This window comes from Cochleicola gelatinilyticus, from assembly GCF_001637325.1.
Taxonomy (GTDB): domain Bacteria; phylum Bacteroidota; class Bacteroidia; order Flavobacteriales; family Flavobacteriaceae; genus Cochleicola; species Cochleicola gelatinilyticus.
This window is the reverse complement of the sequence record NZ_LRXL01000026.1, coordinates 980,418-1,211,103: the sequence shown is the minus strand read 5'-3', so window position 1 is coordinate 1,211,103 and position 230,686 is coordinate 980,418. Positions and strand designations below refer to the sequence as shown.

Annotated in this window: 192 protein-coding genes and 3 tRNA genes (2 of these 195 only partly in view); 100 read left to right on the top strand and 95 right to left on the bottom strand. The window is 36.5% G+C overall.

Translation table 11 applies throughout. The features are described from left to right. The 6 genes from sov to ruvB all read right to left on the bottom strand — a co-directional run. Nucleotides 1-2,577, bottom strand: the start of a protein-coding gene (gene sov, locus ULVI_RS07490) for a T9SS outer membrane translocon Sov/SprA (RefSeq protein ID WP_068591255.1). Its footprint begins 4,761 nt before the window's first position; only the first 2,577 of its 7,338 coding nucleotides appear in the window; its start codon is at nt 2,575-2,577; the stop codon falls past the left edge of the window. Nucleotides 2,578-2,580: 3 nt separating this feature from the next. Beyond that, complete coding sequence (gene ruvA, locus ULVI_RS07485; RefSeq protein ID WP_068591253.1) at nt 2,581-3,162, bottom strand: Holliday junction branch migration protein RuvA; 582 nt, start codon at nt 3,160-3,162, stop codon at nt 2,581-2,583. An 82-nt stretch (nt 3,163-3,244) separates the two neighbouring features. Continuing rightward, the gene (locus tag ULVI_RS07480; protein WP_068591252.1) at nt 3,245-5,542 is read right to left on the bottom strand and encodes an NADP-dependent malic enzyme; all 2,298 of its coding nucleotides are present in this window, start codon (nt 5,540-5,542) and stop codon (nt 3,245-3,247) included. A gap of 62 nt (nt 5,543-5,604) precedes the next feature. After that, on the bottom strand, nt 5,605-6,528 hold the full coding sequence (gene queG / locus ULVI_RS07475) for a tRNA epoxyqueuosine(34) reductase QueG (RefSeq protein ID WP_068591450.1): 924 nt from the start codon (nt 6,526-6,528) through the stop codon (nt 5,605-5,607). 37 nt (nt 6,529-6,565) lie between these two features. Further along, nucleotides 6,566-7,897, bottom strand: coding sequence for a cytochrome P450 (locus tag ULVI_RS07470; protein ID WP_068591250.1), 1,332 nt, complete (start codon nt 7,895-7,897; stop codon nt 6,566-6,568). A 1-nt stretch (nt 7,898) separates the two neighbouring features. Further along, entirely contained in the window at nt 7,899-8,921 is a 1,023-nt protein-coding gene (gene ruvB / locus ULVI_RS07465) for a Holliday junction branch migration DNA helicase RuvB (RefSeq protein WP_068591447.1), read from the bottom strand. A 97-nt stretch (nt 8,922-9,018) separates the two neighbouring features. Between ruvB and ULVI_RS07460 the strand changes: the two genes are divergently transcribed. Beyond that, nucleotides 9,019-10,392, top strand: coding sequence for a hypothetical protein (locus tag ULVI_RS07460; protein WP_068591248.1), 1,374 nt, complete (start codon nt 9,019-9,021; stop codon nt 10,390-10,392). 125 nt (nt 10,393-10,517) lie between these two features. After that, a complete protein-coding gene (locus tag ULVI_RS07455; RefSeq protein WP_068591246.1) occupies nt 10,518-11,027 on the top strand; it encodes a redoxin domain-containing protein in 510 nt (169 codons plus the stop codon). 366 nt (nt 11,028-11,393) lie between these two features. Here the strand turns inward: ULVI_RS07455 and ULVI_RS07450 are convergent, their stop codons facing one another. The 8 genes from ULVI_RS07450 to ULVI_RS07415 all read right to left on the bottom strand — a co-directional run bounded on the left by ULVI_RS07450 (nt 11,394) and on the right by ULVI_RS07415 (nt 23,320). After that, nucleotides 11,394-13,220 carry a cytochrome c oxidase subunit I gene (locus tag ULVI_RS07450; RefSeq protein WP_068591245.1) on the bottom strand — a complete coding sequence of 609 codons (1,827 nt, stop codon included), beginning with the start codon at nt 13,218-13,220 and terminating at the stop codon, nt 11,394-11,396. A 14-nt stretch (nt 13,221-13,234) separates the two neighbouring features. Then, on the bottom strand, nt 13,235-14,314 hold the full coding sequence (locus ULVI_RS07445) for a cytochrome c oxidase subunit II (RefSeq protein WP_068591242.1): 1,080 nt from the start codon (nt 14,312-14,314) through the stop codon (nt 13,235-13,237). A 23-nt stretch (nt 14,315-14,337) separates the two neighbouring features. Further along, nucleotides 14,338-15,693 (bottom strand): quinol:cytochrome C oxidoreductase, encoded by a 1,356-nt coding sequence (locus ULVI_RS07440; RefSeq protein ID WP_068591241.1) that lies wholly within the window; start codon nt 15,691-15,693, stop codon nt 14,338-14,340. 23 nt (nt 15,694-15,716) lie between these two features. After that, a complete protein-coding gene (locus ULVI_RS07435) occupies nt 15,717-16,412 on the bottom strand; it encodes a c-type cytochrome (protein ID WP_082830801.1) in 696 nt (231 codons plus the stop codon). A gap of 1 nt (nt 16,413) precedes the next feature. Continuing rightward, the gene (locus tag ULVI_RS07430; RefSeq protein WP_068591236.1) at nt 16,414-16,950 is read right to left on the bottom strand and encodes a DUF3341 domain-containing protein; all 537 of its coding nucleotides are present in this window, start codon (nt 16,948-16,950) and stop codon (nt 16,414-16,416) included. 3 nt (nt 16,951-16,953) lie between these two features. After that, nucleotides 16,954-18,729: an NrfD/PsrC family molybdoenzyme membrane anchor subunit gene (nrfD, locus tag ULVI_RS07425; protein WP_082830800.1), complete on the bottom strand. Its 1,776-nt coding sequence runs from the start codon at nt 18,727-18,729 to the stop codon at nt 16,954-16,956. A 26-nt stretch (nt 18,730-18,755) separates the two neighbouring features. Continuing rightward, nucleotides 18,756-21,830, bottom strand: a complete 3,075-nt coding sequence (locus tag ULVI_RS07420) for a TAT-variant-translocated molybdopterin oxidoreductase (protein ID WP_068591235.1) — start codon at nt 21,828-21,830, stop codon at nt 18,756-18,758. A gap of 158 nt (nt 21,831-21,988) precedes the next feature. Then, on the bottom strand, nt 21,989-23,320 hold the full coding sequence (locus tag ULVI_RS07415) for a c-type cytochrome (protein WP_068591233.1): 1,332 nt from the start codon (nt 23,318-23,320) through the stop codon (nt 21,989-21,991). A 223-nt stretch (nt 23,321-23,543) separates the two neighbouring features. Between ULVI_RS07415 and ULVI_RS07410 the strand changes: the two genes are divergently transcribed. Next, complete coding sequence (locus ULVI_RS07410; protein ID WP_068591231.1) at nt 23,544-23,939, top strand: SPOR domain-containing protein; 396 nt, start codon at nt 23,544-23,546, stop codon at nt 23,937-23,939. A gap of 106 nt (nt 23,940-24,045) precedes the next feature. Here ULVI_RS07410 and infB read toward each other — a convergent pair whose 3' ends face one another. The 3 genes from infB to rimP are packed head-to-tail and all read right to left on the bottom strand — an operon-like array spanning nt 24,046 to nt 28,650. Next, a complete protein-coding gene (gene infB, locus ULVI_RS07405) occupies nt 24,046-26,886 on the bottom strand; it encodes a translation initiation factor IF-2 (protein ID WP_068591229.1) in 2,841 nt (946 codons plus the stop codon). A gap of 56 nt (nt 26,887-26,942) precedes the next feature. After that, nucleotides 26,943-28,175, bottom strand: coding sequence for a transcription termination factor NusA (gene nusA, locus ULVI_RS07400; RefSeq protein ID WP_068591227.1), 1,233 nt, complete (start codon nt 28,173-28,175; stop codon nt 26,943-26,945). Nucleotides 28,176-28,182: 7 nt separating this feature from the next. Next, nucleotides 28,183-28,650: a ribosome assembly cofactor RimP gene (rimP, locus tag ULVI_RS07395; protein WP_068591225.1), complete on the bottom strand. Its 468-nt coding sequence runs from the start codon at nt 28,648-28,650 to the stop codon at nt 28,183-28,185. A gap of 159 nt (nt 28,651-28,809) precedes the next feature. On the opposite strand from rimP, the gene ULVI_RS07390 reads away from it, so the two are divergent. Genes ULVI_RS07390 through ULVI_RS07380 form a run of 3 tightly spaced genes read left to right on the top strand, consistent with a single transcriptional unit; the run spans nt 28,810 to nt 31,414 of the window. Next, entirely contained in the window at nt 28,810-29,631 is an 822-nt protein-coding gene (locus ULVI_RS07390) for a universal stress protein (RefSeq protein ID WP_068591223.1), read from the top strand. Beyond that, a complete protein-coding gene (locus ULVI_RS07385; RefSeq protein WP_068591220.1) occupies nt 29,628-30,248 on the top strand; it encodes a hypothetical protein in 621 nt (206 codons plus the stop codon). The genes ULVI_RS07390 and ULVI_RS07385 overlap by 4 nt, the downstream gene beginning before the upstream one ends. A gap of 56 nt (nt 30,249-30,304) precedes the next feature. Further along, on the top strand, nt 30,305-31,414 hold the full coding sequence (locus ULVI_RS07380; protein WP_068591218.1) for a hypothetical protein: 1,110 nt from the start codon (nt 30,305-30,307) through the stop codon (nt 31,412-31,414). 6 nt (nt 31,415-31,420) lie between these two features. Here the strand turns inward: ULVI_RS07380 and ULVI_RS07375 are convergent, their stop codons facing one another. The 22 genes from ULVI_RS07375 to ULVI_RS07270 all read right to left on the bottom strand — a co-directional run bounded on the left by ULVI_RS07375 (nt 31,421) and on the right by ULVI_RS07270 (nt 54,086). Then, entirely contained in the window at nt 31,421-32,710 is a 1,290-nt protein-coding gene (locus ULVI_RS07375; protein WP_068591217.1) for a phenylacetate--CoA ligase family protein, read from the bottom strand. Next, a complete protein-coding gene (locus ULVI_RS07370) occupies nt 32,707-34,392 on the bottom strand; it encodes a C45 family autoproteolytic acyltransferase/hydolase (protein ID WP_068591215.1) in 1,686 nt (561 codons plus the stop codon). The genes ULVI_RS07375 and ULVI_RS07370 overlap by 4 nt, the downstream gene beginning before the upstream one ends. Then, the gene (locus ULVI_RS07365; RefSeq protein WP_068591212.1) at nt 34,389-35,267 is read right to left on the bottom strand and encodes a cupin-like domain-containing protein; all 879 of its coding nucleotides are present in this window, start codon (nt 35,265-35,267) and stop codon (nt 34,389-34,391) included. Before ULVI_RS07365 ends, ULVI_RS07370 begins: the two co-directional genes overlap by 4 nt. 6 nt (nt 35,268-35,273) lie before the next feature. After that, complete coding sequence (locus ULVI_RS07360; RefSeq protein ID WP_068591210.1) at nt 35,274-36,836, bottom strand: phytoene desaturase family protein; 1,563 nt, start codon at nt 36,834-36,836, stop codon at nt 35,274-35,276. Beyond that, nucleotides 36,820-40,509 carry an MMPL family transporter gene (locus ULVI_RS07355; protein WP_068591209.1) on the bottom strand — a complete coding sequence of 1,230 codons (3,690 nt, stop codon included), beginning with the start codon at nt 40,507-40,509 and terminating at the stop codon, nt 36,820-36,822. Before ULVI_RS07355 ends, ULVI_RS07360 begins: the two co-directional genes overlap by 17 nt. Beyond that, entirely contained in the window at nt 40,502-41,698 is a 1,197-nt protein-coding gene (locus ULVI_RS07350) for a DUF2062 domain-containing protein (RefSeq protein ID WP_068591207.1), read from the bottom strand. Before ULVI_RS07350 ends, ULVI_RS07355 begins: the two co-directional genes overlap by 8 nt. Before the next feature lie 30 nt (nt 41,699-41,728). Continuing rightward, entirely contained in the window at nt 41,729-42,100 is a 372-nt protein-coding gene (locus ULVI_RS07345; protein WP_068591205.1) for a 3-hydroxyacyl-ACP dehydratase, read from the bottom strand. Nucleotides 42,101-42,272: 172 nt separating this feature from the next. Further along, a complete protein-coding gene (locus tag ULVI_RS07340; RefSeq protein ID WP_157632578.1) occupies nt 42,273-42,821 on the bottom strand; it encodes a hypothetical protein in 549 nt (182 codons plus the stop codon). 49 nt (nt 42,822-42,870) lie between these two features. After that, nucleotides 42,871-43,494 (bottom strand): LolA family protein, encoded by a 624-nt coding sequence (locus ULVI_RS07335; protein WP_068591201.1) that lies wholly within the window; start codon nt 43,492-43,494, stop codon nt 42,871-42,873. Next, the gene (locus ULVI_RS07330; protein ID WP_068591199.1) at nt 43,487-44,263 is read right to left on the bottom strand and encodes a polysaccharide deacetylase family protein; all 777 of its coding nucleotides are present in this window, start codon (nt 44,261-44,263) and stop codon (nt 43,487-43,489) included. Before ULVI_RS07330 ends, ULVI_RS07335 begins: the two co-directional genes overlap by 8 nt. Beyond that, on the bottom strand, nt 44,257-45,282 hold the full coding sequence (locus ULVI_RS07325; protein WP_068591198.1) for a beta-ketoacyl synthase chain length factor: 1,026 nt from the start codon (nt 45,280-45,282) through the stop codon (nt 44,257-44,259). The genes ULVI_RS07330 and ULVI_RS07325 overlap by 7 nt, the downstream gene beginning before the upstream one ends. Then, nucleotides 45,279-46,475, bottom strand: a complete 1,197-nt coding sequence (locus tag ULVI_RS07320) for a beta-ketoacyl-[acyl-carrier-protein] synthase family protein (RefSeq protein ID WP_068591196.1) — start codon at nt 46,473-46,475, stop codon at nt 45,279-45,281. The genes ULVI_RS07325 and ULVI_RS07320 overlap by 4 nt, the downstream gene beginning before the upstream one ends. Nucleotides 46,476-46,511: 36 nt before the next feature. After that, nucleotides 46,512-46,769 carry a phosphopantetheine-binding protein gene (locus ULVI_RS07315; RefSeq protein ID WP_068591194.1) on the bottom strand — a complete coding sequence of 86 codons (258 nt, stop codon included), beginning with the start codon at nt 46,767-46,769 and terminating at the stop codon, nt 46,512-46,514. After that, nucleotides 46,769-47,335, bottom strand: a complete 567-nt coding sequence (locus ULVI_RS07310; RefSeq protein ID WP_241780962.1) for a beta-ketoacyl-[acyl-carrier-protein] synthase family protein — start codon at nt 47,333-47,335, stop codon at nt 46,769-46,771. The genes ULVI_RS07315 and ULVI_RS07310 overlap by 1 nt, the downstream gene beginning before the upstream one ends. 61 nt (nt 47,336-47,396) lie before the next feature. Then, nucleotides 47,397-48,530, bottom strand: coding sequence for a beta-ketoacyl-[acyl-carrier-protein] synthase family protein (locus tag ULVI_RS07305; RefSeq protein ID WP_068591190.1), 1,134 nt, complete (start codon nt 48,528-48,530; stop codon nt 47,397-47,399). Nucleotides 48,531-48,542: 12 nt separating this feature from the next. Then, nucleotides 48,543-48,989: an acyl-CoA thioesterase gene (locus tag ULVI_RS07300; protein WP_068591188.1), complete on the bottom strand. Its 447-nt coding sequence runs from the start codon at nt 48,987-48,989 to the stop codon at nt 48,543-48,545. Further along, on the bottom strand, nt 48,989-49,432 hold the full coding sequence (locus ULVI_RS07295) for a hypothetical protein (RefSeq protein ID WP_068591186.1): 444 nt from the start codon (nt 49,430-49,432) through the stop codon (nt 48,989-48,991). Before ULVI_RS07295 ends, ULVI_RS07300 begins: the two co-directional genes overlap by 1 nt. 4 nt (nt 49,433-49,436) lie before the next feature. Then, entirely contained in the window at nt 49,437-50,321 is an 885-nt protein-coding gene (locus ULVI_RS07290) for an LpxL/LpxP family acyltransferase (RefSeq protein WP_068591184.1), read from the bottom strand. A gap of 17 nt (nt 50,322-50,338) precedes the next feature. After that, nucleotides 50,339-50,581: an acyl carrier protein gene (locus tag ULVI_RS07285; protein ID WP_068591182.1), complete on the bottom strand. Its 243-nt coding sequence runs from the start codon at nt 50,579-50,581 to the stop codon at nt 50,339-50,341. After that, nucleotides 50,574-51,806, bottom strand: a complete 1,233-nt coding sequence (locus ULVI_RS07280) for a beta-ketoacyl-[acyl-carrier-protein] synthase family protein (RefSeq protein ID WP_068591180.1) — start codon at nt 51,804-51,806, stop codon at nt 50,574-50,576. Before ULVI_RS07280 ends, ULVI_RS07285 begins: the two co-directional genes overlap by 8 nt. A gap of 12 nt (nt 51,807-51,818) precedes the next feature. Then, the gene (fabG, locus tag ULVI_RS07275; protein WP_068591177.1) at nt 51,819-52,550 is read right to left on the bottom strand and encodes a 3-oxoacyl-ACP reductase FabG; all 732 of its coding nucleotides are present in this window, start codon (nt 52,548-52,550) and stop codon (nt 51,819-51,821) included. A 9-nt stretch (nt 52,551-52,559) separates the two neighbouring features. Beyond that, nucleotides 52,560-54,086, bottom strand: a complete 1,527-nt coding sequence (locus ULVI_RS07270; RefSeq protein WP_068591175.1) for an HAL/PAL/TAL family ammonia-lyase — start codon at nt 54,084-54,086, stop codon at nt 52,560-52,562. Nucleotides 54,087-54,195: 109 nt separating this feature from the next. Here ULVI_RS07270 and ULVI_RS07265 point away from each other — a divergent pair, with 109 nt between their 5' ends. Further along, the gene (locus tag ULVI_RS07265) at nt 54,196-55,443 is read left to right on the top strand and encodes an NAD(P)/FAD-dependent oxidoreductase (RefSeq protein WP_068591173.1); all 1,248 of its coding nucleotides are present in this window, start codon (nt 54,196-54,198) and stop codon (nt 55,441-55,443) included. A gap of 306 nt (nt 55,444-55,749) precedes the next feature. Here ULVI_RS07265 and ULVI_RS07260 read toward each other — a convergent pair. Beyond that, nucleotides 55,750-55,821, bottom strand: a tRNA-Gln gene (locus ULVI_RS07260). Between the two features lie 180 nt (nt 55,822-56,001). Between ULVI_RS07260 and ULVI_RS07255 the strand changes: the two genes are divergently transcribed. After that, complete coding sequence (locus ULVI_RS07255; protein WP_068591171.1) at nt 56,002-59,298, top strand: glycosyltransferase family 117 protein; 3,297 nt, start codon at nt 56,002-56,004, stop codon at nt 59,296-59,298. 3 nt (nt 59,299-59,301) lie between these two features. Continuing rightward, nucleotides 59,302-59,979, top strand: a complete 678-nt coding sequence (locus tag ULVI_RS07250; RefSeq protein WP_241780961.1) for a polysaccharide deacetylase family protein — start codon at nt 59,302-59,304, stop codon at nt 59,977-59,979. A gap of 17 nt (nt 59,980-59,996) precedes the next feature. Here the strand turns inward: ULVI_RS07250 and ULVI_RS07245 are convergent, their stop codons facing one another. The 4 genes from ULVI_RS07245 to ULVI_RS07230 form a co-directional block, all read right to left on the bottom strand. Then, nucleotides 59,997-60,293, bottom strand: coding sequence for a thioredoxin family protein (locus tag ULVI_RS07245; protein ID WP_068591168.1), 297 nt, complete (start codon nt 60,291-60,293; stop codon nt 59,997-59,999). A 54-nt stretch (nt 60,294-60,347) separates the two neighbouring features. Next, a complete protein-coding gene (locus ULVI_RS07240) occupies nt 60,348-61,571 on the bottom strand; it encodes a metallophosphoesterase (RefSeq protein WP_068591166.1) in 1,224 nt (407 codons plus the stop codon). A 71-nt stretch (nt 61,572-61,642) separates the two neighbouring features. Then, nucleotides 61,643-63,583 (bottom strand): T9SS type A sorting domain-containing protein, encoded by a 1,941-nt coding sequence (locus tag ULVI_RS07235; RefSeq protein WP_068591164.1) that lies wholly within the window; start codon nt 63,581-63,583, stop codon nt 61,643-61,645. Between the two features lie 89 nt (nt 63,584-63,672). Further along, nucleotides 63,673-64,794, bottom strand: a complete 1,122-nt coding sequence (locus tag ULVI_RS07230; protein ID WP_068591162.1) for a helix-turn-helix domain-containing protein — start codon at nt 64,792-64,794, stop codon at nt 63,673-63,675. 114 nt (nt 64,795-64,908) lie between these two features. Between ULVI_RS07230 and ULVI_RS07225 the strand changes: the two genes are divergently transcribed. The 3 genes from ULVI_RS07225 to ULVI_RS07215 all read left to right on the top strand — a co-directional run bounded on the left by ULVI_RS07225 (nt 64,909) and on the right by ULVI_RS07215 (nt 69,061). Next, nucleotides 64,909-65,928 carry an isoaspartyl peptidase/L-asparaginase family protein gene (locus ULVI_RS07225; protein WP_068591160.1) on the top strand — a complete coding sequence of 340 codons (1,020 nt, stop codon included), beginning with the start codon at nt 64,909-64,911 and terminating at the stop codon, nt 65,926-65,928. Between the two features lie 500 nt (nt 65,929-66,428). Further along, complete coding sequence (locus ULVI_RS07220) at nt 66,429-68,297, top strand: sensor histidine kinase (RefSeq protein WP_068591158.1); 1,869 nt, start codon at nt 66,429-66,431, stop codon at nt 68,295-68,297. 74 nt (nt 68,298-68,371) lie between these two features. Beyond that, on the top strand, nt 68,372-69,061 hold the full coding sequence (locus tag ULVI_RS07215; protein ID WP_068591156.1) for a LytR/AlgR family response regulator transcription factor: 690 nt from the start codon (nt 68,372-68,374) through the stop codon (nt 69,059-69,061). 318 nt (nt 69,062-69,379) lie between these two features. Here ULVI_RS07215 and cphA read toward each other — a convergent pair whose 3' ends face one another. Beyond that, entirely contained in the window at nt 69,380-72,016 is a 2,637-nt protein-coding gene (cphA, locus tag ULVI_RS07210; RefSeq protein WP_068591154.1) for a cyanophycin synthetase, read from the bottom strand. A 94-nt stretch (nt 72,017-72,110) separates the two neighbouring features. On the opposite strand from cphA, the gene ULVI_RS07205 reads away from it, so the two are divergent. Further along, nucleotides 72,111-72,968: a cyanophycinase gene (locus ULVI_RS07205; protein ID WP_068591152.1), complete on the top strand. Its 858-nt coding sequence runs from the start codon at nt 72,111-72,113 to the stop codon at nt 72,966-72,968. Between the two features lie 58 nt (nt 72,969-73,026). Here the strand turns inward: ULVI_RS07205 and ULVI_RS07200 are convergent, their stop codons facing one another. Beyond that, nucleotides 73,027-73,956, bottom strand: coding sequence for an isoaspartyl peptidase/L-asparaginase family protein (locus ULVI_RS07200; RefSeq protein WP_068591150.1), 930 nt, complete (start codon nt 73,954-73,956; stop codon nt 73,027-73,029). Nucleotides 73,957-74,113: 157 nt separating this feature from the next. Here ULVI_RS07200 and polA point away from each other — a divergent pair, with 157 nt between their 5' ends. After that, on the top strand, nt 74,114-76,975 hold the full coding sequence (gene polA / locus ULVI_RS07195) for a DNA polymerase I (protein ID WP_068591149.1): 2,862 nt from the start codon (nt 74,114-74,116) through the stop codon (nt 76,973-76,975). A gap of 202 nt (nt 76,976-77,177) precedes the next feature. On the opposite strand, the gene ULVI_RS07190 is transcribed toward polA, so the two are convergent. The 3 genes from ULVI_RS07190 to ULVI_RS07180 all read right to left on the bottom strand — a co-directional run bounded on the left by ULVI_RS07190 (nt 77,178) and on the right by ULVI_RS07180 (nt 81,360). Beyond that, nucleotides 77,178-77,918 (bottom strand): hypothetical protein, encoded by a 741-nt coding sequence (locus tag ULVI_RS07190; protein ID WP_068591445.1) that lies wholly within the window; start codon nt 77,916-77,918, stop codon nt 77,178-77,180. 232 nt (nt 77,919-78,150) lie between these two features. Further along, nucleotides 78,151-78,672, bottom strand: a complete 522-nt coding sequence (locus ULVI_RS07185) for a lipocalin family protein (protein ID WP_068591147.1) — start codon at nt 78,670-78,672, stop codon at nt 78,151-78,153. A 75-nt stretch (nt 78,673-78,747) separates the two neighbouring features. Next, nucleotides 78,748-81,360, bottom strand: a complete 2,613-nt coding sequence (locus tag ULVI_RS07180) for a DUF5916 domain-containing protein (RefSeq protein WP_241780960.1) — start codon at nt 81,358-81,360, stop codon at nt 78,748-78,750. 436 nt (nt 81,361-81,796) lie between these two features. Here ULVI_RS07180 and ULVI_RS07175 point away from each other — a divergent pair, with 436 nt between their 5' ends. The 14 genes from ULVI_RS07175 (at nt 81,797) to ULVI_RS07110 (ending at nt 99,481) form a co-directional block, all read left to right on the top strand. Next, a complete protein-coding gene (locus ULVI_RS07175) occupies nt 81,797-82,855 on the top strand; it encodes a hypothetical protein (RefSeq protein WP_068591142.1) in 1,059 nt (352 codons plus the stop codon). A 3-nt stretch (nt 82,856-82,858) separates the two neighbouring features. Further along, a complete protein-coding gene (locus tag ULVI_RS07170) occupies nt 82,859-83,326 on the top strand; it encodes a GNAT family N-acetyltransferase (RefSeq protein WP_068591140.1) in 468 nt (155 codons plus the stop codon). A gap of 162 nt (nt 83,327-83,488) precedes the next feature. Further along, on the top strand, nt 83,489-86,941 hold the full coding sequence (locus ULVI_RS07165; protein WP_068591138.1) for a pyruvate carboxylase: 3,453 nt from the start codon (nt 83,489-83,491) through the stop codon (nt 86,939-86,941). Nucleotides 86,942-87,186: 245 nt separating this feature from the next. Continuing rightward, nucleotides 87,187-87,648: a 50S ribosomal protein L13 gene (gene rplM / locus ULVI_RS07160; protein WP_068591136.1), complete on the top strand. Its 462-nt coding sequence runs from the start codon at nt 87,187-87,189 to the stop codon at nt 87,646-87,648. Then, nucleotides 87,648-88,034, top strand: a complete 387-nt coding sequence (gene rpsI / locus ULVI_RS07155) for a 30S ribosomal protein S9 (protein ID WP_068591135.1) — start codon at nt 87,648-87,650, stop codon at nt 88,032-88,034. Before rplM ends, rpsI begins: the two co-directional genes overlap by 1 nt. Nucleotides 88,035-88,209: 175 nt before the next feature. Further along, nucleotides 88,210-89,145, top strand: a complete 936-nt coding sequence (gene rpsB, locus ULVI_RS07150) for a 30S ribosomal protein S2 (protein ID WP_068591133.1) — start codon at nt 88,210-88,212, stop codon at nt 89,143-89,145. Between the two features lie 129 nt (nt 89,146-89,274). After that, entirely contained in the window at nt 89,275-90,240 is a 966-nt protein-coding gene (gene tsf / locus ULVI_RS07145; protein ID WP_068591131.1) for a translation elongation factor Ts, read from the top strand. Between the two features lie 151 nt (nt 90,241-90,391). Next, nucleotides 90,392-91,099 (top strand): UMP kinase, encoded by a 708-nt coding sequence (pyrH, locus tag ULVI_RS07140; RefSeq protein ID WP_068591129.1) that lies wholly within the window; start codon nt 90,392-90,394, stop codon nt 91,097-91,099. 185 nt (nt 91,100-91,284) lie between these two features. Next, complete coding sequence (frr, locus tag ULVI_RS07135; RefSeq protein ID WP_068591126.1) at nt 91,285-91,839, top strand: ribosome recycling factor; 555 nt, start codon at nt 91,285-91,287, stop codon at nt 91,837-91,839. A gap of 93 nt (nt 91,840-91,932) precedes the next feature. Further along, nucleotides 91,933-93,198, top strand: coding sequence for a DUF5686 family protein (locus ULVI_RS07130; RefSeq protein WP_068591124.1), 1,266 nt, complete (start codon nt 91,933-91,935; stop codon nt 93,196-93,198). 79 nt (nt 93,199-93,277) lie between these two features. Continuing rightward, nucleotides 93,278-95,701: an efflux RND transporter permease subunit gene (locus ULVI_RS07125; protein ID WP_068591122.1), complete on the top strand. Its 2,424-nt coding sequence runs from the start codon at nt 93,278-93,280 to the stop codon at nt 95,699-95,701. A gap of 160 nt (nt 95,702-95,861) precedes the next feature. Continuing rightward, on the top strand, nt 95,862-97,304 hold the full coding sequence (gene asnS / locus ULVI_RS07120) for an asparagine--tRNA ligase (protein ID WP_068591120.1): 1,443 nt from the start codon (nt 95,862-95,864) through the stop codon (nt 97,302-97,304). A 111-nt stretch (nt 97,305-97,415) separates the two neighbouring features. Next, a complete protein-coding gene (gene rpoN, locus ULVI_RS07115) occupies nt 97,416-98,876 on the top strand; it encodes an RNA polymerase factor sigma-54 (RefSeq protein ID WP_068591118.1) in 1,461 nt (486 codons plus the stop codon). After that, on the top strand, nt 98,876-99,481 hold the full coding sequence (locus ULVI_RS07110) for a hypothetical protein (RefSeq protein WP_068591117.1): 606 nt from the start codon (nt 98,876-98,878) through the stop codon (nt 99,479-99,481). The genes rpoN and ULVI_RS07110 overlap by 1 nt, the downstream gene beginning before the upstream one ends. Here ULVI_RS07110 and ULVI_RS07105 read toward each other — a convergent pair. The 8 genes from ULVI_RS07105 to ULVI_RS07070 all read right to left on the bottom strand — a co-directional run bounded on the left by ULVI_RS07105 (nt 99,476) and on the right by ULVI_RS07070 (nt 104,991). Beyond that, the gene (locus ULVI_RS07105; RefSeq protein WP_068591115.1) at nt 99,476-100,183 is read right to left on the bottom strand and encodes a porin family protein; all 708 of its coding nucleotides are present in this window, start codon (nt 100,181-100,183) and stop codon (nt 99,476-99,478) included. The two genes, ULVI_RS07110 and ULVI_RS07105, sit on opposite strands and share 6 nt — an antisense overlap. A gap of 90 nt (nt 100,184-100,273) precedes the next feature. Beyond that, a complete protein-coding gene (locus ULVI_RS07100) occupies nt 100,274-100,747 on the bottom strand; it encodes an ExbD/TolR family protein (RefSeq protein WP_068591113.1) in 474 nt (157 codons plus the stop codon). Between the two features lie 15 nt (nt 100,748-100,762). After that, nucleotides 100,763-101,386 carry an ExbD/TolR family protein gene (locus ULVI_RS07095; RefSeq protein WP_068591112.1) on the bottom strand — a complete coding sequence of 208 codons (624 nt, stop codon included), beginning with the start codon at nt 101,384-101,386 and terminating at the stop codon, nt 100,763-100,765. A gap of 3 nt (nt 101,387-101,389) precedes the next feature. Next, nucleotides 101,390-101,815, bottom strand: coding sequence for a hypothetical protein (locus ULVI_RS07090; RefSeq protein ID WP_068591110.1), 426 nt, complete (start codon nt 101,813-101,815; stop codon nt 101,390-101,392). Nucleotides 101,816-101,832: 17 nt separating this feature from the next. Next, nucleotides 101,833-102,639 carry a MotA/TolQ/ExbB proton channel family protein gene (locus tag ULVI_RS07085; protein WP_068591108.1) on the bottom strand — a complete coding sequence of 269 codons (807 nt, stop codon included), beginning with the start codon at nt 102,637-102,639 and terminating at the stop codon, nt 101,833-101,835. A 311-nt stretch (nt 102,640-102,950) separates the two neighbouring features. Next, a tRNA-Ser gene (locus tag ULVI_RS07080) sits at nt 102,951-103,038 on the bottom strand. A 94-nt stretch (nt 103,039-103,132) separates the two neighbouring features. Next, nucleotides 103,133-104,161, bottom strand: a complete 1,029-nt coding sequence (locus ULVI_RS07075) for an asparaginase (RefSeq protein WP_068591106.1) — start codon at nt 104,159-104,161, stop codon at nt 103,133-103,135. 65 nt (nt 104,162-104,226) lie between these two features. Continuing rightward, nucleotides 104,227-104,991, bottom strand: coding sequence for a TatD family hydrolase (locus ULVI_RS07070; RefSeq protein ID WP_068591443.1), 765 nt, complete (start codon nt 104,989-104,991; stop codon nt 104,227-104,229). A 48-nt stretch (nt 104,992-105,039) separates the two neighbouring features. Between ULVI_RS07070 and ULVI_RS07065 the strand changes: the two genes are divergently transcribed. The 3 genes from ULVI_RS07065 (at nt 105,040) to ULVI_RS07055 (ending at nt 108,187) form a co-directional block, all read left to right on the top strand. Continuing rightward, nucleotides 105,040-105,474 carry a retropepsin-like aspartic protease gene (locus ULVI_RS07065; RefSeq protein ID WP_068591104.1) on the top strand — a complete coding sequence of 145 codons (435 nt, stop codon included), beginning with the start codon at nt 105,040-105,042 and terminating at the stop codon, nt 105,472-105,474. A 65-nt stretch (nt 105,475-105,539) separates the two neighbouring features. Continuing rightward, nucleotides 105,540-107,558, top strand: a complete 2,019-nt coding sequence (locus ULVI_RS07060) for a tetratricopeptide repeat-containing sensor histidine kinase (protein WP_082830797.1) — start codon at nt 105,540-105,542, stop codon at nt 107,556-107,558. Continuing rightward, on the top strand, nt 107,555-108,187 hold the full coding sequence (locus ULVI_RS07055) for a response regulator (protein ID WP_068591099.1): 633 nt from the start codon (nt 107,555-107,557) through the stop codon (nt 108,185-108,187). Before ULVI_RS07060 ends, ULVI_RS07055 begins: the two co-directional genes overlap by 4 nt. 165 nt (nt 108,188-108,352) lie before the next feature. Here the strand turns inward: ULVI_RS07055 and odhB are convergent, their stop codons facing one another. After that, complete coding sequence (odhB, locus tag ULVI_RS07050; RefSeq protein WP_068591097.1) at nt 108,353-109,660, bottom strand: 2-oxoglutarate dehydrogenase complex dihydrolipoyllysine-residue succinyltransferase; 1,308 nt, start codon at nt 109,658-109,660, stop codon at nt 108,353-108,355. Nucleotides 109,661-109,717: 57 nt separating this feature from the next. Next, on the bottom strand, nt 109,718-112,480 hold the full coding sequence (locus tag ULVI_RS07045) for a 2-oxoglutarate dehydrogenase E1 component (protein WP_068591095.1): 2,763 nt from the start codon (nt 112,478-112,480) through the stop codon (nt 109,718-109,720). A 113-nt stretch (nt 112,481-112,593) separates the two neighbouring features. On the opposite strand from ULVI_RS07045, the gene ULVI_RS07040 reads away from it, so the two are divergent. Next, on the top strand, nt 112,594-113,121 hold the full coding sequence (locus tag ULVI_RS07040) for an alpha-ketoglutarate decarboxylase (protein WP_068591093.1): 528 nt from the start codon (nt 112,594-112,596) through the stop codon (nt 113,119-113,121). Here the strand turns inward: ULVI_RS07040 and ULVI_RS07035 are convergent. Further along, nucleotides 113,118-114,092, bottom strand: a complete 975-nt coding sequence (locus tag ULVI_RS07035) for a polyprenyl synthetase family protein (protein WP_068591091.1) — start codon at nt 114,090-114,092, stop codon at nt 113,118-113,120. The two genes, ULVI_RS07040 and ULVI_RS07035, sit on opposite strands and share 4 nt — an antisense overlap. 191 nt (nt 114,093-114,283) lie before the next feature. On the opposite strand from ULVI_RS07035, the gene ULVI_RS07030 reads away from it, so the two are divergent. The 4 genes from ULVI_RS07030 (at nt 114,284) to ULVI_RS07015 (ending at nt 121,106) form a co-directional block, all read left to right on the top strand. After that, nucleotides 114,284-114,883: a TetR/AcrR family transcriptional regulator gene (locus tag ULVI_RS07030; RefSeq protein WP_068591441.1), complete on the top strand. Its 600-nt coding sequence runs from the start codon at nt 114,284-114,286 to the stop codon at nt 114,881-114,883. A gap of 5 nt (nt 114,884-114,888) precedes the next feature. Next, nucleotides 114,889-116,268 carry a TolC family protein gene (locus ULVI_RS07025; RefSeq protein WP_068591089.1) on the top strand — a complete coding sequence of 460 codons (1,380 nt, stop codon included), beginning with the start codon at nt 114,889-114,891 and terminating at the stop codon, nt 116,266-116,268. Between the two features lie 65 nt (nt 116,269-116,333). Then, on the top strand, nt 116,334-117,500 hold the full coding sequence (locus tag ULVI_RS07020; RefSeq protein WP_068591088.1) for an efflux RND transporter periplasmic adaptor subunit: 1,167 nt from the start codon (nt 116,334-116,336) through the stop codon (nt 117,498-117,500). A gap of 90 nt (nt 117,501-117,590) precedes the next feature. Continuing rightward, a complete protein-coding gene (locus ULVI_RS07015) occupies nt 117,591-121,106 on the top strand; it encodes an efflux RND transporter permease subunit (protein ID WP_068591086.1) in 3,516 nt (1,171 codons plus the stop codon). A gap of 305 nt (nt 121,107-121,411) precedes the next feature. On the opposite strand, the gene ULVI_RS07010 is transcribed toward ULVI_RS07015, so the two are convergent. Both ULVI_RS07010 and ULVI_RS07005 read right to left on the bottom strand, forming a co-directional pair. Then, on the bottom strand, nt 121,412-122,728 hold the full coding sequence (locus ULVI_RS07010; RefSeq protein ID WP_068591085.1) for a RagB/SusD family nutrient uptake outer membrane protein: 1,317 nt from the start codon (nt 122,726-122,728) through the stop codon (nt 121,412-121,414). 10 nt (nt 122,729-122,738) lie between these two features. Then, nucleotides 122,739-125,690 carry a SusC/RagA family TonB-linked outer membrane protein gene (locus ULVI_RS07005; RefSeq protein WP_068591082.1) on the bottom strand — a complete coding sequence of 984 codons (2,952 nt, stop codon included), beginning with the start codon at nt 125,688-125,690 and terminating at the stop codon, nt 122,739-122,741. 212 nt (nt 125,691-125,902) lie between these two features. On the opposite strand from ULVI_RS07005, the gene aspS reads away from it, so the two are divergent. The 4 genes from aspS (at nt 125,903) to ULVI_RS06980 (ending at nt 130,731) form a co-directional block, all read left to right on the top strand. Continuing rightward, nucleotides 125,903-127,657, top strand: a complete 1,755-nt coding sequence (gene aspS, locus ULVI_RS07000) for an aspartate--tRNA ligase (RefSeq protein WP_068591080.1) — start codon at nt 125,903-125,905, stop codon at nt 127,655-127,657. Nucleotides 127,658-127,713: 56 nt separating this feature from the next. Beyond that, entirely contained in the window at nt 127,714-128,268 is a 555-nt protein-coding gene (locus tag ULVI_RS06995) for a GNAT family N-acetyltransferase (RefSeq protein ID WP_082830796.1), read from the top strand. A 119-nt stretch (nt 128,269-128,387) separates the two neighbouring features. Next, nucleotides 128,388-130,196 (top strand): chloride channel protein, encoded by a 1,809-nt coding sequence (locus ULVI_RS06990; protein ID WP_068591075.1) that lies wholly within the window; start codon nt 128,388-128,390, stop codon nt 130,194-130,196. A 337-nt stretch (nt 130,197-130,533) separates the two neighbouring features. Continuing rightward, nucleotides 130,534-130,731: a cold-shock protein gene (locus tag ULVI_RS06980; RefSeq protein WP_068591440.1), complete on the top strand. Its 198-nt coding sequence runs from the start codon at nt 130,534-130,536 to the stop codon at nt 130,729-130,731. Between the two features lie 60 nt (nt 130,732-130,791). Here the strand turns inward: ULVI_RS06980 and ULVI_RS06975 are convergent, their stop codons facing one another. Further along, nucleotides 130,792-131,241 (bottom strand): nucleoside deaminase, encoded by a 450-nt coding sequence (locus ULVI_RS06975; RefSeq protein WP_068591072.1) that lies wholly within the window; start codon nt 131,239-131,241, stop codon nt 130,792-130,794. A 161-nt stretch (nt 131,242-131,402) separates the two neighbouring features. Here ULVI_RS06975 and ULVI_RS06970 point away from each other — a divergent pair, with 161 nt between their 5' ends. Then, nucleotides 131,403-133,175 carry a 1-deoxy-D-xylulose-5-phosphate synthase gene (locus tag ULVI_RS06970; protein WP_157632577.1) on the top strand — a complete coding sequence of 591 codons (1,773 nt, stop codon included), beginning with the start codon at nt 131,403-131,405 and terminating at the stop codon, nt 133,173-133,175. A 60-nt stretch (nt 133,176-133,235) separates the two neighbouring features. Here the strand turns inward: ULVI_RS06970 and ULVI_RS06965 are convergent, their stop codons facing one another. Then, entirely contained in the window at nt 133,236-135,860 is a 2,625-nt protein-coding gene (locus ULVI_RS06965; RefSeq protein ID WP_068591068.1) for a T9SS-dependent M36 family metallopeptidase, read from the bottom strand. A gap of 136 nt (nt 135,861-135,996) precedes the next feature. After that, entirely contained in the window at nt 135,997-137,334 is a 1,338-nt protein-coding gene (locus tag ULVI_RS06960; RefSeq protein ID WP_068591438.1) for a deoxyguanosinetriphosphate triphosphohydrolase, read from the bottom strand. A gap of 187 nt (nt 137,335-137,521) precedes the next feature. On the opposite strand from ULVI_RS06960, the gene ULVI_RS06955 reads away from it, so the two are divergent. Both ULVI_RS06955 and ULVI_RS06950 read left to right on the top strand, forming a co-directional pair. Further along, nucleotides 137,522-138,796 (top strand): autotransporter outer membrane beta-barrel domain-containing protein, encoded by a 1,275-nt coding sequence (locus ULVI_RS06955; RefSeq protein ID WP_068591066.1) that lies wholly within the window; start codon nt 137,522-137,524, stop codon nt 138,794-138,796. Between the two features lie 83 nt (nt 138,797-138,879). After that, nucleotides 138,880-141,708 (top strand): TonB-dependent receptor, encoded by a 2,829-nt coding sequence (locus ULVI_RS06950; protein ID WP_068591064.1) that lies wholly within the window; start codon nt 138,880-138,882, stop codon nt 141,706-141,708. 129 nt (nt 141,709-141,837) lie between these two features. Here the strand turns inward: ULVI_RS06950 and ULVI_RS06945 are convergent, their stop codons facing one another. Further along, a complete protein-coding gene (locus tag ULVI_RS06945) occupies nt 141,838-142,203 on the bottom strand; it encodes a toxin-antitoxin system YwqK family antitoxin (protein ID WP_068591062.1) in 366 nt (121 codons plus the stop codon). 399 nt (nt 142,204-142,602) lie between these two features. Between ULVI_RS06945 and ULVI_RS06940 the strand changes: the two genes are divergently transcribed. The 3 genes from ULVI_RS06940 (at nt 142,603) to ULVI_RS06930 (ending at nt 146,841) form a co-directional block, all read left to right on the top strand. Continuing rightward, nucleotides 142,603-143,802 (top strand): porin, encoded by a 1,200-nt coding sequence (locus ULVI_RS06940; protein WP_068591060.1) that lies wholly within the window; start codon nt 142,603-142,605, stop codon nt 143,800-143,802. Nucleotides 143,803-143,883: 81 nt separating this feature from the next. Further along, the gene (locus tag ULVI_RS06935; protein ID WP_068591058.1) at nt 143,884-146,127 is read left to right on the top strand and encodes an inorganic phosphate transporter; all 2,244 of its coding nucleotides are present in this window, start codon (nt 143,884-143,886) and stop codon (nt 146,125-146,127) included. A gap of 315 nt (nt 146,128-146,442) precedes the next feature. After that, on the top strand, nt 146,443-146,841 hold the full coding sequence (locus tag ULVI_RS06930; RefSeq protein WP_068591056.1) for an ACT domain-containing protein: 399 nt from the start codon (nt 146,443-146,445) through the stop codon (nt 146,839-146,841). A gap of 53 nt (nt 146,842-146,894) precedes the next feature. Here the strand turns inward: ULVI_RS06930 and ULVI_RS06925 are convergent, their stop codons facing one another. The 4 genes from ULVI_RS06925 to ULVI_RS06905 form a co-directional block, all read right to left on the bottom strand. After that, nucleotides 146,895-149,315, bottom strand: coding sequence for a ribonucleoside-diphosphate reductase subunit alpha (locus tag ULVI_RS06925; RefSeq protein WP_068591055.1), 2,421 nt, complete (start codon nt 149,313-149,315; stop codon nt 146,895-146,897). A 123-nt stretch (nt 149,316-149,438) separates the two neighbouring features. Then, complete coding sequence (locus ULVI_RS06920) at nt 149,439-150,416, bottom strand: ribonucleotide-diphosphate reductase subunit beta (protein ID WP_068591053.1); 978 nt, start codon at nt 150,414-150,416, stop codon at nt 149,439-149,441. Nucleotides 150,417-150,929: 513 nt separating this feature from the next. After that, entirely contained in the window at nt 150,930-151,532 is a 603-nt protein-coding gene (locus tag ULVI_RS06915) for a hypothetical protein (RefSeq protein WP_068591051.1), read from the bottom strand. A gap of 267 nt (nt 151,533-151,799) precedes the next feature. Further along, complete coding sequence (locus ULVI_RS06905) at nt 151,800-152,363, bottom strand: DUF3109 family protein (protein ID WP_068591047.1); 564 nt, start codon at nt 152,361-152,363, stop codon at nt 151,800-151,802. 121 nt (nt 152,364-152,484) lie between these two features. On the opposite strand from ULVI_RS06905, the gene ULVI_RS06900 reads away from it, so the two are divergent. Continuing rightward, nucleotides 152,485-153,066 carry a MarC family protein gene (locus ULVI_RS06900; protein WP_068591045.1) on the top strand — a complete coding sequence of 194 codons (582 nt, stop codon included), beginning with the start codon at nt 152,485-152,487 and terminating at the stop codon, nt 153,064-153,066. A gap of 51 nt (nt 153,067-153,117) precedes the next feature. Beyond that, on the top strand, nt 153,118-153,312 hold the full coding sequence (locus ULVI_RS06895; RefSeq protein ID WP_068591043.1) for a hypothetical protein: 195 nt from the start codon (nt 153,118-153,120) through the stop codon (nt 153,310-153,312). A gap of 7 nt (nt 153,313-153,319) precedes the next feature. On the opposite strand, the gene ULVI_RS06890 is transcribed toward ULVI_RS06895, so the two are convergent. From ULVI_RS06890 to ULVI_RS06880, 3 genes are all read right to left on the bottom strand, one after another. Then, nucleotides 153,320-154,927 carry a S41 family peptidase gene (locus ULVI_RS06890; protein WP_068591041.1) on the bottom strand — a complete coding sequence of 536 codons (1,608 nt, stop codon included), beginning with the start codon at nt 154,925-154,927 and terminating at the stop codon, nt 153,320-153,322. A 1-nt stretch (nt 154,928) separates the two neighbouring features. After that, the gene (locus tag ULVI_RS06885) at nt 154,929-155,360 is read right to left on the bottom strand and encodes a deoxycytidylate deaminase (protein WP_068591039.1); all 432 of its coding nucleotides are present in this window, start codon (nt 155,358-155,360) and stop codon (nt 154,929-154,931) included. Nucleotides 155,361-155,783: 423 nt separating this feature from the next. Beyond that, entirely contained in the window at nt 155,784-156,362 is a 579-nt protein-coding gene (locus tag ULVI_RS06880) for a HupE/UreJ family protein (protein WP_068591038.1), read from the bottom strand. Between the two features lie 100 nt (nt 156,363-156,462). Here ULVI_RS06880 and ULVI_RS06875 point away from each other — a divergent pair, with 100 nt between their 5' ends. Together ULVI_RS06875 and ULVI_RS06870 are read left to right on the top strand one after the other, a co-directional pair. Next, complete coding sequence (locus ULVI_RS06875; protein WP_068591037.1) at nt 156,463-156,657, top strand: hypothetical protein; 195 nt, start codon at nt 156,463-156,465, stop codon at nt 156,655-156,657. A 204-nt stretch (nt 156,658-156,861) separates the two neighbouring features. After that, nucleotides 156,862-157,167, top strand: coding sequence for a T9SS type A sorting domain-containing protein (locus ULVI_RS06870; RefSeq protein ID WP_068591035.1), 306 nt, complete (start codon nt 156,862-156,864; stop codon nt 157,165-157,167). A 6-nt stretch (nt 157,168-157,173) separates the two neighbouring features. Here the strand turns inward: ULVI_RS06870 and ULVI_RS06865 are convergent, their stop codons facing one another. Genes ULVI_RS06865 through ULVI_RS06850 form a run of 4 tightly spaced genes read right to left on the bottom strand, consistent with a single transcriptional unit; the run spans nt 157,174 to nt 158,882 of the window. Further along, complete coding sequence (locus ULVI_RS06865) at nt 157,174-157,593, bottom strand: SRPBCC family protein (RefSeq protein WP_068591033.1); 420 nt, start codon at nt 157,591-157,593, stop codon at nt 157,174-157,176. Nucleotides 157,594-157,612: 19 nt separating this feature from the next. Next, entirely contained in the window at nt 157,613-157,996 is a 384-nt protein-coding gene (locus ULVI_RS06860) for a VOC family protein (RefSeq protein ID WP_068591032.1), read from the bottom strand. Nucleotides 157,997-158,030: 34 nt separating this feature from the next. Continuing rightward, the gene (locus ULVI_RS06855) at nt 158,031-158,471 is read right to left on the bottom strand and encodes an SRPBCC family protein (protein ID WP_068591030.1); all 441 of its coding nucleotides are present in this window, start codon (nt 158,469-158,471) and stop codon (nt 158,031-158,033) included. A gap of 6 nt (nt 158,472-158,477) precedes the next feature. Then, on the bottom strand, nt 158,478-158,882 hold the full coding sequence (locus ULVI_RS06850; protein WP_068591028.1) for a VOC family protein: 405 nt from the start codon (nt 158,880-158,882) through the stop codon (nt 158,478-158,480). Nucleotides 158,883-159,118: 236 nt separating this feature from the next. Between ULVI_RS06850 and ULVI_RS06845 the strand changes: the two genes are divergently transcribed. Continuing rightward, a complete protein-coding gene (locus tag ULVI_RS06845) occupies nt 159,119-160,099 on the top strand; it encodes a GlxA family transcriptional regulator (protein ID WP_068591026.1) in 981 nt (326 codons plus the stop codon). Nucleotides 160,100-160,155: 56 nt separating this feature from the next. Here ULVI_RS06845 and ULVI_RS06840 read toward each other — a convergent pair whose 3' ends face one another. Together ULVI_RS06840 and ULVI_RS06835 are read right to left on the bottom strand one after the other, a co-directional pair. Further along, a complete protein-coding gene (locus ULVI_RS06840) occupies nt 160,156-161,916 on the bottom strand; it encodes a serine hydrolase (RefSeq protein ID WP_068591025.1) in 1,761 nt (586 codons plus the stop codon). 158 nt (nt 161,917-162,074) lie between these two features. Then, nucleotides 162,075-162,156 (bottom strand) — tRNA-Leu (locus ULVI_RS06835). A gap of 117 nt (nt 162,157-162,273) precedes the next feature. Here ULVI_RS06835 and ULVI_RS06830 point away from each other — a divergent pair. From ULVI_RS06830 to ULVI_RS06790, 9 genes are all read left to right on the top strand, one after another. Next, complete coding sequence (locus ULVI_RS06830) at nt 162,274-163,218, top strand: ribose-phosphate pyrophosphokinase (RefSeq protein WP_068591023.1); 945 nt, start codon at nt 162,274-162,276, stop codon at nt 163,216-163,218. Between the two features lie 230 nt (nt 163,219-163,448). Then, the gene (locus ULVI_RS06825) at nt 163,449-164,099 is read left to right on the top strand and encodes a 50S ribosomal protein L25/general stress protein Ctc (protein WP_068591021.1); all 651 of its coding nucleotides are present in this window, start codon (nt 163,449-163,451) and stop codon (nt 164,097-164,099) included. Nucleotides 164,100-164,366: 267 nt separating this feature from the next. Next, entirely contained in the window at nt 164,367-164,933 is a 567-nt protein-coding gene (gene pth / locus ULVI_RS06820; protein WP_068591436.1) for an aminoacyl-tRNA hydrolase, read from the top strand. A gap of 1 nt (nt 164,934) precedes the next feature. Further along, the gene (locus ULVI_RS06815) at nt 164,935-165,867 is read left to right on the top strand and encodes a bifunctional riboflavin kinase/FAD synthetase (RefSeq protein ID WP_068591434.1); all 933 of its coding nucleotides are present in this window, start codon (nt 164,935-164,937) and stop codon (nt 165,865-165,867) included. Then, on the top strand, nt 165,860-167,200 hold the full coding sequence (locus ULVI_RS06810; protein WP_068591019.1) for an HTTM domain-containing protein: 1,341 nt from the start codon (nt 165,860-165,862) through the stop codon (nt 167,198-167,200). Before ULVI_RS06815 ends, ULVI_RS06810 begins: the two co-directional genes overlap by 8 nt. 5 nt (nt 167,201-167,205) lie before the next feature. Beyond that, the gene (locus tag ULVI_RS15760) at nt 167,206-168,012 is read left to right on the top strand and encodes a TlpA family protein disulfide reductase (protein WP_068591017.1); all 807 of its coding nucleotides are present in this window, start codon (nt 167,206-167,208) and stop codon (nt 168,010-168,012) included. 145 nt (nt 168,013-168,157) lie between these two features. After that, nucleotides 168,158-169,429 (top strand): serine--tRNA ligase, encoded by a 1,272-nt coding sequence (serS, locus tag ULVI_RS06800; RefSeq protein WP_068591015.1) that lies wholly within the window; start codon nt 168,158-168,160, stop codon nt 169,427-169,429. Nucleotides 169,430-169,512: 83 nt separating this feature from the next. Further along, on the top strand, nt 169,513-171,294 hold the full coding sequence (locus ULVI_RS06795; protein ID WP_068591013.1) for a tetratricopeptide repeat protein: 1,782 nt from the start codon (nt 169,513-169,515) through the stop codon (nt 171,292-171,294). Nucleotides 171,295-171,371: 77 nt separating this feature from the next. Then, the gene (locus ULVI_RS06790) at nt 171,372-171,680 is read left to right on the top strand and encodes a DUF4286 family protein (RefSeq protein ID WP_068591010.1); all 309 of its coding nucleotides are present in this window, start codon (nt 171,372-171,374) and stop codon (nt 171,678-171,680) included. A 74-nt stretch (nt 171,681-171,754) separates the two neighbouring features. On the opposite strand, the gene ULVI_RS06785 is transcribed toward ULVI_RS06790, so the two are convergent. After that, a complete protein-coding gene (locus ULVI_RS06785; RefSeq protein WP_068591008.1) occupies nt 171,755-172,261 on the bottom strand; it encodes a CAP domain-containing protein in 507 nt (168 codons plus the stop codon). Nucleotides 172,262-172,636: 375 nt separating this feature from the next. After that, nucleotides 172,637-174,244 carry an OmpA family protein gene (locus ULVI_RS06780; RefSeq protein ID WP_068591006.1) on the bottom strand — a complete coding sequence of 536 codons (1,608 nt, stop codon included), beginning with the start codon at nt 174,242-174,244 and terminating at the stop codon, nt 172,637-172,639. 284 nt (nt 174,245-174,528) lie between these two features. Between ULVI_RS06780 and rsmA the strand changes: the two genes are divergently transcribed. The 13 genes from rsmA to ULVI_RS06715 all read left to right on the top strand — a co-directional run bounded on the left by rsmA (nt 174,529) and on the right by ULVI_RS06715 (nt 185,752). Further along, nucleotides 174,529-175,323 carry a 16S rRNA (adenine(1518)-N(6)/adenine(1519)-N(6))-dimethyltransferase RsmA gene (gene rsmA, locus ULVI_RS06775; protein WP_068591004.1) on the top strand — a complete coding sequence of 265 codons (795 nt, stop codon included), beginning with the start codon at nt 174,529-174,531 and terminating at the stop codon, nt 175,321-175,323. Continuing rightward, nucleotides 175,301-176,650, top strand: a complete 1,350-nt coding sequence (gene mgtE / locus ULVI_RS06770; RefSeq protein WP_068591002.1) for a magnesium transporter — start codon at nt 175,301-175,303, stop codon at nt 176,648-176,650. The genes rsmA and mgtE overlap by 23 nt, the downstream gene beginning before the upstream one ends. Then, nucleotides 176,647-177,039, top strand: a complete 393-nt coding sequence (locus ULVI_RS06765; protein WP_068591000.1) for an acyl-CoA thioesterase — start codon at nt 176,647-176,649, stop codon at nt 177,037-177,039. Before mgtE ends, ULVI_RS06765 begins: the two co-directional genes overlap by 4 nt. Before the next feature lie 28 nt (nt 177,040-177,067). Beyond that, a complete protein-coding gene (locus tag ULVI_RS06760; RefSeq protein WP_068590998.1) occupies nt 177,068-177,433 on the top strand; it encodes a cupin domain-containing protein in 366 nt (121 codons plus the stop codon). 3 nt (nt 177,434-177,436) lie between these two features. Beyond that, the gene (locus ULVI_RS06755; RefSeq protein WP_068590996.1) at nt 177,437-178,381 is read left to right on the top strand and encodes a 2-hydroxyacid dehydrogenase; all 945 of its coding nucleotides are present in this window, start codon (nt 177,437-177,439) and stop codon (nt 178,379-178,381) included. A gap of 11 nt (nt 178,382-178,392) precedes the next feature. Next, a complete protein-coding gene (locus ULVI_RS06750) occupies nt 178,393-178,779 on the top strand; it encodes a VOC family protein (protein ID WP_068590995.1) in 387 nt (128 codons plus the stop codon). A gap of 42 nt (nt 178,780-178,821) precedes the next feature. Further along, a complete protein-coding gene (locus ULVI_RS06745; RefSeq protein WP_068590993.1) occupies nt 178,822-179,184 on the top strand; it encodes a TM2 domain-containing protein in 363 nt (120 codons plus the stop codon). 125 nt (nt 179,185-179,309) lie between these two features. Next, on the top strand, nt 179,310-179,627 hold the full coding sequence (locus tag ULVI_RS06740) for an ArsR/SmtB family transcription factor (RefSeq protein WP_197463483.1): 318 nt from the start codon (nt 179,310-179,312) through the stop codon (nt 179,625-179,627). 361 nt (nt 179,628-179,988) lie between these two features. Continuing rightward, the gene (locus ULVI_RS15320; RefSeq protein WP_082830795.1) at nt 179,989-182,268 is read left to right on the top strand and encodes a sensor histidine kinase; all 2,280 of its coding nucleotides are present in this window, start codon (nt 179,989-179,991) and stop codon (nt 182,266-182,268) included. A 75-nt stretch (nt 182,269-182,343) separates the two neighbouring features. After that, on the top strand, nt 182,344-182,727 hold the full coding sequence (locus ULVI_RS06730; protein ID WP_068590988.1) for a DoxX family protein: 384 nt from the start codon (nt 182,344-182,346) through the stop codon (nt 182,725-182,727). A 51-nt stretch (nt 182,728-182,778) separates the two neighbouring features. Then, nucleotides 182,779-183,588, top strand: coding sequence for a helix-turn-helix transcriptional regulator (locus ULVI_RS06725; protein WP_068590987.1), 810 nt, complete (start codon nt 182,779-182,781; stop codon nt 183,586-183,588). Nucleotides 183,589-183,648: 60 nt separating this feature from the next. Beyond that, nucleotides 183,649-184,719: a serine hydrolase domain-containing protein gene (locus ULVI_RS06720; RefSeq protein WP_082830794.1), complete on the top strand. Its 1,071-nt coding sequence runs from the start codon at nt 183,649-183,651 to the stop codon at nt 184,717-184,719. 64 nt (nt 184,720-184,783) lie between these two features. Next, entirely contained in the window at nt 184,784-185,752 is a 969-nt protein-coding gene (locus ULVI_RS06715; protein ID WP_068590985.1) for a YitT family protein, read from the top strand. A gap of 24 nt (nt 185,753-185,776) precedes the next feature. Here the strand turns inward: ULVI_RS06715 and ULVI_RS06710 are convergent, their stop codons facing one another. The 4 genes from ULVI_RS06710 to ULVI_RS06695 all read right to left on the bottom strand — a co-directional run bounded on the left by ULVI_RS06710 (nt 185,777) and on the right by ULVI_RS06695 (nt 190,254). After that, the gene (locus ULVI_RS06710) at nt 185,777-186,529 is read right to left on the bottom strand and encodes a DUF5995 family protein (RefSeq protein WP_068590983.1); all 753 of its coding nucleotides are present in this window, start codon (nt 186,527-186,529) and stop codon (nt 185,777-185,779) included. A gap of 36 nt (nt 186,530-186,565) precedes the next feature. Then, nucleotides 186,566-188,380 carry a GNAT family N-acyltransferase gene (locus ULVI_RS06705; RefSeq protein ID WP_068590980.1) on the bottom strand — a complete coding sequence of 605 codons (1,815 nt, stop codon included), beginning with the start codon at nt 188,378-188,380 and terminating at the stop codon, nt 186,566-186,568. A gap of 49 nt (nt 188,381-188,429) precedes the next feature. Next, nucleotides 188,430-189,686 (bottom strand): aspartate kinase, encoded by a 1,257-nt coding sequence (locus ULVI_RS06700; protein ID WP_068590978.1) that lies wholly within the window; start codon nt 189,684-189,686, stop codon nt 188,430-188,432. Between the two features lie 88 nt (nt 189,687-189,774). After that, nucleotides 189,775-190,254: a GNAT family N-acetyltransferase gene (locus ULVI_RS06695; protein ID WP_068590976.1), complete on the bottom strand. Its 480-nt coding sequence runs from the start codon at nt 190,252-190,254 to the stop codon at nt 189,775-189,777. An 83-nt stretch (nt 190,255-190,337) separates the two neighbouring features. Between ULVI_RS06695 and fbp the strand changes: the two genes are divergently transcribed. The 7 genes from fbp (at nt 190,338) to ULVI_RS06660 (ending at nt 195,698) form a co-directional block, all read left to right on the top strand. Next, nucleotides 190,338-191,342, top strand: a complete 1,005-nt coding sequence (gene fbp / locus ULVI_RS06690) for a class 1 fructose-bisphosphatase (RefSeq protein WP_068590974.1) — start codon at nt 190,338-190,340, stop codon at nt 191,340-191,342. Nucleotides 191,343-191,405: 63 nt separating this feature from the next. Next, the gene (locus tag ULVI_RS06685; protein ID WP_068590972.1) at nt 191,406-191,756 is read left to right on the top strand and encodes a fructose 1,6-bisphosphatase; all 351 of its coding nucleotides are present in this window, start codon (nt 191,406-191,408) and stop codon (nt 191,754-191,756) included. A gap of 18 nt (nt 191,757-191,774) precedes the next feature. Next, nucleotides 191,775-192,608 (top strand): cell envelope biogenesis protein OmpA, encoded by an 834-nt coding sequence (locus ULVI_RS06680; RefSeq protein ID WP_068590970.1) that lies wholly within the window; start codon nt 191,775-191,777, stop codon nt 192,606-192,608. Continuing rightward, entirely contained in the window at nt 192,587-193,084 is a 498-nt protein-coding gene (locus ULVI_RS06675) for a Rab family GTPase (protein ID WP_068590968.1), read from the top strand. Before ULVI_RS06680 ends, ULVI_RS06675 begins: the two co-directional genes overlap by 22 nt. Next, nucleotides 193,077-193,673, top strand: a complete 597-nt coding sequence (locus tag ULVI_RS06670) for a hypothetical protein (RefSeq protein WP_068590966.1) — start codon at nt 193,077-193,079, stop codon at nt 193,671-193,673. Before ULVI_RS06675 ends, ULVI_RS06670 begins: the two co-directional genes overlap by 8 nt. A gap of 32 nt (nt 193,674-193,705) precedes the next feature. Then, nucleotides 193,706-194,191, top strand: coding sequence for a Rab family GTPase (locus ULVI_RS06665; RefSeq protein ID WP_068590964.1), 486 nt, complete (start codon nt 193,706-193,708; stop codon nt 194,189-194,191). A gap of 1 nt (nt 194,192) precedes the next feature. After that, entirely contained in the window at nt 194,193-195,698 is a 1,506-nt protein-coding gene (locus tag ULVI_RS06660) for an ATP-binding response regulator (protein ID WP_068590962.1), read from the top strand. Nucleotide 195,699: 1 nt separating this feature from the next. Here the strand turns inward: ULVI_RS06660 and ULVI_RS06655 are convergent, their stop codons facing one another. Beyond that, nucleotides 195,700-196,125, bottom strand: coding sequence for a tellurite resistance TerB family protein (locus ULVI_RS06655; RefSeq protein WP_068590960.1), 426 nt, complete (start codon nt 196,123-196,125; stop codon nt 195,700-195,702). Between the two features lie 164 nt (nt 196,126-196,289). Here ULVI_RS06655 and ULVI_RS06650 point away from each other — a divergent pair, with 164 nt between their 5' ends. Both ULVI_RS06650 and ULVI_RS06645 read left to right on the top strand, forming a co-directional pair. Beyond that, complete coding sequence (locus tag ULVI_RS06650; RefSeq protein ID WP_068590959.1) at nt 196,290-197,318, top strand: ligase-associated DNA damage response exonuclease; 1,029 nt, start codon at nt 196,290-196,292, stop codon at nt 197,316-197,318. Further along, nucleotides 197,315-198,907: an ATP-dependent DNA ligase gene (locus ULVI_RS06645; protein WP_068590957.1), complete on the top strand. Its 1,593-nt coding sequence runs from the start codon at nt 197,315-197,317 to the stop codon at nt 198,905-198,907. Before ULVI_RS06650 ends, ULVI_RS06645 begins: the two co-directional genes overlap by 4 nt. A gap of 158 nt (nt 198,908-199,065) precedes the next feature. On the opposite strand, the gene ULVI_RS06640 is transcribed toward ULVI_RS06645, so the two are convergent. Then, complete coding sequence (locus ULVI_RS06640; protein ID WP_068590955.1) at nt 199,066-199,854, bottom strand: DUF4382 domain-containing protein; 789 nt, start codon at nt 199,852-199,854, stop codon at nt 199,066-199,068. 197 nt (nt 199,855-200,051) lie between these two features. On the opposite strand from ULVI_RS06640, the gene ULVI_RS06635 reads away from it, so the two are divergent. The 5 genes from ULVI_RS06635 to ULVI_RS06615 are packed head-to-tail and all read left to right on the top strand — an operon-like array spanning nt 200,052 to nt 205,539. Next, nucleotides 200,052-202,511, top strand: coding sequence for a ligase-associated DNA damage response DEXH box helicase (locus tag ULVI_RS06635; protein ID WP_068590954.1), 2,460 nt, complete (start codon nt 200,052-200,054; stop codon nt 202,509-202,511). Between the two features lie 36 nt (nt 202,512-202,547). Beyond that, on the top strand, nt 202,548-203,192 hold the full coding sequence (gene pdeM, locus ULVI_RS06630; protein WP_068591426.1) for a ligase-associated DNA damage response endonuclease PdeM: 645 nt from the start codon (nt 202,548-202,550) through the stop codon (nt 203,190-203,192). A gap of 45 nt (nt 203,193-203,237) precedes the next feature. Further along, entirely contained in the window at nt 203,238-204,041 is an 804-nt protein-coding gene (locus ULVI_RS06625) for a hypothetical protein (protein ID WP_068590952.1), read from the top strand. Beyond that, on the top strand, nt 204,041-205,183 hold the full coding sequence (locus tag ULVI_RS06620) for an aminotransferase class V-fold PLP-dependent enzyme (protein ID WP_068590950.1): 1,143 nt from the start codon (nt 204,041-204,043) through the stop codon (nt 205,181-205,183). The genes ULVI_RS06625 and ULVI_RS06620 overlap by 1 nt, the downstream gene beginning before the upstream one ends. Continuing rightward, on the top strand, nt 205,180-205,539 hold the full coding sequence (locus tag ULVI_RS06615; protein ID WP_068590948.1) for a hypothetical protein: 360 nt from the start codon (nt 205,180-205,182) through the stop codon (nt 205,537-205,539). The genes ULVI_RS06620 and ULVI_RS06615 overlap by 4 nt, the downstream gene beginning before the upstream one ends. A gap of 77 nt (nt 205,540-205,616) precedes the next feature. Here the strand turns inward: ULVI_RS06615 and ULVI_RS06610 are convergent, their stop codons facing one another. The 3 genes from ULVI_RS06610 to ULVI_RS06600 are packed head-to-tail and all read right to left on the bottom strand — an operon-like array spanning nt 205,617 to nt 208,213. Beyond that, complete coding sequence (locus ULVI_RS06610; RefSeq protein ID WP_068590946.1) at nt 205,617-206,969, bottom strand: dihydrolipoyl dehydrogenase family protein; 1,353 nt, start codon at nt 206,967-206,969, stop codon at nt 205,617-205,619. A 46-nt stretch (nt 206,970-207,015) separates the two neighbouring features. Further along, nucleotides 207,016-207,801 carry an SDR family NAD(P)-dependent oxidoreductase gene (locus tag ULVI_RS06605; RefSeq protein WP_068590945.1) on the bottom strand — a complete coding sequence of 262 codons (786 nt, stop codon included), beginning with the start codon at nt 207,799-207,801 and terminating at the stop codon, nt 207,016-207,018. Further along, complete coding sequence (locus ULVI_RS06600) at nt 207,779-208,213, bottom strand: DoxX family protein (protein ID WP_068590943.1); 435 nt, start codon at nt 208,211-208,213, stop codon at nt 207,779-207,781. The genes ULVI_RS06605 and ULVI_RS06600 overlap by 23 nt, the downstream gene beginning before the upstream one ends. Nucleotides 208,214-208,316: 103 nt before the next feature. On the opposite strand from ULVI_RS06600, the gene mfd reads away from it, so the two are divergent. The 4 genes from mfd (at nt 208,317) to ULVI_RS06580 (ending at nt 214,649) form a co-directional block, all read left to right on the top strand. Beyond that, a complete protein-coding gene (gene mfd / locus ULVI_RS06595; RefSeq protein ID WP_068590940.1) occupies nt 208,317-211,664 on the top strand; it encodes a transcription-repair coupling factor in 3,348 nt (1,115 codons plus the stop codon). Nucleotides 211,665-211,716: 52 nt separating this feature from the next. Next, nucleotides 211,717-213,051 (top strand): TlpA family protein disulfide reductase, encoded by a 1,335-nt coding sequence (locus ULVI_RS06590; RefSeq protein ID WP_068590938.1) that lies wholly within the window; start codon nt 211,717-211,719, stop codon nt 213,049-213,051. A 63-nt stretch (nt 213,052-213,114) separates the two neighbouring features. After that, complete coding sequence (locus tag ULVI_RS06585) at nt 213,115-213,789, top strand: hypothetical protein (protein WP_068590936.1); 675 nt, start codon at nt 213,115-213,117, stop codon at nt 213,787-213,789. A 218-nt stretch (nt 213,790-214,007) separates the two neighbouring features. Beyond that, nucleotides 214,008-214,649 carry an alpha/beta hydrolase gene (locus ULVI_RS06580; protein WP_068590934.1) on the top strand — a complete coding sequence of 214 codons (642 nt, stop codon included), beginning with the start codon at nt 214,008-214,010 and terminating at the stop codon, nt 214,647-214,649. A 110-nt stretch (nt 214,650-214,759) separates the two neighbouring features. Here ULVI_RS06580 and ULVI_RS06575 read toward each other — a convergent pair whose 3' ends face one another. Together ULVI_RS06575 and ULVI_RS06570 are read right to left on the bottom strand one after the other, a co-directional pair. Then, the gene (locus ULVI_RS06575) at nt 214,760-215,119 is read right to left on the bottom strand and encodes a YraN family protein (protein WP_068590932.1); all 360 of its coding nucleotides are present in this window, start codon (nt 215,117-215,119) and stop codon (nt 214,760-214,762) included. Nucleotides 215,120-215,157: 38 nt separating this feature from the next. Continuing rightward, entirely contained in the window at nt 215,158-216,057 is a 900-nt protein-coding gene (locus tag ULVI_RS06570) for a S66 peptidase family protein (RefSeq protein WP_068590930.1), read from the bottom strand. A 187-nt stretch (nt 216,058-216,244) separates the two neighbouring features. On the opposite strand from ULVI_RS06570, the gene metG reads away from it, so the two are divergent. The 7 genes from metG to ULVI_RS06535 all read left to right on the top strand — a co-directional run bounded on the left by metG (nt 216,245) and on the right by ULVI_RS06535 (nt 225,621). Beyond that, on the top strand, nt 216,245-218,308 hold the full coding sequence (gene metG, locus ULVI_RS06565; protein WP_068590928.1) for a methionine--tRNA ligase: 2,064 nt from the start codon (nt 216,245-216,247) through the stop codon (nt 218,306-218,308). Nucleotides 218,309-218,325: 17 nt separating this feature from the next. Beyond that, nucleotides 218,326-219,792 carry a hypothetical protein gene (locus tag ULVI_RS06560; RefSeq protein WP_068590926.1) on the top strand — a complete coding sequence of 489 codons (1,467 nt, stop codon included), beginning with the start codon at nt 218,326-218,328 and terminating at the stop codon, nt 219,790-219,792. 2 nt (nt 219,793-219,794) lie between these two features. After that, nucleotides 219,795-220,697 (top strand): histone deacetylase family protein, encoded by a 903-nt coding sequence (locus ULVI_RS06555; RefSeq protein ID WP_068590924.1) that lies wholly within the window; start codon nt 219,795-219,797, stop codon nt 220,695-220,697. Between the two features lie 310 nt (nt 220,698-221,007). Further along, entirely contained in the window at nt 221,008-223,200 is a 2,193-nt protein-coding gene (locus tag ULVI_RS06550) for a fibronectin type III domain-containing protein (RefSeq protein WP_082830793.1), read from the top strand. 149 nt (nt 223,201-223,349) lie between these two features. Beyond that, nucleotides 223,350-224,201: a helix-turn-helix domain-containing protein gene (locus tag ULVI_RS06545; protein WP_068590920.1), complete on the top strand. Its 852-nt coding sequence runs from the start codon at nt 223,350-223,352 to the stop codon at nt 224,199-224,201. A 127-nt stretch (nt 224,202-224,328) separates the two neighbouring features. Further along, nucleotides 224,329-224,799, top strand: a complete 471-nt coding sequence (locus ULVI_RS06540; protein WP_068590918.1) for a hypothetical protein — start codon at nt 224,329-224,331, stop codon at nt 224,797-224,799. 273 nt (nt 224,800-225,072) lie between these two features. Further along, nucleotides 225,073-225,621, top strand: coding sequence for a carboxymuconolactone decarboxylase family protein (locus tag ULVI_RS06535; protein ID WP_068590915.1), 549 nt, complete (start codon nt 225,073-225,075; stop codon nt 225,619-225,621). 62 nt (nt 225,622-225,683) lie between these two features. Here the strand turns inward: ULVI_RS06535 and recQ are convergent, their stop codons facing one another. Further along, nucleotides 225,684-227,825, bottom strand: coding sequence for a DNA helicase RecQ (gene recQ / locus ULVI_RS06530; protein WP_068590914.1), 2,142 nt, complete (start codon nt 227,823-227,825; stop codon nt 225,684-225,686). An 83-nt stretch (nt 227,826-227,908) separates the two neighbouring features. Further along, nucleotides 227,909-228,244 carry a single-stranded DNA-binding protein gene (locus ULVI_RS06525; protein WP_068590912.1) on the bottom strand — a complete coding sequence of 112 codons (336 nt, stop codon included), beginning with the start codon at nt 228,242-228,244 and terminating at the stop codon, nt 227,909-227,911. Nucleotides 228,245-228,477: 233 nt separating this feature from the next. On the opposite strand from ULVI_RS06525, the gene ULVI_RS06520 reads away from it, so the two are divergent. Together ULVI_RS06520 and ULVI_RS06515 are read left to right on the top strand one after the other, a co-directional pair. Beyond that, a complete protein-coding gene (locus ULVI_RS06520; protein WP_068590910.1) occupies nt 228,478-229,053 on the top strand; it encodes a pentapeptide repeat-containing protein in 576 nt (191 codons plus the stop codon). 128 nt (nt 229,054-229,181) lie between these two features. Further along, nucleotides 229,182-229,745 (top strand): lipid-binding SYLF domain-containing protein, encoded by a 564-nt coding sequence (locus ULVI_RS06515; RefSeq protein ID WP_082830809.1) that lies wholly within the window; start codon nt 229,182-229,184, stop codon nt 229,743-229,745. 80 nt (nt 229,746-229,825) lie between these two features. Here ULVI_RS06515 and ULVI_RS06510 read toward each other — a convergent pair whose 3' ends face one another. Then, nucleotides 229,826-230,686: the final stretch of a TonB-dependent receptor gene (locus ULVI_RS06510; protein ID WP_068590908.1), read on the bottom strand. Its footprint extends 1,548 nt past the window's final position; only the last 861 of its 2,409 coding nucleotides appear in the window; its start codon lies off the right edge, out of view — the gene reads right to left on this strand; the stop codon is at nt 229,826-229,828.

Here is a 230,686-nt window from a genome sequence, read left to right as displayed (position 1 = left end):
TACATATACGGTCGTTTTTCCGTCGAAATCGGACACTTTTGGAGCCCCTGGCTGCAAATAAGCAAATTCCCCTCGAAGAGACACATTCGATTCAACGTCTGTATCAATGTTAGGAAGCTTATTCACTAACCTTGTTAAGAAAGGAACTTCAGTAGAATAATTTAAGTTTAACCCATATATTGTGTTATTGATAGGCTCTACTCCGTAGGATGATTTTTGCGTTAACGGACGCTCATTCAGATTTAAATAAGTCGCACCAATAAGAAATTTATCGCTAAATTGATGTTCTACGTTTAATCCCGTAAATCGCTTTGTTTGTTGACCGAATAACGTGGTATTTTCGGTAGTAATATTTATTGGAGTATTTGAGTTTAGTAACGCAGGATCTAGAATTTGAACGCGCCCCAATTGATAATTTACCGTATAATCTACTCCTTCTACCAGCTGTCGGCCTCCGGCAGTTACGGTTACCGAACCTTGTGGTACATTAAAAGCTCCAATTGGAATTCCGTCTGATCCGGTGGACTTATAACGTCCCTTTAATTGAAACTTATTTTTATCACTTGCTTCTTGCTCTGCTTGTATTTTTGTAGTAGTATATAACTGTCTAAAAACATAGCGGTTCTGGTTGGCATTATAGGTTGCTGGCATGTCATAAGACCCACCATTTGTATCGTTGTCTAATTTATTAAAAAGGTATTCTCCAAAGGGTTCAACACTGGTAAAGATAATACGCCCATTTTGTGTATCGACCGTAATGCCAGGATAGAAATCGAAAAATCCATCTCCCCCTCGTTGTACATCATTATTGAAGTTTAGGCGATCAAGATTAAATACATTAAGTAAGATGGTATTGTCTACATCGTCGGGCAAAGGTTGCGCTGGAAAAGCTGGACTTCCATCGGCCGCCGTAATATAATTTATGGGTGACGGATCGGTATATAAAAGGTTTAATCTAAAATCTTCTTTTTCTAATTGAAAAGCATTTAACGAATAAATGTTTTTCATCATCAAATCCCAAATTGGCTCCTGCACATTAGTGATATTACTTTTTAACATTTTAACCACCAAGTTTTGTGGCAATCCTCCAATAGGTGGTTCATCAGGATCTGGATTAGGGGTTGATTCCCCTGTGGCATCGACACCATCGGTAGAAAACTCTCCTACCTGATATACTTGACCGTTTACAGTAAACTGAAAGGATACCCCTAAAATCTCATCATTGGTAAGTCGCTGATTCAAGGAAATATACCCCAATTGAGAATTAAGGTTATATTCTGAAGGTTCTAGACGACGTGCATTTTCAAGCGATACATAATCGACTCCCTCATTTACCTGTACCGAACCGAATCCTTGGCGTACTGTAGCGATATCACGTATCGCAGGATTTAAAACACTTTGCTGCGGACCATCGATCCCTAGTGGGTTAAAATCGTTATTACTGTTGTTTGGAAAAGCTCCTGGAGCGGTATTAATAAAGCCAGGCGGAATAACGTCTAAACCAATATTTTCACCATTCGATTCTCCAAGGTCTTGAATAGCAACAATATTTCTAACGTTATCGGTGCGATTGGTACGATTGGTAATCCACACTTCCATTCGTGTGATCTGTACGTTGGAATTGATAAATGGATACTGCGTCAAGGCATTGTTGTAATTGTCGCGAAAGTAGTGTGCCAAAAAGAAGTGACGGTTTTCGTCGTATTCTGAAGCGAATAATTCGAAATCGGTGATAGTTGCCCCACCTTCTGCAACAACGGTTCGACTTTCTGATTTTTGTTCAGAAAAAACTCCTGTAATTCTGGTTTTACCAAACTGAAGCTCCGTTTTAACTCCAAATAAGCTTTGGGCTCCTTGTATAAGAGAACTATTTAATGGAAGACTCACATTACCTACTTCAATTTTTTGAATAATATCGTCTTCTGTAGGGGTATATTCTAATTTTATTTGGTTCTGAAAATCGAACGTAGATTGTGTATCGTAATTTGCATTTACCTGTAAACGTTCTCCTACTTTTCCTAACAAACTTAAACTAATTCGTTGATCAAAATCGAAAGAAAGATTGCTTCTGTTTCTAGGAGAAAAAGCAGGGTTATCTTGTTTTGTAAAGAGCAATCCAAGATCCATTTCTACAGAACCTTGAGGAATTACTTCGATAGTACTCCCGCCAAAAACATCTTCAAAAAAGCTAGAATTTACATAGAAGGTAGGTAGCAAATTCTTTTGTAATTCTTCCGATCCTTCTTTTCGTCCATCTGCAGCATCGATCTTATTTTTAAAATACGCCTTCATCTGTTCCTTCTGAATAAGTGCCTGATATTCTTCTGGAGTTAGAATTATGGGATATGAAATATTAAAGTCCCCTAAGGTCTGTGTATAAATATACCTATCTGTAATAGGATCGTATTCGTAAGAATCCTGAATACTTGGTGGATTAGGCAGGTCGATACGTCCCATTGAGACACCTGTACTGGTAGAATCCTGCGCATATGCGAGATTAAAACCTCCTAAAATTATACTTAATATGAAAAAATGCTTGAAAAAGCCGGTGTTATAAACGTAATTTTTTGCGCCCAATTTTTACAATTTTTTTAAAGCCTGTTTAATAATTGTTTCTACCGATGCCTGCGGATCCTGCTTCACGATTGCATCGCAGACTCTCTCTGCTTGTTTTCGAACAAACCCTAAAGTCTCTAAAGCTGATAACGCTTCATTTTTATTCGTATTGCTTGGAGAAACAGAAACATCATCCATCCCATACACTTTTAAGATTTTATCCTTTAGATCGATAAGAACCCGCTGTGCTGTTTTGGTTCCAATTCCTTTTACCGACTGTATGGTCGCCACATCCCCCGAAGCAATCGCTTCTTTCACTTGCTCGGGTGACAAAGAAGACAACATCGTTCTTGCTGTATTGGTTCCTATTCCAGAAACCGATACTAACAATCTAAATATTTCACGTTCTGCTACCCCTGAAAAACCATACAACGTGTGTGCATCCTCTCGAACTTGCAGATGTGTGTACAAACGAAGGTTTTCATTATCTGAAAGTTGAGAAAAAGTATGAAGGGAAATATGAATAAAATAGCCTACTCCATTACAATCAATAACAACGTGAGTGGGGTTTTTTTCGACTACTCTTCCCTGAATGTGGGTTATCATAAGTTAACAAAAGGTTAAAGGGTCAAATATAGCATAAATAATTAGAGACACGAGCCTTGAAAATAGTTAATATTTAAAGGGATTATTCTTGCAAATCTGCAATGTTTTTTCGCTTCTCTTTTTGTTGAGCATCTACTACTGCAACCGCTGCCATGTTTACGATTTCTTCCACACTGGCACCTAACTGCAAAATATGAACAGGTTTTCTCATTCCTAACATGATAGGTCCAATAGATTCAACATTATTAAGCTCTTTCAATAATTTATAATTACTATTTGCTGAATCTAAATTTGGGAAAATTAATGCGTTGACTTTCTTTCCTGCCAACTTAGAAAAAGGAAATTTCTTCCGAAGCATTTCTGGATTTAAAGCAAAGTCTGTTTGAAGCTCACCATCTACATGCATATCCGGATTAGAACGGTGCAAATAAGAAACCGCTTCCCGCACTTTTGTAGCATGTGGATCTTTAGAAGAACCAAAATTGGCATAAGAGATCATTGCGATTACCGGCTCAAGACCAAACATCTTCATTGTATAATTAGTCATTTGAGCGATTTTGGCTAATTCTTTTGCGGTAGGATCAATATTAATAGAAGTATCTGATATAAACAAAGGCCCTCGTTTTGTTAACATCAAGTTGGTTGTTGCCACTTTATTTACTCCTTCAAATCTACCAATGGTTTCCAGTACTGGTCTTACAACAGAAGGATATGAGCGAGAATAGCCCGATATCATGGCATCGGCATCACCTTCATTAACCATCATTGATGCAAAATAATTACGTTCTCGCATGATCTTTTGCGCATCATATAACGTAATTCCGCTTCTTCTTCTATTCTCCCAATGCGTTTGAGCATACGCATTTAAGGTCTCTGTTTGTTCATCACTTTTAGGGTCGATAATATCTACCTCTGCCTCGAACTCGATTTGTGCCATTAATTCTAAAATAATCTCTTTGCGACCTAATAGAATTGGAATACCAATACCTTCATCATGCACTATTTGAGCGGCTTTTAATACATCTAGATGATCAGCTTCAGCAAAAACAATTCGCTTCGGATTTAATTTAGCACGGTTCATAAGCAAGCGAATGATCTTATTATCACTTCCCATGCGCTCATACAATTCATCTCTGTACTTTTCCCAATCGGTAATCGGTTCGGTAGCGACACCACTTTCCATAGCTGCTTTTGCTACAGCTGGCGGAACGGTTGCTATTAACCTAGGATCAAAAGGTTTTGGAATAATATACTCTCTTCCGAAATTTAGTTTGGTTTCCCCATAAGCAATATTTACCTGCTCAGGCACCATTTCTTTTGCGAGATCTGCTAGCGCTTTTACAGCCGCCATCTTCATTGCTTCGTTGATCTTTGTAGCACGCACATCTAAGGCACCGCGAAATATAAACGGAAACCCTAAAACATTATTCACTTGATTTGGATGATCGCTTCGACCAGTTGCCATAATAATATCTTCCCGCGTGTCTATCGCTAGGTCGTACGCTATTTCTGGATTGGGATTCGCCATCGCAAAGACCACGGGATTCGCAGCCATAGAAAGCAACATTTTTGGAGTTACAATATTTGCAATAGAAAGTCCTACAAATACATCGGCATCATTCATCGCTTCATCTAATGTATCGATCTTTCTAGCGGTAGCAAACTCAGATTTTTCTTCGGAAAGTTCATCTCGGTCTTTTCGAATAACTCCCTTGCTATCGAGCATAACAATGTTTTCAGCTTTTGCGCCAAATGCCTTATATAACTTAGTACACGAAACAGCAGCTGCTCCTGCGCCACTAATAACAATTCGTACTTCTTCGATTTTTTTATTGGTTAATTCTAATGCATTTAATAACGCAGCGGCAGAAATAATTGCTGTACCATGCTGATCATCGTGCATTACAGGTATATCTAATTCTTCTTTTAACCGTTTTTCAATTTCAAAGGCTTCTGGTGCTTTGATATCTTCTAAATTAATCCCGCCAAAAGTTGGTGCAATGTTACGTACGGTTGCTATAAACTCTTCTACATTTTCGGTATTCACCTCAATATCGAATACATCGATGTCGGCAAAGATTTTAAAAAGCAATCCTTTCCCCTCCATGACTGGCTTGGAAGCTTCGGGACCTATGTTTCCTAATCCAAGTACAGCTGTACCGTTAGAAATTACGGCTACTAGATTTGATTTATTTGTGTATTTATAAACATTATTTACGTCCTTTTCAATTTCAAGACAAGGTTCTGCCACTCCGGGTGAGTATGCCAGAGAGAGATCTCTTTGTGTCGCATATTTTTTGGTTGGAACTACCTGAATTTTTCCCGGTTTCGGTTTGGCGTGATATAGCAAGGCCTCGCGGCGCATTCTTTCTTTGCTCATAGTGAAGTTGGTTTATAAGTTACAAAGTTAGCAGCTTCCCCGATATAGGAAAACATTCATCGTTAATCTTTCAAGAACGAGATATTTCGTTGTAAGCCTTCAAATTTAGTCCTCTTTACTGCACTTTTTTTAAATAATTTCTGAAAAACATCTTTCGTGATTTCTTCCCAATCTTGCCTCGACATAGATAATAATTCAGGATTTGGGTTAAAAAGTGGTTCTTTATGTGCTTTACTGAAACGATTCCAAGGGCATACATCTTGACACACATCGCAACCAAACATCCAATCATCGAAACTTCCTTTCATAGCATTGGGTAATGCATCTTTTAATTCAATAGTAAAATAGGAAATACACTTACTGCCATCGACCACATAAGGCTCCACGATGGCTTGTGTGGGGCACGCATCGATACAGGCAGTACAACTTCCACAGTGATCGGTAACTGGAGAATCATACTCCAAATCTAGATCGATGATAAGTTCTGCTATAAAATAGAACGAGCCTACTTGTTTGGTCAACAAATTGCTGTGCTTCCCAATCCATCCTAGTCCGCTTTTTGCTGCCCAAGCCTTATCGAGAACGGGAGCAGAATCTACAAAAGCTCTTCCGTGTACATCTCCGATCTCATCATGAATGAATGCTAATAACTGCTTCAGTTTGTCTTTAATCACAAAATGATAGTCGGTTCCGTAGGCATATTTTGAAAGTTTATACGAATCTTCATACTGCACTTCCGAAGGAAAATAATTCAGTAAAAGAGACACTACTGATTTAGAGTCGGGTACTAATTTGGTAGGATCTAATCGCTTATCGAAATGGTTTTCCATATACGCCATTTCTCCATGCTGATTGTTTGTTAACCAGCGTTCTAATCGCGGTGCTTCTTCCTCCAAAAATCCTGCTTTCGAAACACCACAAGAGAGAAAACCCAAGCGTTTCGCTTCTGCTTTAATAAGCTGTGTATGTTTTGCAGTATTTTTCATTACAAACATTTGGGAGGTAATAATTTAAAAATAAAAATTATCTCTTCTGAAATTCTAAAATCGCTTCTTTTGGTTTTAAGGTAATAAGCGGTAAAATTTGAATGGATGTTTCTTTAGGCTTTATTTTAAAACGCTCCATTAACATCGCGATAGCTAAAATCATTTCGAACATAGCAAAATTGTTTCCGATACACATTCTAGGACCAGCACCAAAAGGATAGTAATTTGCCGAATACAACAGGCTGTTTCCTTCTGCAAAACGTTCGGGTCTAAATGCTTCGGGACTTTCCCACAAATTCGGATTTCTATGAATTTCAAAGATAGAAAACAGAAGATTGGTTCCTTTTGGAATTTTCATTTCTTTAAAAGTATCACTTTCAAGATTTAAACGGTCTATAAAATAGGCAGGTGGATATAAACGCATGGTTTCTTCGATCACCTGTTTCGTATACGGACACGTCTGAATAAACTCGATAAGTGTTTCACTTGTATTTCTTGCCTTTTGTACTTCAGAAATTATCTTTTCTTGTGCTTCGGGATGACGGGCGAGCAATTCGCAACAGAACGTGAGGGCATTCGATGTGGTTTCGTGTCCAGCTGTAAATAGAATAAGAATTTCGTCGATGAGTTGTTTCTCACTCATTTTAGAACCATCTTCATACTCTGCATCCAACAACATATCAAGGAGATCGTCTTGCCGTTGTCCACTTTCTCTTCTTGTTTGAATAAGTTCACGTAGTATTTCACGGGCCTCAAGCGTGCCGTCTAGGTTCTTTTTTAGCTTACCACTTATACGAAACCACCATAATAAATACGGTTGTCGTAATTCTTTAACCAACATTCGTTGTGCAGCTTCAGTAATGTGCTGCAACTTTGTTATTTTTTCTTCGCTTACTGCATTGCTAAAGAGTGATTTTACCACTGTTTTAAAGGCAAGGTCATTAAATAGTGGAAAGATATCTAAAGGGGCTTCGGTGGTGACCCTGTTCAGTTCTGTTGAAATGGCTTCCTCTAGGGTGCCGATAAGTTGTGCCAGTTGTTTTTTATGAAAGGCAGGTTGAATTAATTTTCGTTGTTTTTTCCAATGTTTGCCTTCCGAAGTAAGCAACCCTTTTCCTACATATTTTGCCAGATTCTTGGTTTGAATCTTTGATTTGGTATAATTCTTTTGATTTTTCTGAAGGGCATATTGCGCCAAACCGGCATCTCGGGAGAAATACACATATTTACCAAACCCCAAATGCAATCTGAAAGTATCGCCATGTTTTTCAAAATTCTCGTGATGAAATGGCAACGGATTTTTTAGAATTCGGAGTGCATTTTGTACAAATCGAAATGAAGATACGGTAGGAATGCTTTTTTTATTCATCTTAAAACAACCCTCCTTGTGTTGGTCCTTTCACTATTTTTAAATGAGTATACGCAGCTTCGGTAACCTCTCTACCTCGTGGAGTTCGCATAATAAACCCTTGCTGAATTAGAAAGGGTTCGTACACTTCCTCGATGGTTTCAGGGCTTTCAGAAACAGCCGTGGCAATTGTGGTAATTCCAACAGGTCCTCCTTTAAATTTTTCAATGATCGTACGAAGAATTTTATTATCCATTTCATCGAGACCATGAGCATCTACATTGAGTGCTTCTAATGAGAATTTCGCCATCTTAATATCGATGGTGCCATTTCCTTTAATTTGCGCAAAATCACGAACTCGTCTTAATAGAGCATTTGCAATACGCGGTGTTCCTCTACTTCTTCCTGCAATTTCGATAGCTGCTTCCATCGTAATAGGCATGTTTAATATACCAGCACTACGCTGAATAATAGTGGTAAGCAGCTCATTGGTGTAATACTGTAGTCTGGAAGCAATTCCGAATCGTGCCCGCATTGGGGCTGTTAATAATCCCGATCGGGTGGTCGCTCCTACTAAAGTAAAGGGGTTTAAATGAATTTGTACTGTACGCGCATTGGGTCCCGTTTCGATCATGATATCGATCTTGTAGTCTTCCATAGCAGAATACAGATACTCTTCCACGATGGGACTCAACCGATGAATCTCATCGATAAACAAAACATCTCTTTCTTCGAGGTTGGTTAATAGTCCTGCCAGATCTCCTGGCTTGTCTAAAACAGGACCAGAAGTTACCTTAATTCCAACTTCCAACTCATTAGCTAGAATGTGTGCTAATGTTGTTTTTCCTAAACCGGGAGGTCCGTGAAATAAGGTATGATCTAGTGCTTCCCCTCGCAAGTTAGCAGCCTGCACAAATATTTGAAGATTCTCTAATGCTTGATCTTGCCCTGTAAAATCTTCAAAAGTAATAGGACGCAGCTTTTTTTCTACATCAAGATCCTGTGGCGTAAAATTTTCACCGGTTGCATCTAAGTTTTCATTCATATCACAAATATACAAAGTGTTATACATTCAAATTCATGATCTCTTATTCTTAATTTAATGTTTACTTTTATAAGGTTCAACTATTAAATATTCAATTATGAATTTCAGCAGGAATTATCTTCTTTGTTTTTTTTCTCTTTTTATGTTCGCCAATGCGACAGGTCAGTCTCCAACGTTAGCGCAATTTTTAGACAATCCTTTGTCACGAGCCAGTTACGAAAAGGATAAAACATTGCTAATTACCGTAAACGGAACCCAACCTAATATATTTAAGGAACTATATACGTTCGAAGAGTTTATTGAAGATGTGATAGATGTAGAACATCCCGAGGCCTACGATGAAGATAATTTGGATGCATACTATGATTTTTTTAATAAATGGTTCGATAAAAACTACCATCGGTTTCGCGTGTGTTCCTTAAACGACAGCGATTGTACCACCACTACCAGTCTGGCGGGATTTATAGCATTTTATCCATTCCTTACACACAACAGACCTTCCAATTCACGGCTTGAAGAAATTGATAACGAAGAAAGAAGTGAAAAATCGATAAAAGTCTTGATGGAATTAAAAACTAATTTCTTTGATTATAGCCCAATAGCAACTAGCGATCTGTATGCGGTTACTATGGCGGCTTCCAATTTGTATTCTGATTCTGACATAGAATTAACAATGATGGGTTATTATGGATATTATCTGACTTTTCAACCCGAAAGCACCAATTTCTTAACGCTTTACAATCGTTTATACCGAGAGGAATCTAAGTCTGAATTTGACACAGGGAGAAATCTTGCGCTAAAAAAATTAAGCAGCAACGAAATTACAGACGAATACTTTTATCAAGGTATTACCAACGGCAACAGTCCGATATACTCCTTAGCTTATAAAGATGGTTCCCATTTAGAGCATATTATAAAAGTGCTAACTCCTGGTTTCACAAGCAACAAATACCAAATAAAAAATACACATTATAAAAATGAAGGAGCTAAAATACGAGTAACAGAATATGATTATGTAGAATTTTCGAAAAGTGATTTCGATAAAATGTATACTGTTTACCTAAATAACAGTAATAATGGGTTATCAAAATATTCAGAAAAAATTCCAGCCAAATCCATTTTCGATGGCTATTTAAATTCTGGAAATATTCTAGACACCTACACCATAGTGGCCAATGGAACTTATAAATATTGTGTAGACAAGATTTATCGAAAAACTGATTTTGACGTTATCAGAAATTTTAATTATGGAGCTCAAGGATATGCTAATGATTTCTCCTCTTTAAATAATCTGGAAGTTTATGTGGAAAACTGTGAGCCAAAAAAGATTATTGTTGAAAATAAAAATGGGTTAAAGAGGACCTTAAAAATTACCGATTTTAAATATGATATTACATGGAACAATCCTGGATTAACTGAAGAGCAAAAAAATGAACTCCGAAGAAAATTAGGATACCCGGTTAAAGACTAAATTTAATTTTATGTAGTTAGCCAACATAAGAGAGACTATACATCATTTACAAATAGTTTAACAAGTTTTAGCAGCCTATTGTGATTGCTTGGCGCATCATATCTTTATCTTTAAAAGAAAAAATTATGATACAACCTAAGAACAAAGTTCCGTCTTTACAAGTAGATTTAATAAATGGTACAAAATGGGAATTAGCAAAACAAGATCCTAAAAATTTCACACTATTAATTTTTTATAGAGGCTTGCATTGCCCTGTTTGCAAATCGTATTTAGAGAAGCTTACTACTTTATTAGATGATTATTCAGAACGTGGTGTAAATGTTCTAGCGCTTAGTATGGATACTGAAAAAAGAGCAAAAATTTCTGCTGAAAAATGGGATATAGAGACCTTACCGCTAGCGTATGGAATTTCTGAAGCAACCGCCAGAGAATGGGGCTTATACATTTCTGAAGCTATAAAAGATGCAGAACCAGATGTTTTTTCAGAACCAGGACTATTCCTTATTAAAAAAGACGGCAGCTTATATTGTTCGTCTATTCAAACTATGCCTTTTGCCAGACCCGATCTTGAGAAATTTTTAAAATCAATTGACTTTGTTTTAGAAGAATCCTATCCCGCTAGAGGTACAAAATAGAATTATATAAAAAAGCCGCACTAGATGTGCGGCTTATAAATTGATAAGCTCCTCAATTCTTACCAATTTAATCATTACAAAGTATAAATGTAAGAAATATCTTACTCAACTTTGTTTTTATAAATGCTTAATCATAAATTAACTAAACATTTATTTTAAAAGTTTTTTAAAAAGCCACGCTCGTAGCACGCAGCTTTTTAAGCAGAAGTTATACTTCTGCTAACTTAACTTAAAAGTATAACCCAAAAGTAAGTGGGTTCTTCAATGTTTACAATACGTATAAATACGTAATTCGATTGTTTTAAACATAAAAAACCCTTGTTCTGTAGAACAAGGGTTTTTTTATACTTTTAATATTTAAATCTCTTAGTGATTGAGCTCTTCTTCATTTTCTTGAAGTGGAACCGTTTGTGGAATATAATCTTGACCTGCAATCACATAATCGGTTTCATCCTCATTTAATTTACTGTAATCGTATGGCCAACGATATACACTTGGAATTGCACCAGACCAGTTTCCATGAATATGTTTCATATCTGCCGTCCACTCTAATGTATTAGATTTCCAAGGGTTTTGTGGACCAAGTTTACCATGAAACATAGATGAGATAAAGTTGTACAGGAAAACTAATTGAGCTGCTGCTGTAATAAATGCAAATACAGTTATTACTACATTTACATCTGTTAAATCGTCAAAATATGGAAAGTTTGTATTCGTGTAATATCTTCTTGGTAACCCTGCCATTCCTATGAAATGCATAGGGAAGAAAATTCCGTAGGCACCTACAGCTGTGATCCAGAAGTGTACATATCCAAGATTTTTATTCATCATCTTTCCTTCAAACATTTTCGGGAACCAATGATAAACACCCGCGAATAAGCCGTATAATGCTGAGATACCCATTACTAAGTGGAAGTGAGCAACTACGAAATAAGTGTCATGCACATTAATATCTAAGGCACTGTCTCCTAAAATGATTCCGGTAAGTCCTCCTGTAATAAAGGTAGAAACCAAAGCAATCGAGAATAGCATACCTGGATTAAATTGTAAGTTTCCACGCCACAATGTTGTGATATAGTTAAAAGCTTTTACTGCGGAAGGGATTGCAATCAATAATGTTGTAAAGGTAAATACAGATCCTAGAAATGGATTCATACCTGAGATAAACATATGGTGTCCCCAAACAATTGTTGATAAAAATGCAATTGCAAGTATTGAAGCTACCATCGCACGATACCCAAAAATTGGTTTCCTTGAATTAGTTGCGATAATTTCGGAGGTGATTCCTAAAGCTGGTAGTAATACAATGTATACTTCTGGGTGTCCAAGGAACCAGAATAAATGTTCAAATAAAACTGGTGATCCTCCCTGATTGTGCAATACTTCACCAGCGATATAAATATCTGAAAGGAAAAATGAAGTTCCAAAACTACGGTCCATGATGAGCATTAATGCTGCTGAAAGAAGAACCGGGAACGAAACCACACCGATAATTGCTGTTACAAAGAATGCCCAAATCGTTAACGGAAGACGTGTCATAGACATTCCTTTCGTTCTTAAGTTAATAACGGTTACAATATAGTTCAAAGATCCTAATAACGAGGAAGCAATGAAAATTGCCATAGACGATAACCATAATGTCATACCAGCACCAGATCCAGGAATAGCTTGAGGCAAAGCACTTAATGGCGGGTAAATAGTCCACCCTGCGGACGCAGGTCCAGCCTCAACAAAAAGTGACAAGACCATTACCACACTTGAGATAAAAAACAACCAGTAGGAGATCATATTCAGAAATCCTGAAGCCATATCTCGTGCACCAATCTGCAATGGAATTAAAAGGTTACTAAAAGTACCACTTAGTCCTGCTGTTAAAACAAAGAATACCATTATGGTTCCATGAATAGTTACCAATGCAAGGTATACACTTGGATCCATTACACCATCTTCAGACCATTTTCCTAAGAATATGTCGTATATAGAAAACTGTACATCAGGCCATGCTAATTGTAATCGAAATAAAAGGGACATAGCAATCCCGATAATTCCCATAAACAACCCTGTAATAAGGTATTGTTTAGAGATCATTTTATGATCTGTACTAAAGATATATTTGGTTATAAACGTTTGTTTATGATGATGCTCGTGATCGTCGTGATGATCTACTGCGTGTTCGTTTGCGTGTGCTGACATATCTCTTCGCGATTTTATTTACTTTCTTCTTCTTTTTTCAATACTTCTTTCATCGTAGCCTGTTCTGCTATCCATGCATCGTAGTCTTCTTGTGATTCTACTATGATTTTCATCTGCATGTTGTAGTGATTCGTACCACAAATTTTATTACAAAGAAGCAGGTAGTCGAACTCATATGTTTCTAAAGGCTCTTCTCCATTCTTTGCTAGATCGAGGCTTTTCTCTCTTCTTATTTTGTTGATTTTAGTGACTTTTGCGACAACTTCTTCATCTTGGCGCATTTCTTCGGTGGTAACCGTAGGAGTGAAAGAAAATTGAGTAATCATTCCTGGCACACAGTTCATTTGCGCTCTAAAGTGAGGCATATATGCAGAGTGCAATACATCTTGGGAACGCATTTTAAATAATATTTTTCTTCCAACTGGTAGATGAAGTTCATTTACAACAATATCGTCTTGTGCATAGGGATCTGACCCATCCACACCCAATTGATTAACACCCTCGATTAAACGAACATTTGCTTTTCCAAGTGCATTATCTTCTCCACTATAGCGCGCTCTCCAATCAAACTGGTATGCATACAATTCAATAACCATAGGATCATCATCGGTATCTACATTCATGATATCTGTCCATGTAAATAAACCATAGATAATTAATCCTGCTAAAACAATTACAGGAATGATGGTCCAAATAAATTCAAGTTTATCATTATCAGCAAAGAATGTGGCACGTTGTCCCTTTTTTCCACTGTATTTAAATGCAAAGTAATGCAGTAGCCATTGTGTTATAATTCCTACTACAAAAATAAGAACCATTGAAATTAACCATAATTGATCAATTTCAACACCGTGTTCCGAGGCTGATTTCGGCAATAAAACGTCACTCCACTTCCAAAAGCTAACAATTGCAATTGCATAGATAAATAGAACAAACATCAACATTAAATATCCGTTGACTCTATTGTCCTTATCTGAAGCGATATCATCATTATCGCTAGCTGGTTTTGTTTTGGACATCTGAAAGATTTTAGCCATCTGCCAAACAGCTACTCCAAAAAGAATGATTACTAATACAACTAAAAATGCGGTCATCGTTATCTGTCTCTAACTATTAATTAATAATGATAATTTTTGCTCTCTTTTATAAAAGGATTTCGTTTCACCAATAAAGGTGCTTTCGTCATAGCTGTAAAAACTACAAAAACAAATAATCCAAAGAATAAAAGAATTGCTCCTATTTCTGGCAATCCAATAAACCATGATGTTCCAACTGTTGCAGGCATTACCATCACAAATACATCTATGTAGTGCCCTGCAAGGATTACTATTCCAGTAAGTACAACAAACCAATTTACTCGTTTGTAATCACTATTCATAAGTAGCAGTACAGGGAATAAGAAATTCATTGCTAACATTCCGAAGAAAGGTAATTTATAATCTTCGATACGTGTAATAAAATAGGTTACTTCTTCTGGAATATTTGCGTACCATATCAACATAAATTGTGAAAACCATAGGTAGGTCCAAAAGATACTAAAACCAAACATGAATTTTGCCAAATCATGAATGTGACTGTCATTTACAAATTCTAAATATCCTTGACCTTTCAATACAATAGTAACCAATGCTATAGTAGTGATAGCACATACCATCATTCCTGCAAACACATACCATCCAAAAAGAGTACTAAACCAATGTGGATCGAAACTCATAATCCAATCCCAAGACATCATAGATTCAGTGTAAATAAAGAACACTAAAAAAGCAGCCGAAATACGGAATGTTTTTTTAAACCATCTATTATCATCTGCATCATCATCTCTTCTTGAAAATTTAACCGCATAGGTACGATAGAGAATCCAACCACCTAAGAAAATGGCGGCTCGAATTAACAATCCAGTTCCATTTAACCAACCGGCTTTTCCTTGTATTAATTTATCGTGTGCGACAACTTCTGGATCAGCCCATACAAATAGGTGATTGATGTGGAATCCAGAAAGTGCAAGTAATACAAACATTATTATCCCACCAGGAACTAGGTATGCTGTAATTGCTTCCATGACTCTGAATAGCACTGGAGACCATCCAGCCTGTGCTGCAAACTGAATTGCATAAAAGGCAAGGGTTCCCAAAGCGATCATAAAGAAGAAAAAGGCAGCAATATACAAAGCAGACCAAGGTCTATTTTGCATTTGATGAAGCGTATGTTCTAAATGAGCTTCTTCACTATCGTGAGCAGTCTCTTCATGTACATTTTCACCATGTGTCTGCGCAGACACTTCATGATTTGACGTTTCAATTTCGTGCGAATCATTTTTCGCCGCATGTCCATCGTCGTGATGATCTGCCATCATTTCTTTTACCTCTGCGGTAGTACTTGGAGCAGTCAAAAACCCTGCTGTAAGCATCAATCCACCAACCACCATAAAAATGATAGAAAACAGTCTTAATTTACTTGGTAGCGTATACATAGCTTCGTATTCTCTTTTATTCTTTAGTTAGTTTCTTCTTCTGAAGTTGTTGGTTCTTCAGTAGTATTGGTGTTCTGATTTTCGCCTGTATTAGCTTCTTCCATCATTTCCATTAATCCAGTCGTCGTAGTATCTTGAACTTTTACAGTTTGGAGTCCAGCTTCTCCTTTAAGTGCAGCTTTAAGGTTCAATACATGTTGTGTAATTTGCCACCGTTCTTCTTCATTCGTTTGAGAAGCATACGACCCCATAGTATTCAAACCATACATTTGCACATGATAGATACTTCCTGCCGTAATATTACGTCCTGGATCAGCATAACTTGGAATTCCTAAGAATTTTTCTCGTTGAGCTAATATCCCTTGTCCATCTCCTTTATCACCGTGACATACTGCACAATAAATTGTATATAATTTCGCTCCTTCTGCAAGATTTTCATCTGTAACAGGAAGTGAATTTTGTAATTCGATTCTTGCTAATTCTAGACCCTGTGTAGTATTTTCATAGTCATACGGTTGCCACCCTCTCGGTATTGAACCTTCTGCTGGCAACATAGCTTCTTGTTCTCCTTCAAATATATCGTATTCTCCATAGGTTTCATATCCTACTGGCTCGTACATATTCGGCATATACTGAAAGTTTGGCTTGTTGTCATTAAAACAAGAAACTAAACTCAAAGAAGCAATAATTACGAATGTTATCTTTGTTATATTTTTCATACTAATGATTTTCATCATTTTCAATTAAACTAATTTCCAAAGCGCCTGTATCGTAAAGAAATTTTGAAAGTTTCTCAACATCGTGATTTCCGGCATCTACTGACATCAAAAAATGATCGTCTGTAGTTCTCACATCTGGATTCTCAGCTTTCTTAAAAGGCCATAATTTACTTCTCATATAAAAAGTAATTACCATTAAGTGAGCTGCAAAAAATACAGTTAACTCAAACATAATAGGTACGAATGCAGGCATGTTTTCAATGTAACTGAAACTTGGTTTTCCACCAATATTCTGTGGCCAATCTTCAATCATGATAAAATTCATCATTAAAGTTGCAACTGTCAACCCTACCAAACCATACATAAAAGATGTAATGGCAATACGAGTTGGTGCCAGCCCCATCACTTTATCTAGTCCGTGAACGGGAAATGGTGTATAGACTTCTTCAATATGGTAATGCTCTGCACGTACTTGTTTTACGGCCTGCATTAAAATGTCGTCGTCTGTATAAATAGCGTGAATCACTTTTGATGCCATCCCTTAATTATTTTTTAGTTTAGCTGCTTGTCCAGCCCAGTCGTCACGTTTTGCACGTCCAGGGAACTCGCCAATAATTTCATCTAACAGATCATAATCTCCCTCATTCATGCGGCTTACCTGTTCGAAAGTATAGATTCCTAATTGATGAAGTTTTTGCTCCATTACAGGACCTACGCCACTTATTTTTTTAAGATTATCTGCGTTTTGTGTTGCTGGATTGAATGTACCAAGTCTGTTAAGCATGGCATCCAATTGATCTTTTTGTACTTCAGAGGTTATAAGAGCATCTGCATTCACTGTTTCATTATGCCCTTCGGAATCGTTCGTATCAACGTGATGAGCATTCGAAGCTGGCTCACGTACAATCGGTGTATAATGTTTTACATCATCTCCATGTTCGGCTCTAAGTTTTTTATACTTCTCTCCAGAACCTTTCAGAATAGATTTTACCTCTGCCTGTGCAATTACTGGGAAGGTACGTGCATATAAAAGAAATAGAACAAAGAAGAAACCTATCGTTCCGATAAAAATACCAATATCAACAAAAGTTGGTGAGAACATTGTCCAAGAAGATGGAAGGTAATCACGGTGTAACGATGTTACGATAATTACAAAACGTTCGAACCACATTCCGATATTTACAACAATAGAAATAAAGAAAGAGAACATGATACTGGTACGTAATTTTTTAAACCACATAAACTGCGGAGAAAACACGTTACAACACATCATAGCCCAGTATGCCCACCAGTAGGGTCCTGTAGCTCTATTAAGGAATGCATATTGTTCATATTCTACCCCTGAATACCATGCGATAAAAAGTTCGGTGATATAAGCAACACCAACAATAGATCCCGTTAACATAATAACGATATTCATTAATTCAATGTGCTGAATCGTAATATAATCTTCTAGATTGGAAACCTTTCTCATGATAATAAGAAGCGTGTTTACCATTGCAAAACCAGAGAAAATCGCCCCTGCCACAAAATAAGGAGGGAAAATCGTTGTATGCCACCCTGGAATAACAGAAGTAGCAAAGTCAAATGATACAATTGTATGTACCGAAAGTACTAATGGAGTTGCCAAACCGGCTAACACCAAAGAAACCTCCTCAAAACGCTGCCAGTCTTTCGCGCGTCCACTCCATCCAAAGGATAGAATTCCATAAATTCTTTTTGTGAAAGGTGTTATAGCTCTATCACGAATCATTGCAAAATCTGGTAATAATCCTGTCCACCAAAAAACTAGCGATACAGAAAGGTATGTAGAGATTGCAAATACATCCCAAAGTAATGGTGAGTTAAAGTTTACCCATAAAGAACCAAATTGATTCGGTATTGGCAATACCCAATATGCTAACCATGGACGCCCCATGTGAATAATCGGGAATAATCCCGCTTGAATTACAGAGAAAATGGTCATCGCCTCTGCAGAACGGTTAATTGCCATTCTCCATTTCTGACGAAATAATAATAATACCGCCGAAATTAGTGTTCCTGCGTGACCAATACCTACCCACCAAACAAAATTGGTAATATCCCAGGCCCAGCCTACTGTCTTGTTAAGACCCCATACACCGATCCCTGTCGAAACCGTGTAAATAATACAACCAATTCCCCATAAAAATGCAACAAGTGCAATAGTGAATACAATCCACCAGGATTTGTTGGCTTTGCCTTCCACAGGAGCAGCAACATCCACCGTAACATCGTGGTAGCTTTTATCTCCTAAAACTAAGGGTCTTCTAATAGGTGCTTCGTAATGCGACGCCATATCTTTATTTACTATTTCTTAGTTAGTTATGCTTCTTGAGAATTTCTCACTTTTGTTTTATAGAATACGTTCGGTTTTGTTCCAACGGCTTCTAACAAGTGATACATTCGTTCATCTTTTTTCTCTTTATAAACTTCGCTATCATGGTCGTTTATATCTCCAAATACCATTGCTCCTTTGTCACAAGCAGCTGAACAAGCAGTCTGGAATTCTGCATCAGCGACAGGACGTCCGTCACGTTTTGCTTGAAGTATCGACAATTGTGTTTTTTGTATACACATAGAACACTTTTCCATTACACCACGGGAACGAACTACGACATCTGGATTTAATACCATACGTCCAAGATCGTTGTTCATTTGATAATCGAATTCATCATTCTCATTATATAAGAACCAATTGAAACGACGAACCTTATAAGGACAGTTATTTGCGCAATATCTTGTACCTACACAACGGTTATATGCCATATGATTTTGACCTTGTCTACCGTGAGATGTTGCAGCCACTGGACATACAGTTTCACATGGAGCATGGTTACAGTGCTGACACATAACAGGCTGAAAAGCCACTTGAGGATTAGCTGCCGCAACTTCCAATTCACCAAAACCGCCTAAAGAACCATTATCACCCCATAATCCAGAAAACTCTTCTTTCTTAACTTCATCAACTTCAAAAGATTCTTCAGAAGAATAATAACGGTCAATACGCAACCAATGCATATCACGACTCTTACGTACTTCTTCTTTTCCAACAACCGGCACATTATTTTCTGAATGACATGCTATAACACAAGCACCACAACCGGTACACGCATTAAGATCAATCGACAAATTAAAATGATGCCCAATAGAACGGTCAAATCCATCCCAAAGATCTGCATCTGGAGATGTAACTGGGATTTCTTGGTGATCTTTTGAAACTTTCGGAATAGGATTCCATTCTTCAACAGATTTGGTATTAAATATTTCCAAAGAAGTCTCTTTGATAATATCTCTACCCATCATTGTATTTTGAAGCTGTACACACGCAAATTCGTGCATACCACTTACTTTTTCTAATGTTACTTTTTGTACCGTATTAAAATTTTGGTACAACGGATAAGCATTTACACCCGTTTGCATCTCTTTCTGAATTGCATGGGTCTTTCCATATCCAAGTGCTAAACCTACAGATCCTTTTGCTTGACCTGGCTGAATGATCACAGGAACATTCTTAAGCACTATTTCACCCATCTTTACATTCACAAGGCTTCCATCAAGTCCTCCATTAGCCACATGAATATTCTCAAGCTCCATAGCTTTTGCGTCGGCTGCCGAAACAGTAATGTAATTATCCCAAGAAGTTCTTGTTATTGGATCAGGCATTTCCTGCAACCATGGATTATTGGCTTGTTGACCATCCCCCAAACTTGTTTTTGTATAAAGTGTAAGTTCTAAACCACCTTCTTGCGAAGTCATTGCAAAAGCTCCGTTAGATGAGTTGCTTTCTAAAGTTTCAGAGAACTCATTATTTGAAGCAGACCCCTCTTCAACATCAATATCAGCACCACTCACTAGAACACCAGCCTCTAAAGCTTTATTCCATGAAGTACCTTCAAGCACATCAGTCCAAGTTTCCTTTATATAGTCGTAATAGTTTTTAGTATTTCCAGTCCACTGTAACAAACAATCTTGAAATTGTTTGGTATTAAATAAAGGACGAATTGTAGGCTGCGTTAAACTGAATGTTCCCTTTTTCATTTGAACATCTCCCCAAGATTCTAAATAGTGTGGAGTTGCAGCTACTAATTTCGCCATTGAAGCCGTTGCATCTTTCTTCATTGCAAAGGCAAGCGACATTTGTAAATTTTTGTACCCTTCAGCAAACGCTTTGTGGTTAGGAAACGAATACACAGGATCTACACCAACAGTAATTAATCCTTTAACAGTTCCGTTTGCAACACCATTCAATACATTCATCACCTCAGAATTTTTTCCTTTACGGATCATTCTAGGTTTATCTGTATCCATTACACTGCTATTCGCATTGAAGTTAAGCACTGCGGTCTGAGCTCCAACGTCTTCAAGTCCTGTAACGACAACTCCTTTACTTCCTGCTTTTTGCAATTGAGCCTTAGCAGCTGTAATCGCCTTAACAACACCTTCTGGCAACCCAGATGTACTTCCACTTCCAGTTAAGGCTTTAATAACTTTTAATTGATCTGAAGGCTTTACAGGAATACGCTTGTCAGCATTTGCCCCCGTAAGACTCATATTTGCTTCAAACTGAATGTGACGTGACATTTTTCCGTTCTTCGGAATTCTTCCTTTTGCATAACCCGAATCATATCCGCCACCTTGCCAATCACCAAGGAAATCTGCTCCTACAGAAACAATTACTTCTGCTTTACTGAAATCATAATCAGCTAAAGCACGAGTTCCAAATTTATTTTGAAAAGCATCTAATGCTTGAGAAGAAGATACTGTATCGTAAACTACATGTCGCACATTGCTATATCGTGCCGTAAATTCTTTAATCAACCTTGAAGTTGAAGGACTTGCAAATGTCTGTGTAAGAAGCACTATATTCTGACCTTGCATTTCGTTCATTGCTTGAGCAACTTTCGAATCGAAATCGGACCAAGAAACTGTTTCCCCGTCTACTAAAGGCGCCTTTAATCTATTGTTGTCGTAAAGCGATAATACTGAAGCATGCACACGAGCATTCACACCAGTTTCTGAAAGATCATTTCTCTCAATCTTAATAGGTCGTCCTTCACGTGTTTTTACCAATACATTCGCAAAGTCGAAACCATCTGCAATTGTTGAAGCATAATAGTTCGCTACACCCGGAACAATCTCATCGGGAGCGACCACATAAGGTATTGATTTTATAACCGGACCTTCACAAGCTGCAAAAGAAGCTGCTGCGGTTGTAAATCCGACGTATTTTAAGAAATCACGACGTGTTGTTGAGGATGCCTCAAGGGTTTCCTTATCACCAAGAAATTCATCTGTAGGAATTGCTTCCACAAACTCGTTTTCTCGTAGCGATGTAACAACAGAGCTATTTTCGTTTAGCTCTTCAACACTTTTCCAGTATTTCTTGTTTGATGCCATATTATTTATTTACAATTTTAGATTGACTATTGACGAGGTTAGTTAACGTTTTCCAACACTACCACTAATTCGTCATTCGCAAATCACACTTCTAAAATTTTAATTTCTTCCGTTTAATATTATATATCTTCTCACCTAATTACTTTCCGAAGAAAAAATTAGTAGTGACATTTTCCACACTCTAAACCACCCATTTGCGCTGCCGTTAACTGCTCAACACCATATTTCTTAGAAAGTTCTTCATGGATTTTTTCATAGTACTCGTTCCCTGCCATACTCACATTTGTCTCACGGTGACAATTAATACACCATCCCATTGTAAGGGGAGAAAATTGCTCCATAATTTCCATTTCTTCAACTGGACCATGACATTTCTGGCACTCAATACCAGCTACAGTGACGTGTTGCGAGTGGTTAAAGTAAGCAAAATCAGGAAGGTTATGTATACGCACCCATTTAACTGGTTTGGTTTTACCTGTATATGCTTGCTGGTCTACATCCCAACCTACTGCATCGTATAATTTTGCAATCTCACCATCATAAAATTCTTTTGTATACCCTTCAGAAGGATCTACCTCTCCATTATAATCTGCAATATTCTTATGACAGTTCATACATACATTTAAAGAAGGGATTCCAGAAGTTTTACTTTTTCGAGCAGAAGAGTGACAGTAATTACAGTCGATCTCATTGTCTCCTGCGTGTATTTTATGAGAATAGTGAATTGGTTGAACTGGAGCATATCCTTGATCAACTCCTACCTGCATAAAATAACCATACATGAAATATCCTGCTGTTAACAATAAAAATACCGCAGAAACCAAAACAAGAAACTGGTTTTGAACAAAAGTTTTCCAAAGTGGTGTGCGTTTTTCTCTTTCAGGATAAGAGACTCCGTTGGCCTCGGCAATTTTTTTCAAAGTATTAGTTACTAAGAAAAGCATTACAACTAATACAAGAAAAACTAGCGCCAAAGCTCCTAGAATAAGGTTGTTTGACACACCCCCACCTGTTCCTTCACCTCCACCACCTCCAGGAACTGGAGCTGCTGTTGGCTCAGGTTTTGGTTGACTTGTATAAGCCAAAACATTATCGATATCTGTATTTGACAATGCTGGAAAAGCCGTCATGACAGATTTATTATTTTCTTCAAATATTTTAATTGCTTGCGCATCTCCCGAAGCAATTAACCCCTGACTATTCTTCACCCAATCATACAACCATTCACGGTCGTATTTATCTGCTACACCCCGCAAGGCAGGACCTGTCGCTTTTCTATCCAACTTATGGCAAGCAGCACAATTGGCTTTAAACAAAGCCTCTCCTGCAGCTACATCTCCAGCAGCTCCGTCGGCATTTGCCTCGACAGCGGTATTCTCTGCAGGCGCCTCAACATCTTGAGCATGCATAAAAGTTGAAAAAGTCAGCAGAATCGCTAACGATAGAAGTGACAATCTTAAGGATAGATTTCGGTATGGTACCTGTTTCATACTAATATTAAATTATTGTCAATAGTTTGGCACGTAATTGGTTACTATTTGAAGCAATGAATTACTGCTTTTACCTGCCATAATAACGGCACAAAAGTACATCTTTAAGTCGATTTTAGAAATGCAAATAATATGTTAAGCTTTAATTTATAATTATTCTAAATAATAAAATTCCATCGGTTATAGTTATTATAATTTACATTTGCAATAAACATTTTTTTACATGAAAAGCCACACGACCTTTAAATTATTTGTTATCAGTTTATTAGCTATTATGTTTTCTGAAAGCATATTAGCTCAACAAGGAACAGTTAATGTACAGCAAGATTCAAAAATACCGCAGCTATTATCTTTAAAAAAGAATTTAGAGAAAGAAAATAAACTATCAGACGGTTATACCATACAACTATACTATGGAGAATTAAGTAAAGCAAATAGTATTATAAAAAAATATAGGGGAATTTATGGAACTTGGCCGGCATCGATAGAATATGAAACACCTAATTATAAAGTTTGGGTAGGTAATTTTGGCTCTCGATTGGATGCCGATCGTGCACTTATGGAAATACAAAAGAATTTTCAATCAGCCTTTATTCTGAAACCAGAGCGGAGAAAGTAGGCGTTGTGTAAATTATCTAGCTTTCTAAAAACTGTTATAAATAAAAAAGCGTGATCTCGATATAATTGAGATCACGCTTTTTTTATAAGCATATTGCTTAAAGCATTTATTTCAGCTTTTTCTTTGTTGCTACTTCGTGGAAAGATTCGATGATATCATTTTCTTGAATATCATTATAATTCTTGATTTGAATACCACAATCGTATCCTTTTGCAACTTCCCTTACATCGTCTTTAAAACGTTTTAAGGATTCCAGTTCTCCTGTGAAAACAACCACACCTTCACGTATTAAACGAATACCAGAGTTTCTTAAAATCTTTCCAGTTAACACCATACAACCTGCAATGGTACCCACTTTTGAAATTTTAAATGTTTCCCGAATCTCTGCCGTACCAAGGATTTCCTCTTTCATCACCGGTGATAACATTCCCTCCATCGCATCTTTCAAGTCATTGATAGCTGCATAGATAATTGAGTATGTCCTAATATCGATTTCTTCTTTATCAGCGATTTGACGCGCATTCCCCATAGGTCGCACGTTAAATCCGATGATAATTGCATCGGAAGCAGAAGCTAGTAATACATCACTTTCAGTAATTGGTCCTACTGCTTTATGAATAATATTAACCTGTATTTCTTCCGTAGATAATTTCTGGAATGAATCGGTTAATGCTTCTACAGAACCATCTACATCTCCTTTCAGAATAATGTTTAATTCTTTGAAATCTCCTAACGCAATACGTCTACCAATCTCATCTAAGGTAATATGACGTTGTGTTCTAACAGATTGCTCACGTTGTAATTGCGTTCGTTTAGTAGCAATAGATTTAGCTTCACGTTCGTCTAAAAATACATTGATCTTATCCCCTGCCTGAGGAGCTCCATCGAGTCCTAATATCGAAACCGGTGTAGAAGGTCCTGCTTGAGCTATGTCATTTCCTCGTTCGTCGTGCATTGCTTTCACTTTACCGCTATGCTGACCTGCCAAGACATAATCTCCAATTTTTAGCGTTCCACCTTGCACAAGGATAGTAGATACATACCCACGTCCCTTATCTAGGAAGGCTTCAACGACAGTACCATTTGCCAATTTATTTGGATTTGCTTTTAACTCTAACAACTCAGCTTCTAACAATACTTTTTCTAACAATTCAGGAACACCTTGACCCGTTTTAGCAGAAATGTCATGAGATTGTATTTTACCTCCCCAATCTTCTACTAATAAATTCATTTGTGCTAATCCCTCTTTAATCTTTTCAGGATTTGCATCTGGTTTGTCAATCTTATTAATTGCAAAAACAATAGGGACACCCGCTGCTTGAGCGTGACTAATTGCTTCTTTTGTTTGTGGCATGATGCTATCATCTGCTGCCACTACAATAATAGCTAAGTCGGTAACTTGAGCACCACGCGCACGCATTGCCGTAAAGGCCTCGTGACCAGGTGTGTCTAGGAAAGCAATTTTTTGACCTCCTTTTAGTGTTACTCCGTATGCACCAATATGTTGTGTAATTCCACCCGATTCACCAGCGATTACATTTTCTTCACGAATAAAATCTAAAAGTGATGTCTTACCGTGATCGACATGTCCCATCACCGTAACGATTGGCGCTCTGTCCTCAAGATCTTCTGGTGCATCTTCTTCTACTTGAATAGATTCCTCAATATCTGCATTTACAAATTCTACTTCATAATCAAACTCATCTGCTACAATAGAAAGTGTTTCTGCATCAAGACGCTGGTTCATTGTTACCATCATTCCAAGTGACATACACGCAGAAATAATTTTAGTAACTGGAACATCCATCATCGTGGCGATTTCACTTACAGTAACAAATTCGGTTACTTTTAAGATCTTACTTCCTGCTTCTTGTTCTGCTAGTTCATCCTCGGTTTTCTGACGGTGACTGTCTCGTTTTTCACGACGGTATTTAGCTCCTTTTCCTTTCGATGATTTCCCTTGAAGTTTCTCAAGAGTCTCACGAACTTGTCTTTGTACTTCTTCTTCGCTTGGCTCTTCCTTAGGCGTATTACTACGTCCACCTCCAGTTTTACCTCGTGCTCTGTTGTCTTTAGCACCTCCTCCGCTACGAGCGGTTGTATCTTTACTTATACGACGACGACGACCTTTGCGCTCTTTGTTGTCTCCTTTTTTCTCGGTCTTTTTCTTTTCTGGTTTTTTAAATTGAGTTAAGTCAATTTTTTGTCCAGTAAAGTTCGGCCCGTCTAATTTTTTATACTTGGTTTCAACAATAGTTTTCTCTGGTGTTTCCGATTCGGTTTTTGTTTCTTCGGAAGCCGCCGGCGCAGGTTTTTCTTTTGTTGGTTCTTTTTTTACTTCGGAAGTTTCTTTAACAACTTCTTTTTTAGTTTCTGGCTTTTCCTTCGGTGTTTCAACGGAAGCTTTTTCTTCTGTTTTTGCCGCAGGAGTTTCAACTTTAACAGGAGGTTTTTCTTTTTTAACAGGAGGCTTTTCAGCTTTTGGAGGTTCAGGTTTTTCTTCTGGAACCACTTCTTTTGCAGCTGGTTTTTCTACAGGCGTTTTCTCTTTAGCCTCTATTTCTTCCGCCTTTTTTTCTTTAACTACTTTACCAGAAGCATCCAAATTAACTTTCCCTACTTGTTTCGGGCCGTCTAATTTTGCTTCAGCCTTTATTACTCGGGCTGCTTCTTTCTTTTGCTTCTCTTCGATCTCGCGTTCGCGCTCCAATCGTAGTTCTTCCTTTTCTTTTCGCTTTTCTTCCCCAACCTCTTTCGACTCAATCTTCTTGCTCTTGTCGGTTTGGAACTCTTCAAAAAGTACTTGGTATTCTTCGTTGGATATCTTCGTGGTTGGACGTGCGTCCACCTCGTGACCTTTGTCCTTTAAGAACTCAACGGCACGATCCAGCGAAATATTGAATTCGCGTAATACTTTGTTAAGACGTATCGATTTTACTTCAGCCATAAATATGCTTTCTCCTGTTTCTGTAATAATATGTATAAAAGTAAGTAAACTTTCACCTACTCTTCAAATTCTTCTTTTAAGATATTAACGACCTCTTGAATTGTTTCCTCTTCAAGATCGGTTCGTTTTACTAAATCTTTCACATCCTGCTCAAGGACACTCTTGGCCGTATCGAGACCAATTTTATGAAATTCATCGATGATCCACCCTTCGATCTCATCAGAAAATTCGCGTAGCTCAACATCCTCTTCGGCACCTTCACGAAGCACATCAATCTCATACCCAGTTAATTGACCTGCTAAACGAATGTTATGTCCTCCACGTCCAATAGCTTTACTTACTTCCTCTGGACGTAAGATTACCTCAGCACGCTTGGTTTCTTCATTAATTTTAATAGAAGTTACTTTCGCAGGACTTAACGCACGTGTAATGTACAACTGTAGATTATTCGTGAAATTAATAACGTCGATGTTTTCATTTCCAAGTTCGCGAACTATTCCATGAATACGAGACCCCTTCATCCCCACACAAGCTCCAACAGGATCGATACGATCATCGTACGAATCAACGGCTACCTTCGCTTTTTCACCAGGAATACGAACTACTTTTTTAACGGTAATTAAACCATCAAATACTTCTGGGATTTCTTGTTCGAACAGTTTTTCCAAAAATATTGGATTGGCACGAGACATCAAAATTGTTGGCTTATTTCCTTTTAATTCTACGCTTTCAATAATTCCTCGAACATTATCTCCTTTACGAAAGAAGTCGGACGGAATTTGTTTGTCTTTAGGAAGTATAATTTCATTTCCTTCATCATCTAACAAAATTATAGCACGATGACGAATGTGGTGTACTTCAGCGGTATATATTTCGCCTTCTAATTCTTTAAACTGCTTATAAATATTAGTGTTATCGTGTTCGTGTATCTTCGAGATTAAGTTTTGACGCAAGGCGAGTATAGATCGTCGTCCAAGGTCGATTAACTTTACTTCTTCAGATACATCTTCTCCAATTTCAAAATCTTCTTCAATCTTACGGGCAGCACTTAATGAGATTTCCTCATTTGGTTCTTCAACCTCTCCATCTGCAACAACGATCCGGTTTCTCCAAATCTCTAAATCTCCCTTGTCAGGATTAATAATAATATCAAAGTTATCGTCACTACCGTATTTCTTTTTAAGCGCGTTTCTAAAAACGTCCTCAAGTATCGCCATAAGCGTTACTCTGTCTATAAGCTTGTCATCTTTAAATTCTGAAAATGAATCGATTAACGCTAAATTCTCCATGTCATTTTTAATTAAATATTATCATCACTTTTGCTTCTACAATCTCTTTATAAGGTAGTACCATTTTTTTATGAACGGTTACTTTTCCTTTTCCAACAGGTTTTGGCTCTCTCGCCTTCCACTCAAGTGTTACCTCATCGTCGTTTACATTAGTAAGTTCTCCTTCGATGGTTTCACCATTCGTGGTCTTTACCTTAAGTTTTCGTCCAAGATTTTTTTTATACTGCCGAACGGTTGATAAAGGCTCAGACGCTCCAGAAGACATTACTTCTAAGGAAAAGTCTACCTCATCCCGATCTAAATTATGCTCTATCGCACGACTTACTGCTATACAATCTTCTACTGTCACTCCTTGATCGCCATCAAGAACCACTACAATTTTATTATCTGTCCCTACCGAAAGGTCGATTAAAAAAAGACTGGGTCGCTCATCGAGTGCCTGCTGTACTAATTCGGCTACTTTTTCCTGCATCATTTAAGGCTATAAAAAGAGGGGACTTTTCGTCCCCTCCACTAGTTGCATATAAATTTCGGTGCAAATATACCAATTATTTTAAAATTAAAAAAATGATGTCCCCCTGTTTTATTTTTGTAATTTACTGCTATACATTTCATTTCCTAAACCTGACTCTTTATGAAAAGAATTTTAGTTCCAACCGATTTTTCTTCGCAAGCCGAAAATGCCCTTAAAGTAGCCGTTCAATTGGCCCAAAAACACAATAGCGAAATCTACCTATTACACTCTATGGAGATTCCCATGCATCTTGCAACAACTCATGGTGGCGCAAAGCCCGAAGCCATCTTTTTTATAAAGTTGGCAGAAAAAAAATTTAATGAACTTCTCGAGAAACCTTATCTTCAAGAAATAGAAATACATGAAGCGATTGGTCACGGCGAGATTTATAATGACATAGGACTCGCAGTGGAAAAAAGCAAGATTGATTTAGTAGTAATGGGTTCGCATGGTGCAAATGGTTTTAAAGAGATGTTTATTGGTAGTAATACAGAAAAAGTAGTTCGCACTTCTAAAGTACCAGTATTAGTAATTAAAAATGAACACAAAACATTCGAGGTTACCGATTTTGTATTTGCTACAGATTTTACTGAAGAATGTCGATGGAGTTTTAATGAAGCTTTAAAATTTGCAAAAGCTGCTGATGCTAAAATTCATCTCTTATATATAAATACTCCCGCAGGTTTTAAAACTACTGAAGAAGCCAATACTATCATGAATGGTTTCGTTAAAGGAATGGGTGCTGAAAACTATACGCTAAATATTTACAATGCTAACTCGGTTGAAAAAGGAGTTTTACAATTTGCAAGAGATTCTAAAGCTCAGCTTATCGGAATGAGTACACACGGCAGAAAAGGATTGTCTCATTTTTTTAATGGAAGTATTTCTGAAGATTTAGTAAATCATGCAAACATGCCGGTGATAACCTTTAAAATACAATGATAGGAAATTCAACCTTTAACATTTTTCTGTTTGGTGCTACGCTACTTTTATGGGTAGGATGTGGAACACCGTCTAAACAATCCAATAAATCGATTATAGGTCCAGACGTCACAAAAACGATTCCTGAAGAAAATATTCCTGCTGCCACTGTTCCAACAATACCTAATGGTGCTATCGTTGCAGATTTTAATGGAGATGGAATTCCTTTTTACACACATGTTAAAAAAGTTGACCGCAAACAAGGAATTACCACAATAGGTTTCGAAAATAATAGATATCATGAAATTACACTTTCAGAAATTTATGGTGCCTTAGTAACTACCATCAACTTGGAAGGCTTTCATAAAGACCTTTTATTAATTACAGCTAAGCTAAAAGATCCAAATTTCAATAAATATTTTTTATTTGTTTTAAAAAACGGACAATGGAAACCAGTTATGAATGGGTTTTCAATTCATAAAAATAATCTTACCGACACATTAATTCCTATTCGCATAGACCCAGACAATGCAAACCATTTACTTAGGCATTATTCGGTGTTCGATTTAGATGAAACTAGCAAGTTAGGATACACGTGGCGGTTGTTAGAGGAAAGTGTCCCTATAGAAAATAGATGATTGTTCCATTAAAGTATTTTTTTTATATTTGAACGCCCTAATTAACTCATTTTCTAATGAAACCTACTTACAATCTCTTTTTGTCACGGACAAATACGTCTATTTTTTTGCTGTTTTTTTTAATTTTTAACACTGGTATCTCTCAAGTAGGCATTGGTACTGAAGATCCTGAAAGTTCTTTAGATATTAGAGCTGCTAATCATCTTGGCACCGTTTCTGCTTCCGATGGAGTTCTAGTACCACGAGTTAATAATCTTACTACGAACGGAAATACAGATGGACAATTAGTCTTTCTCACCCAAAATATATCTTCGTTTACAAAAGGTTTTCATTACTGGAACGCCTCGTCTAATGCATGGACTCCCTTAACAGGAGCGATTGAGCCATGGTACAAAGCTGGAACAACCGATCAAGCTGTTTTAAACACAGATAATATATATACAATGGGAAGAGTGGGTATTGGAACTAGCAATCCCCTTGGAGCCATTCATATTACCGAAGTTAACGGAAGAGACGCCCTGTTTCTTCGATTTATAGATCCTCCATTGGATGATTTTGATCTTGATATTTACAGATCTAGAGGGACACTTGCAAGTCCAGCATTGGTTACAACTGGAACTCGACTGGGAGGTCTTCGTTATAATGGTCTTACAAGAGCTTCCACATTTTCTTTTGGTGCTGGAGCAGAAGTTTCTGCCGAAGCTGATGGAGATTTTAGCACGACCTCGGCTCCCGGAAGGTTATTATTTCAAACCACTTCTGCAGGGAGCTTAAATACAGTAACCAGAATGATGATAAAAAGTGATGGGAAAATTGGAGTGAATAATGACATTCCAAGATCTACTTTCGATGTATCTGGATCTGTTTCAAAATCTTTTGTAAATACTGGCACCAACACAAGTTTTGCACTTAATGATTCGCACTATACAGCCCGAATTACAGCAAACACCACCACGATAACTTTGCCAAACCCTAATACTTGTAGAGGAAGGATTTACGTTTTAATTAAAGCTAATACAACGGGAGCTACTTTTACCAATGTCTCTGTAACAGGTGGTGCAACAATTATCAACGATGTTTCAGGACTTCCAGTAACTCAAATTAATCCTGGAAGTAGGTACACTTTACAAAGCAATGGAACTGAATATATCGTTATTGGAGAATAAAAATTTCTAATTTCTTAAATCAATAAGTGTAATTGGCTTCCTACTCATTGCAGGAAAACGCAATCTATTTATTTCAGGCAAAGAATGATATTCAATTTTTGGTGTTACCCGCAATTTCGCCCGAACATGATCTTTCAATTCATCGAGTAGGGTTTCAGAATTTTCTTCCGAAGCAATTTTAATACAAATTTCATCGGTGCCCAAACTGTTATGGGAAAGCTCGATCACAAAAGCTTGAATGGCACTAAATTCATTTAAAACATTAAAAATAGCTGGTGGATATAGTGTAGTTCCTTTGTATTTAATCATTTGTTTTTTTCTACCAACCACCGAACCTAGTCGCATCGTATTTCTTCCACATTTACAAGGCTCGTAATGTGCCCGTACCAAATCGCCCGTTTTAAAACGAAGAAGCGGCATGGCCTCTACTTCAAGTGTAGAAATAACTAACTCCCCAACATTCCCCTCTGCAACAGGCTTGTTAGAGTCATCTAAAATCTCAACAATAATAAGTTCAGGGTGATGATGTCCTCCAATATGATATTCACATTCATTAAATGCCGTACTCATTTCGGTAGAAGCATAGGTTGAATATAATTCGATATTCCAGGAGGCTAAGATCTTTTTTGCTAAAATATTATGTGAAAAATCTTCATTTCTAATTGGTTCTCCTATGCAAATAGCTCCTTTAATACTTGTATTTTTTAAATCTATTGCGTGTTGCTGAGCGTACTCGATAAGTTTCAGTAAAAATGAAGGCACACAAATTAAGTATGAGGGCTTAAATTTTTGAATTGAATCCCATTGTAATTCTGGAACTCCAGAGCCTACTCTAATAATCCCCGCACCTAATTTTCTAGCTCCTAGAAAGTAAGCCAGTCCTGCCATAAAACGACGATCCATGGTTGTCATGAGTTGCAACACATCTTCTTCTTCTACACCGGCACATGTAAAAGAAATCGCTTCGTTGTAAGCTAGACGCTCCAAATCACGATTAGTAAGCGCAAATGTCACAGGATCTCCCATTGTACCTGAAGTTGTCACATAATCAATAATCTTTTGTTTAGGGACACACAAAAAAGCATCATTATCTTTTTGAAGATCGCCTTTTGTTGTCACTGGAATTGTAGTAAGGTCTTCTAAGGTTTTAATAGTAGTTATATCGATTCCGTTGGCTTTAAAACGCTCTTTATAAAACGGAGAGTGTTCTTGTAAATACACTAACAATTCCCGAAGTTTCTGCTCTTGAAATGCTTTAATTTCTACGGAAGATTTTGTTTCTATTTCAGGAATCATTGTTTTGCTTTTCGGTTCGATTTTTTTAAATATTTAACTACACGCTCGGCGTCGGGAACCGTTGTAATTTCTTTAGAGTTTGCTTTTTGAAAGGCTTCGGAAGCTTTTTTATACTGTTCTTGTTTGTAATAATATCTCCCAACAAGATAATGAGCTTTCCAATAATCGGGATTTAATGTAGTTACTTTTGAAAGTTCGGAGGAATTTAACTCGGTGTCTGCCTCTAAAGCCGCCTCTATAATTCTTTCAAGAATTCGATATGCTTCATAGTTTTTAAATGCTTCCGTTTTAGTAAAAGGGTCTTCTGAAATAAGTTCTGAAGGGATAGAAAGTGTTACTAATGAAGGGGTTTCGCTTCGATTTGAAAATACCTCATCGAGATCGTATGCAACAAATTCCCCTAACTGATAGGGGTTGGTAGACACCCACACTTTAAGGTCTTCGGGTTGAAAAACAATACCGTGATGCGCCAAAAGTTGGTTTAAAGCTTTCTCGTTTCCGAAGCCTATTTTTTTATTTTTTAAGCCTTCTCTGTTTCTTAATATTTTCACGGCTTCAGTAGGACCAATTACATCGTTCTCTGCTAGTAATTCTTCCATACGATCGAAGCGATATTGTGAATGACTTTCTTCTATCTGTTTCAAATTTCGACGATCGTTTCTAAAAGCATCACTCTGAAAATGATTGGTACATAATAATTTGCTTTGGTTTTCAACTTCGTATACTCCAAAATTATTGGGAGATACTTCTATAACTGCAGCTTTTTTATCTTTAGCACTACCTATAAAAATAGCTTCAGAAACAAATACTTCTCTTTTTTTTGCAATTTTAATAGCCTCATCGATCGTCGAGGCATACTGTAAGATTTCACGTGTTACTAATGAGATTGGAGTTTTAGCAACTAATGGTATTTTCGATTTTCCTGCATTTATGGTTACGGTTAGTCCTTGATCGTTCATTCCTGAAACTACACCCATCATCCCACCCCAAGTTACCGACATAAAATTATACCCTGTAGAAGGGGCTACAAAGGCAACCATTTTTTCTTCAGCAAAGGCATCTCCAGCATAAAAATCTAAATTACGCCCTATGAGTAACTTTCCGTCATTAGACCTATCACCCCAAACTGCAAAAGAAGAACACCCCACCAAAGCAAGGTCTTGAAGTGCGTGACCAATATCGTGAGCGCTATGAAGATATAATAATCGAAGATATGGTGGCGCAATGTAATTATAGGTAGAAGAGGCATATTTGGCAAGTCCGAAGATCTCTGCTTTATATTCTTCTGGAATATGTTGGTACATTTTTCGGTTATACCATGCGAGAAATTTTCGAAGAAACTTTTGTCGAGACTTAGACGGGACCAGTTCTTTTACTTTAGAAAAAAATATACGTTCTTGTTTCTCCATTAATTCTTGAGTAAGGCTTCCAGTTAGCAAGCCTCTTTCTAATGGATCACCCTCAACATATAGCTCCCATAAACCATGTTTGTTCTTGGTAAGAAAATTTTTACCCGCAACATAACTCGAGTCTGAGCTGCTATTGCGTTCTGGAATTAATGCGTTGTAAGCTGTCAATTCTGGCACATCGTTAATTGATCTCGAAACCCCACACGATGTTACAATTAAAATCATCGCCAAAGTGAAAAACCACTTTTCTACATGCTCACAATATTGCTTCATTTTTTATTTCGGTCCAATCTTTTTTCTGTTCTTTTAACCACCAATGCTTCTTTGTAATCAACCCATTTTTGCCCCCAGACATTACGCATTAGGTTTTCAAAATTACGCATAAAGAATACGTTATACATAAGTGTTAATAGCTTTCCTGGTTTTCGAGGAAAGGCACGTAAAGTAATAGAGAAACCTCCATTAAGATATTTTACGTAATGCCAATATCCGCTAGGCATATACAGTGCATCCCCGTGTTTCATTTCTACACGAACCCCTTCTACATATTGCAAAGCAGGATACTTTTCGAAATCGGGTGCATCCATATTGATAGTTTCAAGATTGTGCACTGCAAAAGGTACGCGGTACATGTATTTTGTTTGTTCGGGTGAAAACAGTGTAATGCTTTTGTTTCCGTGGAAATGAAAATGCATAAGATCTGCAAGATCCATATCGTAATGTGCCAATACTTTAGATCCCTCTCCTCCAAAAAACATTACCGGAAGACGTTTAAAAAATTTCAAACCAATATCTGGATATGTGAAATCGTTTAATAGTTCTGGCATTTTATCTAAAATATTATAAAAGAACATTCGAAGATCTGTTGGTTGTGTTTTTAAAATTTCGATATAATCGTACAACCTCATCTTTTTAACTGGAACTGCAGAATTTTGTTTCCCTTTTGTAGGTTCGTTATTGTAAAGAGGCACTTCTTGATCGCCAGCTTTTTGCTGAATGTAGTCAAGATTCCATTTTGTATACGCCCCCCAATCTTGGGTAAGATTTTCGATTAAAACTGGACGTTGAGGTTTGTAATATTTTTCAATAAAATCTTTTTTAGAAATATTTTTAACCCTTGCGATCTCTATCGTTTTAATTTGTCCCATCCAAGTTTAATTTTTGTTTGAGTTTTCTGAAGCGTTGGCTTCAAGTATTTTATTTAATAAATACTCTCTTCCAAGAATTTCAGAACACGTAATTACGGCACCTATTGTAACTCCTAGTATCCCATGCATATTTAAACATTGCCCTGTAAGGTATAAATTTTTAATTTTTGTTTTGGGAGAAACAAAAGAATGCAACGGACTCTTCACATCTTTTACATATCCATACATAGAGCCCTTGTCGATCCCAATATAATCTCTATATGACAAGGGTGTAGATGAATAAACTTCTTGTATACATTCGCGAATATTTGGAAACTTGTTTTCTAATTCTACAATGATTTTTTCAGTTTTTTCGGCCTTAAACTCTTCATAGGTTTGGCCTCTATCATTTTTATGTGCTACAGTATTAAAAGTTCCTTCCCACGGTTCCATTTCTTCATACCGCATGTAAGTCATCACCGTTAAACTATCGCCCCAAGCTGTCATATTTTTATTTATTCCCATAGAAACCATATATCCTTCCGGCCAACTTTCTTGAGTATATGCTTGTGCATCCCATACTTTATCTGGATTTTTAATATGGTAATAATTTCTATTGTGATATTTAAAAGATTCGGGTTTTAAAACAATGTAAACGCTAAATCCGGCAATAACACTCTCGATATTCTGTACGCGATTAAAATAAGCTTTCCGAAACTTATCTTCCCCAACCAATTGCAAAGTGATTTTAGGCTCAATATTGGAAATAAATTTTGTTCCCTTTATCTCTCTTCCATCTTTGGTAAGGACCGAAGCTATATTTTTACCCTCGAAAGTAAATGCGGTTACTTCTTTGTGATTGTACACTTCACCACCATTTTCTTTAAGGCGTTTTATTAATAATTTTGATATCTGACTTCCCCCATTTATACAACGATACGAACTTTCTATATAAGAATTTACCGATAAAGCATGTACATAAAAAGGAGTCCGTTCACTATCTCCAGCATATAAAAAATTGGTTCCAGATAATACGGCGCGTAATTTTTTATTTTCGGTTAAAGATTCAATAAATTTTTTAGCAGAAAGAACAAACACACTCATATCATCGTAAAATGGCTTGGCATGCTCTAAGCGGTATAATGGAAATTTATCACAAGTATCCTGAATTTTAGTACAATAATTTCGAATGGCTTTTTCTTCTTGAGGAAATTGGTGAGTGAGTGTTTTTATAAAATTTTCGTACCCTTGTGCATGCTTGTATTGGGTTTCATCTCCATCGAAAGTAATAATGTCGAAACCATCCATTTCAAGCTGTTTGAGTTTTAAGTCGTCGATAATATCCAAATACCTAAAATACTGATATAAATTCTGACCTTTAGAAAGCCCTCCAATATAATGCACTCCAGTATCGAAAATGGTCTTATCACGAACAAATGTTTGTAGATTTCCACCATACTGATTGTTCTTTTCCAACACACAAACACTAAATCCTTCTTTCGCAAGTATGTTAGCCGAAGCAAGACCTCCTAGACCACTGCCAATGATAACAACATCGTATTGCTCTTTTAATTTAGAGTGCTTTCCCATTAAATATACTTAATTCGTTAGTTGCAAATACACAATGATACCCCATTTGCTCGATGTAATCTGAAGATAAATTTCGACTTTCTTTTAACATAATTACAGTGGAAACTTTGCTTTCTAACTGAGTTATAATTTTTTCTTCTGTTACTGTCTTCATATTTACAATGAGCACATCTGCTTTACATGTTAATGCTTTCTCCAAGGAGTTTATCATCGTGATGTTTCCAGTAGTTTGGGTAATATAGCTGTTTGTTATAATATCCCGGGTTTTTTTATCCTTAATATAACTACTAATTTTTCTGTCGGCCGCATCCAGTGCTAATAGCAAATCTAATTGTCCTTTGTCTTCGGAAAGATGTAGAATCGTATCTTTCTCTCCAATAGAGTCTATGATTTTTTTATAGGAATTTGCGTGTTTATTAAGATCTCTTTTTACTTCTGAATATAAAGCTTTTCCTTTATAACGAAAGTCTTCTAAAACAATTGAATGAAAGTACGTTGCATCTTCTAATTCACTTCGGAAGGTATTGAAGGCTTTTTTAAAAAACCGACTTATATTTTTAGTTTTTTCTCGGTATGTCGCACCGAAAGAAACATCGTCTGCTTCAATTCGCGGAAGAATTTTAACCGAAATCCCTCCATCTTTTATTACAAAACTACCTTTGGGAAGCACTTCGGAATTTCCATGAATTAGAATGGGAAGCACATCAATCTTAAAAGTTTCTGCTAAATAAAAAGCACCTTTATGAAACCTTCGTATTTTATTAGTTTTAGAGCGGGTTCCTTCTGGGAAAATCATCAAAGAATATCCTTGGTCCACTTTATCTCTTAAAACTTCCACCCCTTTATCAATTCCACCCGACACTGGATAAAATCCAGCCATTCTAACAGCTCTTCCAAATACTGGAGAATTATACACCCAATCGTTCACTAAAAATATAATATTTGGATGCAACATACCCACTGCTAATATGTCTAGAAACGAAGTATGATTTGCAATAATTACGGCTGGTTTTTTAAAGGTCTCATTCTGATTATTGTAGACTCTTTTCTTTACAAACGGGTTAGTAAATAGTACCGATTTCATAAATTTCGACATCCATGTATGAAACGCTTTCTTCTTTATATGTTCTTTTCCTGGTATAATCCAAAGTAAAAAACTTCCTGCAAAGGACAAAAAAATACCTCCTAAACCATAATATCCGAATGAGAAAACTGAATGCATCAGCAATCGGAATGTAATAGGTCGTTTGGTTTTGCTTCCAATAAAAAGAGTAAACAATAAAGGTTGTAAGGTAAAGGCAATTAACACAGCCGAAAAAATCCCAATAATAGACACTAACGAAATAGAATAGAGCGCCGGATGTTTTGCAAAAATTAAAACACCAACTCCCAAAATTGTAGTTAATACTGATAATACAATAGATGTTTTGTGAGTTCCTAACGCTTTTTCACCTGTTTTATATTCTTTTAGTAACCCGTTGGTTATAAAAATACTGTAGTCGATTCCTAATCCGAAAATAAAGGTGGAAATAATAATATTAAATATATTAAATTCAATATTAAATAACCCCATCATTCCTATTGTGAGTAACCAAGTAAGAAATATTGGAACACACGTAACAAGCGTAAGTGAGAAACTTCGATAATACAAAAACAATAACAAAAGTACTACCAGTACAGAATATCCAATAAGACGATTAAAATCTTCTTTAAGCCCGCCAAGAAATGTTTCATTCATTTGTTGACGATCGATAATGAGTGTATTTGGAAAATCTTCAAACTCTTTATTTACGGTAGCAATATGTGCAGAGTCTACCTTCATTAAAGACGTTACAGTAGTAAAATGAGTGCTAGATCCAATAAAGTCGTTTATCGGGATGGATGATAATGCATTGTATTCTTGAATATTTAATGTAGAAAAATTAGTCTCTAGAAGGTCATAAAAGGTTTGGAATGTGTTAGGCTTAAACCCGAGTTCATTTCCGCTCGATATTAAATTTTCTTTTGTTTGCTGAAGAATTTCTGGCTTCCAAAATAATTTCCAAGCATCAATTTTGCGCTGTTGCTGTTTCTTAGAGTGTATTACTCCCCCTATAGAATTAAAGCCAACAATAATATTTTGCTTTTCTAACTGCTTCAGTTTAGAATACACAGAATCATTTGCTTGTAAAACAGCTTCAGAATCCTTTCCGAAGTTTGCTAAATAAATAGATTTAGAAGCACTATTGGTTAAAGAATCTAAATGTTGTTCGGCACGTTTCATTGCTGCCGGTTCATAATTCAGTTTAGATATATCTTTATTAAAAACAACCCTATTATAGGTGAAAGCACTGAGCACAAATAAGATGCAAAGTAGTCCTATTAACCATTTATTCTTATGAAATGGATATGCCGCTAAACGATCTAAAAAAGTTTCTTGTACTATTTTATTTGACTTGTTTTTATAAACTTGAGGAATAAAAATAAGCGCAAAAACTGAAGCTCCAAGCACACTTACTGCAGCAAAAATTCCAAGATCTTGCAAGGCTTGAGAATCTAAAAAAAGCAGACATAAAAAAGCAAGAGCCGTAGTGAGACTACTCATTAAAATTGGTTTTGTAACATCTTCGAAAAGGGCCTCTATAGATTCGTTATTTCGAATGTGCGTGAGGATGTGCAACGAATAATCTAAAGTTACTCCTAATAAGACTGAGCCAATACCTAGCGATATAGCTGATATCTCTGTACGCAATACATAGAGAATTGTGATCGACAACAAACCTCCAAAAATGGTAGGAACAAACAAAATTAATGGAATTGTCACCTTTTTATAGAAAAATATAAAAATCAAAATTAGGATGCTCAAGGCAATTCCGACCGTAAATTGAATGTCTCTTTTTATTTGTTGTGCATTTGCCACTGCGATAAGAGCAGCTCCAAAATATTCACTTTTAATTTTACCCGAATAAGTCGAATTTAATTGTTCTTGTAACGCATACAATTGCGTGGCAAACTTGGCATTTTCGGCGGTTTCACTAGAACCAAAAGCTGGTGATATAAATAATAAAAGATTCTTCCCGTCTTCACTCACCACAAAACCATCTTGTATTGTAAATCCATCCCCAAACCCTAATTGTTGTAATTTTTTTAAACCCAAAAATGAAAGCCCTAATGGATCTTTAACTATGGTTTTTTTAGCAACTATTCCAGAGGGAGAGAGAAGTGTTTTGTAATTTGTCTTTGTAATATTTAGAATACTGTCTTTTGGCAGTTTACCTCTTATTTTTTTATAATCAGATTCGTCCAAAAACAATGGTATATTTTGATACACAAAATGTAGTGTTTCGAATATGGCATTATCATTTACCTTTCCCTGAATGCTTTCTACGTACCTTGAGGAGTTTTTTTTGGTGCTATCAATAAACCGTGTTGCATATTCAGTAAGTTCTGTTATAGAACCGTTCGATTGTCGTTGCACATTTACGATAATCTTATCTGTGAAGTTTACAGCCTTTAGAACTTGCTGAATATCTTCTGTTTCGGCATTTGCTGGTATAAGCTGCGAAATATCTTCATTAAATTTAATATTAGACGCTGTAAGAGAAAGCACGGCAACCAATATTAATAAGCAGAAAGCGCTAAAAAGTCTTCGCTTCGCAATAAAAAGATAAATACTATGAAATAGCTTATCCATGAGGCTGTAATTTTTTCTTTTCGAATAAAGTTAAAAACACAAAGCCTAATAACCCAAAAGTTACAGCTGCAGTTATAGCTAGTGTAATGCTCCCAACAATGTATACTTTGAGGTGCTTTATAACTTCAAAATTTTCGTTTAAATTCTCATACGAAAAGCTAAACTCTTCGCCCAACACAAGACTACCTGCTTTAAAACTTAGGGCAATAACAAATGGGATAAAAGGTGGTAAACTCACATTCGAAAAAGCAAAGGCTATTACCTTGTTTAGCTTAAAAACAATGGCTAAAAAAATTACAACTAAGGTATGAAAACCCCACAATGGTGAAAGACCAATAAAAACACCTAACGCTATCGACAAGGCTTTTTTATGAGCTGAATCTTGATTACCAAGAAAGTCTTCGACTATAAAACGTTTAAAGCCTTTTTTTTTTAGTTTTCTAATAAGATCCCGAGGTTTAATATAAAACAGCGCAATTATTACAAACCACGTGTTTAAAATACTTATTCGCGTAAAATCTTTGAATGGACGAAAATGTGACACGCGCTCATCAGCATCATAAGATATTTGTACTGGAACATTTCTCACTTCAGTTCCTGTCCATGCTGCTTTTACAATTACTTCTATCTCGAACTCAAATTTACGAGTATAAAAATTTAATTTTCCAAGAGGCTTTAAAGGATATAATCTAAATCCCGATTGCGTATCGGTTAGGCGAATTCCTGTTTCGAACCAGTACCAGAAATTTGAAAATTTATTACCAAAACTACTTTTCTTTGGCACATCAGCTTGTCCCATATTTCGGGCGCCGATTAATATTATATTTTTATTTTGAGATGCTTGTAATGTATTTAGAAAAACGGGAATATCTTCTGGGAAATGTTGCCCGTCCGAATCGATCGTTATGGCAAAGTTATACCCTAATCCTTCTGCATGCTTAAACCCCTTTCTAAGCGCATTGCCTTTTCCTCGATTTTCAGGTAGATTAATTATTTCTAATTGAGAATATTGAGCAAGAATCTGCGGAGTAGCATCGGTTGCTCCATCATTTACTAAGATAACATTACTCGTATGTTGTAATACACCCTCTATTACTCGTTGTAATGTTTTACAATTATTATACGTCGGGATTATAACACAGTAATGTGTATTATAACCTGTTGTCTTTACTGTTTCTGTTTCTTCCAAATTTTATTCTAAAACAAAGCAATTTGCAACCTATTTTTTCACAAATGTACCATTGCATTTTAATGCGATGGTACCGTCTTCAAATGTACTAATATTCTTTATTTTCACGAATTCACCTTCGGTTGTTATCTCCATTTTTAAATGCAAAATTGGAGTAATAAAAGGATTAATCAACGCTGTAAATTTGACATTAGAAATACGCTCTAACAAAAGAGTACTTGCTGCAAATTCTTCTGTGATCTCTTTTAAAATTTGAATCATACAAACACCCGGTGTCACTGGATTTCCTGGGAAATGGCCTTCAAAAACCGAATGGTCTTTATTTAATTCAATAACAACAACGAACTCATTTTTATCGCTCTTGCGGTGTTCAATAATTTTATAAAAATCTTGTAGCATCATTTTAAAGTTCGAAATGGCAGCAAAAACATTTCAATAGTAGGTAAATTTACAAAGCAATGTTTTCCTCATAAGTATACATCTAAAGAGGGGGAGTTCTTTCGGCAAAAATATACATTAATATATACTAACAAAATTTACATTCCCAAAAAACAGATTGCTTTGGTACAACTGCCTATTGATCTAAAAAAAACAAATTTACAGAAAGCGGAAAGCCATTATGAGTAATAGAAATTTCTTTCGAAATAGCTTCCTCGATTTTTTTAAACTGAATAATCGTTTTTTCTTTTGTTGCAGTTGTGTTGCGAATTTGATTTAATTTCTGCGTGTCTTTATTTTCAAAATAAAAATTAAACCTTTTTTTTAAGGGGGTGCGATAAATATTCTCTACTGTATTTTCGAAGGCCTTGTCTACTGAATTATTCTCGTGAGTTAACACTCTAAAATCGTTGATTAAGGTATTAATAACTATCTCTTTGTCTAATTGATCCATTATAAAATGGATCTTTACCTCATCATCTAACAGTTCGAAATCGAAAATTTTATTTCCAAATTCTGTTGTAAACACTATCCTATGTTGATTTGTGTCTATTTTTTTAATAATTAAAATTCCCCCAAAAGAATTGCTAAAGGCTTCGATCTTTGCTTTGTACACATAGTCTGTCGAAAGATTCGAAAAATAACTATTGACATAAACTTGTTTATTAGCGGGAATTTCAAACAATCCCTTTGTGGTCTGTAGCGCACAAGAGGAAAAAAGACATATACAAAGACTAATGATTAAAAACCGCATGGGACACTGTGGTATTTAACTTCTTATTTTTAAAAACAATGCGCGTAAAATCTTCGGAAGGCTCTATCATTTTGACTGAAGTAACATCTGGGTTTTCCTTTGTAAATGTAAGTTCAAAAATGGCTATATACTCTCTTATGTTAGTATCCTTCGGAATAAACTTTACTAAGTATTCATCTTGTGTGCTAAAAAAAGTAATATCAAATTGACTCTCATTAAACATATCCCCTTTAATGCTATTTACGATTAATGAATTAAAATTTCTGAAAGTTTTATTCGCACCAAGATCAATATCACTTTTAGTCCCACTATCATCAACATACAGCTTATCATTCTTAAAAATTGCTGAATACTGATACGGCTCAATATATTCCCATTTAATAAAATTTGGGGCTTTAAAAACCAACTTTCCTTCTGTCTTAATTTCATTATTTAAAAAACTAAGATGTTTATATTGGGTAAAGTCACTAACGATAGTTTCAGTTTGCTCTGCAGATTTAATTACTTTTTGCTTAAATTCTTTTGCCTCCAATGCTGATAATGGCCGCTGTGCACTCGCAGAATAAACTCCTATAAAAAGAAGTAAAATTATATAATTACGCATCTTTTTCTAATTGTATTAAGTCTTTAATTAAGACGGTTTGGTACCCATTATCTTTTAAAAATAGCAATAAATGTTCCAAAACTAATTCAACACGATCATGAGTATCATGCATTAAAATAACCGACCCCGGAGACACGCGTCGCCGTATTCGTTGAATTATTCGATCCGGGTTTTTAATTACAGTATCAAAAGACCTAATATTCCACCCAACTGTTTGAAGCTTCAGTTGTTTAACACTCTTTGCTATAGAAGGATTGGTAACGCCAAAGGGCGGACGAAACAGCGTATTGGGTATTCCTGTAAAGGAAGCAATAACTTTGTTGGTCTGCTTTAACTCGTTTACTACTTTTTTCTTTCCGAAGAAACCAAAAAACGGACTATGATTATACGAGTGGTTCCCTATAGCATGACCTTCCTTTAAAATATTTTCAACAAGCTCAGGATGTTGTTTTATGTTTTTTCCAATACAAAAAAAAGTAGCTTTGGCATCATATTTTGCCAGTAACTGAAGCACTTGAGGTGTGTACTCTGGATTTGGACCATCGTCGAAAGTAATCGCTATTTTCTTTTCTGAAAGTGTTTCGTTTCCGCAGAATGCAGCTACGTGGTAGTTCCACGAAATAATAAAAGAGCCAAATAGGGTAAGTAAAAACCACACACTAATTCCTGAAAAATAAACCCACAAAGGTGTCGGAAAAAAAATATCGAAAATAAAAACACCAACTAACAGCCCTCCTATCAATAACGTTATGTTTTTGTGGGTTAACATCTGCTTAGGAGTGTAAAACTGTGCTCTTTCCCTTTGTATTGATTGTACAGTAAAACATGCTGATAGTTCTTCTTCTCGATCGAATTTTTTAATAAGATCTTTGGAATTTCTTGTCTTTTCAATAGATGACAACCTGCCCAAAAGCCGAATACCGATGCCGTATAAAATTCCCCACTTACTTTTTTGTATGAAATTTGAGGTGTTTTTAAAAAAACGGAGGCTTGCATTTCGTGATAATACACATCGTAAGCATCGCCATTTTCACCCATTAAAATAGCATCAATATCTTGAAATAAAAGTCCGTTATTAGTTAAAAAAGCTTTTAATTTAGAAGTAATATCTGCAACAGAAACTGTTTCGAATACTTGCACATCCTTTAAAATTGCAAATGCGCCAGCTTTCTCTGAAGACATTCCAAAAAAGCCTGCTCCTTCTCCAAACGGAACCTGTATTCCTTGTGGTTGTTGTTTTTCAATTTTATTAAAAAATACACTAAATTCTTTTCCTAACTCATCAACACCCCCTACTAAAACCGTTTTAGCCTCCGATGTTTGAATTAATAATTGAGCATCTAATAATCCAGATTCGAACGAAACAGCGCCATGTACATAAGTCATATTGTACGCTTTGCATTGCAACCCTAACGCAATCTGTGCGCCAACCGTATTGTGAGTTGACTGTATAAAAGAGGTTGGGGCTAAAAACTCTTCATCATTGTCTATAAGCGCATTTAAGAATTTTTCGGAATCTTCTATACATCCCATTCCCGTTCCTACAATAATTGCTTCGGGAATATTAATATTGGCTTCATTCAACGATTGCTTAGCTGCCACCACCCCCATTTTCACTCCTGGTGCCATTCTTCTAATTGCAGCTGGAGGAATATAATCTTTATACACAGGATGAATTGCAGAAGCAAATTCTGTAGTTACTTCGGAAGCTTCCTTCAAAAAATCATTATTGTAAAAAGTTTCTTGAGCCGAAATGCAAATGGCGCTATGTATAAAACATGTTTTCATTCCGAAGAAAAAATTAAAGAGGAACAATTGCCTCCAAAGCCGAACGAGTTAGACATTACATGCCGAACCTTTTTTTTCTGAAACTTCACCGCAGGAGGTATATTTAATTCTGGGATTGGCTGTTTAAAGTTTACATTAGGAAACACACATTGTTCTTGTAGCGATACTATTGAATATACCGCTTCAATTGCTCCTGCAGCTGCCAGCGTATGTCCTGTAAGGGCTTTGGTAGAACTAAAGTCAGGAACGGCATCACCAAAAATCCTTTTAATCGCTACACTTTCTGAAAGGTCATTGTTTAAAGTTGCTGTACCATGTGCATTTATGTAATCGATTTCCTCCGGTTGAAGATTGGCGACTTTTAATGCTTTTTGCATGGCTAAAAAAGCTCCTTCTCCTTCTGCAGAGGAAGCAGTTTGATGAAAGGCGTCGTTCGCATTAGCATATCCTGAAACATACCCCAACACTTTTTTGTTGGCTTTTTTTATCACTGCCTCCGATTCTAATACGAGATATGCAGCAGCTTCACCAAGATTTAAACCTTTTCTATTCGCATCGAACGGAGTACAATTTTCATTAGAAAGAATCATTAATGTTTTAAATCCGTTGATCGTAAATTTAGATAAACAATCGGTTCCACCAACGATCACGCGGTCTAGTTTCCCTGCTTTAATTAGACGTGCTCCTAACATTATTGCATTTGCAGCGGAAGAACAGGCCGTGCTAATTGTCGTGACAAATTCTGTAATCCCTAGTTGTTCCGCAATCTTTTGGGTACTATCACCTGCAGGATGGCTTTTTAAATACTTCAGTGTTTCGGGGTTAGATTGAAACGTTTTATAATGTTTTTCTGTAAGATCCATGCCTCCCACTGTTGTGGAAGAAACTAGTCCTGTGCGGTATTCAGAAATTCTTTCTATTTGCGCGTTTTCTAACGCTTGTTTTGCCGCTAGACTCCCTAGTAAAGCAGAACGTGAAAAAATTGTATTTTCTGGCAGTTGTAAACTCTTGGCAATTTGCGAGTTTGTATTTGCTACCTCGCCTACTTTTATATCTTTTTGGTGGCGTGTTGTTATATTAGAAATTTCACCAATACCTGTTTTAGAAAACAGAAGGGCAGTCATATTTTCTTCAACATTTGTTCCAATAGCCGAAATAATACCCATTCCTGTAATGGCAACTCCACGTTTCATAAAGGGTTGTTTTCGTTGTAGTTTAGTTTGGGTTGGTTATTTCGTTCTGTGCGTAGCAATATACTCTGCTAAAACCGCAATAGAAACAAAAATCTCTTTCCCTTCCTTTGGATCGGTAAGTTTAATCCCGTAATTCTTATCGAGCATTACAATTAGCTCTAACGCATCGATAGAATCCAACCCTAATCCGTCCCCAAATAATCTGTCATCATCGGCAATATCGTCTACGGTAAAGTCTTCCAAATTTAATTGTTCGATGATATTTTCTTTTAATTCTTGTCGTAATGTTTCCATTATATATTTTGATATTCTTTATTAATTATTGCTTCAGAATGGATGTAAGTACCCCTTTTAGACACTAAATACATAAAAGATCGATATGCATCTTCCTCAATATCTACCCAGCCACACAACACATGCGAAGCTTTTTTATTGTGAATTAATGCTTCAGAATACTGCATTAGAAATTTAGCGTTAAACTCCTTAAACACAAAAAATGCATTTTCACCTTTAATTTGGTGTCGAATACTAATTTCTCCCATTCCAATATTAGGCAATGTATAAACAAAAACGGCCGGACTAGGGTAAAAATTTTCTTTTGATTGTATAGATAATTGATGCTTTCTGTCGGTATCTAGACTAGCACTTCGGTTAGAAAGCACTAGCGCCATTTTTTCTTTTTCTTCGGAAGGTAATGCACAATTTTTTAATAGCACCTCAGCAGTTAAAAAAGTTAATTTACTCAAATTATCCATTTTGAAAAATTTTGGATACGCTATTCCAGACTCTTTATAGACTGTTTTTGAAAACTCTGAAAATGAAAGTCCTTTTTCTTTGGCAACCACAGTTTCTCCGTTCAATATAATTTTATTGAACCGAAAACTGCAAAAGGATTGTATGTGTAAAGAAGTCTTCAATATGCTACTTTTTAAATAAAACTGCTGTATTACACCCTCCAAAACCAGAAGCAGTTTTTAAGAAGGTTCTAATATTTTTCTTTTCATTTCTTTGTATAATATTTAAAGGCTTAGAAACGCCTAATTCATCCATTCCCAAAGAAGTATAAAGCATATTATTCTGCATCGAATGCAATCCTACAATAGCTTCCAACAAACCAGAAGCTCCAAGAGTATGCCCATAATAGCCCTTTAAACTATGAAGTGGTGTCCGTTGTAAATTTGCACGGTTAAATGCAACTGCCTCCATTTCATCATTATAAAGTGTTGCAGTTCCGTGCGCAGAAATAAAATCGATATTTTCTGCAGATACATTTGCTTCCTCCAGAGAGGAAACAATACTCTTATACAACCCTTCACCAGTACGAGAAGGTCCAGAAATATGATTGGCATCGTTACAAGAACCATCTCCAATAATTTCAATTCTATTTTGTGAAGTAGATCCAGATGTTATGGCTACGGAAGCTGCCGCTTCGCCAATAGTGATTCCGTTTCTATATTTTGAATAAGGTTTACAAGGACTATCACTCATTGCCTGAAACGAATGAAAACCAGACAATGTAAATTTCGAAACTACATCTCCAGCTACAATAAAAGCGTTGTCGTACACGCCGTTTTGAATTAATCTTTTCGCAACTGCCACAGCTAATATACCCGAGACACAAGCATTAGAAACAATGATAGGTTCGTTTTTAAATTGAAAGTGATTTTGTATCGTTTCTCCTAAAACATGTAGATATGCTTTGTGAGCGGAGGTTTTACTTTTTGTATTGAGTGTATCTATATTTCCTTTTGTGGTAGCAATTAAAAGTGCAGTTCTATCTGTTATTTCAAAGTTCGCGCACGCCATAGTATCTTGTAGCGAAAGTATCATCATTTTCTCCAGCTTAGTATAATCTGAAGCAACAATGCTCTTTTGAAAATTTTGATTTAGTTTTTCTTCGTTAATTATTGCTGCATGAAAGCCGTTTGGAAGTATTTCGGTGTTATTATAAAATTGAATTGCCGATGAATTATTTTTAATCTGCTGTAAGTTTTCATCACTAGTAAAGCCCAGTGGTGAAACAATTGTATTCGCTGTGATAAAAACTCTTTTCATTTTTATACCTCTTTAATCAACCTTATGCTGCTGTTTCCATTTCTTAAAAAAAGTGGGGGTAACCAACGATAATTCTCCTGTGGAATCTACAAAAACCTGCGTCGTTTCACCTGTACACACTACATCTCCAGCTTCGTTCTTAATAGTATATATAAAAATCATTTTTGCTGCCGGTGTGGTAACAAAAGTTGTTTCTATAGTAGCAACATCTCCATATTTTAAAGGTAGTTTGTGTTCTGTACTTGATTTTACAATAGGAGTTACAAATCCATTTTTTTGGACATCTAAGTAAGACACACCGTATTTTCTTCCAAAAGCTTCTCGACCATCTTCAAAATAATGAATGTAATATCCATGCCACACAATTCCCAACGGATCGGTTTCATTAAAACGAACACGGATTTCATGTGAGGTAGTAAGACTGGTCACTTGAGTATAAGGTTTTTTCTTTTTATGCATTACACTTCAGTTTTGAGAACTGTTTTCATTTCAGCCGAACAAATTTCAACTCCGTTACATCGAGTAACACCTTTAACGAGCGTGACTCCCATAATTTCTTGCAGAATGACAACTTCTGTTTCAAGATTCTCTTCAATTTTAGGAAGACTATAAATAGTTACTCCTTTTATTGCGCCAATGTACCCTTCTGGAGCTTTTTTGTTATTAATATAGAAATGGTAACCCGTAAATAATGCAACCGTCTGAGCCATATGCTCTATTAATCCTGGCTCAGTAAAATGTCCCTTTTCAACAAACATATTCTTATTAGAAATTGTTAATCCTGAAATTACTTTACTTTCATCGTAATATAGCAATTTATCTACCATAACAATAGGAGCCTTCTGCGGTATAAGCTTCTCTATTAATTCTGAATCCCTAATTTCTTCTTTTAATAAGTTCATCTAGTTAATTTTTTAAATCTTCCCAAAAGTCAAAATAATTAAACCATTGTAAAGGGTATTTTTGCAAAATCGATTCTACACTCTTAATATACTTCTCTAATAAATCTTGAGCATCTCTATGTTTTACATTTGCGGTACGAGCATACAAATGATAATGCTTTGCTCGTTCCTTCATAACATAGACAAATAAAACTGGAACTTTAAGCCTAGACCCTAACAAAAACGGCCCTGCCGGAAATTTTGCTTCTTTTCCAAATAGAGACGCACTAAGATGCTTCGATAATTTTTGATAACGGTCTCCTGTAATACAAATGATCTCGTTTCTTGAAAGTGCTGCATTAATTTCAAAAATATGAGATAAGTCGTCTTGAATAATAATAAATTTGGTTTTAGATTTTCTTACATACCGCCCTAAATATTCTTTAATAGCTTGATGTTCAGCATCGGTAATTAGTAAACTTATAGTAGCTTCCTCATCTAATTCGTCGAGAAAGAATTCTGAAATTTCAAAATTACCTACATGAGCACTAATTAAAATACCACCTTTTTGTTGCTTTAAAGTTTCTCGTAATAAATCTATACCATCAAATTCGTAGGTGAATTTATTTCGAAGTCCAGAAGAAATTGCAACTTTATCTAAAATGGTTTGTCCAAATTTGTAATAACTTCGATAGATCCCGTATATACTTTTAGTCTTAGAGCATCCTCGTCTTTTATGCAAATAATAAAAGATCGCTTTAGTACTCTTACCAGAAAATAAACAGAAATAAAATGCTACAAAATAAAGTAAGAAGTAAGCAGCACGAATACCAAGTTTACTAATGAAGAAAACAAAAATTTTATACCCTAAGACGGTTCCCCGTGATTTCCCTTCCCATTCTGCTGCCATGCCGATTCGTTTCGGTTTCAGCCTATCTTTTTCTCGATAAGATCGTAAAAATTTTGAAGTGTTGTAACTCCAACAAAATCGTCACCTACTAATTTTACACCAAAACTAGCTTCGATCGCTACTACAAGATCTACAAAATCAAGACTATCTAATTCAAGAGTCTCTTTTAGGTTCGCTTCAGGAGTAATCTCTTCTGCTTCTACTTCAAATTCATCAATCAAAAAGTCATTTATTTTTTCAATAATAACTTCTTTATCCATCTGTATTTGCATATTTTTTAATTATTAGGGCTGAATTTGTTCCACCAAATCCAAAAGAATTCGACAAAAATACATCAATTTTTTTATTTAACGTTTCGTTAACAAGATTTAATTTCTTTGCATCTTCATCTGGATTATCTAGGTTGATATTGGGCGCTATAAATGAGTGTTGCATCATTAACATAGAGTAAATTACTTCGCTTGCTCCTGCCATCCAGCATTCATGGCCTGTCATCGATTTTGTAGAGCTTACATAAGGAGCCCCTTTGCCAAATACCTCGAAAATTGCTTTAGCCTCATTGGCGTCACCTACAGGAGTAGAGGTTGCATGGGCATTTACATAATCTACTTTAGAAGCTTCAATATTTGCCCCTTTAAGAGCTCTTTTCATAGCTCTTGATGGACCATCCACATTAGGTGTCGAAATATGTTCTCCATTAGAAGAAAATCCGTATCCAATAATTTCGCCTAAAATGGGCGCTCCTCTTTTAATAGCAGACTCATAACTTTCAACAATTAAGCTCGCTCCTCCTCCGCTAGGCACTAATCCGTCGCGATTTGTATCGAAAGGTCGAGATGCTTTAGAAGGATCTTCTGTATTTACTGAAAAAACACCAAGTCCATCGAAACTTCCCATGGCAAGCTCATTAATTTCTTGCGCTCCGCCACAAATAATACAATCTTGTTGTCCTGTTTGAATGAATTGATATGCTAAACCGATGGCATGCGATCCACTGGCACAGGCTCCACTCACAGTAAAATTTATCCCTTTAAGTTTAAAAATAGTGGAGAGGTTCATGGTAATTGTAGAGTTCATCGCTTTAAATATAGCTCCCGAACCTACTAATGTAGTATCTCTTTTCTCGCGTATTTTATCTACAGATTCTATCACAGATTTTGCAGTACTGTCGTTTCCGTAGATAATTCCTACTTCGTTAGTATCTAAAAATTCTTGAGAAATATTTGCGTTTTTTAATGCTTCTAAGGTTGCAACATACGCATAAGCTCCTTCTTCTCCGAGACTAACACGCTGTCTACGCGATAAGTGTTTTTTAAGATCGGGATCATCGACCATTCCAGTAAGGCAAGAACGGTATCCAAACTCTTTTCGTTTTTCATCGAAAACAATACCCGAAGTTCCGTTAAATAACGATTCTTTTACTTCATCCAGATTTTTACCAATACAGGAATAAATCCCCATACCAGTTATTACTACTCGCCTCATCTCCGCATTATTTTAGGAGTATATTCCTCCATTAATATTAATAACTTCGCCTGTAATATAGGATGATTTTTCCGAAGCTAAAAATGAAACTAAATGTGCGACTTCTTCCGCTTCACCAAACCGATTGGCAGGCACTAATTTTTTTAACTCTTTTTCATTTAAATTGGTAGTCATATCGGTTTTAATGAAACCTGGAGCAACAGCATTAACAGTAATCTTACGTTTGGCAACTTCTTGTGCCAAGGCCTTCGTAGCAGAAATCACAGCTCCTTTTGCCGCTGAATAATTGGTTTGTCCCGGAGTTCCTTTTAATCCTGAAAGCGACACCATATTGATGATTCTTCCGTAGCGATTTACGAGCATTTTCTGTATTAAATGATGTGTTACATTAAAAAAACCATCGAGACTAGTGTTAATCACTCTATGCCAATCTTCTGGTTTCATCCACATAAACAGATCGTCTTTGGTGATGCCTGCATTATTTACGATCACTTCTATCACCCCATCTTTATTGGCTTCCTGCCACGTGTCGAGTGCATTGTTAACTGCATCGATATCGGAAACGTTAAACGGCAGTAACGTTGCGCTACCCCCTGCTTCTTCTACAGCAGTTAAAGTTTCTAATGCAGCATTTTTATTATTGTTGTAATTAATTAATATATGGTATTTGGTGTCTTTCGCGAGTTGGACACAAATAGCTTTACCTATACCGCGAGAACCTCCGGTGACTAATGCATATTTCATGTGAACGGTTTAAATTTCAGTTGTACTGATGTGTTCTTTAACTTTATTTACAAATGGGTACATAACAACATCTTCACTAAATGCAGGAACTATTGCTCGTATCTCATCGTATAATTTTTTAGTTTTTGAAGATACCTTGTTTTGCACCTTCAGATATTCGATGGCTTGCACAATGGTTATTAGCTCGATGGAAACGACTTCAAAAGCATTTTCTATAACTTTTTTAGTAATCATTGCTGCATTTGTACCCATACTCACAATGTCTTGATTGTCATTATTATTAGGGATACTATGCACATACATCGGGTTCGACAACATCTGATTTTCGGCAGTAGTAGACGTTGCAGTAAACTGAACTCCCTGCATTCCGAAATTCAAACCCAGTTCTCCCAGATTGACAAAAGGAGGAAGAATGTCGTTTAATTTTGAGTTTAATAAGTAGTTTAATTGTCGTTCGGCTAACATACTCATTTTAGCAACCACAATTTTTAGTTTATCCATTTCCAAAGAAACATAATCTCCGTGGAAATTTCCGCCGTGGTATACCTGCCCTTTTTCTACATCAACAATAGGGTTATCGTTAGCAGAATTTACCTCTTCAATAAGAATTCTTTCTACAGTTGTAAGGGTGTCTAAAACAGGACCCAAAATCTGTGGTACGCATCGAAGCGAATAATATTCTTGTACTTTTTCTTCAAAAACAGCACCTTCTTTAATACCATTGTATAAATGATGTTCTCTTTTCCGCGTAAGCGAACTATCGCTTAGGTGATCACGCATCGCTTTAGCAATCTTGCGTTGTCCTTTATGCTGTTTTGCTTCATTCAACTCAAAAGACAAATGATCATCGTACGCCTGTACAATTTCATTGATGGCAGACGATCCTGCTACCATCCAGTTAAGCAATCTCTTTGTATTTATACAATTAACAATACCTATTCCCGACATGACAGATGTGCCATTCATAATTGCGAGTCCTTCGCGTAATGCTACAGTAATGGGTTTTAGATTTTCTATTTTAAAAACCTCTTGAGTTGTTTTACGCTCCCCTTTATAAAAAACCTCACCTTCCCCGATCAAGACCAACGCCATGTGCGCCAATTGTACCAAATCACCACTTGCTCCTACGCCACCATGTTCGTAGATTAATGGAATAATATCTTTATTAATTAAGCTTGTCATTAGTTCGATGACAGATACATGTACTCCAGAATTCCCTAAACTTAGTGTGTTTAGTCTTGCCAACATCGCTGCTTTTACATACGCAGAAGGAATAGGATTTCCTGTTCCGGCAGCATGGCTTCGTATTAAATTGTATTGAAGTTGAATTCGTTCAGACTCTTTGATCTTATATTGCGCCATAGGCCCAAACCCTGTATTCACTCCATAGATCGTTTTATTTTCGGAAAAATCTTTCAGAAAATCGAAACTTTTTTCAACAGTTTGTAATACCGAATTGTCGACTTGAAGCTTATCCTGTTTGTAGACTATGTTATAAAAATCGGTTATCTCTAATGACCCTTTGAGTGTTACCATTTAAAATAGCTTCGAAAGATTTAATAAATTATCATTTAATAACTAAAAGTAAAGTAGTTATTTTGGATAGCAAAAATAACATAAATAAAGAACCTAGTACAACGAATCAATGATTGAAGAAAAAGTTGATGTTTTAATAATTGGGGCAGGTCCTTCAGGATGTGTTGCAGCTGCATACTTACATAAACAGGGACACACCATTCAAGTTGTAGAAAAGAGCAAATTCCCTCGTTTTGTGATTGGTGAAAGCTTATTGCCCCGTTGCATGGATCATTTTGAAGCCGTTGATCTTTTGGACTGTATAAAAGAAAAAGGATTTGAAGTAAAGAAGGGAGCTCGTTTTTTAAAAAACAATGTAGTTTGTAATTTCGACTTTAGTAAAAAACACACAAAGGGTTGGGATTGGACCTGGCAAGTACCCCGAGATGAATTTGATAAAACCTTAACCGATGAGCTTCAGAAAAGAGGCGTGCCTATTTCTTTTGAAGAAGAAGTAACAAATGTAATTTTTAGCGATGATGGAACTTCAAAAACAACGATAAAAAACAAAAACGGGCAGGTAAAGAATATCGCTGCTAAATTCGTGATCGATTCTAGTGGCTACGGAAGAGTTTTACCCAGATTACTTGGTTTAGACAAACCTTCAGCCCTCCCAAGACATGCTTCAATTTTCACGCATGTCACCGATTTACGTCGCCCACCAGAAGAAGAAGGCACCCTTATTACGTTTGATGTGGTAACCGATGAAGCTTGGCTTTGGGTGATTCCATTTTCGAATGGCATAACTAGTTTGGGCTATGTGGGCCCTTCGGAATTTATCGATTCTTATACTGGGACCCCTTCTGAAAAACTACAACAAATGCTGAAGTTGTCCACCCATTATTATGATCGGTTTAAAGATTTAAAATTTAAATTCCCTCCTATTGAAATAAAAAATTATTCTAAATCGGTCACACAATTGTATGGAAAAGGATATGCCTTGACTGGAAACAGTGCAGAGTTTTTAGATCCAGTCTTTTCCTCGGGCGTAACATTTGCTACGGAATCTGCCTTGCGAGCCGCAACATTAGCTTCAGAAGAACTAAATAACAACTTTGTTGATTGGGAACAGGACTATTCAGAATATATAAAAGAAGGAGTTGATGTATTCGCGACATATGTTAAGGAATGGTACACTGGAAATCTTCAAAAATTATTTTTCCATCGTCCTGAAAATCAAGAAATAAAAAAACAAATTTGTGCTGTGTTAGCGGGTTATGTTTGGGATAAAAGCAATCCCTTTGTGAAAAATCATCATCGATTAATAAAAACCGTAGCACATGTAATCGACTTAGAAAATGATGATGCTTCGAAATAAATCTATCATATAAAATAAGTTGAGCGCTATCGAAACTAAATTCGACAGCGCTCAAGTTTAATCATTTAGAATCTTTTTTTTAAGCTTTTAAAATGCTTTCTTCATAAGTAACTTTGCCACCGATTTTCCAGTTTTAACATATCCTTTACCGATTCGGGAACAAATAGTAAGTAGAAGAGTTTACGAAGAAATAACTATTTAAACATCGACACGTACATGAAATTACGAATGCGGTCGACATTTGTTTTAATAAATGAGTACAAATAAAAAATCCCGACCTTTTTCAAGATCGGGATTCACATTTAGTTGGCCCACAAGGACTCGAACCTTGAATGACGGCACCAAAAACCGGAGTGTTACCAATTACACCATGGGCCAATACATTAATGCGGATGCAAACTTAAAACTTTCTTTAGAAAGAGCAAAAATTTTTTACAGAAAAATAAACTCTTTTTTATTTTTTTAGAATAAAACCCTTCTCGAATACGTTAGCATCTTTTTAGAACGGTCACTATACATATTATTAGTAAATTCGCACAATCAAAATTGTACGCATCTATGAGTTCCTTTGCTTTTAAAAAATGGAATATGATTCTGGGCTGGTTTGTCTTCGCTATTGCCCTGATTACCTATTGGTTAACTGTTGAACCTACTGCCAGTTTCTGGGATGCAGGAGAATACATTACCACAGCCAGTAACCTTGAAGTTGGACACCCACCAGGAGCCCCTTTATATCAAATCATGGGAGCCTTCTTTTCCATTTTTGCTATGGAGCCTTCTAATATAGCACTTACCATTAATTTGATGTCGGTTTTTGCGAGTGCTTTTACCATCGCTTTTATGTTTTGGTCGCTTACAATCTTGCTTCAGAATTTAATTCTTAAACATCACGAACAAACAAAAAACAATTCTATTGCTATTCTTGGTAGTGCTGCCGTAGGTGCCCTTTCTTTTGCATTTACCGATAGTTTCTGGTTTAATGCTGTAGAGGCCGAGGTATATGCGATGGCCGCATTATTTATGTCGGTACTATTTTACCTTGCGCTACGATGGGAACGGGAAATGAATACACCACGCGGTGATCGCTGGGTCATCTTAATTGCTTTTGTCATTGGGCTTTCTTTTGGAGTTCACTTTATGGGATTACTAACCATTCCTGCAATGGGCTTCCTTTATTTCTTTAAAAATTATGAAAAAGTAACTGTTCGAAATTTTATAATTGCCAACCTAGTAGTAGTAGCGATTTTATTATTTATTTTTAAATTGTTGTTGCCAATGACATTGAAGTTTTTCAGTGCTTCGGAAATCTTCTTTGTAAATAGTATAGGTTTACCGTTTAATTCGGGAACCATCATTGCGGGACTATTATTTACGGCACTTTTCATCTATTTAGTAAAATTTACCCACAAAAAAGGGTACACCCAACTTAATACTCTCTTACTTTGTATCTTATTTATTTTTATTGGTTTTTCCAGTTGGTTAATGTTGCCTATTAGAGCCAATGCAGGAACGGTTATTAATGAGAACAACCCTAATAATGCAAGAGAATTATTAGCCTATTATAATCGGGAACAATATCCAGAGACTCATCTATTTTACGGTCCTCTTTTTACTGAAACTTATGCTGGACTCGACCCTGATAATCCATATAAGGATGATAAACCAAAATACGAACAAGACGAAAAAACTGGCAAGTATGTAATTGTAAATGATTACGAAAATGCAGGACAGAATCTAGACGATGTACATAAAGCATTTCTTCCTAGAATGTGGAGTGCAGAAAACAGCGCAAGCTATCTCGAGTTCACTGGCGGTCTTGACTTTACCATTAAAAGAGAATATCGAGGAGAACAACAATTAATTGATGAACTCAATAAATTTAAACAGGCTTACAATGAAGGATTGGTAGATAGCGAAGATTACCATAAATTTCTTCAAGAATTTGGACCGGCCTTAGATATAGAAAAACCATCCTTCTTTCAGAACATGAAATTTATGTTCGAGTTCCAATTTGGGTATATGTATTGGCGTTATTTTATGTGGAATTTCTCTGGTAGACAGGACGACATTCAAGGACAATATACCAACCAACATGGTAATTGGCTTAGTGGTATTAAATTTATAGACGAATTACGTTTAGGCTCACAGGACAACCTTCCAAGTGACGCTTTAAATAACGAAGCTCGCAACACCTATTATTTCCTGCCATTAATCCTAGGAATTATTGGACTATTATTCCATTTCAGAAATGACCCTAAAAGCTTTTGGGTGTTGTTAGTCTTTTTTCTATTTACCGGAATTGCCTTAAAGGTATATCTAAACGAACGGGCTTTCGAACCTAGAGAACGAGATTATGCGCTGGTAGGATCTTTTTATGTTTTTGCAATGTGGATAGGTTATGGTGCGTATGCTCTTTACGACATTGCCAAAGGATACCTAAAACCCAAACTAGCTATTCCTGTAGTTTTAGCAGCAACATTACTAGCAGGCCCTGTATTGCTCGCATCTCAAAACTGGGATGATCACGATCGTTCTAACAAATACACTGCACAGTCGATGGCGAAAATGTATCTAGACTCTGTCGATGAAAATGCTATTTTATTTACGATTGGAGATAATGACACCTTTGCGCTTTGGTATGCACAAGGAATTGAAGGCTATCGCCAAGATGTAAGAATAGTAAATACAAGTCTCTTTGCTACAGATTGGTACATTGATGATATGAAGAAAAAAGCGTTCGATAGTGACCCTATCCCTTCGCAATTAACACACGATAAATATAAATGGGGCTCCCGTGACTTCTTGTTTTATCAACCAACAAAACAGGACACAATCGATATCAAGACCTGGATGAACTGGGTAGCGAATGATAGCCCAGTGACCAAAGTAGAATTGAACAGCGGTAAATTCGCCAATACGTTTCCTTCTAAAACCATTCGAGTTCCTGTTGATAAAGAATCTGTACTTAAAAATGGAATTGTAGATCCAAAAGATGCGGATCTCATTGTACCTTATATCGACATTCAATTAGAAGGCGATGTAATTTATAAAAACCGTATGATGATGCTGGATATAATCGCAAACAACAATTGGGAACGTCCAATATATTTTAGTGGTGGAAGCTTTGGAGACGACGATTATTTATGGATGAAAGATTACCTACAATTAGAAGGTGTGGTCTATAAATTAGTGCCAATTCGTACGCCAATTGATCGTAGAAATCCTTTTGACATGGGACGAATCGATGGTGACAAAATGTTTGATATTGTGATGGATTGGGACTGGGGCAATAGTGGTAGTCCAGATATTTACCATGATACTGAAACTCGCAGAAATGGGATTACTTACCGTAGCAATCTCGCCCGTCTGGCTGAAACACTTATTAATGAAGGCAAGAAAGACAAAGCTGAAAAAATATTAGATTTAGCGATGGAGAAAATGCCTGTTGAATACTTCGAATATTATTCCCTATTAGAACCGTTTGTTTTAGGATATTACGAGGTTGGCAGTCCAGAAAAAGGACGTGAACTATATAAGAAAGTAGCAAAAAAATATCAAGAAAAACTAACGTACTATAGTGGTATGAAGGTAAAGAACCAATACCCAATTGCAGATGAAATTATTAGTGATATGGAGCGTTATCGTGGATTGGTCGACGTGGTTATTGTAAAAGATGATGAAGCATTTGGAAGGGAAGAAGCTTCTAAGTTTAACGACTATTTAAAAATGTTCCGTCATTTTTATTCTGCCGATGAAGCCATCGATCCCGATCAGGATATTCCCGTAGAAACAGATATTAATATTCCAATAGATACCGTGGTACAGGATAACACAAATCTTGTTCCCGAAAATTAAACCGTGTTAAAACTTCAATTTGTTACAGTGCCCAAATTTGTAAAACGGATGTTTCCGAAGCGAATCTGGGCATTGCCTTCTAAAGACACTGTTTACCTCACTTTCGATGATGGCCCAATTCCCGAAATCACACCTTGGGTATTGGATATTCTTAAACAATACGGTGCCAAAGCGACCTTTTTTTGTATTGGCGATAATATTGAAAAGCACCCCGAAATATTTAAACGAATTATTTCTGAAGGCCATAAAACTGGCAACCATACGTATCACCATTTAAACGGCTGGAAAACTACGACTGAAGCTTATATCGATACTGTTGAACGTTGCGAAGAAGTGATGATTTCTAATAAGTACGAAGTCGTTTCAGAAGTGGTGCAAAATAAAAAGATAACAGAAATTATAGAGAAAAATTTTCGTCCTCCCTATGGAAAAATATCTTCAAGGCAAGCAAAAATACTTCACAAGAAAAATTTTAGAATTATAATGTGGAGTTTGTTAAGTTACGACTACGACGCGAGTGTTTCCGAAGAGAAATGCCTTCAAAATGTTTTAAACCACATTCAACCTGGAAGTATTGTAGTTTTCCACGACAGCCTAAAAGCATCTAGAAATTTGCGGCACACCCTTCCTAAAGTATTGGATTATATTTCAGAAAAAGAATGGCAGTGCAGTACAGTTTAGAATTTAAAATCTAACTTTTACACATATTCTTTCACCAATCCAATTAAAGTATTGGCATCTTGCTCACCACTTTGGCGCCATTTCATTTCACCGTTCTTGTAGATCATAAGTGTTGGCAACCCCTTTACACGAAGGGCTTCCGCTAATTCATGATTTTTTTCTACATCTATTTTTATAACACGCGCTTTGTCCCCCAAAGCAGCTGCTACATCGCGAAGTACAGGATGCATTCCTTTGCAAGCTTCATCCCAATCAGCGTAAAAATCTAATAAGACCGGCACCGCTGTTTCTATTAATTCTCCGAATTTTGACATCTATCTAAAGTGTTACTTTAATAATGGTAATACAAATATAACATTTCCCGAATATTATACCGTATTGCTGCGTTTTTTAAGTGTAATTACTGAGATTTCAGGCCAGATTCCTACCCGTCCGGGATATCCTAAATATCCAAACCCTCGATTAACATTTATATATCGCCCAAATTCTTCATAAATTCCTGCCCAATTTTCGTAACGATATTTTACAGGACTCCAACGAAACCACCCTGGAATTTCGATCCCGAATTGCATGCCATGGGTATGCCCACTTAAAGTTAAATGGTAATTAAGTTCGTTTTGTTTCACTTGTTCCTGCCAGTGCGACGGGTCGTGACTTAATAAGATTTTAAAATCTTCTTTCGCAATCCCTTGAGAAGCTTTTGAAAGATCTCCTGCTTTTTTAAATCCGCCAGCACCCCAATTCTCAACCCCTACTATTTTTATCTGTTCTCCTGCACGCTGCACCGATACATGCTCATTTAATAAGAGCTGCCATCCCATTTCTTTCTGAATATTCTTTAAGGTTTTTAAATTTAGTTCTTGTGCTTCCTTACTTTCCCAAGAAACATAATCTCCATAATCGTGATTTCCCAGCACCGAAAAAACACCATCTTTTGCCTGGAGCGTTCCAAAAATTTCCTTCCAGTCATTCATTTCTGAAGCAACATTATTCACCAGATCTCCCGTAAAAAAAATGACGTCGCTTTGTTGCTCATTTACAAGGTTAACGGCGTATTCTATCTCTTCTTTATTATCGAAACTGCCGCTATGTACATCGCTTATTTGTGTTACGGTATATCCATCGAATGCTTCCGGAAGGTCATCAAATTCTAAGGTATATGATAGTACTTTATAGTTGTATTTTCCTTTGTACATACCGTAGAGTAAAGAAGCAAACGGAATGGCGGCAACTCCCAAAGCGATGCTGCTTATAAATTTTCGTCTAGAGGGCAAATGGAAACTTTCGTTACTATTCGTTATTTTAAAGTATGCACCTACAAAAAGACGAACTATGTCTTCTCCAAACATAAAAATTATAAGCAATAGTTTTGGAACGAAAAAGGCAAGAAAAAATCCAAAAATATACATCATTCGTGGATTACTACGTGCCTCCCCAGATGAAAGTGCATACAAAAGTAGCCCTAATATAAGCAAAGAAGTGACTACATATAAACCATGCAGCCACCCATTCTTTGTTAGTGTTTTAACAGCTTGAAACGCATAAATATCAATAATTATATAAATTAAAATTGGAATAATCCAGCGGAGCATAAGCAAACTTTTTTTCAAAGATACTATGAAATAGCGTACTTATAGGTTGCGTTAACATCACTACAACAATTTTATTTTTTTATAATTTTAATTGTTTCTGAAACTCTTTCGGAAGTAGTTAAGGAAACAAAATAAATCCCCGGGCCGCCCTGAAGGTTAAATTTCAAGGTGTCGGTATTTACAAATCGTTCAAAAGCAATTACTTGCCCGAGGATATTTGTGATGGTTGTATTAATTTCTGTAACAGGAGCGTCTAATTGAACCGTAAAAGCACCTCTTGTCGGATTAGGATATGCTATAGAATTACTTAATGTATTTTCTGTAACACCCAGTGTAATATCGACTACACGTAATACTACATTGTCTAAATTACATACTACATCAAAGATGTATACCATCCCATCGAAAAATCCCGTGGTTTGCGTAGGGAGGTTACATTCAGTAATACTCGCAGCGGTAATGACCTCAAACTCATCATCAATTTGTGGAGCAAACCCTAATTGAATATCAAAAGTACCACTAAGTCTTGCCGGTGCATTAATGGCGAAAACATCGTATTCAGTATCTGGCGTAGTACCATTAATTTGTAATTGATATTCACAATCTGTGGTAGCATTAAATTGGAGGGGATTTTCAAAAGTAAGCGTTCCCGGACCATCATTTCCAGGTGCTATGATGCTTTCTATTGCATCTGAAGTATTAGTTCTAAAAGATCCAATTCCCGTTACAACTCCTTTCCCTTCAAAATTGGATGAAAAATTAACGCCTCCGGATTCAATATCAAATACGCCTTCTTCATTATTGATTAGGCTCACAAAATTAATTTCTTCTGTCCCTCCAGTTTTTTCAATTAGTCCCGAATTTGAAACAGGGCCAAAAATGTCGGTATCCTCAAGAATTGTTACGGTACCTTCATTGGTGTTTTCCAGAATAGCAGATTGACTTAGAACAAAAGCATCTACAGTTGTATCAAAAACTACCAAACTTTCGTTTCTAAGAATGGTAGCGCTCCCCATAAAAGGCTGTTGGGCGCTTCCAATATTTATAACTGTAAATAGCCCCCTGTTGATAAATGCTGTACTCGTTGTCCCCGTTGCAGCTAATGCTCCGCCTGAAAACTGTACACCTGCTGGACCAGAAAAATTAAAAATAGCATCATCTTCTGGTAGTGTCCTAGCACCAGAATTTAAGATAAACGGACCATCGAGTTGCCCGGCAACCACCCCTGAAATGTTGTGAAGTGCAGCGCCTCCTAATTCAAAATAACCGTCTTGATTTACATTATACTCACCATTTATTAAAGTAGAACTTCCACTTACTTCCATAGCACCGCTAGAAACATTAATGGTGCCGTTGTCATTTTCAAAAGTGGTGTCTATGGTAAAGATTCCTGTTCCGCTATTTTTTTGAATTAGCCCTTCGTTGCTCAATCTTGCATTGAAAGCAGAAACGTCCAAGGTTGCATCTTCCACCGTTAACATTCCAGAGGGTAAAATGCGAATACTAATCTCCTGTAGAAACAATGGTTCGGGAGACGACGCTATAAACATAGTTCCAGTTATATCGATACTTGTAGTAGAAGTGCTTGAGCTACTTATACTTTTAGGAAGCTCTCCTAAGATATTTAATGCTCCGTTAACAGTTACCGTTGAACTTGAACCTACTCCAATATTTCCTTCAAAAAAATTAATTTGAGAAGTGGGAGCAAAAACACCTCCTTCATTCATAAATAATGTACTATTGGAAGTTTTATTAATTGTAGCACCCGCTTCTAAGGTTATGGTATTCGAAAATGCAGTAATAGCACTCGAAGTTCCAATATTTACGACAGAATTTTCTGGTATAATAACATCTTGTAACATTCCATCTGGAATTCCCTGAGGAGACCAATGAAGGGCTTCATGCCAGGTGCCACCACTTGGCCCCACCCAGATCTTTGTTTGGGCGTACGCAGAGAGTTGAAAAATAGCACATAGTACAAGTGCCGAGAATAAGGTTTTGAACGATTTCATAATGTATGGTTTTTAAATAATTATGAAGCGAAACTACTTTCAGAGAAGGTTTTAGGTGTTCCAAATACTGTAAAGCACAAAAAATGGAACTAATTTGAAGCGGATTTCTTAAACTGGGAAGGTGTTTGTCCTGTGATTTTCTTAAAAGTAGTATTAAAAGTTGTTTTTGAATTAAATCCAGCCTCCAGTCCGATAGCAACTAAAGTGTAGTTTGAAAATTCTGGGTTCTGTAAATACCTTTTTGCTTCTGCAACCCGTAGTGAATTTATATAATCGGTAAAGCTTACATTCATCTCCTTATTAAAAATACGGGAAAGATGACTTTTGCTTATTTGTAATTCTTTGGCTAAACTTTCAGAAGAAAATGCAGGATCTAAAAATCGTTTTTCAAAGACCGCTATTCTTTCTATGGTTGATATATATCCGTTTTTAGAGCTTTCTTCAGTAGAAATAGAGATTGTAGCATTCGTATAGGCGCGTAAACGCTCTCGTTGATTTAAAACATTCAGTTTGTGCATACCTATATATCCTAATAAATAAATAGAAAGACTTACCACTATATCTAGAGGTAAGTATGACGCACTATCATCTAATAAATATTGATAAGCATAATAAAACCAAGGAATCAAGGTCGCTAAAATGAAGGTAAATAATAGGGTAAGCCAGAATAATTCGGCGCGTACATTTTTACTTTCATTATCTCCGATATTTCTCTTAAAATTACTAATTCGGTATAGCGATATAACCAATACAATTAAAAAGAGCGGAATGTTTAGAAGATCTCCATAATAATCGCATAGGTCTGCAAGTACATTTAAAACAGGGTGGTTGCTCCAGTTTTTACCTGTGTACAGAGATATAAGCTTATAGGTTAAGGTATTCAGCAGATAAAGGAGAAAAGGTAAAAATAGTGCTTTTTCGAAGGGATGAAACTTCTTAGCCGGATACAAATAATAGGCAACAAAAAAATATAGAAAGGGAGCTTCTAAAAATTCGAATGGGAAATAGAGAATATTAAATTGGTGCCAGGTTATAATTTCTATTTCTTCTAAAAAATATAAAAGTTGTGTTATAGTGACTACTAATACTAAATAGCCTAAAAACTTTGATGCTTTTGTGCTTTTCTTAGTTGTATTAAGCAACATAAAGCCTAACCACAATCCCTGTAAAATAGCAGCTACCACAAAGCTGTAAAAGATATTAATTTCCAAATGTTATGTAGTTTATCGATAAATAGGGATGTCTAAAAGTAGCATTTTTGCTGAAATAAGAAAACGGTTCGCTACGACAAACTTTTTGTATCTTTTCAATCTATTCCTATTTAAATGAAACGACGAAAATTTATACAAAATACCGCAATGACCGGAATTGGTGTTTCGATGGCTGCCGTTACTGTGGCCTGTGGTGAACATTCAGATATAAACACAAAAAAAACTAATAAATCGATGAATGCTTCCGAAGAAACCTCCACTAAACCTAAACCTATAGCTATTTGTACTTGGGCATTTACCAAAGCCAATGAAGCTGCTGGAAAAGCACTTTCTGAAGGGGCCGATGCGCTAACCGCAGCAATTGCTGGATGTGAAGTGGAAGAAGAAAACCTAAAAAACACAACGGTAGGAAAAGGAGGAGCTCCAGATCGCGAAGGAAATGTAACCCTCGATGCTTGTGTCATGAATCCTCAAGGCGATTGTGGCGCGGTAGTATGTGTTTCTACCATCACGAATGTCGCAGCACTTGCACGAAAAGTAATGGAGGAAACTCCGCATGTAATGCTTGCTTCGGAAGGCGCTGAGGAATTTGGATATTCGCAAGGATTTAAAAAGGAAAAGCTTCTTACGGAAGTATCGAAAGAAGCTTGGCTAGAATGGCAAAAAACTAGCAAATACAAACCCATTATTAATATCGAAAACCATGATACGATCGGAATGCTTGCATTAGATGCGAATGGCGATATTGCAGGAGCGTGCTCTACCTCAGGCTTATCGTATAAAATGAAAGGTCGTGTGGGTGATTCGCCAATTATAGGAAGTGGTCTGTTTATCGACAATGAGATTGGTGGAGCTGTCGCTACAGGGATGGGCGAAGAAATTATTAAAACGGTTGGAAGCTTTCTTATTGTCGAATTAATGCGAAATGGCATGTCACCTCAAGAAGCCTGTGAAGAAGCTGTTCGACGAGTGGTTGCCAAGAATAAAAATTATAAAGACTTTCAAGTAGCATATATTGCTATAAACAAAGCTGGAAGCACAGGAAGCTATTGCATTCACGAAGGGTTTACCATGATGAAATATCAAAACGGAATTAACGAAGCGGTTAAATCAGATTTTCACCATTCCTCTTAACGTTTATAACTTAAACGTATCCACCTATTTAATTCGCATTAAAATTCTTGAATTTTTAGTTATCTAAACCATTTATTCTAGATTTCCGTATTACAAACTTAAAAACTTTAAATGCCTTTTTAGTATACTTCGACATTAGGATGCGCATAAAATAGGAATTTTCTTTCAGCTATTTATCAGTAAATCAGACAGATATTAACATTTCTTTAGGATTTGATCCAAAAAATTTTGTAACTTTGGTCTACATAAGTAGGTTGTTCAGCTTAAGCTGATCGATCAAATTTGGGGCGAAAAGTCATCACATCTGTGGTGGCTTTTCTTTTTGTATAAATTGGACATTTTTGGACTGATAAAAAATTTTATAATTAACTGGTTTAATGTACCTTGCTGCTTATATGCTGCCGTAAAAAAGCGACCTAATGCGTAGAGCGAATTACAATACTTTACCTTCAAAATTTAATTGCACGAAACAGTTTCGATGCGTGCTGAAAATTTCAGTAATGCTCCTTTTCTTTACTGGTTCAACAGCGCAGGAGATAACTTCAGCATATGTAGATAGTGTTGTAAATGTTGCTCTTTCAAAAAAAAATTCAGATAAAAACTTTGAACTTCATGAACTCGGGCGTAAAATTCAAGGACTAAATCCCCCTGAAGCTCTCACCTATTTTGAACAGATTGAAAGATTAACAAAAAATGATCCAGAAGCGCTACTTACCTCATACCTTTTTTTTGGCCCCAACCTTAGCAATAATGGAATGGTTGAACGTTCTAAAAAAATTAGAAGAAAAGGACTTCGTTTAGCAAAGAAGATTAACAACATCGACTTCCAATACGACTTTAATCAAAGTTTGTCGAGTCTGTATATTAATTTAAGCGTACCCGATTCGGCTACCTTTTATGCCAATGAAGCTGATAAAATCGCATTAGAATATCCCAAAGAATTTGGTCATTTGCGTTGGCAGATCTTTCAACGTAAAGCAGATATTCAAAATATTTTAGGAAACTATGAAGCACAAGCAGCACTCTATGAAAAAGCATGGCAATCTATGTCAAAATATCCCGAAAATAAAAACAAAGGGTTTCTTTTATATGTACTAACAGATTTCTTCCGAGAACAAAAAAACTTTGAAAAGCAAACGTATTATACAGGTTTGCTTGTCGAATATTACAATGAAAAAAAGGTCAATACTCCAGATTATCATTTTCCCATCGAGTCTGTATTACTTTCTGAAAATTCCCCCGAAGCGATTCGGGACCTTAAACGCGTAATTACACTTAGCGATAGTTTAAATAATTACAATGCGCTCTCGGCCTCCACCCTAACTCTTGCTAAAGCTCTTATAAAAAATAATAAAGGAGCAGAAGCATTGCCATATTTAAAACACACCATAGATAAATTAGAGAACGTTAAGTACAACCTACAAAATTCACAAGGTTACGAATTATTGCAACAAGCTTATGTAAATGCGGGAGACTATAAAAATGCTTATAAGGTACTTACGCATCAGAAAACTATAGAGGACAGTTTGCGTTCAGAAAATATGATTTCTAAAATTGCCGATTATGAGGTTAAATACGATACCGAACGAAAAGAACGTGAATTGGAAAAACAACAAGCTAGCAAAAAAATACTTTACATTTTGCTAGCATCTGGTACTGCATTATTGCTTCTTATTTCCTTTTTTTTACTAAAAAACCGAAAGAAAAATAGGTTGCTTGCAAAGCAAAAAGAAATGCTTGAAATAACAATAGATGAAAAAAATACGTTGCTAAAAGAAACACATCACAGAGTAAAAAACAGTTTTCAGATCGTATCTTCCCTTTTATACCTCCAGTCTGAAAACATGCATGACAAAGAAGCGCAGTTAGCCATTAGAGAAGCTCAAAACAGAGTGCGTTCCATGGTTTTAATTCATCAGAAATTATATAATAAGGATCAATTAGTGGGAATTAACACCAAAGAATATTTCGAAGATCTCACCAAAGATATTTTTGAAAGTCATCAGTTTTCAGATAAAAAAATTTCATACTCTCTCGATGTTGCACCTATGATTTTAGATATTGAAACCATTACACCCATTGGGCTTATTTTAAACGAATTAATAACGAATGTGCTAAAGCACGCTTTTAATGAGGTAGACGAAAAGAGTAAAATGAATATTCAGTTTAATCGTCGAGGAGAAGAATTACACTTACTTGTACAAGACAATGGTCAAGGAATGACGAGCGACATAAAAGAGAGTTCTTTCGGAATAAAATTAATGAAAGCTCTTGCTAAAAAACTTAAAGCAACATTACAAATTGAATCCCCCTCGCACGAAGGGACCCTGGCAACGCTTCACATAAAAAGATTTACACTAATGTCTTAATTATTTTATGAAAACAGTTAACTCCTTAGCTTAAAATTGCTACCTTCCATATATATGTAAAATCTGTAAATTTATTGAAACACCTCAACATTTATATTGCTGAAGATGAACCAATAATTGTCGCCACAATAGAAACAATTCTATTAAAAATGGGACATACAATTTGTGGAGAGGCAGATTCGGTAGTAGATATAAAACAAGATCTCACTAAAATTAAACCCGATTTAGTATTAGTAGATATTAATCTAGAAGGAAATGAAGATGGTATAGATTTAGCAAAACACCTTGATTTAAAAAGCATTCCATATATATTTCTAACCTCTCAAACCGACCCTGAAACGATCGCAAGAGTTAAAACCACCTCGCCCTTAGGATATGTTGTTAAACCATTTACCGAAGCCAGTCTTCAAAGCAATATCGAGATTGCATGGCATACTTATCAAAGTACCGAAAAAGAATATCTATTAATAAAATCTAATGGACGTTTACACAAAGTAGATCAGAGCACTATAAAATATTTAAAAGCATTCGATAATTACTGTTATATATTTACAACCTCAACCTCCTATTTAGTACCCCATACGTTAAAGCATATTTCGGGGAAATTAAACTCAGATTTCTTTATTAAATCACATCGCTCTTATTTAATAAATATTCGAATGGTTACAGGAATAAGCTCAGACAGCGTTCTTATAGATAAAGAAGAAATACCCCTTAGCACAAAAAACAAAGAGCTTTTTACCTTAAAATTAACTAACTGGTAATTAAATCGTTCACTAAAAAAAAGTTAACGTTCACTAAAAATATAAGGTAGAATTGAGGTCAAATCATATTTTTATTCTGAAGAATCAGAGATATTATTTTATTGATCTTAGTTTTAAGTTAATCTAACATGCAAATAATAATTTTGGTTTTAAACAAATCAATTACGTAATCAAAATTGAAATTAAGGTTTTGATTCATTTAAAGAAGTCGCTTTTGAGGAGGAGCGGCTTTTTTTTGTTCAACATGTTATAATATAAAAACAGAAAAGCCCCTTTGTAAAAAAGGGGCTTTTTAAATTTGTAATAGGCAATACTTATTTATTCTGAAAACACCTTTTCTCCACTAGCTTCTTGCTCTTTTAATTTCTGAACAAGATCTAATGCATCTGGAATTACATCGCTACAAAGTATGATTAGCGCTCCCTTTTTAGCGTTATTTACTGCATGTATGATCGCGTCTTTTTCTGAAGGAATTATCGTTGTTTTCTTATTAGGATTCACCATTTTAATACCATCATCTAACATTTTTATAAGTTCTTCCTCTGTCTTACCACGAAGCCTTTTATCTTGGCGAATAATTATTTCATCAAACATATCTGCTGCGATCGATCCCATTTCGTTGTTATCTTCCTCTCTTCGATCTCCAATACCAGCTATTATTCCAACTTTTACACTGCATTCAAGATTGTCTGTAAATTTTTGAAGCGCCCTCATTCCCGCAGGATTGTGTGCATAATCTAGTAACACAGTGAAATTTTTAAATTCGAATAAATTCAAGCGGCCTGGAGTTTGAGCTGCTGAAGGAATAAATGTTTCCAACGCTGCTTTCATATCCTCAATGCTAATACCTCTTACATTGGCGGCAATCACTGCTGCCAAAACATTCTGAATCATAAATGGAGCTTTACCTCCATACGTTAAAGGTATATTTTCAGCTTTCATGATCCGCATTTTCCATGCACCTCGACACAAGGTTACATATCCGTTTTCATAAACTGCAGTAATACCTCCTTTACGCTGCAATGCTTGAATTCTCGGATTATTTTCATCCATAGAAAACAAAGCAAGATTACAATTAATCCCTCGTTTCATTTCGTACACAAGATCATCATCAGCATTTAAAATGGCATAACCGTCTGGTAAAACTGTTTCAGGAACGACCCCTTTTACACGGGCGAGCTGCTCTATAGTATGAATCCCCTTTAAGCCTAAGTGATCCGATGCTACATTTGTTACAATAGCAACATCACATTTTGCAAATCCTAATCCGGCTCTCAGTAATCCGCCACGTGCACATTCTAACACAGCAAAATTTACCGTCGGGTCTCTTAAAACAAATTCTGCACTCGTTGGGCCAGTACAATCTCCGGTCATTAATAATCTATTTTGGATATATACCCCATCACTTGTAGTGTACCCTACTCGATATCCTTTCATTTTAGCGATGTGCGCCATTAACCTACTGGTGGTTGTTTTTCCATTAGTGCCTGTAATCGCTACAATTGGAATGCGACCATTATTACCTTGTTCGGGGAATAATTTATCGACCACAGGAGCCGCAACATTTCTAGGCAAACCAGAAGTTGGCGCTAAGTGCATTCTAAAACCTGGTCCTGCATTAACTTCTAAGATAGCACCTCCTGTTTCAGAAAGGGGTTTACTTATATCGTCGGTCATAATATCGATACCACAAATATCCAAATCAATAATCTTTGATATTCGTTCTGCCATAGAAACATTTGCTGGATGCACGATATCTGTAACATCTTCTGCCGTCCCACCAGTGCTAAGATTGGCTGTATCTTTCAGTAATAATCGTTCTTCTTTTGGCAGCACAGCGTCTAAGGTGTACCCTGCATCTTCAATAATCGTCTTGGTTAAATTATTTACAGTAATTTGAGTTAGAACATTCTCATGCCCATAGCCTCTGCGCGGGTCGCGATTCACAGTATCAATAAGTTCTTGAACCGTCGAAGATCCGTCACCTATCACATGAGCAGGTGTTCTTTTCGCAGCAGCTACCAGTATATTATTAATCACCAACAACCTATGATCTTCACCTTTAATAAATTTTTCTACTATCACACGACGGGAAACTTCTTTTGCTTCATGAAAGGCAGTTAATGCTTCTTCGTACGTATTAATATCTACTGTAATTCCACGACCATGGTTTCCATCGATAGGCTTAATTACTAATGGAAAACCTACATAACGGCACGCTTCTTTTAAACTACTTTCCTTGCTAATAATATCACCTCTAGGAACTTCAATTTCTGCTTGCTCCAATAAGTATTTTGTATCTTCCTTATCGCAAGCCAGTTCTACCCCAATACTACTAGTTTCACTAGTAACGGTTGCTTGAATTCTTTTCTGATTGGCCCCATACCCTAACTGACATAATGAGTATTTATTAAGTCGTATCCATGGAATTCCCCGGCTAGCAGCTTCTTCCACAATAGATCCTGTACTAGGCCCTAAGCGCTCTGCCTCTCGCAACTCTCTCATTTTTTGAATATCCGGCTCAAGATCATAATCTTTCCCTTCAATTAGAGCATTACATATATCTACAGAAGCTTTAGCCGCATACCTTCCTACATTTTCTTCCATATAAGAAAACACAACATTATAAACTCCTTTCTCACCATAGTCCCGTGTTCTTCCAAACCCAGTATCCATTCCGGCTAACGTTTGTATTTCTAAAGCAATATGCTCTATTATATGGCCCATCCACGTGCCTTCATCCACACGTTGAAAAAATCCCCCAGCTTCTCCAACCGAACACCGATGCGAATACATGCTGGGAAATAGCTCTTTTAGACGTTCGCTAAAGCCTGGAACTTTATTAGATGGATACTCTTCCATCTTTTCAAGATCTAGAACCATAACAATTAATTTGTGTCTTCGAACCGACCAATAATTTGGTCCCCGCATTGCATTTATTTCGCGTATTTTCATAAAGGTGAGATTAGTTTAGCATTGTGAAAGATTATAAATATATGACTTTTTTCAGAACAAAAGCCCTATTTTTGCAGGCATTAAATACAGTACTATGAAGATAAAAGGAACGTTGATTCCTATTGGAGGCAACGAAGACAAAGGGATTGAAACTAGAGAAGTTTATCATCTCGAGTTTATTGAAGAAGGTATTCTTTCTAATGTCGTTAGAGAAAGTGGTGGAGTTGATGCCTCGATCCTTATCATTCCTACTGCTTCAAGCATTCCCGATGAAGTAGGTGAAAATTACTTACATGCTTTTAGAAAACTGGGTTGTACTAATTTGCATGTCATGGACATTCGCAAAAGAGCAGAGTCTGAAGATCCAAAAAACATCGCCTTAATGAAAAGTGCCGATTGCGTCATGTTTTCTGGAGGAAACCAATCTAAGATCACCAGTAAAATTGCTGGCTCAACACTTCACAAAATAATGATGGACCGTTACATTAACGAAGACTTTGTGATTGCAGGTACAAGTGCCGGAGCCATGTGCATGTCTCAAGAAATGATTACCGGAGGAAGTTCTACTGAATCTTTTATAAAAGGAGCTGTAAGAATGAACGAAGGAATGAACTTTATTCCCGAACTTATAATCGACTCGCATTTTATACGCAGAGGACGGTTTGGACGTATTTCTGAAGCAGTCGCACGTTTTCCAAATCTTACCGGGTTAGGGCTGGCAGAAGATACAGGTGTAATTATAAAGAATGGAAACGATTGTACCGTAATAGGTTCAGGAATGGTCATCTTTTTCGATGGCACTAAACTAACTCACAATACCAACAAATTATTAGAACACGGCACTCCTATGACAATGGCAAACCTTGTCGTGCACGTACTTTCAAACAGCGACAATTACGATATCGCTAAACGGAAAGTTACCGTATTACCTATAGATGCTCCATTTATTTAATTAAGCAACCATTAAACGAAAAGCTGTATAAATCATTAGAATGTAGGAATATACAGCTCTATTTATAAATAGAAATTTCAGTTTGTCCGTTCGAAGATCGCGAGGCACGGTACATACCCTCGGTATTAAATGGCATTGATATCGCACCCGTAGCATCTACAGCGATCAATCCGCCATCACCACCAATAGCTGCAATTCTTTTATGAATTACTTCGGAAGCTGCCTCCTCTAAAGAAACCCCTTTAAATTCCATAATGGCTGAAACATCGTAAGCAACAACACCCCTTATAAAAAACTCTCCACTTCCAGTACAGCTTATTGCACACGTTTTATTGTTCGCATAATTTCCAGCTCCAATCATCGGACTATCACCCACACGACCCCATTTTTTATTGGTCATCCCTCCTGTTGAAGTAGCCGCAGCTAGATTCCCATTTTTATCGCAAGCGACAGCACCCACCGTGCCAAACTTACTGTCTTTTTTTACAGAATGATCTAACTGAAACGAATCACTTCCTTTAATCTCCTGCCATTGTTGATACCGTAATTCATCATAAAAATACTCTGGCGCTTCCGTGATATAGTTGTTTTCTGAAGCGAATTTCATGGCGCCTTCACCAGCGAGAAACACATGCTCGCTCTTCTCCATTACATCACGCGCAAGAGATACTGGGTTTTTAACACCTGTAATTAAACTTACGGCGCCAGCATGTAACTCTTTACCCTCCATAATTGCCGCATCCATTTCGTGTGTTCCTTCAGCAGTAAATACACTTCCTTTTCCTGCGTTAAACAAAGGGGAATCTTCTAAAACAATTACGGCCCTTTCGACCGCATCGGTAGCAGTACCACCTTCATCAAGAATGGTATATCCTGCTTCTAAAGCACGTTCTAAAGCTGCTCTGTAAGCCACTTCTTTTTCAGCTGTCATTTGTCCTCGCAACAAGGTCCCTGCTCCACCGTGAATGGCAATCGAGAATGTATTCATGTTTGCATAATTTTAGTGCCGAAAGTTACAAATTGAATTTCAATAAATTTCGGTTCAAGGCAGAAGTTTCGTAGTTTTGGAACTCATCTAAGTATCGTCTTTTATTAGGCTAGAAACAACATGTAATTCTAGCATATATTTTAAATTCCGAAAGTCTATGTCCAGTCAGAAACGTTTATTTTTACTCGATGCCTACGCCTTAATTTTTAGAGGGTATTATGCGCTTATAAAAAACCCGCGAATTAATTCGAAAGGACAGGACACATCTGCTGTAATGGGCTTTATGAATTCGTTATTAGACGTAATTCGTCGTGAAAAACCCGACCATTTAGCCGTATGTTTCGATAAAGACGGAAGTGCAGAACGTACCGCCTTGTTTCCCGATTATAAAGGAAATAGAGATGAAACTCCCGACGTAATTCGACAATCGATCCCCATAATTCAAGACCTTATTAAAGCGATGCACATTCCTTGTATAGAAATCAGCGGAATGGAAGCCGACGACATTATTGGTACGCTAGCAAAACAAGCCGAAAAAGAAAATTATCAGGTTTTTATGGTAACACCCGATAAAGATTTCGCACAGCTAGTATCCGAAAACATCTTTATGTATCGTCCCGCTAGAATGGGAAATGCTATCGAGATCTGGGGAATCCCAGAAGTACAAAAACGCTTTGGAGTTGAAAGACCCGAGCAAGTTATCGATTACCTCGGAATGATGGGGGATGCCAGCGATAACATTCCAGGACTTCCAGGTGTTGGCGATAAAACCGCTAAAAAATTCATTGCTGCTTATGGTTCTATGGAAGGGCTGCTTGCCAATACCGATAAGTTAAAAGGGAAAATGAAGGAGAAAGTGATCGAGAATGCTGAATTAGGACGTCTCTCTCGAAAGCTTGCAACCATTTATACCGATTGCGATGTAACCTTCAACGAAAAGAATTATGAGCTTTCACCGCCCGATGGTGAAAAAGTACAAGAGATCTTTGAAGAACTCGAATTCCGAAGAATGAAAGATCAGTTTTTAAAATTATTTTCAGGAGGAGATGCCGATGCAAAAGGGGGACTTACCACACCAGGAAGTTCGGAAGCTTCAGAAAAAGCAAGCTCAAAAACTAATAAATCGGCCTCTGCAGGCTCAGGACAATTTTCTTTATTTGGTGGAGACAGCTCAGCTTCCGAAGCAATAAAAGAAATTAATTCCCGAAAAACGCTCAAAGAAACCGAGCATTTCTATCAAACGGTTCAGCCAGGAATGGGAACAAAATTATTCCTTCAGAATTTATTAAAACAAACTAGTGTATGTTTCGATACAGAAACTACTGGGTTGAATCCGCTTACTGCCGAATTAGTGGGAATCGCATTTTCATGGGAAATAAGCAAAGGATTTTATGTACCGTTTCCAGAAGATCGCGACCAAGCCCAGCAACTTATTGAAACGTTACGCCCTTTCTTTGAAGATGAGGGAATTGAAAAGATCGGTCAGAATTTAAAATACGATATTAAAGTCCTGGCGAAATACGATATTACGGTAAAAGGAAAACTGTTCGACACGATGCTTGCGCATTATCTTATCAATCCAGATATGCGACATAATATGGATGTTCTGGCAGAAACATACCTCAACTATACCCCCGTCTCTATTACCGAGCTTATTGGAAAAAAAGGAAAAAATCAAAAATCGATGCGGGATGTACCCGTGGAAGATCAAACCGAATATGCAGTAGAAGATGCTGATATCACGCTTCAGTTAAAAGAACATTTTCAAAATGAACTCGGGGAAGCCAATACTCAAAAATTATTCGATGATATTGAAATTCCGTTACTTCGAGTACTCGCCGATATGGAGTTAGAAGGTATTAATCTTGACGAGGATTTTTTAAAAGGACTTTCCGAAGCATTAGAAACAGATATCGCCACCCTTGAAAAGGATATTTATCAAGAAGCTGGCGAAGAATTTAATATCGCTTCTCCCAAGCAACTGGGCGATATTCTATTTGGAAAATTGAAACTGGTTGACAAACCAAAGAAAACCAAAACGGGACAATTTTCTACGGCTGAAGACGTGCTTTCGTATTTAGCTAAAGACCATAAAATTATTCGTGATGTATTAGAATACCGCGGACTCGCAAAACTAAAAAGCACCTATGTAGATGCCCTTCCCGAACAGGTGGAAACTGCTACCAACCGTGTACACACCGATTACATGCAAACGGTCGCTGCAACAGGAAGACTTAGTAGCAACAACCCCAACCTTCAAAACATTCCTATTCGTACCGAGCGCGGACGGGAAGTACGAAAAGCGTTTATTCCGAAGAACGAAGATTACGTGCTGCTAGCTGCCGATTATTCACAGATCGAATTGCGAATAATTGCTGCCTTAAGCGAAGAAGACACGATGATAGAAGCTTTTAAAAACGGAGAAGACATTCATGCATCTACCGCTGCAAAAGTATTTAATGTTCCTATCGATGAAGTGACTCGTGAGCAACGAAGTAACGCAAAAACCGTCAACTTCGGAATTATTTACGGTGTATCTGCTTTCGGTCTCAGCAACCAGACTGATCTCTCTCGAAGCGAATCGAAAGAACTTATTGACACGTATTACAAAACCTACCCAAAGCTTCGTAATTACATGAGCGAGTTGGTCGATTTTGCACGGGAGAATGGCTACGTACAAACAGTATTAGGCAGAAGACGCTACCTCAACGGCATCAACGGAAGCAATGCTGTGGTACGTGGAGCTGCTGAAAGAAATGCCGTAAATGCACCTATTCAAGGAAGCGCAGCCGACATCATCAAGATCGCAATGATCAATATTTACAAAAAGCTTTCCGAAGGAAATTACAAAACCAAAATGTTATTGCAGGTACATGATGAATTGGTATTCGATGTCTACAAACCCGAATTGGAAGAAATGAAAACAATGATCAAGGCCGAAATGGAGAACGCATATACGCTTGCCGTGCCTTTAGATGTAGAGCTAGGAGTGGGACAAAATTGGTTAGAAGCGCATTAAAAACAAGGCAACACCCCACTTAACTTAACACAAGAGAGAGGTGTTTTATTTACTGCAAAAATTTTATATGTGTTAGGGCGAGTCCCTTTTCCGCTCCGCTTCAAAGGGTCGGGCTATACGCGCTACATGGTAGCCAGCTGCTATCCCTCTCGCAAAATACCTCGATAAGACGAATTAAGGTATAAGAATACGCTACTACAATTTAATAACGATGCGCTTCATAAATGATAACCAAATTCTCATTGTTAACATAAGAATCGACATTTAGAGTAAAACCGTCGGGATTAAAAGAGGTTAATACAGCAGAATTTATTCCGTTAGACCCTCCATTTTGATTTCCGTACCGAACACCAATACAATGACTGTCTGAAGCATATCTCGAAATACTGTTTATTGAATTACCAGAACCACCCACGTTAATCACTTGTTGGGTAATAGAACCAGCATCCTGTCTAGCGAAACCTTTCATACCACCAAAAGAGTTGTCTTTTCCATTATTATTGGTTGCCCCGCTAGCATTTACATTGTAACTTTCAATATTTGAATATGCTGTGAAAGAAACATGCCTTGGTTGAAAAGGTATTCCAGTTATTGTAATATTTCCTGCACCATTAATAATTGCTTTTCCTACATACACCCTCGGACTATTATCGAATAAAGGGGTCCAATTAGTACCGCTCCAGTAATAAAATCCAGCAGGGCTTAATCCCCCTGTACCGTCATTAAAAACTATAGTACTAATTGCCAAAGCACCTCCATTCGGGTTGGTAACAGTGGCAACATCGGTAGTAGAGGCAAGTGCAAATCTAGGCAACAATACTCCACCATCTGTTGAAGTAACATCTAACGCGCCTTGTGGAGTAGTTGTAGAAATCCCCACTTGTCCTGAGGCCTGGATAAATAAAAATAAGGCTAAAAAAGTTAATAAGTGAGTTCGTATCATAATTTGAGGTTTTACTAACATTCTAATATATATAACGAAAATTTGTTGAAAAAAGTTTTAATTATCACTCAATACAAAATTAATAATTATCCTTTAAGGGAAAAAAAATTAGCTTTTTTCCCTAATAAATGTTGAGTGCATCCGTTTTTTTAGCGATTCTACTAGGCATAAAAAAGCCCGAGTTCCAAAACATTGGAACTCGGGCTTAATAATTTAATTGTCTGTTAAACTTTTACTGTTTTTGATAAACTATTGTTAGGTCTTCAATGAGTACAGCACTACCATCACCTTCTACTACATCAACAAAATATCCACTAGGAATTACAATTGTCATTGTATTTCCAGATAATTCGGCTTCGATACTTTCACCGTCAGAATCGATGTCAACCGTATTTCCCGATTGTGTAAATGTTAGGGGTGAAATCTCAATTTCCTCAATACACTCGATGGTATATTCTCCGCCTTCAGGTGCATCAGAACTAATATCTAGAGTGATCTCTGCATATGATGTTGAAGTAGAAACACCCGTGCCATTATCAGCAAAGGTTAGAGTTTCGTTCTGGTAGCAATTAGTTTCAATTAAAAGGTTACTAGAAGCCGAACCATCCATATCTATATCGATCGTAGATTCCCCTCCAAACGAGGTCATTTTCCAAGTTCCTACCAAAGAAGCAGTTTCTCCTCCATTATCATCATCACTTGAACAAGATGTAATTACCAACGCAATAGCCAAAAGGCTTAAAAAATTTTTCATGATTTATTTTTTTTGTTAGCGGGCAAAGAAAGACGAATTTAATAATATCGACAAAAATTAATCACTTTTATTTGTCTACAAAACAAATCGATACGTTGCTTTTATTAAAAATATATTTTCAGGTTTTTGTCCAAAGATCTGGTTATCTACGATCGACCTAAAATTGTTCTCTGCAATTCCGTTACCGTTTATCCCCTGCGACCAAACGAAGAAAACTTCAGAGCCAGGAATATACTCCCAACGCACCACTAAATTTGATCGATATTGCACAAACGCAAAGTCTGGTTTTCCGAAGGAATAATCGGAGATCCCATCGGTATTCTCATCAATAGAATACGTGTCACCCTGTAATTGTATCTGATTTGTTGTATAGGTTGTAACACGATCGGAAAGGTCTGTTGCTATAGGATTATTCACATAATTAAAATCGGAATATTTCCCTCTCGCAATAAAGGGCTCTCCATAATACTGAATGCTTAGGTTGGGATTAATCGTATAATTTACTCGAAATACCGTGCTAATAGTTTCTTGGTCTATTGCTGCAGTGATATACCTTTTACCCTGTAAAAAATCTGACTGCGCTACATATTGTGTTTTATCGGGTCGCGACTCATATTTAGCTGTCATTGAAACATTCAACGAATTAAGGGGCTGATAATTTAATCGTACTTCATAACGAGTAAAACCAAAATTCTGCTCCCTTGCCTCCCCGAAAACATAGCCCAATGTTGTACTCAATTTTTTTCTACTATCGGTTCCAACATATAAAAACCCAAGATTAAAGCCATTATTTCGAAAACGAGGTCCGCCACGAAGCACCGAATTATTAAAATCTGCCGCATTATTTTCTGAACCTGCTTCCGCAAACCAGTTGTTTTTAAAGTTCACAAAACCCACTAACTGATAGTAAAACTGATTGTAATTTCCTTCAAAGTCATGATTAGAAGATTGATATGCCCTAATATTTGCGCGTCGGTACCAAGAAGTAGGTTTGTTAAATTCGCGCGTCACTCCAGCATATTGCTGTATATCATCTGCTCTTCGTAAAAATCCGATGTCATTTAATTCCAATTCTGGAGATCGCCAAACTCCTCCTATATTGTAACGCCAATTCCCGCCACCTCCTTTTCCAAATTCGAGTCGCCCACCCGTCCCCGTCAATGAAGTTTTTGTGGTATCAACTGCTACATGAGAGGCCCCTTCTCGTTGAAAAAGATGAACGATAGAACGTTGCGTTTCGGTAATAGCTTCAGCCGTACCATTTACTTGACTTAAAACGGTATTTCCTTCAATATAAAATGTACGGTCGTTCCAGTTATGTTTAAAATCGATTCCTCCGGAGTATGCATTGTCATGTAAGAAACCCAGATTTGGTTCCATCTTTCGATTGGTGGCCGTAAAAATTCCACCGATATAACTATTGCGGTCATTAAAATCTTTTTGTGCTCGCCCAACAAAATAATTGGTTAATGGCTCTACTAGTGTTTCAACCTCTGAGCCATCTTCATTAATCACTTCGGCAAATTCTTTCGAAGTAAGGCTTTCTAAAACTCCCACAGACCATCCATCTTTCGTTTTTCCACTAAATTTTGCAGCTCCTAAAATAGTAGTATTTTCAGGCTGATCTACATAGGCGGTCGTTGCGCCAAAGGCTGACCCCTGTGGACTACGACCAATACGTCGCGAAAAGAACAAATTGTCTTGATTGTTTCCGAAGCTATAATCGAAAATATTCTTATTCTCTACGAAAAAGGGGCGTCGCTCTTCAAAGAATATTTCGAATCCGTCGAGGGCAATGGCTCCGGGATCTGCATCTACCTGTCCGAAATCAGGATTGATCGTTAGGTCTAGCGTAAGATCGTTGGTGATTCCAATCTTTGCATCTACTCCTCCAGTGAGTCTTGCATCACTTCCATCGCGAAATGGATTCCCTTCTTCTTCCGGATAGGTTTTTAATTGGGTTACCGTGTAGGGTTGAACCTCTAATTGTTTTTGCGGTTTTATTCCCTTAATACCGCGAAGTTCCCCAAATTCACTCACCCATCCCGGTGCATTTGGAAGTACTGGTTGCCATAAAGACCGCTCTTCGGCACGAAAATACCGCCGGGTTGATTGTAATCCCCACACTTGTTCTTCATCGGCACTAAAACGCAACTGACTTAAAGGAATACGCATTTCTGCCGTCCAACCCTTTTCATCAATTTGAGTTTTTACATACCAGATAGGATTCCAGCTTCCGTCCCAGTTATTTCCATTTTGAGAAATAAATTCATCTCCTTTTACGCCAGCAGCACTAATCGTAAATGAGAATCCGGTGCGATTGTCGTTATAGCTATCAATATTAAATTCAACCCAATCCCCTTCAAAGCCATCGCGTCGTGATAATCGTTTTACAATATCTTCGGGAACCGCATCGTAACAGCGTACTGCGATATATAAATTCTTTTCATCATAAATGATCTTAAATTTTGTTTGTTCGGTGGGAGCTGTTCCATTATCTGGTTGGTTCTCTACATAATCGGTAGCCCAGTCTACCAAATCCCAAACAGGCTCATTAAAAATACCATCTAATTCTGGTGGTGTTTGGGAAGCGATCGAAGTAGTTAGATAACTTTTCTGAATTGGTTTTATTATTGTTTCTTTAGGAGGCTGCTCCGACTGAGCAATTAAGGCAGATAGACTCATCATAAAAAACAAAAGATTGATTAAATTGACGCGAAACATGATTGGTTGGTTTGTAAAAAAGACTCTAAGCGGTATCTTTTGTGACAGATTTAGTAATAATTAAGATATCTTTAACACTTGTAGCGTGATAAAATAGGAGTTATATCTTCAGAATTGTAATCAATAAAGCTTTTTTCTGAAGCTATTTTTTTAAGTACTTTACAAAAAATTACTAGGCTTATGAGAGGGCTCTTGTGTATATTAATTGCAGTGCTTGTTTACACAAATAATTTTACGCAAACAGAAATTGGGCAACGAGTTCTTTCCGAAGAAATTTCAGAAATAATAACAGTTTATAGCCTGGATATTTCCCAACCTCAGCCATGTACTTAATAGCCATTTCTACGGAAAATAAAACTCTTTATAAAAAAATAAGCAAACGCTAAGATTTACTGAAAGGATGCGAAAACTAATCTCAAAAAAAAAACCTGCGTACGATATTACTGAAGCGCTTTCCACGTATCTCACGCGGCACGGAAGAAACATTAAAATTCCAATTTATTACGATGATCTACTGCGTTTTCAAGGATCGACAGTCGTTTATGATAAGTATGGAAACGATTCTTTATGGATTGGGGTGTATTACAGCGAATGGGAAACCGAAGAGATCGAATCGAGTTTAAAACGCATGTATTCGATCTTGCATAGTGATGGTAGCGACTCTCTACTGCCGTATCTTACTATTGATAGTATCGATTTTTGCACCTTCGGAAATTCGAAACCTTTTCGTGTAAAAGTGCGGAATATACTCAACGACAACTATATTTTTCTATACATAAAAAAAGCAGATGCATCGAGAATCTACGGATTGGAACTGGAACATCTCCTATCACCAAATCATATTAACTTTCTAGTTCACGGAAACACACTTATTGAAGAACACATCTCGGGAATTCCGGGTGATGATTTTATTGAGAACAACCTTGAATATTGCTCTGAACAGGATAAAAAAGAAATCGCTAAAGAGTTCGTAAAGTTTAATGAACGTTGTTTCGTTCGTCTTTTGGGCGATATGCGGTCTTACAATTATGTCATGGTACTTACCAACGATTTCGATCGTATTCAATACCGCATTAGAGCCATCGATTTCGACCAGCAGAGTTATGAGGGTAATTTAAAGGTATACTTACCGCAATTCTTAAAAGAGAACAATGTTTTGGTGAAAATGACCCTGTCGTTATTACAAGAAGCCTCCATAGAGCAATACAAAAAAGAAGAACGTTCGTTACTTGCAAAGCGTGCAACTAGTGAAAATAATCGTTTGCAGGAATTATTAACGTGCATGAAAAACGACGAGATCTCTCCTCCAGAAAAGATTAAAGAATTAAAAAAAGCGTTACTCAATCTTACAGGAGATATCAATTTCAAAAAATCGAAAAATATGGGAGAAATCTTAGAAAGCGCGCTCGATTTTATTGTTCGAAATTATAAAAATGAAAATCCGTATATTATCAAATAAGCTATGAGGGTAGTAAAAACAACAAGCGATGACCCAGAATTTATAGCTTTGGTTAAACAGCTTGATGCAGATTTAGCGGTAACCGATGGGGATGAACATGCATTTTACGATCAATACAATAAGTTAGACCACATTAATTATGTGTTAGTTGGTTATATAAACGATAAAGCAATTGCATGTGGAGCTATAAAAAAGTACAACGATGTTACTGTAGAAATAAAACGAATGTATACCCTACCCTTAGAACGAGGAAAAGGACATGCGGTTAAAATCTTATTAGAATTAGAAGCTTGGGCATCGCAACTAAAGTTTAAAAAATGTATCTTAGAAACAGGAACTCGACAGCCTTATGCCATTGCCCTTTATAAAAAATGTGGTTATAAGATCATTGAAAATTATGGACAATATAAAGGTGTAAAAAATAGTGTTTGTTTTGAAAAAAATTTGTTTCCAAAGGATCAATCAAAATAATATCTTTTAAAATTAAAGACAACTAGTAAAAATTAACTGTACAAAAAAAGTATTTAGTATAAATGCATAAAAAAACTATAAATAATTTATTATGCATGCATAGTATTTTTATATCTTTAACACCAAGAAGTTTTTAACGTTCAATCTGCTAATTAGAATTTTATGAAAATTAAGAAAGTATTGGTTGCAAATCGTGGTGAGATCGCCATTCGAGTACTACGTGCCTGCACCGAAATTAATTTACAAACAGTTGCCATCTATACCTTTGAAGACAGGTATTCACAGCACCGTTACAAAGCAGATGAATCGTATCAAATTGGCCCAAACGATGCGCCGTTAAAACCTTATCTCGACAGTGATGCTATTGTTGCGCTTGCAAAATCGAAAAACGTAGACGCCATTCATCCAGGATATGGTTTTCTTTCTGAAAATTCTGACTTTGCCCGAAAATGTGCGGCAGCAGGAATTATTTTTATAGGTCCCGATCCTAAAGTGATGGATGCGCTGGGAGATAAAATAACCGCAAAGAAAATCGCTGAGAAATGCAACGTTCCAATTATAAAAAGTAACACCAAAGAACTGTCTTCTCTAAAAATCGCCCTTTCTGAAGCTTCATCAATAGGATATCCATTAATGCTGAAAGCTGCTTCTGGCGGTGGGGGTCGCGGTATGCGAATTGTGCGGAACGATGAAGACCTTACAAATAATTTTGAATCTGCCCGCAGTGAATCCCTCAATGCATTCGGAGACGACACCATGTTTTTGGAGAAATATGTGGAAGAACCAAAGCACTTGGAAATACAAATTGTAGCAGACAATCACGGAAATATTCGCCATTTGTACGAACGGGATTGCTCGGTACAAAGACGCCACCAGAAAGTGGTGGAAGTGGCACCTTCATTTAATGTGAGTCAGAACGTAAAAGATGCATTGTATAAATATGCAGTAGCAATCGCTGAAGAAGTTAGTTATAACAATGTAGGAACGGTGGAGTTTCTTGTCGATAAAGAAGATAATGTATTTTTTATTGAAGTAAATCCTCGTATTCAAGTAGAGCACACTGTTACCGAAATGGTTACAGGAGTCGATCTTATTAAAACACAAATTTTTGTTGCAGGAGGTTATAAACTATCGGACAAGCAAATAAAAATTTACGATCAGGATTCTTTGGCGACGTATGGCTTTGCGCTACAATGTCGTTTAACTACAGAAGACCCTGAAAACAATTTCACCCCCGATTACGGAACTATCACGACTTACCGAAGTGCCTCCGGAATGGGAATACGATTAGATGCAGGAAGTATATACCAATCGTACAGTGTGAGTCCGTTTTTCGATTCGATGTTGGTAAAGGTCTCTGCGCATGGAAGAACTTTAGACGGCGCCGTGCGTAAAATGGTACGTGCGTTAAAGGAATTTAGAATTCGTGGCGTAAAGACCAACATTCATTTTCTACAGAATGTAATTCAGCACGAAACCTTCAAAAGTGGGAAAGCTTCAGTTAATTTTATTCAGAATACCCCAAAACTATTCGAAATAAAACTTTCTCAAGATCGTACTTCAAAAATCACTAATTTTTTAGGAGAAGTAATTGTAAATGGAAATCCAGATGTAAAGTACACCGACGATAAAAAGGTTTTCAGAACTCCAAAAATTCCTTCGTTTAATGCTTCGGAAGACTTTCCGAAGGGAACAAAAGATAAATTGACAGAGCTCGGTCCAGAAAAATTCTGCGCTTGGCTGAAGGAAGATAAAAAAATTCATTACACAGATACTACCATTCGTGATGCCCACCAATCATTACTGGCAACACGAATGCGAACCTACGATATGCTTGCGATGGCTGAAAGTTATGCCAAAAACCACCCAAATACTTTTAGTGTAGAAATGTGGGGTGGTGCGACCTTCGATGTATGTTACCGTTTTTTACATGAAAGTCCGTGGACACGTCTTCGTGAACTTCGGAAACTAATTCCGAATATTTTATTCCAGATGCTGCTTCGCGGTTCGAACGGAGTTGGGTATAAAGCATATCCCGATAATTTAATTGAAAAATTTATTGAAACTTCCTGGGAAAACGGAGTTGATATTTTTAGAATTTTCGATTCTTTAAACTGGGTAAAAGCAATGGAGCCGAGCATTCAATATGTGCGTAAAAATACAGGAGGAATTGCTCAGGCTGCGATAAGCTACACAGGAGATATTTTGGATCCAAATGAAACAAAGTATACCCTTAAATATTACACGCAGCTGGCGAAAGATCTTGAAAATGCTGGTGCACACATGATCGCTATTAAAGATATGGCCGGCTTGTTAAAACCGTATGCTGCAACCGAACTGGTTTCTGCATTGAAAGACACCTTAACTATTCCAGTGCATTTGCATACACACGATACTTCTTCCATACAATCTGCCACCTATTTAAAAGCGATTGAAGCTGGCGTTGATGTCGTAGATGTTGCATTGGGTGGACTTTCGGGACTTACCTCGCAACCCAATTTTAATTCGGTGGTTGAAATGATGAAACACCAACCCAGAGAGCACGAATTTGACATCAAAAAATTAAATGAATTTTCGAATTATTGGGAAGATGTTCGCGAGTTTTACTATCCGTTTGAAAGTGGTTTAAAAGCAGGAACGGCAGAAGTGTATCAGCATGAAATTCCGGGCGGACAATATTCTAATTTACGTCCGCAGGCAGAAGCGCTTGGTTTAGGTGATCGGTTTGATGAAGTTAAGAAAATGTACGCTGAGGTAAATGAGCTCTTCGGAAATCTTGTAAAAGTAACTCCAAGTTCGAAAGTAGTAGGAGACATGGCGATCTTTATGGTCACGAACGATCTTACTCCGGCAGAAGTGATGGAAAAAGGAGACAGCATCTCGTTTCCAGAATCGGTGATAAATTTCTTTAAAGGAGACTTAGGTCAACCTATGGGAGGTTTTCCGAAAAAACTTCAACAGTTAATCTTAAAAAATACCGAAGCTTATTCAGACCGCCCGAATGCCCATTTAAAACCTATTGATTTTACTGAGGAGTACAAAGCGTTTCAGAAAAAATTTCAGAAAGGATTTTCACGACCGATCGAATTTGAGGATTTCTTGTCCTACAGTTTATACCCAAGAGTTTTTGAGCAAGCACACGAAAAATACAAGGCGTATGGGAATGTAGCTATACTTCCTACTACCACGTTCTTCTACGGAATGAAATTAAGAGAAGAGGCCATGATCGAGCTGGAGCCTGGAAAGACCATTGCAGTAAAATTACTGTCGGTAGGAATTCCGAATGATGAAGGGGTGAGAATTGTATTCTTTTCAGTAAACGGAGAGAATCGTTTTGTGGAGATCAAGGACAATTCTATTAAGGTAGAAAAAGAGGTGCACATACAAGCCGATAAAGAAGATGACGGTCAGTATGGTGCCCCTTTGCAGGGAATGCTCTATAAAGTATTGGTGAAAAAAGGACAAGAAATTGTAAAGAATGATCCACTTTTTATCATAGAAGCCATGAAAATGGAAAGTACGGTAACAGCTACGAAGGCAGGAAAAGTAAAATCGGTCACCCTGAAACCGGGAACGATGCTAATGAAAGGGGATCTTGTTGTTACGGTGGAGTAAACCAAAACTTTGAAATTACCAAAAAGGTGAGTTTATGCTAAGAATAGCATAAACCCACCTTTCTTTTATACTTTTAAGGACATTTTCAAACTTCATAATTATAATCGGTATCCTTAATAAAAATTTATTCTTCACGAATTGTTTTTCAAATAAATAGTAGTACATTTGCAGCCCTCAAAAGCAGCCTTTTACAAGAATGCTTGCGGGTGAAAACAATGAATTATTAACAATTTGACAAAAAACTAATGGATACATTAAGTTACAAAACAGTATCTGCTAACAAGAACACCGTAACAAAAGAGTGGCTTTTAGTAGATGCGGACGGGCAAACATTGGGTCGTCTTGCGAGTGAAGTAGCAAAATTACTTCGCGGTAAACACAAACCTAGCTTTACACCACACGTGGATTGTGGGGATAATGTGATTATCATTAACGCAAAAAACGTCCAATTAACAGGTAATAAGTGGGATGACAAAACCTACATTCGACACACGGGATATCCGGGTGGACAACGTAGTTTGACTGCCACTGAATTATTCAAAAAGAGTCCTTCAAGAATGGTTGAAAAAGCCGTGAAAGGGATGCTTCCTAAGAACAAATTAGGAGCTGAATTATTCAGAAACTTAAAAGTAAATGACGGTGCTGAGCACGGTCAGGAAGCTCAAAAACCTAGATCAATCACTATTAACACTAACACCAAGAAGTAATGGAAGTGATTCACAAAATCGGACGAAGAAAAACTGCAGTAGCACGTGTGTACCTTTCAGAAGGAAAAGGAAACATTACAGTGAACAAGCGTGAGTTAGAAAAGTATTTCACTACGCCTACACTTCAGTACAAAGTTAAGCAAGCATTAGCTTTAACAGACAATGAAACAACATTCGACATCAGCGTAAACGTATTTGGCGGTGGAATTACAGGACAAGCAGAAGCGATTCGTCTTGCAATTGCAAGAGCTATGTGTACTTTAAACGATGAGAATAGAGGGATCTTAAAACCAGAAGGTTTATTAACAAGAGACCCAAGAATGGTAGAACGGAAGAAATTCGGACAGAAGAAAGCCCGTAAAAAATTCCAATTCTCGAAACGTTAATATTTATTCAATACATGTGTCGTATCGCAATACATTCGGTACGACACATTATTATAAGTTCATATTTTATTTAATTATTAAAGCTGTTATCCGTCTTAAGCGGAAAGTAGTTTAGCATCTAAACCTTTTAAACATAAGGTTGCTATCTATTTACAGAACGTAAACTATTACAAAAATGGCAAACAAAACAAATGCAGAAGTAAAAGAACTTCTGGACGCAGGTGTACACTTTGGTCACCTAACAAGAAAATGGAACCCGAACATGGCACCGTATATCTATATGGAGCGAAATGGGATTCACATTATCAACCTTTACAAAACAGTTGCAAAAATTGAAGAGGCGAATGAAGCCTTGAAAAAAATTGCATCTAGTGGACGAAAAATCCTTTTCGTAGCTACAAAAAAACAAGCAAAAGATATTGTTGCTGAAAAAGCAAAAGCTGCAAACATGCCGTACATCACAGAAAGATGGCCTGGTGGAATGTTAACAAACTTTGTTACCATTCGTAAAGCAGTAAAGAAAATGGCATCTATCGATCGCATGAAACAAGATGGTACTTTTAACACGCTTTCTAAAAAAGAACGTTTACAAGTAGATCGTCTTCGTATGAAGTTAGAGAAGAACTTAGGTTCTATTAGTGATATGAGTCGTCTTCCTGCTGCGTTATTTATTGTTGACACAACACGTGAGCATATTGCAGTAGCAGAAGCGCAAAAACTTAATATTCCTATCTTCGCTATGGTAGATACCAATAGTGATCCAAGAGTGATCGATTATGTAATTCCATCGAATGATGATGCATCTAAATCTATCGACAAAGTTATGTCTGCAGTTTCTGAAGCTATCATTGAAGGATTGTCTGAACGAAAGTCTGGGAAAGATAGCGATGACGATCAGTCTGGTGCTGCTCCTAAGAAAGCGAAGAGCAAAAAAGCAGATGCATCTTCTAAAGAATCAGGAGATAAGAAAGTAAAGAAAACTGCTGATGCTGAAGTACCTTCTAAAGATGCTGAAGACAAAAAAGCAATGAAAGAGGCTAAAAAGCCTGTTAAATTAGAATCTAAAAGTGAGACTATGGAAAAAGCAGGTCTTACTAAAGAAGAAGAATAAATAACATTCGCTTAAACTATTAAAGTCGTTTGATTCTTTTCTTTGCTGAAATAAATTGAACGACTTTTTTCAAATTCATACATTCATTAATTAAATCCCATATTATGGGAATTATAAATTCATAGTACGATGGTAAAAGTAACTGCCGCAGAAGTAAATAATTTAAGAAAGAAAACCGGAGCCGGAATGATGGACTGTAAAAAGGCATTGGTAGAGGCTGAAGGAAATATGGAGGAAGCAATCGCTATTCTTCGTAAAAAAGGACAAAAGATCGCAGAGAAAAGAGCAGATCGTGACTCTAGTGAAGGAGCTGCCATTGCTGCTGTTAATGACGATAACACAAAAGGTGTGATCGTTTCTTTAAACTGTGAGACAGATTTCGTTGCAAAAAATGACTCGTTTGTAGAAATGGCTCAGAAATTAGCTGATATCGCTTTAAATACAACTTCAAAAGAAGAATTATTACAAGCAGATTTCGACGGAATGACTGTAGAAGAAAAATTGATCGAACAAACCGGAGTTATTGGTGAGAAGATCGAAATTGGTGGATACGAGGTGTTAGAAGCTCCATTCGTAGGGTCTTATATTCACGGAAATAAAATTGGTGCATTAACGGGACTTTCAAAAGCGGTTGATAATGCAGACAAATTAGCAAAAGATGTTTCTATGCAAGTAGCTTCTATGGGAGCCACTACACTTTCATACAAAGATTTTTCTCCTGAATTTGTTGCTTCTGAAACTCAAGCACGTATTGCAGTAATTGAAAAAGACAACATCGAATTAGGTCGTTTAGGGAAAACATTGAAAAATGTACCTCAGTACATTTCAAGAATGCAGTTAACAGACGAAGTTTTGGCAAAAGCTGAAGAAGATGCGAAAGCTGAATTAAAAGCTGAAGGAAAACCAGAACAAATCTGGGACCGTATTCTTCCTGGGAAAATAGAGCGTTTTATAAGTGATAACACAACGTTAGATCACGAAAAAGCACTTTTAGATCAGAATTTTATCATGGACGAAAAGAAAAGCGTTGGAGAATATGTAAAATCATACGGCGATGTTGACGTTGTTGGGTTTAAGAGAGTTTCTTTAGCATAATTACTCCGTTCATTCAAAGAACAATTCAAATAGATTCTTATAGTTTGAATCGCAAAATTTTTAACCGTTCTCAATTTATTTTGGGAACGGTTTTTTGTTTTCGTACTTCATCCAACATTTTTAATTATTTTTGCACGAACAAACTCTCGCTATGCACTACAAAAGAATCCTTTTAAAACTATCAGGGGAAGCCTTAATGGGAAATCGCCAATACGGTATCGATCCTGAGCGCTTAAAAGAATATGCCGAAGAAATCAAAGAAATTATTGAAACCGGCGTTGAAGTCGCCATCGTAATTGGAGGTGGAAATATATTTAGAGGTGTTTCTGGAGCTAGTCGAGGAATGGACCGTGTACAAGGAGATCACATGGGAATGCTTGCTACCGTAATTAATGGATTGGCGCTACAAAGTGCCTTAGAAGATGAAGACGTACCTACTCGCTTACAAACGGCCATTAAGATTAACGAGGTAGCGGAACCTTTTATTCGTAGAAAAGCCATTCGACATCTTGAAAAAGGTCGTGTAGTAATCTTCGGAGGAGGGACCGGAAACCCATATTTTACGACCGATTCTGCAGCCGTATTGCGTGCAATCGAAGTGGAGGCAGATGTTATTTTAAAAGGAACCCGTGTAGATGGTATTTACTCCAGCGATCCAGAAAAAGATTCCGCAGCAACAAAATTCGATTTTATTAGTTTTGAAGATGTACTTCGGAAAGGATTAAAAGTAATGGACACTACCGCCTTTACATTAAGCCAAGAGAACGAATTGCCTATTATTGTTTTCGACATGAACACTAAAGGAAATTTAATGAAAGTTGTTTCCGGAGAAAACATAGGAACGAAAGTTAATTTATAGATCCTATCAAATTTGACAAAGTTCTTGCCATTTGATTAAAAAATGATATTTTTAAAATCAGAATACAAATTTCAGATTAATGTACTGAAATCTCAAATTGAAAACCTCCCGCATCTTGAACCAAAGCCTGCCTGCAAATAGCGATAGCAAGGCACAACAATTAGGGACCGTAACACATATATAATATGGAAGAAGAAATTAAATTTATAATCGACAGTACCAAGGAAGCAATGAATAAAGCTTTGTCTCATCTTGAAAAACAACTGGTGAATATACGGGCAGGAAAGGCTTCACCTTCTATGTTGGGAAGTGTAATGGTAAATTATTACGGAAACCCTACACCTTTAAGTCAAGTCGCAAATGTAAATACACCCGACGGGATGACAATTTCTATTCAACCTTGGGAAAAAGGGATGATTCCAGAAATTGAAAAAGGAATTCATCAGGCAAACATTGGCTTTAATCCAATGAACAATGGTGAAAGTGTTATTATTAACGTACCACCATTAACAGAAGAACGTCGTAAAGATCTTGCTAAGCAAGCCAAAGCAGAAGCAGAAGAAGCAAAAATTGGAGTTCGAAATGATCGTAAAAATGCCAATAACGATATTAAAGATCTCGATGTTTCCGAAGACATGAAAAAGAATTTAGAAATCGACATTCAAAATATGACCGATGAACATATTCAAAAAATAGAATTGGTGTATGCCAAAAAGGAAAAAGAAATTATGACGGTATAATTTACTGTTAAAGTTAAACATAATACAATAAAGCGGCCTAAAAGCCGCTTTATTACTACCTTTGCATTTCCTAAAAACGAGTCACAAGACTATATGCGGCACCTCCTTTTAATTTTTATCTTGTTAATCGGGTTTTCTACCCTAGCACAAGAGCCCGCTATACAAGTTAAAAAAGATACTTCGGCTACTAGAGTAGAAAAGAAACAAAGCCCGTTTAGTACGGGTTACTATCCATTATCCTTCTTTGATTTCGATTTAAAATACCTTATTAAATATAATAATTATGAAGGCTTACGGCTGGGCGCTGGAGGTGTTACCAATAATAAACTTTCCGAGAAATTTAAAATAAGTGGTTATGTGGCTCATGGGTTTAAAGACAAGGATACTAAATTCAGCCTTGGTGGAAGTATTCGTTTAAACAAAGAAAAAAATACATGGATCAATGCATTTTACATTGACGACATTGAAGAAATTGGCCGCTTTAATTACTTAACCGATGCTCGCGTATATTCTGTTTTCGAACCACGATTGGTGAATGTAACGCAATTCTATAAACATCGTACCTGGCAGCTTAATCTTCAAAATGAATTTTCTAAAAAATTTCTTTCTGAAGTTCGTATAGGTCGTAGCCGTATAGAACAAATTGAAAATTACCGGTATTTAAACGACGGAACGCTATACAACTCTTATGAAACTGCAGAGATTACAGCCTCAGTGCGTATAAGCCCTAAGACTAATTTTTTTACAACTGAAGACGGACGCGTTGAGTATTTCGATGGATTTCCAAAAATTTCAGCACAAGTTACACAAGGTATTAAAGGAATTACAGAAAGTGATTTTAATTACACGAAATTCGGACTTAAGCTCGATTACTACATAAAACGAACCGATCTCTCCTCCACCAATATTTTACTGGAAGGAAACCTTGCAACGGGTGATGTTCCATTAACGCATTTATTTCACGCCTACCCTAACAGTCCTACAAAAGATCAAATTCTTCAACGGTTTTCGGTAGCAGGTCGTCGAAGTTTTGAAACCATGTATTTTGGGGAGTTCTTTTCAGATAAATTAACTACGCTTCAAGTAAAGCATAGTTTGCGGCGGTTTTATTTTTCTGAACGCTTTAAGCCAGAACTCGTATTTATAACAAAACACGCATTAGGAAGTCTATCGAACAAAACAGACCACGTTGGATTAGAATTCAACACCCTAGAACAAATCTATTCTGAAACAGGTTTTGAATTGAATAAATTAATCTTTGGTTTTGGGTTAAGTTTCGCATATCGATACGGTTACTACAACCTTCCTGAATTTGAAGATAACGTTTCTTTTAAATTTACCTTTTACTTAAAGTTATAAGTCTTAAAAACGTATCGAAAAAGACCCCTTGCTCCTTTGTTATTCATACCTTTGCGAATGAAAGTAATCTAGGTTCGATTTGAATAAATTATTTAGTATAGGTTTTTGGAATACTGTCGCTCGTTTTATTCTACGGAATCGACCGCTTATTCTTATTATTATTGCCGCCATTACCGTTTTCTTCGGAATGCAATGGAAAAATATGCGCTTTACCTATACGGAAGCGAACTTACTACCAGACGATCATGAGGTAAACCTTCAATACAGCGAATTTTTGTCCCACTTTGGTGAGGAGGGCAATTTAATTGTTCTTGGCATCAAAGACTCTACCCTGTTTACTCCTTCTAAGTTTACCGCATGGGATCAACTTTCGAAAGACCTTCAAAAATCCGATGAAGTTGCCCTATCACTTTCCGTAGGAAATCTTCAGAAATTAGAAAAAAGAAAAGACACAACTGGTTTCAAAATGGTTCCAGTTTTGAAAGATTCCATATTTTCAGAAGAAACCCTTAAAAAATATAAATACGAGCTTTTCAATAAACTACCCTTCTACAATGGGTTGGTGTATAGTCCAAATAAAAAGTCGGTTCGAACCGCAATCTATCTAAAGAAAGATATAGTTAACACCCCTGCTCGAAAAGATTTTATAGACAAAGTACTTATTCCTCGCATACATGAATTTGAAGAAACTACCGGAATAAAAGTACATGCTTCGGGAATGCCTTATATACGTACGCTAAATTCACAAAATATTATTGACGAAATAGGAATGTTTATTGGGGCTGCATTACTGGTTACCTCATTAATTTTCTTTTTCTTTTTTAGGTCGTGGCGAGCGACATTTATATCAATGTGCACGGTAATTATTGGGGTAATGTGGGCGTTTGGAATTCTAGGATTACTGCATTATGAAATTACAGTACTTACTGCTTTAATTCCCCCTCTCATTATTGTTATTGGGATTCCTAATTGTATCTTTTTAATTAATAAATACCAACAAGAGATAAAACAGCACGGTAATCAAGCAAAATCGTTACAACGGGTTATTGCAAAAGTGGGTAATGCTACATTAATGACCAATGTAACGACTGCTTCGGGATTTGCCACGTTTATCCTTACTAACAGTCAGTTATTAAAAGAGTTCGGTATTGTAGCTTCCATTAATATAATCGCTATATTTCTATTAAGCCTGTTCATTATTCCAATTGTGTACAGCTACATGGAAATTCCGAAATACAAACATTTAAAACACCTTAACAAAGGATGGATTAATGATTTTGTAAACTGGATGGAAGCGATGGTTCGCCACCGTAGAATTGCAATTTATGTAAGCGCCGTAATCTTGCTTTGTGCCAGCATTATTGGTATGTACAATATTAAAATTTCGGGAAGTATTATAGAGGACATGCCACAAAAAGCAGAATTCTATAAAGACATTCGATTTTTCGAAAAAGAATACAACGGGATCATGCCATTAGAAATATTGGTAGATACGAAGCGCCCCAAAGGTGTTATGAAGCTCGCTACTTTAAAGAGAATGGATGAATTACAAGAGTATATTACAGAAATTCCTGAATTTTCTAAACCTCTTTCGGCCGTAGAATTAGTAAAGTATTCGAAGCAGGCTTATTATAATAACAATCCCGAATACTATCAATTACCTAATAGTCAAGAACGAACTTTTTTACTTTCGTATGCTAAGAACAGTTCACAAGACACGAACCTACTTTCCAGCTACATTGACTCTACTGGTCAATTTGCGCGTATTACAGCTTTTATGGTTGATACGGAGACCGAACGGTATGATCGTATTGAAGAAGACTTAAATGCCAAGATTGCTAAGATATTTCCCAAAGAACGATATAATGTAACGTTAACAGGGAAAGCATTGGTGTTTCAGAAAGGAACAAAATATTTGGTGAATAATCTTATTATATCACTCTCACTCGCAATCTTCCTTATAGCATTATTTATGGCGTGGATGTTTAGAAGCCTTCGAATGATTTTAATCTCATTAATACCAAATTTACTTCCACTTATTATTACTGCAGGGTTAATGGGGTTTCTAGGAGTTCCTATAAAACCATCTACGATTCTTGTTTTTAGCATTGCCTTCGGAATTTCGGTCGACGACACCATTCACTTTTTAGCGAAATACCGGCAGGAGCTTATTGCTAATAACTGGCGTATTAAGAAATCTGTATATGCGGCGTTACGTGAAACTGGTGTAAGTATGTTTTATACTTCTATTGTGTTGTTCTTTGGATTCTCTGTTTTTACAATTTCGAGTTTTGGAGGAACCGTTGCTTTAGGCGCTCTGGTTTCAGCAACACTTTTATTCGCAATGCTCTCTAATTTGTTGCTCCTACCCTCTTTATTATTATCGCTAGAAAAAAGCATTGCAAATAAAGAAACGTTTAAACAACCTGCTTTAAAAATTATTCCAGACAAAGACGAGGAAAATGAGGATGAGGACGAAGAGAATATTGAGGGATCGAATTAACTGTTAATAGAGGTTTTATTTCTTTTATTCTAGCACACATATTTAGTATTATGAAATCTTAATATTGAAAAGCGAAAACATAGCCTATTTACAGATTATTGTTTCTGAATTCTCGAATTTCAATTAAAAAAGTATCTTTGCCATTCAAACTTTGAAACCCATGAAACAACAGGATATAGCACATGTTTTAACACAAGAACCCACCTTACATTCCCTTTTGGTTAGAGGCTGGGTACGGTCCTTTAGAAGCAACCGTTTTATTGCTTTAAATGACGGTTCTACGATTAAAAACATTCAATGTGTGGTTGATTTTGAGAACTTTGAAGAAGATGTTTTAGCAAAAGTAACCGTAGGGGCTGCGGTGGAAATAAAAGGCGTTTTGGTTGAAAGTCAAGGACAAGGACAATCGGTTGAAATTCAAGTGAGTGACATCGAAGTTTTGGGAGAAGCCAATCCTGAAGATGTAAAATTAACTATTCTTTCTCCTAAAAGACATACTTTAGAAAAGTTACGCGAACAGGCACATTTACGGGTTCGCACACAAACCTTTAGTGCTGTAATGCGTACACGCTCTAAACTATCTTTTGCGATTCATGAATATTTTCAGAAAAACGGATTTTATTACATGCACGCTCCCATCGTTACGGGAAGTGATGCTGAAGGTGCCGGGGAAATGTTTCGTGTAAGTGCTCTCGACCCAAAAAATCCACCCCTAAAAGAAAACGGAGAGATCGATTATTCTAAAGATTTCTTCGGAAAAGAAACCAACTTAACGGTAAGTGGCCAATTGGAAGCCGAAACCTACGCCATGGGATTAGGAAAAGTATATACTTTCGGACCAACATTTCGTGCTGAAAACTCGAATACTTCACGTCATTTGGCAGAGTTCTGGATGATCGAACCGGAAGTTGCATTTTGTGACCTAGCAGGTAACATGGATCTTGCTGAAGACTTTATAAAGTATGTTATAAAGTATGCGTTGGAACACTGTGCAGATGATCTTGAGTTTTTAGAGAATCGTTTGTTACAGGAAGAAAAAAGCAAACCACAAGCAGACCGAAGTGATATGCCGTTACGTGAAAAACTTCAGTTTGTGTTAGAAAATAATTTTAAACGGGTTTCCTATACAGAAGCAATCGATATTTTAAAACGATCGAAACCAAATCAGAAGAAAAAATTCAAATATATTATTGAAGAATGGGGTGCCGACCTTCAGAGCGAACACGAACGCTTTTTAGTGGAAAAACATTTTAAGTGCCCGGTAATTTTATTCGATTACCCAGCAAAAATTAAGGCCTTCTATATGCGTTTAAACGACGACGGAAAGACCGTCCGTGCGATGGACGTATTATTTCCAGGTATTGGTGAGATCGTAGGAGGATCTCAGCGTGAAGAACGTTACGATGTCTTAAAAGAGAAAATGGAAGCGATGGGAATCGATGAAGAAGAATTACACTGGTATTTAGATCTTCGAAAATTTGGTACAGCTGTTCACAGTGGCTTCGGATTAGGGTTTGAACGCCTTGTTCAATTCACAACAGGAATGGGAAATATACGGGATGTAATACCTTATCCCAGAACACCTGGAAATGCTTCTTTCTAAATAAGAATTTGTTTTTAAGAAAAAATAGCATTCACAAGCTTTTCATAAAACCCGCCACTTAAACGAATAAGTAGTGGGTTTTTTTTAACTTAGTGGTACGATAAAAATCTCATGTTAAAACAACAACTTAATTTTAAACTTTCTCAGAAACTTTCTCCTCAACAAATCCAGTTGATGAAGTTAATTCAATTGCCTACACAGGCTTTTGAGCAACGTCTTTCTCAGGAAATGAACGAGAACCCGGCATTGGAAACTGGCAAAGAAGAACCAGAAACATTCGATGAAGAATACGGAAATGAGCAGGATGAATACGATAATGAGGGAACAGAAGTAATTGAAGCAGAAATAAATGTTGATGATTATCTAAGTGATGATGAAACGCCGAGCTACAAATTATCGGCAAATAATTACAGTGCAGATGATGAAGAAAAGCAGATGCCATATGCATCGGGAACTTCTTTTAATCAACATCTTTTACAACAGCTCAACACATATCGTCTTGAAGAAGATGAAAAAGAAATTGCAAAGTTCCTCGTTGGGAGTGTTGACGAAAGTGGATACATACGAAGAGAGGTTCAGGATATTGTAGATGATCTTGCATTCACTCAAAATGTATATACTACTGAAGATAAAATAGAAAAAGTTTTAAAAATAGTTCAAGATTTAGACCCTTCTGGCGTAGGGGCTCGTGACCTTCAGGAATGTTTATTGCTTCAGTTAGAACGTAAAGAGCCTACCGAATTTGTTTCTTTAGCAATCACTATTTTAGAAGACGCTTTCGAACACTTCAGTAAAAAACATTATAAAAAACTACTTCAGAAATTTGATATTACAGAAGATCAACTTCGAGGAGCTATCCATGAAATTGAAAGTTTGAATCCGAAACCTGGAGGGGCTTTTTCAGGAAGTACACGAATGGTGGAACATGTGGTACCCGATTTTGCCATTAAGATCGTGGATGGAGAATTAGAACTTACCTTAAACGGAAGAAATGCTCCAGAGCTTCATGTGTCGCGCGATTATACAAACATGCTAAAAGGCTATAAAGAGTCGAAAGACAAGTCGAAATCGCAGAAAGACGCTGTGATGTTTATTAAGCAAAAACTAGATGCTGCTAAATGGTTTATTGATGCTATTAAGCAAAGGCAACAAACACTTTTTGTCACCATGAATGCGATTATGCATCGCCAAGAAGAATATTTTTTAACAGGTGATGAGCGAAAGTTGAAGCCAATGATCCTCAAAGATATTGCCGATAAAATTAATATGGACGTTTCTACAGTTTCAAGAGTAGCAAATAGTAAATACGTAGACACTCCTTACGGAACCAAGCTTATTAAAGAGTTTTTTAGTGAATCGATGACGAATGATCAAGGGGAAGAAGTTTCTACTAGAGAGATCAAAAAGATTTTGGAGATAACCATTTCTGAAGAAGATAAAAGAAAACCACTTACCGACGATAAACTTGCTAAGGTCTTGAAGGAAAAAGGGTATCCAATCGCACGACGAACTGTAGCTAAATATCGCGAACAATTAGACCTTCCAGTTGCACGCCTTAGAAAAGAAATTTAATGAACTGGTTTCTAAGAATCGCAGCATATCTTTTTCATCCGCTATTAATGCCGCTTTTAGGGGGCGTTGTATATTACACCATTACCCCACGATATATTGAACCGGAACTAATACAAGCAAACTTACTAGCTATAGCCATTATAACCGTGTTTATTCCTATTATTACTTTTTTTCTTCTGAAGAATTTAGGGGTGATAGAATCGATACATTTAGAAAATGTAAAAGAGCGAAAAGTTCCTCTGATGGTTCAGAGTGTGTTGCTGCTCCTGATTATTAAAGTAGTATTTAATGTATATGATAGTCCCGAAATGTATTACTTTTTTGTGGGGATATTGTTTTCGAGTATTACTGCGTTAATGCTTGTATTATTAAAGTTTAAAGTGAGCTTACATCAAATAGGAATCGCGGGTGTAACTATGTTTTTAATAGCACTAAGCGTACACTTTAAGGTTAATGTACTCCTAGGTCTCAGTGTATTTTTTATAATAAATGGTTGGGTAGCTTCATCCAGATTACATACCGAAAGTCATACCCTAGCCGAATTAATTATCGGATTCTTCGTAGGCATGTTACCTCAGCTTATACTTTTAAATTTTTGGTTATAAAATGTAGAACATTAAACCAATTTTTATAGTTCTAAAATCTACTGTTTCGCCTTCAGTTGTAACCGCATCTTTAAAGAAAGGGTTGATACTATAATTTGCGTAAAAATTTATCCCTCCATATCCAAAACTTAAAGTCGCAGCTAACCGTAACCGATCGAATTCTGGAACATCGGTTTGTCCTCCGTTATTTCCATTTTGTTTGAATGTTGATCGAAACCAGTAAGCATAACCGACTCTAACTCCCGTATAAATTCGCCAAAAACGATAAGAACTGGCTGTGGAACTGCGCCATCGGAATTCAATAGGAGCTTCAATCACCGCAGTAGCAAAACTATTACGATCATAATCTACTTCACTATCTTTTAATACTGTAAATATTGTTTCATCATTTAAATTTTCACCTATAAAAAGAGTTTGTCCAAACTGATCGAATGCTAGTCCAGCACCAATAGCGACCGCTATATTTCTTCGTTTATTTATAGGCATATCTCGTAGGAAACCAAAATGAACACCACCAGAAAGCCCCCTAATATTTACGCCACTTGGCACACTTGATAATAAGTTATACGTTAAGCCTGCATAGAATTGATCCTCTCTATATAGAGAATCAACAGGATTCGTAGATGTTAGTTTTTGTGCAAAACCTTGACACATCATCAACATACCAATAACGAGAAAGCTGTTTTTAAATAATTTCTGCATATCTTAAATATACTTGAATTCTATTATTGTAAACAAAAAAACGCCTTGAAATAAATATTCAAGGCGTTTTAAATAATTTATAAATACTACTTAATTATCAACTTGATTACCCGGTGAGGTAATGTAGATAATTTTTAACATATTCATTTCTCTTAATTCCTGTTTAATATCGGTAACGAGACCAGTATTTGTATCCTCATCCACCTTCAAGGCAACCATTACTTTATCCTGAAGTTCAGGTCGTAATTTAGCTCTTGTCTCTGCTAGTGCAGATTTAAGGCTTGAAACATCGGTATATTTATCTCCGATCTGGATTCTTCCTTCTTTACCATATTTATCCTGATATCTTTGACTTGGTCTACCGGCAAAAATATAAACAGATCGATCTTTTTTTAGTTTTTCAACTTGATCTGCTTTAGGCAGGTCATTCTTCACTAACAGATTACTATCACGGAGGACAGTCACAACCATAAAAAAGAATAATAACATAAATACGATATCCGGTAAGGACGCCGTGTTTACAGCAGGTAACTCACCACCTTTTTTCTTTTTGAATTTTGACATAAGTACGTTATTTATTTATTCTCCTGATTTTCTTGGCTCGGCTTCTGAAAGTTTCTGCGGGAATAACTTCTGAATATTTTCAAGTTTTTCCTGAGTTGCTTCTTCGTTTCCGTTATAAGAACCTTCATCGATAGCACGTTTTACTTCGGTAAATTTCCAACCGTATAAACGTTGAGATTCACGATCTCTTAAAAAATTATACGCCGCCACTAATTCATTCTGTACAGCGATATACATTTTGTAAGAAGTTAAACGGTCATTCTGTACCGAGATAATTGCCTTGTCTGGATCATCAGATGATTCTGGACTACGTTTTCCTTTACAATAGCTACAGTAATTAGGAGCCCCTTGAGGCGCTCCACCATTGTCAAGGAAATCTATAGCTGCTTGACGTAAATCTTTCAATTCCATCAACTCTTCTTCAACCAACAATTGATCGTCTTGATTCACATTTACAACAAACAAGTTTTTCTGTTTAATAACAACTTGTTCATCTGTGGGTGGTTCATCGGGTGGAAGCTGACGTGCAATCCCTTTATCCTTCTCAATGGTTGTTGTAACCAAGAAAAAGATAAGTAAAAGGAATGCGATGTCTGCCATAGACCCTGCATTTACTTCTGGTGTTGCTCTTCTAGCCATAGGTTATTTTCTTATTTTGGTGATTCCACTAAATATCATCGAACCGATTGCTAATACCGCAAGTATGTAAAACACATACAAACCAGTTGAAACCCATTTCGAACCACTTGCAGAAAGAATGTCTCCATCACGCATCACTGTTTCTTGACCATCGGCCAAAACATAGGAAACCACTACAATTAATATAAAAGCTCCAACAGAGAGTAATGTTTTCTTTAAATCGCCTGAAAAAACTCCTTTTAGAACAAAGAATAGCACAAATAAAAGAACCAATGCGAATGTAATATACGCTACATATAAATACCCATCGACGCCTGCACCTGTAGATGCTACAACTTCATCACCTTTAGAAATAATCATGGCAAGAAAAACGATTCCCGCAATGCTTAAAAGCAATCCTACTATTTTTAAAATTTTATGTAAAGCCATGTATTGGGTTTTAAAAATTATCTTCTGTTTTTGTAGTCAACAAGCATGTCGATCAATGTGATAGAAGCATCTTCCATACTGTTCACAATACTATCAATCTTAGCGATGATGTAATTGTAAAAAATCTGTAGGATAATCGCAACAATCAGACCGAATACAGTTGTTAATAATGCTACTTTAATACCACCCGCAACAAGTGAAGGGTTCATATCACCAGCAGCTTCAATTTTATCGAAAGCAAGAATCATCCCGATTACCGTACCCATGAAACCAAGCATTGGCGCCAGAGCGATAAATAAAGAGATCCAAGAAACATTCTTCTCAAGTTGTCCCATTTGAACTCCTCCATAGGCAACAACTGCTTTTTCTGCAGCTTCTAAACTTTCATCTGCACGATCTAAACCTTGATAGTAGATAGATGCAACAGGTCCTTTTGTATTTCTACATACTTCTTTCGCAGCTTCAATACCACCGCTATTTAAAGCATCTTCAACATCTTCAGCTAATTTCTGAGTATTAGTTGTAGAAAGATTAAGGTAGATAATTCTTTCAATAGCAATTGCTAACCCAAGAATTAAACACAATAAAACAATCCCCATAAAAGCTGGTCCACCTTCGATGAATCGCAGTTTTAATTCTTGATGCCATCCTAAGGACTCTTCTTCTGCTACTGCAGCTTCTTCATCTTGAATAAATGTAACAGTTGCTGCTGTTACTAAAGTTTGTGCACTTGTTGGCATCGTTTGAGCTACGGAAGCGTTTGCTGTGAATGTTCCCGCAAAAACTAATGCGGCAATTGCCATAATAGAAAATAATTTTTTCATTGCTATCGACTTAAGGTTTATTTTTAGTTAAGGGTTTAAAGATATAAAAATAATTAGTTAATCTCCAATAATAAATTTACTGAAAAGCCTGTAATCTCTGTTACTAAAGCAGTTATCCTACCAAATTAGGTTAAACGACAAATTTAAGAGATGAAAGGCAAAAACTCATGCTTTAAAATGAATTTTCGATGAGAGCTTATTATATAATTTTAATTAGAAACTGCATTTTTAACAGTTTACTCTCAAGACAACAAAAATGATCTTTGAAAGTAATTATAATATAAAACTCACTTTTAATTAAGTTCATTTTGCAGAGAGGAAGGGATTCGAACCCTCGATACGCTTTTGGCGTATACACGCTTTCCAGGCGTGCGCCTTCGACCGCTCGGCCACCTCTCTATTAATTAGTCCCCTTTAATTAGTCTCCTTAATTATAAGGAACGCCAAATATCAAAAATAAATAACTCTTACAAAATAGTTATGGCTATAAATTTTAATTCATCTCCCCACGAAGCGAAGTTTCAAAAATAGTTTTAAAGCTTTTAGGTGCTATTTTTTGTCCCAATAAATATTTTAATTTAGCTAATGCGGCTTCAGTAGTGCAATCTTTACCGCTAATTACTCCTATTCTTTTTAAAGCAACACTAGTTTCATAAAGTCCCATAGTTACACTTCCACCAGAACACTGTGTCACATTAATCACAGGGATGCCACGATCTATAAGTTGCTTTAGCTCTTTTATAAACCATGCTTCATTAGTAACATTTCCACTTCCAAAGGTTTCAATAATTAATCCTTTTATTTTTGGATATCCGCATATATGTGCTACCGTTTCGATATCTATTCCCGGAAACATTTTCAGTAATACAATATTCGACTCCATTTGTTTATGAACCTTCAATTTCTTTCTTCGGTTTGGTTTGTATAATGCATCATAATTTACCGTTAAATGAACCCCACTCTCAATTAATGCGGGATAATTTAACGAGGCAAAGGCTTCGAAGTGTTCGGCATTTATTTTTGTGGTTCGGTTCGCACGATAGCCTTTATATTCAAAATACAAACATACTTCTCCTAAAACCGACTGTCCCTTTTCCCTTAATGCAGCGATCTGTATCGACGTGATAAGGTTCTCTTTAGCATCGGTTCTGAGATCTCCAATAGGGAGCTGTGATCCTGTAAAAACAACTGGTTTTCCCAAATTTTCTAGCATAAAGCTTAGCGCTGAAGCCGTATACGACATGGTATCGCTTCCATGCAACACAACAAATCCATCGTACTTTTCGTAATTTTCTTCGATGAGCGTCGCTAACTGAACCCAATACTTAACATTCATGTTAGAACTGTCGATGGGAGTTTCGAAACTGGTGGTGTTGATCTCGCAGTCCAATAATTTAAGTTCTGGGATATGTTTTAAAAGATCATTAAAATTAAAATTTCGTAACGCGCCAGTTTCAAAATCTTTAATCATACCAATAGTTCCACCGGTATAGATAAGTAAAATTTGTGTGTTGTATTTCATTCGGCAGTCGTGTATGCAATTATTTTTTCTTCGGAAGCAACTCAGCTATGTTTAATCTGCTGAAATTAGATTCCGAATATTTCTTTTGAATTTTCAGTAGTAATACGTGCCACTTCCCTTTCTGAAACCGAATAGATATCTGCTATCTTTTTCGCCACTAAAGAAAGATAGCTACTTTCGTTTCTTTTCCCCCGAAAGGGCACTGGTGCTAAATATGGAGCGTCGGTTTCTAAAACAATGTGTTTTAAATCGATTTGTGCTAAAAAGGTATCTATTTTTCCATTCTTAAAAGTAACCACACCTCCAATTCCTAATTTCATATTGTAAGATATGGCTTGTTTTGCCTGTTCTAGAGTTCCTGTGAAACAGTGGAAAATTCCGAAGAGATCCTCTCCTTTCTCTAGTTCCAACACTTCAAAAACCTCATCGAATGCGTCTCGGCAATGAATTACAATAGGCAATTTATATTTTTTGGCAAGTTGTATTTGCCTGCGAAACGCATCTTGCTGAATTTTTAAAGTTGATTTATCCCAATAGAGATCGACTCCTATTTCACCCACGGCATAAAAAGTACGCGATTTAAATTCTGCTTCAACGTGTGCTAATTCGCTCTCATAGTCTTCTTTAACTGAAGTAGGATGCAACCCCATCATTAAAAATATGCGGTCGGGATATTTTTCCTCTAATGCATACATTGCATTGGTAGATTGTGAATCGATTGCCGGAATAAAAAAACGTTGCACTCCTTCAGCAAAGGCTCGTTTCATCATGGCTTCGCGATCTTCATCGAAGGCATCGCTATATAAATGGGTGTGTGTATCTGTTAACATTCTTGCAAAGCTACTTATTTTGTTTGCTATCTTTGAAATAAAATCAGCATGCAATTACGACAATTTCTGGAAGCACAGCAGTACCATCGAATTCCTTTAAAAAAATTGGCCACTGGACATTACAAACTCACGGCGATGTTAAACGGTATGTCTGGCAACTTTATTTTAGACACCGGCGCTTCTACCAGTTGCATCGGTTTTGAAAGTGCCACCTATTTTCTTATGAATAGCGAAGAAAGCGATATAAAAGCGGCGGGAGCTGGAGCCATAAATATGGAAACAAGAGCTTCACGAAATAATACGATTACCCTTGAAGCGTTAACTATTAATCGGCAAGATTTTGTGCTATTCGATCTATCTCACGTAAATGAAGCCTTGCTCCAAGTAAACGAAACCAAGGTACATGGCATTATTGGTGCAGATCTTTTAAAGAAAAGAAGGGCTGTGATCGACTACGGTAGAAACTGCTTGTATTTAAAATAGGTAACAAGCCGCTTGGATTACAAAATTTTAGTACTTTTATTTTCAGTCAAATAACTCACCTAGGAATGAAGCTACACTCAGCTAGTGCGTTTTTACTTATATCTTTTATGTGTTTCACGGTTTCCGCTCAGGAATTCGACGCATCTTATTATAAAAAACTGGCATCCAGCAATACAAATACTAGTATTCGGCTAAAAGCAATGGACAGCATTTTAGCTAAAACATTTCGAACAGACCCTAAAACTTTTATAGCCTACAGTCTTGAATATATTTCATTAGCAAAAGAAGTCGATAGCATCGCTTGGGCTGCAAAAAAAGCAATGAATTTGCAACACCCTCTTACAAATTACAATAATGATCCGGGAAAAGCAGTAACAGTATTAAGCAACGTAATTTCTCACAAATACAAATTAAAAGATAGTTTTTTACTTGGTGGCCTATATTTAAAAAGAGGTCGAGCACACTTACGAATAGACTTAAAAGATGCCGTTGAAGATTTTACATTGGCAATAGATAATTTTGGGAGAAAAGATTCTATTCATAAAGCAGACGCATATTTATTTCGAGGGCAAGCCTATTCTAACCAAGGAAAATTTATAAAAGCAAGTGAAGATTACAACAAAGCACATTCGTTATTTGAATCGTTAAAAGATTACGAGTACATGTTACTTGCGCAACAAGGTAATATTACCATGTACAGCATGAACGGCTTTTACGACAAAGCAAAAGAAGAGCGGGACTCATTAGTTGAGAAATTAAAGGAACTTGAATTACATCAATATCTTGCCACGCTGTACTACAATCAAGCTTTAGATTATAAAAAAATGGGAGAACCCAGCCTCGAGTTAGATTATTTGCTACAAGCAAAACAAATATTCAACGACTCTTTAAGTGACAAAGTCATGTATGTTGCCATTCACTCTAGTCTAGTAGAATATTACAGCAATAAAAATGATGTAGATAAGGCTCAAAAAAACATGGAGCTAATCGAAAATGTTTATGCAACCATAAATGGAGACCTTTATACAGATTTAAATTACAATAACGCTAAAGCGATTGTTTTAAAAAACAACGGACAATTCGAAGAAGCACTAAAGTATGCTCAAAAAAGATTGAATAATGCGAAAACTTTTGGCATTGAAGAGGAAACTATGAGCTCCTATCTCTTACTTGCTGAGATTTATGATGAAATCGACGATTTTAAAAATAGTTATGAAAATAAATCTGCATACATTACCCTAAAAGATTCACTTTATAACGCAAAATCTGCAAATGCCTTTGCCTATTACCAAACAGCTCTAGAAATTGAAAAAAAAGAAAAAGAATTAGTAGAAAAAAACACGAATATTCAGCTTTTAGAAAAAGATAACGATACCTTTAAAAAAATGGTTGGGTTTAGCAGTATTGCTGTATTACTCGGCTTTATACTTGTCATTTTGTACAGAAACCAAAGTCACTTAAAAACTAACAAAGTGCTTCAAGAACGTTTTAGTCAAGAGTTACTTGCTTCGCAGGAAGTAGAACGAAAACGTATATCGAAAGACCTTCATGATGGTCTTGGACAACAATTACTACTTATTAAAAATAAAATAGTAGAGAAAGGTGATTCCACTACCAAACAAATGGTAGATGCAGCTATCGATGAAGTTCGCTCTATTTCTAGAGACCTCCATCCTTTTCAATTACAAGAAATGGGCATTACGAAGGCTATTGAGTTTACCTTAAATCAAATTGATGAAAACACATCATTATTTATTTCATCCGACATAGATAATATCGACAATGTTTTTAGCAAAGAGGGAGAGATAAATATTTATAGAATTGTACAAGAGAGTTTAAGCAATGTTTTAAAACATGCAAAAGCAGAAGCGAGCAAAGTTTCGGTAAAACGATTTGCTAACAACATTATTATTTCAATTAGAGATAATGGAATTGGTTTCGATTTTGCTGAAGAATATCAAGATGTAAAGTCGCTCGGACTCAAAACTTTATTAGAACGAACAAAATTTTTAAAAGGACAAATGAAGGTATATTCCAGAAAAGACAGCGGAACGGTGCTTGAATTTCAATTTCCGGTATCATGAAAAACCCATCTATAATTACAGCAGACGATCATCCATTACTTTTAAAAGGTCTCAACGATTTCTTAATTGAAAAAAAATACAACCTTATAGGAAGTGCTAATAATGGGCGGGAAGCTTATAATCTTATAATAAAACAGGAACCCGATATTGCTATTATAGATATACAAATGCCTTATATGTCGGGGCTTGAAATTGCAAAAAACTGCAAAACACATGGTTCTCGAACTAAAGTTGTCCTTATCACGCTTCATAAAGAAAAGGAGCTTTATCAAAAAGCGCAGGAGTTAAATATATTTGGATATATTTTAAAAGAAGTGGCAATCGAAGAAATTGAAAATTGTATTGAAACGGTTTCAGGAGGACATCCCTATTTTAGTCCGAAGATTAAAGAATTACTTGCTTTTGAAAATGTAGAAGATAGCACGCTTAATAGTTTGACCCCTTCAGAAAGAAAAATTTTAAAGCTGATTGCCAAAGACAAGACTAATAAAGATATCGCTTCTCTACTTTTTATATCGTATCGAACCGTAGAAAAACACCGAAGTAATATTATTAATAAACTTAATCTTGAACCCAAAACGAACAGCTTACTTATTTGGGCAAAAGAGAACCATGACAAACTTTTGTAGTTCCTAAAAATTAATTTACGTGTTTACACGTATTTGGATCAAGCCTTATTATAGTGATCTTTACGTACTGTTAATGTTTAATTTTCAACCAAATAAGTCAACTAATTAACCAAAAAACCCAGCTTTTCAGCTGGGTTTTTTTGTAGTGGTACTTTTGCTTTCTTATTATAGCTCAAGTGCTCTTTTCACATCGTTGTTCATTAACAACTCTTCAGGACTTTCTAGCGCCTCTTTTACAGCTACTAAAAACCCAACAGATTCCCGCCCGTCTATAATTCTGTGATCATACGATAATGCTACATACATAATAGGAGCTACAGCAATGGCACCATCGATTGCGATAGGACGCTCTACAATGTTGTGCATTCCTAGAATTCCTGATTGTGGCGGATTAATTATTGGTGTAGAAAGCATACTACCAAAAACCCCACCGTTTGAAATTGTAAAGGTTCCACCTGTCATTTCATCTACAGTGATTTTTCCGTCACGTGCGCGAATGGCAAGGCGTTTTACTTCTGCTTCAACTCCTCTAAATGTAAGATTTTCTGCATTTCTTATTACTGGTACCATAAGGCCTTTAGGTCCAGACACAGCAATAGAGATATCTTTAAAATCATGTTTGATCTGGTAATCTCCATCGATCATAGAATTTACATCTGGATATAAATCTAAGGCACGAACTACTGCAAGAGTAAAGAAAGACATAAAGCCTAAACTTACTCCGTGCTTTTCTTTAAACTGCTCTTTGTATTTCTTTCTTAATTCAAAGATTGGAGACATATTAACTTCGTTAAACGTAGTTAACATGGCTGTTTGGTTTTTTGCTGAAACCAAACGTTCTGCTACTTTTCGGCGTAGCATCGATAATTTTTTTCGTTCTGTCCCACGGTTTCCGTTTCCTGGAGTTCCCATAGATGGCGTAGCTTGATCGGCATCAGCTTTTGTAATTCTTCCGTCACGACCACTACCCTTTACACTGTTCGCATCCATCCCTTTTTCTGAAAGGATCTTTTTTGCAGCTGGCGATGGTGTTCCTGTAGCATACGATTTCTTATCCTGTGCTTGATCTGGTGTAGAAGACTTCGATGGTGTTTGTGTTTTCGCGTCAGCTTTATCCCCGTTATCTTTGTTTTTAGCATCTTGTTTATCAAGATCGGGACCCGCGTTTCCTTCACCTTTTTCATCACCAGGTTTATCGTAAGTTTCTGTAGAGTCATCTCCGCCACCAGGTTTCTCTGCATCTGTATCGATAAGGCAAACTACCTCACCCACACCAACAGCATCTCCTTCTTCTGCTTTAAGTGTGATAATTCCACTCGCTTCAGCAGGAAGTTCTAATGTTGCTTTGTCACTATCCACTTCGGCTATTGCTTGATCTTTCTCTACCCAATCGCCATCTTCAACAAGCCATTGTGCTATTTCTACTTCGGTTATGGACTCTCCCGGTGAGGGAACTTTCATTTCTAATGCCATAGTATTCTAATTTTATCTCTTTAAAACAGAGGTGTCTTTGTTATATTATTTTATTGTCTATGCGTCTTTATTAAATACACTTTCGATCACTTTCATGTGTCTTGCTTTCGATCTTACCGTACTTCCCGCCGCAGGAGCTGCATACATTTTACGACTGCATACTCTAAAGCTTTTTGCTTCATCTAAATGCATCAACATATGCGAATAAGCCCCCATGTTCTTAGGCTCTTCCTGCGCCCACACCACATCTTTTGCATTCTTATATTTCTTAATTGCCTTACGCATTTGCTTTGCCGGCACAGGAAACAATTGCTCTACACGCACAATCGCAACGTCGTCGCGCTTGTCCTCCTCTTTTTTCTCTAGCAGGTCGTAATAAAATTTACCACTTACAAACACCAGTGTTTTTACTTTGGTTGATTTTGCACTTGGATCGTCGATCACCATTTGAAAGGTTCCGTTCGCCAATTCTTCTTTTGTTGAAACAACTTTAGGGTGACGCAACAAACTTTTAGGTGTAAAAACTATTAACGGTTTGCGGTATTTTACTTTTAATTGTCTTCTCAATAAATGAAACATATTCGCAGGAGTTGTTACATCTGCTATAAACATGTTATCTGTAGCACATAATTGTAGGTAGCGCTCCATTCTTGCAGATGAGTGTTCTGCACCTTGACCTTCATACCCATGTGGCAATAACATAACCAAACCATTTTGAAGCTTCCATTTATCTTCGGCAGCAGAAATATACTGGTCGATCATAATTTGAGCTCCATTGCTAAAATCTCCAAATTGTGCTTCCCAAATTACCAAAGAAATTGGACTTGCCATTGCATATCCGTAATCAAACCCAACGACACCATATTCTGACAGTAGTGAATTATAAATATAAAATTCAGCCTGTTCGCCTTTTAATTCATTAAGTAGAATAATTTCTTCTTCACTTTCTTCCACTTTTACTACCGCATGACGATGTGAAAAAGTTCCTCTTTCTACATCCTGACCACTCATACGAACGTCATGCCCTTCCTTCAGTAAGGTTCCATACGCCAATAATTCTCCCATCGCCCAATCTAACTTGTTATCGTCAAAATACATGGTACGACGTGCATCGATAAGTTTTGATATTTTCCGAAGAAACTTTTTATCTTTTGGTAATTTTGTAATGACTTCAGCAATTTCGGTAAGTGCTTCTATATCGACAGTAGTGTCGACCTCTTCCATCATTTTATCCTCTTCGGCATAGATATATCCTTCCCATTCATCTTGCATGAACGGAGTGATTTCGGTTTTGTCTTCTTTTCTAGAATCTTCTAGGTTTTCTTCTAGCTTGTCTTTAAATTCTTGTTCTAATTTTTTGGTGTGTCCTTTTTTAATAACACCATCTTTAAATAGTTTTTCGGCATAAATATCACGAGGATTGCTATGCTTAGAAATTGCTTTATACAATTTTGGTTGAGTAAAACGTGGCTCATCTCCTTCGTTATGCCCATATTTTCTATACCCTAACAAGTCGATAAAAACATCGCGACCAAATTTCATTCTAAAATCAAGCGCAAAAATCATGGCATGTACTACAGCCTCTACATCGTCTGCATTCACGTGAAGAATTGGTGATAGTGTTACTTTACCTACATCGGTACAATACGTCGAGGATCGTGCGTCGAGGTAATTGGTTGTAAACCCTATCTGGTTATTTACCACGATATGAATTGTTCCTCCCGTTTTATAGCCATCGAGTTGAGCCATTTGTACTATTTCGTACACAATCCCTTGTCCGGCGATTGCTGCATCTCCGTGTACAATAATTGGAAGAACTGCTTCGGGGTTATCTTTGTGATGATCGTCTTGTTTAGCGCGGGCAATTCCTTGTACTACAGCTCCAACCGTTTCTAAGTGTGAAGGGTTGGGAGCTATGTTTAAGTTAATTTCTTTTCCAGAGCTGCTCTTTCGTTTAGATGTCCACCCAAGGTGATATTTCACATCTCCGTCGAATATATCTTGTGCATAATCTTTTCCGTCGAATTCACTAAAAATGTCTTTAGCGCTTTTTCCGAAGATATTGGTAAGGGTGCTTAAACGACCACGGTGAGCCATACCCATTACAAATTCTTTTACCCCTCGCTCTGCTGCACCTTCAATAAGAGCATCTAAAGCTGGAATTAAACTTTCTCCACCTTCAAGTGAAAATCGTTTCTGCCCCACATATTTGGTATGTAAAAAGGTTTCAAAAGAAACGGCTTCATTTAATTTTTTAAGGATATGTTTTTTTTCTTCCGAAGAAAACTTTGGCTGATTATCGTTAATGTTCAGTTTTTTCTGAATCCATTCGATCTCTTCTGGCTTCCGAATATACATATATTCAATTCCTATAGCATCACAGTAAATACTGTTGAGATGCTGTAGAATTTGTTCGAGAGTACTTGGACCAATTCCAAGAATTTCACCAGCCTTAAAAGTGATTTGCAAATCACTTTTGTTCAAGCCGAAATTTTCAATATCGAGTGTTGGTGTATATTTTCTACGATCGCGTACCGGATTTGTCTTGGTAAACAAATGTCCACGGGTACGATATCCATCGATTAATTTTATAACCTGAAATTCTTTTAAAACTTCTTCGGTGATAGTCGGTCGAGTATCGTCTTCTCCCTCAGGAGTAAGACCAAATTCTGCTGCCGAACCACTTTCAACCCCAAAGTCGAATCCTTGAAAAAAGGCCCTCCAACTGGGTTCTACACTGTCAGGGAATTTTAAATATTTATCGTAAAGGTCTGCGATTTGTTGTGGGTGAATCGCATTAAGAAAAGAATAGTTATCCATAATAGGAGTTCTGCAAGCTATTTTATATAAAACGAAACAAAAATACAACAAATCCATAAACTACATCTTTGGAATGTATATATTTATGGAGCAATTTTCTTAAAATATTCCTAATGAAAAAAAGTATAAAGCGGTATGAACTCTTCTTGTTTCTACTTTTTAGCATCTTTAGCATACAGCAATACACTGCTCAAGAGACCAAAAGCGAGTTTTGGTCGAACGTGCAGTTTGGTGGTGGAATTGGATTAGGTTTTGGGAATGGTTATTTTAGTGGCACTCTGGCGCCCAGCGCCATTTATCATGTAAACGATCGGTTTTCTGCTGGTGTTGGACTTAACGGAACGTATGCCAGTGAAAAAAACGTTTACAAATCATATATTGTTGGCGGAAGTGTGCTAGGGCTTTTTAATGTGATTCCCGAAATTCAACTTTCTGGTGAATTGGAAACTTTACATGTTTCCCGGGTATACGACAGCCAGTTTTTATTGGAAGATGATAATTATTGGGTTCCTGCTTTGTTTTTAGGGGCCGGGTATCGCACTGGGGGCATCACAATCGGGTTACGTTACGATGTATTATTTGATGAGTTTAAAAGCGTGTATGGCTCAGCATTTTCTCCTTTTGTGAGGGTTTATTTTTAAACAGTTCGCTCCATTAACCAATCCCCGAATTCACGAAAGTGACTCTTTTTTTGTTCTGAAATATTTATTTCTGAAAGCACATTATTCGCTTTTTCGGTATAGTAAGCAATTTTTTGTCGGGTTGCTTCAGCAGCTCCAGAAGTTTCAAAAATTGATTTAACTCGTTCGATCTTATCGGAAGGATCTTTAGGATTTATAGTGAATAATTGTGCCAACTCTGAAGCTTCTAACGGAGTACTCTGTTCTAAAGCTGTTAAGTAAAGAAAAGTTTTCTTGTTCGAAATAATATCACCTCCTACTTGTTTTCCGAAGGTTTCTGGGTCACCAAAGGCATCTAAGTAATCATCCTGTAATTGAAAGGCAATTCCTAGATTTCTCCCAAATTCGTAAATATTATTTTTACAGTTTTCTGAAGCTTCCGCAACAATTGCTCCCATTTTCATAGCCGCTCCAATTAAAACAGCGGTTTTATAATCGATCATTTTAATATATTCGGGAAGTGTCACATCATCTCTAGTTTCAAAATCGACATCGTATTGTTGTCCTTCACACACCTGTAGCGCAGTGGTACTAAACAACTTAGCAAGATCACTAAACATCTTTGGCTCATAGCCTTCGAATAGCTGATAGGCAAGAATCAACATCGCATCTCCCGACAAAATTCCTGTATTCACATCCCAACGTTCATGAACGGTTTCTCTGCCACGTCGCAACGGAGCGTTGTCCATAATATCATCGTGAATTAAAGAAAAGTTATGGAATAATTCTACCGCTAAAGCAGCATTCATTGCTTTTTGGTAACTGCCAGAAAAAAAATCACAGGTCATTAAGGTAAGAACAGGACGCAACCGTTTTCCTCCTAATTGAAGAATATACGATAGGGGTTCGTATAAATTCATTGGTTCTTTCACTACAACTGTTTGCTGCAAGTGTTTTTGTAACGATTCACTATAGGATGATAAAGACTCCATTCAGAAAAATTTCCAGCAAAAATACAATTTGCAGAAGAAACCGAACCCACTAAATCTTATTAAATAATTTAAGCCAATATTACTATAATGTAAAATATTTTAAAACTTTGGAAACTTTAATTGTTTTTAAAGTTTCCTGTTGTATCTTTGCCGCCGAATCTATGAAAGATCCCCTAAAAAGGGAGGGAATTATGAAAGAAAAAATAATTAATAAAGCGGCAGACCTGTTTATAACACTTGGTTTTAAAAGTGTTACTATGGATGATATTGCGAATGAAATGGGTATTTCAAAAAAAACAATCTATGCGCATTTTAGTAATAAAACAGATTTGGTGAAAGATGTAACATCGACCCTAATGTGTGATATTAGCGAAGGGATTGATGGTATTTGTGCTCTGAACAACAACCCTATTGAAGAACTATACGAAATTAAAAAGTTTGTGTTGCTTCAATTAAAAGATTCGAAATCTTCTCCTCAATATCAACTTCAAAAATACTATCCACAAATTTTTGCCTCGTTGCATAAAAAGCAATTTGAGATGATGCGGGAGTGTACTGTTTCTAACTTAACAAGAGGGATCGAACAGGGTTTATATCGTGATAATATAAGTGTTGATTTAATATCGAGACTCTATTTTATTGGGGTAAGTAATTTAAAAGATGAGTCACTTTTTCCATTACAAACTTACCCGAAAGAGCAATTAATGGAAGATTATTTAGAATATCACCTACGCGGTATTGTCACTAAGGAAGGACTACAAACTTTGAAAAAATTTATAAAAAATAAATAGATAACATGAGGAAAATCGGATTCATACTCGGCTTCGTACTCTGCACTTTCAACGGATTTGCACAACAAAACACCGAATACGCTTTTACACTCGAAGAAGCAGTGACCTTTGCCTTAGACAGCAATTACACAGCACTTAATGCACGACGAGACATTGCAAAAGCCCTTAAACAAAAGTGGGAAACTACTGCTGCAGGATTGCCGCAAATTAGCGGTAACATTGCCTATCAAAACAACTTAAAGCAACCTGTAACTTTCATCCCGGCCGAATTTAGTGGCGGTGCACCAGGGACCTTCACACCAGTAACTTTTGGAACGAAACAAAGTCTTTCGGCTACCGCTACGCTAAATCAATTAATCTTCGACGGAAGTTATCTCGTCGGGTTACAAGCTGCAAAAGCATTTCTTGATTTTTCTGAAAATGCTGCGGAAAAAACAAATTTAGAAGTTCGAAAAGGAATTATTAATGCCTACGGAAGTGTATTACTTTCTGAAGAGTTGGTCGCCATTTTTGAAAAGAACAAGGAAAACCTAGAAGACAATCTTTATGAAACTAGAAAGATTTTTGAAAACGGGTTAACCGAAGAGGAAAGTGTAGAACAATTAGAAATTACACTATTAGATATCGACACACAACTTAGCAACGCCATCCGCTCACAAAAAATAGCGCGTGAAATGTTTAATGTAGGATTAGGTATTCCAGTAGAAACCCCTGTAATATTTAAGGATGACTTAGATGCGTTAGCACAACAAAACATTCAATTAGCGATGCTCGAATCGGATCTTACTATAGAAGAGAACGTTGATTACAAAATAGCCTATAATTTAACCGAACAACGTAGTCTCGAATTAAAGTTAGAAAAAAGTAAAGCGCTTCCAACACTTTCTGCTTTTGTGAATTACGGCACTGCTGCAAATAGTGATGAATTTACATTTTTAGACAACGATCAGCGTTATTTTCAATCCTCAATATTAGGGGTAAATATGAACATTCCCATTTTTAGCAGTGGAATGCGAAGTGCCAGAACGCAACAAGCAAGAATCGCTTTAGAACAATCTGAAACCGAGCTGGAAGAAACCATTCAAAATGTTCGACTGGAACTAAATACCGCAAAAAGTAATTATCAATTCGCTATTGAAACGTATGAAAACTCAAAAAAGAACCTTGCTTTAGCAGAACGAGTAGAAAATAAAAATCAAATAAAATTTACAGAGGGACTTTCAACCAGCTTCGACCTAAGACAAGCACAAGTACAACTTTACAATGCCCAACAACAATATTTTGAATCTATGCTATCACTTATTAACGAAAAAGCTAATATCGAAACAGTGCTAAATACACCAGAGGTACGTATAGATTCCGAAACTGTTAAAAATCGTTATTAATGTCAGTTGAGATAACTGAAAATGAATAAAAGACCAATACACCAAAATTTAAATACTATTTTAGAATGAAAAATTTACTCATATTAGCAATCTTCTCAATTTTGCTTATTTCTTGTGGCAAAAAAGATGCACAATCTACAGAAGCTGTTCTCGAAAATAACGATGCCGTAGAAATGCAAGCAAAGAAAGATGAATTGGTTGCACAACAGGAAGCCATCAACAACCAGATTAAGCAACTTGATGAAAAACTTAAAGAATTAAATCCTGAAAAAAACATTCCATTAATTACTGCTTTCGAAGCTAAAGCGTCACCTTTTAATCACTTCTTAGAATTGCAAGGAAGTGTAGAAACTGATGAAAATATTGTAGTAACTCCTGAAATGGGAGGTGTATTAAGGCGTGTACTTGTAAAAGAAGGACAAAAGGTAAGCAAAGGACAATTATTAGCCGTCGTAGATGATGGCGGAATGGGACAACAATTGGCACAAATGCAAGTACAGGCAGAACTTGCTAAAACTACCTTTGAGCGTCAAAAAAGATTATGGGACCAAAAAATAGGAAGCGAGATTCAATTTCTTCAAGCCAAATCTAACTACGAGGGTCAACAAAAGGCAATTGCATCAATGCAACAGCAAGTAGGAAAAGCCAATGTAAGAGCACCATTCTCAGGTATTATCGATGAGGTGATCACAGAACAAGGAAGTGTGGTATCACCAGGACAAACTCAATTAATGCGTATTGTAAATCTTAGCGATATGTATATTACCACAGATGTTCCAGAAAGCTACCTAAGCGATATCGAAAATGGTAAAAATGTAGAAGTCTTCTTTCCAGTTCTTAACAAAAAGATAGAGACTAAAATTAGACAAACAGGAAACTACATTAATCCTAACAACCGAACGTTTAGAATAGAGATTGCCGTTCCTAATAAAGACAAAGCAATAAAACCAAACCTTACCGCCCGTTTAAAAATTAATGATTATACCAACGAAAAAGCAATCATGATTCCTCAAGATATTATTTCTGAAAATGCAGATGGAAATCAATATGTATATGTTTTAAATAATGTCGAAGGCTCAAAAGCAGTCGCGGAAAAAAAGATTATTACGACTGGTAAAACTCAGGGTGATGTCATCGAGGTTATTGAAGGACTTTCAGATGGGGATCAACTTATTCAAGAAGGTGCCCGAAGTGTTAAAGAAGGACAAACAGTAAAAATTATTACGTATTAAAAGGATAATTCAGAAATAAATTCTGAAGACATCTTGCTTGAGTTATAGACGATACTAACTACTAAATTACCCACCCACGTGGGCATAATTATGGCAAAAAAGAAAAAAAAGAATACGGATAAGGAATTTAAACTTTCCTCATGGGCGATCAATAATAAAACAACCATTTATGTTTTAATGGCAATGATTTTATATCTGGGAATTTCTGCTTATTTCACGATGCCTAGAGAAGACTTTCCCGAAATTAAAGAAACTAAAATCTATGTAAGTTCTGTTTTTCCTGGAAATACGGCTGAGGATATTGAAAAATTAATTACCAATCCCCTCGAAGACAAACTGAAAACTGTTAGTAATGTGGTGGAGATTACTTCTACATCTCAAGAGGACTACTCGATGATCATTGTAGAATTCGATGAAGGTATAGAGGTGGAATTAGCAAAACAAAAAGTAAAGGATGAGATCGATAGCGAAACCTCAGGAGAAGACTGGCCCACATTTAACGGAGCTAAAATTGAACCGAATGTATTTCAGTTAACTTTAAGTGAAGAAATACCCATTCTAAACATTAATATTTCTGGAGATTATCCAGTTACTAAATTGAAAGAATATGGGGAATATCTTCAAGATGAAATTGAAGATCTAGAAGAAATTAAAAAAGTAGATATTCGGGGAGCACAGGAGAAAGAAATTGAGGTTGCGGTTGATATTTATAAAATGATGGCATCTTCAATAAGTTTTCAGGACATTACGAATGCCATTAATAATGGTAATATGACCATGTCTGCGGGAAACTTTATTACTAGTGGTCAACGACGTACCATTCGCATTCTTGGAGAAATCGATGACCCCAAAGAATTAGAGAATTTTGTAGTAAAGTCACAAGATGGCGATATCGTATACCTCAAAGATGTCGCTGAAATTAAATTTCAAGAAAAAGATAGAACAACCTATGCCCGAGATTTCGGAGAGCGCGTAGTTATGCTAGACGTAAAAAAACGTAGTGGTAAGAACATGGTGGCCGCTGCTGAAAAAATTCATGAAATTAAAGACAAAGCAATTCGTGAGGTTTTTCCAACCGACTTGAAGGTAACAGTAACAAATGATCAATCTTCGAAAACAATTGGCCAGGTAGATGACCTTGTAAACAACATTATCTTCGGAATTATTCTGGTGGTAGTGGTACTTATGTTCTTTTTAGGATTTAAAAATGCGCTTTTCGTAGGATTCGCTATTCCCATGTCCATGTTTATGTCTCTTATGATCTTGGGAGCTCTTGGGTATACTTTAAATACAATGATTTTGTTCGGCCTTATTATGGGACTGGGGATGCTTGTAGATAACGGAATTGTAGTGGTTGAAAATGTATATCGCCTTATGGATGAAGAAGGCATGAGCAGAATTGAAGCAGCTAAAAAAGGTATTGGCGAAATTGCTTTTCCAATAATTATTTCAACCGCAACAACCGTAGCAGCTTTTATTCCACTTGGGTTATGGCCAGGATTAATGGGACAATTTATGAAGTATTTCCCTATAACGCTATCGGTAGTATTAGGATCATCATTATTTGTCGCTATCTTTTTCAACTCGGTTCTTGTCTCTCAGTTTATGACTACGGAAGATAAAGATATGCCGAAGAAAAATCTGATTAAAATTTCAGCAATTGTTGGTGGTATTGGACTGTTAATTCTCATTTTTGGTGGTGCCTGGAGAGGGTTAGGCTCTGTAATGGTGTTTGCAGCTATTATGTTATGGATCTATAGATGGATTATACGTAAAGCAGCGAATAACTTTCAAGATAAATCTTTAGTAAAACTTGAAAATTGGTACCAAAGAAATCTAACCACTGCTTTTAAAGGAAAACGACCGTATGTTTTGGTGGCAGGTACTTTTGGGTTATTAATAGCTGCTTTTATAGCCTTTGGAGCTTCGGTAGGAGCTCAGCGCACGAAAATTGAATTTTTCCCCGACAATAAACCTAACCAGATCATTGTATATATCGAGTATCCTGAAGGTACCGATATCGAAAAGACCAATGCAATCACAAAAGAGATCGAAGATGTGGTGTATGGTGTAATTAATGACAGTCAGTATATGGAAGATGGCCGAAACTTTTTAGTAGAAAGTGCGGTCTCTCAAGTAGGTGAAGGAGCTGGGAATCCAAATACCGATGGTGGTAGTGCAGCAGAAATGCCTCACAAAGGAAAAATTACAGCTTCTATGCGAGAATACAAGTATCGCCAAGGAGAAGATAGTGAACTACTTCGCCAAAAAGTTCAAGATGCTTTAGTCGGCATTTATCCTGGAATACTTATTTCCGTAGAAAAAGATGCTAATGGACCACCAGCAGGGGCTGCAATTAATATAGAATTAGAAGGTGAAGATTACGATCAGCTAATTACTGCTGCCGAAAATATGCGTAAGTATATAAATACTAAGAATATCGCCGCAATCGACGAGCTTAAAATCGATGTGAATAAAGACAAGCCAGCGATGCAGGTAATAGTAGACCGTGAAAAAGCTGGTGAACTTGGCGTGAGTGCAGGACAAGTAGGGCAACAACTGCGTAATGCAATTTTTGGTACTAAAGCAGGTATCTATAAGGAAGATGGCGACGATTATGATATTTATGTGCGTTTTAATGAGGACAGTCGCTATAATACCAGTGCCGTTTTTAATCAGACCATGACTTTTAGAACAAATACCGGTCAATTAAGAGAGATCCCTGTATCTGCAGTAGCAAGTGAAAAAAATAGTTCTGGATTTAGTGCAATAAAACACAGGGATACAAGACGTGTCGTAACAGTCTATTCAGCTTTATCTCCTGGTTATACCGATGCTGGTGCTGCTGTAGCACAAGTGCAAAAAGAAATGCGTAATTATGATGGTATCCCTTCTGGGATTAAGATAGATTATACAGGGCAATTGGAGGAGCAAAATAAACAACAAGCATTTTTAATGGGCGCGTTTTTTACAGGCTTAGGATTAATTTTCTTTATTCTAATATTCCAATTTAATTCGATTTCTAAACCTACAATAATTATGATAGCTATATTTCTTAGTTTCATAGGGGTGTTTGGTGGAATTGTTATCACTGGTGCTCCGTTTGTAATTATGATGACAATGATGGGTATTATTTCCTTAGCTGGTATTGTAGTTAATAATGGTGTAGTTCTATTAGATTATGCCCAACTTGTGATTGATCGTAAGAAAAATAATCTCAATCTCGATGAATCGGAATATTTAGAGAAAAAAGACCTTCTAGACAGTATTATTATTGCGGGAAAAGCACGTTTAAGACCGGTATTGTTAACAGCAATTACAACAATATTAGGGCTAATACCATTAGCTATAGGTCTAAATATCGATTTCTTCTCCCTCTTTAGCGAGTTTGATCCTAAAATTTATATGGGAGGGGATAATGTTATTTTTTGGGGACCACTGGCATGGACTGTGATCTACGGATTATTAATAGCAACATTCTTAACATTGATTGTAGTGCCTATTTTATTCTACCTATCTGTTCGTATGAAAATGTGGTTTTATAATAGAAGAAATCCTGCGCCAGAAATTAATGATAAACCTATAAATATTGAAGCTGCGGAATAAAACACTGTTTTTAAAAACAAAAAAGCCCTCTCCATTTCTGAAGAGGGCTTTTTTGTTTCTATTCTATATTAATTTTATTTTCTGTCTATTGAATTAGAAATTGAAGTAACATATATTATCTGGTTAAGCTTATGGTAGTGAATATTACCTAACATATCTTCTAACATTCATATATCAAAAATTTTGCACACAATACTTTCTCAAATACAACAACCTATATAAATAGTCATTCAAAGACATTACTTATAAAAAAAACCTATCATAAAAATATGATAGGTTTTTCAAAAATTAATAATGTTTAAAGATTAAATATTTTCAGACAACGGAATAGGAAGCTTATTAAATATTTGATCTCCTGGTCTATCAATAGGCAGTGTATTTGAAAGATCATAACGTCTTAAATCGTACATTCTGTGATTCTCGCACCAAAGTGAATACCTACGTTGTTTTAGCATCTCTGCAGTTAAACTAGCGGCATCGCTATTCCCTGCATAGTCGCCAACTCCTGCCGCGTTTCTAACAACATTAAGCGCATCTTCCGCTGGTCCAGTAGAACCTGCTAAAATATTTGCTTCTGCCCATAAAAGAATTAATTCTTCATTTCTTAAAATATCGATAGGCGAGGTATTTGTTTCATATAAATCAGTCTCAAAAAGACCATTCAAGTCATCTTGGCTTTGCGGGTCTGGACGAAGATTAGTTTTAGAAGTTACACGACTATCATTTGCGTCGGCGTCATCAATAAAACTATTATGAACAATAATTTGATCTCCATTTAGGCCATCAACTTTAAATAAACCATTTGACTGATCACCGCTACCCAAGCCAAATATATGTTTAGGGCCATTATTTAAATCTCCATCAAGATTTAAATGAGAGTTATTTAACATTGTAATTGCCGAACCTCCATTTCCAAGGTATACTTGAACCATTCCAGCTACACCTTGACTAAATTGATTAAATGTCTCGGGCGTATTAAATCCACTAAAACCTGAACTTAAATCAAAAACAAAGCTACCACCTGAATTATTTAGATGACTATTTGCTTCAGATAGTAAATTCGCAGCAAACTGTAATGCAGTATCCGCATCTTCAATAGGGCCAAGATTGTCTAAATCTGAAATGTCTAATCTAGCTGCTCCATATGATTTTACTATTTGAACCATTTCATATGCCAGCATTGTTTTAGCAAATCCCAAATATCCATTTGCTTCTGGTTCTGTTACTGCATCTGTATTTTGAACAGCTTCAATCAAAATATTTGCATTCTTAATACAGCGGTAGTTTCCAGCCCATTGAGTTGTACTATAAAAAGAATTATTATCCAATCCTATACCATTCTTTCCGAGTAAATCACCTGTATTTCTTGGATCGGCATCGAATAAGTATAACTCTCTACTCATGGTACCACTGGCGGTGGTCTCAATTGCAAGACCATTTCGTGAGGTAGATTCTATTCCTACGACCAGCTCATTTAATTGTCCTTTAGAGGCATTAGAAGCAACTCCATCAACACTAGGACCATTTGGATCGATTACTTCTTCGAAAGAACAAGACACCACAACAAATCCAGCAAATAGAGCTAAACCGATCGTTGTTATTTGTTTTATTATATTTTTCATATTTATTTTTTTAAAAATTAACGTTTAGGTGAAAGAAGATTTGTCTAGAACTCGGGAAAGGAGCTACCTCAATTCCACTTGAAAGACCAGACCCACCATTTACAGAAACCTCAGGGTCATAGCTTGAATAATCAGTAATTGTGAAAAGGTTTCTTCCAGAAACTCCTAATTTAACAGCTTCTACCGTATCGCCAAAAATTGTTTTAATTGCACTTGATTTCAATCGATAATACATTGCAGCTTCTCTTAATTTAAGATAACCTGCTGGTTCTACAAAACGATCTGCATTTGTAGGAGTAAGAAGTCTATCTTGACCAGCCTGAGTTTCTAAATCTGCCGTAACTTGACCTAAATCTGATAAATATCTAGACAAGTTTAGATTTTCTCCACCAGACTTCAACTGAAATAAGAATGATATATCTAAATTTTTGAATAAAGTTAAATTGTTACTGAATCCCATTTGAAAATCTGGCTCTGTGTTTCCAACTTGTGTAGGTACTGATACACCATCTCCATTTCTATCAATATTACCTACCAATTGAGTTACAGGTTGTCCTTCTTCAATATAGATAGTTCCTAAACCTAGACCAAATCCGGCTCCTCCTAAAGCAAAAGGAGGTACATCTAGCCGAGTAATTTCAGATGTATTCTTATAAAACTGTACTCTTGTATTCCAGCTAAAATTTTCCGATTCTACAATACCAGCATTTATAGCAAGTTCAATTCCTTTATTTTGTAATTCCCCTAAATTTGTGGTTTCCCTCACAAAACCTGAAGATGATTCTGTTGACCTAGGTAAAATTAGATCTTCTACGGTTTTCACATAATATGTGGCTTCAAAGTTAATGCGGTTGTTGATTACACCTAGGTCAAGACCAAATTCGAATTCTTTAGCTGTCTCAGGGATGATATCTGGATCCCCTTTAATTCCATCAACACTTTGGCCTATGGTTCCTCCAATATTACTCGCAGCTAAACTTGTAAATGTAGAACCAAAGTTTGCAGAATTACCCGTTTCACCATAAGCAGCCCTAAGTTTTACTAGATTTACAGCCTCTAGACTCCAAAAATCAAAGTTCGCTAAGTTAATTGCCAAAGAAGCCTTTGGAAAACCATACAATTTATTAGGACCCCCATTAAGTGTAGATTTGTCAAACCTATATCCTAAAGTTCCTATAAACTGATCCTTATAGTTACCTTCTACTTGACCAAAATAACCTACTTCTTTTTGCTCACTTAATCCTTGTGCAGTGGTTTGGTTTGCAGATAGAGTAACATTTGTTTGTCCCGCAGCTAATCCTGTTCCTCTAGCATTCACCAAATTTGATTCTTGATACAAATAAGCTAATCCAACTTGAGAAGTTAAGGCCAAATCACCATCCAAAGCATCATGATCCCAAACGAAAGCAGATTGCGTGTTAAACTGTGTAAAGCTATTTTTTCCTTGTGCTATAAATCCTGCCGAAGCTCCAAGACCTTGTTGCGCTTGGTGAGTTTCTGGAACATATACAAATGTTTCGTTTGACAAGTAATCTATACCAACACTATTTGAAAACTTAATACGGTTGTTATCATTTGTAAAAAGTTTAGTGTTTAAAGTTAAACTTTGAATTATACGATTATTGGTATCTTCATTTTTAGCTTTGTCTCTTACAAATAGTGGATTTCCACTAGCATTTGGGTTATCTGGATAATTACCATTTTCATCCGGGAAAAAATTATTCCATGGACGTGAAAAAGCCAATGTATATCCATAACTTAACCCACCTTCATTCTCGTTACCTGTAAAACTTCTATTTGAATTACTTCTAATGTAATTCGTTGAAGAAGAAATATCAAACACATTCGATATTTTATGATCTATATTTCCTCGAATTGAAAAACGATCGAAGCCAGTATTCTTTATAATACCTTCCTCATCTCTATATGATCCACCTACATAAAATTTAGTTTTGTCATTACCACCAGATGCACTTAAAGCAGTTTCAGTAATAAATCCGGTTTCTCCATAAATAATATCTTCGTAATCATATAAACTACCTCTTTCCGCAATAGTAGCATTGTATTTATCAAGTTCATCTTGACCAAAAGTTTCAAGAACAGAAGCTGCAGTCCAAGGACGAAGACCTAGTGCATTCTGGATTTTATTTATCCCTACATCTTGTCTAAAGCTAATTTTTGTTTTTCCTTGTTTACCACGTTTTGTGGTTATAATAATAACACCAGCACTTCCACGTTGTCCATAAATTGCCGCAGCAGAAGATCCTTTCAATATCTCAATATTAGCGATGTCGTTAGGGTCTAGATCTGCTAACCTATTCCCAGAATTTTCTTCGTTACCGCTATTTGCTCCAGAAGCAAAGCGCAACCCAGAAGGTATTTCTACGTTATTTACATATACCCCATCTATTACTATTAAAGGTTGGTTATTTCCAGTTATTGAAGTAATACCACGCAAACGTAAAGCAAAACCACCTCCTGGTGCTCCAGAAGAGGATGTGATATTAACACCTGTTACTTTCCCATATAATGCACCGTCTACAGTACTTTGGCTTGTTGTACCCACAAGTTCTTCTGAAGTAACAGACCCAACTGCATTTGCCGCATTCGATCGTTTAATAGAACTCGCTAAACCCGTTACCACTACTTCATCTAGCGCTTCAGCAGAATCGGCAAGCGTAATACTTATTGCATTACCATTGGTAGCGTTGAATTCTTGTGTTTCAAATCCGAGAGAAGAAAATACCAAAACCGAAGGTAATGATGGAACACTAATTGTAAAGTTTCCATCCACATCGGTGGTTGTTCCATTTGATGTCCCTTTTTCAATAACATTCACAAACGGTACGGTCTCGCCATTTGCATCGAGTACTTTCCCACTCAATGAGGTTTGCGCAAGCAAAATACATGGGAAAAATAATAATAACAGGAGGATCCTGTAGTTAGGGTTGTTTTGTTTCATAATTATATTTTTTTCGTTAATAGATCGAAAATAATGCTAAATATTCATAAAAACCAACAAAATCTTAACTATTTGTTACAACTCTATTGTTCATATATTTAATTGAAAAATTAAAATCTCGTTTCATATTGCTTAAAAAAAATAATAGAATCCACTATAATCTTACTAAATTTGCACCTTCATTCAAGCGAATCGAATAAATCTACAAATCCATGTATAGAACACATTCTAACGGTGAATTAAGAGCCGAACATATCAACGAAACGGTAACACTTTCTGGCTGGGTACAAAAGACCCGAAATAAAGGGTTTATGATTTGGGCAGATCTTCGTGATCGTTATGGGATTACTCAACTTATTTTTGACGAAGAACGTACTTCTAAAGAAATCATGGAAATCGCTTCAAAATTAGGACGTGAGTTTGTAATACAAATCACGGGTACGGTAATTGAAAGAGAGTCTAAAAACCCGAACATTCCAACTGGAGACATTGAAGTATTAGTCACTAAAGTAACTATTCTAAATGAATCCCTTACACCTCCATTTACCATTGAGAATGAGACAGACGGCGGCGAAGACCTTCGTATGAAATACCGATATTTAGACATTCGTCGAAAGCCGGTTCGTGACAACCTCATTTTTCGTCATAAGGTTACCATGGCCGTTCGAAATTTTCTTTCTGAAAAACAATTCGTAGAAATTGAAACACCTTACCTTATTAAGTCAACTCCCGAAGGAGCTCGTGATTTTGTAGTTCCTTCTCGAATGAATGAAGGTCAGTTCTACGCCCTTCCACAATCACCCCAAACTTTTAAGCAATTGCTTATGGTGGGTGGAATGGATAAGTATTTTCAAATCGTAAAATGTTTTAGAGATGAAGATCTTCGAGCCGACAGACAGCCAGAATTTACGCAAATCGATTGCGAAATGGCATTTATCGAACAAGAAGACATTTTAAATACTTTTGAAGACCTAACACGACATTTATTAAAAGAAATCAATGGCGTGGAAGTGGCTGAATTCCCACGAATGACTTACGACGATGCCATGCAAAAATATGGGAACGACAAACCCGATATTCGCTTCGGAATGGAATTCGGTGAACTAAATGAAGTTGCCCAACACAAAGACTTTAATGTATTTAACTCAGCCGAACTCGTTGTCGGAATTGCAGTTCCTAATGGGAATAGCTATACGAGAAAAGAAATTGACAAACTTACCGATTGGGTAAAGCGCCCACAAGTAGGTGCGTTAGGAATGGTGTACGTACGCTGCAATGACGATGGGACCTATAAATCTTCAGTAGATAAATTCTATGATCAAGAAGATCTTGCAAAATGGGCAGCAGCTACCGGCGCCGAAAAAGGTGATCTTATCTGCGTACTTTCTGGAGAAAAAAATAAAGTTCGAGCTCAATTAAGTGCCCTTCGCATGGAACTCGCAGAACGTCTAGAATTAAGAGATCCAAAGGTATTTGCACCATTATGGGTGATCGACTTTCCACTTTTAGAATGGGATGAAGAAACCAATCGCTTCCACGCAATGCACCATCCTTTTACTTCTCCCAAACCGGGACAAATGGAATTGCTTAAAACAAATCCAGGTGACGTAAAAGCCAATGCGTACGATTTGGTGTTAAACGGAAATGAAATTGGCGGAGGTTCTATTCGTATTCACGATAAAGCCACTCAAGCTAAAATGTTCGATTATTTAGGGTTTACTCCTGAAGAAGCAAAAGCACAATTCGGATTTTTAATGGATGCCTTTCAATACGGAGCACCTCCCCATGGCGGAATTGCTTTTGGACTAGATCGATTGGTCGCTATTCTAGGCGGACAAGAAACAATACGTGATTTTATTGCATTCCCTAAAAACAATTCGGGTCGCGACGTAATGATCGATGCTCCTGCTGCTATCGACGAAGATCAACTAAAAGAATTAAATTTAAAACTGGATTTAAATCTTTAACAAAACAATAGAAGCAATTTGCTCTAATAGGTGTTTTTAATATCCTAAAATTAAAAATGGCTACATTTCCAAAAATAGAAACTGAACGATTATTTCTGAATGAATTAAAAGCACAAGACATTCCCGATATCGTGAAGTATGCTTCTAATAAGAACATATCAGAATTTACTCAAAATGTGCCTTTCCCTTATTCTGAAAAAGATGCAGTTTTTTGGATAAATATGGCTCGTGAAGGTTTTAAAAAAGGAACCAACCTCATTTTCGCAATTAGACACAAACCCGAAAACCAGTTCATAGGCGGAATTGGTCTAAGCATTGAAACCAAATCGAATCGCGCTGAAATTGGATATTGGATTGCAGAACCTTTTTGGAACAAAGGATATATCACTGAAGCATCTAAAGCAGTAATTAAATACAGTTTTAAAGTTCTAAAGCTTCAGAAAGTTACCTCATCACACTTTAATTCCAATCCTGCATCTGGCAGAGTAATGCGTAAGAATGGAATGAAAAAAGAAGGGGAATTAGAAAAACACATATTAAAAAATAACGTATATCATGATTTAATTCTATACGGACTTACAAAAGAGCAATTTCACGCGAAGGAAGCTTAATGATTACAGATTAGATCGCTTACAAACACAAAGTTCTTACTTGATTAATATTAAAAATAAACCCTTTGATGTGCATCACAGAATAGTATAACTTTGTGCAACTCATATCGTTTACCTTAATGTCTGCAAAGAGCAACTTTATTTCGAAAATTCAATTCTGGCGGCATAAATATGTTCCACAGAAAAACTTTGTGCTTATTATTAGTTTTGTTGTTGGGTTGCTTGCCGGTATAGTTACATTGGCTCTAAAAAATATTACGTTCACTATTGAGAAACTCCTCGAAAAGGGAATTATTTTTAGCAATTATCACTTGTATTTTATTCTTCCTGTGGTAGGGCTTTCGTTAGTATATCTGCTAAAAAAATACGTCTTTAAAAAAGAACTAAAACCCTCGATACCTTCTTTTATAAAACGCTCTATTCCTTCCCTATTATATTCTTTATTGCGACAAAAAGGATTGCTTTCGTACCGATTAATTTATCATCCTCTAGTTATGGCACCCCTAACCGTTGGGTTTGGTGGTTCGGTAGGGTTATTAGGGCCCGCAATAACTTCAGGATCTGCGTTAAGCTCTAATTTAGGAAGCTGGCTTCGTGTCGACAAAAAAACGAGAACTTTGCTCATTGCCTGTGCCACAGCTGGAGCTATGGCTTCCATGTTTAAATCTCCCATTGCCGCAGTAGTTTTTGCCGTTGAAGTCTTTAGCCTAGATCTTACATTTGCTTCATTATTACCTCTGCTCATTGCCTCCATATCTTCTGTACTAACCTCTTATTTTTTTCTTGGAGACGAAGTGCTTTTTAACGTCGCAGTAACCGATAAGTTTACATTAAACGACACGTTATTCTATATCGTGCTCGGAATTGGAACAGCGATTGCTTCCATTTATTTTACAAAGATGTATTTTGGCATTTACGCTTTCTTTGATCGTTTCAAAAGCAGGTTTATAAAATTACTTATTGGTGGATTCGCAATTGGAGCTATGTTGTATTTTATTCCGCCGCTGTATGGGGAAGGACTTAGTTTCATAAATAATTTATTAGAGGGAAATCACATGCTCGCATTAGGAACAACTCCTTTCGATGCATATAAAGACAACATTTGGATAGTAATTTTACTGCTCATGGGGATTACCATTTTTAAGGCTGTAGCAATGACCACAACTTTCGCTGCTGGAGGTGTGGGAGGAGTTATTATTCCTACTATGGTTATGGGAAGTGCACTTGGAAATGTCGTTGCTAAAGTAATTAATAATATCGGACTAGGATTCGAAGTTTCTGAAGCTAATTTCACCCTCATCGGGATGGCAGGACTTATTGCTGGAGTAATCCACGCACCCCTTACCGCAATCTTTTTAATTGCTGAAATTACCGGCGGGTATGAACTCTTTGTTCCCCTAATGATCACCGTTGCTATTTCCTTTTTAATTACTAAAAACACCCAAGAGTATAATATTTATACCCAAGAATTAGCCAAAAGAGGAGACTTACTTACTTATAACAAAGATAGAAATGCGCTTCTTCTAATGAATCTTGATCGCCTCATTGAAAAGAATTTTATAACCATCACCCCAGAAACCAAACTAGGTACGATATTAACAGATGCAGTTGCGAAATCGAATCGAAATATTTATCCCGTTGTAGATGAAGAAAATACATTCTTAGGTATTATTTTACTAAATGACCTTAGAAAAATAATGTTCGACCAAAAATTATACGACAAAGTAATTGCTCGAGACCTAATGGAAAACGCTCCAGCAATGATCTTTTACAAAGAAGACTCGATGGAAACTATTATGAATAAATTTGAAGCTACCAGTGCATGGAATCTTCCGGTTATTTATGAAAATAAGTATTACGGATTTGTATCAAAGTCTAAACTACTTACCGCTTATCGTAAAAAACTTATTGATTTTTCAGAAAAATGATGAAATATATTTACACCTTATTATTACTCGGTGCCATTGCAGGCGTCTCTTATGGATTTTATGTAAGACCCGAAGACCCCAAGCTCGGTGAGTTCCTTATTGGTATTTCAATAGCAATTACATTTTTCATAACGATGCCATTGTTTATTTACAAAAGATGGAAAAATCGGAATGTAAAAGACTATATGTTAACGAAAGAGAATATTGAAAAGATGAGAGATTACACTAAGGAAAACAAATTGTAACCCAAATGGGATAGGAAAAATTATATATTTTTAACATATCGCTCGAGATTTATGCTACATTTGTGATAATTATTAATTTATTTTTTATTACCATGGAAGGAACAGTAAAGTTTTTTAACGAATCTAAAGGTTTTGGTTTTATCACAAACGATGATACTGGAAAAGACATTTTTGTACACGTAACCGGTCTTAATGGGGAAGCCCTTAACGAAGGTGACAAAGTAGAATATGTTGAAGAAGAAGGAAGAAAAGGAATGGTTGCTGCGCAAGTTCGCGTACTCCACGACTAAGCGATATACTGTATAAGATTTACAACCCTCTTAAGCATACTGCGAAAGAGGGTTTTTTTATTAATTCAAATTTCGTTTCTCAACAAAAAATCGTTTGAGAAGTGTAGAGCATTCTTCAGAAAGAACTCCACCACTCAACTTAGTTTTTGGGTGCAACTTTGTATTCATCTCGATACAACCCCTTTGTTCATCTCTAGCTCCATACACAACACGATTAATCTGGCTCCAAAACAATGCTCCTGCACACATTTGGCAAGGCTCGATAGTGACATACAATGTGCATTTGTGCAAATACTTTCCTCCAAGATAATTCGCGGCAGCCGTTATAGCTTGCATCTCCGCATGAGCAGTCACATCGTTTAATGTTTCGGTTAAATTATGAGCTCTTGCAATGACCTTGTTGTCTATCGCAACCACAGCTCCAATCGGAATTTCATCCTTTTCATAAGCAGCTTCAGCTTCCTGTAAGGCGCGTTTCATAAAATAAGTATCGTCGTAAGGATCTATCATTATGTATTGAGTATTGAGTATTGAGTATTGAGTATTGAGTATTGAGTATTGAGTATTGAGTATTGAGTAAAATTAAAAAAAATGAATATGGAACTTTCTTTATTTATCCATAAAGTTTTAAACTCCTAAATAAGTACCATTTCAAAATGTATCTTTGTTTTGTGAAAACAGACGTACTTGATACTATTAATGATCCCGCAGATGTTCGGAAACTGGAGTCTCATGAATTGCTTCAATTAGCGGAAGAACTTCGGGCGTTCATTATTCATATGGTCTCTATAAAAGCAGGTCACTTGGGGGCAAGTCTCGGCGTTGTCGAACTAACTATTGCGCTTCACTATGTATTTCAAACTCCTGAAGATCTTTTGGTTTGGGATGTGGGACATCAAGCATACGGACATAAAATTTTAACGGGAAGAAAAGACACTTTTCACACCAACCGACAGTCGGGTGGCATTAGCGGGTTTCCCAAACGCGCTGAAAGCATTTACGACACATTTGGCACTGGACATAGCAGCACTGCAATTTCTGCTGTTTTAGGAATGGCAATCGCAGCAAATCTATCTGGAAATAAAAAACGACAACATATTGCAGTTGTTGGGGATGCTTCAATTGCCAGTGGTATGGCATTCGAAGCGTTAAATCATGCAGGTGTTACCAACACAAACATTCTGGTGATCTTAAATGATAATGCCATAGGAATCGACCCAAGTGTAGGAGCTTTAAAAGATTATTTTACCAAAGTTACTCTTGACGGCGCACCCGAAACCGAAACTGTTTTCGAGGCCTTAAATTTTAATTACTCTGGCCCTGTAGACGGTCATGATCTTACTAAATTAATTTCAGAGTTGAAACGGCTTCAGTCCATTGAGGGACCAAAAATTCTTCATGTAATCACTAAAAAAGGCAAAGGGCTACGGCAAGCAGAAGAAAATCAGATTACCTATCATGCACCAGGTAAATTTGATGGTAAAACTGGAGATCTCTATCCAGAAGACTCACAATCTCTTTCTCCTAAATTTCAAGATGTTTTCGGAAAAACACTTGTCGCGTTAGCTTCAGAAAATAAAAAAATTATTGGGATTACTCCCGCAATGCCAACCGGAAGCTCTTTAAAATATATGATGGAAGCCTTCCCAGAACGCGCTTTCGATGTGGGAATTGCAGAACAACATGCGGTTACTTTAGCAGCAGGATTGGCTACACAAGGTCTTCAAGTATTTTGTACGATTTATTCTACCTTTTTGCAACGTGCCTACGACCAATTAATTCACGATGTATGTCTTCAAAAATTGCCTGTAATCTTTTGCATCGACCGGGCAGGATTGGTGGGAGAAGACGGCGCGACGCATCATGGCATTTTCGATATCGCATTTCTTAGATGTATTCCCAATTTAATTATTTGTGCCCCATCTAACGAAATAGAATTACGCAACATACTTTATACAGCGCAATTAAAGCTTGACTTACCCATTGCTATAAGATATCCTCGTGGAAGAGGAAGTATTTTAGATTGGGAAAAACCTTTTTCGAAGATTAAAATAGGTCAAGGAATACCGTTGAAAGAAGGGACAGCAATTGCAATATTATCTATAGGAGCTATTTTAGATAATGTAAAGGTTGCTATAAATTTAATATCTGAAAAAGATTCGATTGGATGCTATGACATGCGATTTATTAAACCTTTGGATGAGCGTTTGCTTCACAAAATATTTAATCACTATAACGTAATTATTACCGTTGAAGATGGAGTTATTAAAGGTGGCTTCGGAAGTGCTATTGTCGAATTTGCTGCCACATACCACTATAAGAACACCATAAAAATATTGGGTATTCCAGACACCTTTCCCGAACATGGAAGCATTAAAGAATTACAAAAGGAAACAGGGATTTCTTCGGAAGCAATTCGCGCTACTTTACAAACTTTTTTATAAAAAAAAGAGACCGTAGCGAACTACGATCTCTGTATCAATATACTTAATTAACGCTACTGTTTAATTAACTATTAGTTTTGATGTTTGAGAATATGTTTCTCCATCTAATTGAAGGATATACACTCCAGTTTTTAAATTCTGCGGTTCAATTGTAACAGTTCCTGAAAGAATCATTTGATCTTCATAAACTTTTCTTCCGTTAATATCGAATATTGAGATTGTTGTTTCTCCAGCATCTACTGCCGCTCTAATATTAACCTGTCCGTTTGTAGGGTTTGGATAAATCATAAAGTTATTCGCTTGTGATCTGTCTTCTACAGAAAGGGTACAGTTTGGACCTGAAGGCACATCAAAAGAAATTGTTTGATCTGCTCTACTGTTAGAACTTCCTTGGTCTGCTCCAACACCTACTCCTCTTCTCGCAAATACTTCCCAGATAAGGCATCGGTTATCACCATTGTTTGCCATTTCATCTGCTAAAAGAATTGCGTCTCTTCCGTCTACGAATCCAGGGCTACATCCTTGTAACTTTAAGCCATCGATCACTAATTGCATAGCGATGTTATTACCTCCTGTTCCGTTTAACAGGTCATCATCGTATCCATATTCATCTATGAATGCCCAAGTAAGATCCCATAGCATCGTTGCCCACAAATATCCTGTTGCATGCGGAGAAGGATCGTTCACCAGACTTGCAAGATCTTCGTAGGTAGAACCATTAATCGACATATCTGTACTGTATTGTGTTGGACGTATACCAATACCATCAACAGCTTGATTTACCACGTAGGTTCCAATACCTCTTGGATCTGCCCCTTGGTCTCCATCCTCAATAGTTATCATTAAACCAAACCAATCGCTCCAACCTTCACCCATCTGCTCTTGATTCTGTAAACATCCTGGGTTAAATCTTCCTCCAGTAAGTCTAGAAGAGATTCCATGACCGTATTCGTGTGCAATAATTCCATTATCTAAAGAACCATCTTTTTGATAAGGAGGTACTTCCATTAGAGATGCTTCAATATCGTCTCCTGCCATAAGAGCTAAAATAAGTGCCTCACCATCCGCTTGAGTAACCATAATCGATGGAATAGTTACACCTGCTCCGTTGGCTCCAGGTCCCATGACAATTGGAGTATCTGCCACATTGTTAACTACAATTACAGCGATGGCACCCGCATTCTCTGCTGCTAGTACTTTAAAACCAAATTCACATTCACCTCTTCTAAGTACTGCAATATTTCCATTTAATTCTGCAGCATTTATTACTGGGTCACATGCATCATTTGGATCTGTAGAAACTCCAGAATCATCATCCTCTAACAATGCTAATGTTCCTGTTAAGGGATTAGAAGCAGGAGGTAAAACAGTTCCAAAAGTAGCTGGTGTTCCAAAATAATCTCCCGCTAAAGGTCCATTATTAATTGTTAATGCATCACCTCCCACTGGGGTTGCAGGTGCGTTCCATAAAAACATTTGCATTCTCCCGTTGACTCCATCGGGTACTAACGAGAAATTTGCATTATTTAGTGCGAGACCATCTTGTGCTTCTGCATTAACAGAATCACTTCCATTACCTCCATTGCCATATACATTTTCTTGAAAATTTCCACTGGCTTCATCAAAGCCGTAGTTGTACCATATATCGTGCATTTGATTATTCATATAGAATAAGTTCACGATAGCTGCATCTAAATTATTAATAGGATGTCCATCTGCATTTTGAGAGATGTCAAAATCAAGATCTGCTCCTCCATCAGGAGACGATCCTGGTGAATTGTTATTTCCTATATCGTCATATGCATATACATTGTTACCACGAGTAATTGTAAAATCTGCTCCATCAGCGCCATCAATATCATGCCATCCGAAAGGAGAAGCATCAGGATTTGCTGGCTCTGTTACCAACCCTTGTGCTCCATGGTTTGGACTTTCAGCTGGTAACGGAAAAACACGGTATTGAGATCCATCAACTAATGGGGTTGCAACTTCGCTTGAAGTTTGGTATAATACACTTGAAACTTCTGAAGCTACACTAGACGCATGTGAGTGATTAGCCTCACCAAAGCTACAGTTAAGAACCAAATCTTGATTGTCAAGCATCGTTCCTGTTACGGCATCGATTTTTACATTATAATAGTGACTGGCATCTAAAGTATAAATTGCCACGTGCCAAGCTAAACGCATGCTATTATCATCCATCTTTAGATAGCCTAACTGCACAGGGATAGTTTCTAAAGAAATTCCTGCTTTCGAAAATTCAAAAGAGTGTGTATCTTTTGTTTCGATAAGCTCTAAATTTACTGGAGAAGAAATTCCAAGTAATGAAGCTGCTTTTTGAATGGCACCTTCAGCAGTAAGAACTGGATTGGTTGTATTTACTAAGTTCGAAACGTTTTTAGCAAACACCACATTTGCTGTAACTACACTACCTTCTTTTACAGCAAAAGAAGAACTTGTATTAAAAACATCAATTCCTTGATAGCGCTGAGTAACATACACATTTTCTAACTGCATGCTTTTAGAGAAACTCTGAGAGGTAATCGTAAAATCTGTAATGTCGTCATTTTGTAAACCGGCTTCTGCCTGATTACTGTTTAAATAGTTGCTTATTGCTCCATTGTAATCTTGCCCAACGGCAATACCTACAACAAAAAAACAAGCTAAGTAAAGTACTTTTTTCATAGTGTGAGTTTAAATTAATATGCTTCTATATTGAAAATGATAGAAACGCCATTAATGTTGTTAATGGCTAGATTGCTAAAATATCGATAATTAGTCTTTAATACTAAATTTTTATTGTTAAATGGTATTATAGAAATTAAAGATCACCCTTTAACTTTTGATATAACTGAAGTGCATTACCGTCGGTAAGCCGCGAAATATAATGACAACAATTCATTACATAGGTATAAACAGAAGTATCCTCTTCCATAGAAACATCAAGAGCTTTTACTATGAGCCTATCGAAATGCCGCTCTTTACCATTGTAATAATTTTCGCATGCGGTAGTAAGAGCATCCAATAACACAGAAAGAATTTGATATCCCGCGATTTCTTTTTCGACCACTTCTTTACTTTGGTATACCTTTTCTACACTAACTTTAATAATATCATCTATTTGAGCCTTATAGTTACTTTTATCTAATAAGGCTTCAGAAAAGGAACCCTTTAAAATTGATTCTTCATGAGCTATAAAAATTGCCGCTGCTTCTTCAATTAAAGTGCTAATTGCTAATGAACGTAAATACGCCAACCTGTCGGAAGCTTTGGTAAGTTTTTTATAGGTCTCGGTACGAATTCTATCTTTTACAAGATTGATTAAGAATTCTAAAGCGGTGTCTTCAGAAATAAGTCCGAGATTAATACCGTCTTCAAAATCTATAATTGTATAACAAATATCGTCGGCTGCTTCTACTAAGAAAGCCAATGGATGACGGCAGTAGCTTATATCGTTTTTCGCTCCTCTTTTAAATAATCCTAAGGTGTTAGCCACTTCAGTAAAAGCTTTTAAATCGGTTTGAAATACTCCATATTTTTTATCGGAAATATCTTTGGTGGGTTTCTTTGGGAGAGATTCTTTTGGATATTTCATAAAAGCTCCCAACGTTGCATAAGTAAGTCGAAGGCCTCCTTCAACCCCATTTTTAGATTCGGTAACTATTCTAAATCCATTTGCATTTCCTTCAAAATCGACTAGATCTTGGTATTCTTTAGAGGAGAGTTGCGTTTTAAAACGTTTTCCGTTTCCGGTGGTAAAATAATCTCCTATTGCTTTTTCACCACTATGACCAAATGGAGGGTTCCCAATATCATGCGCTAACGATGCAGCCGCTACAATAGCTCCAAAATCATTAAATCGATACCCATGAACCATTTTTAATTGTGGGTGTTTTTCTAAAATTGATTTACCTACCATGCGCCCTAACGATCTTCCTACTACCGAAACTTCTAAGCTATGCGTAAGTCGCGTATGCACAAAAGATGTTTTTGAAAGAGGAATTACTTGGGTTTTATCTTGAAGGCTTCTAAAGGCTGAAGAAAAGATAATTCGATCGTAATCTACCTCAAAGCCTAAACGGGTTTCGTCTTCTTCAATTCGCAATCGTTTGTTTTGTATTCCTTGTTTCTGTAATGAAAGCAGCTGTTCCCATTGCATCATAGCACGTAATATTTTTAATGCAAGATACTACTTTCAGAAATGATCTGCCATATCATCAAGCAATGTTAAGGACTTAACATTTAGGTAAAGTTACAATGATGAACTGGTAATTTGCAGTTAACACCCACTTTACACTATGTATGCATCTTTGCGCCAAGAAATTAATTAAAAAAACCAAATTCAAATGAAAAAATTCTTTTTAAACGTACTAGTCGTTTCTACAGTACTATTCGCAGTAGGTTGTGATAGCGACGACAATGGGATTATCCCTGTTGATGATGATCCAGGTGTGGCAGACGCCATTCTATCTGGTCAGATAAATGAAAATATGACATTAACGAACGATGTAATTTGGGAATTAGACGGACGTGTAACCGTAACTGACGGTGTAACATTAACGATTGAGCCTGGAACTATAATTAAAGGACAGCAAGGTCAAGAGGCAAATGCAGCTGTTTTAATTATTGCTCGCGGTGGTAAAATTGAAGCTAATGGAACTGCTAACGAGCCTATTATTTTTACTTCAGTTGTGGACAATATAGCGCTTGGACAAACTGCAGGTAGCAACTTAACTGAAAATGATCGTGGTCTTTGGGGTGGTCTTATTGTATTAGGAAGAGCGCAAGCTTCATTATCTGGGGATGCTACTGAAAATCAGATCGAAGGAATCCCTGCAAGTGATAACAATGGATTGTACGGAGGAAATAACAATGCTGATGATTCAGGAACATTAAATTATATCTCAATTCGTCACGGAGGAACTCTTATTGGAGAAGGAAACGAGATTAATGGTCTTACACTAGGCGCAGTTGGAACAGGAACATCAATTTCAAATATTGAAGTAGTTGGAAATGTTGATGATGGTATCGAGTGGTTTGGAGGTTCTGTGAATGCTTCTAACCTTTTAGTATGGGCACAAGGTGATGATGGTCTTGACATTGATGAAGCTTTTTCTGGTACTGTGACGAATGCAGCTGTAGTTTTAGGAGATATTTCAGATCACGGTTTAGAAATTGACGGTCCTGCTGGATCTTTAGAAGGTAGTTTTACATTAAACGGTATTTCATTATTTGGAAACACAGTTACTGAAAATGGAGAGTACGCTGATTTAAGAGATAATGCTATGGGAACTTTAAGCAACGTTTATGTAGAAGGTTTTAAAGCATCTTCAGATGTAGAATTAGATAACAATGAGGTTTCTCAAAACTTCCTAGACGGTAAAATTATCTTTGAAAATTGGATTCTTAACGGAGCAGACAATACCATTTTTACTGAAAAAGTAGCATGTATTGAAAACTGTGATGATGATAATGATGACAATGATGTAAATGAAGATAAGATAATTTTAAACCCAGACTTTCCAACAAGAGCTCTTAACTGGACAACTACAGGTACTAGTGGTGGTGCAAACATGAGCGTTTTCTCTTGGACATACGCAAGCTCAAAAGGAGCGCTTTAAAAAACATTTTTATTAAATTTTGATCTCATATTATTAGTCAACTTGCCCGTTTTTTATAACGGGCAAGTTTATAAAGTTAAGTTATGAAAAACATCCTATTAGTAGTATTCCTTTTTTTAGTGCATATCACCTTTGGACAAACTGGAACCGTTGCAGGAAAAATAAATGACGGAGAGTATAATGACGTACTTCCATTTGCTAATATAATTGTAAAAAACACACAAACAGGAACTACTTCAGATTTTGAAGGTAAATACACATTAGAGTTAGATGCGGGAACCTATACGTTAGTCTTTTCATTTGTTGGATATCAAACGAAAGAAATCACCGATGTGGTTATTAATGAAAATACAACTACGAATCTTGAAGTAACATTAATGGCAAGTGCTGGTCAACTCGACGAGATAGTAATTACTACCACCGCACGAAGAAACACCGAATCTGCTGTACTTAGCCTACAAAAGAATTCTATTAATTTAATGGATGGTCTTTCATTAGAAACCATAAAAGCTACAGGAGCAAGTAACGTAGCAAGTGCTGTTACAAATGTTCCTGGAGTTTCTATTCAAGGTGGAAAATTTGTCTATGTAAGAGGGTTAGGAGACAGATATACTAAATCGATTCTAAACGGCATGGATGTTCCTGGTCTAGATCCCGATAGAAATACACTACAGCTTGACATATTTCCAAGTCAAATACTGGAAAATGTACTGGTTGTAAAATCAGCAACTGCAGATCAACCAGCCGATTTTACTGGGGGTGTGGTAGATATTGTAACAAAAGATATTCCTAGTCGCGAAGAATATAGTTTTTCAATTGGTGCTAGTTATAACTCAGATTTTCACTTCAACAATAATTACTTAACATCAGAATCTAGCTCGACAGATTTTCTTGGGTTTGATGATGGCTTAAGAAGTGATCCGCTTGCAGAAGGTCAAGTAGTACCCTTGCCGCAACAAAATGAAGAAGTAGCTCAAGCAATTACCCAACGTTTTGAACCAAGATTAGCTGCACAAAGAGATAATAGTTTAATGGATTTAAAATTTTCTGCTACTGCCGGAAATCAATACGATGTTGGTGATAATAAACTTGGATACCTAGCGTCACTGTCTTACCAAAACGAAACTACATATTATGATAACTACATAAATGGTCAAATTTACCGAAAGGTAGAATCAGACCCATCTCTTTTTGATCTCCGAGCAGACATCACACAGAATGGAGAAGTAGGAGTAAATAATGTACTTATTAGTGGTTTGGCTGGATTGTCATTTAAAACTGAAAAATCTAAATATCGATTTAATGTACTTCATGTACAAAATGGTGAATCTCAAGCATCTATTTTTAGACAAAGCAATTTTATTATTAGTAGCAATAGTATAAAAAAAGATAATTTAATTTATACAGAAAGAGCTATAACCAATGGGTTGTTAAGTGGTAAGCATTCCCTTGGAGAAGATAACGAATGGGAAATAGAGTGGAAATTATCACCATCGTTAGCGCGTATCGATGATAAAGATTTTAGAGTGACTCCTTTTAGAGTTTCTACTAATCCAGATACTGGTGAAGAAGTTTTTACTATCGAACCTAGTGAATCTGGTATTCCTTCCCGATTTTATAGAAATTTAGAAGAAATTAGTTTGGCTGGTAAGCTAGCTCTTGAAAAAAAGCATTCTTTATTTGGTTTTGATGCTAAAACAAAATTTGGAGGAGCATATACTTATAAACAAAGAGATTTTGAGGTTACAAAATATTCTGTGGCTCTCCTCAACTTTCCATCGGCTTCATTAGGGGGAGATCCAAATCAAATTCTTTCTGATGAGAATATTTATGATCCTGCTACGAATAGTGGTTTCTATATTAGAGAAGACTCTAACGATTCCGATTCATTTGATTCTGAAATAACAGTTGCGGCGGGATATGCTTCAGAAGAATTTAAAATCACTAATTGGTTCAATGCCATATTAGGAGTACGTTTTGAAAAATTTGATCTAACATACACAGGAGAACGACAAGATGGTTCTGCTTTTAACAATGCAACCATCCTCGACAAATCTGACTTTTTCCCTTCAGCGAATTTAATCTTCAATCTTAATGAAGAAGGAGATACAAAAATACGCACCTCTTATGCAAGAACTACTGCAAGACCTTCATTTAAAGAAGCTTCTTTAGCAGAAATTTTCGATCCTATAAGCAGTACAACGTTTATTGGTAATATCAATTTACAGCCTAGTTACATTAACAACTTTGACCTAAGATTCGAAAAATATGGAGAAAGTAGTGATTTCTTTGCTTTAAGTGGTTTTTATAAAACCTTTAATGATCCAATAGAACTTTCCTTTATTCGAAGAGCATACGGACAGTACACACCATTAAACCTTGGAGATGCTAATGTATTTGGTGGTGAAATTGAAGTTCGTAAAAACTTAGGATTTATTCAAGGACTTCAAAATCTATCATTCAATGTTAACTTTTCTTTAATTGAATCTCAACAAGAGTATAGTGACGATGAAAGACAAGGAAGACTAGACAACTTACGAGAAGGTGAAATGTTAGAGGATACCCGTCAACTCCAAGGACAATCACCCTATCTAATTAATATTGGATTTAATTATAACGATAATGATTCTGGATGGCAAGGTGGCCTATTCTATAATACTCAGGGAAAAACCTTAGAGATCGTAGGAGCGGCAGATGTTGCTGATGTTTTCACATTACCTTTTCATAATGTAAAACTTAACCTGTCTAAAGTTTTAGGAGAAAAGAAAAACACTACTTTGTCTCTTAAGTTCGATAACTTGTTGGATGATGACATTGAAAGTGTATATCAATCTTTTGGTGCACAGGATGAAATTTATTCAAAATGGAACCCAGGGCAAGAAATCAGCCTTAGCTATTCAATACGTTTTTAGCACTAACGTAGTATATCGTTAATAACTGCAAGATTATAATTTTTGTCTCAAATTATTTTTTTGTCTCAATAAAAAGAGCCTCGCAATTGCAAGGCTCTTTTTTAATTATATATACAGGAAATCAAACACTTAGGGTCTATTAGTTACCATACGAGTATCTGTTACTTCCCACGTGCGCACTTCCGCAATTTTAGAATTATTGTAAGTCACTTCTTTTTTAATATCTCCTTGATAAAATGTCCAAGTTCCTACTTTTTGACCGTTATCATACTGAGCTATTGCTTTTCTATTACCGTTGGTATCGTAGCTTACCCACTCTCCTTGTAATTTATTGTCTTTCGTGTAAAAACCGGTTTGAGCGACCATTCCATTATCATGAAATAATGTTGCTGCGATCAAATCACCTTGCATTATAAAGGTGTCTTTCTTCAACTCTTGAGCCATTACGGTACTAAAAGAAAACGCAATAACTAATAAACAAACTAAATTTTTCATAACAAGGCACTTTTAATTATTATCTCTAACAAATATAAAACATATTTTACTTTAAAGCAACATATAGGTAACATTAAGTTAACATTAGAATATTCAACACCTGTTTTTCAACGGTTTACATTTTGTCTAAACACTTATTCAAGCTAAATTCTTAATAATTTTTTAATAATCTAATCATATGAAATACGTTTTTGAGCTCTTTCTTTGTGTATTGTCATCAGACAATTTTACAAGAGTTAAATCGATTTAGTTTTTGTCGACTAGATTTTAACATTTCTTGTATTGGCTACCTTTTCGGGTAGCCATTTTTTTTAAACCAATTTAAACTTAACGATTAGGAAACATAAAATTAATTTTTTAGTAAGTTCTTTGCAGTGACAAAAACTAAAATCGATACTGATGAAATATTGCCATCTGGCGTTATTTATAACGTTGGTTTCCTTCGTGCAAACACACGCTCAGGATACAACCGAAACTAAATTTGGAAAAGGGCTAATTAACCTTGTTGCCAAAGACAGTTCTTGGAGTGTTAAATTTGCACCTCGAATTCAATTTAGAGCAGTATCCAACTGGGATTACAATGGAACTTCCTATAATAAACCAGAGCATAATTTTTTAATTAGAAGGGCTCGATTAAAATTTGGAGGATTTGCTTATTCTCCAAAGCTAACCTACAAAATAGAATTAGGACTTTCAAATAGAGATGTGTCTGGAGCAAGTGCATTTAACCGAAACACCCCCAGAATTATTCTTGACGCCGTTTTAAAATGGAATTTTTACGAAAATTTTGAACTATGGGTTGGACAAACCAAACTCCCAGGAAATGTAGAACGTGTGGTGTCTTCAGCAAACCTTCAGTTAATCGATCGCTCTTTACTTAACAGCCGCTTTAATATTGACCGTGATGTTGGGTTCCAACTTAGACATTACGATTACCTTTCAGAAACATTTATTATTCGAGAAAAAATTGCAGTATCTCAAGGAGAAGGAAGAAATGTAACTGAAGGTAATCTAGGCGGACACCAATACACCGGAAGAATTGAAGTTTTGCCCTTTGGAAACTTTGAAGGAAACGATGAGTACACTCAAAGCGATTTAAAAAGACAATCTACACCTAAACTAATGTTGGGCATCACTTACGATTACAACAATAATGCAGTTAAAACGAGAAGTAATCTAGGGTCTTACATGGAAACCGATAATGGTTTTTTTGAAACAGATATTTATACATTATTTGTTGATGCCATGTTTAAATATAAAGGTTTTTCTTTTATGGGGGAATATGCTAACCGAAAGGCAAAAGATCCAATAGCTCTAAATAGTGATGGCTCTCCTACTGGAGACGTTGTTGAAGAAGGAAGTGCTATTAACCTTCAAGCAGGTTATCTATTAAGAAGCAATTATGAAGTAGCAGCAAGATTTACTACGTTAGATTTTGATGCCTTAACAATGAAAGAAGCTCAAAATCAATATACAGTGGGGGTGTCAAAATATCTTGTCGGACACAAGCTCAAAGTACAAAGCGATTTTAGTTACAATACAGTTGAAAATAAAAAAGATGAACTGGCTTTTAGAATGGGGTTCGAGCTCCATTTTTAAACCTTATTAACATAACAATTTGGTAACAAACTTTATATAAATAATTGGGACTTTTGTGCCACTTTAAAGTAAACAAGAAACATGGAAAACATTTATCTATTAATGCTCGTTGCTCTCGCCGTTCTTGCGGTAGCAGATTTGGTTGTTGGTGTAAGTAACGATGCTGTAAATTTTTTAAATTCTGCAATAGGATCGAAGGCAATTTCTTTTAAAAGCATTATGATTATTGCCAGCTTAGGGATATTTATTGGTGCCGTTTTTTCTAGTGGTATGATGGAAGTTGCCCGTAAAGGCATATTTGTTCCAGGACAATTTTATTTTGAAGAAATCATGATCATCTTTATGGCAGTAATGATTACCGATATTCTTCTATTAGATTTCTTTAACACCCTCGGAATGCCCACCTCGACTACGGTATCTATCGTATTTGAACTTCTTGGTGCCGCAGTAGTAATGTCTTTAATTAAAATTGGAGCAAGCAGTACTGAAACTTGGGCAGATTTAGGAAGTTATATTAATACAGACAAAGCAACCGAAATTATTACAGGAATCTTGCTGTCTGTGGTCATTGCATTTACTGTTGGTGCTGTTGTACAATGGCTCTCAAGGATGATCTTTACATTTCACTACGAAAATAAAATCAAAAATTTCGGAGCTATTTTTGGAGGAATTGCACTTTCTGCCATCGGTTATTTTATTTTTCTGAAAGGATTAAAAGGAACCCCTTGGTATGGTGATCTTCAAGAACTTATTGAAGGGCAAACTACGCTCCTTATTCTAGGAAGCTTTGTTTTCTGGACTGTGTTTTCGTACCTGTTCATGAAAATTTTTAAGAAGAGCATTCTTATTGTAGTTATTGCTATTGGAACTTTCGGACTCGCCCTTGCATTTTCAGGGAACGATCTGGTAAATTTCATTGGAGTACCTATGGCAGCATACCACTCATACGAAGCATGGGCGGCCTCAGGCGAAGCGGCAAGTTCATTTTCAATGAATATTTTAGAATCTAAAGTTCCCGCAGAACCTTTCTTATTGTTCATTGCTGGTGGAATTATGGTACTCACACTTTGGTTTTCTAAAAAAGCTCGAACAGTAGCAGACACCGAAATTGGACTTTCTCGACAAGGTGAAGGACACGAAAAATTTCAACCTAACATGCTTTCACGCATTGTTGTAAAGGGTACTACTGCCGTATCTCAAGGAATTAACATGATACTTCCAAAAACCACCGCAGATAAAATATCATCGCGTTTTGAAAAACCAGTAATAAATCTACATAAACACAAAACATACGAACTTCCAGCATTCGATATGATTCGTGCTTCAATCAATTTAATGGTTGCTGGAGTATTAATATCTATAGCAACCTCTATGAAGTTGCCTCTTTCCACAACCTATGTTACATTTATGGTAGCCATGGGTACTTCACTCGCAGACCGTGCTTGGGGAAGAGAAAGTGCTGTATACCGTGTTGCCGGAGTATTAAATGTAATTGGAGGATGGTTCTTTACAGCCTTCTCTGCTTTTGTAGCTGCTGGTACACTAGCCTATATTATCTATTTAGGAAAAGGAACCGCCATCGCAATCCTTCTTTTATTAGCCATCGGACTTCTTGTAAGAAACTATCTTTCTCATAAGAAAAAAGGAGTTGAAAAGCTAAATAAAACGGGACTTAAGAAAACAGAAAGTCGTACTGTTCAAGGAATTATTGAAGAAAGTGCAGAAAACATTTCCAATGTAGTTACTCGTACTAATAAGATCTATTCAGATGTGCTTCGTGGATTAGCAAAACAGGACACTTCTAAACTGAAGAAAAGTAAAAAAGGAGTTAAAAAACTAAATGATGAAATAGACGAATTACGTGACAACATATTCTATTTTATTAAAGAACTGGACGAAACCAGTGTGCGTGGAAGTAACTTTTACATTATTGTTTTAGGATATCTTCAAGATATGGCTCAATCATTAGAATACATTTCGAAAACGAGCTATAAGCACATCAACAATAACCACAAGGCGCTCCGTTTTAATCAGATTAGAGATTTACAAGAAATCGATCGTTCTTTAGAAGAACTTCTGCTGAAAATTGAAACCATTTTTAACAATCGTGAGTTCGAAAAAATTGGAGCTATTTTAAATGAAAAAGAAGTCTTATTTAACTCTGTTTCTGAAAAAATTGAAAAGCAAATTGCCCGAACTAGAAATGAAGAATCCAGTCCAAAGAATACCACACTATACTTTGGTTTACTACTTGAAACTAAAGATCTGGTTACTGCAATGATGAATTTAATGGAAGAATACTATACCAGCTATAAAAAGGAATAGCATACATTTTTTAAACCTTAATTTTAGGGAACCCTTACCTCAGCAATGATGTAAGGGTTTTTTTATTCTGAAAAAGCGTTATTCTGAAAAAACCACACTACGACTGAAACCTATATTTTTATATTAATGTTATATACAATATTGGATATTGATAATGTAGTGGTTTCAACACAATGGAAAATAAAAGTATATTTAATTGGTCGCCAAATATTTGAAGGTATCATTCTTACTGAAAAATTTGCCCTGTGACGTCCTAAAAAAATTAAAATCTAAACCTATATTGTCATTAAGCAACTATTAGTAAAAAATAAAAAAATGGCTGGAGAAACAGATATCTCGGAATTAATAAAGGGAATGACTCCCAAATTAAATGTAGGGGAATATGTATTCGCTACGGTAAAAGATTTAAATACGATTAATAGAAATGATACTGTTTGTGAATTTCAAGAAATAGAAGGAACTACTATTGTTATTGAGAGAAAAAAAGCAGACCTATTAAAGTTAAGGTATGAATATATTGCCTCTTGGATCACTCTAACAATTCATTCATCTCTAGATGCAATAGGATTAACAGCTATATTTTCGACAGAATTAGCGAAAAATAATATTAGCTGTAATGTAATTGCTGGATATTACCACGACCATATTTTCGTTGATAAAAAAGATTCAGAAAAAGCAATTAACGTTTTAGAAAAATTGTCTAGAAAACACTAATAAAAAAGGAAGACTTTCGCCTTCCTTTTTTTCAATTAACACTTGTTTTTAGACTACGATCCGCACATTAGGCAATCGTCATCTTCATCACCATTTTTAGAGGCGTCCAGCATTTTTCTGAACTCCTGTGGTGACATTGGTTTGTCTGAAACAGCAGACGTCGCTGCTACAGTTGCTTCAGCAACTGCTGCTACGGGTTCTTTTTTAGCTTGCGTTTTTAAAGTGAACTTAATAGCATCTACAGCACTCTTAGTTCGCAGGTAATACATTCCAGTTTTAAGACCACTCTTCCATGCGTAAAAATGCATAGAGGTAAGTTTTGCATAATTTGCATTTTCCATAAATAAATTCAACGATTGTGACTGATCGATAAAATATCCTCTATGACGGGACATATCGATAATATCTTTCATCTTGAGTTCCCATACTGTTTTGTAAAGTTCTTTAAGATCTTGAGGAATATCAACATCTTGAACCGAACCATTGTTACGCATGATCTGTTCTTTTAGATCATCATTCCACAATCCTAATGATACAAGATCTTCTAATAAATGCTTGTTCACTACAATAAATTCACCCGAAAGTACGCGTCTTGTATAGATATTTGAAGTATACGGCTCGAACGCTTCGTTGTTTCCAAGGATTTGCGACGTTGATGCGGTTGGCATTGGCGCAACCAATAAGGAGTTACGCACTCCATGTTTCTTCACCTCCTTACGAAGTTTTCCCCAGTCCCATCGGCCACTTAATTCTTCGTCTTCTATTCCCCAAAGATTGTGTTGAAATTTTCCTTCAGATATAGGTGATCCTTTATAGGTTTGGTAAGGTCCATCAGCTTTCGCCTCTTCCATAGACGCAGTTAAAGCTGCAAAATATAGGGTTTCAAAAATTTCTTGATTTACTTTTTTAGCTTCATCACTTGTAAATGGTAAGCGCATCATAATAAATGCATCTGCCAAACCTTGAATTCCTAAACCTACCGGACGATGACGGAAATTAGAGTTTTCTGCCTCTTTCACTGGATAGTAATTCCGGTCGATTACACGGTTTAAGTTTTTAGTTACTCGTTTTGTTACTCTAAATAATTCTTTATGATCGAACTCTCCATTCTTAATGAACATTGGCAATGCAATAGATGCTAAATTACATACTGCTACCTCATCGGGGGAAGTATACTCCATGATCTCTGTACATAAGTTAGAAGATCGAATGGTTCCAAGATTCTTCTGGTTGCTCTTACGGTTCGCTGCATCTTTGTATAGCATATAAGGCGTACCGGTTTCAATCTGAGATTCCATGATTTTTTCCCAAAGCTCTCTGGCTCTAATCGTTTTTCTCCCTTTGTTTTCAGATTCGTATTTGTGGTACAATTCCTCAAATTCATCTCCGTGCACATTAAAGAGGTTTGGACACTCATTAGGGCACATTAGTGTCCAGTTAGCATCTTCTTCTACTCGTTTCATAAAGAGATCTGGAATCCACATTGCGTAAAAAAGATCGCGCGCCCGCATTTCTTCTTTTCCTGTATTCTTTTTAAGATCTAAGAAATCGAAAATATCTGCATGCCAAGGTTCAACATAAATAGCAAAAGAACCTTTACGTTTTCCGCCCCCTTGATCTACGTATCGTGCCGTGTCATTATATACACGCAACATAGGTACTACTCCGTTAGACGTTCCATTAGTCCCTGAAATATACGATCCTGTCGCACGTACATTATGTATAGATAGACCGATACCTCCAGCAGATTGTGAAATTTTTGCGGTTTGTTTTAAAGTGTCGTAAATACCATCGATACTATCATCTTGCATTGCTAACAAAAAGCAAGAAGACATTTGTGGTTTTGGTGTTCCACTATTAAATAATGTAGGTGTTGCATGGGTAAAATACTTTTTAGACATTAGCTCGTAAGTCTCCTTTACCGACGCAAGATCGTCTAAATGAATCCCTACCGATACACGCATTAACATATGCTGTGGACGTTCAGCAATTTGCCCATTAAGTTTTAGTAAGTATGAACGTTCCAATGTTTTAAATCCGAAATAATCGTATCCAAAATCGCGATTATAAATAATAGTAGAATCTAACTCTTCTGCATTATCTTGAATTATTTTATACACCTCATCACTTAACAATGGCGCATCTTTACCAGTACGTGGATTTACATACTCATACAAATCTTTCATGACCTCAGAAAACGTCTTCTTTGTATTTTTATGTAAATTCGAGACAGAAATTCGTGCTGCTAAACGTGCATAATCTGGATGAGAAGTCGTCATCGTTGCAGCTACTTCTGCTGCCAAATTATCTAATTCACTTGTAGTTACCCCATCATATAACCCCTCGATAACACGCATTGAAATTTTTACCGGATCTACCAATTCATTAAGACCATAACACAACTTTCTAACCCGTGCAGTAATCTTATCGAACATTATTGGTTCTTTCCGGCCGTCTCTTTTTATTACATTCATTTTGTTTTGTTTTTTTGAGGTATTCGTACTTTTTTGAAAAAATGTGCCTTGGTGTAATCTATAGAATACACATTATCAGCAATATATAGAAAGGTGTCGTGTGGGGTAGCGACAGGCCTTTAATTAAAAATCGGCGTCGAAACTAATCTTATTAGACTCTTTGTCTTTATTAGTTACTCCGGCTTTCTGGTATTCAGCGACACGCTTTTCAAAGAAATTAGTTTTTCCTTGAAGCGAAATCATATCCATAAAGTCGAATGGGTTTGTAGTATTGTATTCTTTCTCACATTCTAGTTCTACTAAAAGGCGGTCTGTAACAAATTCTAAGTATTGTGTCATTAATTTCGAATTCATTCCAATAAGACTTGCTGGAAGAGATTCGGTAATAAACTCACGTTCAATATCTAAAGCTTCTACGATAATCTCGCGAATTCGGTCTTTAGGCACTTTATTAATAAGGTGGTGGTTGTGTAAGTGCACTGCAAAATCACAATGTACTCCCTCATCTCTTGAAATCAATTCATTCGAAAAGGTAAGTCCTGGCATTAAGCCACGTTTTTTCAACCAAAAGATAGAACAAAAAGCACCCGAAAAGAAAATCCCTTCTACTGCCGCAAAAGCGATAAGACGCTCTGCAAAACTTGGGCTTTCGATCCATTTTAATGCCCAATCTGCTTTCTTTTTAATTGCTGGAAAATTTTCCAACGCATTAAAAAGCAGGTCTTTTTCAGTTTCATCTTTTACGTAAGTATCTATTAAAAGAGAATAGGTTTCAGAATGAATATTCTCCATCATGATTTGAAAACCATAAAAGAATTTGGCTTCACTATACTGAACTTCATTTACAAAGTTTTCAGCAAGGTTTTCATTTACAATTCCATCTGAAGCGGCAAAGAAAGCGAGGATATGCTTGATGAAATAACGCTCATCATTATTTAACTTGCCTGTCCAATCTGATAGATCTTGATGAAGATCGATCTCTTCAGCAGTCCAAAAACTTGCTTCCGATTTTTTGTACCATTCCCAAATATCGTGGTGTTCGATTGGAAAGATCACAAATCTATTTTCATTTTTCTCTAAAATTGGTTCTGCTACGCTCATAATGTCCTTTGCTTTTTTCTGAATTATTTTCCTGTTACTAGGGACTAACAAATATGACTATTTTTATGGCCAATTAAGCAAAAAACGAATCTAGGTTTTCAACAAAGTTTTCAACACGTAGAAAATAAACTGTTATTATTGTTTTGTTAAAAATCTATCTTAACACACTTTAAATCAATACCTTAAAAGCCTTTTGTTGGAGTTATAAACATTCGCTTCAATCATCGTTAAGAACTCTGAAAGCCTTCCGTTTCATAGTAGCTGCCCACACTTTTTAAGGGATTTTTAAGAAGAACTTTTTGAACAAAAAATATGATAAAAATTAATTCAATTTTAAAAACAAAAAGCAAATTTCCCATTTTGGGTTTCAAAAAAAAGAGTCCCTCCAAAAAATGCACTTACGAATATTCGAAGTAGTAGAAATCTTAACCAAGAACTAAACTAAATAGCAAACCTTCTAAATTTTCTATTGTTTTAAAAATCTCTGTTATGAAATTTATTTACAATTTTTAATTACCCTAAATTATCGATGTCAAGTTCATCAATAAGCTTCCACGTTTCTTCTAAATCCATATTGGTTCCCGTTGCTTTCAGATAAAATCGACGGTTTTTTAGAAATTCTATGATGCTATTATTGTTGTTTTTCCTGTATTCTTCAATCGCTTTCACACCTTTCTTTTCGACCGTGCGTCGGGTTTTATAGGCATCTTCTTCTTCAAATTCTTGTGAAAACAACATTCTCATGCCGGCGGTGGCTGCAGCACCCATCGTCCCAGCACCGTCAATCAATTCTATTTTGAACATCTTTGATGTATCTTCATTTGCATATGTAGCTTCGATCGAAGCAATCTGCATCATTCCCATTTGTCCTGCCTTAAAACCTGTACGCTTCATACCATCAACTTCTTTTGGCAACCACGCTTTTAGTTGAGAATTGGTAAGTGGTTCCATTTCTTTTAAATCCTCCATATCTTCTTGCATTTCATTCATCTCTTTTACTACACTAGAAGTGTTTGAAACATTTTGTTTGGTTTCTCGAATTTTTTCTGAAACAGGATTGTCTTTACAAGAAACAAAGCAAATCACAATACAAAGTAATAGTGTAACGTTTTTCATGGCTGGCGGTTTAAAAAAATACTCTTTTGAATTAATTAAAACTAATATAATGATAATCAGCAAACTAACCAACACGTTTAAAAGAAGCGTCTTTTTCTGGGATAAAATGAAAGAAAGATTCGAAGAAATGCGGCTTCTATTTAATATAGATCTGCCTTATTACCATCTTCAAAAATAAAAACTGGAAAAATAATTTTAGGAACAAAAAAACCAAGATCTCTAGAAAGTTAAAAGCTTTTGATTACACCCAAGAACGCTAAAAGAGCATTACATTTTTTCTGCAACCTTCTCTAGTTCGGTATACCAATTCTCACCAAATTTGCGGATCAGTGCTTCTTTTACAAATTTGTAAACAGGAACTTTTAGAGAAGCCCCTAAAGTACATGCGTCGTTACATATAGGCCATTTGTGATAGTTTACTGCAGCAAACTCACTGTAATCTTGAACTCGCACTGGGTATAAATGACACGAAATGGGCTTTTTAAAAGAAACAGCACCTGCATTGTAGGCGTCTTCTATACCACAACTTGCTGTTCCATTATCGGTAAAAGTAACATAAGCACATTCTTTTCCTTCTACTAACGGAGTTTCAAGCTCGTCTAGGTCTGTTTTAATATGAGTACCTTGTGCTTCTATAGCGGCAATGCCTTCGGGTCGAAGAAAGGGTTTCACTTTTGGGTAAATCTCTTTTAGAATACCTATTTCTTCTTCAGTTACTGGGGCTCCAGCCTCACCTTCAATACAGCAAGCACCTTTGCATGCACCCAAATTACACACAAATTCTTTCTCGATAAGATCTTCAGAAACGATCGTTTTTCCTAGTTGAAACATAGCGACAAAGATACACGGATTCCTTGTTTTATTCCGAAGAAAAAATGGCTTAATTTTAACCTATTTATATGATGCTACTGCTGGTTAATATTCCTACTTTTGCGCCCTTAAATTACAGGTTATGAATTTTAATTTTAAAGAGATAGCAACTGCCACAATGGTTCTCTTTGCCGTAATCGATATTATTGGAAGCATCCCAATAATTATCTCGTTACGAGAGAAATCTGGTAAAATTAAAAGTGGTCGAGCGTCTATTATAGCTGCAATAGTGCTTACAGTTTTTCTCTTTATAGGAGAAGAAATTTTAAACCTTATTGGAATTAATGTAAACGAATTTGCCGTTGCAGGTGCTTTTATTCTTTTCTTTATTGCGTTAGAAATGATTCTTGGCGTACAACTCTTTAAACAAAACGAGGAAAATTTAGACATGGCCACTGTGTTTCCTATCGCATTTCCTATTGTCGCCGGACCCGGAAGTTTAACTACCTTACTTTCATTACGTGCAGAATACGAGTTACAAAACATTATTGTAGCGATTATTGTTAATGTTATAGTCGTGTTTATCGTTCTTAAAACCTCTGGAAGACTGCAACGTTTTTTAGGAAAGAATGGAATTGCTATTATCGAAAAGATTTTTGGTGTAATTTTACTTGCAATTGCTGTAAAATTATTCACCTCGAATATCCAAGAGTTATTTAATTAACAACAATTCGTTGTCTAAATTAGTATTGTTCATTCTACATTAAAAATAGTTATGAAAACCTTTATTTATATTCTTATCGCTGCAGCCTGCGGGCTCATAATTTTTAATGCGACTCACCTTGATTTTGATCATTTATTTGAGGGAGAAAGTCGCGTTGCCGCCATTGGCGTTCTTGCAGCTGCATGTGTAGTTTTATTACTAGTGATATTGATTGTTTCTCGTAAAATTTCTGAAAAGAAAAGGTAGGTGCTCTTTACTCCTCTGGCGTTACTTGTTCGACAGGGTTTTCAAGTTGCAATACTTTCTCAAGCATAGGATCTCCTTCGTTGAGAACGAATTCGTACGCATTTGGTCCGTAAAGTTGTTGGGCAATATTTGCTTTTAATGCTTTCTTTAAAGCTTCAGAATAGGTGCTAAGATCAATCTTAGCTTCCGATAATTTAGCATACTCTATAAATTCTTCGGAAAGTGCATCGTCCACTTCGTAACTGGAGGCAAACGATTCAAAAGGAATCCCGTTAAACATCGTTCTATGATTCTCTAAGTATTCAAAAATAAAATAATTCATAAAGCCGCTTCGTGCCACATACTGAATGGTTTCATTTTCAACACTTGTGTCTTTCGGAACAAAAATATCGGGTATAATTCCACCGCCACCATATACGATTTTTCCTTTCGGAGTAACATAACGCAGTGAATCGGCAACATGAATACTATCTGCGTGCTGAAGTTCCCCGTTCTTATATCTTTTTTCGTAATCGTTATAATAAGCATCGTTCCCCTCGCCATATGGTTTCTGAATGGAACGGCCTGTAGGCGTGTAATACCGAGCAATAGTAAGTCGCACCGCACTTCCATCCCCTAAAGACATTTCTCGTTGCACCAATCCTTTTCCAAAAGAGCGTCGCCCAACGATAGTTCCTTTGTCGTTATCTTGAAGCGCTCCCGCTACAATTTCACTGGCAGAGGCAGAATTTTCATTAATAAGGACGTACAATTTTCCTTTTTCGAAATCCCCTCTACGCGTCGCATACGTCTGGGTCTCTTCTCCTGTTTTATTTCGTGTAATCAACACCAATTTATCGTCTTCCAAAAATTCATCTATAATTCGTTCTGCTGTAGAAATATAGCCGCCAGGATTGTTTCGAAGATCGAGAATTAAGGTTTTCATTCCCTCGTCTTTTAAATCCTCTAGTGCTTCTTCGAATTCGTCGTACGAACTTTCAGAAAACCGATTTAACTTAATGTACCCTATGTCGTTTGTAATTTTATACGAAGCATCTACACTCACAATTGGAACACGTTTGCGACGCACCTTAAAATCTAGTAGCTCAGGTTCTCCTTTTCTAAAGACCTTTAGATTCACTTTCGAATTAACATCTCCCTTTAAATATCTCGAAATACTATCTCGCACCAAAGAATCTCCAAACATTTGTTTTCCGTCGGCATATAAAATACGATCTCCTCCTCGAATACCCACCTTGGAAGCAGGACCTCCGGCAATGGCTCGTATTACCGAAATACTATCTTTGTACACATAAAAGCTTATTCCAATACCCGTAAAATTTCCACGCATATCATCGGCATTTTCCTCATATTGATCTACAGGAATATACACCGAATGTGGATCCAGGTTTTCTAGAATTCCATTTACTGTTACATCAACAATACTATCTGTATTTACTTGATCTACATATTCGTAATCGATGTAGTCGATCAATCGGTTTAGTTTATCTTTTTTCGAGTTGGTAGCGAAAATCTTTTCGGTAGTGTCGTTAAAATTAAGTTTAGAGCCTACAAATACACCGGCAGCCAAAGCTACCCCAATAAGTAATGGGAGGTATTTAGTAGGTATTCTCATATTATAGCTGCAAAGAAGGCATGTGCGTAATGTTAACGCCCGCTTTCTCTAAAAATTTTATTCCAGAATTATCTTTATAATCGTGATGGTATACCAAACGTTTAATTCCGGCTTGATGAATTAATTTACTGCAATCTTTACACGGCGACATCGTAATATATAAGGTAGCTCCATTACAAGATTGCGTAGACGAAGCGACCTTTAAAATTGCGTTCGCCTCGGCATGCAATACATACCACTTTGTATCTCCCTCTTCATCTTCACATACGTTTTCGAAACCAGTGGGGGTCCCATTATAGCCATCGCTAATAATCATTTTATCTTTTACAATTAAAGCGCCAACTTGTTTTCGTTTACAATAGGAGAGCTTGCTCCACTCCATCGCCATTCTAAGGTAGGCAATATCGTATTGGGTCTGCTTGTTTTTTTTCATAAAATGGTGAAGGCTTGGTGTTTCTATTAGAATACACTTCTATAAGTAGCGAAATTAACAGGAAGTTACACCGTTTCAAAATTTGTTGTGTTAACTATTTGCAAAAGATTGTGAAATTGACAGTAGGTAAACTTTAAAATCTTCTATAAACATTCGTACAACAAAAGTTTGGGCGTTCCTGTTTTCGCTACGCTACAACCGGCGGGCTTTCGGCTATATCCCCGGGAAAACCGGGGGATGCCGCCTCAATCCCTAACGCAGAATTTTACTATAAAAAATGGTTAATCACACCTAAAAACATTTTCGTCTTAAGGAAAGCCAAGGAAGTTGCTAGCAATTAGAATTTAAAAAATACACCAAAATCTACAAAAAAACATCTTTTAAAAGAGCCAGAGGTGTTCGTGAAGGAACAGCGAACCCTAATTAAAAAATCCAAGTTTGTTGTAACATAGGAATTACCAAACCAATTACAATCGCTGAAATCACTAATACCCAATCGCGTTTATTGAAACGGAAAATAGTTTGGCATATAAAACTAAGCAGTAGAACTAATAATACCACAATAATCTGAGCAGCTTCCACTCCAAGCGCAAATTCAAGTAATGGCGCCATACCTCCCCCACTGTCAAGACGAGAGAAAAAAGAAGCGAAACCAAAACCGTGGATTAAACCAAAAAATATAGTTACAATGTATAGCACCCTTAATTTCTCCATACGCTGCTCTTTTCCAGCAGTGAAGAGGTTATATAATGCAGTCGCTAAAATAGTTATTGGAATTAAAAACTCGATCAATGCGCCATTAACACGTACTACCTTATAATTTGCAAGCAACAATGAAAGCGTATGTCCAACAGTAAACAAGGTCACCAACACTAAAAGTCGTTTCCATGAGGCAATCGAATACGCTGCACACAACACAATAAGAAACAACACATGGTCGTAAGCATTCCAGTCAAGAACATGCTGTAAACCCAATTGAAAATACAACCAGAAATCGGACATGAGGAAGGTAATTTTGAGGTTTCAGCAAAGATAAATAAAGTACTACGGAATTTTGTGTCTTGTCGTTGCGAATTACACTCCCCATCCTAACACAGAAGTTATGATGAAAAAACTACTTATGGTTACCCTGCTATTTGTGAGCACAATCTCTGTAGCACAATACAACCCACTTGTACGAAATGATTGGGAACTACTGGAATTGGTTATTAATAATGAAACCGTCGAGGTTCCTGCTTCGTTAGGCACTCTCGAACTTCTTTTATTCGATGTTGACGTTGTCCTTTTTAACACTTAAGTCTGTAACAATTTTGAAAGTAGTCCCGATTACGATTTCAACAATCAACAATTTACGTTACCCTCTATAGATATAAGTACAACAAACAATTGTGACGACCCAGACAATCAAACTTTTGAAGAAACCTATTTCAATTTTTATGTTTCTAATAAAGACGCGCCTTTTTCGTATGAGATCACTTTAGATGATGCTGATTATTACTCCATGGTATTTACCAATGCCGCAGGTGATCAAGCTATTTACGGAGGAGAAAGAATCCTTTCCGTTCACAAATTTGAGTCTTTTTCGGTACAAGTATATCCCAATCCTGCTTCAGAAATGCTTTTTATTACTTCGGAAGGAACCCAAATTACAACCCTTGCGATTTACACCATAAATGGACGACAAGTAGCTTCCGAAGAAAACCCTTCGCATTTGCTTGATGTATCAACCCTTTCTGAAGGATTATACTTTCTAGAACTTACTTCAGAAACTGGAAATAAAACTGTTCAGAAATTCATTAAAAATTAATTTTGCCTAGTGCTTTTCAGCATATTGTTTAAACGCATTTAAAATAGCTTGCCAACCACTCCGTTGCATGTCGATAGGGTTTTCATTTTCCGGCTCAAAAGTTTCTGTAATCGCAACGGTGTCTCCCATTTCCTTAAAATCTATCGATACCTTTCGATCGTCATCAAGCGTATAGGCAATGTGCTTATAAGGAACAATTTTTGTGTAGGTTCCACTAAAATCGAATCCCATACTACCATCTTTCGCTTCCATTCTATATGAGAATCTCCCTTTTTCTCGCAAATCATTTTTTGCTTTGGGAGTATGCCAATCGGGAGATGGTGAATTCCATTGCTTAATATGTTCGGGGCCGGTCCATACTTCCCAAACTTGTTTGAGATCGCTTTGCACTTTTGTTGTAACTGTAATTGTTTTTTCCTTATTCATCTTATAGTTGTTATAGTTGTTATTTCATGGAGTGTACGCCAATCATGTTTCCTTCGGTATCGAAAAATAAAGAGATAAATCCGAATTCTCCAATAGACATTTTCGGTTTAAAGATCTTTCCACCAGCCTTTTCAACACGTTGTTCTTCTGTTGTGCAGTCTTCACTTCCAAAATACACCAGTGTACTGTTTCCGCCGGCTTTTACTCCTTCCATTTGCACCAAGGCACCATTTGCTCCATAGCGCTCCATATCACCAGAAAAACTCATCATCTGTATGGAATCGTTGGTTGGATTAGGCAATGATTTCAATTGTGTATCAAGTACGTTCTCATAGAATGTTGCGGCTCTTTTAATGTCGTCCACATAAATCTCGAACCAAACACTTGCATTGGGTTTTTTCATAACTAGTATATTTTAAAGAGTAAGAAATTATATTTTAAGCAGTTTCAGAAAGTTCTTTTACCCGTTGCAATGCTTTCGGCCAAACTTCTGTAAATGTTTCTACATATCGTTTTGGAATGTCGGTTTCTACCAGTAATGTGGTATTTCCATTATTCCCTTTTAAGGTGTAATTTTCTACTGCTCCAATCCATTCTTTTGCTTCGGGAGTATCTTTTTTTACAACGTTATTTTCTATTACAGCCTCGTGTTTAAAAGCTATAAAATCGTGCGGCTTATTTTTTTCAATTCTACTAAGTAACCCGTTGTTATTCGGACCTAGAAATTTTGCAGTATCACCTTCATCCCAACTAGTTTCTACCTTCGATCCTTCACAGAATGGTGCAGCCCATTTCGTATAGGTTTCGCAATTCCATAAAACATTCCATACTTTTTTCTTTGGCGCATTAATTTGAATGCTGAATTCTTTTCGTTTCATAACTAATTATTTTAATTTTTCTAAATCCATATACAACATACTCCAGCGATGCCCATCGGGATCTTTAAACCCGAAAACATACATCCAACCTTCACTTTCTGCTGCTTCAGCAAAAATAACTCCACCAGCTTTTTTAACTTTCTCAGCCATTTCATCAACTTCTTCCCTACTTTCGGCACCAATATTTAAAAGGATTTCCGACCCTTTATTCGTATCTGCAACATCATGGCGCACAAATTCTTTAAAAGTATGCTCGGGAAAAAGCATCAAAACAACTTCCTTTTCACCTATTAGGAAACTCGCACCATCGTCTCTGTTATAATTTGTATTGAGAGTAAAACCGATTTCCTTGTAAAATCTTTTAGAAGTTTCAAGGTTCTTTACAGGAAGATTAAGCCAAATACTTTTCATTGTTTTTTAATTTTAACTATCTGTTTCTCCTACTGTAGCAGATCTGAAATTAGGTCTGAAAAAAAATTAAATAGCCAACTAGCAATTAGATATATGCAATTTAAATTCTTTCGTTAACCCAAAGATAAGAGAGATCGCCTAAATAAAACGGGGGTATTTCCGCCATTCTAAAGGGTTGATTGTGACATCTATATGTAGTATCTTTAAGGTGTCAAGAACCTATATATAAAAGTATTATGAAACATGTTTCAATCGTGATTCCGAAAGGACACACCAGCATTGTAAATATTGGCGGAACGCATCAAATGCTGTCTTGGGTAAATGAATTTTTTCAACAAACAGGAAGAGATCCAATATTCGAAATACAATTGGTGGGTCTTGAAAAAACCACGGTACAGACACATGGATTATTTTCAATCCATCCCGAAGCCCTTATAGAAGAGATCACGCACACCGACTTGATTATTCTTCCCGCTATTCACGGAAATTTTGAAGAAAATCTTTCTCAGAATTCATCACTTATTCCTTGGCTAACTGCTCGCTATAAACAAGGTGCCGAAATAGTAAGTCTTTGTGTCGCTTCTTTTTTTCTTGCTGAAACTGGTTTGTTAGATGGAAAGCGATGTTCTACCCACTGGCAATTTGCGAACGAATTTCGAAGTAGGTTTCCCAAGGCAGATCTTCGGGACGAAAAGATCTTAACTGAAGCTGATGGGATTTACACCAGCGGAGGCGCCTATTCTTTTACCAACCTCATCGTATATCTCATCGAAAAATATGCGGGAAGAGAAACTGCGATCTTGGCTGCAAAAGGTTTTATGGTCGATATTGATCGTGAAAGTCAGTCGCCATTCACCATCTTTTCTGGTCAGAAGTCGCATAAGGACGAGTCAATCTTAAAAGCACAAGCACATATCGAAACTCATTTTAATGAAAAAATTGCTGTGGATGAGCTCTGTGAAGATTTAGCCCTAAGCCGAAGAACCTTCGAACGAAGATTCAAAAAAGCGACTGCCAATACCGTATTAGAATACCACCAGCGCGTAAAAGTGGAAGCAGCTAAAAAAGAACTTGAATTGGGAAGAAAAAATGTTTCCGAAGTAATGTTCGAGGTTGGCTATTCGGACCCTAAAGCATTTCGAGATGTGTTCCGAAAAATTACAGGAATAACCCCATTAGCGTACACCAAAAAATACAGTCCTAATAATTCTTATTAGTAAAAAAGGCATAAGGTATGTTTCCTTATGCCTTCAAGAAAGTTATAAAGGTTCGTTTACTCTGGTAATTTCTTTCCCGTAATTTCTTGACCACCCTGTAATAAGGTCAAGCTTTCTGTTTTTCCCGCTTCATTTTGATTAAAAGTGATCTGAGCCGCCACTACTTTTAGATAAAAAACAGTATTCGATTTTGGGAACACATCAACTTGTGACTGTCCAGTGGCTTGAGTTTTTAATTGAGTACCCTCTTTTGTGACCGTTAAAATAAATCCGGGCATTAGCTCGTATCGACCCACATATTCTTCCAAAATAGTCTCTGGAACTTTTACTTCTGGTATCAGGTTATTGGTCTCTACCCCCAATTTTTTCAGCATATCAATACCATTTTCATTTGCGGAATTTAATTCAATAGATTTCTTATAATTCGCAATAGCCAAATCATTTTTTCCTAGATTCATTAAAACCTCTCCATAACTATCGTACACGTTAGAAGATTTCGGAAATTGTGCTACATTCAACTTAAATACGGCTTCGGCTTCATTTAATTTGTCCGACCGAAGTAAACTGTATCCAATACTATTCATGTCACTTTCTTTTAAAACATAATCTTCAGAATTTTTATGCTTTTCAAAAAATGCAAGTCCCGCCTGTAGGTCTTTATCTAATATTGTAGAGTACATTTTGCTCGCCAGCGATTCTTTTGGCAATTCATACGCCTTGTTATATAAAATTCCCGCTATGGCAATCGTAATGTCATTTAATTCGCCATCTCCAGTATTATCTAATAAAATAACAGAAGATTTTTCGTTTGGCATTCGCGTAATTAAGGTGTTAAATCCGTTAATTCCACCACTGTGACCAATGACCTGCACGCTATCTTTGGATGTACCTATTTCCATTTTACCTACACTCCATCCATAGCCATAATGTTGTCCAAATGCTGGAATATAGGCTTGATACATCATATCCATATAATTCTTCGGAAGCAGTTTTTCGGTGTACAAAGCTTGATCCCATTTATAAAGATCTTCAACCGTAGAATACAGTGAACCTGCTGCATGAGGAGTAGACATGTCTATATACGGTGCATTTTCAAAAGTACTTCCTTTCTTTTGGTAACCTGAAGCACGTTTCTTTAAAATGGAATTGTGATGATCGAATCCGGTGTTATTCATAGCTAGTGGATTGAAAATCTTTTCACGCAGTACCTGCTCGTACAATTTTCCTGTAATTTTTTCAATAATTGCGCCTAGCAAAACATATCCAGAGTTGCTATATGTAAATTTGGTGCCCGGTGTAAACTGAAGTGTGGAATCTGCAAAAAGACGAACCATTTCGTTTGTCGTATGTGGATTGCGACTAAGGTCTTTAAAAAAGTTAGGAAAGGAGGTATAATTTGGCACCCCCGATGTGTGGGTTAATAATTGATGAATGGTAATTTTGTCACCATTGGTTTTCGAATATTCAGGAAGGTATTTTGAAACAGGGGCTTGAAGTTCGATCTTTCCTTCTGCGACCAACTGCATAATTAACAACGCCGTAAATTGTTTGGTAATGCTTCCTATACGGTGTTTGGTGTCGGGTGTATTTGGAATATCCCATTCCATGTTCGCTAGTCCGAACCCCTTTTTGTATACCACTTTGCCTTTTTCTGCCACCAGTACCGAGCCGTTAAACTGACCATATTGTGTGTAAAGACCTAACAGCGCATCAAGTTCTTGGACTTTTGTTTGCCCGAAGCTAACAATGCTAACCAGCATAAAAGCCATAGCCATCAGTGCGACGGATTTTCTTAAGAATGTTTTTTGTGATTTCATTTTTGATTGATTTTGATTGATTTTGATTGATGTTTATTTTTTATAGGACGCAGGAAAAGAGATTGCGTTACAGAAAAACTTTACACCCCATTTATATTGAGAACAATTCTTAAAAACAAAAAACCCTGTTATTCAGATTGAATAACAGGGTTTTAAAGTACCTTGGGCGGGAATCGAACCCGCACGCCGTGAAGCACTGGATTTTGAATCCAGCGTGTCTACCAATTCCACCACCAAGGCAAATGGACGGCAAAAATAGGTAATAATTTAGAAATTGTTAGTAATTCCTGATTACATTTTTTTTAAAACCTAAGGTATTAAATTACTTTTGCAGCTAGCCAACACAATTCACATCTAATGGAATCCAACACAACGCCTGCCCCTAAAATTTTCGCCTGTAAACAAAGTCAGGAATTAGCTAAAAACATCGCCAACGCATTTGGCATTTCACTCGGAAACGTTATTACATCACATTACAGTGACGGTGAATTTCAGCCTTCCTTCGAAGAATCGGTGCGCGGTAGTCGAGTTTTTATTATTGGATCTACACATCCTAACAGTGATCATTTAATGGAAATGTTACTTATGTTAGATGCTGCGAAACGCTCTTCTGCAAGACATATTACCGCCGTACTTCCTTATTTTGGATGGGCGCGACAAGATCGAAAAGACAAGCCTAGAGTTCCAATCGCCGCTAAATTAGTTGCTAAAATGCTTGAGACAGCAGGAGCAACACGTATCATTACGATGGACCTACATGCCGATCAGATTCAAGGATTTTTTGAAAAACCTGTAGATCACTTATTTGCTTCGACCATCTTTTTACCTTACCTAAAAAAATTAAATCTAGACAATCTTACCATTGCATCACCCGACATGGGAGGTTCTAAAAGAGCCTATGCATATTCTAAAGCATTAGAAAGCGATGTAGTAATTTGCTATAAACAACGTGAAAAAGCGAATATCATTTCTCACATGGAACTTATTGGGGACGTGAAAGGTAAAAATGTAGTCTTGGTAGATGACATGGTAGATACAGCAGGAACTTTAACCAAAGCTGCCGATCTTATGATCGAGCGTGGAGCTTTAAGTGTACGTGCCATATGTACACATCCTATTTTATCGGGAGAAGCCTACAACCGTTTAGAGAATTCTAAGCTCGAAGAGTTAATTGTAACCGATTCGATTCCGCTGCGTCAAAAAAGTGATAAAATTCGAGTGCTTACCTGTGCGAACCTTTTTGCCGATGTAATGTTGAGCGTACACACTAATAACTCCATAAGTTCAAAGTTTTTAATGTAGTAAATAGGGCTTCGCCAAAATACTTCAAACGGAAATAACTTAATGTTTCGGTATTTTATGTTTCATAAAGTAAGGTTTAATGGTTTGAGTTCTGGTAAATAGCAACACAAAGAGACTGGTTCCTTAATACCTGTTACTTTTAAATTTTATTCTGTTATTTTTTCAGAAAAAACACTACATTTGCAGCCCTTTAGCGCAAAAAGCGTGAAGGATAAACTTAAAATAAAGTAATGAAATCAATTACAATCAACGGATCTCAAAGAGAAAGCGTGGGTAAGGTAGCGACCAAAACCCTACGTAATGCTGGAAAGGTTCCTTGCGTAGTATACGGAGGGGATAAGCCAATTCATTTTTCAGCAGACGAACTGGCATTTAACAAACTAGTGTATACACCCGATGTACATACTGTTGTAGTTGCCTTAGAAGATGGCTCTGAATTTCAGGCTATTTTACAAGACATTCAATTTCACCCAGTTACAGACAGAATTTTACACGCAGACTTCTATCAAATTTTTGATGACAAAGAAGTAATGATGGAAATTCCAGTACGTATCGTTGGAAATTCTAGAGGAGTTAAAAATGGTGGGGTATTACGTATCGTAAATCGTAAACTACGTGTTAAAGCGGTTCCAGCAAACCTTCCAGATTTTATCGAAATAGATATTACTGAAATGAAAATTGGTGATATTAGAACGGTAGCTTCTGTAATGAATGATGATTACAAGATCATGCACGAAGAAAACCGAACTATCTGTCAAGTTAGAACTTCTCGTACAGCAGTTGCTGACGTTGAAGATGAAGACGAAGATGAAGATGGTGAAGTTGCTGCAGACGAAGTTCCTGCAACTGAAGTAAATGATGAAGCAGCGGTTAAAGAATAAACCCTTTCCGTTAAGATAAACAAAAAGCATCTCGTTCATTCGGGATGCTTTTTTTATTTTTACTGAAAACTATGACGAACTATGGGTAACTGGCTTCGGAAAATTTTCGGCATCAAGGAAAATTCAGATAAAAACGAAACTTCAAAAATGAAGTCTTCAAAAAACCTTTCCGAAGTAACGTCCACATTAAATAATGCTACACCTGAAGCTGTTTCTAAAACACCCTCCGTAGCTAAAAACTCTTCAGAAGAAAATGAAGCAATCCCTATGAAAAAATTTTTAATTGCTGGTCTTGGAAATATCGGTCCCAAATACGAACATACCCGACATAATATCGGATTTAAAATGCTCGATTTTTTAGCTGAAAAAGAATCGTTGGTCTGGGAAACTGCAAAACTTGGAGACGTTACCACCCATAAAAAGAAAGGACGTAGTTTTCTACTACTAAAGCCAAGCACGTATATGAATCTTAGTGGGAAAGCAGTTAAATATTGGATGGATAAAGAAAATATTCCACATGATAACCTACTGGTAATTACCGACGACCTTAATTTACCATTTGGAACGATACGACTTAAAACTAAAGGCAGCGATGGTGGCCACAATGGCTTAAAAGACATTCAGAACGTATTACAAACCACGAAATACAATCGCTTTCGTTTCGGAATAAGCGATGAATTTTCGAAAGGCAGACAAGTAGATTACGTATTAGGGGAATGGACTACAGAAGAAGAAAAACAACTACCAGAACGTTTAGAAAAGGGTTGTGAGCTTATAGAATCGTTTGCATTAGCAGGAGTAAGCAGAACCATGAATCAATTTAATGGAAGCTAACATGAAAGAACATCAAGGCGCTTCTTCATATAGAAATACCCGTAATTCGGTAGTGACCATTGGAACCTTCGACGGTGTTCATAAAGGGCACAGAGCCATCTTAAACCGATTGGTGACGACTGCTAGAAAAGAAGATCTCGATTCGGTGTTGCTTACGTTTTTTCCGCATCCACGAATGGTGCTTCAAAAGGATATAGGGATTCAATTAATTAACACCCTTTCAGAAAAGAAAAAGTTAATAGCTGCGACAGGACTCGATCACCTCATTATTCATCCATTCACAAAAGAGTTCTCAAGATTAACCGCAATGGAATATGTTCGGGACATTCTTGTAAACCAACTCAAGGCAAAAAAAATAATTATTGGGTACGATCACCGTTTTGGAAGAAACCGAAATGCCGACATACAAAACCTTCGCGAATTTGGCGAAACGTACGGCTTCGAAGTAGAAGAAATCAGCGCACAAGAGTTAGACGATGTGGCGATTAGCTCTACAAAGATTCGAAAAGCCCTAAGTGTTGGAGATATTACTACAGCAAACGATTTTCTGGGCTACCCATTTCTTATTACCGGAAACGTAGTGAAAGGCAAGGCAATTGGACGAACCCTCTCCTACCCGACCGCAAATCTAGAACCAGAACAACCGTATAAACTCATTCCAAAGAATGGAGTGTATGTAACGCGAGCAAAGTTAGAAGGTAATTTTATCTTCGGAATAACAAGCATTGGCACTAATCCCACCGTTGGAGGCACTTTAAAAACGATTGAAACCTTTTTTCTAGATTGGAATAAAGATCTTTACGGACAAACACTTCAATTAGAATTTTTAACGCATATTCGTGATGAAGAAACGTTTGAAGGCTTAGAACCCCTTAAACAGGCAATCGCCAAAGACGAACTTTTTGCACGAAATTATATAGACACCCTTGAATAAATTTCTTTTTAAACATATAGACAACACCGGACTTGTTTTATTCCGCGTCGTATTTGGGGCTTTAATCGCAATTGAAGCTTTTGGAGCGATCGCAACCGGTTGGCTACGCCGAACACTCATAGAACCCGACTTTACCTTTAATTTTATAGGTTTCGAGTTTTTACAGCCGCTACCAGGAAATGGCATGTACTTTTATTTTGTACTCATGGGTATTTTTGGGCTCTTGGTCATGGTGGGATACAAATATCGGTTTAGTATGTTTTGCTATGCGTTGATGTGGAGCTGTGTCTATTTAATGCAGAAGACTTCGTACAACAATCATTATTATTTAATGATGCTGTTATGCTGGCTTATGGTCTTTTTACCCGCACACCGCTGGTTTTCGTTAGACGCCATGTTTAGCTCAAAAATTAAATCTCCATCGATGCCTCGCTGGGTTTTGCTGGTTTTAATTCTTCAAGTTTGGATTGTTTATACCTATGCTTCGGTAGCAAAATGGTATCCAGATTGGCTTGATGCTACGGTGACAGAATTATTTATGCGAGGAAAAGCAGATTACTGGTTAATTGGCGGGTTTTTACAATTAGATTGGGTTCATTGGTGCATTGCCTATGTTGGAATATTATTCGATCTGCTTATCGTACCGCTATTGTTATGGAAACGAACCCGCTTGCTGGGCTTTTGCATTTCCATATTCTTTCATTTATTCAACTCTATTGTTTTTCAAATAGGGATCTTCCCTTATATGTCGATCGCTTTTGCTTTATTCTTCTTTTCCCCAGAATTGCTTCAGAGAAGGTTTCTTCCGAAGAAAGCATTCTACTCTGCAGGCGAAATTAGTATTCCGAAACATAAACCATTGTTAATCGCCGTTTTTTCTATCTATTTTATGTTTCAAATTGGCTTACCATTACGTCATTGGGTATTTCCAGATGATGTACTGTGGACAGAAGAAGGACACCGCTTAAGTTGGCGCATGATGCTACGAGGAAAAGGAGGAAGCATGACTGTTTTCACCAAAGATAAAAACGATCCCGATGCAACATTGAAAAGATATGACTACGGAAAGTTATTATCGAAAAAACAACGTAGGTCTGTAAAAACAAAACCAGACCTTATTTGGCAACTCGCACAACGTATTGAAGAAGCAGAAGCGAAAGAAGGGAGAGATGTCTCTGTATTTATGGATGTAAGAGTAAAAGTGAATGGAGGAGAATACCATCGATTAATCGACAAAGAAGTAGATCTGGCAGCAGAAGAATGGCAGCATTTTAAACACCACGACTGGATTTTGCCTTCCCCAGAAAACTATCATAAAAAAACAAAAAAATAAGCCCTATGAATTTTAATACTTTTCTTAAACAGACAATTTTTATAGGGATATTTTTAGTCGCTTCATTTGTGCAGGCTCAAGATGTGACGATTAAAAAACCCGAATATGTCTTAATTGCAAATAACACCATTATTACAAAAGAAGAACTTACTTCTTATGGAGAAAAAGGGTTAATAAAAGCAATGAATAAGGGTGTTTCTGAAGAGAAAAGAACCGAACTTGCAGCTACATTCGGACCTAAAATTGGAGAAAAAGAATTCATTATCATCATAGATTTATTCACTACTGAAGAAGCGAAGCAACGAAAGAATAATACTACCATCACTTCAAAAATAGTACGACCAAAACGTAAAGGTGATGGTTTTTTATTGCGAGCTGGAGACCGTGCCGCCGATTTTACTGTCCAGATGGTCGATGGAACACAAATACAACTTTCGGACTTAAAGGGTAAGGTAGTTCTACTTAACTTTTGGGCTACTTGGTGCGCTCCTTGTATAAAAGAATTTTACGACATGCCCGAAGCAATCCTCTCTCCATTTAAAGAGGAGGCGTTTGTTTTTTTGCCTGTTTCCATGGGAGAGCCTCTAGAAAAGGTTTCGAAAAAAATAACCGACCTTCAAAAAAAAGGGTTAAATTTTAATGCTGGTATCGATCCAAAAAAAGAGATCTGGAATCAATATGCAACTTACGGAATTCCAAGAAATTTTGTGATCGATAAAGACGGGATCGTTCGCTATGTATCTTCAGGATACTCAGAAGAAAATATTACGGCTCTCGCAAAAGAAATTCGTGCTTTGTTAGAAATTGAATGATGTAGTATTCGTTCTAAAAGGTTTTAAACTACTTTTCTTTAATTAAAACTTTACAGAAAAATTGTAACTATTTGTGCATTCGTGCCCATATAATGCAACGGGTCTTTTCAAATTCCCTAACTTTGCGCCTTCAAAATATCATACTATGCTACAGGTAACCGACATTCGAGATCGTAAAGAAGAAATGATCGCCGCTCTTGCTAAAAGGGGAATCGATGCAAAACAAGTTTTAGAAGCTATTCTTGAGGCTGACGAAACAAGAAGAAGCACGCAAGCGAAACTAGATGAAACGCTCGCACAATCGAATACTTTTTCGAAAGAAATCGGGATACTTTATAAGAAAGGAGAAACGCAAAAGGCAAATATCTTAAAAGAAAAAACGAGTCAGTTAAAAGAGGCTTCAAAAGAGCTTTCAGAGCACTTAAACACGGCTTCAGAAGAACTTCAGAAATTATTATATACTGTGCCAAATGTGCCAAATGCGTTAGTTCCTTCAGGTACCGATGAGAATGATAACGAAGAAACATTTAGCGAAGGTGAGGTTCCCGAATTACATGGAGAAGCACTTCCACATTGGGAACTTGCAAAAAAATACGACATTATCGATTTCGAGCTTGGCGTTAAAATTACTGGAGCTGGATTTCCAGTTTACAAAGGGAAAGGTGCGCGTTTGCAAAGAGCACTTATTTCTTATTTTTTAGATAAAAATACCGCTGCAGGATATACAGAATATCAAGTACCACATTTGGTAAATGAAGCATCTGGTTTTGGAACAGGACAATTGCCCGACAAAGAAGGACAAATGTATCATGTTACCGAAGATGATTTATACTTAATACCCACTGCCGAAGTTCCGGTAACAAATATGTTTCGTGGCGATCTGTTAACCGAGAACGAACTCCCTATTACCTGCACGGGTTACACCCCTTGTTTTCGAAGAGAAGCGGGAAGTTATGGAGCACATGTACGCGGATTAAACCGTTTGCATCAATTCGATAAAGTAGAAATTGTACGAATTGAACATCCAGAGAAGAGTTACAAAGCACTAGACGGTATGGTCGCACATATACAGGAATTGCTTCGTGAACTTAAACTACCGTATCGAATACTTAGATTGTGCGGTGGTGACCTTGGCTTTACAGCAGCAATTACCTACGATTTTGAAGTTTTCTCTACCGCACAAGATCGCTGGCTGGAAATCTCTTCGGTTTCTAATTTCGAAACCTTTCAAGCAAACCGATTAAAATTACGTTTTAAAGATAGTGATGGAAAAAATAAGCTCGTACATACGCTAAATGGAAGTGCTTTAGCATTACCGAGAGTACTTGCTGGAATTCTAGAAAATTATCAAACACCACAAGGTATTAAAATCCCAGAGGTTTTAGTTCCTTACTGTGGTTTCGATATCATCGATTAATTAATGTGAATTGTAGCTGCGAATATAAAAAAGGCGTGATTGTTGAGATGTTGAAACTGCACTCAATTCGTTATCTTTATCGCATGCGTACGTTATTACTACTTCTATTACTGTGTATTGGATTTTCAGCTGGAGCTCAAAATGAAGCTTTGGCTAAAAATTACATGGAACAAGGGGAATATGAAAAAGCACTAACTATTTTTCAAAAACTGTATGATAAAACACCCGCACGCTATAATTATTTTATGGCGCTTGTGGAGGCAAATCAGCAGTTAGAACGTTTTGATGAAGCCGAACGACTTCTCACAGAAAAACTTCGAGAGCGACGGGTTTCACCACAATTATTAGTAGAATTTGGGTATAACTATTCGCTTCAGAATAAAGAAATTGAAGCCAATCAAAAATATGCCCAAGCTATAGATTACATTACAGAGAATCCAAACTATTCGTATGTAGTGGGTCGTGCTTTCGAAAATTATGGTCTACTAAATGAAGCGGTTCTTGTTTATGAAAAGGCGATGGAGTTAGATCCTACCAAAGATTTTAATTTACAGCTTGCAAGAATTTATGGAGAGCAAGGACAGCTCGATAAAATGTTCGGAAAGTACATTGACCTTATTGAAGCAGCTCCCGAGAATTTGAGTGTCGCACAACGAAACTTCAGTCAGTATGTTACAGACGACGCCGCTAATGAAGCAAACGGAATTCTTCGAAAAAATTTACTAAAACGCTCTCAAGAAAGTCCAAATTTACTTTATAACGAATTACTTAGCTGGTTGTTTATACAGCAGAAAGAGTTTAAAAAAGCATTTACGCAAGAAAAGGCGATTTACAAAAGAACTGGAGAAGACTTGCGTGGTTTGGTTGAATTAACACTAATTACAATCGAAGAAGAAGCTTTCGAAGAAGCTTCAGAAATCGTAAGTTTTCTTATTGAAAGTTCTTCCACAGCAGAGGGAAAGTTACGTGGGTATCAGTACTTAATGAAGATTCGGTTGCAAACAGCTACCGAAAAAGAGTATGCATCTATCGATAAAGAGTTTCAAGAGCTTTTTAAGCAATACGGAACAGGAATCCCTACCTATTTGCTTCAGATAGATTACAATCATTTTCTCGCATTTCAAGTAGGTAAAAAAGAGATTGCAATTGAAAATTTAAAAGCATTAACAAAAATTCAGTTAAGTGCATTTCAAGAAGCGCGTGTAAAAATGGAATTGGCAGACATTTTAGTTGTCGATGAAAAATTTAATCAGGCGTTGATCTATTATTCACAAATTCAGAAGAAAGTACAAAGTGATGTTTTAGCACAAGAAGCACGTTTTAAGGTAGCACGAACCAGTTATTATAAAGGAGATTTTGAATGGGCACAAACTCAATTAGATGTATTACGAAAGTCCGCCTCTCAACTTATCGCGAACGATGCCATGCAGCTTAGCTTGATGATTCGTGATAATTCGTTGGAAGATTCTACACAAACTGCTTTAAAGAAATTCGCACGTGCCGATTTATATGCGTTTCAGAATAGAACTTCGGAAGCAATTTCCCTCCTTGATGATATTTTGGTGCAGCATAAAGGTGAAAAAATTGAAGATGAAGCCTTACTGAAGCAGGGAAAATTGTTTGAAAAAACAAACCAATACGAAAAAGCAGAAGAGAATTACCTAAAACTTATTGAATTTTACAAAGACGATATTTTAGGGGATGACGCTCATTATTTATTGGCGAAATTATACGAAGAAAAATTTCAGAACCCCGAAAAAGCTAAAGAGCTCTACGAACAAATCGTATTTAATTTTGAAGACAGCATTTACTTTATTGAAGCTCGTAAAAAATTTAGAATGCTTCGTGGTGATGCAATTAATTAATGAGCATTTTACTGCTTTAGAGAATTGTGCTCTAATTTATCCTTATACAATCCTATTTATATCTTAATTACAAACTAATGTATATCTATAACGTTACAATTAATATCGAAGAATCCATTCACGAATCTTGGTTACAATGGATGAATACCGAACATATTCCAGCAATGTTAGCCACAGGAAAATTTAGCAAAGCATTAATGACCCGTGTAAATGTTGAAGAGGATATGGGCGGTATAACCTATTCTGTTCAATACAGAACTAAAAGCAAAGCGATGTTAGAAAAATATTATGCTGAAGACGCTGAGACGCTACGATCACAGAGCAAACATTTTGAGGGAAAATTCGTTGCCTTTAGAACCGAACTAGAAGTAATAAGCGAACATTAACCTTCCTCTAATAGGGAAATTTATTTACGATTAGAGGAAGGCATTTATTGTTTTAGATTTATAGAGCAGTACGATTACATCTTATAAAACAATACAGAGAAAAAATAATTTCCCTCTTCATTTTTTAGCACGCCAAAGCCTGCCTTATTGTAATTTCCTTTAATCGAATTTAAGTGAGACGGACTGTTTAACCAGGCATTTACAACTTCATCTGCTGTCGTATATCCATAAGCCACAATCTCACCAACACTAAGGGCTCCTCTATCTTTCATAGCAGCAGAACGAAATGAGAAGTTATCATGACATATTCGATTTTGATCGATCATAAAATTGGTATGATCGGTTGCATAGGCTGACGCATGTTGCTTGTTTTTTTCGATTACCGAAAGTCCTTCTGCTATGCGATATTCATTAATTAAATCAAGAATTTCGTCAGCAAACACCCAATCTGTTTCTAAAGATAGCGAAAGGTCTATTTCGTAATTATTAGAGGGTGCTTCTAAGGGGGCATCACTAGAGCACGATGCAAGAAGGCACGCGAATACCATAGCGACAAAGCCGCTTTTCAAAAAATTTTTCATGTGGGGATATGTTAAAAGTTTGTTGTTACGAAATAAGCGAAAAGAACAGAAAAATATTGCAATAATCTTAAAATGTTAAAATAAGTTTGAATAAATAAGGAGTCACAATCTTACTCTATGACATATATAATTTAATAAGAATCAAATGATTATACCTGTTACTTAAAACCTTTAATACTACCATTTAAAAAAATAAAATTTAACATTCTAACAATGAGAATATTTCTCAATATATTGTAGGAAATTACAGAATCCATGTAATTCATCGTTAAAAAAAGCTGTTACTCTAACTGATTTTATAATAATTAAAATTAAAAAACACTATTTACAGCGATACTTACCTGCAAATAGTGTTAATAATTAGCTTTTAATACCTTATTCTACTATGATGAACTCTATGCGACGGTTGATTTCATTTTCTTTTTCTGAACAATTAGAACATTGTACTAGAGGCAGTGTTTCTCCAAATCCTTTGGCAGTAATTCTCTTTTCTGAAACACCTCTAGATATTAAATATCGAACAGCGGCTTGAGCTCTTTTTTCTGAAAGTTTCATATTATACGCGGCATTTCCTTGAGAATCCGAATGCGCATTAAGTTGAACCTTAATATTTGGATGTTTTTGCATCGTTGCTATCACAGAATTTAATAGAGAAGCTGCAGGTTCAAGAATCTCTACACTATCATAGTTAAATTGAATATTTTCCACCTCGAGATACGACCTGTCTTCTGTAATCACAATTGGTGCAGGGGTAGGATGCAATACAATATTACTTTCAAATATAGGTTTAAGTTTTGTGTCGGTATGAAATACCGTTTCATTTCGATCAAATCCATTTTTAGTTGCAATAATAGAATAGGCTTTGAAACCTTCTACCGGAAATTCGTAGGTTCCTTGAGCAGTTGTGGTTGTTATTGCAACTTGGTTGCCATCAGAATCGATTAATGAGACAACTATATTTTCTAGTGGCTCGTTGGTGGTTCCGTTAGTAATGGTCCCCACTACAGACTGTGCCACGATCGATTCATAAAATTGATAAATATCGTACCCTCCGGAGCTATCTCCTTTGTTTGAAGTGTAATATCCTTGATTAGCTCTGGCTATAGTGTATCCCATTTCATCACTTGGCGTATTCAAGGTGTTTCCTAAATTTACTACATAATGATATCCATTAGCGTATAATCTACTTCTAAAAATATCGTATCCCCCAATACTCTCATGTCCTTTCGAAGAAAAAAACAATAATTTTCCATCGGAAGAAATATGTGGGAACTTTTCGTCTTGTTTAGTATTAACTGTCCCATCGAGCGGTTTTGGTTCTCCGTAAGAGCCATCAGATTTAATTGCTACTGAAAATAAATCGAACCCACCTTTACTTTCAGGTAGATCTGAAGCGAAATACAAGATTTTGTTATCTTGGCTCAAATGTGGATTCTCGATAGAATATCCCTTCTTATTAAATGGCAACATCTCTATATTAATCCATTTTCCAGGGTGTTTTGGATCTAATACAGCTTTATAAAGAATAAAGAGATGCGACTCTTCTTCGGTACTTTTCGTAAAATAAATGGTGTTTTGATCTGTAGTAAAAGTAACTCCTCCTAGATTCCCGTCTTTATTTAAATTGTGAGAAAACAATAAGGGACGAGATAAATTTCCATCCTCATCAACATCAGAGCAATATAAGTTCATATAAGGCTCATTTGTTTTAGGGTCTTTTTTTGAAAATCCACCAATGCGTTTTGCTGAGTAATAAATAAATTTATCACGAAAAAATCCAACTCCAAAATCAGCATATTTGCTATTAATGGCAGTATCCTCGGTATCGAATAAAAATCCGTTGTTTCCAATAGAGGTTGCTATGGTTGTAGATACACCTGCATCTTCCCAATAGGCGAGATCTTCAGAGTCAGCCTCTAATGATTGTGCGTTTAAAAATGTAAAGGGGATATAAACAAATAGAAATGTGTAAAATAGTTTCATCTTCTTACTTAATTATCGGAAGATTTGGAGCGACACTAGCATATTCTAAACACCAATATAAAACGGATTCTTCATATAATTGAATTTTCTTACAAATACTTGTTAAAATGGTAAGTTTTATCGCTCAAATGTTTTTAATATAGTTTGTAAATTCCCACTATTTTAAACTTTATAACATCAAGGTTACTTAGAATATAATACTTTAAAACTTCGTCCTTTCCGAAGAAACACAGTATATTTATCCACATTGACTTTACCTAGTTATAATCACATAAATACCGTCCATGAACAAGCCTGTACGCGCTAAAAAACACTTAGGACAACACTTTCTGAAAGATGAAGTTATTGCCGAAAAAATTGCTGATACGCTGACACTTAAGGGGTATACCAATGTTTTGGAAATTGGTCCTGGGATGGGAGTGCTTACCAAGTATTTGGTAGAAAAAGACATTGCTTTGGTAGCCGTAGATTTAGATAGTGAATCGATCTCTTATCTAGAGGAAAATTTTCTACAAGAAAACCTTCAGGTATTGGAAGCCGACTTTCTAAAGTCTGAACTTTCAGATTTTTTCGGAGATGAAGCGTTTGCTATTACAGGCAACTTTCCTTATAATATTTCTACACAAATTGTTTTTAAAACTCTTGAACACAAAGAGCAAATACCCGAATTTACAGGTATGTTTCAGAAAGAAGTCGCTCAAAGAATCTGTGCTTCCGAAGGAAATAAAACTTACGGAATACTTTCGGTACTTACCCAAGCATTTTATGACGCCGAATATCTTTTTACTGTGCCGCCCACAGTTTTTAATCCACCACCAAAAGTAGACAGTGGAGTACTTAGATTGGTTAGAAAAAAAGACCTTTCGCTTCCCTGCGATGAAAAATTCTTTTACCGAGTCGTAAAAACAGCTTTTCAACAACGAAGAAAGACATTGCGAAACAGTCTAAAATCGTTCGATCTTTCCGATAGCTTAAAAGAAGATACTATCTTTGGCCAAAGACCCGAACAATTATCGGTTTCAGAATTTATTACCCTTACCCAAAAACTCGAAAACGATGCAATTTCAACTCACGAGTGAATTTATAGAACTAATTGAGCAGCTCATTGCCAATAAAGACGGTAATGCTTTAAAAGAAACTTTAAAAGAGTTTCACTTTGCCGATATCGCAGAATTACTTGAAGAATTAAATCACGACGAAGCAACTTACATTATAAAGTTATTAGGAAGTGATATTACTTCGGAAGCGCTTATGGAATTGGATGACGATTTCAGGGAACGAATTCTTGAAAACTTATCACCTCAAGAAATTGCAGACGAGCTCGATGAAATGGATACCGATGATGCCGCGGATATCATTGCAGAGTTAGATGAAGACATTCAGCAGAAGGTTATCGAGAAGATCGAAGATGAAGAACACGCTGCCGATATTGTGGACCTGCTTCGTTACGATGAAGACAGTGCCGGAGGTTTAATGGCAAAAGAATTGGTACGAGTAAAAGAAACCTGGACCGTTGCGGGATGTGTACGTGAAATGCGTAGACAAGCTGAAAATGTAACCCGAGTTCACTCTATTTATGTCACGAACAAAGAAGGAAAACTAACCGGAAGATTATCACTGAAAGATCTTCTAACTGCTGCTGAAAAAACAAAAATTAGTGATGTTTTTATTCCGAAAGTAGATTATGTCACCGTACACACCGAAGGTGAAGAGGTCGCACGTATCATGCAAAAATATGACCTAGAAGCGATTCCTGTGGTAGACGAACAAGGTATTTTGGTAGGTCGAATTACGATAGATGATATTGTAGATTTTATTAAAGAAGAAGCCGAAAAAGATTACCAAATGGCAGCAGGTATCTCCCAAACGGTAGAAGCAGATGATAGTGTTTGGCAACTTACTCGCGCACGATTACCTTGGCTGGTTTTGGGGCTTTTTGGAGGATTAGGAAGTGTCTATATCATGCAAGGGTTTGAAGAAGCCCTAGAGAAATTTCCAATATTGTTTTTCTTTACACCACTTATTGCTGCAATGGCTGGGAATGTTGGTGTACAATCGAGCGCTATTATTGTACAGGGACTCGCAAACGATAATGTAAAAGGAAGCCTTTTTAACCGACTGGTAAAAGAAGTTGGACTTGCCCTAATTAATGGAACCGCATTAGGATTGTTGGTTATTATTTTCGGATTTATCGTAGGGCAAAATCAATTAGTGAGTATCACTATCGCAATCTCAATGCTATCGGTAATAATTGTTGCTGCATTAATTGGGACTTTTGTTCCTATTATTTTGCACAAACGTGGAATCGACCCAGCAATCGCTACAGGTCCTTTTATAACCACGAGTAATGATATCTTCGGAATTTTCTTATTTTTCTACATCTCTAAAGTGGTTCTTGGATTTTGACTTCGGAAAAATACACACAAACATTTATCGTTCCCGCGTCTGCTATTGACGAAAGAGAACATGTAAACAACTTAACGTATCTCCAGTGGTGCGTGGAAGCTGCTGAAGCCCATTGGGAAGTAAAAGCTTCTGAAACCTTACGGGAAAATTATGTTTGGTATGTGTTAAATCATCATATAGAATATAAAGCCTCCGCTTTTGAAGGGGAAGAAATAGAAGTAGCTACGTGGGTTACTACAGCTGAAGGTGTAAAAAGCGAACGAAACTATTCCATTACAAGAGTGGAAGATAAAAAAGTATTGGTAGAAGCATCCACACTTTGGTGCCTTCTAAATGCAAAAACGCTTCGACCCACAAAAATTACAGACGAAATTCGTACCTTGTTTTAAGAATCCGTCATTTCGGGTGTAGTTGTGTATGAAACCCATTAATATTCAAGAAAAATTCAAAAAATTTAATTCCCAATGGCATCCGCATCAAGTTGCGGTTGTGGATGATATGCAAGTACTTCTCGCTAAATTGCAAGGAGAATTTGTATGGCATAAACACGATGAAGAAGATGAATTATTCTTTGTACAAAAAGGCACCTTAGAGATGCATTTTAGAGATCGCATGGAAATAGTGAATGAAGGAGAAATGATCGTGGTACCAAAAGGTGTGGAGCATTGCCCTAAAAGCATTGAAAACGAAGAAGTTCACGTTTTGCTCTTCGAGAAAATTGCCACCAAACATACTGGAAACGTACAACACGAGAAAACACAAACCCAATATCCAAAAATCTAGACAGTGAAGATTTTACACTTAGATTCAAACCATCCATTACTCAAAGAAGAGTTAGCCACAGCAGGTTTTACCAATCATGAAGCTCTTACAGCTTCTAAAAAAGAGGTTGAAAAAAGAATCCAAGAGTACGATGGTATCGTAATTCGTAGCAGGTTTAAAATTGATCGAGAATTTCTAGATGCTGCTCAAAATTTAAAATTTATCGCCAGAGTTGGCGCTGGATTAGAAAGTATCGATGTTGAATATGCTACCCAAAAAGGAATTCAATTGTTCTCGGCTCCAGAAGGAAATAGAAATGCTGTGGGAGAACATACGTTAGGCATGATTTTATCACTTTTCAACAAATTAAATAAAGCCGACACAGAAGTTCGTTCTGGTTTGTGGAATCGTGAAGCAAATCGAGGTATCGAATTAAATGGAAAAACTATTGGAATTATTGGCTACGGAAACATGGGAAAAGCTTTTGCCAAAAAATTACAAGGGTTCGATTGTACGGCAATTTGTTACGATATTAAAGAGGGTGTAGGCGATAAAAATGCTACACAGGTTTCGTTAAAAACCCTTCAGGAAATGAGTGACGTTGTAAGTCTTCATACCCCCTGGACTCCCCAAACAAATAAAATGATCGACGCTGATTTTATTTCTAAATTCAAGAAACCATTTTGGTTCATTAATACGGCGAGAGGAAATAGTGTGGTTACTGCAGATCTAGTAGTTGCGCTTCAGAAAGGGCAAATACTTGGTGCTGGTCTAGATGTGTTAGAGTATGAAAAAAATTCGTTCGAATCACTATTTGCTTCCGACGCCATTCCTAAACCTCTTCAGAAATTATTACATATGCCTAATGTAATAGTAAGTCCTCATGTAGCAGGTTGGACAATTGAAAGCAAAGAACGGTTAGCACAGGTATTAGTGGAGAAAATTATTCAGAATTTTAAACCCCTATAAATTAACAAATAATGAAAAAAAGAGTAACAGGCTTGGGTGGTTTTTTCTTTAAAACTGAAGATCCTAAAGTGATTAAAGAATGGTATCGCAAACATTTAGGATTAAATACAGACGACTACGGCTGTACTTTTTGGTGGAAAGATGAAAACGGAACCAAATGTTCTACACAATGGAGTCCGTTTAAAGAAGATACGACCTATTTTGAACCAAGCAAAAAGCAATTTATGATGAATTTTAGGGTAGAAGACCTTGTAGCGCTTTTAGCCACTTTAAAGAAAGAAGGAGTTACAATTGTTGGCGAAATTGAAGAATATGATTACGGAAAGTTCGGTTGGATTCTAGATGCTGAAGGAAATAAAATAGAACTCTGGGAACCAATTGATACCGCATTTTTGTAAAAAATTTAATACATTTAAAGTTTATAAATCAACCTAATTAACATGGAACAAAATACAAATGAAGGATACGACAGCACTAAAAAGAAGATGGACAATGCTGCAGACAATTTTGAGCGTGAAGCAAAAAACACAGCAAACGATTTAAAAGAAGGATGGAATCAAGTTTCCTCGGGGGAAGAAAATAAAAAATTAATTGCTGGTGTACTTGCCATTGTAATTGGCTCTTTGGGAATTCATAAATTTATTCTTGGATATACAAAAGAGGGAATTATTCAAATTATTATCACTGTAGTAACATGTGGTATTGGCAGTATAATTGGGCTTATTGAAGGAATTATCTATCTAACTAAAAGTGATGAAGAGTTTTATCAAACGTATCAAGTAGGACGCAAACCTTGGTTTTAAAACCTTTAAAGTCTTTGGGTATAACACTAAAGACTTTTTTATTAAATTTACACATTGCTATATTGCAATAACCTTATAATACTATTAAAAGATTTATGGGCGTTTCTAAAAGACATATTCACTCTATGAGTGTAAATCAATTAGCAGATCTTGCCAAAGTACTTTCGCATCCGGCTCGTATTTCTATATTAAACTATATTGGTGATTGTGACGGTTGCTTATGCAAAGATATTTCGCAACATATACGATTATCGCAACCTACTACTTCACAGCATCTTCAAGTTATAAAAAAAGCAGGATTGTTAAAAAGTAAATTCGAAGGCAAAAGCCAACACTATTATTTGCACAAAGATCGACTTTCAACTTTAAAAGAATTATTCAATAATTTCTTTGTCGCTACAGAAAAAAAATGTGATCTTAAAAAGGCAACTAAGACTATATAGTTTTATTCTTTTCCATCGCATTATAGAGTTATAATATCACTTACATATATTAAAAGGATACTCTTTATACTTACTAATGGGGTGCCATTAACACTTGAATTGCTTCATTTTAAACCGTTTCTAAGAAAAATCGCACAAAAATTGTAGTCAAAATAAAAGCGTTTTTTAAAAATGCCTTAATAAAAACAGTCTTTTAATCCTTTAAATACAGCACTTCATCGAATAACGCATTTAAAATTAGTTCTTTTAACGATAATAATTGCTTTTTATCGATAATTATATATTACTTTTATCTGCCTTGAAGTTTAAGATAGTCTTTCTACCCTAAACCTTTAGACCCCAAATTTTAAAAACTCCTCTTATGAATTATTTAAAAACAGAACCTATTTCTGATAAATTTTTCCTAGAAGGTCTACTTGAAAATCAATTAAGCGATGGAAATTGGTTAGTTGAAATTACAAACCCTGCACTCTGTAAAGCAAGTTCCTCTTTTTGGAAATCTCTAGGTTATAGCGATGGTTATAAAACATTAGAAAAATTTCGATGGGAGTTATTTATTGTAAATGAGGGAGGTAATAATCTTCACGAGGAAATAAATAATTTTCTTAATAATCATTTTTCAAATGCGACATTTTCGAAAGAGGCTAAGTTTATAAAAAAAGATGGCTCTTTTATATGGATGGCTGCTAAAGGTCGTATTGTACTAGATAAAAATAAGAATCATCTTCTCTTTATATCGTTTACAGATATATCAAAATATAAGAAGAAAGAAGAATCTTTTCAGAAAAAAATTGATTTTCATAAGCAACTAATCGAGGGTACCAATACAGGGACATGGCGTTGGAATCCGAGAACAGAAGAATTAAAAATAAACTCTTGTTGGGCTAATATATTAGGGTATACACTTGAAGAATTACATCCCATTACCGGAGAAACTTATAGAACTTTAACCCACCCCGATGATGTAGAAAAATCAACGGAAGTCTTTCAAGAGCACGTAGAAGGAAAAACTCCTTTTTATGAATTTGAAACCCGAATGAAACATAAGGATGGCCATTGGGTATGGATTCGAGATAAAGGAAAAGTAATTTCTAGATATAAGGACGGCACACCCAAATGGATTGGAGGGTCTCATCAAGAAATAACTCAGCATAAAAATGATGAATTACAGCTTTCTAAATATAAAGATCTTTTAGAACGTAGTAATGAGGCCGCCAGAATAGGTAGCTGGGATATAGATTTAAAAAATAATAATCTTACTTGGTCTAAAACCACAAAAGAAATTCACGAAGTAAATCAAGATTATATTCCAGTCAGCCAAACTGCTTTAGATTTTTATAAAAAAGGGACTTCGTACGATACCATTATACAGGTATTTGAAAACTGCATTACCAAGGGAGAAAAATACGATGTAAACGTAGAGATTATTACAGCAAAAGGCAACCATAAATGGGTGCGTGCAATTGGCATTCCAGTAATGGATAATGGAGTATGTACACGGGCATATGGGTTATTTCAAGACATTGATAGAATTACTAAAGCACAAAAACAACTTGAATTTAAAGAGAAACAATTACGCTTAACTTTTAAAAATGCAGCCAATGGAATGGGAATGGTCGATCTTACCGGGAAATGGATGAGGGTTAATAAAAGTCTCTGTAAAATTTTAGGATATACTGTCGAAGAATTGCTTCAATTAAAATTTCATGACATTACACACCCCGAAGATCTGTCTAAAAATCTTCCCTATTTTAATGAAATGCTCTCGGGAGAAAGAGATCACTATAAAACTGAAAAAAGATACCTTCATAAAGACGGACATTCGCTTTTTGCAAATCTTGCTGTTTCAATTGTTAGAAATGAAGAGAACCAACCGCTGCATTTTGTAGCACAAATCACCGATATTTCAGATAAAAAGAAAAAAGATAAAAAAATTAAAGCCCTCTTAGATGTAACTGTAGAACAAAATAAAAGGCTTCTTAATTTCGCACATATCGTTTCACACAACTTAAGGTCTCATTCTGGAAATTTTTTAATGTTACTCAATCTAATCGAAGAAGAAATTCCGGCTCATACTCAGAACGTATATTTCCCTTTTCTTAAAGGGAATGCAGAAAACCTCTCTGATACTATTACTGGTTTAAACGAAGTAGTTAAGATGAGTGCTCATGTTAATGAGCAATTAAAATCAGTTAATTTATTAACAACAATAGAGGGGATAATTTCTAATTTGGCACCTACTTTAATACAGCCTGATTTTTTAATTGCTATCGATATAAATGAAGATATAACAGCAAAAGTTATTCCAGCTTATTTAAAAAGTATCATCTTAAATTTGTTAACAAATGCTATCAAATACCAAGACACCAAAAAAGATTCATACCTTCAAATTGCTGCTTCGGTAACCAATAACAACCTCATAATTAGTTTTAAGGATAATGGTTTAGGGATCGACATGGAACTGTACGGCTCTAAAATATTTGGAATGTATAAGACTTTTCACGACAATGAGAACAGTCAAGGTATTGGTTTATTCATTACAAAAAATCAAGTTGAAACTATGGGAGGAACAATCTCAGTAGAAAGTGCCGTTGGAGTGGGTACCACATTTCAGATCACCTTAAAGACCGAAGAAAAATAAAAGCATTCTCAAGCTATTTTATATTTAAAATAAAAGATTAACAAGAATATTCTTTTTTTTGCTACCTTTTAACTCATGTTAATAGACGCAACATTTCTCATAGGTTTTTCATTACTGTTACTGCGTATAATAATCGCTATTATTTTCTTTTCTAGTGGAAAAAACCATATTCTCAATGCTGAAGAACGAGCAGATAGCATAGGAATGTCTACAAAGAGCACTAAAGTTTTAGGTATCATTGAAGTGATTGCTGCTGTTTCTTTAGCGCTTGGAATTTTTACGCAGATTGGTGCTATCATTGTTATTCTCATTATGCTAGGTGCAATCTATAAAAAAACGGTCGAGTGGAAAACCGAATTTTTTGCCGAAGAAGGCTATGGATGGCACTACGATGTATTTCTTCTGGCAGGTTCACTAGTGATTTTAGCTACAAGTGGTGGTTATCTCACATTTTATTAGAAAGATATCTGTAACAATACTCCCGTTTTATTGTCCTATTATTAGATCATTATGAAAATTCTAACCAAAGGAAATTATTACGGAGAAAAAAAAACAGAAATCACATGTAATGGTGTGGTTCTTTCTGAATATTCGTATCACATCCCCGAAACCGATTGGCATTTTCATGAAAACCCTTACTTTATGTACGTGTTACAAGGGGAAGTATTTGACAGCAACAAAAAAAGAACGCTAGCATGCGCTTCTGGAAGTTTACTCCTTCATAACTGGGACGAACAACACAGTAATAAAAAACACTCAGATAGCGCACGTGGATTTCATATAGAATTTGAAAGGAGTTGGTTCGAAGAAAAAAAATTATCTATCGATCTCGCCACAGGAAGTACACACATCGAACATCCAAAAATGCATCACATCCTCGCCAAGTTATATTTTGAATTTCATTGCCAAGACACGTTTTCAGAAGTAAGTATAGATCTGTTATTGCTTCAGTTATCGGAAGGCATTCAGGTACAAGAAACAACTTTAAAAACCGACGAACCAAATTGGGTAGCATCTTTAAAAAGCTTACTTCATGAAGAAACCGAAGACCTTTCGCTTACATCACTGTCAGAAAAACTAAACGTACACCCCATGCACCTGTCACGAGCAGTTCCCAAATACCTCGCAACAACGTTGGGCGATTACATACGACAACAAAAAATAAAAAAAGCATTTGGATACCTCTTAGATCCCAAATTATCACTCACAGAAATAGCCTACCGCTGCGGGTTTTCAGATCAAAGTCATTTTACACGCACTTTTAAAACATACCTTGGTTATACTCCTTCCGTGTTTCGAAATAAAATAACAGCATGTTAATTTCATTCTATTTTACGAAAAGAGCATCCTTTATCTTTGGCATTCATCAATACCTAAAAAATGAAATCACTTCTTTGTTGTATCATCCTTTCTTTTTTCAGTTCACCGCTAATAGCGCAGATTGATTTTTCAGAAAAAAATTATATTAAAAATTCCCTTCTTTCTGAAATGGACACCAAGGTAATAGATGGAAAATATGAGAATATCACTAGCATTTTAATTGCGCAAAATGGGAAGCTTATATTCGAAAAATATTATAATAATACTTCGGAAGCAACCCAACACAATGTACGTTCGGGCACCAAAACGATCGCTACCTTTTTAACCGGACTTGCAATCGACAAAGGTTTTATTACTTCGGAAAAAGACAAAATATTCCCTTATCTGAAACATAAAAAACCCGTTAAGAACCCCGATCCTCGTAAGGAACACATTACCATCGAAGATTTGCTCACCATGAGTTCTATGCTTGAAGCAGATGATGGTAATTATCTTTCGAGGGGCCATGAAGAACGCATGTATTATATCGAAGATTGGACACAGTTTTTTATAGATCTTCCCATTCGTTCATATCCATTTAATCCACCTCCCTCAGAGCAACCTTACGGACGGTTTTTTCACTACGCATCGGCACAGGCAGCTGCTGTTTCAGAAATTGTTGAAACCGCAATTGGAAAAAAAGCAGATGTATTTTTAAAAGAAAATCTGTTCGACCCGCTTGAAATTTCAGAATACAAACTACATTATACCCCTTCCGGATACCTTAATACCGCTGGTGGAAGCGAATACCGAAGCCGTGATTTTTTAAAATTAGTTCAATTGTGTCTTCAGAAAGGAACCTGGAATAACAAGCAAGTACTTTCTAAAACATGGATTGAAAAAGCAACATCTCCCAAAGCTAATGCTAGAGAAGGTGTAGATTATGGCTATTTTTTATGGATAAACCCCTTCGGAAACGAAACAAAATACGATGCCTATTATATGGCTGGAAATGGTGGAAATAAAATGGTCGTCATCCCCGCACTTAATGCTACTGTTGTTATTACCACCACCAACTACAATAATCGAAATGCACACAACTATACCGACGAGCTATTAAATTCTTATATCGTACCTGCTTTAGAAAAATAAGCGAAATGGTTTTTTAAAACCTGTTTTTAAGACGTAATTTTTAGTAGCTTCGTAAAAAAACAGCATGAATGCTATCTTCCATTACATTGTTACTCAGGCTGCCAAAAATAAGGTTAAAGGGAAAAAGCAAAAAGCTTCAAAAAAAGGGTTCGACCATGCCTTTCTCGAAACGAAGGTAGAAATAACTCACCTTATTAAAGACAGCGCGATGATTCTCTTCGGAATTGTGTCTGCCTGTGTAGGGCTCAATGGGTTTTTACTGCCAAACGGTTTTATCGATGGTGGCGTTACAGGAATTTCCTTAATAATTACCGAATTAAGTGGATTTTCCCTTTCTATATTACTACTTATAATTAACCTGCCTTTTGTGATTATGGGCTACTTTTCGATAGGAAAACAATTTGCCTTTCGAAGTTTAATTGCTATTCTTCTACTAGCATTATCGGTACATTTTATTGAGGTCCCCACCGTTACAGACGACAAGTTACTTATTGCCGTGTTTGGAGGATTCTTTTTAGGAGCAGGAATCGGTCTTTCCATTCGAGGCGGATCGGTTATTGATGGCACCGAAGTATTGGCAATATTTATTAGCCGCAAAACAGCGTTATCTATAGGTGATATTATACTGCTATTTAATGTTCTCATTTTTGTTTGTGGAGCATATATATTTTCTATTGAAACCGCTTTATACGCCATGCTTACCTATTTGGCTGCTTCTAAAACTGTGGATTTTGTAGTGTCTGGAATTGAAGAATATGTAGGTGTGACAATTATTTCTGAAAAAAGCGAAGCTATTCGACTTGCTATTATTGAGAAAATGGGGCGGGGCTGTACGATCTATAATGGAAAACGCGGATTTGCAAAAGAAGGAGAACCCCTTAAAGACACCGAAATTATTTACACCTTACTCACCCGTTTAGAGTTGGCAAAACTAGAAACAGAGGTTGATAAAATTGATAAAAATGCTTTTTTAGTAATGCATAGTATTAAAGACGCCAAAGGAGGTATGATTAAAAAACGCCCTATGGAATAATCTTTATAAAAGTAATTCTATTTCTTACGAATTAAGCGTAGCAATTACCTTAGCTACATTCTTAGTTTCGAAAAAGCGAATACTTCTAATAGTGAATCGCAATACACGACTTTTGGTGGTAGTAAGTTTTTGAGCTACCAATGCAATACAGCGATCTCTCTCGCTAAGTTCTGTGTCTTTCCTTGGAGAAATATGATACTGGTTTGCAAACAACCAAGCACCATCACGAGCTATATTAATACTAAATGTTACCACTTTATCTTCTCTGCCTTTACCCACTTTTTCGAGTAAGAAGAACATGGGAGATACTTTACCTATTCGTTGTTGTACATCGTCGACCATACTCCCAAGAATTTCATTGATGGTATTAAAGTCTTTTTCAAAATCTGCTAGGTCCCCATGTTCACCGACTGTCTTTGCAACAGCAACTCCTAGATCCAAATTTATATGTGCATTAATACCCAATAATAAATGCTGCATAATTAAAAATACATTCTCTTTTGCAGCATTAAAGGCAGCTTTCCAACTTTCAGAAAGAGTTAATCCGCTATTGTATTGATGGTAAGCTTCGATATAACGATTGGCAAAAAGTACATCTAGCTTTTCCATTCGTACGTTGTTCTCAAATTCGTTTTTTGCAATTCCTTCTTTAATACGGAGCGTTACTTTTCTATACAACACTGGGAAAAATGCCATCGTAGAACCCTTTAGAGTTTCAGAAGCAATAATTGAATCTAATTGAGAAATCACCTCATCGATGGTGGTAGCTGGTACCATAGAAAAAAGTATTAATACTATTAAAGATAAAGAACACTATTCCTCCTCTTTTTGCCCGTTGGCATATTTCTTTTCCAATTCTTCCTGGAATTCTTCCATTACTGGCTTTACCGTACTTTCGGGTAGGTCGGCAATACGAATATACATTAAACCATCCACGGCATTGTTAAATAGGGGGTCTACATTAAAAGCAACAACTTTTGCATTCTGTTTAATGTATTTTTTAATAAGTACCGGAAGGCGCAAATTACCCGGTTCTACCTCATCAATAATTTTGTCGAACTTATTAAGGTCTGCTTCGCTTGCGTCGAAAATAAAATCTTTGTCGGCATCTTTAAGTTTAACCTTGTATTCTTTCTTCGGATTTATATACTGCGCAACATAGGGGTCGTAATAATTTGATTTCATGAATTCGATCATTAGCGATTTAGAGAAATCCGAAAATTTATTACTAATACTTACCCCACCAATTAAATATTTATGCTCCGGATAACGTAAAGTAGTATGTACAATTCCCTTCCATAATAAGAACAAAGGCATGGGTCGCAACTGGTATTCACTAATAATAAATGCACGTCCCATTTCAATAGATTTTTCCATCATGGGAAACAATTCTGGCTCAAACCGAAATAGGTCTTGCAAGTAAAACCCATCGATTCCATATTGAGGAAAAATCTGAGATCCTAGTCCCATACGATAAGCTCCTGCTAGTTTTTTAGCTTCATTATCCCATAAAAACATATGGTGGTAATGCGAATCGAATTTATCTAGATCGGTTGCATTGTTAGTTCCTTCCCCTACTTCACGGAATGTAATTTCCCGTAACCGTCCAATTTCTTGAAGAATACTCGGGATAAATTTCGCCTGGGACAGAAACACTTCGTAATTCTTGCTTTGTAGTAAGCGTTTTTCATTGGTTCGAAGGGCTTCTATTTCTGCTTCCATAGATGCGACCGATATAGCTCCGGCAATTTTTCGTGGTGCTTTCGGAATCTTCAGTGTTTTTGGTATGTTTTCTAATAATTTTTTCTTCTGAAACGGATTCGCAAGCATGTAGGTTTTCTTCCGAAGAAATGCTGTATATGTTTCTAACGATTCATGTTCTTCTTGATCGGCAATCGAAATAGGGTTTCCAATTCGCACTTTAATTACCCGCTCTTTTTGAGTAAGCAACTCACTTGGAAGCTTTGCGGTTCTTAGTGTATCACTCATTTTTGCCATGCGATAGAACAATTTGCTATTTCTCGCATGAAAATAAATCGGTACCACCGGCACTTTCGATTTTTTAATGAGTTTCATTGCGGCAGGTTCCCATTCGCGATCCACAATTTGTTTCCCTTCATTGCTAGTAGAAACCTCTCCTGCAGGAAATATTCCAAGAGGATGTCCTTCTTTAATATGACGCATTGAATTCTTAAAACCCATAACGCTCGATTTCACATCTTTTCGATCTTCGAACGGATTTACTGGCATGACGTACGGCTTTAATGGCTCGATGCGATGTAGTAAAAAATTAGCAATGATCTTAAAATCGGGTCGGTGTTCAAGAAGTATTTTTAGCAATAAAATTCCGTCGATACCCCCTAATGGATGATTGGATATAGTGATAAACGGCCCTGTTTTTGGAATTCTTTTTAAATCTTCCTCGGGCATTTCAAATTCGATTTCGAACTCTTCAAGGAGCGCATTAATAAACTCAAGATCGCTTAAATGCTTGTTTCTATCGTAAATTTTATTGAGTGGAGAAATATTTAATACCTTTAGCAACGACCACCCCATGAAGGTGCCGAGATAGCCAAACTTATCTAAGTTAATGGCTTTTGCAATCTCTTTTGCGTTGACTAATCCCATGAAATTGGCGAAGTTTTTAGTCTGGTAAAGATAGGAAAACCAATCGATACTATTCCATTATGACCAATTGAACCGTTTCTCTGCTTTCTTGTTTCAGCAATACTTTTTTATCTTTTGTAAGCGCCTTAATTTCAGACGGTTTAGAATGTCGCACTGTATATATAGTAACTCCTTCATTCCATTGCACTCTAAAGTTCTCTCGTAGCTTTGCTAATAATGCCTCTAGGTTATTAAATTTATTATCGATGCAAACCGAAAAACTAATCGCTGAATTCTGAATTAACTCTACCTTCATTTTAAAGGTGTGAAATAACTGAAACACTTCACTTATGTTATCTTCCATCATAAATGAAAAATCGAGTGAAGAAAGCGAAATAAGGGTTTGGTTTTTCTTGAGAATAAAACAAGATGTAGCTGGATCTAGCGTAACTCCTTTACCAACACACGTTCCAGGTGCTAAAGGATCTAAAAAAGATTTTACAAACAAAGGAATTTCCTTTCGTTGTAAAGGTTGTAATGTCTTGGGATGAATTACCGACGCGCCATAAAATGCCAACTCGATGGCTTCCCGATATGAAATATGGTTAAGTAATTGTGTTTTAGAAAAATAGCGCGGATCGGCATTTAATACCCCTGGAACATCTTTCCAGATCGTAACCGATTCGGCGTCTAAACAATAGCCAAAGATCGCTGCGGTATAATCACTCCCTTCCCGCCCGAGTGTGGTCGTAAAATTATTCGTGTCTTCAGCCCCTAAAAAACCTTGCGTTACGGTGATCTGCTTTAAACCAACGTGTTCTTTTATTTTTTGTTGAGTGGTTTCCCAATCTACTCTAGCATCGCGGTAATTGGCATCGGTTTTAATACACGTTCGAACATCTAGAAATGTATTTTTTATTCCAGTTTCTGAAAGATACGCCGACACAATATTTGTTGAAAGCAATTCTCCAAAACCAACCACTTGATCGTACACGTAAGCGTGATGTTTGGATTTGGTTGTTTTTAAAAAAGTTTTCATTTCTGAAACCAGATCCTTTACTACTGAAAACACTTCATGCGAAGGCTGTGAGAACAATTCTGAAACAATATTGTGATGGTATTCGTATACGTTACTTATAGCTGCCTCTAGGTCTGAAGCATCTCCGAAATAATGAGTAACTACTTCCTCCAAAGCATTTGTCATTTTTCCCATGGCAGAGATTACTACCACTAATTCAGACTCATTGGTTTTATTTAAAACAGTGACAACATTTTTAACACCTTCCGCATCTTTTACAGAAGCTCCACCAAATTTAAAAATTTTCATAATTTACTTTTTCTCTCGTACGATTATGTACTTACCTTATTTGTTTCAGTTTAAAATACTATGATTACATGTCTTGTTTCCGTAGAAATTAGTGTTCTCTTAAATAGTGCTTTAAACCATCTTCATGCATGTGTACCACGTGCCAATCGTATAAAACATTAGCACCCGTTCGTTCATAGAACTTTATTGCGCCTTTATTCCATCCTAATACTTCCCACTGTATGCGTTTAACACCTTCGGTGCGACCATAGTTCATCACTTCTTTATATAAGGATTCACCAACACCTTTCCCACGCATAGAATCTTTCACGACAAGGTCTTCTAAATGTAAGGTACGTCCTTTCCATGTTGAAAATCTAAAATAGACAAGTGCCATTCCAACAATCGTATTATCTACTTCCGCAACAAAACAGCGAAACAACGGTGTTTCTCCATAGCCGGCTTCCTTTAAATCATCTGCAGTAATCGCTACAGCATCGGGCTCTTTCTCGAAATCGGCAAGTTCTTGAATAAGTTCAAGGACCTGTGGCATTTCATCTTTTTCTGCAATACGAACAATTGGTTGCATAATTCTGTTTTTGATCCACAAATATCGGTTCAATTTCTTAAAAATCCCGATATTTGACGCAAATTCAACATACCCTACAACTCATGGCTAAAAAAAATCAGACGCTTGGCGAATTCATTATTGAAAATCAAAGCGAGTTTAAGTATTCTTCTGGAGAACTTTCACGACTTATCAATTCTATTCGACTGGCCGCTAAAGTGGTAAACCATGAAGTAAACAAGGCAGGTCTTGTTGATATTTTAGGAGCAGCAGGTGACACGAACATACAAGGAGAAGACCAACAAAAATTAGACGTGTATGCAAACAATGCTTTTATAAAGACCCTTACAAATCGCGAGATTGTTTGTGGTATTGCAAGCGAGGAAGAAGACGATTTTATTACCATTCGAGGTAGAAATGAAAAAAATGATAATAAATATGTAGTATTAATCGATCCCTTAGATGGTTCTTCTAATATTGATGTGAATGTTTCGGTAGGTACTATTTTTTCGGTGTATCGTCGTGTTACTCCCTCGGGAACCCCTGTAACAATAGATGATTTTTTACAACCTGGCAATAGACAGGTCGCGGCTGGGTACATAGTTTACGGAACTTCTACAATGATCGTGTATAGCACTGGTCATGGAGTGAATGGATTTACATTAAATCCCGCAATTGGAACCTATTACTTATCGCATCCTAACATGCGGTTTCCAGAAGATGGGAACATCTATTCTGTGAATGAAGGCAATTACGTGCATTTCCCGCAGGGTGTAAAAGACTACATTAAATACTGCCAACAAGAAGAAGACAACAGACCCTATACAGCACGCTACATTGGATCTCTGGTTTCAGATTTTCACAGAAATATGATTAAAGGGGGAATTTATATTTATCCCAATACCTCTAAAGATCCAAAAGGAAAACTTCGTTTACTCTATGAATGTAATCCAATGGCGTATATTGCAGAACAAGCAGGAGGAAGTGCGAGTGATGGAACAACCAGAATTCTAGATATTGATCCAACCGAATTACACCAGCGTGTACCCTTTTTCTGTGGAAGTAAAAACATGGTGAAAAAGGCTGAAGAATTCATGCAAAAAGCTTAAAATTCTTACAAAATGTTATAAATCTGAAAAAAAAGTCTAATTTTAAGATCATATTAAGTAAAGATGAGTAAGAAAAATACCACCGATACCCAAGAAGAAAAAATAGATTCTGCCTCAAAAATTGAAGCGATCAAAAATTTAATTTTTGGTGAAAATATTCAACAATACAACAGTGAATTTGATTTACTGAAAAAGGATATTGAGGATAAGAAACAACAGATGGAAAGCTTCATAGATGAAGTGAGAAACGAATTAATGCAGTCCATCGATTCGTTAAGTACAGATGTTAATATTCGCATTACCGATCTTGAAGCTTCTTTACAAGCAAAGACCGATGCACTTTCAGAAAAGAAAATGGATCGAAGAGAATTGGGGCAACTCCTCATTAATCTTGGAGAAAAAATAAGTTCATAGGTTGCAACTACCCAAATAATGGTACAAGAGGAAGAAGAAAAATTACAACTTCTTAGGGACATTCTGTTAATAGACGACAGACAAGTCGCCGATGCCATTGCGCAACGAATTGATCTTATTACTGAAACCATTGAAAAAAAGGAAAAACTTTCAGAAAAAGTAGATCCAATCATCGAAGAACGACTTACAAGGTTCGTTTCTGAAATTCCCGTTTCATTGGGTCCCGTGATTACCCAAACTCTTAAAGAAGAAATAGAAAATTCAAAAGAACAAGTTGTCGAAGCACTATACCCTATTATGGGGAAAATGATTAAGCGCTATATTCAGCATGAGATCGAGATGCTTTCAGAAAATATAAATAAAAAAGTAAATAATACTTTTTCATTAATTAGTTTTAAACGTAAAATTCGTGCCCGTTTTACTGGTGTTCGTGAAAGTGATTTAATGATTAGTGAGATCGACGCGCCCCTTGTAAATGAGTTATTTGTAATTCAGAAAGGATCGGGTTTGTTATTAGGGAACTATAGCAATACCAGTAGAGTAGATAAAGATATGGTCTCTGGAATGCTTACTGCCATTAAAAGTTTTGTTGAAGATGCATTCGACGGGGGAAATCAAGACCTCGAATCTATTGAGTACGAATTATATAAAATTCACATTCAAAATTTTCATACCTACTATATAGCTGCCGTTATTTCGGGTACGTACAGTAGGAGTTTTGAAAATATATTGGAGAACAAATTATTAAAATTATCGAAAAGCCTCTCCTCAAGTATCTCTTCGCTAACTAAAGAAGAAATCGATGGCATCTTAAAACGTTTCTTTCAAAAATGGAGAGTACCAAAAAAATAGTGCTATTAGGACAATTTGGGGTTGGTAAGACATCCTTATTAAGGCGTTTTATAACCGATGAATTTTCAAAGGCGTATAAAACAACTCTAGGAGTACAGATAAAGAAAAAGACCGTCGAATTACCTTCAGGAAAGATAATGTCGATGATTATTTGGGATTTAGAAGGCTTCTCATCAGTTACTAAAACAAGAGCCTCATATCTGTTTGGTGCAAGTGCTTTTATTCATGTGTTCGATCTAACACGACCTGCAACATACCAAAATTTAGAAGAGGAAATAGCATTTATAAAAAGCAAGTATCCTAAGGTTCTTTTAAAAACAGTAGGAAATAAATGCGACGAAAAAACACCTAATGATTTTTTAGAGTACATTAAAGATTCGTCTGTAGAGGTACAAATGTACACAAGCGCTAAAACAGGTGAAGGTGTTAACGAATTATTTATGGAAATCGCTAAAAAATTGAAGCATAATGACTGATATCCTTAAAACATTTTTTTCTAATAAAGTTCAAGAAATACAAACCAACACAGAAGGTTTTGTAACACAGAGCAGTAACTCTATTTTTAAAATTGAAATTGGCAGAAGTATATTCGACCTTCATCCTTTTTTTGAAAGTCTAAAAAATGAGCTCATTGTAGACGATAATTTAAACATGGCTTTCCCATGTGTGCAATTAGATATTAATAAAAACGAAATCGTATGCGATATAACCATTAAGAAAGAAAGAGGATATTTAGCAATATTATTATTCGATTATACCGACCATTACGAAAACCTTCATGAAGCCGCCCAAGAGAAAAAAGCAGCCTTATTAAATGAGCAAGCCTTTGAATTAAACACAAAACATAAAGAGGAGCAAAAGGCGTATTTAGGCGTGATAAAAGAACGAATTAATACTAAGGTTTTAAAAGAAATGGAATTTTTAACGGTAGATATTCAGAAATTAAAGGCCACAAGTTTATCTGAAGAACAAGAGGCGTTAGTTCTAGATATTGAGAGAAATATTAGTGCTTTACACCAAAAAACAATTCAAATTAATAAGGGTATCGACGTAGATTTAGGCTAATTTTTTTTATACTTGCGTAAAGAAATTAACCTATGCCATCTTCAAAAAAAATTGTAATGCTTGGTCACTTTGGCGTTGGTAAAACAAGTCTCGTGCGTCGGTATGTAGATAGTGCTTTTAGCGAGGATTATTTAGTTACCCTTGGTGTTCAAGTTAAAAGTAAAGAGGTAAACTATAAAGGCGAAACCATCAAGTTAATTATTTGGGATATTGAGGGTAATACCTCCTTAGACTTGGCACGAAAATCTTATTTAATGGGCTCTCAAGGTTTTGTGTATGTTTTCGACGTAACTCGCCCAGAGACGTTCAATCACTTACAATCAGAACTCGACTTCTTAGGGACTAACTATTCAAAAGTGCCTTACGTTTTAGTAGGAAACAAAAAAGACCTTATTTCTTCCGACCAAATTCAACAACAGTTTTCAGATAATATTTTTCAAAATACAACATTCACAAGCGCAAAAGAAGGAGAAAACGTGGAGAGTTTTTTTCTTGATTTGTTAACTCAACTTATATAGTATGGGTGTTTCAGAAATAAAACAAGCATTTCTAGCTTCAAAAATTCAGGTTCTTCAAATAGATACTGATGGAACCATACTTAATTCTGAAAATACTATTTTCTCATTTAAAGAGGGAATAAATCTAACAACCATACATCCTTTTTTCGAAGGTATTATCCCTCTTTTTTCTGAAGTAGAAGATAATTTGCATTTTCCATGTGTCAACTTGTACATTCAAGATCAAGAATTAATCATGGATGTAAAAGTGATTTCTAATAACGACTCGCTTTTTTTGATCCTTGCAGATTTCACCGAACATTATCGGGATTCTCATCCTCTAATTCAAGAGAAAAATGAAGTTTCTATCGCAAAGCATAAACTTGCTTACGAGAAAGAATTACTCATTGCAAAAGAAGAAATTAAAAACAAATTTTTAGCACACCTAAACCATGAGGTTCGAAATCCTCTCAACAGTATGTTGGGATTTATGGATTTATTTAAAAACACTAAGCTAGATTATGAGCAAAAAGAAATGCTTAGTGTGATGAAAAAAACTGGAACTCATTTAAAAGTTTTAATGGATGATCTTCTGGATATTTCTAAAATAGAAAAGGGCGAGATCGAAATTAAATCTGTTCCTTTTAGCCTTAATGTACTTGTTGGAAATCTTCTTAAACATTTTCAATTAAAGTATGCAAATGATGCTATTGAAACTGAGTTAATAATAGAAGATAATGTTCCTTCTAAGATTATTAGCGATCCCACTCGAATTAATCAAATATTTTATAATCTGCTTGAAAACTCTTTTCTAAATACAACTCAGGGACACATTACAGTCACCCTTGCACTAAAAAACAAAACCACTCTTTTCGCTACTGTAAGAGATACTGGTAAAGGAATTCCAGAAGAGAACCTACCAAAAATTTACGATTCGTATTATCAATTAGAATACGATGAAACCCTCCCGATGGGCGAAGGTCTAGGGTTACGAATCGTAAAAGAACTTACACAATTACTAAAAGGAACCATTACGGTTACTAGTGAAGTTAACGTTGGAACAACCCATTACCTCACCTTGCCATTTACTGCGCATAACAAAACCGAACGCAAAAAGAAATCGGTACCTAAAGGCACTGGCATTATTTTAAGCAAACGCATCTTATTTGCAGAAGACGATAGCGATCACCAAATGTTGGTAATGAAAAACTTCTTAGACAACGATGATAAAGGGTATCAACTTGATATTGCAAACAATGGTAAAGATGTGGTTAAGAATATTGTAAAGAAAAAGTATGATCTTCTCATTCTTAAAATGAAGTTACCAGATCTTGACGGATTTAAAATCTTAAATTTTATTCGAAATCACGAAAATGAAAACATTCAAAAACTACCAATATTAGTAGTAACGGGAAGTACTATGAAGTTTGAAAAAGAAGCCATTCTATCTGCAGGAGCCTCTTCATTCTTACCTAAACCTTACACGAGCAACGATCTCTTTAAAGAAATAGATTCGCTAATTAGATAACCTATTTTTTATTTAATAAGTATCTATAGTCCTCCATATCGAGGCCACCACTGTAAATCTCAATAGAACGCTTTATAAGCTTTTGAGCAAGTTCGGCAGAATACCCTAAACCAATTGCATACTTTTCGATTAAAAAACGCTCATGATCATCAATTTCATGATCCGCAAAAATCATTTCAAAAAGGTCATGCATACGTTCTAAACGACGATCTGCAGAGTTAGGTGGGTTTATTGGATACTTTCCAGGATTCTTTAATACTGCATCATATTCAGACTCATCAATATCAAGTTTTCGAGCAAAACGACGAAGCATTTTCTCCTCTTCTGCGTTCAATTCCCCATCAATCGAAGCCATGTTGGCAATAGACGCAAAGTGCCCTAAATTTCTTCCGTGCTCTCCGCTTTCAAATAAATCTGTAAATGACATAATACTTATTTTGGCTACAAATATAACGTTTGCCAAAAATAATTCCGAGCAAAGAATAAGAATCTTTTATTTTTTTTCTTCGGAAGAAATCCCCTAAACTTTTCTTAATTCTGAAGCATCCTTCTTCCAAATAAGTAACTTTATAGAGCTACTGAAACAAGAAAATGAAACAACCATTACTCGTATTTAACGAAAAGGGAATTTACTGTGAGCAAGCCGATGTGTATATTGATGCTTGGCGTCCTGTAGACAAGTGCATTATCACACATGGCCACGCCGATCATAGCCGTTGGGGACATAAACAATACATTACCCACCATAAGAATACATCTATCATAAAACATAGATTAGGCGATATTATCGTTACGGGAAAAGCATGGAACGAGACATTTGTAATAAACGGAGTCACTTTTTCGCTGCATCCTGCAGGACACATAGTCGCGTCTTCTCAAGTACGGGTCGAATACAAAGGCGAGGTCTGGGTGTTTACTGGTGATTTTAAAACTGAAAACGACGGCTTAGCAGAAGCCTACGAACCAGTAAAATGCCATACATTTATTACCGAATGTACCTTCGGATTACCCGCCTTTAAATGGACACCCCAAGCAGAAGTGTTTAATGATATTAACAATTGGTGGGCTACCAATCAAGCTGAAGGAAAAACCTCGGTGCTTTTTGGATATAGTTTAGGAAAAGCACAACGATTGCTGAAGCATCTCGACCCCTCCATCGGAAAAATATACACCCACGGTGCCGTTGAAAATATGACCGAAGTACTTCGCGAACATTACGATTTCCACGAAACCATTCGTATAACCCGCGAAACAACCAAAGATGAATTAAAAGGTAATATTGTGATTGCCCCACCAAGCGCACATGGCGGAACTTGGATTCGAAAAATGGTGCCATATGTAACGGCTTCTGCTAGCGGCTGGATGACCTTTCGAGGCGCAAGAAGAAGACGTGCCATGGACAAAGGGTTTGTTCTAAGCGATCATGCTGACTGGGACGGACTTCTCGAGAGTATCAAAACAACCGAATGTGAAAAAGTAATTACTACCCATGGATATACCGATATTTTTGCCCGCTATTTACGCGAAGAATTAGGCTACGACGCGCGAACCGAAAAAACACAATACGAAGAAGAAGGCGCTGAAGTGGGCGATAAAAAAGAAAAAGAGGCAGCTTCATGAAACAATTTGCGCAACTCATAAAAGCCATAGACAGTACCAACAAAACCTCTCTAAAGGTTGAGTCACTTACACAGTATTTTTTAAATGCTTCGGAAGAGGACAAATTATGGACCATCGCTATTCTTTCACACCGGCGACCCAAACGCCCTGTAAATACAACATTATTAAGAGAATGGGCAACCGAAATAAGTGGAATACCACTTTGGCTGTTCGAAGAAAGCTATCATATTGTTGGTGATCTGGCTGAAACCATCGCACTTATTATTCCTTCTTCAGAAAATGAATTGGATAAATCTCTTTCAGAATATATTTCAGAGATCATTACTTTGAAAACACTTCCCGAAATAGAGAAAAAAGCATATCTACACGAAAACTGGCTGAAGCTTAATTACTATGAGCGATTTGTTTTTAATAAGATCATCACCGGAAGTTTTCGTATTGGGGTAAGTCAGAAATTAATGACCCGAGCCCTGGCCAAAGCAACTTCAATCGATGAAGATATTCTAGCCTATAAATTAATGGGAAACTGGACGCCAGAAACCACCACCTTTCAGAAATTAATACTCGAAGAAAATGAAGAAGATTACCTTTCGAAACCCTATCCGTTTTATCTTGCCTATGCCGTAGAAGACGATTTTCAAACAGATTTAGGCGACATCAACGATTGGAGTTTCGAACACAAATGGGACGGTATTCGTTCTCAAGTGATCATTCGAAATCGGGAGGTTTTCGTTTGGTCCCGAGGCGAGGAATTGGTGACCGATAAATACCCCGAATTTCAACGTTTTTTAGAAGAAATTCCAGATGGCACTGTACTCGACGGAGAGATCCTACCGTTTATTGATGGAGATATTGCAAACTTCAATTCTCTTCAAACCCGTATTGGTAGAAAGAATATTACCAAAGCAATGCTTCAGAAAACACCCGTAATTCTTAATGCATACGACCTCTTGGAGTGGGAAGGGAAAGACATTCGACAATTGCCTTTTTCAGAAAGAAGAGAACTTCTAGACAAGCTTATAAGTCAGTGTAGTTGTGATGAAATTGGATTGTACCTCAGCGAAACCATGAACATTACTACTTGGGAAGCTGCCGCAAAAGAACGTGAACGCTCACGTGAAAAACGAAGTGAAGGCTTAATGCTAAAACGGAAAAATTCGCCTTATCTGGTAGGTAGAAAAAAAGGAGATTGGTGGAAATGGAAAACCGATCCTTTTACCATCGACGGGGTACTTACGTATGCAATGCGAGGTCATGGAAGACGTGCCAATTTATATACCGACTACACTTTCGGACTTTGGGATGGCGACGAACTGGTAACGTTTGCCAAAGCCTATTCGGGACTTACCGATGCAGAGTTTAGAAAAGTAGATGCATGGATCAAAAAGAACACACTAGAACGTTTTGGGCCTGTGAGAAGCGTAACGCCACATCACGTATTTGAGATCGCTTTTGAAGGCATTGCAGAAAGCAAACGACATAAGAGCGGTGTGGCTACACGATTTCCGAGAATTCTTCGATGGCGGCAAGACAAACCTATTGAAGAAGCTAATACAATAGACGATTTAAAAGCTTTAATACCAAAGTAAAATTTCTTGCCCTATAATTAAGAATAACTTACTAAACTTTGTATTCAATAGAAAACACAAAATATCCCGCTACAAAAAAATTCAATTGAATTTGGTGTAGCGGGATTCTTCTAAGTATTTAGGAAGTAAATTAAAAATTCCTCTTTTATAAGTAAGCTTTAAAATTCTACAGTTTCCAAACTAGTCGTTGCACCTGTAGATACTGAAACGTTTTCGACCACAATTACAGGTAGATCTAGGTCTATATCTGCTTCATAGGTTACGGTATATACACCTTCTGGTACTCCCGATAAAAGAAAAGCTCCCACATCATTAGTATAGGCGGATATCGTATCAACACCATTTTCTGCGGTAACCATGGTTTGAATTCCTAATGGTAAAACATTTCCAGCAATTGCTCCTGTTTCAGCAACAGTAGTGGCACGAATCACAGGCTTAAGCTTGTATTGGCCATTCCCTTGTTGTAAAATGGATCTGTCTACATCAAAATCTAACACAAATTCATAAAAAATTCCGTCTTCAAGAGTTTCATTTACTTGAATTTTTAAACCAGACTGTTGTGCGGAAGGAGTATCTAACGAAAATGTTTCTCCATCAACTACAATGGTATTATCGTCCCCTAGTATAAGACGTATCTGACTAATATCTCCGGCGGGTATTTCTTCATCCACCAATAGAACACTCACTCCTCCAGTTAATTCAAGAAGATCATAAATACCTGCATTAATGTCTGTAAAAAACACCTCATCTTCTTCACCATTATATTTTACAACCACATTTTCAACATCTACAAAAACTGCATCATAATCTCCAGGATTATCGGTTAATTTAATGGCCATTCTAGCCGTTCCGTTTTCTGCATTCTGAGTAGTAGAATCATCATCACTACAGCTAACCAATCCCACAAACAGTGTGAGTAATACGAGGCTTTTCAAAAAAAATTTCATATGTTTTATTTTTTATTTTCAATAAATTTCTATTTTCTACACACTACTTGAGCTGGTTTTAACACCAATTAACGTAGCTGTTAGGAATTCATTAACGGTCCGGAAGCAAGAATAGCCACTGATTATCTATATTTTAGATGGGTTAAATTGCAACATCGTAATTGCTTTTTTTATAATAAAGAAGTCAAAAAAATTTAATGAAAAAAACAGAGCTTATCAAGCTAGCCAGTTCATGGTTTCAGAAAAAAAACTGGAACGAATTTCCCTTTCAGAAAAAAACATGGAACGCTTTTCTCGATGGCAAGCACGGGCTTCTAAATGCACCTACAGGAAGCGGAAAAACGTATGCCCTTTGGGTACCAATCGTTTTACAATACATAAAAGACAATCCCGACTATAAGACGAAACATGCCAAAGGACTAAAAGCTATCTGGATCACTCCTTTACGGGCTTTATCGGTAGAAATTCAGCAATCTGCCCAACGATTCGCGGATGAACTAGAAACTGGACTTACCATTGGTATTCGAACTGGTGACACCCCACAAAGTGAACGTGCAAAACAAAAAAGAAACATGCCCGATTTGCTTATAACGACACCCGAGAGTCTTATGCTTCTATTAGCTTCAAAAGGATACGAGAAAGTTTTTGGAAACCTCACTGCAATTGTAGTAGACGAATGGCATGAATTATTAGGCAGTAAGCGCGGCGTACAAATGGAACTTGCACTCTCCCGATTAAAAACAATTTCGCCAAATCTGCGTATTTGGGGAATTTCGGCGACTATTGGAAATCTTGAAGAAGCGCAAAACGTTCTTCTTGGAATGGATCCAGAATTCAGAAAAAATTCGGTGCTGATCAAGTCAAAGCAAAAAAAGAAAATAAAGGTGATTTCTATCATTCCGAAGAAAATGGAAACCTTTCCGTGGCGGGGTCACTTAGGTTTACACTTGCTAGATGATATTATTCCTATTTTAAAAGACAGCAAAACCACAATTATATTTACCAACACACGAAGCCAATGTGAAATTTGGTTTCAGAAAATACTTGCCAAATATCCGGAATTCGCTGGAGAGATCGCCATGCATCACGGAAGCATCGCTAAAGAAACCCGCCTTTGGGTAGAACAAGCCATTCGTAACGAATCTTTAAAGGCAGTTGTTGCTACTTCTAGCTTAGACTTAGGGGTCGATTTTGCGCCGGTGGAAACGATCATACAAATTGGAGGTCCGAAAGGAATTGCTAAATTTTTACAACGTGCAGGACGAAGCAATCATCGTCCAGGAGAACCTTCCGTGATCTATTTTCTTCCCACTCATGCGCTAGAATTAGTAGAAGCTTCGGCCTTAAAGCGAGCGGTTAAAGAAGAAGTGATGGAAGACCGCATCCCATATTTATTGAGTTTCGATGTGCTAATTCAATATTTAGTGACCTTATCGGTAAGCAACGGATTTATTCCGAAAGAACTATTTCCCGAAATTAAAAGCACGTTCTGCTACCAAGGTATTACTGAAGATCAATGGAAATGGTGTCTCAACTTTATCACGATGGGAAGTCAAAGCCTACAGGCATACGATGAATACAAACGTGTTGAGGTTACTTTGGAAGGAGTGTTTAAAGTAGAAAGTAAACGTATCGCGATGATGCACCGACTTTCGATCGGGACCATTGTAAGCGATGCGATGCTGCAAGTGAAATACGTGTCTGGTGGATTTATAGGCACCATCGAAGAATGGTTTATAGGCAAACTGAAACCAGGTGATACGTTTGTGTTTGCCGGAAGAACACTCGAACTAGTACGGCTACGTAATATGGCAGCCCAGGTTCGACGGTCTAATAAAAAATCGGCCACTGTAGTAAGTTTTATGGGAGGACGGTTGCCCTTATCGTCGCAAATGAGTAAAATATTAAGAGAAGAATTACAAAGTGAAGCCGAATACAAACGCAATACGCCAGAATTAAAAGCACTAAGCGAACTTTTTGAACGACAGGAGTTAGAATCGATTGTGCCAAAACAAGATGAGTTCTTAATTGAAACTTTTAAAACCCGGGAAGGCTATCATGCATTGTTTTATCCGTTTGAAGGTCGCTTTGTACACGAAGCCATGAGCGGTTTGCTGGCTTATCGTATTAGTTTGCTGCTGCCAATTACTTTTTCGCTGGCGTATAACGATTACGGTTTCGAACTGTTAAGCGACCAACCACTCGACGTGCAGCAGGTGATTGATAATAATTTGTTCTCTTCGGAATATTTATTCGATGATCTTCAAAAAAGTCTGAATTCTACCGAACTTGCCCGACGAAAATTCCGCGATGTGGCGGTGATCAGTGGGATGGTTTTTCAAGGATATCCTAATAAGATGATTAAAACGAAGCACCTTCAAAGTAGTTCACAACTGTTATTTGATGTGTTCCGCGATTACGAACCCGACAACTTATTGTATCAGCAAGCCTTTAGAGAAACGTTTGAACATCAATTGGAAGAAGGTCGTTTACGAATGGCGCTAGAACGAATTGCCACACAAACAATAATCTGGAAGCAATGTGAAAAACCAACCCCTTTTAGCTTTCCTATTATCACAGATCGTTTACGAGAAAAGTTGTCTTCAGAAAAATTAAAAGACAGAATTAAAAAAATGACGCTTCAATTACTAAAATAATTTCATCTCTTCAATGGCTGCTGTATCTTTGTGGTAATGACCCAAACGATAACGATTCGAGAGAAACATTTTACACTTCACCCAAGTGGCGCCATCTATTGGCATGAAGAAAATATGCTCTTAATTGCAGATGTCCATTTTGGAAAAGTGGCACATTTTAGAAAACATGGAGCTGCGGTTCCTCAAAAAGCTTCCGAAGAAAATTTTAGAAAACTAAATGTATTGGTCGACACCTATCAGCCTGGTACCATTTGTTTTTTAGGGGATTTGTTTCATAGTACTCTAAATAATTCTTGGAAGGATTTTACGCAATGGGTTAAATTTCAGAAGTCAGAGTTTATTTTAATTAGTGGAAATCACGACATCATTCCGAAGTATTTATTTGAAGAACTAGGAGTAATAGTATATGATGAATTACTACGTTCAGACTTCCTCCTCACCCATCACCCTATCGAAGACGAAAAACTTTTTAATCTTTCTGGTCATATTCATCCAGGAGTACGGTTGCAAGGTGTGGGACGGCAATACATAAAACTGCCGTGTTTTTTTAAAACTGAAAAGCAAATGATCTTACCCGCCTTTGGAAATTTTACTGGAAAATATATTTTAACTCCTACCTCCACCAACGAGGTTTTTGCAATTGCAGATGATGAAGTAATCTGTGTTTCAACCAATAGTTAATTTTAGTATCTTTAAAAAGGATATAAGACTAACAAACCTCACTCCATGAAAAAAACACTACAAATAGCCAATATTCTGGTTTTTGTTGCCACTGTCATTGTGAATTACGCTTCAAACACTGGTGCCATTAATAATACAACTATTGGTAAAGTTTCAGACACATTCGATTCACTTTTTACACCTGCGGGATATGCATTTTCTATCTGGGGTGTTATATATTTATTCTTACTGGGATTTGTAATCTACCAAAGTCGGAGTCTGTTCCGTTCGGTTAGAGACGATTCTTTTATTTTAAAAACAGGTTGGTGGTTCGTGCTGTCCTGTATCGCTAACATGTTATGGGTTGTCTTCTGGCTTTATGGATATATGGAGTTCTCGATTCTCGCCATGTTCGTCCTATTATTCAGCTTACTGGCGATTGTTCTTCGGAATAATATGGAACTTTTCGATGCGCGTTTTCCTGTTATTTGTTGTGTATGGTGGCCATTTGTAATATACAGCGGTTGGGTTACCGTTGCAAGTATTGCCAATGTAGCAGCCTATTTGGTAAGTATCGATTGGAACGGATGGGGAATTTCTGAAACTACTTGGACCATTGTAATGATATGTGTAGCTGGGGTTATTAATTTACTCATGGTTCGTCTTCGAAATATGCGCGAATTTGCATTGGTTGGTGCTTGGGCATTAATTGCTATTGCAGTAGCTAATTGGGAAACTAATACTACGATTGTCTACACAGCTATGAGTGTTGCACTCGTTCTTTTTGTGAGTAGCAGCATACATGCTTACAAGAATCGAAGTTTAAATCCAATAAACAAATTATACGAACATTTCGAAAGTATTAGCTAATGGAGAATCAACGGCATTTATTTGAGTTGGAAGATGCTGGAGTTTACCTTAATGGAGCTTACATGTCGCCACAATTAAAGTCTGTAGAAAAAATTGGGATCCAAGGACTTCAAAAAAAAACGAGTCCAAACCAGATCACAGCATCCGATTTCTTTGATGACCGATTGCTTTTAAAGAAGCGTTTCGCAAAATTGATCGATGCGGAAGATTACCAAAGTATCGCAATTATCCCATCGGTATCCTACGGAATAGCAACGGTTGCAAAGAACATCCCTTTTAAAAAAGGAGATGAGGTGGTGGTACTAGAAGAACAATTTCCGAGCAATGTATATACTTGGCGGGCTCTGGAAAAAGAAATAGGAATTAAGATCAAAACTATAAAAGTCCCATCACTAACTAACGGACGCAGCCAAAAATGGAATGATATACTTTTGGAAGCGATTACCTCAAAAACTAAATGTGTCGCAATTCCACACGTACATTGGGCTGACGGAAGTAAGTTTGACCTTAAAAAAATAAGAACGCGTACGAACGATATCGGCGCATATTTGATTATTGATGGAACCCAAAGTGTGGGCGCATTGCCTTTTTCGGTTGCTGAAATACAACCCGATGCCCTTATTTGTGGCGGATACAAATGGTTAATGGGTCCTTACGGCTTAGGAGTTGCTTATTTTGGAAAGCGATTTTATGAAGGAGCTCCGTTAGAAAACAACTGGATGAACCACGAATCGAGTGAAGATTTTTCGAAATTGGTACATTACAACGATACCTTTAAACCAAAAGCTGCTCGTTTCGATGTGGGTGAATCGAGTAATTTTATTTTAACTCCGATGCTTTCAGAAGCAATTCGCCAGCTTGTGGAATGGACCCCCCAAGCAATCCAGCAATATTGTAAAGACATTACAGAAGAAGCCGTAATACTGCTTCAGAAGAAAGGATATTTTATTGAAAATGCTCCATTTCGCGGACATCATTTATTCGGAATCTATCTTCCGAAGGGAAAAACTATGGAGGTCCTTCAGAAGAAAATTTCAGAAAAAAATATTCTCGTTTCCTATCGGGGAGATGCCATACGCGTATCGCCCAATGTGTATAATTTAAAGAAAGAGATGGAATTGTTTGTCTCATGTTTCGAATGAAAAAAATTCCCCTTATTTATCTCTTATTTGTGTTTCTTTCAAGCTGCAATACTACTCCAGAAGATAATGCGCTGAGTACGATTGAATTTGATTCTGAAACTTGGAAACAATTTGATGGAGATACATACCCTTTTCGGGAAACTATGTACGAAAATATACTGTATAATGATTCGATACGCGCATTATCTAAAAACGAAATTATCTCTCTTTTGGGGCAGCCAAATCGCACCAACGAAGATTTTCTATACTACCTCATTGCTGAAAAAAAACTTGGTTTTTGGGTTTTGCACACCAAAACACTTGTTTTTAAATTTAATGATACACAAAAGATAGAATGGATTAAGATACACGAATAATCCAACTAAGTTTAAAGTTCCCAATTACCATTTCTCGATTACTCGTGACATGCCAAAATTTATATACTGCATGCACATTACACCATACCTTTAATGTCGTTCCCCCACGTTGGGTAGGCAAAGATCATTCCTTTAATATTCTCACAGGTTAGTTTACCGCACATGGCAAGCACAAATAAATTAATCATTTCTCCCGCATGAGGAGCAATTATATGTGCACCTAGAATCAGGTTTCGTTCCTTATCACGAATGGTTTTATAGGCGTACGTTTCTTCGTTAAGCCGTTTTGTATTATACCATTCTGGAACACTTTTATATTCCACGATAATATCATATCCCTTTTCTTTGGCTTGAGCTTCGGTAAGTCCTATCGATGCAATCTGCGGCAATGTAAATACTACCGATGGTACTGGAGGGAAATCCATTTCTAACGTATTTCCTTTCCGAATATTTATAGAAACAACTCTTGCTTCTTGAGAAGATACTGGAGTTAAAGGTAGCGAACCACTGGCTGAAACATCCCCACAGGCGTATACATTTTCATTCGTAGTATTTTGAAGGTACTCATTAACAGAAATCCCACCTTTCTCAAAAGCTACATTTCCTTTTTCAAGATCGAGCATATCGATAGAAGGAACTCGACCGGCGGTATTAAATACCATGCGAGCCTTTACTGAATCTATTTTTCCTTTTTTCTGAAAAGAAACCCGGTAATTTTTCTGCAATTGTTCCACTTCTGAAACTTCTGCATTAAATATAAAATCGATTCCTAGTTCTTCTGAAGCTTTCGTAAGGTGCGCTACAATATCCCCTTCGAAGGGAGCTAATGGACGAGGACCAAATTCGATCATCGTTACTTTTACGCCACAACGTGCTGCTATGTGAGCGAATTCCATCCCAATATATCCGGCGCCAACAAAGATCATGCTTTCGGGGAGTTCGGGAAGTTCTAAAAAATCATCACTTTCTAATAAATGTTCACGTCCCGGAATTTTTAATTCCATAGGCTTTTGTCCCGTAGCGATTACAATTTTTTTTGCTTTAATTGTTTTTCCTTCTACCGACAATGTATTTTCATCTAAAAACTGTGGGGACTGATGGTACATGTCGATTCCCGCTTTTTTTAGTTTTTTTTCGGTTGCTGCGGGAACAGCTTCTGTAAATGTGGCTTTAAATTCTTGCACTGCTTTCCAGTTAATTTCAGGCACGGAGGTAATTCCTTTTCCTTTTAAATTCTTGGCAAAATGCATAGCTTCAGTAATACCCACTAATACTTTTTTAGGGTCGCAACCTCGGTTTGCACACGTACCACCAAACTCTCTATTGTCTGCAATAGCCACTGTCATGCCATCAGCGACACAATCGTATGCTACATTTTTTCCGGCCGTCCCGGTTCCTATTACAAAAACATCGTATTCTTTAATTCCCATAGTGTTGCCTACAAACGCAGGTATATTTTATACTCTTTGTATGATTTTAATAAATAGTTTTGATCACGCCACCGTCTACACGCAAAGCAGCTCCATTGGTAGCAGAAGCTAACGGGCTTACCACATATGCAACCATATTTGCTACCTCATCAGGATCTGCAAAACGTTGTATAATACTGGTAGGGCGTTCGGTATTAAAAAATTGTTTCTCCACTTCTTTTCTAGACTTTCCCTCATCCATTCCAGTCATGTTCTTTACGCCGTCGGACAAAGTAGGTCCAGGCAAGACACTATTAACCGTAACTCCCGTCCCTTTAGTAGTTTCAGCGATACCTCTTGAGATAGCTAATTGAGCAGTTTTACTCATTCCGTAATGAATCATTTCAACAGGAATATTCACCGCACTTTCGGAAGAAATAAAAACAATACGACCCCAGTCATTCTTTTTCATTTCAGGTAAAAAAGCTCTTGATAACCGTACTCCACTCATTACATTTACATCGTAGATCTGCTGCCAATCTTCATCTTTAATTTCTTCAAAGTCAATGTTTTTAAAGATCCCTACATTATTTACGAGAATATCAATCTTTTCTAGTTTTTCAATTAATTCTCCCACCGCTAATGCATTGGAAAAGTCGCATATCTCTCCATAAAATTTCCCATTAGAAACCTCTTTTTTCAACGATTTCAACGCTTTATTTACAGAGTCTTCACTTCGTCCGTTAATAGTAACAGTAGCACCTTCTTCTCCTAATCGTTTTGCAATCGCATATCCTATTCCTTTGGTAGAGCCACTTATAAAGGCTTTTTTATTTTTTAGTTTTAAATCCATCGACCGTCATTTTTCGTTTAGAATCGATCGCAATACAGTTGTGATCGAGGTTTTTTAATAATAAGAAAAAGAAAATTACATAGATCATTTGCGTGCCTACAGCTGCCCAATCTTCTTTAAGTCCAGAACCAAAAATTAGTAGTGTTATGAGAAATGTTGAAGTTACTACTGCGACTCTTGTTTTAAATCCAACGATTAAAAACAAACCCAATATCAATTCTATAAAAGGGAGTACGTAAGCGAACGGTGCTACGATAAATGTTGGAAGCAACGTTTCAGAAAATCCTTTGGTTAATCCTTCTGCAAAAGCTGTAAGTTTGGGAATTCGTACCAAACCGTGAACCAGAAGATTTACTCCTATCGCTATTCGGGCGACAATGAAAGCAAGCTGGTCGTTCGTATACTTTTTCATCTTTTAAAAATAGTCATTGCCTTTAGGGTTTTGTGTTAGGAAAATGATAAAACTGAAAGGGCTGCTTTAAAATTTTACAGGAAGCACTTATCTTTACAACCGAATGAAAAAATCTCTTATTACCTCTCTTTTTTCCCAGTCTTCGGAAACTCGAAAACTGCGGGAAGCTATTTCCAGTGCTGAACGTAAAACCTATGTAAGTGGTCTTGTAGGCTCTTCAGTTTCCTTGGTCCTGTCGGATGTTTTTAAAGCTGCTGAAGTTCCGTTTTTAGTCGTGTTAAATGATAAAGAAGAAGCTGCGTATCATTTAAACGATCTTGAACAACTATTGGGTGACGATAACGTCTTGTTCTATCCTGGCAGCTATCGCAGACCTTATCAGATCGAAGAAACCGACAACGCCAATGTGCTGCTTCGAAGTGAGGTGTTAAACCGAATTAATTCTCGAAAAAAACCGGCGCTTATTGTTACCTATCCCGAGGCACTTTTTGAAAAAGTCGTCACCAGAAAGGAGTTAGAGAAAAACACACTTAAGTTAAAAGTTGGTGAACAGGTTTCGATCGATTTTGTGAACGAGGTACTTTTTGAGTATAAATTTAAGCGTACCGATTTTGTAACCGAACCAGGAGAATTTTCAGTGCGTGGGGGAATTCTCGATGTGTATTCTTTCAGTAATGACGAGCCGTATCGAATTGAGTTCTTTGGTGATGAAGTTGATAGCATTCGAACGTTCGATGTGGAAACACAATTGTCTTCAGAACAACTAAAGAAAATATCGATCATTCCCAATGTAGAGAATAAGCGTATGGACGAACGACGGGAAAGTTTTCTGAAATACATCGCAGCAAAAACAGTGATTGTGCTTAAAAATGAAGAGCTTTTAAGCAGCAGTATTGACAAACTCTTCAAAAAAGCGACCGATGCCTTTCACAATGCTTCAGGGGAAGTGCAACAAAGCGAACCTGCCGAATTATTTTGTACGTCACAATTGCTTCAGAAGCAACTTACAGAATTCACTTCTGTATATCTTCAGAATAAACCATCATCGTCTCATAGCAATATTGCGTTTAATACAAAGCCACAGCCTTCATTTAATAAGCAATTCAATTTACTTATTGAAGATCTTAATACAAATGCAGAAGATGGATACACCAATTATATTTTTTGCAGCAGCGATCAACAAGCAAAACGGTTTCACGATATATTTGAAGATGCAGAACAACACGTAACGCAGTTCGAAACTGTTGTATTCCCTTTGTTTCAAGGATTTATCGATGACAACCAAAAACATGTTTGTTATACCGACCACCAGATCTTTGAGCGGTATCATAAATTTAAACTAAAGAACGGGTACGCAAAAAAACAGGCGATCACTTTAAAAGAACTTACCAATTTAGAGGTGGGGGATTACGTGACGCACATCGATCATGGAATTGGAAAATTTGGTGGCTTGCAAAAAATTGAAGTTGAAGGAAAAATGCAAGAAGCGATCAAATTATTTTACGGCGATCGCGATATTTTGTACCTCAGCATTCATTCGCTTCACAAGATTTCAAAATTTAATGGAAAAGATGGCTCGGTTCCCAAGATCTACAAATTAGGAAGTGCCGCTTGGAAAAAATTAAAACAAAAAACAAAAACTCGGGTTAAAGAGATCGCTTTTAACCTCATAGAATTATACGCCAAACGTCGTTTGCAAAAAGGATTTGCTTACGATCCCGATAGTTATTTGCAAGCCGAATTAGAGTCTTCTTTTATGTACGAAGACACGCCAGACCAATCGACCGCTACCGAAGATGTAAAACGGGATATGGAGAATGAGCGACCTATGGATCGCCTAGTGTGTGGAGATGTAGGGTTTGGAAAAACCGAAGTTGCCGTTCGGGCTGCGTTTAAAGCGGTAGACAATGGGAAGCAGGTTGCCGTTTTAGTACCAACAACCATTCTGGCCTTCCAGCATCATAAAACATTTAGTGAGCGTCTCGAAGGAATGCCGGTAAACGTAGATTATTTAAATCGGTTTAGGACTGCCAAAGAACGTCGCAGCGTACTGGAAAACCTAAAAAACGGCAAGCTCGATATCGTAATTGGAACCCATCAATTAGTGAACAAATCGGTCGAATTTAAGGATCTGGGGCTGCTTATTATTGATGAAGAACAGAAGTTTGGAGTGGCGGTAAAAGACAAGTTAAAGACGATAAAAGAAAATGTAGACACGCTTACTTTAACGGCGACGCCAATTCCTAGAACGCTTCAGTTTAGTTTAATGGCAGCAAGAGATCTTTCGGTTATAACTACACCACCTCCCAATCGGTATCCGGTAGAAACACATGTTATTCGGTTTGGAGAAGAAGTAATTCGGGATGCCATACGGTATGAAATTTCACGCGGAGGGCAAGCCTTTTTTGTTCATAACCGAATTGAAAATATTAAAGAAGTTGCCGGAATGATACAGCGTTTGGTACCCGATGCAAAAATAGGAATTGGGCATGGACAAATGGAAGGAAAGAAACTAGAACAACTCATGCTTGGTTTTATGAATAATGAATTCGATGTTCTAGTCTCAACCACGATTATTGAAAGCGGGCTAGACGTGCCCAATGCGAATACCATTTTTATTAATAACGCGAATAATTTCGGACTTTCAGATCTACACCAAATGCGGGGTCGAGTGGGTCGAAGTAACAAGAAAGCATTCTGCTATTTTATCACGCCTCCGTACAGCGCAATGACCGATGATGCCCGAAAACGTATTACGGCTTTGGAGCAATTTAGTGAATTGGGAAGTGGATTAAATATTGCGATGAAAGACCTTGAAATTCGTGGTGCTGGTGACTTGTTAGGGGGAGAACAAAGTGGATTTATTAATGAAATTGGTTTCGATACGTATCAAAAAATTCTAGCTGAAGCCATTGAAGAGCTAAAAGAGAAAGAATTTAAAGATCTGTATGCTGAAGATGAAGCGCGTAAAGGTGATAAGAAATTTGTAAAAGAAACGGTAATCGACACCGATTTCGAACTCTTATTCCCAGACGACTACGTGAACAATATTACCGAACGTCTTAACCTCTACACTAAATTAAATAGCATTGAAAACGAGGAACAACTTCAGAAATTTGAAAAAGAACTCATAGATCGTTTTGGAGAAATTCCCGAACCTGCAGTAGATCTGTTAAACAGTGTGCGCATTAAATGGATTGCCATTGCAATGGGACTTGAACGTGTTATTATGAAAAAAGGACGATTTGTTGGGTATTTTGTAAGTGACCAACAAAGTGACTTTTATCAGAGCCATGCATTTACCCAAGTGTTACAGTTTGTACAGTCTAACTCCTCTACAGTAAAAATTAAAGAGAAACAAACCCGCAACGGATTGCGCCTTTTACTTACCATAGATAAAATCACATCGGTAGATCGAGCGTTCTCTATATTGGAAAAATTTTCGGCTTAATTCTTGTAAAAAAGAATGTGTACTTTTAACCTTCAAACAAACCCAATGCGTTATGTTTAAAAAATTACTACTCCTCTCAATTTTATTACCTTTTACCAGCGTCGCCCAAAAAACCATCAAAGGAAATTTTGCGGTCGATAACGGATATAAATTCGGAATCCTTTACCGCATTGCACCCGATAATGTATTCTATCTCGCAGATTCGAACGTGACACCCGAAGGAGATTTTAAATTAACCCTAGAAGATGATATAGTACCAGGCATGTACCGTTTGGTATATAACTTGCCACAAGATCAACATTTTTTCGATTTTTTACTCGACGGAAAAGAAGATGTAGCATTTAACTTTTCGGCAGATAAGAACGTTACATTTATTACTTCGGAAGCCAATAAGGTTTATACGACATACCGAAATCAATTAAATGAATATGAAACATCTTGGGAGGAGCTATTTGCTTCAGAAGAGGTGAAAAACAAAGAGCTTTCTAAATTTCTGAAAGAACGCACAAAATGGTACAATGAAACACTCAAGCAATCTGAAGGAACTGCCGCTGCTCCGTTTATAAAAGCTACACAACCCTTACTTACTGAAAAATTTACAACAAAAGAAGCCTATCTTTCCGAAGCAAAAGAAGCTTATTTTTCAAACTTCAATTTTAGAGATGCAACGCTTCAAAATTCGGGAATTCCTTTAGAGCAATCCTTAAAATATATCTTCAATTTTGTGGATGAAGCCGATTTAAAAGCTTCTTATAATAAAAATATTGATGCTCTTGCGAAGGTTATTCAACCAGCAGAAATTACATACCAAAAACACTTGTTAACCAGCATTTGGGATTTTATGGTGGTAAACGAATTGCCCGATGAGGCTAATTACCTAGCTGAGAATTACCTCATTCCAATTGCTAAAACGAGCACCGACCCTGCTTTGGCAAATGAGTTAGAATTGTATAGAAATCTTTCATTAGGAGCGGTCGCACCAGATTTTTCATGGACCGAAGATATTAATGGGAAAACAGTTTCTAAAACATTGCGCACACTCGATGAAGCTGATAATTACATCATCGTTTTTTGGAGTGCTTTGTGCTCACATTGTTTAAGTGAAGTGCCAAAGCTCCATAAAGAAATGGCTACTCAACCAGAAGGCACTTTTAAAGTGATTGCTGTGGGAATCGAAGATGAAAAATACGATTGGCAAAATACCATTTTAGAAATGCCCGACTTCGCACACGTTTTGGGATTAGGAAAATGGGAAAATGAAATTGGGAACAAATACGATGTTTCTTCTACGCCAACGTATTTCGTTTTAGATAAAGACAAGAAGATCGTTGCAAAACCAGAGACGTATGAAACGTTGTTGGAGGTTATTGATCAGGTTAAGATGTGAGCGATATACTCTTGTTGGCAACAAGCTTGAAAAAAAAACGTTTTAATATAAATCCTTAATATTATGAAAACAATAAATCGTATAATTTATTCAATAATTGGATTATTTATAATTGTAAGTTGTAATAGCGACGATCAAGAGAGCGTACCTTATTATCAATTGAATGAACAGGACAAAAATTTAATTATAAATTACAATTATCAGAAAGACCAAATCATTACTTACGAAAATGAAGATGGCGAACATTTAAACTTTAAAGTTGTATCTAATAGTGAAGAAAAATACGGTAAATATGCTCCTGGTGGTTTCGGGGGAGGTAGCTCTTTACTCCATCATTACGACAGCAGAATAATAAGATTTGAAATTTTGGAAAATCAAGATTATGAAGAATTTGGAATAGTCAACTATGTTTTTTCAAAGAATAATGACGTTTTAACAAACGGAATAAATTTTCCCTTATGGAATGTTTTTAATTCATCTATAATTGATGAAAGTCAAAACCCAATTAATATTTTTATGAATGAATTTAATAATTCCAATAAAATGCAAATGAATATTAATAATCATTCGTTTGAAAGAGTGGTAGTTATAGAAAGCGGTAGCAATGAACTATTTTTAAATTCATCGTATGGTACTTTACCTTTAAATGTAAATAAAGTTTATTATGATTACGATTTTGGAATAATTAGATTTGATGACATAGATGGAAAAGAATGGGAAGTAATCTATCCCGAATAAAGCCAGTTGCCAAAAACGTATAAAAAAAAATAGGGCACTTGGTGCTTAACCTAATGTTTTTCGTGCTTTTCGAGATCGCTAAATCTTTTAATTTGGCTTATTGAAAAAAAAGATAATAAGAAAAATTAAACTTGTGTTCAACCGAATGGTTCGTGCGTTTTTTCCGCCCTACTGTTCTTATACAAATCCGCTGCCTATAACTAAAACACCATAAATTCATGAGAATAATTCTTTTAATCGGAATTCTTTTTTGCTCGACAATTTTGGCCTGTGGAAAAAACAATGATGACCGATTTATTTTTTTTCTTCATAACCGGTTTTTAGAAGAACATTCCTTAAATGAACTACATCCCGAATTCGGACGGACTCAATACAACGAAATTATCGAAGAATTTAGAAAAAATGGATGTAAGGTACTAAGTGAAAAACGGAATGGAAATGTCAACGCAAGAGAATACGCTATCGAAATTATAACTCAAATTGATAGCTTACTAAAAAACGGAACTGAGCCGAATAAAATCACTGTGGTTGGAACTTCAAAAGGTGGATACATTGCTCAATATGTTTCAACGTTAGCAAATAATCCAGATTTAAATTTTGTGTTTATTGCTAGTTTCAGAAATAGTGATATCGAAACTATTCCCGAAATAAATTACTGCGGAAATATTTTAACCATTTATGAAAAAACAGATCCGTTTGGCGTTTCCGCAGTAGAACGAAAAAACACTTCGAGCTGTGAGATTGTACATTTTAAAGAAATTGAATTAAACACAGGAATGGGACACGGATTTTTATTCAAACCTTTAAAGGAATGGGTAGAACCAACACTAAAATGGGCAAACGGAAATTACAAATTGTGAAGCATTACCTTCTTGCAACAAGACATCAAATCATAAAAAAATTTAACCTGTGCTCAACCATAAAGTAACAGTGTGTTTTCAGCGCTCCTTTTTATCTACGAAGCGCTTGCCTAAAAATGATAAAATGCATTTTCAAAATGTTCGATCTGTTCCACATGTTTATTTTTTAACACCGCAATAATATCGAATCGGGTTTCTATATCGATGTTGTTTGAAACGACATATTCGTTCGCTGCTTTTACTAATAATTTTATTTTTGAAGGGGTTACAAAATCTTGAGGATCTCCAAAAAAAGCACTATTCCTAGTTTTTACTTCTACAATTGCAAGGGTGTCCTCTTTTTGTGCAATAATGTCGATCTCGGCTTTTTGAAATCTGAAGTTGCGATCTAAAATCTCATACCCATTACGCAGCAGATAATCTACGGCCAGTTGCTCTCCTATAATTCCAAGTTCGTTGTGATATGCCATCGTTCTTAAAGGTAGCCATTTATTTGGAATTGAAATTTTTAAAACACAACTTCTACATTCGCATCAGTTACTGTTAATGTTACTGTTCTCCCCATAACCAGTGCTCGATTATCTTGAATGTGCCCAGCTGGGAAATCATAGCAAACCGGAAAGTCGTAGGTTTTCACTGCATCGTGAATAATTTGGTTCGCTGTTTTTCCAAACGGAATGGTATTGTCACTCATGTCACTCATTCCGCCTACAATCAGGCCTGCAAGATGTTCTAATTTTCCCGATCGTTTTAAGTTCATCATCATTCGGTCTACGTGATACAGCATTTCATCCAAGTCTTCAATAAAAAGAATTTTTCCTCTTGTATCAATATCTGAAACGCTACCCACAAGCGAATACAATAACGATAAGTTGCCCCCAATAAGTTGTCCTGTAGCGTTTCCGTTTCGATTATCGACAGCGCTTTCCGAAGAAACATTTATTCGATAATCCCTTCCGAAGAGTACCTTAAAAATACTTTGTCTGGTCGCTTCAGATTTTGCCTCTAACTCCAATGGCATTTGTGCATGCAATGTTTCTATTCCGAAGTTATGAACGTGCGAATGCAACACTGTAATATCACTATACCCTATCAACCATTTTGGATTCTTTCTGAAAGCTGAAAAGTCTAATGCGTCTATAATGCGAACCGTTCCGTAGCCGCCTCTTGCAAACCAAATGGCATCAATATTGGGATCGTCTAGCATGGTTTGAAGGTCGTTCGCGCGTACTTCATCGTCTCCCGCAAATTGTGCTGCTGCTGCTCCGATACTCTTTCCTAATACGACATGTAATTCCCACGAAGCTAAAACTTGTAAAGCAGGTTCGAGTTCTTTTTTGGTAATTTTTCTGGCTGTTGAAATAAGTGCTATTGTAGCTCCTTTTTTAAGAAATGGAGGTGTTTTCATAATGTGAAATTACATAATTGAATATAGTAAATAATAGGCTTCTTAATAAAATTTTGAAAAACACCCGAAGGTATCGACGCGCGTAATTAAAGTAATATAGTGCAATTAATTTTTAGAAAAGCGCTTTATTTTTTATCCTTCATTCTTCCGAAGATAAAATCGTTATTTTTGCACTTTTACAAAAGCTATGAGTCAAGATCCAAAACGATATACTATTACTGCCGCACTTCCTTATACCAATGGTCCCGTTCATATCGGGCATTTAGCTGGAGTGTATGTGCCTGCAGATATTTACGCTAGATTTCAACGTCTTCAAGGGAAAGATGTCGCCTTTGTTTGCGGAAGCGATGAACATGGAGTTCCCATTACGATTAAGGCAAAGAAAGAGGGAATAACGCCACAACAAGTGGTCGATAAATACCATGCGATCATTAAAAAAAGTTTTGAAGACTTCGGAATTACCTTCGATAACTACTCACGTACTTCTGCAAAAGTACATCACGATACTGCATCAGATTTTTTTAAGAAATTATACAACGACGGAAAATTCATCGAGGAAGTGACCGAACAATTATACGACGCGGAAGCAAATCAGTTCTTAGCCGATCGTTTTATTGTAGGAACGTGTCCTAAATGTGGCTTCGAAGAAAGCTACGGAGATCAGTGCGAAAACTGTGGAACGTCTCATAACGCTACCGATCTTATCAATCCGAAAAGTGCAATCTCGGGAAATACTCCTGAATTAAAAGAAACCAAACACTGGTTTTTACCGTTAGACCAATACGAGTCGTGGTTAAAAGAATGGATCGTAAAAGGACATAAAAAAGACTGGAAAACCAATGTTTACGGACAATGCAAATCATGGATCGACGACGGTTTGCGTCCCAGAGCCGTAACTCGTGATCTCGATTGGGGAATTCCAGTTCCTATTGATGGAGCCGAAGGAAAAGTATTATACGTATGGTTCGATGCTCCCATCGGCTATATTTCCGCAACCAAAGAATGGGCCGAACGGGAAGGAAAAGACTGGGAGCCGTATTGGAAAAATGAAGACACCAAACTACTTCATTTTATTGGAAAAGATAACATTGTATTTCATTGTATCATCTTTCCGAGTATGTTGAAAGCAGATGGAAGTTACATCCTCCCAAACAATGTTCCTGCAAACGAATTTTTAAACCTAGAAGGCAACAAAATATCCACTAGTAAGAATTGGGCGGTGTGGTTGCATGAATATCTAGATGACTTTCCAAATCAGCAGGATGTGTTGCGTTATGCGTTAACAGCCAATGCCCCCGAAACAAAAGACAACGATTTTACGTGGGCAGATTTTCAGGCACGAAACAATAATGAGCTGGTAGCAATCTTCGGAAACTTTATCAATCGTGTGGTTGTGCTTACACATAAATATTACGATGGTGTGGTGCCGGAAGCTTCAGAGTTTTCTGAAATTGACACCCAAACCTTAAACGAATTACAAGCCTATCCTGCCGTGATCTCAAGTTCGATCGAACGCTATAGATTCCGTGAAGCACAGGCAGAATTAATGAATGTAGCCCGCTTAGGAAATAAATACTTGGCCGATGAAGAGCCTTGGAAAACCATTAAAACAGACGAAGCGCGCACTAAAACAGTGATGTATGTCGCATTACAAATTGCTTCTGCATTGGCAGTATTAAGTGAACCCTTTCTTCCGTTCACTTCGGAAAAATTAAAGAAAGCACTTCAGATTACCAAAGGGTCTTTAGAATGGAACGATGTTTCAACTAAAAAAGAACTGCTTGCTTCGGGACATACCATTGCAAAAGGAGAGCTGCTTTTTAGTAAAATAGAAGACGAACAAATTCAGAAACAATTGGACAAATTGGAACAGAGCAAACAGGATAATGCCATGGCAAATAAAAAGGCAGAACCACAAAAAGACACCATTCAATTCGATGATTTTACCAAACTCGACATGCGAGTAGGTACCATTATTGAAGCAGAAAAAATGCCAAAAGCGAAGAAATTATTAGTGCTGAAAGTAGATACTGGTATTGACGTTCGCACCATTGTTTCAGGAATTGCAGAAAGTTTTACTGCGGAAGAAATTATTGGTAAACAAGTAACAGTATTAGTGAATCTTGCACCACGAGCCTTGCGAGGTGTAGAAAGCGAAGGCATGATCTTAATGACGGAAGCTCCTGACGGGAAATTGGTATTTGTAAACCCGGATACCGATGGGGTAACAAATGGCGCCACGATTAATTAATTTTTAAAAAACTCTAAATGAAGCCCTTCTTTGTTCTCTTAATTTGCTTTGCACAACCCTTTATTAACATTGCGCAAAACAAATTTTTAACCGTGCCGAACGATTTAAAAAAAGGATCTAGGATAGTTAAGGAAGTATTTACTGTTGCGAACAAAAACAATGGTGATTTTGCACTTTTTATAGATGACAATAAGACTTTAAATGGATATTTATATAACAAAAATAAAGAGCGAATAGGGGCATATGCTTCCGATGGACTTCCTAATAAATACGACGAAATTATTGGAAAGATTATTGAAGGAAAAAAAATAATATTATTTCTGAAAGATCGAAATGAAAAGAAGTTCGGGTATGTATTGTACGATTTTGATAAGAACACAAGTAAAGAGGTGGAACTCGATCTAAAACTTAAAAAAGAGCGTTTTCTTCAAGTGATAAATGCACCCGACAGATCGTATGTTATTACTGTATCTAAAAAAGGATCACTTTTAAAATTATATGAATTTGCAATCGATGGGACATATACTCCGCATATAATTGACCTATCTGCAACTATTTTTAAAGATAAATATGGAAATCCGAGTAACTTATACGACGCGATGTCGAGCCCTGCTGGATTTTCTTCATTTCTCTCGGCTGTTAATATTAGTTATGAAACACCCACTACCATCGAAACTGCTAGTGAAACCAATAAAATTTTTGAGAACGAAAACGGTTTCATTTTAACCTTAGATGCCAGTCCAACTGAAACGTATATAATTTCGGTAGATTTTAAAAATATGGATGCCTCAACTAATATATTTTTAACACCACAACTTCCTGCGAATTTTTCTACAAACTCACCGAAATCGAATTCATTTCTTTTTAATGATTTGCTTTTTCAGATTACAGGTTCGAACGATGCCATGATTGTTACCACAAAAAAAGTTGAGACTAAAGAAGTTGTTAAAAGGCTAATGGTTACAAAAGAAGATACAATTTCATTTAAAAACACTCCAATTATCCAAGAAGGAAGCGGGTTTGGACCAAAGCTTAGAAATTTAGAAAAAACCTCTAAATTCTTGAGAAAGATTTCAACTCAGAAGATCGGTCTAGCAGTACGAGAGGTAGAGAACGACATCTATCACATTACTATAGGCGGTATTGTACAACATAATAATACTGCTCCCATGATGATGGGAGGAATGGGCGGATTGGCAGGTGCAACTATCGGTGCTGCTGCGGTTAGTTTTAATCCAACCTACTTTGCTTATAATAGCTATACAACTACAAAATCTACCCGAATAGAGAGTTTGTTCGATACTTCTTTTGCTCATGTTCCGGGATCGATTGAAACCAATGTTTTTGATAAGATCCAATTATATGTAAAGGAAAGCCATATGCCTAAAAAAGCTGAAACTATTTTCCCTTATAAGGATTCCTATATTTACGGTACTTACTACTGGCAGGAAGACAAATATGAACTCATTGAATTTCCTAAGTAGACGTGCTTAAAATAGCTTACCACCCCATTTTTACCCACCAATTGCCTTTGGGGCATCGGTTTCCCATGTCGAAATATGAGCTTTTACATCGGCAATTATTACACGAAGGCACCTGTACGGAAGCTAACTTTTTTGAACCAGGAATGCCTTCAAGAGAATCGTTACTGGCTGTTCATTCAGAAAGCTACATTTCAGCATTACAGAACTTAACCCTATCTAAAAGTGAAGTTCGTAAATTAGGATTTCCACTAAGTGCTAAACTCGTAGAGCGTGAGCATATCATTACGCAAGGTACTATTGAAGGATGTTCATACGCCATTGATAATGGAATTGCCATGAATATTGCAGGTGGTACCCATCATGCCTATCCGGATCATGGTGAGGCATTTTGTTTATTTCACGATCAAGCAATCGCAGCAAGACAGCTTCAGAAATTGGGAAAAGTAAAAAAAATACTCTTCGTAGATCTGGATGTACACCAAGGAAATGGGACAGCGGTGATCTTTGAGAAGGATCCTTCAGTTTTTACCTTCTCCATGCACGGAGCGGGAAATTATCCTTTCAGAAAAGAAAAGAGTAATCTTGATATTGCAGTGCCAGACGGCACGGGCGATGACGTATTTCTTTCCGAATTAAAAAAAACATTGCCCCGATTAATTGAGCAACAAAATCCCGACTTTATCTTCTACCTCAGCGGAGTGGACATTTTGGAAACCGATAAATTAGGCAGGCTTACTTGCTCTATCGAGGGCTGTACAGAACGCGATCGTTTTGTACTTACTACCTGTAAAGAAGCTGGAATTCCAGTTCAAGTAAGTATGGGCGGTGGCTACTCTCCAGATATAAAGACCATTCTAGAAGCCCATGCAAACACCTATCGAATGGCACAGGAAATTTATTTTTAATGGGCATGAAGAACAAGGACAAAAAAGAAAAAAAAGGACTCAAAAATAAATGTTGTGAAAAGTACCTTAAAAAAGGAGAACACAAACGCTGCAAAAGATGTCCGTGTTTCGATATGCCCCAAAAATCTAAAGAACAGAGATTTAAAAAACTTGGGTTGCTAATCGAAGAATAAATTCTATGTAATTATATCTTATAACCGAGATTAGTAGATCCACAATTTTTAGGCGCTTATTATGTTAATGTCTAAAATCATCCTATCTAGGTGTTAGTGAATTTCTATATTTAAGCACTAATTTATAAATATAAGCTATGAAAAAAATTATGCTATGGAACGCCCTCTTTTTGTTGATGGGCTTTTCAATGTTCGGACAAACTGCTCCAGAATGTGGAGGTAAATTTTACGATACTGGAGGTCCTGATGGGGAATATTCTAACAATGAAGACTATTCTGTTCTAATTGAAGCTGATGATCCCGCCAATTTTGTAACCATTAATTTTCTTACACTCGTGGTTGAGAACGGATTTGATTTTTTAAGAATTTACGATGGAGATGACGCGAGTGCTCCCGAACTAACTCCTTCCTCTGGAGCTCAGAGTCCGGGAACATACACTTCTACAGTTGCTGGAGGTAATTTATTTGTAACATTTATTTCTGATATTTCGGCTACACGATCAGGTTGGGATGCGGATATTATTTGTTCACCAAATCCTCCTTGTGTTCCTCCAACTGGTTTATTATTAACTGAGAACACTGAAACGACAGCCACTTTCACATGGAACGAAGAAGCAAATGCTACCAACGGATATACACTTTCGATTTATAATGAAAATGACGATCCAACAACATCGCCACCAATTTATACCGAAGACCTAGCTTCAGGAACAACAACTGCTACAGCTACGGGTCTTTTAGGGGGAACTACTTACACTGCTTGTATTGCCTCATTATGCGATGCCAGTGAAACTTCCAACATATCGTGTATTACTTTTAATACGGCTTTCCCTCCTCCAGTTTGCGGCGGTAAGTTTTATGATACAGGAGGTCCTGATGGCGAATTTCAAAATAATGAAGATTACACCATTACGATTTTACCCGAGAATGACGGAGACCTAGTAACAGCAACATTTCTATTTGTTGAGAATACGACGTTCGATGTTTTAACCGTGGATGTTGGAGATGGAGTGGAGCAAGTGGTACCCGAAGTACCCGAAGGAGAAGACCCTGTTGTTTACACATCTATAGCTACAGACGGATCTTTGATTTTCCATTTTACTTCTTCTGGAGTAAATCCAAACCCAGGTTGGGATGCAGATATTACGTGTGGTCCACCACCAACCTGCGATGCTCCGGATAATTTTATGTTAGACGAAACAACTGCAAATACCGCTACCTTCTCTTGGGACGAAGTGCCTAATGCTACAAATGGTTATGTGCTATCTGTTTTCTTAGAGGATGAAGATCCTACTACAGCAACACCTGTATCGACGCAACTAATCGCCGCAGGAACTTTTTCTGGTACTGCAGACGGTTTAGCACCCGCTACGACCTACGATGCCTATATCGCAGCAGACTGTGATACAGACGGTCCTTCTGCAATGGTAAAGGTTACCTTTTTCACACCACCAGTAGCACCAGTTTGTGGAGAGAAATTTTATGACACTGGAGGACCCGATGGAGATTTTCAAAATAATGAAGACTATACAATTACCATTACTCCAGATAACGAAGGAGATTTGGTAACGGCAACTTTTGTTTTTGTGAATAATTCTGATTTTGATTTTCTAATGGTAGATATTGGAGATGGTGTTGAACAAGTGGTTCCAGAAATTCCAGCAGGAGGTACCCCTATCTCTTATACATCGATTGCCCCAGATGGAGAATTAATATTCCATTTTGTATCCTCTAACATCGTTCCTAACCCGGGATGGGATGCAGATATTACATGTGCTCCTCCATCGTGCCCAACACCAGAAAATTTCACAGTATCGAATGTGACAGAAATGGGTGCCGATTTTTCTTGGGACGCTGTTGCTGAAGCGGCAGACGGATATATTTTAGGAATTTTTAATGATGGTGACGACCCTACCGTAGATGATCCTATTTTTAATACCGGATTTATTTCTGAAACCACAGCTAGTGTAACAGATTTAGAAGCCGACACAGCGTATGATGTTTATTTAGTTAGCATTTGTAGTATCGAAAATGAAATCTTTTCTGACTTTGCCTTTGCTGAATTTACAACTACGTTACTTGGAGTTGAAGATATATTAGAGAGCGAATTTGTGCTTTTTCCAAACCCAACTACTGGCAAGATTACCTTTAAGTCTCCAGTGAATATAGAGCAAGTTGCTGTATATTCTATATTAGGGAATAAAGTATTAGAAAGTACTCCAAATACAAGCAATTTTGAGATCGATCTAACTACTTTATCAAATGGAACATATTTTATTAGATCCACTTATGACGATACAGTCGTTGTAAAAAAGGTTATTAAAATGTAGTAATTATAATTTTTAATTACGAAAGGTCACTCAATCTAGTTGAGTGACCTTTTTTATTTTCTGAAAAAGAATCCTTTTTAAATATCAATTTTTTTTAACCTAAAATAAAAATAATGTAATTTTAAAAAGGAAAAATCGACATATTCGATATGACAAAGAAATTCACAGAATTCGCAACAGGCGCTTTGCTTCAAATTGGTAATGAGACATTGCTTGACACTTTTAAAGAAGTAAAACAAAGTGGCTTCTTTATCTTTATAAGAACTACTACAACGCCAGCGCAGCTCATTGTAGATCACGTACCTGTAACACTTCCCAGACAAAGCATTATAGCCCTTACACCTCTGCAATATTTGCAATTTCAAGAAGGTGATGACCTATTGGTCTATCAATTTAACCGCGAATTTTATTGCATTAAGCACCATGATAACGAAGTTGGCTGTGCTGGTTTACTTTTCTTCGGAAATCAGCATATACCCCTGCTAACCTTAGATGAAAAACAACTGGACAGTTATACGTTAATACATAGAGTTTTTTTAGAAGAGTTTGAAAATAACGATGCGATACAGGCAGAAATGCTTCGAATCTTACTTGCGCGATTTATTATTAAAACTACACGTTTACTAAAAACGAAAACTTCGAGTGTAGCAACTACTAACACCAAGCAAGACATGGTTCGTCACTACAATGTACTAGTAGAAGAACATTTTAAAAAAGAACATTCTGTTGCTTTCTATGCTAAAAAATTATTTAAATCTCCTAAAACCTTATCGAACACCTTCTCCAAATTAAATAAAAGTCCGTTACAGATAATCCACGACCGCATTATTCTAGAAGCAAAACGTCAGCTTACCTATACAAGTAAAACTACAAAAGAAATCGCCTACGACATAGGTTTTGATGATGCTTCCCATTTAAGTCGACTTTTTAAAAAGCAGACTGGAATGTCCCCTACGCTATTTAAAAACGGATCCCGAACCACTCAAAATCTCCATTTATAGAAAATCGGGAATAATTGACATGACACTGGGAATTCTATCCATTTTTTAAAGGGTGTTCACTTCGCATCTTTGTAGTGTACAATAAAGTATTACACTGAGCATAAAGTTTCAGTAAAAAAATAACGATATGAATACACTACAAAAAACACTCGCATTAATAATCATTCTATTAATACCGTCAGTTAATCTAACTGCCCAAGATTATAAAGAGCAATTAGCTCCTATTTATATTACTATGGCAAAAGATCAACAGGTGAGCACAAATTCTTTTACAACGTTACATCGTAAATTAATTAAAATAGAAACTTTTAAATTTCGAAATGAAATTAAAAAAGCTGATTTAAACCAAAGTATTCTAGTGTTCTTTTCAGATGACGCATTCTTTACCATAGAAAAGGCCGAGTACTTAAAATTAATTCGGAAAGCAGCAAACCGAAGCGAAAACGCCTTAGAATTTACAAATTTTCTAAAAAAACGTCTTCCAAAGATTGAAGGCTATTTAGAAAACGATGCTTCATTATTACAACTTTTTGAAGTTGCTCAGGAGCATACAACTCACGGTAAATTTCATTCATTTCCCGAATTCTACAGCATATAATTATTCATTGGCAATATAGATAGCCGCACCTCAAATTATCAAAGTTTCAGATCGACTGAAACAGGATCCATTTAAAACAATTTCAAAATGAGATATTCACATACCTCCGTTTTTAATTTAATAAAAATCTTCCGTCAAGGAAAAAGCAAAATAGTACGACAGTTAAATGCAGTGTCTCATTGTGAGCACCAGCATATACATGACTATTACTGTGATGCAGAACGACCTTTTATTCAGTAAAAAAATATTTATTATAAATTTAAAAGTACAATTATGAAAACAATACAAGTTCCAACGAGAAACCAAGTACATGAAACAAATCAAGCTATTTTCGACACGTTAAAATCAAAGGTTGGATTTGTTCCTAATCTTTACGCTACCTATGCACATAGTGAGACTGCGTTAGAAAACTATCTTAACTTTGCAAACGCAAAAACTTCGTTATCTACAAAAGAAAAAGAAGTTGTAAATCTTGCCGTTAGCGAAGTAAACAAATGTACCTACTGTCTCTCTGCACATACGGCCATTGCAAAAATGAATGGTTTTAACGATGACCAAATTTTAGAGTTAAGACGAGGAATTGCCTCTTTCGATTCTAAGTTTAATGCACTCGCGGCATTAGCAAAAAATATTACAGAGAATAGAGGAAAAACAAACCCAGATGTTTTAGAAAAATTCTTTGAAGCAGGATATACAGAAGGAAATTTAATCGACACTATTTCTTTGGTTGGAGAAAAAACAATCTCAAATTACTTACATAATACGACTCAGGTTCCTGTTGATTTTCCAGAAGTACAGTCCTTAGAGGCAGCTATTGTATAAATTATGTTTTTTCAATGATAAGCTTCAAAGGTATTAATATATTTATGTGCCTTTGAAGTTTTTTAGCTTTCAGAATCAAGCAGTGCTAAACCAAATTTAAGCTTCCAATATGGCATTTTTTGCTCAAAATATTCAAAATATGGTTTTAGCCCTTCGGAATCGGTTAAAGTTTCCTTCGCTTTTTGAATGGCTGCTTTTTCTTCTGAAGTAATAAATCGATTTAAATCTACAGAATCGACCGACTGAAACAAATAGGATAAATGACTAATAATGGTCGTTTCTTTTAAATTGCGAGCTTCTGCCATTTCTGAAATTGACAAACCTTCCTCGTACAATTTAAGTGTTTCATTATGCGTATCGCCTTTTTTAGTTTTTTTTCGTTTCTTTTTTGAAGTCGGTTTTACGTTCGATCCTTGATGTACAGATATAACCTTCAGAAAGGGTTCGGCATACTTTTCAAGTTTTGCTTGTCCTACACCCAATATAGTAGCAAACTCTTCTTCCGAAGTTGGCATTTTTTGCTCCATATCCTTTAAGCTGGCATCGCTAAACACAACGTATGCAGGTACGCCCATATCTTTCGCTAAAACTGCGCGCAATACTTTTAATTTTTCAAAAAGGCTTGTTGCTGCAGGTTTATTAATTTCTGCTACAGCCTTTTTCTTTTCGTCGGCTTCTAAAATATGTGCAAGCTGAACTTTTTTATTTTCAAACAGAATTTTCTCTGCTAGAGGGGTTAATAGCAAACGTCCTTTCTCATGAAATCGAATTTCAAGAATGCCCTGATTCAACATCTGGATAATATATTGTTGTAAGTCACGCCAAGATACCTCTTTTGCAGCACCATAAGTTTTAATGTGCTGATATCCTTTGTCGTACACCGCTGCATTTTTAGCACCACGAAGTACATCTAAGACCATTCCGAGTGGCTCTGTGCCTTTTAACCTGTAGATAGCAGAACATACTTTTTGGGCCAATAAAGTACCATCAAAATACTCTGGAGGGGCCGTACATATGTCACAATTTCCGCAGTCTTCAAATAAATGTTCTCCAAAGTAATTAAGCAAGGCTTTACGCCGACAACTTAATGCTTCTGCAAATTGTTGCATGCGTTCCAATTTTGCTAGTTGATAGGCTTCGGTTGGTGTTCCCTGCATGAATTTACGCAACTGAATAACATCAGCAAAACTGTAAAACAATAACGCATGTGCATCGAGGCCATCCCTTCCGCTACGACCAATTTCCTGATAATACCCTTCAATATTCTTAGGCATGTTGTAGTGAATTACCCAACGAACATTACTCTTATCGATTCCCATTCCGAAAGCGATGGTTGCAACGATAATTGGGATACGATCGTTTACAAAGTCATCTTGAATGCGGTTGCGTTCTTCCGAAGATAGTCCGGCGTGATACGCCTGTGCATGATACCCTGAATTATTTAATTTAGCAGCAATAGTTTCGGTACTTTTCCTACTTAAACAGTACACAATACCACTTTCGTTTCTAAAATTTTTTAAGAAAGAACTAATTTGCTTTAACCGATTCTGCCCTGGACGAACATCTAAATACAAATTGGGCCTATCGAACGAAGTAATAAATTTTTTAGCCTTCGGAATACGCAGTTGCTGCATGATATCTGCCTGAGTCGCTTTATCGGCTGTGGCTGTAAGTGCAATTAGGGGTATCTTTGGAAATTGCTGTTTTAAATGTCCTAGCCGCGTGTAAGCTGGACGAAAATCGTGCCCCCAAGATGAAATACAATGCGCCTCATCGATTGCAAATAAGCTTATTGCAATTGTATTAAGTAATGGTTGTAATAATGATAAACTTTCGGGAGCCACATAGAGTAATTTTAAAGCCCCATTTTGTAATTCATCCCAAATTTTTTGTTGTTCTTCTGAAGCTTGAGAACTATTGTAAAATGCCGCCGATATTCCATTGGCTTGCAACGCATCCACTTGATCTTTCATAAGTGCAATAAGTGGAGAAATTACAATTGCAGTTCCGTTTAGCGCTAATGCGGGTAACTGAAAACACAACGATTTTCCACCTCCAGTAGGCATAATTGCTAAAGCATCTTTGCCTTGCAAAACATTTTGAATGATCTCTTTTTGGTTTGGACGAAATTCGTCGTACCCAAAATGTTTCTTTAGTAGTTCGTGAATTCTGGAATTAGTTTGTAAGTCTGTAGCGTTCGTCATGGATGGCAAAGTTACATAAAATTGGAGGTGAGACTCCGCCCGAATATGCCTAATTAAGCATCCCGGGCAGAATCGAATAACTCCTATTTTCCTCCTAACATTAAAAGTTCGTCACAAACAATTTCGGTGGTATATCTTTTAGTTCCTTCTTTATCTTCCCAAGAACGAGTGGTAAGCTTTCCTTCTACTGCCACTTCTTTTCCTTTTGTAACATACGTTTCTACAATTTCTGCCGTTTTTCCCCAGGCCACTACATTGTGCCATTGCGTATCTGTTACTCGTTCTCCCTTCTGATTTTTATACGTTTCGTTCGTGGCGACATTAAATTTTGCTAATTTTCTTCCGCTATCTAGCGTGATAATTTCAGGGTCATTTCCTAAGTTTCCAATCAACTGTACTTTGTTTCTAAGTGTGCTCATGATTTTAATTTTTATGTGATAAACAGTTAAGATAATTCGAACCTCGATGATTCGATGGTACAAAGATGGGATAGCAACATAGCAGAAGTCGGGTATTACACACTTACTTTCGTTTATAGTCGTTTACAAATGATTGTAAGTGTTTGAAAATAGATTTAATTTTTAAACCTTCCCTTCATCTTTCTTACCTTGTAGGCGAATAACCGATAATTTCTACTACAAAAATATAGACTATGGATTATCCCTTTATAGCGGAAAAAAATTTTGATAAAGAAGATTATTCATTAAAAAAATTACAAAGAGGAGATTACGAAGCATGTATGTTTACGAATTGTAATTTTTCCAATTCCGACCTTTCTAAAATTCAATTTATAGAATGTGAATTTTACGATTGCAATTTAAGTACGGCAAATATTCATCAAACTGGATTTCAAAATGTGCTCTTTAAAGACTGTAAACTTTTAGGGCTTCAGTTTTCAAAATGCAGTGATTTTGGATTCGCTTTAACCTTCGATAACTGTCAACTAAACCATGCTTCCTTTTATCAGAAAAATCTCTCCAATACAACGTTTACTGCTTCTAAAATTCAAGAGGTTGATTTTTCACAATGTGATCTCAATGCTGCGCTTTTTAATGATTGTGATTTATTGCATGCGGTTTTCGACCAGACGAATTTACGCACAGCAGATTTTAGAACTTCACATAATTTTACCATCGATCCAGAAAGCAATCAACTTAAAGGAGCCAAATTTTCTTTAGCATCGATTGAAGGATTACTTACTAAATATGGCGTTATAATAGAATCCTAGCACCTAGTTTACTAATTAATTTCGATAAAAATTTAGCAGTCTTTTCACAATTTGTAACACACTATTAACTAGCCATCTCGAGTTACTCATTTACCTTTATGTTACAAAAACAAAAAAAACTAATTGCTATGAAAAAGACAAAATTTATAATGCTATTATTTCTTGGCATAAGCGCATCGCTTTTTGCCCAAGATGATGAATTAATGGATACCGATGCGGATATGATGATTAATGAACAACTACTTACCGATGCTACGGAAGCTAAAGAAGCTATGATCAAAGTAGATGCTAAAATCGAAACTCATTTTGACAATGCTTATGGATATGTGGTTTTTCCAAACGTTGGAAAAGGGGCACTTGTAGTTGGAGCAGCGTCTGGAAATGGAATTGTTTATGAAAACGGTGATGTTATTGGAACTGCAAATCTTAAACAATTAGATATTGGTCTTCAAGCAGGGGGTCAAGCTTATCGCGAGGTTATCTTTTTTGAAAACGAAAGTTCTTTTACAGATTTTAAAGAGAATGACTACAAATTTGCTGCAGGAGCGTCTGCCGTTGTCTTAAAATCGGGAAAAGGTGTTAAGGCTGAATACACCGATGGAGTTGCTGTTGTTGTATTGCCAAAAGCTGGCCTAATGGCGGAAGCTGCCGTAGGTGGACAGCGAATTTCGTTTACTCCTGCCGAACAATAGAAAAATAATTTAAATTTTTTTAAGAAACCGTTTCAATAGCGACATAATTATTAAGTGTCTCTTTTGAAATGGTTTTTTTATTAAAACGAGTAAGTAGCTGCTAATATTAGATTTCTTCCTGCAGCAGCAATTCCTGAAGAGTAGGGACGGTAGCGTTGATCTGTTATATTTTCTAAATTAGCATTAAGTTGCAATTCTTTAGTAATACTGTATTGAGTACCCAAATTTAGCGTATACCACTTTGGAGCATAGGGATTGCCATTGAAATCTTTAGCAAATAAGAAGTCATTACTTGCCTGACTTGGTGCAAGGTCTTCAAAATCGAATTGACCGTTGTACTCTACAAAAGCGTCAAATTTCCATTTATTAGTTTTAAAAATAAGGTGTCCGTTTCCAAACTGGGGTGCAGCATGGCGAATGGGGTTTTGGTCACCGTTATCATCTTCTTCATAACCATCGGTAATACTATATTGCCCTGTAAGTTGTAAAGCTTCAGAAAAATTAACTTCGATCCCTGCTTCAAATCCGTAGACTTCTGCTTTAGCGGCATTTTGAATCGCTTGTACATTGCTTGGCTCTCCTTGATAATTGATCTCCGTTTGACCTTCGATGCTGAAATCACGACGTACTAAGGCATCTTTTAATTCGGTCATATATGCAGCTACATCTAACTTTACTACATTATCGAAATTTAAGGCAACTCCTACTTCACCATTATAGGCATATTCTGCTTTTAGGTCTGGGTTAGGCACCACAACACTTCCAGGTTCACTATCGAATATCTTTCCGACATCATCGATATTGGGAGCTCGAAATGCGGTTCCGAAGTTCACACGCCATCCAATGGTTTTATTCGGGTTCCATGCAATACCTGCACTCCCAGTAATAGCGCTTGTGGAGGTGTTCGCTTCAGAAAAAGGAAATTCGTATACGGCTGGATC

Excerpts from the sequence above, each read along its gene's own strand:
- ruvA (WP_068591253.1), bottom strand. The coding sequence starts at position 3,162 with ATGATAACCCACATTCAGGGAAGAGTAGTCGAAAAAAACCCCACTCAC.
- ULVI_RS07480 (WP_068591252.1), bottom strand. The coding sequence starts at position 5,542 with ATGAGCAAAGAAAGAATGCGCCGCGAGGCCTTGCTATATCACGCCAAA.
- queG (WP_068591450.1), bottom strand. The coding sequence starts at position 6,528 with ATGAAAAATACTGCAAAACATACACAGCTTATTAAAGCAGAAGCGAAA.
- ULVI_RS07470 (WP_068591250.1), bottom strand. The coding sequence starts at position 7,897 with ATGAATAAAAAAAGCATTCCTACCGTATCTTCATTTCGATTTGTACAA.
- ruvB (WP_068591447.1), bottom strand. The coding sequence starts at position 8,921 with ATGAATGAAAACTTAGATGCAACCGGTGAAAATTTTACGCCACAGGAT.
- ULVI_RS07460 (WP_068591248.1), top strand. The coding sequence starts at position 9,019 with ATGAATTTCAGCAGGAATTATCTTCTTTGTTTTTTTTCTCTTTTTATG.
- ULVI_RS07455 (WP_068591246.1), top strand. The coding sequence starts at position 10,518 with ATGATACAACCTAAGAACAAAGTTCCGTCTTTACAAGTAGATTTAATA.
- ULVI_RS07450 (WP_068591245.1), bottom strand. The coding sequence starts at position 13,220 with ATGTCAGCACACGCAAACGAACACGCAGTAGATCATCACGACGATCAC.
- ULVI_RS07445 (WP_068591242.1), bottom strand. The coding sequence starts at position 14,314 with ATGACCGCATTTTTAGTTGTATTAGTAATCATTCTTTTTGGAGTAGCT.
- ULVI_RS07440 (WP_068591241.1), bottom strand. The coding sequence starts at position 15,693 with ATGTATACGCTACCAAGTAAATTAAGACTGTTTTCTATCATTTTTATG.
- ULVI_RS07435 (WP_082830801.1), bottom strand. The coding sequence starts at position 16,412 with ATGAAAAATATAACAAAGATAACATTCGTAATTATTGCTTCTTTGAGT.
- ULVI_RS07430 (WP_068591236.1), bottom strand. The coding sequence starts at position 16,950 with ATGGCATCAAAAGTGATTCACGCTATTTATACAGACGACGACATTTTA.
- nrfD (WP_082830800.1), bottom strand. The coding sequence starts at position 18,729 with ATGGCGTCGCATTACGAAGCACCTATTAGAAGACCCTTAGTTTTAGGA.
- ULVI_RS07420 (WP_068591235.1), bottom strand. The coding sequence starts at position 21,830 with ATGGCATCAAACAAGAAATACTGGAAAAGTGTTGAAGAGCTAAACGAA.
- ULVI_RS07415 (WP_068591233.1), bottom strand. The coding sequence starts at position 23,320 with ATGAAACAGGTACCATACCGAAATCTATCCTTAAGATTGTCACTTCTA.
- ULVI_RS07410 (WP_068591231.1), top strand. The coding sequence starts at position 23,544 with ATGAAAAGCCACACGACCTTTAAATTATTTGTTATCAGTTTATTAGCT.
- infB (WP_068591229.1), bottom strand. The coding sequence starts at position 26,886 with ATGGCTGAAGTAAAATCGATACGTCTTAACAAAGTATTACGCGAATTC.
- nusA (WP_068591227.1), bottom strand. The coding sequence starts at position 28,175 with ATGGAGAATTTAGCGTTAATCGATTCATTTTCAGAATTTAAAGATGAC.
- rimP (WP_068591225.1), bottom strand. The coding sequence starts at position 28,650 with ATGATGCAGGAAAAAGTAGCCGAATTAGTACAGCAGGCACTCGATGAG.
- ULVI_RS07390 (WP_068591223.1), top strand. The coding sequence starts at position 28,810 with ATGAAAAGAATTTTAGTTCCAACCGATTTTTCTTCGCAAGCCGAAAAT.
- ULVI_RS07385 (WP_068591220.1), top strand. The coding sequence starts at position 29,628 with ATGATAGGAAATTCAACCTTTAACATTTTTCTGTTTGGTGCTACGCTA.
- ULVI_RS07380 (WP_068591218.1), top strand. The coding sequence starts at position 30,305 with ATGAAACCTACTTACAATCTCTTTTTGTCACGGACAAATACGTCTATT.
- ULVI_RS07375 (WP_068591217.1), bottom strand. The coding sequence starts at position 32,710 with ATGATTCCTGAAATAGAAACAAAATCTTCCGTAGAAATTAAAGCATTT.
- ULVI_RS07370 (WP_068591215.1), bottom strand. The coding sequence starts at position 34,392 with ATGAAGCAATATTGTGAGCATGTAGAAAAGTGGTTTTTCACTTTGGCG.
- ULVI_RS07365 (WP_068591212.1), bottom strand. The coding sequence starts at position 35,267 with ATGGGACAAATTAAAACGATAGAGATCGCAAGGGTTAAAAATATTTCT.
- ULVI_RS07360 (WP_068591210.1), bottom strand. The coding sequence starts at position 36,836 with ATGGGAAAGCACTCTAAATTAAAAGAGCAATACGATGTTGTTATCATT.
- ULVI_RS07355 (WP_068591209.1), bottom strand. The coding sequence starts at position 40,509 with ATGGATAAGCTATTTCATAGTATTTATCTTTTTATTGCGAAGCGAAGA.
- ULVI_RS07345 (WP_068591205.1), bottom strand. The coding sequence starts at position 42,100 with ATGATGCTACAAGATTTTTATAAAATTATTGAACACCGCAAGAGCGAT.
- ULVI_RS07335 (WP_068591201.1), bottom strand. The coding sequence starts at position 43,494 with ATGCGTAATTATATAATTTTACTTCTTTTTATAGGAGTTTATTCTGCG.
- ULVI_RS07330 (WP_068591199.1), bottom strand. The coding sequence starts at position 44,263 with ATGTTAACCCACAAAAACATAACGTTATTGATAGGAGGGCTGTTAGTT.
- ULVI_RS07325 (WP_068591198.1), bottom strand. The coding sequence starts at position 45,282 with ATGAAAACATGTTTTATACATAGCGCCATTTGCATTTCGGCTCAAGAA.
- ULVI_RS07320 (WP_068591196.1), bottom strand. The coding sequence starts at position 46,475 with ATGAAACGTGGAGTTGCCATTACAGGAATGGGTATTATTTCGGCTATT.
- ULVI_RS07315 (WP_068591194.1), bottom strand. The coding sequence starts at position 46,769 with ATGGAAACATTACGACAAGAATTAAAAGAAAATATCATCGAACAATTA.
- ULVI_RS07305 (WP_068591190.1), bottom strand. The coding sequence starts at position 48,530 with ATGAAAAGAGTTTTTATCACAGCGAATACAATTGTTTCACCACTGGGC.
- ULVI_RS07300 (WP_068591188.1), bottom strand. The coding sequence starts at position 48,989 with ATGCATAAAAAGAAAAAACCTTATACTCAAGTGACCAGTCTTACTACC.
- ULVI_RS07295 (WP_068591186.1), bottom strand. The coding sequence starts at position 49,432 with ATGAACTTATTAAAAGAAGAAATTAGGGATTCAGAATTAATAGAGAAG.
- ULVI_RS07290 (WP_068591184.1), bottom strand. The coding sequence starts at position 50,321 with ATGGCAGCAGAATGGGAAGGGAAATCACGGGGAACCGTCTTAGGGTAT.
- ULVI_RS07285 (WP_068591182.1), bottom strand. The coding sequence starts at position 50,581 with ATGGATAAAGAAGTTATTATTGAAAAAATAAATGACTTTTTGATTGAT.
- ULVI_RS07280 (WP_068591180.1), bottom strand. The coding sequence starts at position 51,806 with ATGAGGCGAGTAGTAATAACTGGTATGGGGATTTATTCCTGTATTGGT.
- fabG (WP_068591177.1), bottom strand. The coding sequence starts at position 52,550 with ATGAAATATGCATTAGTCACCGGAGGTTCTCGCGGTATAGGTAAAGCT.
- ULVI_RS07270 (WP_068591175.1), bottom strand. The coding sequence starts at position 54,086 with ATGGTAACACTCAAAGGGTCATTAGAGATAACCGATTTTTATAACATA.
- ULVI_RS07265 (WP_068591173.1), top strand. The coding sequence starts at position 54,196 with ATGATTGAAGAAAAAGTTGATGTTTTAATAATTGGGGCAGGTCCTTCA.
- ULVI_RS07255 (WP_068591171.1), top strand. The coding sequence starts at position 56,002 with ATGAGTTCCTTTGCTTTTAAAAAATGGAATATGATTCTGGGCTGGTTT.
- ULVI_RS07245 (WP_068591168.1), bottom strand. The coding sequence starts at position 60,293 with ATGTCAAAATTCGGAGAATTAATAGAAACAGCGGTGCCGGTCTTATTA.
- ULVI_RS07240 (WP_068591166.1), bottom strand. The coding sequence starts at position 61,571 with ATGCTCCGCTGGATTATTCCAATTTTAATTTATATAATTATTGATATT.
- ULVI_RS07235 (WP_068591164.1), bottom strand. The coding sequence starts at position 63,583 with ATGAAATCGTTCAAAACCTTATTCTCGGCACTTGTACTATGTGCTATT.
- ULVI_RS07225 (WP_068591160.1), top strand. The coding sequence starts at position 64,909 with ATGAAACGACGAAAATTTATACAAAATACCGCAATGACCGGAATTGGT.
- ULVI_RS07220 (WP_068591158.1), top strand. The coding sequence starts at position 66,429 with ATGCTCCTTTTCTTTACTGGTTCAACAGCGCAGGAGATAACTTCAGCA.
- cphA (WP_068591154.1), bottom strand. The coding sequence starts at position 72,016 with ATGAAAATACGCGAAATAAATGCAATGCGGGGACCAAATTATTGGTCG.
- ULVI_RS07205 (WP_068591152.1), top strand. The coding sequence starts at position 72,111 with ATGAAGATAAAAGGAACGTTGATTCCTATTGGAGGCAACGAAGACAAA.
- ULVI_RS07200 (WP_068591150.1), bottom strand. The coding sequence starts at position 73,956 with ATGAATACATTCTCGATTGCCATTCACGGTGGAGCAGGGACCTTGTTG.
- polA (WP_068591149.1), top strand. The coding sequence starts at position 74,114 with ATGTCCAGTCAGAAACGTTTATTTTTACTCGATGCCTACGCCTTAATT.
- ULVI_RS07190 (WP_068591445.1), bottom strand. The coding sequence starts at position 77,918 with ATGATACGAACTCACTTATTAACTTTTTTAGCCTTATTTTTATTTATC.
- ULVI_RS07185 (WP_068591147.1), bottom strand. The coding sequence starts at position 78,672 with ATGAAAAATTTTTTAAGCCTTTTGGCTATTGCGTTGGTAATTACATCT.
- ULVI_RS07180 (WP_241780960.1), bottom strand. The coding sequence starts at position 81,360 with ATGATGAGTCTATCTGCCTTAATTGCTCAGTCGGAGCAGCCTCCTAAA.
- ULVI_RS07175 (WP_068591142.1), top strand. The coding sequence starts at position 81,797 with ATGCGAAAACTAATCTCAAAAAAAAAACCTGCGTACGATATTACTGAA.
- ULVI_RS07170 (WP_068591140.1), top strand. The coding sequence starts at position 82,859 with ATGAGGGTAGTAAAAACAACAAGCGATGACCCAGAATTTATAGCTTTG.
- ULVI_RS07165 (WP_068591138.1), top strand. The coding sequence starts at position 83,489 with ATGAAAATTAAGAAAGTATTGGTTGCAAATCGTGGTGAGATCGCCATT.
- rplM (WP_068591136.1), top strand. The coding sequence starts at position 87,187 with ATGGATACATTAAGTTACAAAACAGTATCTGCTAACAAGAACACCGTA.
- rpsI (WP_068591135.1), top strand. The coding sequence starts at position 87,648 with ATGGAAGTGATTCACAAAATCGGACGAAGAAAAACTGCAGTAGCACGT.
- rpsB (WP_068591133.1), top strand. The coding sequence starts at position 88,210 with ATGGCAAACAAAACAAATGCAGAAGTAAAAGAACTTCTGGACGCAGGT.
- tsf (WP_068591131.1), top strand. The coding sequence starts at position 89,275 with ATGGTAAAAGTAACTGCCGCAGAAGTAAATAATTTAAGAAAGAAAACC.
- pyrH (WP_068591129.1), top strand. The coding sequence starts at position 90,392 with ATGCACTACAAAAGAATCCTTTTAAAACTATCAGGGGAAGCCTTAATG.
- frr (WP_068591126.1), top strand. The coding sequence starts at position 91,285 with ATGGAAGAAGAAATTAAATTTATAATCGACAGTACCAAGGAAGCAATG.
- ULVI_RS07130 (WP_068591124.1), top strand. The coding sequence starts at position 91,933 with ATGCGGCACCTCCTTTTAATTTTTATCTTGTTAATCGGGTTTTCTACC.
- asnS (WP_068591120.1), top strand. The coding sequence starts at position 95,862 with ATGAAACAACAGGATATAGCACATGTTTTAACACAAGAACCCACCTTA.
- rpoN (WP_068591118.1), top strand. The coding sequence starts at position 97,416 with ATGTTAAAACAACAACTTAATTTTAAACTTTCTCAGAAACTTTCTCCT.
- ULVI_RS07110 (WP_068591117.1), top strand. The coding sequence starts at position 98,876 with ATGAACTGGTTTCTAAGAATCGCAGCATATCTTTTTCATCCGCTATTA.
- ULVI_RS07105 (WP_068591115.1), bottom strand. The coding sequence starts at position 100,183 with ATGCAGAAATTATTTAAAAACAGCTTTCTCGTTATTGGTATGTTGATG.
- ULVI_RS07100 (WP_068591113.1), bottom strand. The coding sequence starts at position 100,747 with ATGTCAAAATTCAAAAAGAAAAAAGGTGGTGAGTTACCTGCTGTAAAC.
- ULVI_RS07095 (WP_068591112.1), bottom strand. The coding sequence starts at position 101,386 with ATGGCTAGAAGAGCAACACCAGAAGTAAATGCAGGGTCTATGGCAGAC.
- ULVI_RS07090 (WP_068591110.1), bottom strand. The coding sequence starts at position 101,815 with ATGGCTTTACATAAAATTTTAAAAATAGTAGGATTGCTTTTAAGCATT.
- ULVI_RS07085 (WP_068591108.1), bottom strand. The coding sequence starts at position 102,639 with ATGAAAAAATTATTTTCTATTATGGCAATTGCCGCATTAGTTTTTGCG.
- ULVI_RS07075 (WP_068591106.1), bottom strand. The coding sequence starts at position 104,161 with ATGAAATACAACACACAAATTTTACTTATCTATACCGGTGGAACTATT.
- ULVI_RS07070 (WP_068591443.1), bottom strand. The coding sequence starts at position 104,991 with ATGTTAACAGATACACACACCCATTTATATAGCGATGCCTTCGATGAA.
- ULVI_RS07065 (WP_068591104.1), top strand. The coding sequence starts at position 105,040 with ATGCAATTACGACAATTTCTGGAAGCACAGCAGTACCATCGAATTCCT.
- ULVI_RS07060 (WP_082830797.1), top strand. The coding sequence starts at position 105,540 with ATGAAGCTACACTCAGCTAGTGCGTTTTTACTTATATCTTTTATGTGT.
- ULVI_RS07055 (WP_068591099.1), top strand. The coding sequence starts at position 107,555 with ATGAAAAACCCATCTATAATTACAGCAGACGATCATCCATTACTTTTA.
- odhB (WP_068591097.1), bottom strand. The coding sequence starts at position 109,660 with ATGGCATTAGAAATGAAAGTTCCCTCACCGGGAGAGTCCATAACCGAA.
- ULVI_RS07045 (WP_068591095.1), bottom strand. The coding sequence starts at position 112,480 with ATGGATAACTATTCTTTTCTTAATGCGATTCACCCACAACAAATCGCA.
- ULVI_RS07040 (WP_068591093.1), top strand. The coding sequence starts at position 112,594 with ATGAAAAAAAGTATAAAGCGGTATGAACTCTTCTTGTTTCTACTTTTT.
- ULVI_RS07035 (WP_068591091.1), bottom strand. The coding sequence starts at position 114,092 with ATGGAGTCTTTATCATCCTATAGTGAATCGTTACAAAAACACTTGCAG.
- ULVI_RS07030 (WP_068591441.1), top strand. The coding sequence starts at position 114,284 with ATGAAAGAAAAAATAATTAATAAAGCGGCAGACCTGTTTATAACACTT.
- ULVI_RS07025 (WP_068591089.1), top strand. The coding sequence starts at position 114,889 with ATGAGGAAAATCGGATTCATACTCGGCTTCGTACTCTGCACTTTCAAC.
- ULVI_RS07020 (WP_068591088.1), top strand. The coding sequence starts at position 116,334 with ATGAAAAATTTACTCATATTAGCAATCTTCTCAATTTTGCTTATTTCT.
- ULVI_RS07015 (WP_068591086.1), top strand. The coding sequence starts at position 117,591 with ATGGCAAAAAAGAAAAAAAAGAATACGGATAAGGAATTTAAACTTTCC.
- ULVI_RS07010 (WP_068591085.1), bottom strand. The coding sequence starts at position 122,728 with ATGAAAAATATAATAAAACAAATAACAACGATCGGTTTAGCTCTATTT.
- ULVI_RS07005 (WP_068591082.1), bottom strand. The coding sequence starts at position 125,690 with ATGAAACAAAACAACCCTAACTACAGGATCCTCCTGTTATTATTATTT.
- aspS (WP_068591080.1), top strand. The coding sequence starts at position 125,903 with ATGTATAGAACACATTCTAACGGTGAATTAAGAGCCGAACATATCAAC.
- ULVI_RS06995 (WP_082830796.1), top strand. The coding sequence starts at position 127,714 with ATGGCTACATTTCCAAAAATAGAAACTGAACGATTATTTCTGAATGAA.
- ULVI_RS06990 (WP_068591075.1), top strand. The coding sequence starts at position 128,388 with ATGTCTGCAAAGAGCAACTTTATTTCGAAAATTCAATTCTGGCGGCAT.
- ULVI_RS06980 (WP_068591440.1), top strand. The coding sequence starts at position 130,534 with ATGGAAGGAACAGTAAAGTTTTTTAACGAATCTAAAGGTTTTGGTTTT.
- ULVI_RS06975 (WP_068591072.1), bottom strand. The coding sequence starts at position 131,241 with ATGATAGATCCTTACGACGATACTTATTTTATGAAACGCGCCTTACAG.
- ULVI_RS06965 (WP_068591068.1), bottom strand. The coding sequence starts at position 135,860 with ATGAAAAAAGTACTTTACTTAGCTTGTTTTTTTGTTGTAGGTATTGCC.
- ULVI_RS06960 (WP_068591438.1), bottom strand. The coding sequence starts at position 137,334 with ATGCAATGGGAACAGCTGCTTTCATTACAGAAACAAGGAATACAAAAC.
- ULVI_RS06955 (WP_068591066.1), top strand. The coding sequence starts at position 137,522 with ATGAAAAAATTCTTTTTAAACGTACTAGTCGTTTCTACAGTACTATTC.
- ULVI_RS06950 (WP_068591064.1), top strand. The coding sequence starts at position 138,880 with ATGAAAAACATCCTATTAGTAGTATTCCTTTTTTTAGTGCATATCACC.
- ULVI_RS06945 (WP_068591062.1), bottom strand. The coding sequence starts at position 142,203 with ATGAAAAATTTAGTTTGTTTATTAGTTATTGCGTTTTCTTTTAGTACC.
- ULVI_RS06940 (WP_068591060.1), top strand. The coding sequence starts at position 142,603 with ATGAAATATTGCCATCTGGCGTTATTTATAACGTTGGTTTCCTTCGTG.
- ULVI_RS06935 (WP_068591058.1), top strand. The coding sequence starts at position 143,884 with ATGGAAAACATTTATCTATTAATGCTCGTTGCTCTCGCCGTTCTTGCG.
- ULVI_RS06930 (WP_068591056.1), top strand. The coding sequence starts at position 146,443 with ATGGCTGGAGAAACAGATATCTCGGAATTAATAAAGGGAATGACTCCC.
- ULVI_RS06925 (WP_068591055.1), bottom strand. The coding sequence starts at position 149,315 with ATGAATGTAATAAAAAGAGACGGCCGGAAAGAACCAATAATGTTCGAT.
- ULVI_RS06920 (WP_068591053.1), bottom strand. The coding sequence starts at position 150,416 with ATGAGCGTAGCAGAACCAATTTTAGAGAAAAATGAAAATAGATTTGTG.
- ULVI_RS06915 (WP_068591051.1), bottom strand. The coding sequence starts at position 151,532 with ATGAAAAACGTTACACTATTACTTTGTATTGTGATTTGCTTTGTTTCT.
- ULVI_RS06905 (WP_068591047.1), bottom strand. The coding sequence starts at position 152,363 with ATGTTTCAACTAGGAAAAACGATCGTTTCTGAAGATCTTATCGAGAAA.
- ULVI_RS06900 (WP_068591045.1), top strand. The coding sequence starts at position 152,485 with ATGAATTTTAATTTTAAAGAGATAGCAACTGCCACAATGGTTCTCTTT.
- ULVI_RS06895 (WP_068591043.1), top strand. The coding sequence starts at position 153,118 with ATGAAAACCTTTATTTATATTCTTATCGCTGCAGCCTGCGGGCTCATA.
- ULVI_RS06890 (WP_068591041.1), bottom strand. The coding sequence starts at position 154,927 with ATGAGAATACCTACTAAATACCTCCCATTACTTATTGGGGTAGCTTTG.
- ULVI_RS06885 (WP_068591039.1), bottom strand. The coding sequence starts at position 155,360 with ATGAAAAAAAACAAGCAGACCCAATACGATATTGCCTACCTTAGAATG.
- ULVI_RS06880 (WP_068591038.1), bottom strand. The coding sequence starts at position 156,362 with ATGTCCGATTTCTGGTTGTATTTTCAATTGGGTTTACAGCATGTTCTT.
- ULVI_RS06875 (WP_068591037.1), top strand. The coding sequence starts at position 156,463 with ATGATGAAAAAACTACTTATGGTTACCCTGCTATTTGTGAGCACAATC.
- ULVI_RS06870 (WP_068591035.1), top strand. The coding sequence starts at position 156,862 with ATGGTATTTACCAATGCCGCAGGTGATCAAGCTATTTACGGAGGAGAA.
- ULVI_RS06865 (WP_068591033.1), bottom strand. The coding sequence starts at position 157,593 with ATGAATAAGGAAAAAACAATTACAGTTACAACAAAAGTGCAAAGCGAT.
- ULVI_RS06860 (WP_068591032.1), bottom strand. The coding sequence starts at position 157,996 with ATGAAAAAACCCAATGCAAGTGTTTGGTTCGAGATTTATGTGGACGAC.
- ULVI_RS06855 (WP_068591030.1), bottom strand. The coding sequence starts at position 158,471 with ATGAAACGAAAAGAATTCAGCATTCAAATTAATGCGCCAAAGAAAAAA.
- ULVI_RS06850 (WP_068591028.1), bottom strand. The coding sequence starts at position 158,882 with ATGAAAAGTATTTGGCTTAATCTTCCTGTAAAGAACCTTGAAACTTCT.
- ULVI_RS06845 (WP_068591026.1), top strand. The coding sequence starts at position 159,119 with ATGAAACATGTTTCAATCGTGATTCCGAAAGGACACACCAGCATTGTA.
- ULVI_RS06840 (WP_068591025.1), bottom strand. The coding sequence starts at position 161,916 with ATGAAATCACAAAAAACATTCTTAAGAAAATCCGTCGCACTGATGGCT.
- ULVI_RS06830 (WP_068591023.1), top strand. The coding sequence starts at position 162,274 with ATGGAATCCAACACAACGCCTGCCCCTAAAATTTTCGCCTGTAAACAA.
- ULVI_RS06825 (WP_068591021.1), top strand. The coding sequence starts at position 163,449 with ATGAAATCAATTACAATCAACGGATCTCAAAGAGAAAGCGTGGGTAAG.
- pth (WP_068591436.1), top strand. The coding sequence starts at position 164,367 with ATGAAAAAATTTTTAATTGCTGGTCTTGGAAATATCGGTCCCAAATAC.
- ULVI_RS06815 (WP_068591434.1), top strand. The coding sequence starts at position 164,935 with ATGAAAGAACATCAAGGCGCTTCTTCATATAGAAATACCCGTAATTCG.
- ULVI_RS15760 (WP_068591017.1), top strand. The coding sequence starts at position 167,206 with ATGAATTTTAATACTTTTCTTAAACAGACAATTTTTATAGGGATATTT.
- serS (WP_068591015.1), top strand. The coding sequence starts at position 168,158 with ATGCTACAGGTAACCGACATTCGAGATCGTAAAGAAGAAATGATCGCC.
- ULVI_RS06795 (WP_068591013.1), top strand. The coding sequence starts at position 169,513 with ATGCGTACGTTATTACTACTTCTATTACTGTGTATTGGATTTTCAGCT.
- ULVI_RS06790 (WP_068591010.1), top strand. The coding sequence starts at position 171,372 with ATGTATATCTATAACGTTACAATTAATATCGAAGAATCCATTCACGAA.
- ULVI_RS06785 (WP_068591008.1), bottom strand. The coding sequence starts at position 172,261 with ATGAAAAATTTTTTGAAAAGCGGCTTTGTCGCTATGGTATTCGCGTGC.
- ULVI_RS06780 (WP_068591006.1), bottom strand. The coding sequence starts at position 174,244 with ATGAAACTATTTTACACATTTCTATTTGTTTATATCCCCTTTACATTT.
- rsmA (WP_068591004.1), top strand. The coding sequence starts at position 174,529 with ATGAACAAGCCTGTACGCGCTAAAAAACACTTAGGACAACACTTTCTG.
- mgtE (WP_068591002.1), top strand. The coding sequence starts at position 175,301 with ATGCAATTTCAACTCACGAGTGAATTTATAGAACTAATTGAGCAGCTC.
- ULVI_RS06760 (WP_068590998.1), top strand. The coding sequence starts at position 177,068 with ATGAAACCCATTAATATTCAAGAAAAATTCAAAAAATTTAATTCCCAA.
- ULVI_RS06750 (WP_068590995.1), top strand. The coding sequence starts at position 178,393 with ATGAAAAAAAGAGTAACAGGCTTGGGTGGTTTTTTCTTTAAAACTGAA.
- ULVI_RS06745 (WP_068590993.1), top strand. The coding sequence starts at position 178,822 with ATGGAACAAAATACAAATGAAGGATACGACAGCACTAAAAAGAAGATG.
- ULVI_RS06740 (WP_197463483.1), top strand. The coding sequence starts at position 179,310 with ATGAGTGTAAATCAATTAGCAGATCTTGCCAAAGTACTTTCGCATCCG.
- ULVI_RS15320 (WP_082830795.1), top strand. The coding sequence starts at position 179,989 with ATGAATTATTTAAAAACAGAACCTATTTCTGATAAATTTTTCCTAGAA.
- ULVI_RS06730 (WP_068590988.1), top strand. The coding sequence starts at position 182,344 with ATGTTAATAGACGCAACATTTCTCATAGGTTTTTCATTACTGTTACTG.
- ULVI_RS06725 (WP_068590987.1), top strand. The coding sequence starts at position 182,779 with ATGAAAATTCTAACCAAAGGAAATTATTACGGAGAAAAAAAAACAGAA.
- ULVI_RS06720 (WP_082830794.1), top strand. The coding sequence starts at position 183,649 with ATGAAATCACTTCTTTGTTGTATCATCCTTTCTTTTTTCAGTTCACCG.
- ULVI_RS06715 (WP_068590985.1), top strand. The coding sequence starts at position 184,784 with ATGAATGCTATCTTCCATTACATTGTTACTCAGGCTGCCAAAAATAAG.
- ULVI_RS06710 (WP_068590983.1), bottom strand. The coding sequence starts at position 186,529 with ATGGTACCAGCTACCACCATCGATGAGGTGATTTCTCAATTAGATTCA.
- ULVI_RS06705 (WP_068590980.1), bottom strand. The coding sequence starts at position 188,380 with ATGGGATTAGTCAACGCAAAAGAGATTGCAAAAGCCATTAACTTAGAT.
- ULVI_RS06700 (WP_068590978.1), bottom strand. The coding sequence starts at position 189,686 with ATGAAAATTTTTAAATTTGGTGGAGCTTCTGTAAAAGATGCGGAAGGT.
- ULVI_RS06695 (WP_068590976.1), bottom strand. The coding sequence starts at position 190,254 with ATGCAACCAATTGTTCGTATTGCAGAAAAAGATGAAATGCCACAGGTC.
- fbp (WP_068590974.1), top strand. The coding sequence starts at position 190,338 with ATGGCTAAAAAAAATCAGACGCTTGGCGAATTCATTATTGAAAATCAA.
- ULVI_RS06685 (WP_068590972.1), top strand. The coding sequence starts at position 191,406 with ATGAGTAAGAAAAATACCACCGATACCCAAGAAGAAAAAATAGATTCT.
- ULVI_RS06680 (WP_068590970.1), top strand. The coding sequence starts at position 191,775 with ATGGTACAAGAGGAAGAAGAAAAATTACAACTTCTTAGGGACATTCTG.
- ULVI_RS06675 (WP_068590968.1), top strand. The coding sequence starts at position 192,587 with ATGGAGAGTACCAAAAAAATAGTGCTATTAGGACAATTTGGGGTTGGT.
- ULVI_RS06670 (WP_068590966.1), top strand. The coding sequence starts at position 193,077 with ATGACTGATATCCTTAAAACATTTTTTTCTAATAAAGTTCAAGAAATA.
- ULVI_RS06665 (WP_068590964.1), top strand. The coding sequence starts at position 193,706 with ATGCCATCTTCAAAAAAAATTGTAATGCTTGGTCACTTTGGCGTTGGT.
- ULVI_RS06660 (WP_068590962.1), top strand. The coding sequence starts at position 194,193 with ATGGGTGTTTCAGAAATAAAACAAGCATTTCTAGCTTCAAAAATTCAG.
- ULVI_RS06655 (WP_068590960.1), bottom strand. The coding sequence starts at position 196,125 with ATGTCATTTACAGATTTATTTGAAAGCGGAGAGCACGGAAGAAATTTA.
- ULVI_RS06650 (WP_068590959.1), top strand. The coding sequence starts at position 196,290 with ATGAAACAACCATTACTCGTATTTAACGAAAAGGGAATTTACTGTGAG.
- ULVI_RS06645 (WP_068590957.1), top strand. The coding sequence starts at position 197,315 with ATGAAACAATTTGCGCAACTCATAAAAGCCATAGACAGTACCAACAAA.
- ULVI_RS06640 (WP_068590955.1), bottom strand. The coding sequence starts at position 199,854 with ATGAAATTTTTTTTGAAAAGCCTCGTATTACTCACACTGTTTGTGGGA.
- ULVI_RS06635 (WP_068590954.1), top strand. The coding sequence starts at position 200,052 with ATGAAAAAAACAGAGCTTATCAAGCTAGCCAGTTCATGGTTTCAGAAA.
- pdeM (WP_068591426.1), top strand. The coding sequence starts at position 202,548 with ATGACCCAAACGATAACGATTCGAGAGAAACATTTTACACTTCACCCA.
- ULVI_RS06625 (WP_068590952.1), top strand. The coding sequence starts at position 203,238 with ATGAAAAAAACACTACAAATAGCCAATATTCTGGTTTTTGTTGCCACT.
- ULVI_RS06620 (WP_068590950.1), top strand. The coding sequence starts at position 204,041 with ATGGAGAATCAACGGCATTTATTTGAGTTGGAAGATGCTGGAGTTTAC.
- ULVI_RS06615 (WP_068590948.1), top strand. The coding sequence starts at position 205,180 with ATGAAAAAAATTCCCCTTATTTATCTCTTATTTGTGTTTCTTTCAAGC.
- ULVI_RS06610 (WP_068590946.1), bottom strand. The coding sequence starts at position 206,969 with ATGGGAATTAAAGAATACGATGTTTTTGTAATAGGAACCGGGACGGCC.
- ULVI_RS06605 (WP_068590945.1), bottom strand. The coding sequence starts at position 207,801 with ATGGATTTAAAACTAAAAAATAAAAAAGCCTTTATAAGTGGCTCTACC.
- ULVI_RS06600 (WP_068590943.1), bottom strand. The coding sequence starts at position 208,213 with ATGAAAAAGTATACGAACGACCAGCTTGCTTTCATTGTCGCCCGAATA.
- mfd (WP_068590940.1), top strand. The coding sequence starts at position 208,317 with ATGAAAAAATCTCTTATTACCTCTCTTTTTTCCCAGTCTTCGGAAACT.
- ULVI_RS06590 (WP_068590938.1), top strand. The coding sequence starts at position 211,717 with ATGTTTAAAAAATTACTACTCCTCTCAATTTTATTACCTTTTACCAGC.
- ULVI_RS06585 (WP_068590936.1), top strand. The coding sequence starts at position 213,115 with ATGAAAACAATAAATCGTATAATTTATTCAATAATTGGATTATTTATA.
- ULVI_RS06580 (WP_068590934.1), top strand. The coding sequence starts at position 214,008 with ATGAGAATAATTCTTTTAATCGGAATTCTTTTTTGCTCGACAATTTTG.
- ULVI_RS06575 (WP_068590932.1), bottom strand. The coding sequence starts at position 215,119 with ATGGCATATCACAACGAACTTGGAATTATAGGAGAGCAACTGGCCGTA.
- ULVI_RS06570 (WP_068590930.1), bottom strand. The coding sequence starts at position 216,057 with ATGAAAACACCTCCATTTCTTAAAAAAGGAGCTACAATAGCACTTATT.
- metG (WP_068590928.1), top strand. The coding sequence starts at position 216,245 with ATGAGTCAAGATCCAAAACGATATACTATTACTGCCGCACTTCCTTAT.
- ULVI_RS06560 (WP_068590926.1), top strand. The coding sequence starts at position 218,326 with ATGAAGCCCTTCTTTGTTCTCTTAATTTGCTTTGCACAACCCTTTATT.
- ULVI_RS06550 (WP_082830793.1), top strand. The coding sequence starts at position 221,008 with ATGAAAAAAATTATGCTATGGAACGCCCTCTTTTTGTTGATGGGCTTT.
- ULVI_RS06545 (WP_068590920.1), top strand. The coding sequence starts at position 223,350 with ATGACAAAGAAATTCACAGAATTCGCAACAGGCGCTTTGCTTCAAATT.
- ULVI_RS06540 (WP_068590918.1), top strand. The coding sequence starts at position 224,329 with ATGAATACACTACAAAAAACACTCGCATTAATAATCATTCTATTAATA.
- ULVI_RS06535 (WP_068590915.1), top strand. The coding sequence starts at position 225,073 with ATGAAAACAATACAAGTTCCAACGAGAAACCAAGTACATGAAACAAAT.
- recQ (WP_068590914.1), bottom strand. The coding sequence starts at position 227,825 with ATGACGAACGCTACAGACTTACAAACTAATTCCAGAATTCACGAACTA.
- ULVI_RS06525 (WP_068590912.1), bottom strand. The coding sequence starts at position 228,244 with ATGAGCACACTTAGAAACAAAGTACAGTTGATTGGAAACTTAGGAAAT.
- ULVI_RS06520 (WP_068590910.1), top strand. The coding sequence starts at position 228,478 with ATGGATTATCCCTTTATAGCGGAAAAAAATTTTGATAAAGAAGATTAT.
- ULVI_RS06515 (WP_082830809.1), top strand. The coding sequence starts at position 229,182 with ATGAAAAAGACAAAATTTATAATGCTATTATTTCTTGGCATAAGCGCA.